The 164,630-nt window shown below is 44.8% G+C and carries 117 protein-coding genes and 3 tRNA genes (1 of these 120 running past the window's edge); 66 read left to right on the top strand and 54 right to left on the bottom strand.

Going from position 1 to position 164,630, the window contains the following annotated elements; all coding sequences use genetic code 11:
* The 14 genes from KUA48_RS15030 to KUA48_RS14965 all read left to right on the top strand — a co-directional run.
* On the top strand, positions 1-617 hold a 617-nt coding region (locus KUA48_RS15030; RefSeq protein WP_369503338.1), incomplete at its 5' end, for a DUF6046 domain-containing protein.
* Between the two features lie 4 nt (positions 618-621).
* Positions 622-1,575 (top strand): hypothetical protein, encoded by a 954-nt coding sequence (locus KUA48_RS15025; RefSeq protein WP_118066401.1) that lies wholly within the window; start codon positions 622-624, stop codon positions 1,573-1,575.
* A gap of 2 nt (positions 1,576-1,577) precedes the next feature.
* Complete coding sequence (locus tag KUA48_RS15020) at positions 1,578-2,063, top strand: hypothetical protein (protein WP_118066403.1); 486 nt, start codon at positions 1,578-1,580, stop codon at positions 2,061-2,063.
* A 1-nt stretch (position 2,064) separates the two neighbouring features.
* The gene (locus KUA48_RS15015) at positions 2,065-2,361 is read left to right on the top strand and encodes a hypothetical protein (protein ID WP_118066405.1); all 297 of its coding nucleotides are present in this window, start codon (positions 2,065-2,067) and stop codon (positions 2,359-2,361) included.
* A gap of 12 nt (positions 2,362-2,373) precedes the next feature.
* Positions 2,374-2,862: a phage holin family protein gene (locus KUA48_RS15010; RefSeq protein WP_153095099.1), complete on the top strand. Its 489-nt coding sequence runs from the start codon at positions 2,374-2,376 to the stop codon at positions 2,860-2,862.
* Entirely contained in the window at positions 2,859-3,302 is a 444-nt protein-coding gene (locus tag KUA48_RS15005; protein WP_118255079.1) for an N-acetylmuramoyl-L-alanine amidase, read from the top strand. Before KUA48_RS15010 ends, KUA48_RS15005 begins: the two co-directional genes overlap by 4 nt.
* Positions 3,303-3,314: 12 nt before the next feature.
* On the top strand, positions 3,315-3,797 hold the full coding sequence (locus tag KUA48_RS15000) for a hypothetical protein (RefSeq protein ID WP_218433527.1): 483 nt from the start codon (positions 3,315-3,317) through the stop codon (positions 3,795-3,797).
* Positions 3,798-3,800: 3 nt separating this feature from the next.
* Entirely contained in the window at positions 3,801-4,076 is a 276-nt protein-coding gene (locus tag KUA48_RS14995; protein WP_153095100.1) for a LysM domain-containing protein, read from the top strand.
* A gap of 1 nt (position 4,077) precedes the next feature.
* Positions 4,078-4,932 carry a hypothetical protein gene (locus KUA48_RS14990; RefSeq protein ID WP_153095101.1) on the top strand — a complete coding sequence of 285 codons (855 nt, stop codon included), beginning with the start codon at positions 4,078-4,080 and terminating at the stop codon, positions 4,930-4,932.
* Positions 4,916-5,437, top strand: coding sequence for a hypothetical protein (locus KUA48_RS14985; RefSeq protein ID WP_153095102.1), 522 nt, complete (start codon positions 4,916-4,918; stop codon positions 5,435-5,437). The genes KUA48_RS14990 and KUA48_RS14985 overlap by 17 nt, the downstream gene beginning before the upstream one ends.
* Complete coding sequence (locus tag KUA48_RS14980; RefSeq protein ID WP_153095103.1) at positions 5,430-6,278, top strand: hypothetical protein; 849 nt, start codon at positions 5,430-5,432, stop codon at positions 6,276-6,278. The genes KUA48_RS14985 and KUA48_RS14980 overlap by 8 nt, the downstream gene beginning before the upstream one ends.
* Positions 6,279-6,281: 3 nt before the next feature.
* Positions 6,282-14,609 carry a hypothetical protein gene (locus KUA48_RS14975; RefSeq protein ID WP_369503337.1) on the top strand — a complete coding sequence of 2,776 codons (8,328 nt, stop codon included), beginning with the start codon at positions 6,282-6,284 and terminating at the stop codon, positions 14,607-14,609.
* A gap of 396 nt (positions 14,610-15,005) precedes the next feature.
* The gene (locus KUA48_RS14970) at positions 15,006-16,307 is read left to right on the top strand and encodes an RNA-directed DNA polymerase (RefSeq protein ID WP_218433530.1); all 1,302 of its coding nucleotides are present in this window, start codon (positions 15,006-15,008) and stop codon (positions 16,305-16,307) included.
* A gap of 47 nt (positions 16,308-16,354) precedes the next feature.
* Positions 16,355-16,831 carry a hypothetical protein gene (locus KUA48_RS14965; RefSeq protein WP_218433532.1) on the top strand — a complete coding sequence of 159 codons (477 nt, stop codon included), beginning with the start codon at positions 16,355-16,357 and terminating at the stop codon, positions 16,829-16,831.
* A 282-nt stretch (positions 16,832-17,113) separates the two neighbouring features.
* Here the strand turns inward: KUA48_RS14965 and KUA48_RS14960 are convergent, their stop codons facing one another.
* The 7 genes from KUA48_RS14960 to KUA48_RS14930 form a co-directional block, all read right to left on the bottom strand.
* Complete coding sequence (locus KUA48_RS14960) at positions 17,114-17,839, bottom strand: hypothetical protein (RefSeq protein WP_218432625.1); 726 nt, start codon at positions 17,837-17,839, stop codon at positions 17,114-17,116.
* A gap of 64 nt (positions 17,840-17,903) precedes the next feature.
* A complete protein-coding gene (locus KUA48_RS14955; protein ID WP_153093592.1) occupies positions 17,904-19,355 on the bottom strand; it encodes a C10 family peptidase in 1,452 nt (483 codons plus the stop codon).
* A 137-nt stretch (positions 19,356-19,492) separates the two neighbouring features.
* The gene (locus KUA48_RS14950) at positions 19,493-19,936 is read right to left on the bottom strand and encodes a copper resistance protein NlpE N-terminal domain-containing protein (protein WP_256624435.1); all 444 of its coding nucleotides are present in this window, start codon (positions 19,934-19,936) and stop codon (positions 19,493-19,495) included.
* Positions 19,937-20,142: 206 nt separating this feature from the next.
* Complete coding sequence (locus KUA48_RS14945) at positions 20,143-20,895, bottom strand: hypothetical protein (protein ID WP_218432618.1); 753 nt, start codon at positions 20,893-20,895, stop codon at positions 20,143-20,145.
* A 35-nt stretch (positions 20,896-20,930) separates the two neighbouring features.
* A complete protein-coding gene (locus KUA48_RS14940; RefSeq protein ID WP_218432611.1) occupies positions 20,931-21,881 on the bottom strand; it encodes a relaxase/mobilization nuclease domain-containing protein in 951 nt (316 codons plus the stop codon).
* Positions 21,878-22,291, bottom strand: coding sequence for a plasmid mobilization relaxosome protein MobC (locus KUA48_RS14935; RefSeq protein ID WP_218432610.1), 414 nt, complete (start codon positions 22,289-22,291; stop codon positions 21,878-21,880). Before KUA48_RS14935 ends, KUA48_RS14940 begins: the two co-directional genes overlap by 4 nt.
* A 184-nt stretch (positions 22,292-22,475) precedes the next feature.
* Positions 22,476-22,955, bottom strand: coding sequence for a DUF3408 domain-containing protein (locus KUA48_RS14930; protein ID WP_218432609.1), 480 nt, complete (start codon positions 22,953-22,955; stop codon positions 22,476-22,478).
* A gap of 396 nt (positions 22,956-23,351) precedes the next feature.
* On the opposite strand from KUA48_RS14930, the gene KUA48_RS14925 reads away from it, so the two are divergent.
* Complete coding sequence (locus KUA48_RS14925) at positions 23,352-23,663, top strand: helix-turn-helix domain-containing protein (protein WP_008656559.1); 312 nt, start codon at positions 23,352-23,354, stop codon at positions 23,661-23,663.
* 82 nt (positions 23,664-23,745) lie between these two features.
* Positions 23,746-24,054, top strand: coding sequence for a helix-turn-helix domain-containing protein (locus tag KUA48_RS14920; RefSeq protein WP_025066990.1), 309 nt, complete (start codon positions 23,746-23,748; stop codon positions 24,052-24,054).
* A 238-nt stretch (positions 24,055-24,292) separates the two neighbouring features.
* Here KUA48_RS14920 and KUA48_RS14915 read toward each other — a convergent pair whose 3' ends face one another.
* The 4 genes from KUA48_RS14915 to KUA48_RS14900 all read right to left on the bottom strand — a co-directional run bounded on the left by KUA48_RS14915 (position 24,293) and on the right by KUA48_RS14900 (position 31,237).
* The gene (locus KUA48_RS14915) at positions 24,293-25,489 is read right to left on the bottom strand and encodes a site-specific integrase (RefSeq protein ID WP_218433797.1); all 1,197 of its coding nucleotides are present in this window, start codon (positions 25,487-25,489) and stop codon (positions 24,293-24,295) included.
* Between the two features lie 64 nt (positions 25,490-25,553).
* Positions 25,554-26,786 (bottom strand): phage integrase SAM-like domain-containing protein, encoded by a 1,233-nt coding sequence (locus KUA48_RS14910; protein WP_369503336.1) that lies wholly within the window; start codon positions 26,784-26,786, stop codon positions 25,554-25,556.
* Between the two features lie 1,121 nt (positions 26,787-27,907).
* Positions 27,908-28,546 (bottom strand): response regulator transcription factor, encoded by a 639-nt coding sequence (locus KUA48_RS14905; RefSeq protein ID WP_218432969.1) that lies wholly within the window; start codon positions 28,544-28,546, stop codon positions 27,908-27,910.
* Positions 28,547-28,633: 87 nt separating this feature from the next.
* The gene (locus KUA48_RS14900; protein WP_256624458.1) at positions 28,634-31,237 is read right to left on the bottom strand and encodes a DUF5686 and carboxypeptidase-like regulatory domain-containing protein; all 2,604 of its coding nucleotides are present in this window, start codon (positions 31,235-31,237) and stop codon (positions 28,634-28,636) included.
* Positions 31,238-31,601: 364 nt separating this feature from the next.
* Here KUA48_RS14900 and KUA48_RS14895 point away from each other — a divergent pair, with 364 nt between their 5' ends.
* From KUA48_RS14895 to KUA48_RS14850, 10 genes are all read left to right on the top strand, one after another.
* The gene (locus KUA48_RS14895) at positions 31,602-32,144 is read left to right on the top strand and encodes a phosphatidylglycerophosphatase A (protein WP_218432967.1); all 543 of its coding nucleotides are present in this window, start codon (positions 31,602-31,604) and stop codon (positions 32,142-32,144) included.
* 74 nt (positions 32,145-32,218) lie between these two features.
* Positions 32,219-33,028, top strand: coding sequence for a CDP-alcohol phosphatidyltransferase family protein (locus KUA48_RS15740; RefSeq protein ID WP_371833715.1), 810 nt, complete (start codon positions 32,219-32,221; stop codon positions 33,026-33,028).
* Positions 32,985-33,215 (top strand): hypothetical protein, encoded by a 231-nt coding sequence (locus KUA48_RS15735; RefSeq protein WP_371833718.1) that lies wholly within the window; start codon positions 32,985-32,987, stop codon positions 33,213-33,215. The genes KUA48_RS15740 and KUA48_RS15735 overlap by 44 nt, the downstream gene beginning before the upstream one ends.
* A gap of 35 nt (positions 33,216-33,250) precedes the next feature.
* Positions 33,251-34,087, top strand: a complete 837-nt coding sequence (locus KUA48_RS14880) for a phosphatase PAP2 family protein (RefSeq protein WP_218432952.1) — start codon at positions 33,251-33,253, stop codon at positions 34,085-34,087.
* Complete coding sequence (locus KUA48_RS14875; protein WP_006847720.1) at positions 34,060-34,473, top strand: GtrA family protein; 414 nt, start codon at positions 34,060-34,062, stop codon at positions 34,471-34,473. The genes KUA48_RS14880 and KUA48_RS14875 overlap by 28 nt, the downstream gene beginning before the upstream one ends.
* Before the next feature lie 352 nt (positions 34,474-34,825).
* A complete protein-coding gene (locus tag KUA48_RS14870) occupies positions 34,826-35,848 on the top strand; it encodes a LacI family DNA-binding transcriptional regulator (RefSeq protein ID WP_153080321.1) in 1,023 nt (340 codons plus the stop codon).
* Positions 35,849-35,903: 55 nt separating this feature from the next.
* Positions 35,904-40,040 carry a hybrid sensor histidine kinase/response regulator transcription factor gene (locus tag KUA48_RS14865; RefSeq protein ID WP_218432950.1) on the top strand — a complete coding sequence of 1,379 codons (4,137 nt, stop codon included), beginning with the start codon at positions 35,904-35,906 and terminating at the stop codon, positions 40,038-40,040.
* A 115-nt stretch (positions 40,041-40,155) separates the two neighbouring features.
* A complete protein-coding gene (locus KUA48_RS14860; protein ID WP_218432948.1) occupies positions 40,156-43,110 on the top strand; it encodes a TIM-barrel domain-containing protein in 2,955 nt (984 codons plus the stop codon).
* Between the two features lies 1 nt (position 43,111).
* Complete coding sequence (locus KUA48_RS14855) at positions 43,112-45,613, top strand: glycoside hydrolase family 2 TIM barrel-domain containing protein (RefSeq protein WP_218432946.1); 2,502 nt, start codon at positions 43,112-43,114, stop codon at positions 45,611-45,613.
* Positions 45,614-46,001: 388 nt separating this feature from the next.
* Positions 46,002-46,577 carry an N-acetyltransferase gene (locus KUA48_RS14850; protein WP_118255702.1) on the top strand — a complete coding sequence of 192 codons (576 nt, stop codon included), beginning with the start codon at positions 46,002-46,004 and terminating at the stop codon, positions 46,575-46,577.
* Positions 46,578-46,824: 247 nt separating this feature from the next.
* Here the strand turns inward: KUA48_RS14850 and KUA48_RS14845 are convergent, their stop codons facing one another.
* From KUA48_RS14845 to KUA48_RS14835, 3 genes are all read right to left on the bottom strand, one after another.
* A complete protein-coding gene (locus KUA48_RS14845; protein ID WP_153072664.1) occupies positions 46,825-48,201 on the bottom strand; it encodes a sodium:alanine symporter family protein in 1,377 nt (458 codons plus the stop codon).
* 78 nt (positions 48,202-48,279) lie between these two features.
* The gene (locus KUA48_RS14840) at positions 48,280-48,852 is read right to left on the bottom strand and encodes a DUF4230 domain-containing protein (protein ID WP_118254955.1); all 573 of its coding nucleotides are present in this window, start codon (positions 48,850-48,852) and stop codon (positions 48,280-48,282) included.
* Between the two features lie 17 nt (positions 48,853-48,869).
* Positions 48,870-49,541 (bottom strand): DUF4230 domain-containing protein, encoded by a 672-nt coding sequence (locus KUA48_RS14835; protein ID WP_118067391.1) that lies wholly within the window; start codon positions 49,539-49,541, stop codon positions 48,870-48,872.
* Between the two features lie 370 nt (positions 49,542-49,911).
* On the opposite strand from KUA48_RS14835, the gene KUA48_RS14830 reads away from it, so the two are divergent.
* Entirely contained in the window at positions 49,912-50,490 is a 579-nt protein-coding gene (locus KUA48_RS14830; RefSeq protein WP_153072665.1) for a DUF4738 domain-containing protein, read from the top strand.
* Positions 50,491-50,876: 386 nt separating this feature from the next.
* On the opposite strand, the gene KUA48_RS14825 is transcribed toward KUA48_RS14830, so the two are convergent.
* Genes KUA48_RS14825 through KUA48_RS14815 form a run of 3 tightly spaced genes read right to left on the bottom strand, consistent with a single transcriptional unit; the run spans position 50,877 to position 52,514 of the window.
* A complete protein-coding gene (locus KUA48_RS14825) occupies positions 50,877-51,257 on the bottom strand; it encodes a hypothetical protein (RefSeq protein WP_118254953.1) in 381 nt (126 codons plus the stop codon).
* A 56-nt stretch (positions 51,258-51,313) separates the two neighbouring features.
* Complete coding sequence (ribH, locus tag KUA48_RS14820; RefSeq protein ID WP_006846254.1) at positions 51,314-51,790, bottom strand: 6,7-dimethyl-8-ribityllumazine synthase; 477 nt, start codon at positions 51,788-51,790, stop codon at positions 51,314-51,316.
* A 28-nt stretch (positions 51,791-51,818) separates the two neighbouring features.
* Positions 51,819-52,514, bottom strand: coding sequence for a tol-pal system YbgF family protein (locus KUA48_RS14815; protein WP_118254952.1), 696 nt, complete (start codon positions 52,512-52,514; stop codon positions 51,819-51,821).
* 209 nt (positions 52,515-52,723) lie between these two features.
* Between KUA48_RS14815 and KUA48_RS14810 the strand changes: the two genes are divergently transcribed.
* Both KUA48_RS14810 and KUA48_RS14805 read left to right on the top strand, forming a co-directional pair.
* The gene (locus tag KUA48_RS14810; RefSeq protein WP_118140425.1) at positions 52,724-53,821 is read left to right on the top strand and encodes a DNA replication/repair protein RecF; all 1,098 of its coding nucleotides are present in this window, start codon (positions 52,724-52,726) and stop codon (positions 53,819-53,821) included.
* Positions 53,822-53,866: 45 nt separating this feature from the next.
* Entirely contained in the window at positions 53,867-54,157 is a 291-nt protein-coding gene (locus KUA48_RS14805) for a DUF721 domain-containing protein (RefSeq protein WP_117586695.1), read from the top strand.
* Positions 54,158-54,175: 18 nt separating this feature from the next.
* On the opposite strand, the gene KUA48_RS14800 is transcribed toward KUA48_RS14805, so the two are convergent.
* The 17 genes from KUA48_RS14800 to KUA48_RS14720 all read right to left on the bottom strand — a co-directional run bounded on the left by KUA48_RS14800 (position 54,176) and on the right by KUA48_RS14720 (position 70,670).
* Positions 54,176-54,721: a 5-formyltetrahydrofolate cyclo-ligase gene (locus tag KUA48_RS14800; RefSeq protein ID WP_153072666.1), complete on the bottom strand. Its 546-nt coding sequence runs from the start codon at positions 54,719-54,721 to the stop codon at positions 54,176-54,178.
* 3 nt (positions 54,722-54,724) lie between these two features.
* On the bottom strand, positions 54,725-56,452 hold the full coding sequence (locus KUA48_RS14795; protein ID WP_218432944.1) for a S41 family peptidase: 1,728 nt from the start codon (positions 56,450-56,452) through the stop codon (positions 54,725-54,727).
* A 45-nt stretch (positions 56,453-56,497) separates the two neighbouring features.
* Positions 56,498-56,950, bottom strand: coding sequence for a dCMP deaminase family protein (locus KUA48_RS14790; RefSeq protein WP_006846261.1), 453 nt, complete (start codon positions 56,948-56,950; stop codon positions 56,498-56,500).
* Between the two features lie 4 nt (positions 56,951-56,954).
* Positions 56,955-59,042 (bottom strand): M3 family metallopeptidase, encoded by a 2,088-nt coding sequence (locus KUA48_RS14785; RefSeq protein WP_153080153.1) that lies wholly within the window; start codon positions 59,040-59,042, stop codon positions 56,955-56,957.
* A 95-nt stretch (positions 59,043-59,137) separates the two neighbouring features.
* Positions 59,138-59,812 (bottom strand): Crp/Fnr family transcriptional regulator, encoded by a 675-nt coding sequence (locus KUA48_RS14780; protein ID WP_022120156.1) that lies wholly within the window; start codon positions 59,810-59,812, stop codon positions 59,138-59,140.
* 6 nt (positions 59,813-59,818) lie between these two features.
* Positions 59,819-60,838, bottom strand: coding sequence for an FAD:protein FMN transferase (locus KUA48_RS14775; RefSeq protein ID WP_218432942.1), 1,020 nt, complete (start codon positions 60,836-60,838; stop codon positions 59,819-59,821).
* Positions 60,839-60,859: 21 nt separating this feature from the next.
* Positions 60,860-61,504 carry a DUF6048 family protein gene (locus KUA48_RS14770; RefSeq protein WP_153072670.1) on the bottom strand — a complete coding sequence of 215 codons (645 nt, stop codon included), beginning with the start codon at positions 61,502-61,504 and terminating at the stop codon, positions 60,860-60,862.
* A gap of 1 nt (position 61,505) precedes the next feature.
* Positions 61,506-61,985 carry a DUF6452 family protein gene (locus KUA48_RS14765; protein WP_217756441.1) on the bottom strand — a complete coding sequence of 160 codons (480 nt, stop codon included), beginning with the start codon at positions 61,983-61,985 and terminating at the stop codon, positions 61,506-61,508.
* Positions 61,973-62,944, bottom strand: coding sequence for a glycosyltransferase family 2 protein (locus KUA48_RS14760; protein WP_022120160.1), 972 nt, complete (start codon positions 62,942-62,944; stop codon positions 61,973-61,975). Before KUA48_RS14760 ends, KUA48_RS14765 begins: the two co-directional genes overlap by 13 nt.
* Before the next feature lie 35 nt (positions 62,945-62,979).
* Positions 62,980-63,594 carry a DUF4199 domain-containing protein gene (locus KUA48_RS14755; RefSeq protein WP_153072671.1) on the bottom strand — a complete coding sequence of 205 codons (615 nt, stop codon included), beginning with the start codon at positions 63,592-63,594 and terminating at the stop codon, positions 62,980-62,982.
* Between the two features lie 207 nt (positions 63,595-63,801).
* A tRNA-Thr gene (locus tag KUA48_RS14750) sits at positions 63,802-63,875 on the bottom strand.
* Positions 63,876-64,067: 192 nt separating this feature from the next.
* The gene (locus KUA48_RS14745; RefSeq protein ID WP_218432940.1) at positions 64,068-66,641 is read right to left on the bottom strand and encodes an endonuclease MutS2; all 2,574 of its coding nucleotides are present in this window, start codon (positions 66,639-66,641) and stop codon (positions 64,068-64,070) included.
* 106 nt (positions 66,642-66,747) lie between these two features.
* On the bottom strand, positions 66,748-67,428 hold the full coding sequence (locus KUA48_RS14740; RefSeq protein ID WP_218432933.1) for a thiamine phosphate synthase: 681 nt from the start codon (positions 67,426-67,428) through the stop codon (positions 66,748-66,750).
* A 41-nt stretch (positions 67,429-67,469) separates the two neighbouring features.
* Positions 67,470-68,291: a bifunctional hydroxymethylpyrimidine kinase/phosphomethylpyrimidine kinase gene (gene thiD / locus KUA48_RS14735; RefSeq protein ID WP_218432932.1), complete on the bottom strand. Its 822-nt coding sequence runs from the start codon at positions 68,289-68,291 to the stop codon at positions 67,470-67,472.
* An 8-nt stretch (positions 68,292-68,299) separates the two neighbouring features.
* A complete protein-coding gene (locus tag KUA48_RS14730; protein WP_256624457.1) occupies positions 68,300-69,202 on the bottom strand; it encodes a radical SAM/SPASM domain-containing protein in 903 nt (300 codons plus the stop codon).
* A 174-nt stretch (positions 69,203-69,376) separates the two neighbouring features.
* Positions 69,377-69,461: transfer RNA gene (locus KUA48_RS14725), tRNA-Ser, on the bottom strand.
* A gap of 333 nt (positions 69,462-69,794) precedes the next feature.
* A complete protein-coding gene (locus KUA48_RS14720) occupies positions 69,795-70,670 on the bottom strand; it encodes an FAD-dependent thymidylate synthase (RefSeq protein WP_022121629.1) in 876 nt (291 codons plus the stop codon).
* Positions 70,671-70,783: 113 nt separating this feature from the next.
* Between KUA48_RS14720 and tsaA the strand changes: the two genes are divergently transcribed.
* Complete coding sequence (gene tsaA / locus KUA48_RS14715; RefSeq protein ID WP_006846275.1) at positions 70,784-71,464, top strand: tRNA (N6-threonylcarbamoyladenosine(37)-N6)-methyltransferase TrmO; 681 nt, start codon at positions 70,784-70,786, stop codon at positions 71,462-71,464.
* 25 nt (positions 71,465-71,489) lie between these two features.
* Here the strand turns inward: tsaA and KUA48_RS14710 are convergent, their stop codons facing one another.
* The 6 genes from KUA48_RS14710 to sppA all read right to left on the bottom strand — a co-directional run bounded on the left by KUA48_RS14710 (position 71,490) and on the right by sppA (position 78,066).
* Positions 71,490-72,893, bottom strand: a complete 1,404-nt coding sequence (locus KUA48_RS14710) for a glycoside hydrolase family 28 protein (protein ID WP_218432928.1) — start codon at positions 72,891-72,893, stop codon at positions 71,490-71,492.
* 133 nt (positions 72,894-73,026) lie between these two features.
* A tRNA-Phe gene (locus KUA48_RS14705) sits at positions 73,027-73,099 on the bottom strand.
* A gap of 111 nt (positions 73,100-73,210) precedes the next feature.
* Positions 73,211-74,323: a thiamine-phosphate kinase gene (thiL, locus tag KUA48_RS14700; protein WP_040552461.1), complete on the bottom strand. Its 1,113-nt coding sequence runs from the start codon at positions 74,321-74,323 to the stop codon at positions 73,211-73,213.
* A 23-nt stretch (positions 74,324-74,346) separates the two neighbouring features.
* Positions 74,347-75,156, bottom strand: coding sequence for a purine-nucleoside phosphorylase (locus KUA48_RS14695; RefSeq protein ID WP_082231209.1), 810 nt, complete (start codon positions 75,154-75,156; stop codon positions 74,347-74,349).
* Positions 75,041-76,216: a tetraacyldisaccharide 4'-kinase gene (gene lpxK / locus KUA48_RS14690; protein WP_117727747.1), complete on the bottom strand. Its 1,176-nt coding sequence runs from the start codon at positions 76,214-76,216 to the stop codon at positions 75,041-75,043. The genes KUA48_RS14695 and lpxK overlap by 116 nt, the downstream gene beginning before the upstream one ends.
* Positions 76,217-76,281: 65 nt before the next feature.
* The gene (sppA, locus tag KUA48_RS14685; RefSeq protein ID WP_218432926.1) at positions 76,282-78,066 is read right to left on the bottom strand and encodes a signal peptide peptidase SppA; all 1,785 of its coding nucleotides are present in this window, start codon (positions 78,064-78,066) and stop codon (positions 76,282-76,284) included.
* A 264-nt stretch (positions 78,067-78,330) separates the two neighbouring features.
* Here sppA and KUA48_RS14680 point away from each other — a divergent pair, with 264 nt between their 5' ends.
* Positions 78,331-79,140, top strand: a complete 810-nt coding sequence (locus tag KUA48_RS14680) for an alpha/beta hydrolase (RefSeq protein ID WP_256624456.1) — start codon at positions 78,331-78,333, stop codon at positions 79,138-79,140.
* A gap of 335 nt (positions 79,141-79,475) precedes the next feature.
* Here the strand turns inward: KUA48_RS14680 and KUA48_RS14675 are convergent, their stop codons facing one another.
* Positions 79,476-80,873, bottom strand: a complete 1,398-nt coding sequence (locus KUA48_RS14675; RefSeq protein ID WP_256624455.1) for an undecaprenyl-phosphate glucose phosphotransferase — start codon at positions 80,871-80,873, stop codon at positions 79,476-79,478.
* Between the two features lie 464 nt (positions 80,874-81,337).
* Here KUA48_RS14675 and KUA48_RS14670 point away from each other — a divergent pair, with 464 nt between their 5' ends.
* The 7 genes from KUA48_RS14670 (at position 81,338) to guaA (ending at position 89,435) form a co-directional block, all read left to right on the top strand.
* A complete protein-coding gene (locus KUA48_RS14670) occupies positions 81,338-82,681 on the top strand; it encodes a sugar phosphate nucleotidyltransferase (RefSeq protein ID WP_022121638.1) in 1,344 nt (447 codons plus the stop codon).
* 150 nt (positions 82,682-82,831) lie between these two features.
* Positions 82,832-83,104, top strand: a complete 273-nt coding sequence (locus KUA48_RS14665; protein ID WP_006846288.1) for a co-chaperone GroES — start codon at positions 82,832-82,834, stop codon at positions 83,102-83,104.
* Positions 83,105-83,186: 82 nt separating this feature from the next.
* Positions 83,187-84,815 (top strand): chaperonin GroEL, encoded by a 1,629-nt coding sequence (gene groL, locus KUA48_RS14660; RefSeq protein ID WP_006846289.1) that lies wholly within the window; start codon positions 83,187-83,189, stop codon positions 84,813-84,815.
* 364 nt (positions 84,816-85,179) lie between these two features.
* On the top strand, positions 85,180-85,395 hold the full coding sequence (locus tag KUA48_RS14655; RefSeq protein ID WP_006846290.1) for a hypothetical protein: 216 nt from the start codon (positions 85,180-85,182) through the stop codon (positions 85,393-85,395).
* Complete coding sequence (locus KUA48_RS14650; RefSeq protein ID WP_118085972.1) at positions 85,379-86,923, top strand: phosphotransferase; 1,545 nt, start codon at positions 85,379-85,381, stop codon at positions 86,921-86,923. The genes KUA48_RS14655 and KUA48_RS14650 overlap by 17 nt, the downstream gene beginning before the upstream one ends.
* A gap of 77 nt (positions 86,924-87,000) precedes the next feature.
* The gene (locus KUA48_RS14645) at positions 87,001-87,750 is read left to right on the top strand and encodes a nucleotidyltransferase family protein (protein WP_022121640.1); all 750 of its coding nucleotides are present in this window, start codon (positions 87,001-87,003) and stop codon (positions 87,748-87,750) included.
* Between the two features lie 74 nt (positions 87,751-87,824).
* Entirely contained in the window at positions 87,825-89,435 is a 1,611-nt protein-coding gene (guaA, locus tag KUA48_RS14640) for a glutamine-hydrolyzing GMP synthase (protein WP_218432922.1), read from the top strand.
* A gap of 46 nt (positions 89,436-89,481) precedes the next feature.
* Here the strand turns inward: guaA and mscL are convergent, their stop codons facing one another.
* Positions 89,482-89,910 (bottom strand): large-conductance mechanosensitive channel protein MscL, encoded by a 429-nt coding sequence (gene mscL / locus KUA48_RS14635; protein WP_118152034.1) that lies wholly within the window; start codon positions 89,908-89,910, stop codon positions 89,482-89,484.
* A 354-nt stretch (positions 89,911-90,264) separates the two neighbouring features.
* Between mscL and gap the strand changes: the two genes are divergently transcribed.
* The 3 genes from gap to KUA48_RS14620 all read left to right on the top strand — a co-directional run bounded on the left by gap (position 90,265) and on the right by KUA48_RS14620 (position 93,463).
* Complete coding sequence (gene gap / locus KUA48_RS14630) at positions 90,265-91,296, top strand: type I glyceraldehyde-3-phosphate dehydrogenase (protein ID WP_006846296.1); 1,032 nt, start codon at positions 90,265-90,267, stop codon at positions 91,294-91,296.
* A gap of 133 nt (positions 91,297-91,429) precedes the next feature.
* A complete protein-coding gene (gene miaA / locus KUA48_RS14625) occupies positions 91,430-92,398 on the top strand; it encodes a tRNA (adenosine(37)-N6)-dimethylallyltransferase MiaA (RefSeq protein WP_218432921.1) in 969 nt (322 codons plus the stop codon).
* Positions 92,399-92,533: 135 nt separating this feature from the next.
* Positions 92,534-93,463 carry a diacylglycerol kinase family protein gene (locus tag KUA48_RS14620; RefSeq protein WP_022121645.1) on the top strand — a complete coding sequence of 310 codons (930 nt, stop codon included), beginning with the start codon at positions 92,534-92,536 and terminating at the stop codon, positions 93,461-93,463.
* A 77-nt stretch (positions 93,464-93,540) separates the two neighbouring features.
* Here KUA48_RS14620 and KUA48_RS14615 read toward each other — a convergent pair whose 3' ends face one another.
* Positions 93,541-94,245, bottom strand: a complete 705-nt coding sequence (locus tag KUA48_RS14615) for a Crp/Fnr family transcriptional regulator (RefSeq protein ID WP_153136793.1) — start codon at positions 94,243-94,245, stop codon at positions 93,541-93,543.
* Positions 94,246-94,457: 212 nt separating this feature from the next.
* Here KUA48_RS14615 and KUA48_RS14610 point away from each other — a divergent pair, with 212 nt between their 5' ends.
* The 3 genes from KUA48_RS14610 (at position 94,458) to KUA48_RS14600 (ending at position 99,206) form a co-directional block, all read left to right on the top strand.
* Positions 94,458-96,401, top strand: a complete 1,944-nt coding sequence (locus tag KUA48_RS14610; protein ID WP_118079038.1) for a glycogen debranching enzyme N-terminal domain-containing protein — start codon at positions 94,458-94,460, stop codon at positions 96,399-96,401.
* A gap of 18 nt (positions 96,402-96,419) precedes the next feature.
* On the top strand, positions 96,420-97,688 hold the full coding sequence (locus KUA48_RS14605; RefSeq protein WP_022121648.1) for a glycosyltransferase family 4 protein: 1,269 nt from the start codon (positions 96,420-96,422) through the stop codon (positions 97,686-97,688).
* Between the two features lie 84 nt (positions 97,689-97,772).
* Positions 97,773-99,206, top strand: coding sequence for a glycoside hydrolase family 57 protein (locus KUA48_RS14600; protein ID WP_218432920.1), 1,434 nt, complete (start codon positions 97,773-97,775; stop codon positions 99,204-99,206).
* 112 nt (positions 99,207-99,318) lie between these two features.
* Here KUA48_RS14600 and KUA48_RS14595 read toward each other — a convergent pair whose 3' ends face one another.
* From KUA48_RS14595 to KUA48_RS14555, 9 genes are all read right to left on the bottom strand, one after another.
* Complete coding sequence (locus KUA48_RS14595; protein ID WP_218432919.1) at positions 99,319-101,109, bottom strand: glycoside hydrolase 43 family protein; 1,791 nt, start codon at positions 101,107-101,109, stop codon at positions 99,319-99,321.
* A 21-nt stretch (positions 101,110-101,130) separates the two neighbouring features.
* Positions 101,131-103,116: a glycoside hydrolase family 28 protein gene (locus KUA48_RS14590; protein ID WP_218432918.1), complete on the bottom strand. Its 1,986-nt coding sequence runs from the start codon at positions 103,114-103,116 to the stop codon at positions 101,131-101,133.
* Between the two features lie 244 nt (positions 103,117-103,360).
* Entirely contained in the window at positions 103,361-105,070 is a 1,710-nt protein-coding gene (locus KUA48_RS14585; protein WP_218432917.1) for a RagB/SusD family nutrient uptake outer membrane protein, read from the bottom strand.
* A gap of 48 nt (positions 105,071-105,118) precedes the next feature.
* A complete protein-coding gene (locus tag KUA48_RS14580; protein WP_218432915.1) occupies positions 105,119-108,394 on the bottom strand; it encodes a TonB-dependent receptor in 3,276 nt (1,091 codons plus the stop codon).
* A 1,057-nt stretch (positions 108,395-109,451) separates the two neighbouring features.
* Positions 109,452-110,468, bottom strand: coding sequence for a type IV toxin-antitoxin system AbiEi family antitoxin (locus tag KUA48_RS14575; RefSeq protein WP_256624453.1), 1,017 nt, complete (start codon positions 110,466-110,468; stop codon positions 109,452-109,454).
* Positions 110,469-110,688: 220 nt separating this feature from the next.
* Entirely contained in the window at positions 110,689-112,380 is a 1,692-nt protein-coding gene (locus KUA48_RS14570; RefSeq protein ID WP_215651986.1) for a DUF5123 domain-containing protein, read from the bottom strand.
* A gap of 28 nt (positions 112,381-112,408) precedes the next feature.
* Positions 112,409-114,352: a RagB/SusD family nutrient uptake outer membrane protein gene (locus tag KUA48_RS14565; protein WP_218432913.1), complete on the bottom strand. Its 1,944-nt coding sequence runs from the start codon at positions 114,350-114,352 to the stop codon at positions 112,409-112,411.
* 20 nt (positions 114,353-114,372) lie between these two features.
* The gene (locus tag KUA48_RS14560) at positions 114,373-117,621 is read right to left on the bottom strand and encodes a TonB-dependent receptor (RefSeq protein WP_218432911.1); all 3,249 of its coding nucleotides are present in this window, start codon (positions 117,619-117,621) and stop codon (positions 114,373-114,375) included.
* A 421-nt stretch (positions 117,622-118,042) separates the two neighbouring features.
* On the bottom strand, positions 118,043-121,444 hold the full coding sequence (locus KUA48_RS14555; RefSeq protein ID WP_218432910.1) for an Ig-like domain-containing protein: 3,402 nt from the start codon (positions 121,442-121,444) through the stop codon (positions 118,043-118,045).
* 450 nt (positions 121,445-121,894) lie between these two features.
* On the opposite strand from KUA48_RS14555, the gene KUA48_RS14550 reads away from it, so the two are divergent.
* The 22 genes from KUA48_RS14550 (at position 121,895) to KUA48_RS14445 (ending at position 161,418) form a co-directional block, all read left to right on the top strand.
* Positions 121,895-123,460 (top strand): ATP-binding protein, encoded by a 1,566-nt coding sequence (locus KUA48_RS14550; RefSeq protein ID WP_218432907.1) that lies wholly within the window; start codon positions 121,895-121,897, stop codon positions 123,458-123,460.
* Between the two features lie 560 nt (positions 123,461-124,020).
* Positions 124,021-125,649, top strand: coding sequence for a transposase (locus KUA48_RS14545; RefSeq protein WP_369503335.1), 1,629 nt, complete (start codon positions 124,021-124,023; stop codon positions 125,647-125,649).
* Positions 125,650-125,805: 156 nt separating this feature from the next.
* Positions 125,806-127,029, top strand: a complete 1,224-nt coding sequence (locus tag KUA48_RS14540) for a transposase (RefSeq protein ID WP_264960474.1) — start codon at positions 125,806-125,808, stop codon at positions 127,027-127,029.
* A gap of 421 nt (positions 127,030-127,450) precedes the next feature.
* On the top strand, positions 127,451-127,996 hold the full coding sequence (locus KUA48_RS14535; protein WP_218433689.1) for an RNA polymerase sigma-70 factor: 546 nt from the start codon (positions 127,451-127,453) through the stop codon (positions 127,994-127,996).
* 88 nt (positions 127,997-128,084) lie between these two features.
* Positions 128,085-129,074 carry a FecR family protein gene (locus KUA48_RS14530; RefSeq protein ID WP_218433690.1) on the top strand — a complete coding sequence of 330 codons (990 nt, stop codon included), beginning with the start codon at positions 128,085-128,087 and terminating at the stop codon, positions 129,072-129,074.
* Between the two features lie 150 nt (positions 129,075-129,224).
* Positions 129,225-132,707: a SusC/RagA family TonB-linked outer membrane protein gene (locus KUA48_RS14525; RefSeq protein ID WP_119238333.1), complete on the top strand. Its 3,483-nt coding sequence runs from the start codon at positions 129,225-129,227 to the stop codon at positions 132,705-132,707.
* Between the two features lie 34 nt (positions 132,708-132,741).
* On the top strand, positions 132,742-134,580 hold the full coding sequence (locus KUA48_RS14520) for a SusD/RagB family nutrient-binding outer membrane lipoprotein (RefSeq protein WP_119238334.1): 1,839 nt from the start codon (positions 132,742-132,744) through the stop codon (positions 134,578-134,580).
* Between the two features lie 18 nt (positions 134,581-134,598).
* Entirely contained in the window at positions 134,599-136,902 is a 2,304-nt protein-coding gene (locus tag KUA48_RS14515; RefSeq protein WP_153087425.1) for a GH92 family glycosyl hydrolase, read from the top strand.
* Between the two features lie 30 nt (positions 136,903-136,932).
* The gene (locus KUA48_RS14510; RefSeq protein ID WP_153094046.1) at positions 136,933-139,119 is read left to right on the top strand and encodes a GH92 family glycosyl hydrolase; all 2,187 of its coding nucleotides are present in this window, start codon (positions 136,933-136,935) and stop codon (positions 139,117-139,119) included.
* A gap of 42 nt (positions 139,120-139,161) precedes the next feature.
* Entirely contained in the window at positions 139,162-140,649 is a 1,488-nt protein-coding gene (locus KUA48_RS14505; protein WP_218433691.1) for a glycoside hydrolase family 125 protein, read from the top strand.
* Positions 140,650-140,697: 48 nt separating this feature from the next.
* Positions 140,698-141,699, top strand: coding sequence for a glycoside hydrolase family 130 protein (locus tag KUA48_RS14500; RefSeq protein ID WP_218433692.1), 1,002 nt, complete (start codon positions 140,698-140,700; stop codon positions 141,697-141,699).
* 273 nt (positions 141,700-141,972) lie between these two features.
* Positions 141,973-142,881: a transposase gene (locus KUA48_RS14495; protein ID WP_369503334.1), complete on the top strand. Its 909-nt coding sequence runs from the start codon at positions 141,973-141,975 to the stop codon at positions 142,879-142,881.
* 262 nt (positions 142,882-143,143) lie between these two features.
* Positions 143,144-146,740: a discoidin domain-containing protein gene (locus KUA48_RS14490; protein WP_153088338.1), complete on the top strand. Its 3,597-nt coding sequence runs from the start codon at positions 143,144-143,146 to the stop codon at positions 146,738-146,740.
* Between the two features lie 217 nt (positions 146,741-146,957).
* The gene (locus KUA48_RS14485; protein ID WP_264958551.1) at positions 146,958-148,181 is read left to right on the top strand and encodes a transposase; all 1,224 of its coding nucleotides are present in this window, start codon (positions 146,958-146,960) and stop codon (positions 148,179-148,181) included.
* Positions 148,182-148,381: 200 nt separating this feature from the next.
* A complete protein-coding gene (locus tag KUA48_RS14480) occupies positions 148,382-149,581 on the top strand; it encodes a transposase (RefSeq protein WP_369503333.1) in 1,200 nt (399 codons plus the stop codon).
* A gap of 33 nt (positions 149,582-149,614) precedes the next feature.
* Complete coding sequence (locus KUA48_RS14475) at positions 149,615-150,580, top strand: ROK family protein (protein ID WP_119229885.1); 966 nt, start codon at positions 149,615-149,617, stop codon at positions 150,578-150,580.
* A 58-nt stretch (positions 150,581-150,638) separates the two neighbouring features.
* Positions 150,639-151,478 carry a glucosamine-6-phosphate deaminase gene (nagB, locus tag KUA48_RS14470; RefSeq protein WP_218433748.1) on the top strand — a complete coding sequence of 280 codons (840 nt, stop codon included), beginning with the start codon at positions 150,639-150,641 and terminating at the stop codon, positions 151,476-151,478.
* Positions 151,444-153,435 carry a glucosamine-6-phosphate deaminase gene (locus tag KUA48_RS14465; RefSeq protein ID WP_218433750.1) on the top strand — a complete coding sequence of 664 codons (1,992 nt, stop codon included), beginning with the start codon at positions 151,444-151,446 and terminating at the stop codon, positions 153,433-153,435. Before nagB ends, KUA48_RS14465 begins: the two co-directional genes overlap by 35 nt.
* A 23-nt stretch (positions 153,436-153,458) precedes the next feature.
* Positions 153,459-155,798: a family 20 glycosylhydrolase gene (locus KUA48_RS14460; RefSeq protein ID WP_218433752.1), complete on the top strand. Its 2,340-nt coding sequence runs from the start codon at positions 153,459-153,461 to the stop codon at positions 155,796-155,798.
* Between the two features lie 68 nt (positions 155,799-155,866).
* Positions 155,867-159,004, top strand: a complete 3,138-nt coding sequence (locus tag KUA48_RS14455) for a glycoside hydrolase family 2 TIM barrel-domain containing protein (RefSeq protein ID WP_218433754.1) — start codon at positions 155,867-155,869, stop codon at positions 159,002-159,004.
* A gap of 432 nt (positions 159,005-159,436) precedes the next feature.
* Entirely contained in the window at positions 159,437-160,660 is a 1,224-nt protein-coding gene (locus KUA48_RS14450; RefSeq protein ID WP_153093847.1) for a transposase, read from the top strand.
* A gap of 128 nt (positions 160,661-160,788) precedes the next feature.
* Positions 160,789-161,418: a hypothetical protein gene (locus KUA48_RS14445; RefSeq protein ID WP_151200547.1), complete on the top strand. Its 630-nt coding sequence runs from the start codon at positions 160,789-160,791 to the stop codon at positions 161,416-161,418.
* 73 nt (positions 161,419-161,491) lie between these two features.
* Here the strand turns inward: KUA48_RS14445 and KUA48_RS14440 are convergent, their stop codons facing one another.
* Together KUA48_RS14440 and KUA48_RS14435 are read right to left on the bottom strand one after the other, a co-directional pair.
* Positions 161,492-163,309: a pectate lyase gene (locus KUA48_RS14440; RefSeq protein WP_218433399.1), complete on the bottom strand. Its 1,818-nt coding sequence runs from the start codon at positions 163,307-163,309 to the stop codon at positions 161,492-161,494.
* Between the two features lie 115 nt (positions 163,310-163,424).
* Positions 163,425-164,630, bottom strand: the final stretch of a protein-coding gene (locus tag KUA48_RS14435) for a glycoside hydrolase family 88 protein (RefSeq protein WP_153079602.1). Its footprint extends 1,416 nt past the window's final position; only the last 1,206 of its 2,622 coding nucleotides appear in the window; its start codon lies beyond the right edge, outside the window; the stop codon is at positions 163,425-163,427.

The following is a 164,630-nucleotide window of genomic DNA, read 5'->3' as shown; positions in this document are numbered from 1 at the left end:
CCTTGCGAGCCATGGGACTCACCAAGGTTCCTCCTTATTGGTTGTTTCGAGAGAACAACTTCCATGGCGTGAACCTTGGCTACATGTCAGCGGCCAAGACCATTCCAGACAGTTCGGGCTTTGACGTGGAAACCATGTCGGATGCAGAGCTTGAAGACGTGGTTCGCACGAATGCGACAGGCGTGCCGATGGTCTTGCCCCTTCGATTCCAGCTTGAAGAGTCTGGAGCGCAAGAGTGGCTTTTCCCCATGGAGCCAATGATCAGCGTCAATGGGCAGAACATACTTGTGAGGCGAAACGTCTCAAAGGGCAAAATCAGGGGAAGCATCAAGGAACGTTGGACGCAGGATGACTACAGCGTGAGAATCGAGGGCATCTTGATGGGCATGGATGGCAAGTACCCTGAGGCGGACGTGGCAAAGCTCAGAAGTTTCTGTGAGGCTGGTCACGTGAAGGCACTGAATCCATTGCTTGAGATATTCGGCATCAGCCAACTTGCCATCGAGAGTTGGGACATTCCCTTCACTTCTGGCACTATCAATCAAAACTACACCATACAGGCCTACAGTGATGACATCTACAAGTTGCTGTTGAGCCGTGACGACTTAAACGCATAGAATTATGTACACCATGGCATTTGACATCAGAATCGGCACATACAAGCTCTGTATGATTGACAAGGTAGAAATCCATCGTAGCGTGGAACTACTTGCGGACACGGCTGTCATTACTCTTCCTGCATCAGAGTACAACCATGCCCTCCAGGTCGAAGACAAGCTAAAGCGAGGCGACAAGGTGATAATCACCCTTGGCTACGAAGAGGCAGGACTTGAAACTGAGTTCGAAGGATGGCTTCAACGCATATCCACCGATGGAGGGAACGTCAAGCTATATTGCGAGGATGACATCTTTCTGTTCCGAAAGGACATGAAGAACGAAGTGCTTCAAAAGGTAGCCTTGAAGGATCTCCTTGCCAAGGTGGTCTCTGGGTGTGGTCTCTCATTCAAGGTGGAGTGCTCCTATTCCTGGACATACGGAAAGTTTGTCATCAACAACGCAACTGGCTACGATGTCTTGAAAAAGGTACAGGAGGAATGTGGGGCTGACATCTACCTACAGGATGAGACCTTGCACATACACCCTCCAGGCGAAAAGATGGGTGTGGAATGCTTCTATGACTTCGCCCTGAACGTGGAGGAAGACAACCTCACCTATCATCGTGCGGAAGACAAGAAAGTGCAAGTCATCGTGAAAGCCCTGATGCCAGACGGAACCGTCAAGGAAGTGGAGACTGGAGCAACTGGAGGCGACAAGATAGAAATCAAGTGTGCCACCAATGACGAACCCTCCATGAAGGCTCGTGGCGAGCTGGAGGTGAAACGTCGAAGCTTCGACGGCTACGAGGGAAGCATCACAGGATGGCTCATACCGGTTTGCCGTCCATCTGATAGCGTCACGCTCCATGATGCCGATTATCCCTACAAGGATGGCACTTACTTTGTGACAGCCGTTGACACCGAGTTTTCAAGTGCTGGTGGAAAAAGAAAGGTCAGTTTAGGATTTAGATTGAGTTGATTATGGATGAGTACAGACAATTACAGGAACATTTGAGGGCATTGGCAGGTGGAGGCAAGAGCATCGCCATCTACCAAGGTATAGTGAAATCCGTTGACGGAAACCTCTGTGAGGTGACCGTGGGAGGCATCACCATCCCAGGGGTAAGGCTCAAAGCCTCCGAGATAAAAGACGATGGCTTGATGCTGGTCACACCCAAGGTGGGCAGTGCCGTGACCATCGGCAGCTTGTCGGGAGACCTCAGGGAACTTGTCGTTCTACAGGTTGACCACATTGAGACGATCGTCATCAACGGTGGCAAGCTTGGAGGTCTCATCAACATAGGGCAGCTGACCCAAAAGATCAATGAGCTTGTGGAAGCCTTCAACAACCATACACACCAAGTGACCGTGAGCCACCCTGGTGGAACTTTCACAACGGTCAAACCAACGGATTCCGCAAAGTCGTTCAACAAGGGCGACTATGAGGATGAGAAAATAAAGCATTGACATGGAAGGAATACAACTTGAATACAACAAGGATTCTCCAATCCTGGAGCCAATGGTGTCGCATGGCTCTCTTCTGGTGGGTGACGTGCTCAGACAGAACCAAGCCCTGCTACTTACCCTTCACAATGGTGAGCTGAAAGAAAATCCATCCGTTGGCGTAGGCATCAGCGACATGTTGCTTGACAACGATCCAATCTATTGGAGAACGAAAGTCAAGGAACAGCTGGAAATGGATGGGCAAAGCGTCGAAAAGGTGACAATCACCCAAACTGGCATTCAAATAAAAGCAAAATATTAAAAACGAACAAAAATGGTTTTAGAACATTTCTTGAATAAATTGACGGTGGTATTGTCCACTGTGTGGGGATGGCTCCTTGCCATATTCCTGATCATAGCCAATTTCTTGGCAGGTTACGAGACGATGGTGGGCTTCACGGTGGCAGCTGTGCTGATGGACGCAGCCTGGGGAATCGCATCCAGCTTGAAGCAAAAGCGATTCACAAAGAGCGAGCTTGCCAGGGATTCATTCAGCAAGTTGGCGGTGTATGGTTCCGTAATTGTGCTTTTCATCCTCATTGACAAGCTCATCGGGGCGAGCAACGGACTCACCACAAGTGCCATCTGCATTTGCATCATCCTCGTGGAGCTATGGAGCACATCCGCAAGTATGCTGATCTGTTTCCCGAACATGCCGTTCCTCAAACTCCTGAAGAAGGCTCTTGTGGGAGAAATCGCAAGTAAACTGAACGTAAAAACAGAGGATGTGGAAAACGCCCTCCAAGCATTGAAAAGAAAATGAGAAGAATAGAATTTATCGCAATCCATTGCACGGCTGGCAGCCAAAGCACAACCATCAAGCAACTCGAACTGGAGTTTAAACGCAAGGGGTGGAAATACCCTGGCTATCATTACGTGATTCTTCCAGATGGTAAGATTCATCAGATGTTGGCCGTGGAGAAGGTAAGCAATGGCGTGAAAGGATGGAACTCAAAGATTATCAACATCGCCTATATCGGTGGCATCGACGCAAACGGAAAGCCAACGGACAACCGCACAGAGGCACAGAAGAAATCATTGGTGAGCCTCTTGAAGCTATTGCGCAAGACATATCCAAATGCGATTATCCAGGGACATCGTGACTTTAGCCCTGACTTGAACCATGATGGCAAGATAACACCCAATGAGTGGATCAAGGCTTGCCCTTGCTTCAATGCCAAGGATGAGTACAAAGACATCTAAAAACAAGACAAAATGAAACATTACATTTATTTACTCCTGGCAGTGATCATGTTTGCCGCCTGTGGTTCGAGCAAGAAAGTGGAGTCTTCGCAGAAGCTTGTCTTGAAGGATTCCGTGAACATTCGGGATTCCATTGTTTTCAAGGACTCCACCATCATCCGATATGAGTTGAACGTGATTGATTCCGTGAACATCAAGGATTCAACCGTGCTGACACTTGACAAGGACGGAAACGTCCTGAGCAAGGAAAAGTACCGAAGCACGGAACGTAACCGAAAGGCAAGCAAAAACGAGTCAACGGCCCAGACGCAGCATGAGACCAACAAGCAAAAGGCAAACGAGCGACATGACCAAAGGCAAGACGAACAAAAAGAGATTGTCAAATCTCAGTCTGGCTATATGGACAAAATCTTGAACTATGCCTTTTGGCTTCTTATTCTCACTTGCCTTTGTGGCTCTGTATATAACGCTGTGAAGAAAGGCAAAAAAGATTAAGTTATGAAGGCAAAGGTCAAGGACGGACAGACGATGGCAGACATCGCCATCCAGGAGTTTGGCTCATGGGAAGCCATGATAGCCATCGCCCAAAAGAATGGAATCGGCATCACGGACATCCCAGAGCCAGGAACAGAGGTGAAACTTCCAGACGGCACATGGAACAGAGTCATGCAGAACTATTGCAAGAACAATGACGTAAGCCCTGCAACCGCAAGGGACAACGGCAATGTCCGCCTGAGAATCTTTGGCGAGGAATTTACACAAGAATTTGAGTAACATGGCAAGGACTGTATCAGAAATCAAAAAGACGATGACGGATGCCTTCATGGCAGATGCCAACATCCGTGAGAAATATGGGCTAAAAGAGGGTGACACATGGAATCGTTGTTTTTCATCCGTAAGCTTGGAGAACATCATATTCTTCATCGTGGCAGCCTGTAGCCATGTGCTTGAAGCCATCTTTGAGCAATATACGAAGGACGTGGATGAAAAAGTCTCCATGGCCGTGGTCGCCTCTGTGCCATGGTACTACAAGATGGCCAAGGCGTTCCAGTACGGTGACAGCCTTGTGTTGAACGAGGCCACCCAACAGTATATGTATGCCAACATCGACGAAAGCAAGCAAGTGGTGAAGTACGCAGCCGTGAGAGACAGGGGCACGAGCGTACAAATACTTGTGAGCGGTGACAAGGACGGCAAGCCTGTGGCACTTTCAAACGACGTTTTAACGGTGTTCAAACAGTACATGAACAGGGTGAAGGTCGCAGGAGTGGTTCTTTCCATCCGTTCCAAGGAGGCTGACAGAATTGTCATCAGGGCAAAGATTTACGTTGACCCATTGGTCATCAATTCGGATGGCACTATGATTTCCGATGGAAGCAAGCCTGTGGAGAATGCCATAAACTCATATTTGAGTGGCATCGTATATGGTGGAACTTTCAACAAGACTAAGCTGACAAATGCCATTCTGAATGTTGATGGAGTGAACGATGTGGAACTTGGAGAATGCTCCTACATGGAAGATGGTGGCACGAGCTACACAGAGATTAAAGGAAATAACTATACGGCCTTGGGCGGTAGCTTCATCGCAGAAGGTCTCACAAACTCATTGAATTATGTGGTACAGGATTGACTTGACGAAGTTGGTGGTACAATTACTTCCACCTATTTTGAGAAGTAAGTTTCTCATAGCCCTGTTGAAGGCTCTCATCTTACCTTTGGTATTCATCTACGACAAACTGATGGAGCATCGTGACAATGTATCGGAAAAACTTGACATCACGGCCAATGTCATATACTTGGAGAAAATCTTGAATGATGCGTTCTTCCTGTCAGATCTTCAAATTTACATCGAGACGCAAGAGGAAGACTTGACAAGCTATTGGCATTTCAAACATGAGGATGCACCATGCAAGTATTTGCACAAGGATTCAAAGACTGGTGTCATTTTGAAATACAAGGAAGAAAGCAGTTACAAAGACAGTTTCGTCGTATGGGTTCCAACGTTTCTTTGTACATCGCTTGACTCCAATGAAGACAAATACAAGGGCAAGAACCTTACAAGGATAAAGGAACTGTTATCGTTTTACAAACCAGCTGGACGCACGTACAGCATAAAATTATACGATTATGAATAAGCTAATTTTTAGTGAGGGCGGTCAGCCTGTTTGCTTGGATGACTTGAAGACACTCCAAGACATGATAGTCGAAACCATCAAGCCTTTATTGTTGGCCTTGGTTAAGACAAATGTTTTCATCCTGGATGACTATGACTTTAGAAATTCTGAAATTGACACGGAAAAGATGCAGACGAAATTCATCTTGTCAGCAGGCACGCTTGTTGTTGATGGTGACTTTCTCTCATGGCCAGACACTCCTTTGGCTATAGATAATTGGAATCAACCTATATATATATGCGTCAAAAACAAGGAAGAAGATGTCCGAACTTTTGAAGATGGGCAAAATCGAAATTGCACTCAATCCAAGGAGGTTTATGTGAGTACGGATTCAACAGGTGCTGACCAAGCCTATAATTTATATAATTTGCATCCCTTGCTGGATTTGCTTTCCTCTGCCCTTGGTCTTGGCTCAATCAAGGAAAATGCAAAAGTCACCTTCTTTAATGGATATTCGGGTAAGGTTAAAGTCAACGAGGCAGACAATGACAGACAACTTACAATCAACATCAGTACATCGGCTAAGAGTTGGGACACTTCTGATGGAGCTCTTTCAAAAGGAATACTCTTTAAGTTTGATGACAGCAACGATAGTGAGTATCTGCAAGGAAAGGTCAGTCCTACATTTGATTATCTTGGAAAGAAATACCAACTTGCTGTTTGTGCAAAGCCTGTTGCTCCAGTAGTCCTTCTACAGCCAGAAGGAGGTTTCCCTGAAGACTTCTATGATGATAGTTATGAATTTCCTATTATTCCTGTATCTGTTACATTCAAATATAGTGAGTTTAAATCAAACAAATAAACTATGGAATCAATCTACAAGTTACAACAGCGTGCAGAAACCTTGCGTCGCAAGACGCAGGTAGATAGTATCTCCCCAGAGGAAGTTGGCAGCCTTCATGCCGATACTTTGGCATACCTTGCCGATATGGAGCAGAATGCGGATGGTCTTGGCATCCATCAGGTTTACAAGAGCTATGCAGCCATGAAGGCAGACAGCACGGCTCCTATAGGCAGCAATGGCAAGGCACTTCGCTTTGGCCAGCTCGTAGCCATATACGACGCAAAGAACTCCACCCAGCAAGAGAGTGGAAATGTCTATGCCTTCCAAAAGGGCAATGACACAGATCCTTGGTTATTGATGGGTAATCTTGGAAGCATCTATGCCCTACAGCAACAGGTTGACCAGGAAATCATTGATCGAGCCAAAGCGGACACAACTTTGCAAGCCCATATCGACACGGAACAGACCAACCGCACAAATGGTGATGCGGAACTCTTGAAACGACTCCAGGGAACCAGTGACAACAGCAGCGCACTGAGCGACCCATTCGTCTCGCTTGGCAATCTCACAGATGGCGATACCACCAAGGAAGCCCAGCTTCAAAACAAACTTGATGCAGCATGTGCCACCTCCGATAACTTCAAGTTTGTAGGTGAGATGAGGGCGCAGCTCAACGGTGTGAATATACAGGTGAGCCAGTTTGTCATTGGCTATGACCAGGAATATTGCATACAGGTGGCAAGAGGTTCCATCGCCCTCAATGCAGAAAAGCAGATAACAAGCGGAACTGTCTTTTCCGAATATACCAGAACCCACACAAAGGATGAAGGATGGACGGAATGGACACTTTGTGGTGGCAAAGCCTTGGCAGACAACATCCGTGAGAGCCTTGCCGTGGCAAATGCGGCAACCGTGAAAGCCATCACGGACAAGATTGGCGAGGCAGGCGGCATCGCCCCGCTTGACTCAAACAAGAAAGTGCCAAGCTCCCACCTTCCAGAAGAAGTCTATGATGTGGTCATGGTGTCCTACTGGGACACTCCATCTGCCTCCATCGTAAACTCATACAGATATTCATCGGAAAACAAGCAGTTGGAAAGGCTCCAGGATCTCGTGGTGGGAGAAGATGTCAAGCCGACATGGGTGAAGCAGACCATTCGTGAATCTGTCATCTATGTGGATGTCATGGGAAAGGTTCCTTACATCTGGACAGGCAACGACATGGTGCAAATAGCTCCAAAGGCAACCCCTGCAAGCATATTCAATGCCACCAACGAGGTTCCAATCACTGGCTATTACCAACTTTCCGACAGCCAGAACGAGAGTATGTCTGCCATTCATGTGGCATGGAAGGAAGGCAAGGCTGTGAGCGGTCTGATCATTTCCTTCGAGATGTCAGCGAGCATTTGGAAGACTTACCAATACGTGGGCAAGACCGTGACCGAGACAAACTGGCTCAACACGGACAACTGGAAAGACTTTGGCTCACTCGCAGCAGGTTCCGAGACATACCTCATCATCGACAAGCTTGTGGGCAGTCCAGACGTGGGAAAATTCTGGTCTTTGGAGACCGCTGTCTCAGCCCTCCTGAAATACCAGGAGAAGACTGGTGTCATCTATGCGAAGAAGGGTCTCATCATCTCATACTCCACTGGTGAGAACAAAATGGACACCAAGCAATTCCAGGGTGAGGTGACGGATATTGGCGAAGTGGGTCTTTGGAGTGACTTTGGCGGTGGCTCTAAAATGGAGGCAAAGGATGAGCCTGAAAAGGATGGCAAGGACGCTTTCTCCACTGGAGGCGCATACAAGAACGTTCCTTCACAGATCAAGGTGGACACCGAGACCCAGGGAGTGGTCAAGCTTCAACTTGCCAATTCAGAGGGTGAGGGCATCGGTGACGAACAACAGTTCCCTGTTGGCACAGGCAGCGGTGGTGGCTCTGGTACCATTGTGAGCATCCAGTTTGAAAGCTCACCACTTTATGCCAAGGCAGGAAGCACCGTGCTCATCAAGGCAGCCATCCGAAGCATCACAACGCAAGGAGGTGGCGAGATCTACAACATGATAGAGAAAATCGTGTTGAAGGACAGGGACACAAACCAAGTCCTCGAAACCCTTTCAGTCAACAAGGCTTCGTCGGCATCGGGCGACACATACGACTTTGGCATAGACGTTAGCTCCTATTTCGTGACGGCAACCACCAAGCGTTTCCAGTTGGTGGCATACGATGACGCAGGAAACAACGGTTCGAGAAACATCAATGTCTCTGGTGTTGATGTGACCATCACAAGCGTCCAGACCCTCAACTTCACGCAGAACACCTCGCTTTCCGTCGGTGGATCCGCAAAGAGCATCCCGATGTATAAGTTTGCCAACAACGCCAGCGACAAGGGCATCAAGGCCATTGCGGAAATCTACATCAACAACCAATGGCAGGAACTTGGCTCATCAATCATCACGGACACTTATTCGCATTCCGTCAACATAGACCCACGCAACTGTCTGGGAACTTCACTGACACATGGAGCCTATCCACTGAGAATCCATGGCGAGGATGTGGGAAGCGGTGTCATTGGCAATTACCTCCATACCTCAGTCATGGTCGTGGAGGAAGGAAACAACACTCCCATTGTAGCCACAAGATGGTACACGGACGAAATCCAAGGCAAGCGCAAGCTCTACGAGTCAATCTCCATCGACTATGCGCTATATGTGGCCAACGACAACAACCCCAAGGCTGTGATTCTTTACGATGGAACGGTACAGAACAGCAGCGTGGCGTATCGCTCGCAGACATACACGTATAACAAGCAGGTGCTTGAAAGCGTACATGATGGCTCCAAGACCATCGACGTATATGTGGAATGTGGGGATTCCGTATCACAGGCAGCATCCTTCGTGATTGACGGAAGTCTGGTCGATGTGGAGGAAGTGAACACACAGCGAGTGTTCAACATCACCATGGACTCACGCTCGAACAGCGAGGAAGACAAGGCCATCAAGGACGGTGAGACCTCCATCAACGTGGAAGGGTCAAACTGGAGCACCAATGGCTTTGTCAAGGATTCCTTTGGTACTTCCTCCTATGGAACGGACAACGACAAGGGCATCATGTCCCTACGTATTGCTGAGAACATGAAGGCGGTGTGCGACTACAAGCCTTTTGCATCCAACAGCATTGAACAGAATGGAATGGCCATCAGCTTCACGGTCAAGGTCAAGAATGTGGAAGACAGAAACGTGAAATTGATAGACTGCCTTGGCGACAACAAGGTGGGCTTCTATCTCACTGGTGAGAAACTGGTCTTCACCTGTGATGGCGCAACGGCAACCAACCCAGATGACCTTGGAGCGCAACAGACAGCCGTGGTGTATTACGCCCAGGACACGGTGACACGCTTCGACATCGTGATAGAGCCTTCTGCCATCGCCCCATACTCTGGTATAGGAAGCATCAAGATATTCCGAAATGGTGACGAAGCTGGTGCTTGTTACTATGACGCAGGGAAGTTCACCACAAACGAACACACCATCGACTTCGACGGTACCAGTGCAGACATCTACCTGTATAAGATTACGGCATGGGCTACATACTTCAATTTCCGCCAGGCACTCAACAACTACCTTGTGGGCTTGAAGGACACCAAGGAAATGCTCAGTGAGTATGAGAAGAACCTGGTGATGGCATCGCAGACAGCTGAGGGAACGACCAAGGACCGCCCAACCATGCAAGCCTGCATGAATGCAGGGCTTTGTTGTGTCACACTCCTTAAAAATGCCGACACGGACAACATCGAGCAGAACTATCCTGGCTATCTGGACAAACTTGATGGCGACAAGAAAACCAAGGCTTACTTCGACTGGATAGTCAGGTTCCCAGACCGTCCATGGCAAGACTTCAAGGTGCTGATGGTTCCAACCGTAAACCAAGGCACGACCTCTTCACTCCGTCCTGTCAAGAACAAGAAGGGCAAGTTCAAGGGCTGCAAGGTCATCTTGCTCCATACAGAGGAAGACTTCACAGGTGAAGACTTGGAGAAATTCAAGCTATGCGAGAAGATGGCAGCCAAGGGCAAGATTCGTGTGAAGGAAGACGGCATGTGGTTCAACGTGGCGACAATCAAGGTGGACTACTCCGACTCTGGTGGCGCAAACAATGGAGCTACGATGGAACTGATGAACAAGCTCCAACGTGCCCTTGGTGAAGGTTATATGACACCAGCCCAGAACGCATACAAAGGAAGTGAGACACTAAATACATCCATCGACTCAGTTCCTTGCGCACTTTTCAGGACGGACATCAACTCCGTGGATGCCACCAATGAGTCATACGCCTACTTCCATGCGAAGGCCAATTTCAACGTGGACAAGAATAATCCTTCTTTCTTTGGTTTCGAGAAGGTTGACGGCTATACGGCAGACTGCCTGAACTATGGCGACTTCAAGGAACTTGTGGCAGCAAAGGGCCAAAAGCTCACGGACTTCAAGGATGAGGTGATGAAGGACACTTCCTCGCTCGTGGCTGGAAACATCTACATGCTTTCCGAGTATTGCGGTCCTTCCAACATATTCATCGAGAACGATGGAACAGGCTCCATGATAGAGACCACGGCCGTGGCAGACCCAACGGAAACATCGAAGAGCCTTGCAGAGGTCAAGGCGGACAAAGTGACCGAATATGACTGGACGGCAGTCTATCACACCTCTGATGACAAGTACGCCAAGTATAGCGGTGGAAACTGGATGGACACCACTGGCTCCATGACCTATGACAAGGCTACGAGAAAGTGGACTGTCACTGGAAAGGTTCTCAATCCAACGACGTGCTATGAGTATCTGAAATATGATTATCTCTGTTGGTTGAAGGGCGTGGACAGCGTGGATGACATGATGAGGATTGACGAGGCGACAGGCAAGCCAGTCTGGCTTTCCTACTATGAATGCCGATACCCTGACGATGATGACTTGAATGCCCTCTATGAGTCTGGGAAGAAGGTTCCATACGACCTTTATAATTTCCTCTTGTTTACACAGCAATGTAGCAACGACCTCACAGAGGCAGATGGCGACATCACCCTTGATGGGGCAACGGTGAGCGGAACAAAGGAGAACCGTCTTGCCAAGTGGTCGCACGAGCTTCACAAGTTTGCCAACGTCCGCAGCACCTTGTGTTATGTATGCGCAAGCGATTATATCCTTGCAGTCGATCAGCGAAGCAAGAACATGATGCTGTCTTTCTACAAGGACACGGATGGAAACAAGAGAGCCTACTTCAACCACTGGTATGATGGCGATTGTGTCTGGAACTATGACAACGACTGTGGTCTCACTGTTCCTTGGGACTTGGATGCCGTAAATGACCCTAAGCATTATTACCAGGGCTGGAACAGCGTAATGTTCCAGCAGTCATACAAGGCGGCAGTCTTTTGGCTTGATGGAAATGGGGAAAGCGCAGTCACCTTGCATGACATCGCACAGGACATGCGAAATGCAGAGGCAGACGGCATGAAGATATTCTCAGCGCAAGGTTGCACCAAACTGTGGTTGACAGACCGACTCAGCAAATGGGCAAAGGTCATCTCATCGTTCGATGGCGAAAGAAAGTACATAGAGAACTCCACCGCTGGAGCCAACTATTACTATGCGGTTCATGGGCTACGTCTTGACGATCTCCCTGAGACATTCAGAAAACGCTTTGCCTATCGTGATGGATATTACCAAGTGGGCGAACTTTACCAAAACCCATTCAAGATGCGTGCCGTCGGAAGCGACATCACCATCAACATCAGAGCTGCCAAGGATGGATTCTTTGGAATAGGCGTGGATCGTGCCGACGCTTGCGTGGACAGTTGCTATTTGAAGGCAGGTGAGAGCTACACGCTCAGAAGTGGAATGACGGCAACTGGTGCAGGAACCATGCTCTATGTGTTTGGAGCGAAGAACCTTGCCTTGCTTGACCTGTCTGGTTGCACCCCAAAGGCTGAGAGCTGGGACATCTCCAACTGTGAAATGTTGCAAGAACTGATTCTTGGTGGCGAATATTACCAGACCGTGGAAGGAAGTGGATCCATCACTCAACTGAACCTTGGAAACAAGCCGTTCCTCACCTCTATTGACGTAAGAAATACAAAGATTACGTCAATTACGGCTACCTATTGCCCACGATTGAAGACAGTCCTTGCCAAGAACTCACTTCTTTCATCAATAGACCTCGCAGAGACCTCGCCAATCGAGACGCTGCAACTACCATCTACGATGACAAGTCTCTCTTTCAAGAACCTTCCAAGGCTTCAATATCCTGGAGGCCTCTCCTTTGATGGCCTTGATGGTGTGAGAAGTGTGCTTGTGACAAATAGCCCAAAGATCAGCAGTACCCAGTTGTTGCTCGACTGTATCAATGGTGGTGCTAACATTAAGTTCATCCGTTTGACGGACGTGAATGTATCTGGAGTATCAAGCATTCTCCAAACATTGAAGGACAGTGGAGCCGTTGGACTTGACGTGAATGGCACATCTTATGGTGAGAGCGGAAAATGCTCAGGCTTGACAGGCCGATGGATAATGACAGACTTCATCTCCAAGGAGACGCTTGAAACATTGCAAGCCTACTTCCCTGAGTTGAATGTATATAACAGCCAATACAGTGGAGTTGTCTTTGATGACACGGTGAACGACCCTCAGAACATCACCAACCTTGACAACAAAACAGGCTACGACTACAGCAACGAATATAAGGCATCCGCACATGTCCTGCAAATTTGGAATGACATGAAGCCAGTCATAGGCATCTACGACCAGGGAAGTTCCAAGATGAATTGCATTCCTTTGGATGAAAGCGACTACTCGAAGCTTGCCGACGGTCGTTCGCTTGAAAACACATACGACAAGGGTGAGTATGATGCCTTCATGTATATCGGGCGATACTGGTACAAGGGCATCAACGACTACAAGCATGACAGAAAGTACTTGTTCTATTCGAGCCTACAGACAAAGCCGATGTCAAGTGCAAGTGTCACAAAGAAAGTAAAGCTAACGGAAATCATGCTCATGGCTGGTTGTTCCGTTTGTACTGACTCCATTGACACAAACATCTACGATGATTCTGAGAACCTTAAAATAGACAGCTCATCGACGTTCGTTCGCACCAATGCGAGCTACAACGCATATAAGATGGATGTGGAAGGCATGAAGCAGGTACGTTGGCCTGGAGTGACAAGCAGCCGTATCGGTGGAGTGTTCGTCAAGGAAGACGGCTCTGTCATCGACATCTACAACTTGACTGGCATGGCTTCTGACTCAGACTTCATGGAAGGTGACTATACCTTCACATCGGTTCCAGATGGCTCAAAGTATTTCATCTTTGCCGTGAAGGTAGCCAATGCGGATGGTGAGGTTATTGCCGTGGATAGTTCCGAACTTGAAGCAATAGAGCCAGACTGGGTGGAGCACAAGCCAGAACTTGTCGGGATCTATGAGGCAGCCATGCTCAACGGAACCCTGAGAAGTGTGACTGGTGTCGCTGCAAAGTTAGGTGACGGCAACAGCAACACATATACAGGATGGACGTATGACAGCGAGGGCAACGTGCAGAACATAGACCCTACAGACATAGCCGATCTTACCTTGCACTATACCTACAAGGACTTCCAAAACTTGGCATGGCTGAGAGGCAAGGGCTATCAGATGATAGACTACGAGACCAGCAAGGATGTGGCAAACCTCTTCTATGCGCTCATTGGAAACCGTGATGCACAGGCAGTGTGTGGCTATGGCCGTGGTGTTGGCTCATCAAGCAGCAATGGATGGACTAACAACTATAAAACAGGCTATTGGAACTCCATCGGAAAGGCAAACAGTCCTTGGAACAATGGCATGGGAAACAAGGTGCTCGGCATAGAGAACTTCTTGGCTTGCAACTGTGAGTGGATGGACAACGTAGGTGTGAACATCAAGAGCTTCACAAGTTTCAAGAAAAGCAAGATGGTTGCAACATCGGGTGATTCCCTGGATTGTGTCTGGCATATCTATGACCCATTCACTCAAACAGAGAGAGCCGTGCAAGGCATCAATGCCAACGGCTATTGCATCGGACGTGTAAGATTTGGAAGACATGCTGATCTTGTTCCAACAAAGCTCACAAGCGACAACAGTAAGTGGAATCAGAACTACACGGTCATCTATTGGTATAACCATAGCAGCGGTCGTGTCCTGTATCGTGCCAGCTACTATGCGTATGCGAATGGCGGTCTCGCTTATGCGAATGCGTACTACGCTTCATCGTACTCGTATGCGTACATCGGCACTCGTCTCGCCTTCAAGGGAGCGATAGAGCTGAAAACAGCGTGATGGCGGAAAAGCGTCAAAGCGTAAGGTGGAGACCTTCTAAAAAAGGTGCTCCACCTCAATTTACCGCCCATGGCGGTCGATTTTTGAAAAATTTTATGTACTTTTGCAGTCCCCAAAGGGGAGGTAGAGGGGTTCAACGGTCGTGTCCTGTATCGTGCCAACAACAATGCGAATGCGAATGGCGGTCTCGCTTATGCGAATGCGAACAACGCTTCATCGAACTCGAATACGAACATCGGCACTCGTCTCGAATTAAGAACTACCTGTCTTTAGACAGCTTCATCGCACCCATGCAGGTGGCAACGTGATTGCCCATCGTATATGCGAGAACCCCGAGCCTCGGCAACAGCACAATATTGTGGAAAGCCGAAACATAAATAGGAGTCCTGAAGGCTTATGAATGATTTTAAGACATTGAACAATTTGGTCCCGGAGATTGTCTCAATCGAAAACCTCAACGAAAGTTTTGACTATGTGGTGAAAGATCTGAAGCCAGAACAAGAAGAGCGACTAAGAAAGAAAGAAGAGACAATCAAAACATATCTCCGTGAACACATTATGGATGGTACTTTCCACATAACAGGTTTCAAAAACCTTCATGTGAAAGATGGTCCAAAGGAAAGAGATGTACAAGCACCTCCGGTTGTTGATAGAATTGGCTGTCATGCAATTATGAGTGTCTTTGAAAAGTACGTATATCCAACGGTGATTGAGACTTCTGCTGCAAGCATTAAGGGAAGAGGTATGCACTATCTTCACCATATTGTTGAAAATGACATACATGAATGTGAGGAGCATTTATATTACTATCAATGTGATATATATCATTTCTATGACTCCATAAATCAAGATTTGATGTATGAAGATTTGAAAAAATACGTAAGTGATCCTGTTGTCTTAAAAATCTTTTCAAACTTTGTTCATTTGCTACCCAAAGGGCTTTCAAAAGGACTAAGAAGTTCGCAATGCTTTGCAAACCTCCACTTGTCACCCATAGACCATTATATGAAAGAAGTCGTAGGAATCCGCTATTATTACAGATATTGTGATGATATAGTAATGATGTCAACTGACAAGCGAGATCTTTGGAGGTGGCGAGACATTTTGCATAGAGAACTTGATAAACTTGGACTGAATATCAAACCAAGTGAAGCTGTGAGACCTGTCAGTGTTGGACTTGATTATTTGGGATTTGTTCATTACGAGGATTATTCCTTAGTAAGAAAAAGAACCAAGCAGAAAACAGCCAGGCATCTTGCCAAGGTCAAGAGTCGCAAGCGAAGACAGGAAATCATAGGATCATTCAAAGGAATGGCTTGCCATGCAGACTGCAAACATTTATTTTTCAAACTAACAAATAGACGTATGAAGAAATTCAGTGAACTGGGTATTACATATACCCCAGAGGATGGAAAGAAACGATTCCCTGGCAAGGCTGTCAGACTGAGTGCCATTGTCAACAAGGAAATCGAAATCCATGACTATGAGAAGGATGTGAAGACCTCACAAGGTGAAGGTCGTTACATCGTAAGCTTTAAGGATGCCAAGACTGGAGAATGGGCAAAATTCTTCACGGCATCCGAGGAAATGAAACAAATCTTGGACAAAGCAAGTGACATCGAGGATTGTTTCCCATTCACAACTGTGATTGAGAGTGAGGTCTTTGATGGAAACAAGGTAAAATACCGATTCACTTAAACAAGGTTTGAACGGCAGTTTATTTACTTTTAAACAACAACAAGAAGATGGAAAAAGTTTATGGTTCTCCAATTCGTCAAGACGGATTGATGAAGGTTGGTCGAAACCGTTGGGATTTGTTCTATGGATTCGGCAAGGATGATGGCAATGAAGTTGGCTGGAACTGGCGCAAAACATTTAATCATCAGCCAACTTTGGAAGAGGTGAAAGATACTATTATCACTCAGATCAATTCAAACGCTCAGAAAGCGATATTGGATGGCTATGAGTGGAATGGTCATCAGGTGTGGCTGTCTGATGAAAATCAGCGAAACTACACCTTGGCTTATGGCTTGGCCAAGGATGGAGATTTGAAGTCAATGCCGACTGTCAAACTTGGTTCTGATGCCAATCCTCTTCTATACACATTCAAAGATATTGAAGAGTTGACATCCTTCACTCTTGGAGTTCAAGCACACATACAAGGTTGTCTTGAATCTGCTTGGAAGGAAAAGGAAGAAATAGACTGGTCTTTATTCGATTAAAATCACAAAAAAGCACTCAAACTTGCTGTTTGAGTGCTTTTTTAATTCACATTTCGTTTTTGTCTGTGGAAAACACATTTCGTTTTTGAATGTGTGCGCTTTTCGTTTTGCCGTGATTAATTAGAACTTTTTTACATAGAAATTTAACTTCATTTTTTCGTAAAAGCAACCAAACATAATCACTCAGTGATAGCTACATACATAATAGTTTTGCTTTTCCCACTACATATTCAAAATAGTATCAACAGAAAGGTGTTGTATATTGCTAATTGCTGTTGTGTTTTAATTTAATATCCCGTAAGGAAATTCGGTAGAATCAACATTAAAATAGTAAACGTTATTTGTGTCTAAATCAAAAGCAGTCATAACGACAGGTGATACATCTCGTGCATTAGTAGTTGTAAGACCTTCATTCGTCCATAAAAACTTTAAATAAGTAGGAATGGCTCCCCATAAAAAAGCATGTGAACTGTTTGAAATATTATAAAAACAAACCTTATCTGAAAAGACTAAAGAAAGAAAATAATTTGAGTTTTTCACAAACAGTTTGTAATTGCCAGTAGCTTTTAAATTAAAAGATTTATCATATAAATAAAATGATTTACTTTTATTATTTACTAAATAAAGTCTGTCATCTTCGTTATAAACAGAATAGTTCGGAATTGGTTTGCCTAATTGCAAACCTAAGTAACTATCCACGACCTTAACCCTAATAGTAACGCTAGTATTCTCCGTCTTATCCTTTACAACAAGATAAACAATCCCATTCTTTTTTGTCTTTATTTTTATTTTTCCAGCACCAATAGTGGCTTCCAAAACATTATCATCTGACACTTCGACTGAAAGATTGTTGCTTCCACCACTAAACATAATTTCCGATGGGTTTTCTAATAATGGCTTTTCGTAATACTCTTTTTCAAAACACAATGAAGAAACATCAGTACCATTACTACAGCCATATACTATAGAAAACACAAAAAAAAGAAAAAAGTATTGAATTATTTTCATATTTGCCAATAGAATAAAGCATTTGATGTACATAACTTTGTACACCAAATGCAATTAAAACTAATTATTTCTTATGAATTTCTGTTATTTCCCAAAAATTTATATTATAAGTGCCTAATGTTGTCTCAAAATCAGTCGAAGCATCTGCATTTACCTTATAAAAGCCATTGTCAGGTCCACCCCATCCCATATTAGCATGAAAGTACAAATCGTTATTTCGTAAAATTTCTCTGCTTGTCTTAGTGCAAATTGCATATCCATCTATAACCCAAGCATGAGAACCTTTTTCTGCCTGTTCATTTGCAGTATGTGTTCCACCCATTATTGCAACGCAAGGCATCTGGCGGTTTGCATTTATCGTATTTAACAATGGATCTGGGGCATATTTATTATAATAAGTGCCACAAGAAACATACTTCTTTAAATAATCCAATAAATTAGAAACTGAAGTTGTACTACTTTTTACACAAGGTATATTCGGATCATCATAAGGCCCATACTTAAAATCCTCATCAATATTTGGTGTTGTATTTGTTCCTTCATACATATGCTTAACTACTTTGGAAATCATCATAGCCTCCTCATAATCTCCGCCAAAATACGAATCATACTTCAATTTCGGTTTTTTAGTAACAAATGCCCAGTCTATGACTGTTCCATCAATCGTCATGCTCGGAGCGATAGCTGCTAAAGTTTGAACTCCTGCTGTAATAGCACACCCCATAGGGTAATTTGTTTCCGTATGATATTCATTATAAGTTTTAGGCAACAACAAGTTATAAGGATTGTCTTGGCGCCACTCGGTCTTTAAAACAGCTCCACCATTTTGAGGCATTAACGATATAATCTGGCTCAAAGGTTTGTCATAAGCTGTAGAACGGGAAGTTGTTTCATGGCTTTTTACACCATTAACCTCAATCAAATCTTTTATTTCTTCATATGTTACTGTAGATTTACCCAAACAAGAAGCTACTTTCTTTAAGGTTTTCTCTCGTAACTCAACTTTGAGCCTTTCTATTTTATTTATCTCTGAAACAGTTGAAGCTTCTGCCAATTTTAACATCAAACATGCCCCAGTACTATCTTTTTTCTCAAAATTACCATTTTCTATATATGCCAAAACACCAGCACTTCGAGAGTCGGCAGAAACTAAAGCATACCCACTCTTTTCTCCAGACTGTAAACACACCTCATAAACAGGAATACTATCAGTCGTAGTCCCTCTTGTTGTCTTGCTTGATATAATTCCGCCAATGCGATATGAGCCCACAATAGACATTCTTGGATTGGCAGCACTTCTTGTTTTTGAGCCCAACGAAGTGGAAAAATCATTTACCATTGCCAGAATCTCATCCTCTGATAAATTTGTAGGATTATCATTTGCAATACTCATTGCCTCATCCATAGACAAATTAACATTCACGTTCTCAATAACAGGATTACTGTCATTAAGAATTTCATCTTGGCACGATGATACAATCACTGCCAATAATATTAAAACTAAATACTTTTTCATATTTATACTGTACTATTGGTTAAATGATGCAAATTTACGAAATTTATTTTAAATCGATAAATAGCGAATGCGTTATTTATGCATTATTAACAGTTTATATTGTTAAGACGTTAAAATATATTGCATTTGGGCATTTTTTACTTTATTAATATATAAGAACTAACATCCTTTGCTTTTGGTTCATTACCAAATGAGTCTATCAAAATAATGCTGCTGTCATTCTTCACCTTACAAAATATATTGTCACCACTTTGCGTATGTTCAAGCATCAGAATGCAGCCGTCAAGCACTTTGAAAAAAACATTCAATACTTCGCAATCATCCGATTCGTTCGCAGATTTCCGCTTCAAACGATAGGTGCCATCTGCATTTAGCGTGAGTATTGTTTCAACATTAGGAGGCAATACACCGCAATATGTTCCTGCAATGGAATCCAAGTCAACACTGTTTTCTAAGACTGCCGTATATTCTTCGACTTTAACAGGATCAATATCGGCATCATATTGTTTCGTATTACATAAGATATAAGATGCAACAAGTGAGATAACCAAAACTGCTATAATTATCAATTTCCTCTTCATAGCTACCATAAAAGAAAAAGTGTCCGCAATGTCAAGCAAGTGGCATCACGGACGCGAATGAACAGATGAGAGTTAATGAAAAGTCAGTATGCTGCTATGTTGTTGATGCACGGACAAGCTCTTGCACTATTGAACACGATGCGAATGCCGTTCGTCTTTACTTTATCGAAACGAAGGATGCGCTTGTAGCCGATGGTCGTTGTCTATTATTTCTTATTAATTTTCTTTTTAATTTCATTCGCCTCTTTAAATAGGCTATTAGCAATGCTATCTTTAATTGCTGCCATTTTGACCATTTTATAGTGATGGTAAACAGAATCCTCATAAGCAGCAACACGATTTCTCACATTCTCAATAACTTCTTTATTTGGGCATACAGAAAAGTTCTTTTCGATGTATCGAACATTGGGGTCATCGGATGGAAGCACCATCTTCAAAGCCCGATACTTCAAATCTGCCTCCTCCCAATCTTGATGCTCTCGCCATTGGGTGAGATTGCCCCAAATGGAGAGAACAAGAGATAGAGCCAAGCCACCAATGAAAAGAAGAACAGACTTTGAAGTTGGCTCGAAGCGATGAGTCACTACTTTCTTCAGAGGTGTGTTATCCATTGCGTGAAGTTTGTCCTGCACAATTTTTGATGTGGCATTCAGCTCTTGTTTCACCTGATTAACAGTATCAAACAAGAGTTTACTTCGCTGTTCATCTTTGCTTGCTTCTTTTTTGGTAAGGTCGGTAAAAATGCAGATAGCTTCTCTTAATCTTACCAATTTGTCAATAGCTTCCCCTTCTTTTACAGCCATAGCAAGAATAGCTTTTTCAAGTTTGCTAGTATCAACACTTACAGAGGCCGGAGTGCTTTCCGCCTCTGTATTCTTTGGTGAGGCAGAAAGTTCATCGACTTTTTGCTCCAATCTCTCAACTGTGCCGTAGATGGCTTCCAACATTTCTTCTTTCATAGTTCTGGTGTTGTTTGAATGGTTTGTAACTTGCATCAAAGGCTAAAGCCTCTTCTGCGTTTCTTCTTTTTCTTCTTGGATGATTCGTCCTCTGGGAAAGACTCAAAGGTCTGAGCATTGGCTGGAGCAAAAAGTCCAATGGAAGAAATACCGTCCCAAGGGTCCTGGCTGCTCTCCGATATGGATGGCTCCTGCTCATTCTTGCAACAGCCCTGCTCATATTGCTGAGCAGAGTTGGCACTTGCTGATAAAAGGTTCTCCATTCCCTCAAATCTCGCATTCAGTTTGCCAAAGCTATAGTCTCGGCTAATCTGTGTCCCCTTGAAACTATATCCATCCTTGCAGAAACGGATACCTTGCACCTTGGTTCTCTCCTTGTCCTTATAGACTAACTCCAAGTGAACACCTCGCTTTGCAAGTTCATTCTTGAACTTATGCCAATTTTCTACGACTTTCAAGGCATCCTTGACTGCATTGTGAATCTCATATTTGGCACGCTCAGCATTGCGTAATTTGCGAGTGTTAGTCTTGCTCTTGTCAGTTCCGTAAGTAAGCCCATACTTGGATTTAAGAGCCTTGGTCACTTGCTCATTACGCCTGTAATCATTCCTGTCTGGTATGAGTTTGCCCTCGTTATTGATGCGGTTATACACGATATGACAATGTGGATTGTCGGTGTTGTGATGCCTTACGATGATGAATTGAGTATCTTTTATCCCCATCATCTGCATGTATTCAAGGGCTATCTTAGCCATGAATTCATCCGTCAAACGTGGCTTGTCCCCGGGCTTGAAACTGAGTGCAATGTGTCCCACAGGCTTCTTAATCCTTGGATTTAGCTGTCTTTGCAGCTCAAAACTTTGTACTATCTCGGCATTCGTGCCGAGTAACACTCCATCGGATGCAAGGATTTTCGCCTCGTCCTTGCCTGTCACGTAGCGGACGCAACCACCAAAAGATGCACCTTTCTTTAGCTTGCCTATCATGTGGCATCCTCCTTTCTGCCTATTCCGCATGGCTTCGATTTTGAACTTGCTTGGCGATACTCGCCAAGGATTGCTTTCAATCTTCTCAACAAGTCCACCGCATATACATGGGTTTCATGGAAACCTCTCTGATGCGACAGCTTGGTAAGTTGGTTGAGATTGTTCGCCATGCCAATGAGATTCTTGGCGATGGCTACCGTCTCTGCATTGTGTCCGCTGACCACCTCGCCGTTCAAGGCGGACTCACGGATGTACTCCGCCAACTTGCGATTGGCTTTTCTCGCCCTCAGCCTCAATGCCTCGTAGCTTGGCTTCGAGAACTTCACCGTGACAGACTTCGACAACTTGCGAACCCTGCCTGTGGGCGGTCTTCCGCCCTTTTTCTTGTTCTGTTCCTGCATGCTTGTCATTCGATATACTGTTTACAGTTGGTGCACTTTCTTTCTGCGACCGTTGGGAGCAAAATTCCTCCGCCCTCATGGTGGAGCGAGGCGTTTTGGGGTTCCCAAAACATAACCTCGCTCCCTCTCAGAACACGTTAGTTGGAACTACAGCCTTTCAGCTATCCATGTCCAAGGTCGCAGACCTTAATTCTCACAATTTGCGCCAAGCCTCGAAGTCCTCTTCATAAAGGCTTAGGTGGTGGCGCAAGATGTTCTCGATGATGCCCGATACGCTCATGCGTCTCCCTCCGAGGATGCGGACGACACGATCAAGACGGTCTCGCACATCGGAACTGACAAAGACTGGCTTGCGGTCGTCAATCCTTGGAACTTGGAGGAATGTCTGCTGATACTCCTCCAGTGTCGCCTTGCGCTGCTTGCCGCTGATGCGCTTCTGCGGATTCGATGGCGATAGAGCTTCGTTCGTTAGCTCGTCCTCCATACAGGAGGTTGTTGCAGCCACATTCTCTGTCACAACTTCTAAATCGGAGTTCTCCACCTCTTCAAAGAAAGAGCTATGTTCTTGGGCATAGTCTTTACCATAAGTGGATGATTGAAGCGAAGCCACCACCTCCTGTGTCATTTTCTCCTGCTGTTCAGGAGACATTTTCGTTTCTTTTGTTCTTGCCATAGCTTATGCTGTTTTATTTGTTAGTATAGTGGTCACGGTTTGCACCATTGACCGATTGTCGGGTGCAAAGTAAGTGTACTGAGTGCAGCCATGCAACTGATTGGGTGTAACGTGGCAATTTAGTTGTGGCTTGCTTATTTGCATACCGAGATAGTTGTGAGAACTTCAACGTATTTCTCAACTCATCATTGTTCATGTATTCGTTGCAGTCGTGCAAGTTTTTCTTGTTGTTTTTGGCGTTGAAGTCGGCAAACCCCGGCAACATACTGCCACAGAAATTGAAAACGCTTGTTTTTAGATTGCCGTGCCTTATCTTTGCACTCACAAACGTAGAGCACTGCATATGCGTGGAGCTTTGCGACATACAAAATAGTATCAACTTAAAAAAAGAAAAGTATGGGATTCATCGTATTCGAGGAAGAGGCATTCAACTATCTTGATGCCCAGTTGGAGAACTTCGTGAAGCGCATGGACAGAATCCGTGAGCGCAGTGAGGACAAGACCATGAACAAGTGGCTCGACACGCAGGACGTGTGTCAGACGCTCAACATCTGCCCACGGACAGTGCAGACGCTTCGGGACAACGGAACTTTGGCTTATACGCAAATCAGCCACAAGACCTACTACAAGCCGGAGGACGTGATGGCTATCGTAGCAGTAGTGGAGGACAAGAAAAAGGACATGCGCTTTCGCAAGCGCACAGGTTAGGCTGTCAATATACAACAGCCACTTAATCCAAAGCAGCAAGTAAACCGAGTAACGTAAGTATCAACAATAAAACGAGACAACTATGAGCAATGAAGTAATGACAAGAAACAGCGAGTGGATGAACCACATCGTGAACCACCTCAACCGAATGGTTGACAATTTTGAACGTGCCGTGATGAACTACCGCCCCATGCTTGACGGTGAGCGCTTCATGACGGACAAGGAGCTTTGTGCCAGGCTGCAACTGAGCAGAAGAACCCTGCAGGACTACCGAAACAACGGTGTCATCCCGTATATCCAGCTTGGCGGAAAGATACTCTACCGCGAGTCCGACATTCAGAAGATTCTGATGGCTAACTATCGTGAGGCGTACAGAATGAAGGGCTTGTAGGAGAAATACATGTCCTTGATGAGTGGGGTGAAATGAACAAGGCGACAACGTATAACTTACCGAGTGTGGCTGTTATAGGTTGTCGCCTCGTTTTATTGGCTATACCGAGTTGTTCGTGTTTGCCGGGTATCATTTGTGTTACCTGTATAAATCTAATACCATGCTAAAACACACTGCGGAGGTTCGCCCAAGTGGCTGGAGGCGCAAAGCCTCCAAGGAACGTTGCTTTATGGCAGGTCTATGCCATTGGATTTTTGTTCCTTTCTCGCTTGGCAATAAGCTTATCCATGTCATTTGAAATCTTCTGCTCCGTCACCTGCGCATAGACCTGTGTGCTTGTGATGTCTGCGTGTCCCATCATCTTGGCTATGCTGCCGATGGGAATGTCCTCGTTGAGCATCAAGACTCCGAATGTATGGCGGCTGGCGTGGAATCCCAACTTATTACTTATGCCAAGCACCATTCCAAGAGTATGCACATCAAGATAGATGTCTTTCTTCTCACCTAGAGGAAACACAGGCTTGCTGTCGTCCGTGGTATTGTAGAGCGAAAGAATCTTCTCGGCTATCGGATGGAGTGGCACGAAGAACTCCACGCCTGTCTTCTCTCTTTCCTTGCGGATGAACTTCCTACCCTCGGAGTTCTCACTGATATGGTGAGGGTACAGTTTCTTTACATCTATATAGGATAAGGAGGTGAGCGAGGCAAAAATGAAACATCTGCGTGCAAGCTCCGTTCGCTCGTCAGCCATCGGGGTAGAGAGCATCTTGATGAAGTCTGCCTTGCTGATATGGGTCATCTTCGGGGCTGCCTTCTTCTCATACCCTATCTTGGCTATGGGATTGAAGCGGATAATGCTCCTGTCCACAGCCTTGTACATCAACATGTTCAGCCAGAGAAGGCAATGGTTCACGTAGCTGTCGATGCGTCCCTGGTCTCGTTTCAGGAATAGCTTGTATTCCTCCCCGAAATTCTCGTCTATGTCCTCAAAGGCGATGTCGTCCTTATCCAACGAATGGACAAAGGCTCTCAGGTTCTTCTGCCATGTCCGCTTGTGCAGGAAGGTTTGTCTGGCTTTTGAGGTTCGATACCATTCCACGATGGTATCACCAAAGTTCAGCAAGAACCTTCCTGTCGTATCCTTGTCCTTCAACACAGCCTTCAGCATTTCCACGGTGATGATGCCATTGGCGGTAAGAAGTGAGTTGTATTTATCCTTGACCTCAGCAAGGAAACTTGCCAATCGTCCGTTGTCCCTTGCGTTCCGTACCTCTCCCTTCTTGGCGTTCCACTCCTGTGGGGTACAGGATATGCCTGTGGAAATGGCTGCACTTTTGCCGTCAACGGTGATGCGGCAAAGTATGTTGGCTGTTCCGTCTGCCTTCACCTTCTGTCTGTTGATGTAAGGCAAAATTGAAAATGTACTTCTGCTCATAGTTGTTGTCCTTATAATATAATAATGTAGTTGAAACTGTAAAAAGAAAAGTTGAAAGCCTTGGTCATAATGCGAGAAAGAAGTCCTTCTCGGTTGCAGCGATGAACTTGTCCATGTCCTCAAACAGCTTCTTTTGGGTCACTCTCGCATACCGCTGCGTCATCTTCACATCCTTGTGACCGAGCATCTTGCAGATGGTCTCCATCGGCACACCAGCCTCCAGCGTAATGAGGCTGGCGAACGAGTGTCGTCCCGAATGGTAGGAATAGGTCTTGCTCGTTTCCGCCAACTTGCAGATGGTGATGAGATCGATACGAACACGATTCGTGCTCAGCAATGGGAAAAGGGTATCTCTTGCCCCGTCCTCGTATTTCGCCATCAGCTCCAATGCTTCGGGCAGGAGTTTCACCCTGGCAAGTGTTCCGGTCTTCTTGCGGTTATAGATGAGCCATTTGTCACCATCCTCCAACACCTTGACATTGGCTTTCGTGATGGAAACGGTGTCTATGAAGGCTGTTCCTGCATAGCAGGCGAAAAGAAACAGGTCACGGCTAACGGATAGTCTCGGCTTGTCTTCGGGCAGTTCCACATCACGGATTTTTATGAAATCAGACATGCTGAGAGCCTTGGGTGTCGTAACCCTTGGAGTGCCAACCCGATAATGGGCGAACAGCAGGTTCTTGCACAAGCCTCGCTCAAAGGCGATGCGGCACATCTTCTTGAAGAGCGACACATAGATGGTGATGGTTCCTGATGAAAAGCCTTTCTCGTCAAGCAGGTAATGGTGAAAGTCACTGATGAAAGGCTCGGTCAGCTGTCCGAAAGCCAAATCAGTCAACCTATACTTCTCCCCGATGAACTCAGCGAGATTCTTGCGAATCTTTCTGTAAGTCCAGACACTGCTCTTCGACATATCGATGCCCTCATGGGTGCTGAGTTCACTGATATGCTCGTCCACGAAGGAGAGAAGGGTGGTCTGTGTCTTGACGCTGCCCTGCAAGGCCTCCTTGACATCCTTAGCCTCGAAGTCCGTTCTCTTTTCCACAAGCACATCGAATGCCTTTTGGATGGAAAGCAACAACTGCTCGATGTCCTTGTTGGTTTCCACGGCTTCCTTGCTCTTGCCCTCCAATCGGCTGGCACGAGGATTCCAAAGCGATGGAGAGCAAGACAACTTGCAGGAGAACTGCGCCATAGTCCTGTTCACCGTGATGCGTCCCATGATGGGAGCTTTTCCATTCTTGTCCATTCCGCTCTTTTTTAGGTAGAGCAACACCTTGAATTTTTCGATTTTCATAACGCTTACATTTTGAGTGTGCAAATATAATCATTTTGTAAGCGTTCCTTGATACGCAAATCATTGAGAATCAGTGCAATAAAATCCGTTGATGCACAAAGTTGCCTTTCCGTATTGTTACCTGCTTTGCATAGGTAACTGTGGCTCACGATTTAGTAACTGAACTACTTCAATATTCCTCACTCGCTTGCTTTATGCCGATTTGGCAACTTTGTGCAAATCTGCTCATTCCCAACTGTTTACGTTCCAACCTCTCTTATTCTCCTTAGGCTGCTTTAGAGCTTTATGTTAAGAATCCTAACTCATAGTTTTGTGGTTCTCAACTCATAGTTTTCCGGTTAGCAACCCATAGCTTTCCGGTTAGCAACTTATAGCTTTCTGGTTGAGAAAATTAAGAATGCTAAACTTTCTCATGTGGTTCAAGCAACGGGCTGAAGGTCCACAAACTCCGGAAGCAGCACGCCCTGAAAGGGCAGAAGCTCCTAGCCCAGGGCAGCGCCCTGGGTATACTAGCAATCAGCAAGGCGCCCTGTAAGGGCAAAAGCTTTAAAATACCAGGCGATAAACAAAGCTTTTGCCCTTACAGGGCGACAAGTTTGCGTCCATAATACCCAGGGCGATGCCCTGGGCTAGGAGCTTCTGCCCTTTCAGGGCGTGTGGGGCTTCATGCGAAAGTTCAGTAGAATGCATCGCGATAGGATGAAAAATGGCTGTAAAATGGCTGTTTTTTCCGTCGCGACGCATTAATTGCCCCCTCGTGAAGCATCATTGAAGCCTCCCGCTGGTCATCATTTAAGCCTCTTATCTGTCTTAATATAAGGCACTTCTCCGTCTTAATATAAGACGCTTGCCAAGATAAAAAATGCGCTCTGGAAAGAGAAAATTAAGATGGGGGTTAACAGGTTAACAGTTAACACCCCAAAAATGCATACTTTCATCCACACACTTATATAAAAATAAGTATATATATATTATTATATAATAAGGTACGCGAGGGAGACCATGCAAAAAACAGCTGTTAACTGTTAACTCTGTTAACCCCCTCCACTAAAAAAGTTAATAGTTTATAGTTAATAGGGCGTAGCCGTTCGCAAGATTGCTATAAACTATCAACTATAAACTTAAATATAGTATTCTGCCGAATCAACCAAACCGGCTCTCAGCGCATATTTCGTAGCCTCATGAACGTTGTTTACGCCCAGCTTGCGGAATATGTTCTTGCGGTGGGTATTGACCGTATGGAAGCTGGAAAAGCGCTTCTCGGCTATTTCTTTCGTCGTCATTCCCAGCGCAATGTCCTTCAGAATCTCTGTCTCGGTCTTGGTGAGGTTGATTTTCTCCTGCTCCTCCTGTTTCGGAGCCAGAAGAACCTCCATCATGCGCTGGCAGACAAAACGGTTGCTTGCCACACAAAAACGTATCGCCTCCTTGATTTCCATTAGCGAACACTCCTTCAGTAATACGCTGAACTGCGTACTGCTGGCGATGAGAATCTTCACGAAATCGGCACTCAGATCCTCACTGAACAGTAGCCAGCGCGTGTATGGGAAACGCTGGTTTAAAATAAGTAACTCGGCAGCATCATTGATGTCGAAAAGGGTGTAGTCGAGTATTACGACCGTATCCTCATTCTCCCTTAAGGCAAGCATCAGGTCTGCCTTGTCTTCGACGGTTCGGGTTTCCAAACCCTCTATCTTACTGATCACATAGCTCAATCCGGCTCTTGTGATGTCCTGTTTGTCTGCTAATAGAATCTTCATTGTGTTTACTCTCTTATATGTAGTTTATATATGTACGCAGATGCCTTGATGCAGTAAAAATACTGCACCAAGGCATCTTTTTTCTTATTAGAATGACATGAGGAAGCCCATACGGATACCCCATTTTGAAATGTTTGCATGGTCATAATAGTTGAGTCGGCGAACATAATCTATTCCGAAGAACTTGAAGATGTTGTGCACGCCGGCTACAAACTCCCAGTATGGCGTCTTGCCAAAGGTATAGGAGTTGGTAGGGAATTTGAAGAGCTTCTCATCATTGATGTTCTTGCTCGGGTCGTTCTTGCTGGTCAAATCGCCCCAAACACCCTTGATGGCTACATATTCACGCCACTTCAGCTTCTTGATGAGCGGAATGCGGTTGAGCAGCTTGCCGTTCATATCCCAGGCTACTGACCAGAACAGCTGGCGGTCGCTCAGGAACTCCCAGTCCTTCATCATGCTGATGGTTGCCTCCTGCTCGAAGAGAGAGAGGTTGACCGGTGGCTGGATGAGCATGGTGAAAGGCACTTTGCTCCACTGCGCCTTGCCCACGATGTTGAAATCCATATAACCGAAGCTTCCCAGCCACTGGCGCTTGTAAATGCCCAGCGTGGTGAGGTTGCTCTGATACTGGCCGCCCATGAATCCGTCTAAGCCCATGGTGTGGCGAAGCGAGATTTCAGGACTGTCGAGGTTGATTGGTAGGCGCTGCTGCTTGGTGTTGACATAGGTGACACCCGGGTTGTAATCTAAGCCTACACTCGCCTCAGTGGTGCGTATCTTGCGTATTTCCTCGCTGTCGCTCACCCTGTAGTAGTGGAGATTGCCCACGGTGCGGTTGCTCTGCCAGCGGAGGCTGGTGTCGAAGCGGAAGCCCCAGTCGGTTTCGTAGGTGAAGGTTACCTTCTGGCGGTGATACTGATACATCTGGTCCTGCGTAGTGGCACGGAGGGTCATGAAGAAGTTGTCCTTGTTGTGCAGCAGGTTATCATCGGATGGAGATGTAATATCATGCCCCAGTTCGAAGGTAAGCTTGCGCATCGGGAACTCGAACGGACTGTTCTTCTTCTTGTTGAACGAATAGGTGAGCACATGGCCGTAATACCACTTGTTGCTCTTCAGACCGTAGGCACCGTAACCATCCCAGAAGAAGTGGGGGTTGAGGGCTGCCATCGTTCTGCCCGCCAGACGCAGGCGCACACCGTCTACGTAGTTGTTGGAGAGGAACGTGTTGATAGGTCCGAGGTCGAAGAGGCTGCGGCGGTCGCTGATGATGCTGTCTCTTTCAACACCCAGACTGTCTTTCACCGTCACCTTCTTGCCCTTGGTATGAGCCACTTCCACATAGTTCTCCATCAGGGCTCTCACACCGAAGATGATGTATTTGAAGCCCTTGGAGTTCTCCATGCGGTGGATAAAGCTGTCCATCGACGATTCGCTCTTCGTGAGGCCCACCTGCCGGTATTTGTTCCAGTAAGCCTCATCGCGGTTCATCGCATCCATATCGTGCCTGATCTTCGCCTTGCCCTTGAAGAGCTGCTTCGGCAAGGCATCGAAGGCATAATCGGTGATTCGCGTGTTTCGCACCACCAGCAGGTCCTGAAGGAGCTTGTTGACGTGCAGTTCGGCTATCATATCGTCTTTAGAGAGCACCCACTCGCCGTTGTCGAGCTTGGTGTACTCCTGTTCAATCTTCATGTCAGTAACCCAGTTTACATCGCTGTTGTGAGGCATGTAGAGGTTACATTTCTTCACGTGCAGGCTGCTGTCGGCAAGCACATAGAGTTCACCTCGGAATCCGAAGTCCTGGCTGTTGGCTGGGATAAACTGCAGATGGTAGCACAGGTCTCTTTCCACATACACCGTATCTTCGATGTAGTAATGGTAGAAGCTGATGGCTGTTCTGCCGATGGGAGATGGGAAGGGATACTGCAGCAGGCGCACGTAATTATCGTAGATGTCTACATCGGTGAACACCTCTTTCAGGGCGGTGTTGAGAATCTCTCCGGTCTGGATTACCTGTCCGATTCCATTGCTCTGCTGACCCTTGATGATGTCCTTTTCGGTCTTCGGATCTTTGCGGTAAATATGCTGTGAAACCGTCTCGTCGATGCTGACAGGCAGGGTGAGCTTTCCGTTGTATGGAGAGGTTTCTACCTGGTCGAGGAGATACTGGCGGCGCTGGAAGAACTTGCTCTCCAACTGCTCTTTCTTCAGGTCGTTGAGCGCGAGTGTAATCTTCTGATACTTATCATATTGCACATAGTCGTGGTTGCTCAGGTCGCTCTTTTTCTTGGCAGCAATCACGCGCCGCATCAGTTCTACGGCAGGATTATCCTTACGCTTGTAGCGGCCTTTTTTCGATTTTACCACCACTTCGGTAAGTTTGTGCGTATCGTCTTTCAGTTTGATTTCCAGAAAGTTGGTCTTTTCGTCTACCTTCACCGATGTGCTCTTGTAGCTCAGTGCGCTTACGGTGAGCATGAGTCCCGGCTTCTTATCAATGGTAAACTTACCTTCTCCGTTACTTGAAACCGCGATTTTATGTCCTTTGTATTGCACGCTTGCATACGGTACGGCAAAACCGTCGTCATCAATGACACGGCCTGTTATCTTCTGCTGAGCCATCATCTGAAGCGTAGAAATCATCAGAAGGATGACTGTAAAATACAACTTTTTAATACCTTTCATTTTTTATACCTTATTATATATAGGGGCTCTCCGCCCATGATTTGATGCTTTCAGGATGCAAAGTTATAACATTATTCGTAAATAGACGCAAAAACCTATTCATTATTTCAGTTTTTTATGAGATTTTCAGAAAAAGGCTTCCATGCAGTTCCTTCTGCTGTCTGTTCTTGCTCTTCGCCGTGCGAGCCTGAGTGGTATAAAACTCCTTCATATTGCTCTATTTCATCTGTTTATCTGTCAATATATGATGAAATTCAGAAAAATAACAGAAAACTATTTGGTTAATTTAATTTTTTAGCGTAATTTTGCACACTGAAATTTAAAGAAGAAACGCCCTTCTGCGGGCTTATTAAACATTAAGAGAATGAATAACAAGGGAAATCTTACCGACGAGCGGCCTCCTTTTCTGCCCGTCATCATAGGCACCGGTTTCGGCAGTGGCTTCTGGCCTTGGGGACCGGGAACGGCTGGCTCTGTATTGGCAACCCTCATCTGGACAGCCTTGGCTTACGGACTCGGTATTACGGGCGAGAGCTTGCAGAGCATCACCTTCTTTCTCGTCATTGTTTCTACCATTCTGGGCACTTGGGCAACAGCGCAGTTGCAGCCTTACTGGGGTGAGGATCCCAGCCGTGTGGTCATCGACGAGATGGCTGGCGTGTGGATTCCCCTGTCGTTGCTGACCCCGTTTACGGCACAGGGCGAAGTGAAAGATGCCTGGTGGTGGGCATTGGTGGCACTTGTTCTCTTCCGCTTCTTTGATATGGTGAAACCGCTGGGCATCAAGAAACTGGATAACAGGCAGGGCGCCTTCTACGTGATGGCTGATGATTTGCTGGGCGGCCTCTATGCAGCCGTTTCTTTAATCATCATCAAAATCATACTGGTTTCGGTTGGAATCATCTAGTCTGGCATTTCTTAAAGCAGACAATTTCTTAAGCAAGCGTTTTCTAAAACAGACAATAAAAAATAGATTAAAATATGAATTATAGAGATTTCTTACAAAAAGTTATCTATGCCATCATCAATCCACTTATCAAAGCGATGATAGCAGTAGGTATTACTCCTAACATTGTTACCTTCGTAGGATTCCTGGGCAATATCGTGGCAGCCGGTTTCTTCCTCGATGCTGCATGGATGCTCGGAACTGAGCAGGCTGATTATGCATCTTGCATGGTTACTGTAGGATGGGGTGGATTCATTATCCTTGCAGCCGGTCTCTTCGATATGATGGATGGTCGTCTGGCACGTATGAGCGGCAAAAGCAGTCTCTTCGGTGCACTCTGGGATTCTACACTCGACCGCTACAGCGAACTGGTAAGTCTCTTTGGCATCTGCCTCATCTTCGTACGTATGCAGGGCGATATGACCTGGTTCTGGATGAGCGTAGTCACTTTTGCAGCGATGATCGGTTCTGTGATGGTAAGTTATGTCCGTGCCCGTGCCGAGGGTTTGGATATTGAGTGCAAGGTAGGTTTCATGCAGCGTCTATGCATCTTGCATGGTTACTGTAGGATGGGGTGGATTCATTATCCTTGCAGCCGGTCTCTTCGATATGATGGATGGTCGTCTGGCACGTATGAGCGGCAAAAGCAGTCTCTTCGGTGCACTCTGGGATTCTACACTCGACCGCTACAGCGAACTGGTAAGTCTCTTTGGCATCTGCCTCATCTTCGTACGTATGCAGGGCGATATGACCTGGTTCTGGATGAGCGTAGTCACTTTTGCAGCGATGATCGGTTCTGTGATGGTAAGTTATGTCCGTGCCCGTGCCGAGGGTTTGGATATTGAGTGCAAGGTAGGTTTCATGCAGCGTCCTGAGCGCGTTGTGGTTACCGCTGTTACTGCGATGATTACCGGCTTTACAGGCAATATCTGGTGGCTGGCTGGCGGAATGATCCTGATTGCCGTTCTGGCAAACATCACCGCTTTCTGGCGCATCTGGCATTGTTATGTTGTGATGAACAGCCGTAAATGATAAACTCAAATTCTATCAATAAAAAGTAGAAAAAAGTGTTTAGTATCTATCTGATTATCCTCCTGGCGGTACTCGCAGCCTGGAAGAAGACACGCCGTTTTGCCTTCTATTTTCTGCCTTGGTTCCTCTTTGGAATCATCTACGATTCGATGCGCCTTTATCCTAACTATATGGTGAACGATATTGACGTGGCGCATCTCTATCATGCAGAAAAGTCGCTCTTCGGCATTGCTGCTTCATCCAGCGCAGAACTGCAGGCTGTAGCCGACCATAGCCAGCTGATGATTCCGGGCGAATACTTCAAGGTTCACCATTGCGGTTTTGCCGATTTCTGGGCAGGCATCTTCTATCTCTGCTGGGTTCCGGTGCCTATCGCGTTTGCTCTTTATCTGTATCTTACGAAACAGCTTAAATGGTTCAAGCGTTTTTCCTGGGCTTTCCTGCTGGTGAATGTCATCGGCTTCATCGGCTACTACATCTATCCGGCTGCTCCGCCTTGGTATGCGATGAACTATGGCTTCAAGGCTGTGCTCAATACACCGGGCAATGTGGCTGGTCTGGGCAGATGGGACGCAATGACCGGACTGCATGTGTTCCACGGACTCTATGGCAAGAATGCCAATGTCTTTGCTGCCGTGCCGAGCCTGCATGCTGCCTATATGTTCCTCACCACGATTTATGCTGTGATGAGCCGTAAACGCTGGTATACGGTGGTGCTCTTCGCCTGCATCTGTCTGGGCATCTGGTGGACGGCAGTCTATTCCGGTCATCATTATATCATTGATGTCATGTTGGGTATTCTTACTACGATAGTAGGCGTACTGCTAATAGAATCTAAGAGAATATGGGCAAGATTAAAGAAGAACTCGTAACCTTCGGCAAGGCGGAACTGACTGCCTCCTGCGCCTCAGTGGTAGACTTCGGACTGGCATTCTTCCTCTCAGATATCATCGGTATTTATTACGGACTTGCCAATGCGCTGGGAGTGATAAGTGGCGGCATTACCAACTGCATACTGAATTATCGTTATGTGTTCGGCGATTCCAAGAGCAAGAAAAAGAGTGTAGCCTGGCGCTATTTTATCATCTGGGGCATCAGCTGGATGCTCAATTCGGGCGGCACTATCGCCCTGACCGAATTTCTGAATGCGCACGAACATATTCAGCTGCATTACATGATTCCGAAGAGTATTGTATCTCTGCTGGTAGCGATATTCGTTAACTATCCCGGACAGAAGAAATTTGTTTTTAAGCAGTAATAACCATATCAGATGGGGGCAGTATTCAGTATGTGCCCTCATCTTTTTTGTATCCTGGCAGGTAATCTGTTGGCATCGGGACATAAAAAAGAGTTTGGATTGTCTCCCGACATTCCAAACCCACGCTTGTTTCTAACTAACTTATTATCAACTATTCATTACTTTTCAGTTTGCAAAATTACGAGTTTTTTCTTATAAAATAAATTTTTTCAGAAAATAATAACGTAAACGTTTGCGTTTTCGAAAGAAATTGTTATCTTTGCAAAGAATTCACTAACTTTGCTGTCGGAAAGACAAAATATGCAGAATTTGTGGATACAAAAATGTATGTCTATAAAGCGTAAACTAACAAATGAAACAACGAAGAACATCTTTGAAAGACCTCGCCGATCAACTTGGCGTCAGCATAGCAACTGTATCTAGAGCCCTGCGAAACAGCCATGAAGTGGGTGAGGAGATGACTCAAAAGGTGAAAAGCCTTGCCAAGGAGCTCAATTATCGACCAAACCCCTTTGCACAGAGCCTCAGAAAAGAAGCACCTAGGGTGATTGGTGTGATTGTGCCAAACCTGGTAACTCATTATTATGCTGCCGTGCTGGATGGTATAGAAGATTATGCCGTAAGGAATGGCTACTCGGTAATCAGCGCCAATAGCCACGAAAACACAGAGCATGAGAAGAGAGCGGTAGAAAACTTCCTGAATATGCATGTGGAAGGCATCATCGCCTGTCTGGCACAGGATACGGTTGACTATTCTCATTTCGAGCAGTTGCATAAGATGGGCGTTCCACTGGTGTTCTTTGCCCGTTGTTGCTTAGAAGATAAGTTCTCCCAGGTAGTAGGCAATGGTGATGTTGCAGCCCAGGAGGCTACCCAGCATATGATAGATACCGGTTCGCGCCGCATCGCCTTCATCGGCGGTCCAAACCATCTTGATATGGTGCGCCGCAGAAAACATGGTTATCTGGAGGCTCTGAGAGAGAACCGCATCTCTATCGACCGTGAGCTCGTGGTTTGCGACAGAATCGATTTCGATGTGGCCCGAAACGCTACCCTTCGTCTCCTCGAAAAGGAGGACAGACCTGATGCCATTCTCGCCTTTAACGATATTATCACCTATGCCGCCTTCGATGCTATCAAGAAAAAAGGGCTCCGAATACCAGAGGATGTTGCTATCATCGGTTTTACCGATGGTGATACTGCTGCCTTCGTTACGCCGAAACTCTCGGCTATCATGGACAAGGCACACGAACAGGGAACCACTGCCTGTGATCTACTCATGAGAAGCATCAATGGAGATGAAAAAATCTACAAGAAAGTGGTACCGATGATACTGAAAATACGCGAAAGTTCTGAAAAAAACGACGTGAAATAAAACCTATTATAGAAATAAAATATCTATTCAGATAAATATATATAAACCTACAATTATGATGATAAAAAAACAAAACTACTTGAAACATGCCATCGTGCTGTTTCTGCTCTTGCTGCTCATGCAGCCGGAGAGGGCATGGGCTGCCTATGAAAACGTAGAATTCAGCAGTCTCACCAATCATGATGGACTTACGAACAGTCAGGTGGGTGCCATCCTCAAGGACACCAGAGGCTACATCTGGTTCGGTACCCAGTCGGGACTGTGCCGCTTTGACGGCTTCCGTATGAAAACTTTCTATTATATCAACACTGATGATAAGTCGCTGCCTAACAATTCGGTAGATGAACTTCAGCAAGACTATGGTGGAAATATCTGGGTGCATACCTCTGTGGGCTACTGCATCTATAAATATGATGAAGAGCAGTTTGAGCGCAAACCGGAAGAATGGCTCAAAAACATCCATGTGCAGGGACCTCCTTATAAACTCCTGATAGATAAGGATAAGAACATGTGGATAGCTGTCTACGGACAGGGACTCTACTATCATAATGCCAAAACTAAAAATACTTATCTTTTTAAATTTACCAAAAAGGCTCAGCCGGGCTGTCTGAAAGAGGGAAATATCAGTAAAATAACCGAGGTTGACGGCGATGCGCTCATTACCTATGGTGATGGTACAATCTGCCGTGTCAACGGACAGAAACAGAAGGTTCTCTGGTACAATTCCTTCCTTGCCACCCATAAAGCTGCCGGTGATAATGGCGCCTATACTTTCTATGATGGTATAGGTGGTTTCTGGGTTTCTGTAAGTAATGCCAATTATGTGTATCAGTCAAAGACCGGAAAATGGACCGATGCCCGTTCTTATCTTACAAACATGGGCATTCATATTCCTTGCCCAACCCATATTCTGATGCGTGATATTGCCCGTGATAAGGCAGGCAATCTCTGGGTGGCTTCTGACCATAACGGTCTCTTCTTTGTAGATTTCAAACGCAAAATCTGCCGCCAGTATGTTCATTCTGAAGCAAAGGGAAGTATCGTTGACAATTCCCTGCAGAAGGTTTATGTGGATGATGAGGGAGCTATCTGGGTAGGTAGTTACAAGAACGGTGTGGCTTATTATTCGCCTGACGCTCAGAAATTCACAACCATTCCGCTTGGTGATGTGTGTACAATCACACAGGATCTGAATGGAAATCTCTGGTGTGGAACCAATGATAGCGGTATTGTATGTTACAGTCCGCTTACCGGACAGTGCTGGCGATTCTCACAGGCTGAAACCGGTCTGGCTTCGGATATTATCGTCAGCAGCGTAACCATGAGTGATGGTACGATGTATTTCGGAACCTTCAATGGTGGACTTGCCCAATATAAAAACGGCAGATGGAAGAGTTTTCAGGCAGCTCCTGGCGGACTTGCCAATAACAGCGTCTGGTGTCTTGCCGAAGATCCGTATCATCGCCTGATTATCGGAACCTTGGGCTCAGGCTTCCAGATTTATAATCCTGAAAGTGGTAAGTTTACAACCTACAATGTTCAGAATTCAGGTATTACCAGCGATTTTATCAACTCGCTCTTCCTGCCGAATAAAGATGAAATTCTGATAGGTCATTCGCAGAACTATTCTATCTTTAATTTCGGAACCCGAAAGGTAACCAATGTAAATACAACCAAGGACGGACAGCCTTTCCCGAGTCCTTCCCTGAATTACATGATGAAGGATAGCCGAGGCATCTTGTGGATGGCTTCGCCTGCGGGTGTCACCATGTATGATGAGGCTTCAGGACAGTTGGAGTCAATCAATGACCTCAATGGTACGCAGGGTACGGTAGGCTGTATGGTGCTCGAAGATAAGCAGCATAACATCTGGCTGGTTTCTGAATTTATCGTTACCCGTGTTACGCTGACCAAGAACAACCAGGGCAAATGGGACATTACGATGATCAGTTTCAATTCGCTCGATGGCTTGCAGAGCCGCCAGTTTAACCAGCGTTCTGCCTGTCTGATGAGAAATGGAGCCATCGCCATCGGTGGACAGGATGGTATTAATATCATCAATCCTGCCAAGATTCTTCCTGCCCAGAAACATGCACATGTCTTGTTCAGCGGTTTCGTACTCTTCGATCATCCGCTGAAGGCAGGTGAGGAGTTTGAGGGAAGAGTGCCTCTGGAAAAATCGCTCGATACTCATCCAGAACTGGATCTCAGTTATAAGGACAAGGCGTTTACCATACAGTTTGCTTCCGACCAGGTAAGTATTCCTGCCCGTTGCCGTTTCCTCTATCGCATGAAGGGACTTGATGACAAATGGATGCTGACACCTGAGGGGCGTCCGGAGGCTACCTTTACCAATCTCTCTTCAGGCAGCTATGTTCTGGAGGCAAAGGTGGTGAATGCTGATGGTAGTGTGAGCGAAGAGGTGAGTACGCTGAAGATTTATATTCATCCGCCTTTCTATCTCTCTATATGGGCGTTTATCGTATATATTATATTAATAGGTGTAGCTTTCTATCTCTACCGTAAACGTATGCTCGAAAAGCAGCGTGTAAAATTCGAACTCCAGAGCAAGGAAGACAGTATCAAGAAGACCAAGGAGTTGAACGAACTCAAACTCAACTTCTTTACCAATGTGAGCCACGAACTCCGTACTCCGCTCACCTTGATTATCTCGCCGCTGGTCAATATGATCAGAGAAGAAAGAGATGAAAGTAAACGCAGAAAGCTGGAGATGATTCATCGCAATGCTACCCGTTTGCTCAATCTGGTAAACCAGATTCTCGACTTCCGCAAGATAGACCAGAACAAGGAGAAACTTACCCTGTCGCGTATAGACATCGTGAGCTTCGTTGACAATATCTGTACTTCGTTCCGTACTTTGGCAAACAGCAAAGTAACGCTTGCCTTCGATTCTACGGTGCCTAGTCTGCAGATGTCGTTTGATGCTGATAAGGTAGGAAAAATCGTGAATAACCTCCTGAGCAATGCCTATAAGTTTACGCCAGATGGAGGATTTATCACCGTTTCTCTGAGTGTTGCACTCCGCCAGCGTGTAGGAGACAAGGATTCGGATATGCTCCGCATCTCAGTATCTGATACTGGCAAGGGCATCAGCGATAAGGAGAAGGAACATGTGTTTGAGCGTTTCTATCAGGTCAATGGCACTGAAATGCAACCACAGGGTGGTAGCGGAATAGGTTTGAACCTGGTAAAGAAGTTTGCTGAACTGCATGGCGGTAAAGTAGATGTTACAGATAATCCAAGCGGAGGAACCATCTTTATGGTAGACCTTCCGATAGAGAGCAGTACCACCTCTAATTCTACGGCACATCTCGGTTCCTTGCGAGCAGCACCTATCATAACCACGGTGCATCAGGCTACTGATGAGGATCCGGATGCAGGTAAGAACGTTCTCTACGGAATGAGTAAACATGCGCATCAGCCAGGAGAATCGATGATCAAGAAGCCGGTAGTGCTCCTCGTTGACGACAGTGAGGACTTCCGTGAGTTTATGAACGAAGTATTGACAGACTATACGGTTGTTGAGGCTGTCAATGGTCAGGATGCCTGGAACAAGATTATCGACCGTCGTCCAGACATCATCCTGAGCGATGTGATGATGCCTGTGATGGATGGTAACGAACTCTGCCGGATGTGTAAGGACAATGACGAAACAACAGCCATACCTTTCATCATGCTCTCGGCCCGTATGGGAGATGAGCAACGCAAGGAAAGTCTGAAGTGTGGTGCTGACGAGTATATTGCCAAACCATTCGATATTGATATGTTGAATCTCTGTATTCTGAACCTCTTGAAGAAACGCAAGAATGTGAGCACAGAATATGTAATAACAGAGGCCGACCGCAAATTTATAGATGAGGTGAATGCTTATATCCGTGATCATATGAGCAATCCTGAAACATCGGTAGAATCGCTCAGTACCTATCTCCGTATCTCACGCGTACAATTATATAAGCGCATGATTTCGCTGACGGGTATTACACCTTCTGAGTATCTCAGAACCAAGCGTATCAAATTTGCAGAGCATCTGCTGCGCTCGGGCGACTTGAACATCAGTGAAATAGCCTATAAGGTGGGATTCAATAATCCACGTTATTTCACTAAATACTTCCAAGACGCGTATGGCGTTACGCCGTCTCAATATCGTAAGAATCTGTCAGAATCAGAATAGTTTACGCTTCTAGTTAACATTTTATACACATACAGATAACATTTGCGCATAAAGATACGGGAATTTTCTCGTATCTTTGCCGCAGATTTTTAAACTTTCCTTTAAACATATAACAATGAGACTAACTAAAACATTATTGATTTCAGCAGTGCTGCTGATGAGTGCTACAGGCATGCAGGCAGCCGGTTTCAACCAGAATGGTAATTATCTTACTGTTCAGTTGAAGCAACACCAGAATTTTGGTCCTAGTCAGATTCGCCTCCAGGTGGTGAGCGATAAGATTATCCGTGTTCAGGCTACAGCCGAACAGAGTTTCCGTAACAAACAGAGTCTGATAATAGTGTCTCAAAACAGCAAGGCAAATTATAAGGTGGAAGAGCAGGGAGACAATCTCATCATTACCACTGCAGCCATGCGTGCTGTCATGAACGAGGCTACGGGTCAGATTACCTTCTATGACCTGAAAGACAATGTCCTTCTCAACGAGGTTGCTCAGGGTGGAAAGACTTTCAAGCCGTTCACCGTGCCTGACCGTGAAATGGGTGTAGACATTGCCAAGGTTCCTGAAGCACAGAAGCACGGATGGTCATGGCGTGCGCTCTTCAACTCTCCTGATAACGAGGCGTTCTATGGTCTCGGTCAGCATCAGAGTGAGGAACTCAACATGAAGGGTAAGAACGAAGACCTCTTCCAGTATAATACCAAGGTGAGTGTGCCTTTCGTCATCTCTAATAAAAACTACGGTATCCTCTGGGATTCTTATTCTTATTGCCGTTGGGGTAATCCGGAAGATTATCTCCAGCTCAACCGTGCCTTCAAACTCTATGATAAGGATGGTAAGGAAGGTCAGCTGACAGGTACTTATGTGGATAAGAATGGTCAGAAGATTGTTCGAGGCGAAGATAGCATTTACTTTGAGTATGCAATGCCTGAGACTTCTGAGGTTTGCAACCAGACCGACAAGGGCGGCATTCAGAACCTGCCAAAGGGGTTTGCACTGAATGGCTCCAAGGTGGTGTACGAGGGTTATGTGGAGGCTCCAAGTAACAGTTTCTATCAGTTTATCCTCTATTATGCCGGTTACATGAAGGTTTATATCGATGGCAAACTGGTTGTGCCTGAGCGCTGGCGTACAGCCTGGAATCCGAACTCTTATAAGTTTGAAACTCCTATCAAGAAGGGCGTAAAGACTCCAATCCGTATCGAGTGGCAGCCAGATGGTGATGTTTCTTACTGCGGACTCCGCGTAGCAGCTCCTCGTTCTGAGGCAGAGAAGAACCAGTTGAGCATCTGGAGTGAAATGTCGCCGGATATGGACTATTATTTCATCGCCGGTCAGAATCTCGATGAGGTGATTTCCGGTTACCGTACGCTTACCGGCAAGGCTTCGCTTTATCCTAAGTGGACCCTCGGTTTCTGGCAGAGCCGTGAGCGCTATCAGAGCAGCAAGGACATTGAGGACAACATGAAGAAGTTCCGCGACCTGCATATTCCTGTAGACAATATCGTTCAGGACTGGAACTACTGGAAACTGGATTCATGGGGAAGTCATGAGTTTGAGGCTGTCCGCTATCCAAACCCACAGGCTATGCTCGACAGCGTACATGCCATGAATGGAAGATTCATGATTTCCGTATGGCCTAAGTTCTACGATACAGTCAAGAACTATAAGGAACTCGACAACAGGGGTTGGATGTATCATCAGGCTATCAAGGATGATATTCACGACTGGCTCGGCTTCCGCGGTTCATTCTATGATGCCTATTCTGATGGTGCCCGCAAGATGTTCTGGCGCCAGATGGACGAGAATCTTTATACCAAGTATAAGTTCGGAATCGATGCATGGTGGATGGATGCATCAGAACCAAACGTTCGCGACTGTACCCCGATGTGGTACCGCAAGGCTCTTTCCGGTCCTACTGCCCTCGGTACATCTACCGAATATTTCAATGCTTACAGCATCGTAAATGCTGATGCTATCTATAACGGACAGCGCAGTGTGAACCCTAACCAGCGTGTCTTCCTCCTGACTCGTTCCGGTTTTGCCGGTGAACAGCGCTACAGTACGGCTACCTGGTCTGGTGACATTGCTACCCGTTGGGAAGATATGCGTGCCCAGATGACAGCCGGTTTGAACTATTCTATGGCAGGTCTGCCTTTCTGGGGAATGGACCAGGGCGGTTTCTGTGTAGAGAACCGCTATGTGGCTGCCCAGCAGGAGTTCGATAAGACCGGTAAGGAAAATGCTGACTTGAAGGAATGGCGCGAGTTGCAGGCTCGTTGGAACCAGTTCGGTTGCTTCGTACCTCTTTATCGTACTCATGGCCAGTGGCCTACACGTGAGGTATGGAACATTGCTCCGGCAGATCATCCGGCTTACAAGACCATCGTGGCTTACGATAAACTCCGTTACCGTCTGATGCCTTACCTCTACAGTATGGCGGGTATGGTTCATTTCAAGGACTATACGATGATGCGTGGATTGGTAATGGACTTCAACGGCGATGATAATGTTTACGACATCAAGGATCAGTGGATGTTCGGTCCTGCTCTCATGGCTTGTCCTGTAGGCGAGTATCAGAAGTACAGCCGCAATGTTTATCTTCCTAAGCAGAAGGGCTGGTATGATTTCTATACAGGTAAGCACTATGCCGGTGGACAGACAATCGTAGCCGATGCGCCTTTCGATAAGATTCCAGTCTTTGTTCCAGAGGGTTCTATTCTTCCAGTGGGTCCAGAGATGGAGTGGAGCGATCAGAAGAAGGCTGAGCTCATCGACCTCTATGTCTATGCAGGCAAGGACGGTTCTTATACACTCTATGAGGATGAGGGAACCAACTACAACTACGAGAAGGGTAAGTATGCTATGATAGACTTCAAATATAATAATGCTCAGAAGACTATTACTATCGCTGCCCGTAAGGGTGCTTTCGACGGTATGCTCCAGAAGCGTCGCTTCAATATCGTACTTGTTAGTGATAACAACCAGCAGGGTATCAGCCTCGCCAAGGCGCCTAAGGGCAAGATGGTGAAGTATGCTGGTAAGGCAGTTACTGTAAAACTGAAGTAATATGAAGAAGATATTTGCTTTAGCAATCTTTCTATTGGGCGCTCAGTCGTTGAGCGCCCGTGATCGCCAGTCTTTTGATAATGGCTGGCTTTTCACTTTAGCAGATAGTGCCAGAATGTCAAAATCTGATTATTCAGACCGACATTGGCGAAGTTTGAATCTTCCTCACGATTGGGCGATAGAGGGCGATTTCTCTCCTTCGAATCCTTCGGGAGCCGGTGGTGGTGCATTGCCGGGCGGCATCGGATGGTACCGTAAGCATTTCTCGGTGAATCCTAAGGAAAAGTATGACCGCTTTACCATCACCTTTGATGGAGTATATATGAATTCTACCGTGTATATCAATGGTCATAAACTCGGAACCCGTCCTTATGGATACAGTACATTTGAGTATGATCTTACACCTTATATTAATAAGAAGGGTGATAATGTCATTGCTGTGAAGGTAGACAACAGCGACCAGCCTAACAGCCGCTGGTATTCCGGTTGCGGTATTTACCGCCATGTTTGGCTCACCAAAACCATGAAAACTGCTTATATTCCCCAATGGGGACAGTATGTGGCAACTTCTCCACAGGGTGATGTCAGGGTGAAAGTGGACTTCGCTGTTTCCGGTAAAAAGATGAAACTCTCTGTCCGTAATACAATCTATGATGCTGCAGGAAAGATCGTAGCCAAGAGTCAGGGTGTTCAGGAACAGAAACTCAAGGTGAAGAATCCGCATCTCTGGGACATCGGAAAGGGATATCTCTATACAGTCAAGAGCGAGCTGTTAGTAAATGGGAAGGTAGTGGATGTTACTACGTCAACTGCCGGTTTCCGCGATGTGAAGTTTGATGCAAGGAAGGGTTTCTTCCTCAATGGCAAGAATCTCAAGATAAATGGTGTCTGTGAGCATCATGATTTCGGTTGCCTGGGTGCTGCCGTTAATGAGGATGCGATGCACCGTAAGCTTACCATCCTTCGCGATATGGGCGTGAACGCTATCCGAAGTAGTCATAATCCTCCGGCACCAGAACTCTTGAACATGTGCGATTCGATGGGCATCCTCGTGATGGACGAGAGTTTCGACATGTGGCGCCGCAAGAAATCGAATGGCGATTATGCCCGTTTCTTTGATGAATGGCATAAGAAAGACCTGTCTGATCTCATCAAGCGCGACCGTAATCATCCAAGTATCATCATGTGGAGTATCGGTAATGAGGTTCTCGAACAATGGTCGGATGCGGCTGCTGATACGCTCAGTCTGGAGCAGGCTAACCTGATTTTGAATGCCGGTCATGATGCTTCTAGCTTGTCACATAGCGATGAACTGAGTGTCAATTCGCTTCTTACCCAGCATCTGGCAAAAATCGTAAAGAAGTATGATCCTTGGGGCACACGCCCTGTTACTGCTGGCTGCAATGAGCCCGATCCGAAGAATCATCTCTTTAAGAGTGGGGCTATTGATGTTATAGGTTTCAATTATCACCATCAGTGGGTGAAGGATGTGCCGAAGAATTTCCCTGGCAAGCCTTTCGTTCTGTCGGAGAGTGTTTCTGCCTTGCAGACTCGTGGCTACTATATGATGCCTAGCGACAGCATTTATACTGCACCAAAGGAATGGTGGTTGCCTTATACCGATCCATCGTTTATGTGTTCGGCTTATGATAATTTCCACGCATCATGGAGCAGTACCCACGAAGAAACCTGGGATGTGGTGAAGCACAACGACTTTGTGGGCGGACAGTTTATCTGGACCGGTTTCGATTATATCGGTGAACCTACTCCTTATGCTTATCCTGCCCGTAGCAGTTATTTTGGCATTATCGATTTGGCGGGTCTTTCAAAAGACAGCTATTATATGTATCAGAGTGAGTGGACTCAGAAAGATGTGCTTCATCTCTTTCCTCATTGGAACTGGCTGCCGGGACAGACCATCAACATGTGGTGCTATTATAATCATGCCGATGAGGTAGAACTCTTTATCAATGGCAAGAGTCAGGGCATCCGTAAGAAGACTGTCTACGGTGCAAAGAACGAAGGCGATGCTTTCAGAAAGAGTACTGAATATCATGTGATGTGGCGGGTAAACTTTGAACCGGGAGAAGTGAAGGTTGTAGCCAGAAAGAATGGTAAAGTTCTTAGAGAGCAGGTTATAAAGACAGCAGGAGCTCCTCATCATCTTGTGTTGAAGAAGACTTATCAGGGCTGTCAGGCTTTTGGCTCTTCAGATCCGACTACCTTTGTAGAGGTGAATGTGGTAGACAAAGACGGCAATCTCTGTCCGAACGCAGATAACCAGATTTTCTTCTCTGTTTCAGGAGAACAGGATGCAAGTGGTCATGGTTTCCTGAAAACGCCAAAGATTCTGGGAACAGATAATGGATGTCAGACTTCTTTGGAGCGTTTCACCGATTCACATCGCAAGGCATTTTTCGGAAAATGTGTCGTTGTGATAAAAGGAAAGGGAACCCTCAAGGCACAGGCAGTAGACTTAAAGGATGCTTCTGTAGCTTTGTGATTATAGTAATATTCCGAAAATCAAAACATTAAGGATTTATATAGCGAAGAAGGATACACTCTTTCGGTGTATTCCTTTTTCGCTGTTAAAACGAAAAAGGTTTTGAAGCATTGGGACCCAAGGGATTTGGGTATCTCTATTATGCTAGTAATAGAAATTTAGCTTCAAAACCTGTGGCAAAGATACATTTTTTTTTCGAATAAAAAAACTTTTTCGAATAAAAAATATAAAAAACTTGCTCTTATCAAAAAATATACGTAACTTTGTAAACGATAAGGCATCAAACCCAATCAGCAATCATGAAAAAAGTAATCTTTGTAGAATTTCCTCACGATGCTGGAGCATGAAAGAAATAACAATAATAAAACAATAAAATAAAAATAGTATAATGAAAATTCAAATAGAACAGGCTACGCCAGACAAGGCTTCGCATATCGCATCGCTTATCATGGAGGCGATGAATGCGCAGTGTTGTCAAAATTTTGCTGGTCCTCAGCATACATTGGTTGATTTTCACCGTATGATGACTAAACTTGTAGAGATGGAGGATAGTCAGTATAGTTATAAGAATACATTGGTTGCTATGTCTACTGATGGCATTCTTGTTGGCATCTTGGTTGCATATGATGGTGCTGACGTCAAAAGATTACGTAAGCGCTTTATTGAGGCTGCAATCGTGGCTTTTGGAATGGACTATTCGGCTATGGAGCTTGAAACAGAGGAAGGTGAGTTCTATTTGGATAGTTTGGCAGTTTCTAACCAATACCGTGGAAAAGGTATTGCGTCTAAACTGTTGGATGCTGCTATCTCTCGCGCAAGAGAATTAGGACTTCCTGCTGTAGGTTTGCTTTGTGATAAGGGCAATCCGAAAGCGGAGCGTCTCTATACGAAGGTTGGTTTCCAATATGTCAATGATACCACTTGGGGTGGTCATGCAATGAAACATCTTCAGTATAAATTGTAATCTGATAGGGCAAATTGTGCAAACGTTTGCCCAATAAAAAGTATAGAAATCAACAGAAAATATGCTGTTTATTGCGCAAACTGTAGTATCTTTGCACCATAAGTTCATAACGAATAGGTTTTTTGGTTTTTAGAAAAGATATTTTATTAGTTTTTGTTGATTTAATAATAAAAGCTCGGTCTGCAGTGATGCAATGCCGAGCTTTTGTATTTTTACTCCCATTCAGGGTATTTTCTTTCTGTGTCTTTTATTCTAATTCCTCTATTTCTTTTTCGTCCATGTCTTTATCTAACTGGTCTCTCCACAGATACTTTCTGGTTTCATGCACTATGATACCACTTAGGCAGAGCAAGGAGATAAGGTTTGGTATGGCCATTAAAGCATTCATGCAGTCGGCAATGTTCCAAACCAGTCCCAGACTGATGACACTACCCAGGAAGATAGTAGCAATATAGACTATGCGGAAACAGAGCATCCACTTTTTGCCTTTCAGATATTCTACACACCGTTCTCCATAATAACTCCATCCCAATGTCGTACTGAATGCAAATGTTGCCAGTCCGATGGTCAATATCGGAGCTCCGATATATGGAATCTTACTGAAGGCAGCCTTGGTGAGTGCAGCTCCGTTATGGTAGTCAATGTCTGGGTATGCTATGATACTTGAGGTGATGACGAGACCTGTAAGGGCACAGATGATGACAGTATCCCAAAAGGTACCGGTAGATGAAACCAATGCCTGACGCACAGGGTTACGGGTTTGGGCTGCTGCAGCAACGATGGGTGCCGAACCCAGACCACTTTCGTTAGAGAACAATCCGCGGGCTATACCATAGCGGGCTGCAATCATCATGGTACTTCCAGCGAAGCCGCCACCTGCAGCCTTTGTTGTGAATGCAGAGTCAAAGATTACGTGGATGGCAGGCAATAAATAAGCATGATTTACACAGAGAATGTAGATGCAGCCTAATACATAAAAGAGTGCCATGAAAGGTACCAGCATGCCACAAACCTTGGAGATACTTTTCACGCCTCCAAGAATCACAGCTGCTCCTAAAGCCGTAACGATTGTTCCAGTAATGTATGGAGAAATGCCGTATTGGTTTTCTACCAGGGTAGAGATGGCATTTGCCTGTACCGTGCTACCGATTCCGAATGATGCCAATGCGGCAAAGAGGGCGAACAGGACTGCAAGCCATTTCCAGCCCAATCCTTTTTCCAGGGCATACATAGGACCACCCAACATCGTGCCTCGCTTGGTCTTTACGCGATATTTTACGGCGAGTAATCCTTCGGCATATTTGGTAGAAATACCAAAGACACCGGTTAACCAGCACCAGAATACGGCTCCTGGTCCGCCAAGAGCGATAGCTGTAGCCACACCGATGATGTTACCGGTACCAATTGTAGCTGCCAATGCTGTTGCCAGTGCTCTGAACTGTGAAACATCTCCTGTGGCATTCTTGTCTTTCTTTACAGATAGTTTGATTGCCTTGAAAATCTTGCGTTGTGGAAAGCGCAAGCGGATGGTCAGAAAGATGTGGGTTCCCAACAGCAGGATAATCATAGGCCATCCCCAGAGGAATGAACTAAATGCGGTGAAAAAATCGTTTATTGCATCCATCTCTTAAAAATTTTATGTTTATCTTATATCTATATTTTTTATACCTGATAACGCAGTTACTTGTGTATTATAACCTTGTTATTTCTCAAATTCTATCTTTACGTTTTTGAATCCCATTGCTTTCAGCATCTCTCTAAACTGAGTCTTGGCATTCGTCTGTGCAGTATAGATATTGGTGCGGTTTAAGCAACGTTTCTTCATGGCTTGATAAGCACGCTCATACATAGCCTGTCTGTCGCTGCCTGTCCATTTGCCTTCTTCAAAGAAACTCTTGGTCTTCGCTTCGTCAATGAAGTTATGGTCTAGCAGTTTGATAGGAGGTAAAGTGCATACGATGCTGTCCTGGCTGGCTTGTAGCCATCCTTTTTTTACATCCTTCATATCGATACCCAAGCGCAGCGTTCCGTAATAGATACGTACCAGTTGGTCATCGCCCAAAAAGCCATGGCGTATTGTATCTATCAGTTCTTCATCACTTACAGATAGAAATTCCCATTGACCGATATTCTCGATGCTTTCTACTTGAGTGGGTGAGAGGGTTGTCTTATCTTCCTGTACCACGCTGACCTCATTGTCTTTGGTGAGCCAATAGAAGGCTCCACCCAGAATAAGGATCAGTGCTAATAGTATGATGATTTGTATTCTTTTCATATCATTGTTCTCCTCGCTTAGTGATTCTTTTCGATAGTTGTCTTATCCAGAAGAGTCTTCAGATCGTTGAAAGTGAATTTCTTTCTGAAACTGATTTTGATATTCTCTTCTGCAAATCCCATGTCCTGTAACATCGGAATCAGGGTGTTTGCTGCACTTTGGCGTGCCTGTTCAAGAATATCTAGGTTCGGGATATCGCGAATGATACTTTCCCTGCCTTGTTGTTCGAATTGTGACAGTTCTGCATCACTGTAGTTTCTTCTGGTGAGTGAAACGAATTGTCTAACACCTTCGTGATTGATTTTACTGCTGGTGAGCATCACTTTTGGGTCTGGTAAGATGATTTCTATCTTGTCGCCTTGTCGGTTTACGTTCTTTGCAGAGAATCCTGAAAAGTCTACATAAGCTTTTAATGTCGCATCCATCGGAATGGCCACCTTGCGGTTAGAGCCAGGAACATGAATATTAAAGTCTTTCTTGAACAGTGAACCCTTCAGATTGAGCTGGTCATCATGTGTTATAATCTTATGAACATGAGCTTCTGCTGTATATAAGCGATTGCATTTCTGTATCTGCATCACCATCACAGGTATTGTGTCGATGACTTGCTCCTTCTTTTCTGTTTGCTGATGCGAACATGAAACGAAGGCAAAAAATACAGAAATGATAAATATTAACCTCTTTTTCATACTTAATGTCTTTATTATGCTGCAAAGGTACGGCAAATTGTTCGAAAAACAAAACAAAATCATGTTTTTTGATGTTCTTTTGCTAAGAAATGAAAAAAAAAAGCAGAAAAAGCACTTTTTTTATATCTTGATTAAACCTTTTCATTTTCTTTTCGTCAAAGTTACGATTAGAATTCATAAACTGAACTTTATTATATCGTGTAAGATTCAATAGGAAATTTATTAGTTAGTATTTAGGTATGTTAGGGCGCCTGCTTGTGAAAGTAGGCGCCTTTTTGCGCTTGATTTTGTGTAAGAATGTAGATTTCGGTTCTTTTCTTTGGCTATTTCAAAAGAAAAATGTACTTTTGCAGTAAGAAAAAATAACGGAATGAAACGAATTGATTATATATTAATAGGTCTTTTGGCTATTTCTAGCTTGACGGCTTGTACAGAACAGAAGAAGAGTAATATCATTATTGCTCCTAAACCGGTGGCTAAGGTTGTGAACAAAGCTACTCAGAAAATGAGTGATTATGAGCAGACCAGGGAGGCTGATTGGGTTGGTTCCCATTATAAAGTAGTGGTGAAGCGTAGTTCTGACAAGGAACTTCCAGTTCTCCAGTTGGACGAAAACACCAAGTATTATGATAACAGAATTTCGGTTAAGGTATTGAGAAATGATGGTTCTGAATTCTTTAGCCGTACTTTCACAAAGAAAGATTTCACATCCTATATTGACAAACATACACAGGACATGGGTGCTTTGCTTGGTATTGTGTATGTGAAAGCAGAAGGTGATTATCTTTACTTCGCAGCAAGTGTAGGGTCGCCTGATGTTACCAGCGATGAATATGTACCTCTGGTACTTAAGATTTCCCGAATGGGTAGTATCTCTATATCAAAGGATGAGAAGTTGGATACCAACGCTTCTGCTGAAGATGAAGAAGATGAAGAAGATGGGGTATAAAGCGGTTCTTCCGTTAAATGTATGAGTATTTGCTTTGTTTAGTATACTATTAGTGTAATAGCTAATAGGTTAAATAGTCATATCTCTACGTTTTAATAGTTCCAATATCTGGAATTGTACGATTGCTGGCATATGCCAGCAACCCTGCTGGCGTTTGCCGACAATCAGATTTATCTGATTCTTTGAGCCAATAGATATGTTATCTCTGATGATATCATCTATGAGTTGAAGTGCGATAAACAAGCGTTTCTTAGCTCTTTAAGATACTTATCACTATTTACTACAGATACTTTTATTTATCAATGCATCTGATTGAAGAAACATAAAAAAACTTCTGAAGTTTGTTTCAAACAACTTCAGGAGTTTTTTTATTATGTATTGACAGTTTATTTCAATAACTTTTTATAGTCCTTGTCAAATCCTTGAGGATGACGTCCGATGAAAAGAACATTGAGTAAGCAGTTGGCTGCCAGTTCTACATCATTGAGATCAGCGCCTTTGCCTTTTTTGATTTCCTTTCCCAGGCATACATCCCATGTGGACTGGAAACAGCTATCATTTGCTCCAACAAACATATCATTTGAGTTAGGATCTTCCATCAGTTCAAACTTGATAACCTTTTTGGATGTGATAGGTTGGATATTGCAAAGCATATCGAATGCTTTTTCAAAAATATCGCGATGCAACTGTGCATTTGGAAACATCACATTGACTGTTGGAAAAATCTCTTCAAATTCAAACGACTGCAATAGCTGGTAGAGTTTCATATGCTTATACCTTATTATATATATAACATTCAGTTTATCAACTCTCGTTGTGAAAACTAGAACTTAGCCATCTTGATAGCATCTATAGCACACTCATCACCCTTGTTACCCAACTTGCCGCCGCTACGATCCTTAGCTTGCTGCAGATCGTTGGTAGTCAAGAGACCATAGATAACAGGTATTTCCTGAGTAGCATTCAGACGGGCAATTCCGTAGGTAACACCCTCGCAGATGTAATCGAAGTGAGGAGTTTCACCACGTATCACACTACCTAAAATGATGACTGCATCATAGCCGCCATTCAAAACCATTTGATGGGCTCCGTAGATAAGTTCAAAGCTGCCTGGAACAGTTTTCACATGGATATTCTCTGTGAGTGCTCCATGTTTTTCGAGTGTTTTTACTGCTCCGTCGAGCAAAGCGCCCGTTATCTCAGGATTCCATTCTGCTACAACGATACCAAAGCACATGTTACTGGCGTCTGGTATTTTAGTAAAGTCGTATTCTGATAAATTATGAAGTGCTGTTGCCATATTGATTTCGAATTGTTATCAGTACAGATTAGTTAGAAGCGCGCTCGATGTACTTGTCGATTTCGCCACTCTGTACGAGCATAGCGTTAACATACTTTTTCTTAGCATCCTGATAAAGCTTCAAAGCTTCGTCTTTCTTACCCTGGCTTTCGAGAATCTCGCCTGCCTTGATAATGAATATAGGAGAAAGACTGTTGTTTGTACCTTCGTCAGCCTTGCTGTCAGCCATAGAAGCAGCCTTCTTGAAAGCATCTACAGCCTTGTCGAGCTGGTTGAGATGCGCATAAGCATCACCTAAGGCAGCTTCGGCAGCAGGACTGATCATCTGGTCGTCTTCTGAAGAGAAAGATTCCAGACTCTTCTGAGCTTCTGCCCATTTGCCGAGGTTTGCATAGCAAAGACCAGCATAGAGGTTTGCCAGGTTACCTGCATCTGTGCTGCTGTATTCGTCAGCAATCTTAGTAAAACCTACATAGCCTGCGCCATCACCCTTCAATGCCTGCTCATACATCTGGTTAGCAAAGTAGGTCTGACCCTTAGCAAGCATAGTGCTAGCCTTGTCCTCACGTGGACCTGAGATCTGAGATACATAACCGAATACACCTGCAATGATAACAATGATAGCTACTACTGCAATGATAATAGCCTTCTTGTACTTCAAGAAGAAGGCCTCACGAATGTTTAGGCTCTCTGTTTCCTGAGCCTGTACGTTGTTGTTTGCCATTTTTATTTTGCTTTTTTATTATTCTATACTTTTTAGTTTCTGGTTTAGGAGCAATCTGTTCAATAGAAAGTTAGCTTTCAAATTGTGGAATGCCGCTAAACTTCTGCAAATTTACTCAATTTTATTCAATTATTGAAATTTCTAGCCTATTTTTTTTGTTTTTCCCTCTTTTTCTGCTAACTTTGCACTATAAAAGCAGAAAAGAGACTATGATTTTAAAGAATATTTCCATTATTAACTTTAAAAATATAAAGAGCGCCAATCTGGAGTTGTCGCCCAAAATCAATTGTCTGATAGGACATAATGGCATGGGAAAGACTAATTTCCTTGATGCCATCTACTATCTCTCTTTCTGTAGGAGTGCCTATAATTCTATCGATTCCCAGATTATTACTCATGATGAGCCTTTCTTTATGCTGGAGGGAAATTATGATAATGATAAGGGGGAGATAGAGAATGTTTACTGTGGCATGAAACGGGGTACCAAGAAGCATTTCAAGAGAAACAAGAAGGAGTATAAGCGTCTTTCGCAACATATTGGGCTTATCCCTCTGATTCTGGTTTCTCCATCTGATGTTTCTCTGATAGAAGGAGGAAGTGAAGAGCGCAGAAAACTGATGGATGTGGTCATCTCTCAGTATGATTACTCTTATATAGAGGCTTTATCCAACTATAATAAGGCTTTGCAACAGAGAAATGCTTTGCTGAAAATGGAGGAGGAGCCTGATATTACGCTGCTGGAACTTTGGGAGCAGCAAATGGCGAGTAATGGTGAATTGCTGTACCAGAAACGGCAGGCTTTCGTTGACGAACTGGTTCCGCTGTTTCAGCAGATTTATCAGCAGATTTCGGGTGATAAGGAGCAGGTCCGTCTTCACTATGTTTCTCATTGCCAGAGAGGTCCTTTGTTGGATGTTATCCAGCGCGACCGGTTTAAGGATCGTGCTGTAGGGTATTCTCTGCATGGTGTTCACCGTGATGATCTGGAGTTTTTGCTGGGTGATTATCCGATGAAGAGAGAGGGAAGTCAGGGGCAGAACAAAACTTTCGTGATTGCCCTGAAACTGGCTCAATTTACTTTCCTGCAGCGCACGAGTTCCAATACGCTTCCTTTGCTCCTCTTAGATGATATTTTCGATAAGTTGGATGCTCAGCGGGTTGAGGCTATTGTGAAACTGGTTGCCGGTGACCATTTCGGGCAGATTTTTATTACGGATACGAACCGTGATCATTTGGATAAGATTCTCCAGAACATGCAGGGAGATCATACGATATTCTATGTAGAGAATGGGGAAATAATAAAGTAGAAAATTAAGGGAAACAGATCATGTTTCCCTTAAAATTTTAAGAATATGTTTAGAAGAAAAGTTAAGTCAATAGCGGAACTCTTGCCCGAATTTCTGAGAAAGGAAGGCTTGGAGACTCCTTTACAGCAGAAACGCCTGATAATGAGTTGGGATTCTGTTGTAGGGGAAAATATTGCTGCATATTGTGGTGATAAGTTTATCAAGAACCAGACTCTCTATGTAAAGATAGAGAATGCTGCATTGAGGGCTGACCTCACGATGAGCCGTGCTACCCTTGTTCATCGTTTGAATGAACAGGTTGGTGCACAGGTTATTGCAGATATACGCTTTTATTAATATTCCCCGCTCTATATGCTATATGATTTCGTCCAAGCATATATCTGTAGGGGTAACAGGAAGGAGTCCTTCCTCTTTGATTTTCTGGAAGTCGAAACAGATTCCTATTTTATATGCATGTGGAATCTGGGCAAGAAATCTGTCGTAATAGCCTTTTCCTCTTCCTAACCGGTTGCCTTTCATATCGAAACTCATGCCTGGGATTACGGCAAGTTCTATCTCAGGATATTTCTCTTCCGGATAAATCTTGCCTTTTGGTTCAAGTATATGATAGGCTCCTTCCTTCAGGTCTTGTACTCCGGAATATTCTCTTAGTTCCATATTCGTATCGTCCAGCACAACGGGCAGTATTACTCGTTTTCCCCTGGAAACAAGTTGGTCTATATAATGATGGGTGTCCACTTCATCAGGAAGCGAATAGTACATCAGTATGGTTTGGGCATTCTGAAGATGCGGGTTGGAATCTAAACGTGATAATACAGAAAGCGACAGTTCCTCAAGTTGTCTTGAGGAATACTGTCGCTTTCTGTATTTTATGATTTTTCTTAATTCTTTCTTGTCCATGCCTTAAGCGTTTGCTATCATACAATTATTATGGTGTAAGGAAGAATAGTTGTAGGGCGTATTCGCCATAGCTATCTTTTCTTTCTTCGCAGCGCGTTTTTGGGCTGGCTCTGGTTTCTTTGGAAATGCTGCATGGTTCTCAAATACATCCAGCGTCTTTTTGATGACTGGATCATCAAGATTGATGTATTGGGTCCATGCCTGCTCGTCCAACATATTGTAGATGATACGGCTGTCGATGACACGGTCTAATAGTTTGTGTGATTTCTTGATTAAAAGATTTCTACGTTTTAAACCATGTTTATCGGCATAGCTGACAAACTTTTCAACCATGTCCTGACTGTCAAGATAATCGGCAAGTTCCATCATCTCCTTGAAGTTATTCAACTTCGGGCGGTTATCGTCTGTATAAGTGAAGGCAAACTGCAAGATGAGACCACTCAGACTAGCCTCCTTGAAATAGGATGTCATGCCGAGCGTATCTTCAGGAACAAAGATGTCTGGAGTGATGCCACCTCCGCCATAGACAATACGGCCGTTACCTGTATGATAAGCAGGTCCTGTATGCTTGATGCTATCCTGTGAGAAAAACTCTCCGTGCTGATATCTGTCGAGCAAGTCTTGCTCATAATCCTTGTCATCGCCCAGAGTATATGGCTTCTGGATGCATCTTCCTGAAGGAGTATAGTAGCGCGCAATGGTCAGACGGATGAGGCTGTGGTCTGGGAATTCTATCTGTTGCTGAACCAGTCCCTTACCAAACGACCGTCGTCCGATGATGGTAGCACGGTCATTATCCTGCATGGCACCCGCAAAGATTTCTGCAGATGATGCAGAACCTTCATTGATGAGAACTACCATCGGAATCTTCTGGTAGGCACCCTTACCATCACTCATATAGTTATGTCTAGGTGATTTGCGTCCCTGTGTGTAAACGATGAGCTTCTTGTCTGGCAAGAATTCGTTTGCCATGTTTACTGCAGCCGTCAGGTAACCACCAGAGTTATCCCGAAGGTCAATACAGAGGTTGGTGAATCCCTGTTGTGAGAGTTTAGCCAGAGCAATCAGCATTTCCGGATAGGTGTTCTCGCCAAAGTTCTTGATACGGATATAGCCAGTTTTGTCGTTAAGCATGTAAGCTGCTGTAACACTCTTTGTTGGAATTTCACCTCGGGTTACGGTAAAGGTCTTAACCTTCTTGCTTCCATATCGTATAACTCCGATTTTTACCTTGGTATCCTTTGGACCCTTCAGGCGATGCATTGCCTCCTGATTGGTTACAATCTTGCCAACAAAAGGTTTGCCGTCTACGGCTACAATCTTATCTCCTGCCAAAAGTCCGGCTTTCTCGGCAGGTCCATTCTGTATCACATTCTGTACATGTATCGTATCTTGGCGGATGACAAACTCTATGCCTACACCCGAGAAAGATCCTTTCAGATCGTCGGTGGCCTGAGCTGCGTCTTTAGCACTGATATATACGGAATGTGGATCCAGTTCTGCTAAAATCTGTGGAATTGCCTTATCTACCAGCGAGTCGATGTTCACGGCATCTACATATTGGTCATCAATAAGATGGAGCAGGTTGTTCAGACGGTTGCTTCCACTATTGATAACGTTGAGGCGATTTCCTGAGAAATGGTTGGAAAAGAATGTTCCGATGATAATGCCTATCACAACACAGAATGCCATGATGAATGGCATAAAGCGGTTGGTCTTATTCTTACTCATGTTCATAACAATTCTCTTTTTACTAACGTTTTATCTATCTTATCTCTAATCTTCTACAGAAGATGTCTTTTCATCAGGATTGAGGTATTCTACCTTGATTCCTGCTCGTTGCATTAGTTTGATACCATCGTCCAGACGGTATTTCTCTGCATATACAACACGTTTGATGCCCGACTGTATGATCAGTTTGGCACATTCTATACATGGAGAGGCGGTGACGTAAAGCGTACTTCCCTCACTGTTGTTGCTGCTGCGAGCCAATTTCGTAATAGCATTAGCCTCCGCATGGAGAACGTATGGCTTGGTTACGTTGTTGTCCTCACAGACATTTTCAAATCCGCTCGGTGTACCGTTGTAGCCATCACTGATAATCATTTTATCTTTTACAACCAGTGCACCTACCTGTCGGCGTTTGCAATAGCTGTTTTCAGCCCATATACGTGCCATTCGCAAATAGCGAAGGTCGAGCTTGGTTTGTTTGGAAAGTTCGTTTGCCATCCTCTTATCCTTTATGTTGTACCTTGATTTCGTTGTGTTCCAGCAGTGCATCGATGGTTGGCTCTTGTCCACGGAACCGTTTGTAGAGAACCATAGGATGCTCTGTTCCACCCTTAGAGAGTACGTTGTCACGGAAACTTTGAGCAGTCTTCTGGTCGAAGATTCCATTCTTCTTGAATACACTGAAAGCATCAGCATCCAATACTTCTGCCCATTTGTAGCTATAATATCCTGCGGCATAACCTCCTGCCATGATGTGGGAGAACTGTACGGTCATACAGGTTTCCTGCAACTGTGGCAATATCATCGCCTTTTTCCAGGCTTCCTTTTCATAAGGCATGATGTCGGCAGTAAATTCTTTCTTTTGGGTGTAGTATGCCATGTCAAGCAATCCGAAACTTACCTGGCGCAGGCAACCGTAGGCTGCCATGAAGTTGCGACTCTTCATGATGCGCTCTATGAGTTCATCTGGCAATGGTTCACCTGTCTGATAGTGGAAGGCAAATGTACGGAGAAAATCTTTCTCTATTGCATAATTCTCCATAAATTGTGATGGCAATTCTACGAAGTCCCACCAAACGTTGGTTCCTGAAAGACTCTCGAAGCGGGTATTGGCAAACATGCCGTGAAGACTGTGACCAAACTCATGGAGGAAGGTTTCTACTTCTCCTAATGTCAAGAGAGCAGGCTTTTCTTCTGTTGGCTTGGTAAAGTTCATTACCACACTTACGTGAGGACGTATGTTGTTCCCCTTATGGTCTATCCACTGTCCCTGGAATTCTGTCATCCAGGCACCTCCTTGCTTGCCCTTGCGAGGGAAGAAGTCGGCATAGAATACAGCCAGATAGCTTCCGTCTTTATCAAATACCTCGTATGCCTTGACGTCTGGGTGGTATACCGGTATCTCTTTGTTCTCCTTAAAGGTGATGCCATACAGTTTGTTGGCGAGGCCAAACACACCGTCTATCACTTTGTCCAGCTGGAAATAAGGGCGAAGCATTTCTGCATCGAGATTATATTTCTCCATCTGGAGTTTATGAGAATAGAAGCCGAAATCCCATGGTTTCATTTCGAAATCTTTACCCTCCAGCTTCTTGGCAAGGGCTTCCACTTCTTCCACTTCCTTTTCTGCCGTTGGCTTATAAGCCTCTATCAGGTCATTGAGAAGTTTATATACATGTTCTGTATTGCTTGCCATACGATGGCGAAGAACATAGTCGGCATAGGTTTCGAAACCGAGCAACTGGGCGAGCTCTCTGCGCAGGTTTACCAGTCGTTTGCAGATTTCCAGGTTGTTCTGCTCGTTATCATGGGTACATACCGTATTGCGTGCCATATACATCTGTTTGCGGAGCTTACGCTGGGTAGAGTAGGTCATAAATGGAGAATAACTTGGATAATCGAGTGTAAAGATCCAGCCTTCTTTTTCCTGCTCTTTGGCGGTATGCGCAGCAGCTGCTTTTGCTGTTTCAGGAAGTCCGTCGAGCTGTGCTTCGTCTGTGATATGGAGTGTAAAAGTTTTGTTTTCTTTTAAGAGATTCTGTGAGAACTGCAGAGTGAGCATACTGGCTTCTTCTGTAAGTTTGCGAAGTTTCTCTTTACCTTCTTCATCTAAAAGTGCACCGCTGCGTACGAATCCGTCATAGCTGGTGTCCAGAAGCATCTTCTCTTCAGGAGTCAGTTCTCTGTTTGGATGATCGTGAACGAACTTGATGCGCTCGAAGAGTTTCTTGTTCAGCGTGATGTCATTTGCGTGCTTGGTGAGAATCGGACTCATCTTCTGCGCAATCTCTTCCATCTCATCGCAGGTTTCAGCACTCATCATGCAAGAGAAAACGTTAGATACACGGCTCAAGAGGTCGTAATAGTGTTCGCCCTTATCGGTATCAACTCTTGCAATGGTATTCTCAAAGGTTGGCTCTGCCGGATCGTTTACAATCTTGTCTGTAGCCTCGTCATCACGGCGGATTCCCTCCATGAATGCTGGCTCATAATCTTCGAGACGGATTCGTTCGAATGGTACTGTATCGTGCGGTGTATTGTAAGGCACGAAGAATGGGTTGGTTCTATTTTGTGTTGTATTGTCTTGCATATTGTTACTTTTTAGCTGCAAAGTTAGCAAAAAAATGCTTTATTGCCTTGATTATAAACGTTTTTAACTTATATTTATCGGTCGTTATATTTTCTTTAGCGTTTGATGAGATTTTCCAGTGCAGGGATATAGATTCTGCCTCGTTCTAGCTGGATAAGTCCTTCTGACTGTAATTCGTTGAGGGCTTTGGATACATAGATGCGCTTTACATTCATCTCTTCTGCTAAACGGGTCATCTTGATATGAAAGATTTTCTTGCCTGCCGGGCGGACGCTGTGGCTCTCGAAGAAACGGATCAGGCGCTCACTCAGTGTCTTGGCAGGAACTCTGAACAGTCTGCGGTTGTTCTTCTGGGATTGGGTGCAGACCAAGTTCAGAAGATTGATGCGGAATATTTCATATTCATCGGATAACTTCATGATCTCTTGCTTGCTGACTGACATGATGCTGCAGTTGTTCTTTGTCACATAAGTGTGAGTGAAGCGCTGGGTAAGACCGAAAAGTCGTTCCAACTGGAATGATTCCGGTGCCGAAATGTCTTCTTCTACCTGATAGCCGTAGTCATCTGCCTGGGTTATCACCTTAATATCTCCACTGATTAAATAATATAGACGTGTACAACTGGTGCCTTCTTCAACTATAGTTTCACCCGCTTCCAGTTTTTGAAAGTCAAAACGGGTTTTACCAGCTACATTTTGGAAGTCATAGCGAGTCATTCCCAAGAATAATGGGAGTGATAATAAACTGTCGTATAGTCTATTGGTTGACATGTAAGTTTATTTATTTAATATCTTGTTTTTGAGAGATGGTGAATACCATATCTTGTTTTGTCCTTTCTCGTCAGCATAGATGAGATATGCACAGAGGTCCGGATGCTTTTTCAGAATCTGTTTTGCGCCCTCCATTCCCATTACCATAAACGAGGTAGCATAGGCATCGGCTGTGGCACAGTTCTTGGCTAAAACTGTTGCAGATAAGATGTTATGCTGTACAGGATAGCCTGTTTTGGGGTCTATGGTATGTGCATACTTCTTGCCGTTTTTATAATAGAAGTTTCTGTAGTTACCACTCGTAGCCATGGCTATGTCGGTAATATCAAGTACATCCTGAATTTCCTGACTCGTATTGGTAGAATCGTCAGTTGGCTTGTTGATACCAATATGCCAAGGCACTTGTTTCTCGCTAACACCGTTTACTACAATTTCTCCACCAATCTCAACCATAAAGTTGCTGATACCTTTCTTTTTCAGGAATCTGGCAACAATGTCGCTGCCATATCCTTTGGCGATAGCAGAACAGTCAAGCATGATCTTAGGATTTTGCTTGATGATGCGGCCCTTTTCCAAGGCTACTTTCTCATGACCAACCAGCGTTTTGATACTGTCTATCTTGACTTTCGTAGGAGGTACCCCCTGCTTGAATCCAAAGCCCCAGAGGTTTACCATTGGGGCAACCGTGATATCAAAGGCTCCATTGGTTTCTTTTGAGATGCTTTCTGCCATGCGGAATACTTCGGTAAACATTTCGTCTACCTCAATATCTTTACCTTGGTTTACCTGTGTGATGACAGAGGTCTTATTGAAAGGAGACAAGGATTGGTCTACCTTCTTGAGTTCTGTTTCTATCTCTTGCTGGTAGTTGGTATCACTCTGATAGGTAATGTGATAGATGGTTCCAAAGATAAAGCCGGTATCTTTCTGATAGGGCGTATTATGCTGCTGACGTATGATAATGATGGTACCAATGATAAGTATCAACAGAAATGGAAGTTGCCAGATAAGTTTCTTTTTTTTCATTCTTTACACATTATGAAGTCTTTAAATCTCTAGGGTTACATTGAATGTTCCGCCAAGGCGTGAACCTCCCTGCTTACCGTAGCCTGGCACATACCAGGTGTTGCCTAATTCTCCATCGTTCTTGAAGAGGCGGCGTTTGTATCTGAAACTCCAACCCATACGGACGGGACCCCAGATTTTGGCATCAATACCTATTACACCTTCCAGCCAATGATAGTTGCAGGAAATGCCATTACCTCCATAGGGCGTTTCGCCGCCCCATACTGGGTCTGTAACGGGTGGAGCGCTCAGGTCATATTCATAATAGGTGCAGGCATAACGGAAACCGCCAAACAGACGGTAGTCGTCGTGTTTGTTCTTCAGAAGATTCCAGTCTACACCTAATCTGAAATAGGGAGCGCTGGTCTTGTAGGAGATTTGGGTTGCCTCATCGCTGGCATCTGCCTTTCCATAACCCAATTCGAAAACAGGATAATACTTGTCTTTCAGATTGATACGGAGAGATGCTTCGTACTGCCCATAGTCGCTAACCATCAACTGTACGGGACCTATCAGGTCAACTCCCACAGCCATACCTCTAAAAAAAGGTATGGTATCAGGCTGCTGCTCTATGATCTTCTTCTTGCTTTGGGCCTGACAGGGGAGAACAGCAAATAGGGATAGCATACTAGTTGCGGCTGCCAAAATATATGTAGAAATGTGCTTTGGATGCATCATAATTTACCTCTTTTTGATTGATGACTATTGAGTCAATATAATTGTGAGTAGTCTTAACATCGGTTATCGTATGGAAGAACGATGGACTGCAGTCTACCGACTCAAAATGAGAGCGGTTTTCCTTTGATACAGTCATGGTGTCCTTGAATACTTGTTTCGATAGGGTATGTATCTCGAAAAACAATACGTCTTCATCCTGGCTGTAACTCATAGGCAGACTGAAACTGTCTACGTTTACATCCTTATTGATCAGCACACTATCTGTTCCTGCTATCTTTTTCGTAGAAATCGTTAGCGTGTCTTTTAGCGTTTTATTGTCGCCCATCAACTTGTATTTGGTATATACGGTATTGTTGAGTGGGCAGTCGAGAGATGTACATCCCATCATGGCTAGAACCATGAAAACGACGAAAGGTATTATTTTCCGCATCTTATTTCTTTTTCTATTTGATAATCGTTACGGTTTGGGTTCTGGCGGCTGATAAGGTCGCCCAGGAATCCGGCAAGGAACAGCTGGCTACCCAAAACCATCGCTACAAGAGCAATGAAGAAGTAAGGTGAATCGGTAATGAGATGTCCGTAGATGCCGTTGTGCAGGTCGATGGCCTTGTCTATACCTAAGCCGATGAGCGATAGGAAGGCTATGAAGAATACGACGCTACCCAGGAAGCCGAATACGTGCATTGGTTTTTTGCCAAAATTGCTCAGGAACCAGAGTGTCATCAAGTCAAGATAACCATTTACAAAGCGGTTCCATCCCATAAACTTTGATTTGCCGAACTTTCTTGCCTGATGATGAACAGGCTTTTCGCCTATCTTGGCAAAACCTGCATTCTTGGCTAGATATGGGATGTAACGATGCATCTCACCATATACCTCGATATTCTTAACTACGTCGAGGCGATAAGCTTTCAGACCGCAGTTGAAGTCGTGCAGATTGTGTATGCCGCTTACTTTGCGTGCAGTAGCATTGAAGAGTTTGGTAGGGATGGTCTTGCTCAGAGGATCTCCTTCTTTACGGTTCTGCTTGTAACCTGACACGAGGTCGTATCCCTCTTTCATAATCATCTGGTAGAGTCCCGGAATCTCGTCTGGAGAATCCTGTAGATCGGCATCCATGGTGATGACAACATCGCCCTGTGCTTCTTTGAAACCACAGAAGAGTGCTGGGCTCTTTCCATAGTTTCTGCGGAATTTGATACCCTTTACTTGCTCGTTCTTCTCTGCAAGTTCTTCTATGACGTTCCATGAACGGTCGGTAGAACCGTCGTTCACAAAGATGACTTCATAAGTAAAATCGTTTGAGGCCATTACTCGCTTTATCCAGGCGAAGAGCTCTGGTAACGACTCTTCCTCATTGAAAAGAGGAATTATTACTGAAATATCCATTATCTTGTATTTATCTGTTTGTCTCTTATTTATTGTTATTTTGTATGCTGTTGTTTGTTCTTCTTTGCCATTACAGCAGCAATAATCGGGCTGAGTACAGCACCTGCTACCAGGTCGGTAATCATAAACATCGAAGCCCAGGCTATCGGTTTCATCATACTGACGGCATCAAGAAGGGCTTTAGATTCCCCTGCAGTTAACTGATACGCTTGTGCTACAATCTGATAGTTGGTTTGCAGTTGGTTCATGAATAGACCCGTATCCATAAAACGGAACCAAAGATATTGCACAAGGGTAAGCAGAAGGGTTGCATTGAAGAATGTCTGGATGCAATAGTAGAATGCATGACGGAAAGAGATATGTCCGTCTCTTGCATAGTCACGGAATGCCTTCAGTCGCTTTGCCACAACAAATGGGGTTGCTATGATGAGAATGTTGGAAATGAATCCCAGCATCTGGTATTGCGGGTCTACTGCCAGCATGGTACATACGAAACTGACAATCCAGACAGCTCCGAGGATGGCACCATCTTGCCGGGCGAATGCTTTGGTTTGTCTTATCTTGCCTGTGTCGATGATAATCGTTTTAACCTTATGCATTTGCTGGCTTGTCTTCTTTTCTTTCTGATTCTCGTTATTTTCTGTATTCATTGTTTTTATTGTATTTCTACGGATGTAACATATCAATTTGCAAAAATACAACTTTTTTATTATATAAGGTGTAAAGGGTGGAAATATTTATATATAATTAAAGATAGATCCTCGTGAAATAGAGGTTTCAACTGTAATGTTATGAAATATAGAAATAAAATGTATGTAAATAAAAAAAGGAACCTTCCAAAAGAAGATTCCTTTTTGAGCCTCTTGTCGGATTCGAACCAACGACCCCGAGATTACAAATCACGTGCTCTGGCCAACTGAGCTAAAGAGGCGGGTGGACAAGCGATTCATATCGCACCGCTACAACCAAGTACCCTTGCTATGTTCCCATCCTGGGGGATTCCGAGGGAGCTGGTCGTATGAGACTTGTCCGTCTCAATTTTTAAGCGGGTGCAAAGGTACGGTTTTTCTTTGAGCCCGCCAAATATTTTGCCGAAAAACTTCAGTTGTTTAACGTTTGTTTACTAAAAATCAACTACCGTAATGCCTGATCCGCCAAATTGTACGTGTTCATCTGCATAATGGGTCACATTAGGCACACTACTCAGATATTGGCGAATGAGCTGTCTTAGGATGCCATTTCCCTTTCCGTGAAGGATTCTGACTCTTGGCATTCCTACCAGGATAGCATCATCGATGAAGTATTGTACCGCATTAAGTGCTTCATCGCCTCGCATTCCGCGAACGTCCAGATCCTGGTGAAAGTTGGATTTATGTGAGTCGATGGTCTTTCTGGTTTCCTTACTGATACCGTATGAAGCCAGATTTTCCTTGCGCTCTTCTGTCTTGTCTGCATTTTCAACTGGAGTTGTGGCATGCTCCAGACGGTTCAGGCGCATCTTGGTTCTCATTCCTCCAAATACGGCAGTTGCTGTATCTCCAGTAATGTTTTCTATCTTTCCGACAGTAGTCAGTCCCTTGATGCGCACCGTATCGCCAATCTGAATATCACGTTTACTATCTACTTGAGTCTTGTTCTGTGCATTCCTCAGTGCAGCTGCAGCCTTCTCCTGATTCTCTTTCTTTTCAGCCTGGCGCTTGGCATGGCGCTCTTTGCGTTGTTGAATCTGGGCTATCTTGCGGGCAATTTTGTCATCGGTCTCCTTGGTATCAATTTCTTGAACCTCTTGCTTGAAGGTATCAAGTTCCTGACGGATACGGCGGGTTTCTTCTTTTTCAGCCTGGCTTTCTTTGATTTCCCGGATGGCGTTTTCGATTCTCTTGTTACTTTCTTTCAGAAGTTCTGCGGCTTCTTCTTTTGCCTTTTTGAGAATTGCCTTTCTGCTTCGCTCAATATCCTCTATGTCGTTTTCGTACTTGGAGATTGTTTTCTCCATGTCTTTTTCACGCTGATGGATATTCTGGCGTTTGTTTTCCCAATATCGCTTGTCACGAACTATATCCTGAAGATACTTGTCGCTTTGAATGTATTCAGAACCAACGATATCTGATGCTTCCTTGATTACTTCTTCGGGTAATCCTATCTTTCTTGCAATTTCGATAGCGAAAGAAGAACCTGGTCTGCCGATAGCTAATTGGAAGAGGGCTTTCATCTCATGGCGGTCGTAGAGCATGGCGCCGTTAACCACTCCTTCATGGCTGTCGGCAAAATGCTTCAGGTTCTGATAGTGGGTGGTAATCACACCATAAGCTTGCTGCTTGCAGAACTTGTCGAGTACAGCTTCGGCGATAGCACCACCGATTCCTGGCTCTGTACCTGTACCAAACTCATCTATCAGAATGATGGTCTCGCTATTGGCTGCCTTCATCATATTCTTCATGTTCAGAAGATGAGATGAGTAGGTACTCAAGTCGTTCTCCAGACTCTGTTCGTCACCGATATCAATCATGATGTTTTGGAAAACACCTGTCTTTGAACGCTCACTTACAGGGATGCTCAAACCGCATTGCAGCATATATTGTAATAATCCGACGGTTTTCAGGCAGACAGATTTGCCGCCTGCATTTGGACCGGAGATGATAAGAATGCGTTTGTCCTGTGTAAGCATGATATCCAACGGAACTACTTTCTCGTTTTTTTTCTGTAGAGATAGCTGCAATAATGGGTGTATCGCACGGGTCCAGTCTATGTGTGGGTGGTCTTCTACCTCGGGTTCTATGGCTTTGAAGATATCAGCCAGTTTTTGCTTGGCTTGTATCAGGTCAATGATGGCAAGGAAACGGTAACTGTCCAGAATTTCCTTGGAGTATGGGCGTACCTTGTTGGTAAAGTCGGTGAGGATGCGAATGATTTCCTTTCTCTCTTCACCCTCCAGTTCACGTACACGGTTGTTTGCCTCTACTACCTCGGTAGGTTCTATAAAGACAGTTTTACCTGTGGCACTCTCTTCGTGTACGATACCTTTGATTTTACGTTTTAGAGTAGGGATGACGGGAATAACCAGTCTGCCGTCACGCAGGGTAGGGGTAACATCTTTTTCTACGATGCCTTCACTTTGTGCCGAGCGCAATATACTATATAAGGTACGTGATATGCTGCCCTCTGTCTTTGCCAGTTCTCTGCGAATCTGAAGAAGTTCAGGGGTTGCGTTATCTCTTATCTTGCCGAATTTGTCAAGTATCTGGTCGATGCGCTGAATCAGTTGTGGAAAAGTAACTACATCCTGTGAAAGGCGATGTAGGGCTGGGTAGGGATACTTTTTCTCTCTTTTCCATCCGTCTTCCGGCTCGTCATCATCATCGCTGTGATTCAATATTTTCACCATATCTGCTATGGTAGATAGTGAACGTCGCAAGTCAAACAGCTCGTCCTCCTCCAGGTGACTGTTTTCTACACGGATACGGAGGATGCTCTCCCTTACATCATAGAAATATTGTAGGGGAAAGTCTTCTACTTCCTCCATCAGTCTGCGGAACTCACGCACCTGCATGAGCCATTCGTTAACTTGTTCTGCATCGCTGCTGAATGCCATCTTGTCTACCTGTTCCTTTCCGAGTGGAGAGAGGCATCTTTCGCGCAGCATCTTGCGGATTTCATTGAATCCTATCTTATTTTCAAAATTATCTGGATATATCATGGGTGCAAAGGTAGTGCAAATCGAAGACAATACAAAATAAAAAAGCATTTTTTTATTTTTATTGTTGAGATTCGGCCTGTCTTATTAGAAAGTAGTGTATTTCCCTCTACCAAATGTTTGAACTGTTAAGCTTATTCTGGACATTTCCGGGGGCAAGTTTCTGCTTAATTACGGCAAGATATTCCGTCCATTTTGCATCAGTTCTTCTGTTCCAGACGTCGCCTAAGAATGCAGCTCCGCCAAAGTTCCATGCTCTCAATTGTGGAATATATTCAGGGGTGACACCTCCCAATGCAACTACTCGCTCATTGATGATTCCATTGATGCCTGCTTCCTCTAAGTCTTTGTTAGAGAAGGAATGTTTGTAGCCTTTCTTTGAAATGCTGTCAAAGATTGGACTGAGTAAAACATAATGGCAGGCAGGTTTGAGAATCGCGCTCTTTTCGTCTTTGTTCTTGGGTGATATAGTCTGGAGAGCTTGTTCTACTTCCTTAAAACTATGGCAGGATTGTGAGATGCTTCCTTGAAAGCCTTCTGGAATCTCGTGGTTTCTTCTGTTAAGATGAATACCATGAAGATGAAATTCCTGGCAAAGTTCGAAGTGATCGTGTACTACGATCTTTTTATGCCATTTCTTGTCGATTTCCTGTATCAGTCGCTTACACTCCTCTATATTTGATTCTGGTTTGCGCAGATGTAGCAGGTCTATACCTGCTTTAAAGAGTTGGTTGATATAGGTTGATTCATTCTCTATAAAATCGGGCAGAGTGATTACTATCCATTTCATATTCGTTGTGATTTTATTTCTTTATATAAAGGTGTTGGCTGTTATTTGATAAACAGTGCCTTGGGTTCATAGAAATGATTCACCGGACCATGACCTTTTCCTATCTGTACATCTTTTCCTGCCAGAATTGCGCCTGAAAGATAGGTCTTTGCCATGGCGATAGCTGTATTCATATCCATTTCTCTTGCCAGATAAGAAGTGATGGCTGAGGATAGGGTACAACCTGTACCGTGGGTATTGCGTGTGTTTACGCTAAGGCCTCGATAACTGGTAATAGGCTTTCCGTCTTCGAAGAGGTAATCAATCTTTTCTGCTCCCTGGAAATGGCCGCCTTTGATGAGTATATATTTACAGCCTAACTTACTGATGGCTAAAGCTGCGTTCTGGATGTCTTCCTTATTCTGTATCTTCATTCCTGCCAGTATCTCTGCTTCCGGGATGTTAGGTGTTAGCAGGGTAGCTAGTGGTAATAACTCCTGTATGAAAATGCTGAGAGCGTCCTCCTGCATGAGTCTGCAACCACTGGTGGAAACCATCACGGGGTCAATGATGAGATGCTGGTATTTCCCTTGGTATCTTTTCAGGGCTTCTGCGATTGCTTGGATGGTGGCACGGTCGTTCACCATACCTACTTTGATGGCATCGGGATGGATGTCCTCCATCACAGCTTCTATCTGGCCCTTTACGATTTCGGGGTTGATGTCTTGGATGGCATAAACTCCCAGGGTGTTCTGTACGGTAATGGCTGTAATGGCCGATGCGGCATATACGCCTAGTGCTGACATGGTCTTGATGTCAGCTTGTACGCCGGCTCCTCCGCAACTGTCTGAGCCAGCTATTGTCATTGCTGTATAATATTTCATAATTCCTATTAACTTCTTGCTTTTCCTCTAAAACTGTTTCTTACCAGGGCTGATTCACAGGTCTCACAGAGATGTTCTGTGGCTTGATGGTGCTTGAAACCTTCTATTATGGCTTGGGCACGGGATGAAGCCAGAATTTCTTCCAGCGATTGTTCAAGCAGGTTCCCAAGTGCTACATCTCCGTTGTGGTCCAAACAGCAGGGTACCAATGTTCCGTCTGCCAATACGCCTATCTGTTTGAGTAGGGCTTTACAGAAAACTTCTCTTTTTTCTTCTCTGATACCTGATTTCTGATTTCCTTTTATCATTTCCTTTTCTTCGATATGGTTATCAAAGTTGGGCCATTCGAATTTCCTGTCAAACTCCAGATAGAGATTATTGGCAAGTCTGTAACCGTCAGGTCGTTCTTTCCAGGGTTTGGGAACAAATTTTTCGATGTGCTCCATTACTTCCTCATTTTCCCGGTCTTTTCCTCCTTGGTTCCAAAGTCTGAGAACTATGCAGGTTCCTTTCTCTGCTGCTTGGGTTGAAAAAGTCATCACCTCGTTCATGTAACTGGCAAGCTCTCCCTTGGCATTACTCTCGTGTGAGTGGAGTGAGAGCTGTATTTTGTGGGGAAGTGTGTCAAGGAGATCCATAGCTTTGGGTAGCAGAGTGCCGTTGGATGTAAGTACGGTTTTGAAACCTTTCTCTCTTGCCATATTGATAAACTCGGGTAGAAGAGGGTGTAGTAGGGGTTCGCCCATAATGTGGAAATATAGGAAACAGACCTTCCCGCGTATCTTGTCGGTGAGCAGGTCGAATTCCTCAGCACTCAACTGTCTTTTCTTCCTTGTATGTTTTGGACAGAAGTGGCAGTTGAGATTACATGTATTGGTGATTTCTATGTAACAGCGATCTATCATTGTCATGTCTTTTCTTGCATATAGCTTACTTTTTAGCAAAGTTACATGTTTTCTTTGATATGACCAAATAATATAGCATAATTTTGCATTTGAAGTCTTCTTGTCATGGATAGTGAATGAATATGAAGGAAATATACAGATATAAAAAAGCCTTCTGAAATTTCTTTCAGAAGGCTCTTGCGGAGAGAGAGGGATTCGAACCCCCGGTACCTCTCGGTACGACGGTTTTCAAGACCGTTGTAATCGACCACTCTACCATCTCTCCATTGTTTTAGTCTGGATGACTATAGCTTGGTTTTCTTAAGCGGTTGCAAAGGTACTACTAATTTCTGGTTCCACCAAATTTTTCGCCAACTTTTTTTTGTTTTTCTTCAAAAAAATGCATTTTGGGGGCTAATAAGTGGCAAAATCGGCAAAAAATAGAGAGGTAAGGCTGAGAAAGACAATAAAAAAGGGCTACCGCCGTAGCCCCAATCTTGATAACCTTAAATCTAATACTATGAAAAACACACCGCAAAAATACGAAATAAATCTATTCGTTATGTCAAAAGAATAGAAAATCTTTATTTTGAAAGGGTGCTTTAATATTTTTTAAATCTTAGAGGTAACCTTTCTGCTTAAACTCTTCCATCAGTGGCAAGGCTAAAATCTTGGCATCAGGATGTGGTGCACCGGTAGTACCTAATGCGCGAAGGTCGAAGAAATGTTTCCAGTCACTCACGAAAGCGGTATGAACCAGTTCTGTGTTGCAGTCCAATGGTAGGATGGCTCGTGCTTCCTGTGGCTTGCAACCTGCCTCTATCAGTTTCATGTAGGCATATTCGGCAGCCTGATTGGCGAATATCCAAGTTGTGAGTTTACTCCATTCTGCAGTTCTTCCTTCTGCAATGTCAGCACACATATCTTCTATTCGGTAGTCGCTGGGATCTTGTGAACCATCGAACCCTTCTGCTTCTACCCATGTAGGCAGGTTGATGGTAATCTCGTTATCAAACTTATTCTTCGAATAGTTGCAGTATCGGGTACTCTGCTCTGCCATAGAGTTGGCACGATGACGGTTATATTCTCGGGTTATGGAAATCTGAGTAGTAAAATGAACGGTAATACGGAGTTCGTGCTTACCTTCTTCATAGTTGCTGAGGTACTTCAAATCATCCATCGCTTTGTTTTCTGCCAATACTCGGAGATTGGTTGTAATATAGTCTTTGCCGTCTAAAGTTTTCAGACGTGAGAACTTGTTGTGGGTATAAAGCGGCAACTCTCCATGTTTGCATACCAGATACACGGTTCCATGTTCCAGCATGGCAAAGTGTTCACTCTGCACCATCCGATCCACGAAAGGTTTGGCAGAATTCACAGTGGTATTGTTCTCACTTTTATAGCATACTCTTCCTGCTCGTTCTATCTGCTGGTAGATACCGAGTTCACCTGGTTTCTGTAACCAGATTTCATACGATGGTCTTTGTATTTTCATTTCTTTTTTGTTTTTTTATTCTGTCTGCAAAGGTACATTATTTTGTGCATACGGCAAAATAATTCATGGCTTTTTTCGTCTTATATATAATTAATGTGTAATAATTAGTAAATATGGAGATAAAACCAATAGCATATTTTCGTTCTCCCTTCAGTAGCAAGTTTGGCATACCCAAACAGGCTGGATTGGTAGCAGAACTGGAAGGACAGATTGTTTTTGAACCCGAATTTCGTAACCCTGATGCGCTGCGTGGCATGGAGGGCTTTGACTATCTTTGGCTGATTTGGGAATTTTCTGCCAATAGGCACAAAGCGCACAGTCCGGTTGTTCGTCCTCCTGTGTTGGGAGGCAATGAGAAAGTGGGTGTCTTTGCCACTCGAAGTCCTTTCCGTCCCAATAATATAGGTCTTTCATCGGTAAAAATTTCTCATATCGAATGGGAGACTCCTCATGGTCCTGTCATTCATGTTAAGGGAGCTGATCTTATGGACAAGACACCGATATTTGACATCAAGCCGTATGTGGTGTATGCCGATTCTCATCCTGGGGCAAGGAGCGGTTTTGTTGATGACCGCAAATGGCAGAAACTTGATGTAGAGATTTCTGAAGATGTAGACAGGCATCTGCGTCTGCAGGGATTGAATGCAGAAAAGATTGAAATATTGAAAGAGGTACTTGCCCAAGATCCCCGTCCGCATTACCAGAAAGACCCTCATAAGGTCTATGGAATGCCTTATGAGGGTCTTGATATTCATTTCACAGTTTGCGATCATACGCTTACTGTTGTCAAGTAGACTTCTTGAATGTTGAGTAGAAAACTTACTTTGCGAAACTTTCGAAACGTACGTTTTCCATCTGAATTTTGCAGGCAGCATCGATATTCTTGGCTTCCTTGGTGTAGAAGATATTGGAGTTCTTGATGGTGATATCGTGTACCATACCTTCTGCACCATGTGCTTCAACACCAGTTTCGCAACCTCGTACGTAGATATCGCTCATGTGGATGTCCTGAAAGTTTGGCAGGAATTCCTGTTTTACAGGAGCGGTCTGTTTCTTGGCACCTACGTGGTTGTCAAAATAGGTGGTCTCAAAGGTGATGGCTGCATCCTTGATATCGGTCATGTAGATATGGTCGATATAGATGTTCTCTGATGTTCCACCTCTCTTCACTGCACTTTTAAAGCGTAAACCGGTATCTGTTCCCTGGAAAGTATTGTTGCGAACAACAATATTCTTCATGCCGCCAGAGAACTCGCTGCCGATAACAAAACCTCCATGGGCATGGTATACGGTGTTGTCCTGGATATTGATGTTTTCACAAGGACCTGCTGCCACACCTGCTGCGCCGGCGCCACCCTTCATGCAGATACCATCATCACCAGCATCAATCACATTGTTTACGATGAGTACATCCTTACAGCTGGAGATATCAATCGCATCACCGTTCTGGGCATTCCATGGACATTTTACGGTGATTCCGTCGATAGTCACATTCTTGCATCGGGTAGGGATGATATGGAATTTAGGACTATTCAGAAGTGTAACTCCCTGTACGAGCACATTCTCGCAACTGGTGAATCTGATCATGTGTGTTCGGGTTTTCTCCTGTTCGTCCATATTCTCAGCCACATTAGGTTCGTGCTTCAGGTTGAAAGGATACCAGATGTCACCCTTCTCATTCAGTGTTCCGCCCATAGCCTGGAATTCTTTCCATTCTACGTCACTAACCTTACTGCGCTTTACCGGTCTCCACCATTCTCCGTTTCCGTCAATGGTGCCCTCGCCTGTGATAGAAATATTTTTTCTCTTGCTGGCATTGATGGCTGGAGTTGCACGGCTTTCTTTTTTACCTGTGGTCTTGTCTATCTTGAAATGGTCGTTCTTGTCTTCAGAAAGAACGATGATGGCATTCTTTTCCAGATGCAGGTCAATATTGTCCTTCAGTGAGATGAGACCGGTAAGGTAGATACCTGCAGGCACATTAAGATGACCGCCGCCCATCTTGTTCAGTTTGCTGATAGCTTTGGCAAATGCCTGGGTATTCATGGTGAGTCCGTCACCATTACCGCCATATTCCAAGATACTGACATGATTGGCTGGGATGCTAGGCAATGTAGGTTGCTGCATCTGAACTGGTAAGTTCTGATAATACTTACTGTAATCTTTGGCATTGGCTGTCACAAATGAGAAACAGATCAATAAAGCTATTAAAATCTTCTTCATAAGCTTTTTAAGTTTAGTTTGTTTAATAAATTCTATACTTTGTCTTGTTTGTAATATCTGTTACCTTAAGGTGTGGATATAAAAAAAGACGGCCCTAACCACAGTTAGTAACCGCCTTTTATGAAAGGAGGAGTGGTACCACCAGGAATCGAACCGGGGACACAAGGATTTTCAGTCCTTTGCTCTACCAACTGAGCTATGGCACCATCTTGCTTTTTGCGGTTGCAAAGGTACAATAAATATTTTAATTGAGCAAGAGAAAACGAAATATTTTCTCTTGCTTAATGTTTATTAACTAAATATCCCCTTGCTTGAAATTAATCTTTCAGAGGATTCCAACCTTGTGCTTTCAGTTCAAATTCCTGTCCGTCTCTGGTAATGAGGAACTTGCCCAGATTTTCTTTGGTGATGTAGCCAATCTGCCTTACACCCTCCATAGTCTCAATCTTCTCGTGGTCACCGATAGGTACGGTAAAGAGAAGTTCATAATCTTCGCCACCATTCATAGCACAGGTGGTAAGGTTCATATTGAATTCTTCTGCCTGCACGGCTGTCTGGTAGTCGATAGGTATGTTCTTCTCATATACTCTGCATCCGCAATGACTCTGTTCGCAGATATGCATCAATTCACTGCTCAGACCATCGCTCACATCCATCATGGCGGTAGGACGGATACCTGCCTCACGCAGTTGTGCTATCACATCTCCGCGTGCCTCAGGCTGCAGTTGTCTTTCCAAGAGATATTCCTTGCCGGCGAAATCAGGCTGGAAGTTGCGCATATTCTCTAAGTCTCTGTTCAGAAGAGCCAGTTTCTCGTTGTCACCATTTGCTTTAGCCTCAGCCATCTTCTTTCGGATATCTTCTATCTGTCCGTAGTATACAGCCTTTTCGCGTTCCAGCAGTTGAAGTCCCATATAGGCACCGCCCAAGTCACCCGACACACAGATCAGGTCTGTTTCCTTGGCTCCGTTGCGGTATACGATTTCTTCTTTTGCTGCTTCTCCGATACAAGTAATACTGATGGCTAAACCGGTGAGGGAAGAGGTAGTATCACCTCCCACGATATCTACTCCCCATTTGTCACATGCCATTCGAAGACCCTTATAGAATTCATCAATGTCTTCTACTTTGAATCGTTTACTCAATGCTATGCTTACTACCATCTGACGTGGGGTTCCGTTCATAGCAAAGATATCACTGATGTTTACCATTGCACTCTTGTAACCCAAGTGAACCATGTCAATATAGGTAAGGTCGAAATGTACGCCCTCCATCAGCATATCTGTAGTCATGAGCACCTCCTTGTCTGGATAATGCATCACGGCACAATCGTCGCCTACACCATAAACTGTAGACTCGTTTTTCTTTTCATAACCTTTGGTGAGATGGTTTATAAGACCGAATTCACCTAACTTTGAGATATCCAAAATAAATAATAGTTTATAATTTATACTTAAGATCTGCGGATGATTTCTCGCATAATCTCTGTCATCTTAGGCTGTGCGGCATTGGCTGCAATCTGCACCTCCTCATGACTGACTTCTACAGGTACATCGAAACCGCCAAGATCGGTGATGATGCTGATGCCGAAAACTTTGATTCCACAATGGCGGGCAACAATCACTTCAGGTACAGTACTCATACCTACAGCGTCACCACCCAATACACGATACATGCGATACTCTGCCGGTGTCTCGAAGGTAGGTCCCTGAACGCCAACATATACACCATGCTTTGCATCAATTCCCTTCTCCTTAGCGATATCGTCGGCAAGGTCGCGGAGTTTCTTGTCGTATGCTTCGTGCATATCCGGGAAACGTGGACCGGTAGGGAAGTTCTTACCGCGCAATGGATGTTCTGGGAAGAAGTTGATGTGATCATCGATAATCATCAGGTCTCCAATCTGGAATTCCGGATTCATACCGCCCGAAGCGTTGCTTACAAAGAGGGTTTCAATGCCCAACTCGTACATCACACGTTCTGGGAAGGTTACAGCCTTCATGTCATATCCTTCATAGTAATGAAATCTTCCTTCCATAGCCATGATATCTTTACCTCCTAACTTACCGAAAATCAGTTTGCCAGCATGACCTTGAACGGTAGATACTGGGAAGTTTGGTATTTCGCTATATGGAAATTCATAACTGTCAGTTATTTCTGAAGCTAATTGTCCTAGACCGGTTCCCAGTATGATTGCTGTCTTCGGACTTGTTGTCATCCTTTCTTTTAGCCAGGATGCTGTTTCTTGAATTTTTTCGTACATAGCTAATGATTTTGTCGTTAAAATTATCTTCTTGTTCCAGCATGAAACTTACCTTGATAGGCAGTTCGTATATGCTTTTCTTAACTATTTCATAGAGTCCCTCTGTCTCTTTTAGTCTCACGGCATCTTTCTCTGTCGTGATAATCAGACGGGGTTCTGGCATCTGTTCAAACGCCTCGTTGATGCGTGTGATGTCTTTATTCTTGAAGCGATGGTGATCACCGAAACTCAGCGACTGCATACTCTTGACCATTGGCTTCAGGTCGTGTTCCATCTGCTTAGGCGATGCGATACCAGTAACCAGCAGAGCATGGTAGTTTTTCAACTCCTCCTTGGCTATTTGCTGGTCTTCGAAAACTCCCTTTGGCGTATCATAGTTGATGCAGGTGAAGTAGAGCTTCTGGAAAGGGTAAAGGTCCATAGCCTTGGTGAGTACTCGAAATTCCATTGGCTTCAGATCCTTTGGACATTTAGTGATAATCACAATGTCTGCACGGTTCTTACCGCTTAGAGGTTCTCTCAGTCTTCCTGCTGGCAACATCTTGTCATAGATGATCAGACGGTGGTAATCTACCAGCAGAATGTTGATACCTGGCTTCACATAGCGATGCTGAAAGGCATCATCCAGTAATACAACATCTACATCCTTGGTCGGTTCTTCATTCTGTAACTTTTCGATTCCTCTCACACGCTTAGCGTCTACGGCTACATAGATATCGTCAAACTTGCTGTGCATCTGGAAGGGTTCATCGCCAATCTCTGACATTGTCGTATCTTTATCTGCCAGCACATAGCCACTGGTCTTTCTTTTGTAACCACGTGATAGCACAGCAATCTTTACCTTGTCGTGTAACAAGCGTATCAGATACTCCACATGGGGAGTCTTGCCCGATCCGCCCACCGTGATGTTACCCACAGAAATGATCGGGATTGAGAATGACTGACTCTTTTTCAGTCCGATATCGAAGAGCCAATTGCGAAATCTGACCATGCCGCCATAAATCCAACTCAGTGGTAGCAGCCAGTCGTTGATCTTGATAAGATCGCCTTCTGTTCTCATGTCTGTTTCCTTTCTCTTAATTCGGTATGTCTATATAATAATGTACGCATACCTTATTATAAATGTTATTGTATGTTCAGTACGTAAGGAAGTGCAGCCTGTATAGGCTCTTTCTCCTTCATATTGCGTATCATGATGAATGGCTGGTAGAGATCACCCAATGCCAGACGCAACTGTTCGTCGAGATATGTTCCCTTGTTTCCGCCCGCCATATCCAGCAACTGCTCCATCCATCCAGCCAATGCCGGATATTCTACCGCCTGATAACTGCTGAGATGAGCCAATTCTGCAGCCTTGTCGATGGCGTCGCTCAAGCCGCCGAATCCATCAATTAACTTGATCTTCTTGGCGTCTGTACCCAGCCATACTCTTCCTTGAGCAATCTTCTCAACCTGTTCGGTACTCATTTTTCTGCCCTCTGCCACACGTTTGCGGAAGAGGCTGTATCCACGGTTCACGTAGTTTTGCATGGTGGCAATCTCTTCTGCACTCCATGGGCGTGACATGCCTGCCGAAGCATAGGCACTGTTGCGGTTGGTCTTCACTTCATCATACTTGAAGCCTAACTTCTTTGTCATCAGGTCACTGAAATCTGGCAGGGCTCCAAAGATACCGATGCTGCCGGTCAATGTTGTCGGTTGTGCCATGATATATTGGGCACCCATACTCATATAATAAGCACCTGATGCTGCCATACCACCCATAGAAACTACTACCGGCTTCTTTTTATTTAATTCTTTAACTGCTCTCCAGATCTGTTCCGAAGCATAGGCATCGCCACCGCCCGAATTGATACGCAGAACTACGGCCTTTACCTGACTGTTATCTGCAAGTTCCTGAAGGTCCTTGATGACCTTTGTACTTACTATCTGTTGCTCAGAATCATAGATGCTAGGAGTCTCCATCCTGACAATGGACCCCTGACAGTAGTATACGGCAATCTCTTCGCCCATCAGATTCGAGTCGTCTATAGTCATATCTACGTCGTTATAGTCAACCTGATTGATGGTCTCGTCTGCCTTCAGTCCTAACTGTTTCTTTACCACGTCTCTGATTTCATCATAATAGCAGAATCCATCTACCATCTTTCGAGATTTCAGTAGTTTGGTATCATCAAACACCATCAGCCCGTCAGCATAGCGGTTCAGTGAATCCTTGCTGATGTTTCTGCTTTTGCTCACATCTCCCAACATCTGTTGCCAGAGTCCACCAATATAGCGTGAAACCTGCTCTCTGTTGGCATCCGACATTTTGTCTTCGGTGTATGTTTCAGTATAGCTTTTGTATTTGCCTACCTTCACTACCGTAAAGTGAACGCCAAATTTGGCTGCTACATCTTTGATATATTGTGGCTGCGATGCAATACCATGCCAGTCCACATTGCCTTCTGGGTTTACATATACCTTGTTGGCAACCGAAGCCAGATAATATCCACCCTGTGAGAGAGCATCACCATATGCGATAATCCATTTGCCGCTCTTCTTGAAATCGGCAAGTGCATTTCTGATTTCCTGCAAAGTGGCATAATCTGTCTCCAAGATACCTGTTTCCAGATAGATGCCCTTCACTTTATCCTCATTCTTTGCCTTGCGGATAGAAGAGAGAATCCTGTTCATGCCTATGTTGTTAAACTGCTCGCCTGTCAGCTCGCCGAGCCAGTTGTCTTCAGTACGGTCTTCAATCTGTCCTTGTAGTTTCATCACCATCACCGCATTGTCTTTCAGTGCCGGTTTACTGTTGCTCGATGCCACCATTCCGATGATACAGATGAATCCCAGGATGGTCATGATCAGCCCGAAGGCAAACAGTCCTACGATAGTGGCTGCCACGTTCTTGAAAAAATCCTTCATTATTCTATGTCAATATTTTATAAGTGAGACTCCTAAATAAATGCCAGCGGCAGAAGAGAGATGTTTTCTCCGATTGCCGTTTACAGCAATTTTTCTGCAAATATAGCAAAAAAGAACCAATAATCAAAGCGATTGGAACAAAAACACCAAAAAAAGAAGAAAAAATAACATAGGGTTAACGAAAAAATGCCTATCTTTGCATTATCTTAGCAAAACAGAATAAAGATATAAACAACATAACAAAAAAGAAAAATGAAAAAGACAATGATTTTTTTTCTTCTGATGCTGACAGCAATTACAGCATCAGCTCAATCTACCGCTCGCAAGTTCGTATTGAAGAACAGTAGCGACGGACAGAGTGAACTTACCTGTTATCTTCCTAAGAATCCTTCAGGAAGAGCTGTAGTAGATTGTCCTGGAGGTGGGTATTCTCATCTTGCAATGGACCATGAGGGACATCAGTGGGCAGAATATTTCAACAAACAGGGTATCGCTTTCTTTGTTCTGAAGTACAGAATGCCTAAGGGAAACCGCAATATTCCGTTGAGTGATGCCTATCAGGCGATGCGTACCGTCCGTGACAGTTCTGCAGTATGGAAAATAAACAAGGAAGATGTTGGTATCATGGGCTTTTCTGCCGGTGGACATTTAGCTTCTTCCGTCAGTACTCATGCTGAGGCGGCTGTGCGACCTGATTTCTCGATTCTTTTCTATCCGGTGATTTCGATGGATGAGCGTATCTCTCATAAGGGATCATGTGTGAATTTCTTGGGTGAAGAGCGTAATACCAATAAAGAACTGGTTGAAGAATGGTCTAATGATAAGGCTGTGCGTCCGGGTATTACCCCTCGTGCCATCATCTTGATGTCGTTTGATGATAAGGTTGTTCCTCCAGTAACCAATGGTGTAGCCTATTATTCAGCTATGAGCAAGGCGGGTAACGAGTGTACCATGCATATCTATCCGACTGCAGGACATGGATGGGGATTCCGCGATGCTTCCCATGGCTTCCCATATCACGACCAAATGTTGAATGATCTTACTTGTTGGCTCAACAGACTTCCGTCTAAGTAATAAGTAAAGAGAATACCTAAAAAAGAGGATGTATCATAAGTTGATGATACATCCTCTTCATGTTGTTAGAAGAGCTAGGATATGTCGTTGGAAAAGCTAGGATATGTTGTTGGAAGAGATAGAATATGTTGTTGGAAGAGATAGCTGAAGTTGTTAGAAGAGATAGCTGAAGTTGTTGAGACAGTCAGTATCTCCGGTCGCACAACAGCTGTTGTGCGCTTGCATAACAGCTGATATGCGCATGCACAACAGCTGATGTGCATGCGGTGACCAACTGTTGTGCGCCAACTGTTTTCCAAACTTATGGCACATCCTCTTTTTCTTTTTATAGACTCCTAATAAGCATTCTTGTCAGGGCAGATAATGCTCTTGGCTGTCATGAAGATAATCTTGATATCAAGCCAGAACGACCAGTTCTCTATATACCAGATATCACGGCGGATACGTTCTTCCATCTGCCAGAGCTCCTTGGTCTCACCACGGAACCCTGTAACCTGAGCCCAACCTGTGATACCCGGCTTGGAGAAGTGGCGAACCATATACTTATCTATCAGGCTTCCATACACCTCTGTATGATGCAGCATGTGAGGGCGCGGACCCACAATACTCATGTCTCCCTTAAGAACATTGAAGAATTGAGGAAACTCATCTATGTTCGTCTTTCTCATAAAGTTGCCGAAAGCAAATTTACGTGGGTCGTTCTTTGTTGCCTGTGCCTTGTCTGCATCCTTGTTCACATGCATGGAACGGAATTTAAGACAGTAGAAGGTATCACCATTCAGACCCGTTCTTGCCTGTTTGAAGAAAATTGGACCAGGACTCTGAATCTTGATGATGAGAGCTATGAATGGAATGAATGGTAGAACGCACAAACATGCAAGCCCGCTCACCACGATGTCGAAGCTACGCTTGATAATGCGGTTTGACATGCTTGTTAGGGGTTCTATGCGGTTTGAATATACCGTCCTTCCCATGAAATTCTGGGCATCAAGATGCAATTTGTTCTCACCAAACACACGTGGCAGGTAGTAGAAGTGTATCACATTCTTATCACAGAAGTGCATGATATTGATGATTTCAGGATCTTTATGCGACAGGCAGCAGAAAACCTCGTCAATATTGGAAGGTTCACCATTGATGGTATCATTCATGGTAGAAGAGATAATCTCTTTGAGCTGTTTCATGTTTCCTATTCTTTTCAACCCTTCCGGATTATCTGTGATGTCTTCATCTGCATAATATCCTTTTACGATATAACCTGCCGAGGGATCTTCTGTCATCGTCTTGTACATCTCGCTCACGGCAGGATCGTTACCTACAAAGACGACGGTGCGTGAGTTGCGGCCCTTAGAGCGGAAATACTTTAGTAATTTGAGTTCGCAGAGTCGGCTTATGATGAGAGCCAGATGGAATGTTATGCCGAAGATAATGCTGAAGGAGAACATCTTTCCCCCGTGACCGAGTAGTCTTGAGAAGGTAAAGAAACAGAATGTTGTTGCTGCAGCCAGATATAAAGTACGCTTTGTAACCTGTAGGAACCTGATCTTTCTGACATGAATGATGGTGGAATAGAAGTATTCGCCTAGGAACAAGGCAGCATTGGCAACAAAAAAGGTAATCTTTGTTGCTTTGTCGAAATACGCAGGTATGAGTTCTTGACCATATTGGGTATAGAACAACAGTACGATGTTGAGAATAACGAAATCGGCACCTATCACCAGTCTCCTTATCATTTCATTTCCTTTATAATGCTTGTTCGTCATTTGCTTATGTTTTTTATACTCCTAGTTATTTATATATCTTTTTAAGATATTTGAGGTATGCTTAAACTGATATTTGGTCGCAAAGATAATAATAATAGTTGAAAATCGGAAATAAATCAGCAAAAAAATATCGAAATAGACCAACTTGAACCAACTTGAACCAGCTTTTCTTGTTTTTAATCTGTTTAAATGATGGTTTTTCTTCCTTTTTACTTTCTTGCGCATATCTAGGTATTTTTATATGAATAGGTAGTTTTTTTAGAAATTGCTTGGTGGTCTCAAAAGAAAAACGTACTTTTGCAGCCGGATTATCACGGATGATTCTTCTTTGAGACCTGTTGGTACTGGGAGTAAACTCCTGATGTGATGCAGTCTCTCATTGTTAATTTGTGAAATCTTAAGTATGAACAATAAACGATTTAGATAGTAATAATATGCAATTAATTTTATTATCGGGTGGCTCGGGTAAAAGGCTCTGGCCACTTAGCAATAATGCTAGAAGCAAACAGTTCTTGCCATTGCTCGAAAAGGAGAATGGGGAGATGGAAAGTATGGTTCAGCGCGTGGTACGTCAGGCTCAGGAAGCAAATCTGACCAACGATATTACGCTTGCTACAAACGCCAGTCAGCTGGATATCATCCAGAACCAGCTGGGAGAGCGGGTTTCTGTGGTTACCGAACCGGAGAGGCGTGATACTTTCCCTGCTATCGCTTTAGCTGCAAGTTATCTGAAACTGAAGAAGAAATGTGAGGATGATGAGGTTGTGGTTATTATGCCTTGTGATCCTTATACCGAGTTGGAATATTTCCATACCATAGCCCGTATGGTGGAATGTGTGGAGAAAAACGTCGCCGACCTCGTGCTGATGGGTATCAAACCTACTTATCCAAGTGCAAAATATGGTTATGTGGTTCCTTTTGCTGAAGGAGAGAAGTATCAGATAGTGAAGAGATTTACCGAGAAACCGGATGTGCCTACAGCAGAGAAACTCCTGGAGGAGGGTGCTTACTGGAATGGTGGTGTCTTCGCTTTCCGTTTGGGCTATATGATGCAGATTGTACGTAAGTATATGCAGAGTGAGAACTTTGAAGATACTCGTGCAAGATATAGCGAATTTCCAAAAATCTCTTTCGACTACGAGGTGGCGGAGAAGGCTGAATCGGTAGCGGTAGTACCGTTTAATGGTGAATGGAAGGACCTGGGTACCTGGAATACACTCACTGATGAGCTGCACCATGCCAGCATTGGTAATGCGGTGATGGGAAGTCATTGCGAGAATACGCATGTCATCAACGAACTCCAGTTGCCTCTGTATGTGGATGGCTTGAAGGATGCTGTTGTTGCAGCGAGTCCTGATGGCATCTTCGTCTGTGCAAAGAAATATTCCGAGGACATCAAGAAGGCGGTAGAACATCTTACTCCGCGTCCGATGTATGAGGAAAGAAGGTGGGGTACTTATCGGGTGATTGACGATTCTGAGTATGCTGACGGCAATCATTCGCTCACCAAGAGTATTACCTTGAAGCCAGGTAAGAATATCAGTTATCAGCTTCATCACCATCGTTCAGAGGTGTGGACATTCGTAGAAGGTGAGGGCATCTTTGTACTTGATGGCGAGGAGAAACATGTGAAGGCTGGTGATACCGTGGTGATTCCTCTGGAGCATTATCATGCCATCAAGGCGATTACACAGCTGACTTTCATCGAAGTTCAGAATGGTAATCCACTGGTTGAGGAGGATATTGAAAGATTCGATTATCAATGGAAAATGAAATAAAACACAAGTTTTTGTGATATAATGTCAGTATTTAAACGTGTCAAAGTGTCAGTATGGATGCTTTGGCACGTTTTTCGTATACTGGCGGGGTGACGGGTAGCAATACCTGTCGACAAAATAAATGTATAACAATTAAAATATTATAGAATCATGAACATTAAACCATTAGCAGACAGAGTGCTGGTACTTCCTGCACCAGCTGAAGAAAAAGTAGGTGGAATTATTATCCCTGATACAGCAAAAGAGAAACCACAGCGTGGTAAGGTCGTTGCTACAGGTAAGGGTACGAAAGACGAAGAGATGATTCTCAAAGAAGGTGATACCGTACTCTATGGTAAGTACGCTGGCACAGAACTCGAATTCGATGGTACAAAATATATCATGATGCGTCAGAGCGATGTACTCGCTGTAGTGGAAGAGTAATTCTAAAAGGTAAAAAGGTAAAAAAGTAAAAAGGTAAAAATACCTTTCGCGATATTTAAACATTTTTTTTTAAGAATATATTATGGCTAAAGATATTAAATATAATATGGATGCCCGCGACCTCTTGAAGAAGGGTGTTGATCAGTTGGCAAATGCAGTAAAGGTAACTCTCGGTCCTAAGGGCCGCAACGTGGTAATCGAAAAGAAGTTTGGTGCTCCTCAGATTACTAAAGATGGTGTTACCGTGGCTAAGGAAGTAGAGTTGGAAAATAAATTCGAAAATACTGGTGCTCAGCTTGTTAAGAGCGTTGCCAGCAAGACTGGTGATGATGCCGGTGATGGTACAACAACTGCTACTATCCTGACTCAGGCTATCGTAACAGAGGGCTTGAAGAACGTTACTGCAGGTGCTAACCCAATGGACTTGAAGCGTGGTATCGACAAGGCTGTGGCTGCTGTTGTTGCCTTCATCAAGGAACATGCTGAACAGGTAGACGACAACTACGATAAGATTGAGCAGGTGGCTACTGTTTCTGCCAACAATGATGCTGAGATTGGTAAGCTCTTGGCTGACGCAATGCGCAAGGTTTCTAAGGATGGTGTCATCACTATCGAGGAGAGCAAGAGTCGTGATACCAACATCGGTGTTGTTGAGGGTATGCAGTTTGACCGTGGTTACTTGAGCGGTTACTTCATGACTGATGCAGACAAGATGGAGTGTGTAATGGATAATCCATACATCCTTCTTTATGATAAGAAGATTTCTAACTTGAAGGAGTTCTTGCCAATTCTCCAGCCTGCTGCTGAGAGTGGTCGTCCTTTGTTGGTTATCGCTGAGGATGTTGATTCTGAGGCTTTGACTACTTTGGTAGTTAACCGTTTGCGTGGCGGTTTGAAGATTTGTGCAGTGAAGGCTCCAGGCTTCGGTGACCGTCGCAAGGCCATGTTGGAGGATATCGCAGTATTGACAGGCGGTGTTGTTATCTCTGAGGAGAAGGGCTTGAAGTTGGAGCAGGCAACTTTGGATATGCTGGGTTCAGCAGACAAGGTTACCGTCAACAAGGACAATACAACTATCGTTAATGGTCATGGCGAGAAGGCTAATATCCAGGATCGCGTAGCTCAGATCAAGAACGAAATTGAGAATACCAAGTCTTCATATGATAAGGAGAAACTTCAGGAGCGTCTGGCTAAGCTCGCCGGTGGTGTAGCTGTCCTCTATGTAGGTGCCAACTCTGAGGTTGAGATGAAGGAGAAGAAGGATCGTGTTGACGATGCACTCTGCGCTACCCGTGCCGCTATTGAGGAAGGTATCGTTGCTGGTGGTGGTACTACTTATATCCGTGCTCTCGAGGCATTGAAGGATATGAAGGGTGATAACGCTGACGAGACAACAGGTATCCGTATCGTAGAGCGTGCTATTGAGGAGCCTCTCCGTCAGATTGTTGCCAATGCCGGTGGCGAGGGTTCTGTAGTAGTAAATAAGGTACGCGAGGGCGAGGGTGACTTCGGTTACAATGCCCGCAAGGACGTTTACGAAGATATGCGTCAGGCTGGTATCGTAGATCCTGCCAAGGTAGAGCGTGTAGCTTTGGAGAATGCTGCTTCTATCGCAGGCTTGTTCCTGACAACAGAGTGTGTGTTGGTTGACAAACCTGAGCCTGCACCTGCTGCTCCTGCAGCAGCACCTGGTATGGGCGGTATGATGTAAACAGGTGAATAATTTGAGCAAACAAAGCACATCGTAAGACTGCGAGTTTGCAAAGCGAAAATATCAAATAGGGGTGATTCTCAGCGAATTATCCCTATTTTTTTGTTTTTTTAGTCATAAAGATGCAAAAAATAGCAAAATTATTTGGTTCGAATAATCTTTTTTTGTAACTTTGCATCGTAAATAAAAGAAAGTATCATCCCAAGGGATGGCAAAGATATTTTTTTGATTTGTTTTAGTAGATTAGTTTTTAAGTAGTTTGTTTTTGGAAATCGGTTGTCGTGAGACATCCGATTTTTTTTGTTTTTATTTTGTTTTCTCAATTTAATTGTGTAATTTTGCAGCATAATAGAAAATTCATAGCATGAACAATATTGATTGGAAAAAAGCAGTGGTCTTTCTGATTGTTATCGGAGGACTCATTTATATTACAAAGGCAGAGTTGGGAATGACTACTACAAACTCGTTCCTTACTACGCTGGGTATCTTATTGCTTCTCTTTATCGGAGATAACTTCGCACAGAAGATTGATGATGATCGGAAACGACGTAAACTGAATAATGATGGAAAAGCTGATTGATTTATATAAGAAATGGGCGGGTGAAGAACCGGCTGATGTCATAAAATTGGCAGGGCAGGGGAGTAACCGGCAGTATTTCCGTATCATTGGGCATGATGGTGATACGGTAATTGGTGTGATAGGAACCAGTCGTGATGAGGATCATGCCTTTGTATATCTGGCTCAGCATTTCCAGCTCAGGCAGTTGCCTGTTCCCCAGATTCTGGCGGTGAGCGATGATGAACTCTGCTATCTTCAGACAGACCTTGGCGGTACTTCGCTTTTCGATGCCATCAAGGGCGGACGAGATGCGGGCGGACGTTACAATCAGAAAGAGAAGGAACTCCTTAAGAAAACCATTCGTGAACTTCCGAATATCCAGATTCGCGGTGCAAGAGGATTGGATTGGCAGAACTGCTATCCGCAGCCAGAATTCGATGTAGACAGTGTACTCTTCGACCTCAACTACTTCAAGTATTGTTTCCTGAAACCTACCGATTTGGATTTTCACGAACTGAAGCTCGAAGCCAACTTCCGGCTTTTTGCCAAGGATCTGACATCAGAACCGATGGATTGTTTCCTTTATCGCGATTTTCAGGCGCGCAACATCATGCTGGATGATAAGGGGAATCCATACTTTATTGATTTTCAGGGTGGTAGAAAAGGACCGTTCTATTATGATCTCGCCTCATTCCTCTGGCAGGCATCTGCTAAGTATCCGTTCAAACTGCGCAGAGAACTGGTTTGGGAATACTACCAGTCATTGAAGCATTATACCGAGGTACCATCGGTGCGCCATTTTGTAAACCGGTTGAGTCTTTTTGTGCTCTTCCGTACCTTACAGGTTTTGGGCGCCTACGGATTCCGCGGCTATTTCGAACGCAAGAAGCATTTCATCGACAGTATTCCGCCAGCTATCCAGAATCTGCGCGATCTTCTGAAGATGGGTGACAAGGTATTCCCTTATCCTTATATGATGGATATGTTGAGAAGACTGACCGAATTGCCACAGTTCAAGGTGATAGAGAGTGTGGCGCTGAGTCGTGCAGACGGCTATAAGACTACCGACAACAATATCTATCGTGCGCATCCGCAGGACGGACCTGCCACCTATTCTAAATATGATGGTAAGGGACCGCTGGTGGTAAGAGTGTATAGTTTTTCTTTCCGTAAGGGCATTCCAGAGGATCCGTCGGGCAATGGTGGAGGTTATGTCTTCGACTGCAGAAGTACTCATAACCCTGGCAGATACGAGCCTTATAAGAAGTTGACGGGTCTGGATGAGCCTGTTATCCGATTCCTGGAGGATGATGGTGAGATATTGAAGTTCCTGGATCATGTCTATGCACTTGCCGACCATCATGTAAACCGCTACATGCAGCGTGGTTTCACCTCTCTGATGTTCTGTTTCGGATGTACAGGCGGTCAGCATCGCAGTGTATATTCTGCGCAGCATCTTGCCGAACATATTCACCGGAAGTTTGGTGTAGAAGTGCAGATTTGCCATCGTGAACAGCATATTGAACAGGTTTTGCCGGCAAAACAATAGAAAAATAGCGTGCAAATTTGGCTATCTCGCAAAAAGTTAGTAAATTTGCACGCACATTAAAAAATAGCTATTTAGCAATGATGCAAGCAATGATATTCGCAGCAGGTTTGGGCACTCGCCTTAAGCCACTTACCGACCGCATTCCGAAGGCTCTGGTAAGTGTCGGGGGAGAACCTTTGCTCAAACGTGTCATCTTTCAGTTGAAGGATGCCGGTTTCACTCGCATTGTAGTGAACGTGCATCATTTCTCCCAACAAATTATCGATTATCTCAGAGCACATGATAACTTCGGTATGGACATCCGTATCAGTGATGAGAGTGAAAAGCTGCTCGAAACGGGTGGAGGTATCCGGAAGGCATGGCCGCTCTTCAACCAGTCAGAGCCTATTCTTATCCACAACGTGGATATTCTCAGTAATGTAGATCTGAAGAAATTCTACCAGATGGAGAGCAGGGATATGATTGCTGCCCGCCTGATGGTGAGCGAACGCAAGACCAAGCGCTATCTGCTCTTTGATGACAGCATGCGACTGGTGGGATGGACGAATATAGAAACGGGCGAGGTGAAGAGTCCTTATCCTGATCTCAATCCCAAAGATTATAAAATGTATGCTTTCTCGGGCATCCACATGGTTGCCCCATCGCTCTTTCCATTGATGGAGGAGGAACCGGACAAGTTCCCTATCATGGACTTCTATCTGAAGCATTGCGACAAGGTGCGCATAGAGGGATATGTAAAGAACGACCTCAAGCTGATGGATGTGGGAAAGCAGGAGACGCTGAAAGAGGCGGAAGCATTCCTGAAATCGTTAGTTAATAGTTTATAGTTAATAGCGGCTATGCCGTATAGCAAGATTACTATAAACTATAAATTGTAAACTGTAAATTAAAATTAGATATTATGCAACAGAAGATTATTATTTTGGATTTCGGTTCACAGACCACACAGCTCATCGGCCGTCGTGTCCGTGAACTCGATACCTTCTGCGAGATCATGCCTTACAACAAGTTTCCAAAGGATGACCCATCTGTCATTGGTGTCATCTTGAGCGGTAGCCCTTATTCCGTTCATGATCCGGAAGCTTTCAAGGTAGATCTGAGCCAGTTTATCGGCCGTATTCCTGTGCTCGGCATCTGCTATGGTGCTCAGTTCCTCTCTTACGCCCAGGGCGGTAAGGTGGAGGCTGCAGACAGCCGTGAGTATGGTCGTGCCAACTTGGAGCATTTCGATAAGGAGAATCCTTTGTTCAAGGGATTCATCGAGAACTCTCAGGTTTGGATGAGCCATGGTGATACCATCACTGCTATCCCTGAGGATTATAAGTGCATCGCTTCTACTGCTAATGTGAAGTATGCTGCTTATGCTTCTACCAAACAGCCTGTATGGGCAGTACAGTTCCACCCAGAGGTGTTCCACTCTTTGCAGGGTACACAGTTGCTGAAGAACTTCGTGGTTGATATCTGCGGAAGTAAGCAGGACTGGAGTGCTGACTCTTTTGTTGAGACAACAGTTGCTGAGTTGAAGGAACAGTTGGGCGACGATAAGGTTATCCTCGGTCTTTCTGGCGGTGTTGACTCCAGTGTGGCTGCCGTTCTCCTGAACAAGGCTATCGGCAAGAACCTTACCTGTATCTTCGTAGATCATGGTATGTTGCGCAAGAATGAGTTCCGTGACGTGATGGAAGACTACAAGTGTTTGGGCTTGAATGTAATCGGCGTGGATGCATCAGAGAAGTTCTTTGCTGACCTGGCTGGTGTTACTGACCCTGAGAAGAAGCGTAAGATTATCGGCCGCGACTTCGTGGAGGTTTTCAATGCTGAGGCTAAAAAGCAGACTGGTGCCAAGTGGTTGGCTCAGGGTACTATCTATCCTGACCGTATCGAGAGCTTGAATATCACCGGTAAGGTGATCAAGAGTCATCACAACGTAGGTGGTCTTCCTAAGGAGATGAACCTTCAGTTGTGTGAGCCTTTGAAGTGGCTGTTCAAGGATGAGGTTCGCCGTGTAGGTCGCTCTATGGGTATGCCAGAGCACCTGATTACTCGTCACCCATTCCCTGGTCCTGGTTTGGCTGTCCGTATCTTGGGCGATATCACTCCTGAGAAGGTACGTATCCTTCAGGATGCTGACGATATCTATATCCGTGGCTTGCGTGAGTATAAGGTGAAGTTGAGTGGTGAGGAAGCTCGTCGCGTCCTGGCTGCCGGTGTTCCTGCTGACATGCAGAATGGCGAGATCGAGGTTTCTCTCTACGATCAGATCTGGCAGGCTGGTACCGTATTGCTTTCTACTGTCCGTTCAGTAGGTGTGATGGGTGATGAGCGTACATACGAGCACCCTGTTGCCTTGCGTGCTGTAACCAGTACTGATGCGATGACTGCTGACTGGGCACATCTTCCTTATGATTTCATGGCTAAGGTAAGTAATGAGATTATTAATAAGGTGAAGGGTGTAAACCGTGTATGTTATGACATCTCTTCAAAACCACCTTCGACAATTGAGTGGGAATAAACAGAATAAAAAAGTCGCCTTCAAAGAGGGCGACTTTTTTTTATTCTTATTTCTGGTTCTTCAGGAGATCACGTATTTCCATGAGAAGTTTTTCTTCATTGCTTGGCTCCGGAGCCTTAGGAGCTTCTGCCGGTTTTTCCTCTTCCTTCTTCTTGGAAATCTTGTTCACCACCTTGATGAGCATGAAGATACAGAAGGCAACGATGAGGAAGTCGAAACAGGTCTGGAGGAAGTTACCGTAGTTGATGGTAGCCGCCTTCAGTTCCTCACCCGCTACATTGACGGTAGGTAGGGTGAGTTTGAGGTCGGCGAAATTCACGCCGCCAATCAGCCATCCTATAGGAGGCATGATGACGTCATCAACAACAGAGCTTACGATTTTTCCAAAGGCACCACCGATGATAACACCGACAGCCATGTCGAGCACATTGCCACGCATGGCGAATTCCTTGAATTCATTCAAAAATTTACTCATACTTTTATCTTTTTAATTATAACTATAGTTTGATTGTTTTTCTTTTTCTCTTTTTTTATATATATAATAAGGTATAGAATGCTGAGTTTTTCCTTTGCTTTTTGCAATATGGAGTTGTCAGTATGGCATGTAATGAGTGAAAATAATGCCAATATTAAAGCTCTACTATTCTTTTTTAACTTATTTAATACTCATTCTGGTTGCAAAGTTAGAAAAAAATTAGTAACTTTGCGCTCGAAAAGAAGAAAAAATGCTCTAAGGCGTAAAATTTTGAATGTTTCAGCATCGGATGAACGCTCGAAAGCAGTTAAAAAAGTAATTTTTATTAAACTTTTAATTTAAATATTAAGAACAATGATTAAGATTGGTATTAACGGATTTGGCCGTATCGGTCGTTTCGTATTCCGTTCTACAGTTGAGGCTGAGAACGCAAAGGAAGTACAGGTAGTAGCTATCAATGACTTGTGCCCAGTTGATTACATGGCTTACATGTTGAAGTATGATACAATGCACGGTCATTTCGACGGTACTATCGAGGCTGACGTTGAGAAGAGCGAGTTGATCGTTAACGGTAACCACATCCGTGTTACTGCTGAGCGTGATCCTGAGAACTTGAAGTGGGATGAGGTTGGTGCTGAGTACGTAGTTGAGTCTACAGGTCTCTTCCTCGCTTACGACAAGGCTGAGAAGCACTTGAAGGCTGGTGCTAAGTACGTAGTACTTTCTGCTCCTTCTAAGGCTGACGCTAACGGTAACCAGGCTGATATGTTCGTTTGCGGTGTTAACACTGACAAGTACAATGGTCAGAAGATCGTTTCTAACGCTTCTTGTACAACAAACTGCTTGGCTCCTATCGCTAAGGTATTGAACGATAACTTCGGTATCGAGACAGGTTTGATGACAACTGTTCACTCTACAACTGCTACACAGAAGACTGTTGACGGTCCATCTATGAAGGACTGGCGTGGTGGCCGTGCAGCTGCTGGCAACATCATCCCTTCTTCTACAGGTGCTGCTAAGGCTGTAGGTAAGGTTATCCCTGAGTTGAACGGTAAGTTGACAGGTATCTCTATGCGTGTTCCTACTTTGGACGTATCTGTTGTTGACTTGACAGTTAACTTGAAGAAGGCTGCTTCTAAGGAGGCTATCTGCGCTGCTATGAAGGCTGCTTCTGAGGGTGAGTTGAAGGGTGTACTCGGTTACACAGAGGATGCTGTTGTTTCTTCTGACTTCTTGGGTTGCGCTTTGACATCTATCTTCGACGCTAACGCAGGTGTTTATTTGACAGACAACTTCGTTAAGGTTGTTTCTTGGTATGACAACGAGATTGGTTACTCACACAAGGTTGTTGAGTTGATCAAGATCATGAAGAAGCACAACGGTTAATTCGTTGCCTCTTAACGATTAAGTATATGGCCGTCCAGCATTTTTTCAATGCTGGACGGCTTTTTGTTTTTATAAGTGAGAATTTCTTTTCATTTTATTTTGTTTTCTCAATAATTTCATTTAACTTTGCGGCATGAAATATTCGATGATAACCATATTGGGACCTACGGCGAGTGGTAAGACGAGTCTTGCTGCCGCTCTTGCAGCCAGGATCAATAGCCTGGGTGCCCATTTGTCGGGTACCCCTGCCAAGGGCGCTGAAATCATTAGTGCTGACAGCCGGCAGGTATATCGCGGCATGGATATAGGTACGGGTAAGGATCTGGCTGACTATACCATCCATGGCAAGCAGATACCTTATCACCTCATTGACATCTGTGAGCCTGGTACGAAATATAATCTCTTTGAATATCAGCAAGATTTTTATGATGCCTATCAGGATATTCAGAAGAGAGGGGCTTTTCCGATATTATGTGGAGGTACAGGACTCTATATTGAGTCGGTGCTGAAAGGTTATCATCTCTCACCTGTTCCGCAGAACCCGGAACTCCGTGAGTCATTGGCTCATAAGAGTTTAGAGGAACTTACGCTGATACTGAAAGAGCTGAAGGCGAAAACGGGTTCTAATATGCACAATCGCACAGACGTGGATACAGCACAGCGAGCTATCCGGGCGATAGAGATTGAAAGCTATAATCTGGAGCATCCGATGCCGGAACGTGAACTCCCACCGGTTGATTCGCTGATTATCGGTGTCAGTATCGACCGCGATGCGAGAAGGGAGAAGATTTCCCGCAGACTGAAACAGCGATTGGATGAGGGAATGGTAGATGAAATCAAGGGGCTGCTAGACCGTGGCATCCCTGCCGAAAATCTCATCTATTATGGTTTGGAATATAAGTTTATTACTGAATATGTGATTGGTAAGACTTCCTACGATGAGATGTATCGCGGTCTGGAAATTGCAATCCACCAGTTTGCCAAAAGGCAGATGACGTGGTTCAGAGGTATGGAGCGCAGAGGCTTTACCATCCATTGGGTAGATGCATTGCAACCGATGGAGAAAAAGGTGGAGGCTGTTTTGGGGCTGATGAGGAGTTAGGCTGCGGGCTGGAATCTGGCTAGGGCTGGCATCCGATGGAATCGGATGCAACGGTGGCTAGGCTTAATGGGCATGGCTAGGCGGAAGTAATATTTTTCTAATTACAAAGAAGAGACAAATTACAAAGAAGAGACAATGGTAAACGAGAATAAATGGGGGCTGCTTTATTGCCCTAGAGGAGGCTGGCGAAGTAACAAGCGCTGGGAAAAAATAGAGAAGGTGCTCAAGCAGCAGGGCGTGGATTACGACTTTGTGCAGAGCGAGAATCAGAAGAGCGTAGAACGGCTCATCAGAATGTTTATCAACAATGGTTATAAGACCATTGTCATCGTTGGTGGAGATTCTGCGCTCAATGATGCAGTAAACTGTCTGATGCAGATAGATCCGAAAGAAAGAGAAGAGGTGGCACTGGGGGTTATTCCTAACGGACTGATGAACGACTTTGCCCACTTCTGGGGATTCAGCGACAGCGATATCGAGAAGACGGTGGCGTCGCTGAAAAAACGTCGTATCAGAAAGATTGACCTCGGTTGTATCCGCTATGTGAACAAGAAGGGGGAGAAATGCCGTCGCTATTTCCTCAACTGTATCAATATCGGACTCATCGCCGCCATCATGAACCTGAGACGAAAAACCCATCATATCTTCGGTTCACGTACCCTGTCGTTTCTCTGTTCCTTCATCCTGATGATATTCCAGCGTCTGGACTATAAGATGCATGTGAAAATCAATTCGGATGTTATCAAGCGTAGAGTGATGACGATGTGTATAGGCAATGGAACAGGATATGGACAGACTCCGAATGCTGTGCCATATAACGGACTGCTTGATGTGTCGGTGGTATCTCATCCTAAGACAACCCAGCTCTTCGAGGGAATCTATCTTTTTGTGAAAGGTAAGTTCCTCAACCATAAGAGTGTGCATCCTTACCGTACCCGAGAGGTAGAGGTGCTTGATGCCCAGCATGCCCTGATAGGTATTGATGGCAGATTGATGAATACACCGGTAGGCCCATTCCAGATTACTGTAATTCAGGAGGTTATCAACTTCCTGATACCCGTATAACCGGTATGCCCGTAATAAGTGAAATATATCAAGAAAAACGAATAATGTAAAACATATAAATAAAAAATAGCAGAACTTTATCCGAGTTCTGCTATTTTTATGATTTCTTCTTCCTGTAAGATTTTGATTTTCCTTCCTTCAGTATTGATGAGTCCTTCTGCCGTAAAGGCTGAGAGCGTACGGATGGCATTGCTCGTTGTCATATTACAGAGATTTGCCAGATCTTCACGACTCAATCGGATGTCAAGAGTTTTTCCGTCTTTTTCTAACCCATAAGAGTCTTTCAGAAATATCAGTCCCTCGGCAAGTCGGGCACGGATATGTTTCTGGGTGAGGTTCACGGTACGGTCGTCCGATTTACCTATTTCCACACTGAGATATTTGATAAAGAAGAAGCCGATGTTGAAACTCTTGGAGATCAGTTTCATGAGAACTGCCAGCGGGAACTGGGCAACGACGCAGTTTTCCAGCGACATGGCTGCCGTCTTGTATATCTCATCTGCAAAATAGGCTCTGAAACCAAAAAATTCAATCGGTTTGATAACACGGATAATCTGGCTTTTGCCACCGATACCTTCTTTGTATATCTTCACTTTTCCCGCTATGAGACATAGTGCATATTCGGGAGTACCCTCGTTCTTGTAGATGATTTCGTTCTTCTTATACTTCTTGATTTCCAGATGTTCTTTCAGTAAATCGAACTGGTCATCAGTGATGCCTCCCCATAGCTTAGCAATCAGCGTTGCTATATTTTCTTTATCGTATTTTCCTCTAGCTGCCATGTGTACAAATCTTTTAAACTGAAAACTGAGTGCAAAAGTAATGCTTTTTCTCGAAATAATCAAGCATTTTTGTCTAAAAATATGTTTTAAAACATAAAAAGACAATTTTTTCTAAAAATGGCATACAAAAAGCTTTGTTATACCACAAAAAAGTGTTACCTTTGAAAGCAATTAATTTAGTCAACAAAAATATAGAACCTTAATATAGATCTATGAGTTATCTAAAATTCGAAAAGGCCCTTATGACGAATCTTCAAGAGTCGTTGCCTAAGGAGTTGTTGAGAACAAATCGCTCGGGTGCATATTCGTGCTCAACGATTGTAGACTGTAATACCCGCAAGTATCACGGATTACTTGTCGTGCCGGTTCCAGAACTGGACGATGAGAATCATGTGCTCTTGAGTTCGCTGGATGTTACGGTGATTCAGCATGGAGCAGAGTTTAACCTCGGCTTGCACAAGTACCAGGGCAACAACTACAGTCCGATGGGCCACAAGTACATTCGTGAGTTTGATTGTGATAAAGTGCCAACTACCCTTTATCGCGTAGGTGGTGTTATCCTGAAAAAGGAAGTTGTATTCCAGCATTATGAGAATCGCATTCTGATTCGCTATACCCTGGTAGACGGCCATTCGGCTACAACCCTTCGCTTCCGTCCTTTTCTGGCTTTCCGCAGTGTCCGTCAGTTTACTCATGAGAATGCTACCGCATCTCGTGATTATGCTGAGGTAGATCATGGCATCAAGACCTGTATGTATGCAGGTTATCCAGATCTCTACATGCAGTTCTCCAAGAAGAACGAGTTTAAATTCTGTCCGGATTGGTATCGTGGCGTGGAATATCCAAAGGAGCAGGAGAGAGGTTATGCTTCTAACGAAGACCTCTATGTTCCTGGCTATTTTGAAATGGATATCAAGAAAGGCGAAACCATCGTCTTTGCTGCTTCTACATCAGAAATCAAGGCGGTCAGCCTGAAGAAGCTCTTCGACAAGGAAGTGGATGAGCGTTCGCCTCGTGACAATTTCTTCCATTGTCTGGTCAATGCGGCTCATCAGTTCCATCGTCGTGAAAAGAACGATGACCGTTATATCCTGGCAGGTTATCCTTGGTTCAAGTGCAGAGCCCGCGATACATTCATCGCTCTTCCGGGTCTCACCCTCTCTATCGAGGAAGATGACTACTTCGAACTGGTGATGAAGACTGCCATGAAGGGATACTACGAGTTTATGGAAGGCAAGCCGGTCAGCGTTCATATTGCTGAGATAGAGCAGCCTGACGTGCCATTGTGGGCTATCTGGGCTTTGCAGCAGTATGCCAAGGAAACCAGCAAGGAAGAATGCTTCAAGAAGTATGGACAGTTTATCAAGGATGTTATCAGCTTTATCCAGGATAACAAGCATCCGAACCTGAAGCTCGAAGAGAACGGATTGCTCTATACCGATGGTAAGGACAAGGCTGTTACCTGGATGAACTCTACTGCCAACGGCAGACCAGTGGTTCCACGTACCGGATATATCGTAGAGTTTAATGCTTTGTGGTATAACGCTTTGTGCTTCTGTGCTTCTCTTGCTGCAACAGTAGGTGAAGAAGACAGCCAGCAGAAACTCCTGGCTCAGGCTGAGCAGACCAAGCAGGCATTCCTCGATACCTTCCTCAATGAATATGGCTATCTCTACGATTATGTTGATGGAAATATGATGGACTGGAGCGTTCGCCCGAACATGATATTTGCAGTGGCTTTCGACTATTCTCCATTGTCGCAAGACCAGAAGAAGCAGGTTCTTGATATCTGTACACGCGAACTCCTTACTCCTAAGGGATTGCGTTCACTCTCGCCAAAGAGCGGTGGATATAATCCTGTTTATGTAGGTCCGCAGACCCAGCGCGACTATGCTTACCATCAGGGTACGGCATGGCCATGGCTCGGCGGCTTCTATATGGAGGCAAGTCTGAAACTCTATAAGCGTACCCGTTTGAGCTTTATCGAACGCCAGATGGTAGGTTATGAGGACGAAATGTCTTCCCACTGTCTCGGTACCATCAGCGAACTCTTCGATGGAAACCCTCCATTCGCAGGTCGTGGTGCCATCTCTTTCGCCATGAATGTGGCTGAGATTCTGCGTGCGCTCGAGTTACTTGAAAAATATCAATATTAATAATAGGAGGACTGCTATATGAAAGTTTTAATGTTTGGATGGGAGTATCCTCCTCACGTATTTGGTGGTTTGGCAACTGCCAACTTTGGTATCTCCCAGGGACTTCATGCCCAGGGCGATGTTGATATCACATTGTGTCTGCCTCATCCTTTCGGTGATGAGGACCGCAGTGCCTGCAAGATTGTGGCAATGAACAGTGTGCCTATCGCCTGGCGAGATGTAAATCACGACTATGTGCAGCAGCGCGTAGGCAATATCATGAATCCGGACGATTATTTCCGCTACCGTGACCACATCTATGCCGATTTTAACTATATGCATGTAAATGACCTCGGCTGTATGGACTTTGCCGGTGGTTATCCGTCAAATCTTCATGACGAGATCAACAACTATAGCATCATTGCCGGAGTTGTAGCCCGTTCAGAAGAATTTGATATTATCCATGCTCACGACTGGCTTACATTCCCTGCCGGAATTCATGCCAAGCGCGTGAGTGGCAAACCATTGTGCATCCACGTTCATGCTACTGATTTCGACCGTAGCCGTGGAAAGGTGAACCCTACCGTTTACGCTATCGAGAAAGACGGTATGGATAATGCCGACTGCATCATGTGTGTATCCGAACTGACCCGCCAGACGGTGATTCACCAGTATCATCAGGATCCACGCAAGTGTTTCGCCATGCACAATGCCGTATACCCATTGAAGCAGGAGTGGCAGGATATTCCACGCCCAAATCATAAGGGCAAGGAGAAGGTAGTAACCTTCCTGGGACGTCTTACCATGCAGAAGGGACCTGAATATTTCGTTGAGGCTGCCAACATGGTATTGCACCGTACCCGCAATGTGCGTTTCTGTATGGCAGGTTCGGGCGATATGATGGATCAGATGATTTATCTCGCTGCCGAAAGAGGCATTGCCGACCGGTTCCACTTCCCTGGCTTTATGCGCGGCAAACAGGTTTATGAATGTCTGAAAGACAGTGATGTCTACGTGATGCCATCTGTGAGCGAGCCGTTCGGTATCTCACCTTTGGAAGCTATGCAGTGCGGCACACCAACCATTATCTCCAAGCAGAGTGGATGTGGAGAAATTCTGTCCAACTGTATCAAGGTAGACTACTGGGATATCCATGCCCTTGCTGATGCCATCTACAGCATCTGTCACAACGAGAGTCTTTTCGATTATCTCTCAGAGGAAGGCAAGAAAGAAGTAGACCAGATTACCTGGGAGAAAGTGGGAGCCCGCATCAAAGACCTGTACCTCAAAACCTTAGGGTGGAAGTAGGTTAAGTGAAGAGTGAAGAACGAAGAATGAATAATTTTGAGGCTTTACTCATCTTACAAGTTAAACGTTCAAATTTCAAATTTTATGAAAACAATTTGTTTATATTTCGAGATACATCAGATTACCCATCTGAAACGCTACCGCTTCTTCGACATCGGTACCGACCATTATTACTATGATGACTACGAGAACGACCGTAGCATCAACGAGATTGCTGAGCGCTCTTATATGCCAGCCTTGAATGCCCTTCAGGAGATGATTGAAAAGAACGGCAAGTATTTCAAGATAGCTTTTTCGCTTTCGGGTGTGGGTATGGAGCAGTTGGAACTTCATGCTCCTCAGGTGCTGGAGAAGCTTCAGCAGCTCAACAATACGGGTTGTGTAGAGTTCCTGGCTGAACCTTACTCTCACGGACTTGCTTCTCTGGTTAATGAGGCAAGTTTCAAGGATGAGGTGATGCGCCAGTGTACTAAGATTGAGGAATATTTCGGAAAGAAACCTGCCGTATTGCGCAACTCTTCGCTCATCTATAGCGATGATATCGGTAACGATGTTGCCAACATGGGATTCATTGGTATGCTCACCGAGGGTGCCAAGCACGTGCTCGGCTGGAAGTCTCCTCACTATGTTTACCATTGCGCCCTGAACCCTAAGTTGAAGCTCCTTTTGCGCGATGTGAACCTGAGCGATGATATCTCTCTGCGCTTCAGCAACAGCGATTGGGACGGTTATCCACTCTTTGCCGACAACTATATGAACCGGATTGCTGCCTTCCCAGAGGAGGAGCAGGTTATCAATATCTTCATGGAGCTTTCTGCTCTTGGTATTGCCCAGCCTCTGTCAAGCAACATCCTCGAGTTTATGAAGGCTTTGCCTCAGTGTGCCAAGGACCGTGGCATCACCTTCTCAACACCTAGTGAAATCTGTAAGAAGATCAAGTCGGTAGGCGAGGTGAATGTGCCTGATACCTTGAGTTGGGTAGACGAGGAGCGTGATGTAAGTTCGTGGTTGGGTAACCCGATGCAGCGTGAGGCTTTCAACAAGCTTTACAGTGTGGCAGACCGTGTACGTATCGCCAACGATCCACGTATCAATCAGGACTGGGATTACCTGCAGGCAAGTAACAACTTCCGCTTCATGACTACCAAGCCAAGCAATGTGGGTCTTGACAGAGGTATCTATTCAAGTCCTTTCGATGCTTTCACTAACTATATGAACATTCTTGGCGACTTCATTACCCGAGTAAACGACCTCTATCCTACTGATGTTGATAACGATCAGCTTGAGAGCCTGCTTACTACCATCAAGAATCAGGATGAAGAGATTGAGATGAAGGACAAGGAGATTGTCCGTCTTCAGGCTAAGATTGAAAAGATAGAGAAGGAGGCTGAGAAGCACCATGGCGAGAAGCCTGCTAAGGCTGCTCCTGCCAAGAAAACCGCAGCTAAGCCTGCAGCCAAGAAGGCTCCTGCCAAGAAAACAACAAAGGCAGAGCCTAAAGAAGAAAAGAAAGATTAGAATTTTTAGATTACTCATAATGATTAATCCCCCTCGCTGCATTGATTTGCAATGAGGGGGATTTTTTTGTTTCCCAAAATATTCTCTGAAATAACGCGTTAGCAGGAAAGCGTTATTTTTCGAAATGAATCCAGTCTACGTCGAAGAAGGCAGCATCGTTCTTTTTGGCTGTGCGGGTGTTGAAGAAACCGAGCTTGGCACCAATCCACTTGCCTTCACGCACAGTGAAAGGATTGCCTATCTTGTTGAATTTCTTACCATCCAGACTGTAGCTCCATTCAGCGATAGCCTGTATCTGGTTGGCGATACCCTCGCTATGAACCTTCACACGGAGCCATACATCCTGGGTAGCGATGCGGGAAGAAGGGATATCATCTACGGCATACTTTACGGTGTAAGGCTGAGGCTGCTTGCTGGTCTTGATGGCAACCTGTTTCACCACCTTCTCAGCCTTTCCCTTCTCAGCCTTCTCACAGGTTACATATTGCAACACAACACCCTCTTCCTTGGTATCAACAAACTTGAGTGCCGCATAGTCCATGCCTTGCATAATCATACCGGCACTTTCGCCCAGTACCTTATCTTTTTCTTTGTAAGCCTCGGTGCGGTTCGGAATAAACTTCACCTTGGCTGTAGCAGTAAAGTTCTCGGTAGGGAGTTTCTGGAGCAGGAGGTTTGGCAAATCATACAGATTCTTTGCATCTTCTGCCTGCTGTACACCATAGAGGCGCAACTTGGAGTTCTTGGCATCACAGAAGTACCAGTACTGACTGTAAGGACCGTTCCACTGCCATTGCAGACCTAAATCTACGCTATTGAAATCATCCGATTCCTTAGGCTGGAAGTTTCCGCTTGATGGCAGGTTTGGCTTCTTCCATTGCTGCACTGGGTCACCGCAGCCGTCACCATCCTTGTCGTCACCGATGACGAGCCAGTCGTTCACCCATCTGGCTGGTTGCAGATGAACCACACGACCGTAGGCATGCTTATCCTGAAAGTGGAGGAACCAGTCTTCGCCGTTCTGGGTATCAACCCAGGCACCCTGGTGAGGACCGTTTACCTTCTTGTTCTTTCCCTGTGCCATACCTACATACTCCTCGTAAGGACCAAATGGATTCTTGGAACGCAGTTCTACCTGCCAGCCATACTTCACGCCGCCCGCAGGACTCATGATGTAATAGTAGCCGTTACGCTTGTAGAACTTGGTACCCTCGATGGTAGGTTGGTCTTCATGACCATCATATACGATGCGTGATGGACCGATAACCTTGGTGCCGTCAGGTGACATCGGAGCTACGAAGAGTACCGATTTGATGCCGGCTCTTGAACCGGCACAGCCATGCGACAGATAAGCCTTGCCGTCTTCATCCCAGAGAGGGCAGCAGTCGATCATACCTTTTCCCTTCATCACCCAGGTGATAGGTTCCCATGGACCACGTGGGTCCTGAGTCTTGGTCATAAAGAGTCCCTGGTCAGGATCACCGCAGTAGATATAGAACCATCCGTCATGGTAGCGGATAGATGGTGCCCACACGTAGTTACCATGCTGAACCTTCTTGCGCCAATCCAGTTCGGTGCCCTGATACTCTGGCAATACTGGATAGTCATTGAGTAGGGCAGCGCCGATAATCTCCCAGTTTACCAGGTCGGTGCTGTGCAGAATTTGCAAGCCTGGGAAACACTGGAAGGAAGAGGAAGTCATATAGTAGTCATTGCCCACACGGCATACGTCAGGGTCTGAGTAGTCGGCGTCAATAACCGGGTTGCGGTACATTCCGTTCTTCAGGTTCGGATTCCATGTCTTGGATACCGCCTTCTGGGCATTCACGCTCAGCGCAGAGAGCGGCGAACTCAATGCGATGGTGGCGAGAATGCACAGGAGTGAATGCGATTTTATTTTCATTGTTACCGATGTTTAAATGAATTATTTAGCTACGTATTTCTTGTTGTTGTAGATATAGATCCCTTTTTTGAGACCTTGCAGGTCTTCTGCCTTGGCATTGAGCTTTACCATGCGACCGCTGAGATCGTAAATGTTATTATTGTTTACCTTGGCGATGGCAGCAATTGGCTGGATGCCTGTAGATGTCTCTGTATAGAGAGTGAACTGCAAGATGCACTGCTTTACCTTTGGAGTGAAAGTAAGCGTGTGCTCTACAGGTGAATCAAACTCTACTGTATATTTTTTCAGACTTTTGTCTTTTGGAAAAACATAGGTAGAAGCATCATAGCTTGTGCCGTTTATCTCGCCGAGATAGGCATCTGCATCTGTGTAATTGTCTTTTCCCTCGATATCCATTTTGACAATCTTTATGCCGTCAGGAATGATGATGGTGTATTGATTTGCGCTATACTTGATATAGTTGGTACCAGAACCAGTATCGTATGTCTTTCCCTTCTCATTGCTGATAGCGAAGCCATTGCTGAAAGAACCGGCTGTCTTATCCGTCAAAGTTTTTGAGTTTAATGTGAAAGGACCCTTAGTATCAGTAACTGTTGAACCTGTAGACGTAGCATCACACTCGTCTGTCCAAGTAGAATCAAACTTCTTGAGCCAGATTGAACCGCTGCTGACGGTAATCTTAGAGTTGTTCTTGAACACGAGATTATCTACGAAACGGATGTCGATACCCTTCTTGGCAGAAATCTGTACATTGTCGAGTGTCACGTTCTTGATATGGCTCTCAGGACGGCCAATCAGGAAGATAGCGTTACCTTCGCATACATCTGTTGTCTTCACGTTCTGAAGCAGAATGCCGTTGTAGGTTGGAGTTGTGCTGTCCACCGCTCTTGCATTTGCCTTATCTACGGCTGGATCGCTGTTGTAATTTTTGTCGTAGAAGCAGTCGATAGAGAATGGGTTCTTCACCTTGGTCATGGTGAAGTTGGTGAACTTCCAGTCCTCCTCGCCACCGCCACGCAGTGTACCATCGCTATTGATACCTGTCTTCATGCGGATACCCGCAGTAGTACCGTTCATGGTGATATTGTCGAACCAAACATGCTTGATGTTCTTGGTGTAGCTACCGATAGAAGCACCATGTCCTGTACCAAAGTCGCAGTTCCAAACATGGATATACTGAGCATTGTCATCGCAAACTACGTTATCATCACCTGTACTGATGTTGCAGTTATAGATGTTCATGTGGTGTCCCCAGATAGAGATACCGTCTGTGTTATGAGAAGGTTGCTCTGTCTTGGTTTCAGAAGAAGGGTTATAGATGGTTACATCATGAACAGTACCATGGTTCGCACCATTGCTGTTACTCAAGGTGATGTTGACACCCGGAGTATTCTGAACCTTGAGATTGCGAATCAGGAATCGGCTGCCTTTCTCGAATCGGATCATGGCTCCCGGATTGAATTTCTCATTGTTGTCGCGAGCCTTCCACCAACGGGTTCCCTGTCCATCGATGATGGAAGTCTCACCTTCGCCCTCAATAACAATGTCGCTTTGGTTCTTATTCTTGCAACCGATAAAGAGCGTTTTGTTGTTAGGTGCCTTTCCATATTCTACGAGCTTCAAGGTGGCTCCTGCGCAAAGGTGGAGCACAGTCTTTGACTTGATGCTGAGTACCTCGGTCTTGCTTGTCATCTGGTCGGTACTACCAAACATCCAGGTACCGGCAGGAATCACGACCATACCACCGGTAGAAGGCACAGCATCAAGTGCTTTTTGGATAGCCTTGGTGTTGTCTGCAGCAGATGTCGAGGCACCATAATCCTTGATATTAAATGTGTTTGCCGAAGTGATGGTAGGCAACTGTGGCAGTTCTACGGCAGTCCATCCTTCAGGAGTGTTCTGTGCAATCTGCTCGGCTGTGATACCAGCGAAAGTTTGTGCTTTAGTGAACATTGGCAGAGCCATGAGCGCAGCCAGCACGACTGTCTTAATGATTGATTTCTTCATTTCTTCTTAGGTTTATTTATTTTATTATTTTCTTTTCTATAAGATTTTCTGCAAAGTTACGACATTTTTGCTTATCACATGCAGATAGTGGGCGAAAAACTACGAAAACGATTACGTACTACCTGCCAGATAGAATAAAAAAGAAAGACCGTATCCATTAGGAATTATCTCCCTAGGATACGGTCTTAAACCTAATGATTAACGTATGTCTTGATAGTTTTTTTTATCAACATAGTGGCTTTGATTAGTAACCAGGATTTTGGTCGGCTAATGTCAGCTGATCGTTGGCATCAATTGCAGCCTGTGGGATAGGGCGAAGAAGTTTCTTGCCGATATACTGGGCAGCCTTGTCTCCCATCTCATGGTTATACTTGGTGCAACGTGTTACCAGGGTCTGGGTTCTGCGCAGATCCATCCAACGAGCCTCATTACCGAAGTTCTCGCAGGCATTCTCATCAAGGATGTCATCAATAGTGACTGTTCCTGTAAGTGCAGGAAGTCCAGCACGCTGGTGAACCTCATTGAGTCGTGCCAATGCCTTATCATTAACACCAGCCTTCAGATATGCTTCGGCTGCTACAAGATACATTTCTGGTAATGTGATGATATGGATGTCACGATAGCAGGTGTTGCCTTGATTAGATGCAGTCTGACTGTCATCAAATTTCTTGCAAGGACTTGAACCATATACTAGCGCCTGGTTGTCATAGTAGTCTATATCGGAGCCATCCATATTCTGTGCTTCCTTGGTTCGTGAATCCATAGGAATGCGGTAGGTATTCGCTCTGTTTGTTGGGTCTTTAGCCTTCCATGAATCAAAGTCGGCATCGGTCTCATACCATGCAGAATAGTAACGAACCACAGGATAACCCTTTAGGCTCTCACCATTTTTATACCATGTCCAGTAGCCAGTATTCGTAGCATTTCCTTTGTTTATATTAGGCAATTCCTTCATAAAGGTAGCATCGTAACGCAGGTCGCCCTTCTGAAAGCAATGCAAAGCATAGATTGTTGGCACATAGCTAGAGGAAGTTGCCTTGATAGGATCTTCGGCTCCACCTAAGTAGTTGCAGTAGTAAGTGCTCCATGCTGTACCACCCGATGTTGTGTTGTTGGCTGTGGCCAAATCGTATTCTACGTCCCAAAGAAACTCTGCGTTATCATCGCCAGAACCATCTGCCTTCCAAAGGCTGGCAAATGGTGTTGTCAACTTTCTGCCTGCAATTACCTCATCGGCAAGAGAAGCTGCCTTGGCAAAGTATTCCTGCTTGCCGAGGTCCCATGCTGCTGAGAGATAGGTCTTGGCAAGGATAGCCTTGGCTGTTTCCTGGCTGATTCTGCCGCCACCCTTGGTAGCTGTTGAAGCCTGAAGCACATTCTTGCTGATAACATCTTCGAGCTCGCTGATGATATAGGCGTATACATCTTCAGAAGAAGACTTAGGATATCCGGTTTTTGCCGAAGTGAGGAAATCCTTCATTATAGGTACACCTCCAAAGTTGTTCACTAGGAGATAGTATTCATATGCAGCAAGCACGCGTGCCTCGCCCACGAGCTTGTTCTTCAAGGCATCATCTATCTTAGCGCTCTGTGCATAGTAGGATACAGAATTAGCTGCACGGATACCTGAATAGAGATAAGTATAGAGATTCTTGATATCCGTATTTTCTGGAGTCAGAGTCTCGTAAGTGTTCAATGCCTCATTCATCTTGTTTCGAGCATCGGTATACATATCTGTACCTGCAGAAAAGCAGCTGGTGAACAGAGGTGCTGCATAGATGTTTTGCAGACGTTGATAGGCATCATTTACCAAAGTGTTGAAGCCATCTTTGGTAGCGAAAGTTTGTTTGTCGCTCACATTCGACTTGTCTTCTGCGTCCAGAAAGTCGCTACAGCTGGTCATGGTGCCCATGCAGCAAGCAGCGAGAGCTACGCTATATAATATCTTTTTCATAATTGTTTCCTTTTTTATATGAAGTTTAGAACTTAATTGGGATGAAGCTTAGAACTTCAAGTTGACACCAAACTGATAGGTTACAGATGATGGACCACCGTTCTGCAAGCTCTGTGAAGCCCACTCAGGGTCGAAGCCCTTGTAGTTGGTGAAGCAGAATGGGTTCAGGATATTCATGTAAACACGAAGGTTTCTGATTCCAGCCTTGCTTACTACGTTCTTTGGCAAGGTGTAACCCAGGGTGATGTTCTTAACCTTGGTGAATGAAGTCTTCTGATACTGGAAGCCTTCTCCCTTGGCTGAACCCTTGTCACCGAAGTAACCACCCATAGATGTATCGCTGTTGTTTGGATAAGGATACTTTCCGTAGTGGGTCTCTGTGGCGGTTGTAATCTCACCTGTCTCATGATTGATGATTGGTGCTCCTGCAGGGATGTAGTAATCCAACTTCATGTGGGCATTACCACGGTCGCTATACTTCATATACTTCTCGTGGAAATAGCTGCGTGACCAGAATCCGCTCTTTGTATAGAACATGATGGAGAAGTCGAAGCCCTTGAAATAGATATTGGTAGAGAGGCTTCCTGTCCAGCGTGGATCGGTGCAACCATAAATTTGCTTATCACTGTCATCAATCTTACCGTCGTCGTTCCAGTCATTAACGGCTACCTGGCCCTCATACCACTTGTATTTCTTTCCATACTTGTCGTAGAATTCCTTTAGGGTATAGTGCTTGTCACCATTCATAGTGTGCATAGTTACACCCTTGTCAGTGATAACTTCGGTATGGGTATAGTCGCGGAGTACGTTCAATGGCTCACCGATGAACCAGTTGTTGGCAACTTCATCAACCTTACCATTACTCAACTCCTTAATCTTGTTCCAGTTGCGGGCAAAGTTTACGTTCGCACTCCAAGAGAAGTCTTTCTTGTTGATGATATTAAAGTTCAAACCGAGTTCAATACCTCTGTTCTGAACAGAACCAACGTTGAAGGTTGAAGTTTTCTCACCGGTTTCGATAGGCACTGAACGTGACATGATCTGACCATCAGAAAGACGATTGTAGAAGTCGGCAGTTACATTGATCCGATTCTTCAGGAAACTCAGGTCGAGACCGAGATCGAACTCCTTCACCTTCTCCCAAATGAGGGCTGTGTTCACCAATCCGTTAGGATGATAGCCCTGCACTTCATTACCATCGATGGTTACGTAGGTAGGACCTGTAGCAGAAGCGATGGTTACATAGTCGCCCACATTGTTGTTGCCTGTAACACCGTAAGATACACGGAGTTTGGTATTGTCAAGCCAAGAACTGAACTGCTTCATCCATGCCTCATCAGAGATGCGCCATGCTGCGGCTACAGATGGGAACCATCCCCAGCGGTTGCCATCGGCAAAACGGGAGCTGCCATCGGTACGGAGTGTAGCTGTGGCCATATATCTTCCCTTGTAAGAGTAGTTGGCACGGAAGGCAAATGACTCCAGTGATGACTCATTGTATTTGCTGGAGAGATTCTTATCACCGCTAGCTGAACCCAGATTGTGGAATGTAGTATGATCGTTGGCGATACCCTTAGCCTCTTCGTATTGATACTCTGTATTGCTCTTGTAGAGTGAGAAGAGGGCCATGGCACCAATGTTGTGGTCACCAAAAGTCAAGTTATAGTCTATTTGGTTATCCCAGGTCCAATCCATCCGGCTGGTGTTTGCAACAGATGCAAAGTTGGTCTTGTTCTTCTGATAATAGGTAGAACCTACATCGTTACCTTCGTTGATACCTGTAGCATAGAAGATGCCCTGGCGCTTGTGAGAATAGTTTGGAGAGAAGGTTGTAGTAAACTTCAATCCCTTCATAATATTGGCACGCAGATACAAGTTACCCATCATGGTGTATTTCTTGGTCTCATTGGTATAATTACCATCATAGAGGTCAATCAATGGGTTGTATGTCGAGGTAAACTGAGCATCTGAACCAAAGGCAGCCTTGGCGCCCGGGTTAGGAATCAGATTGCCATCTGCATCTGTAGGAGATACGAATGGGTTGAAATAGAAGGCATTCACGTATGGTGAAAAAGTTCCATCCGTGCAAACATCTTCAGTCTTACTCATAGACAAGTTGACAGAGAAACCAGCATCAAAGAATTTGTTGAGCTTGGCATCCATGGCACCCTTCAGGTTGAAACGCTCATAGTCGTTGCCTTTGAATACGTTCTCCTCGCCCTGGTAACCCATACCTACACGGTAGTTTACCTTATCTGTAGCGCCGGCAGCGCTGATGAAGTGGTTCTGCTGAGCTGCAGTGCGGGTCACCATCTTCTTCCAGTCGTAACCGTCAAAACTTGGATCCATCATCAGTTCGTAAAGCTTTGAATCCTTGTAGCTGGTTCCTCCCTTGCGGGTCAGGAAGGCTGAATTCAAGTCGGTATCCTTGATGATGTAGTGTGGATGTCCTTCGGCATCAACACCCTTGCGGCTTGAACCATCGTAGCTCTTTCCGTCGAGCATGGTGTATCTGGCAAAACGGTAATCCATGAATTCATTGGCACCCATCATTTCTGGCATGCGGGCAAGCTTCTTGATACCGTAATATCCGTCATAAGAGATGGTAGCCTTCTGTGCCTTGTCTGCACCCTTGCTTCCCTTGGTGGTAATCATGATGACACCGGCAGAAGCACGGGAACCATAGATGGCGGTAGAAGATGCATCCTTCAATACGTCGATGCGGTCGATATCATCAGGGTTGAGAAAGTCCATGTTGTCGCAAACCACACCATCAATAACATACAATGGCTGTGCCTGCTTGTTGATGGAAGCCTGTCCACGAACCTGGATATTGAAGCCTGCACCTGCGCGGCTACCAGACTGGGTGATGTTGACACCAGGAACAGAACCCTGCAGAGACTCTGCAAGATTGGTAGTACCACGAGCGGCAATCTTTTCTGAGTTGACAGATGCGATAGAACCAGTTACGTCGCGTTTACGCATAGTACCATAACCAACGACAACGACCTCGTCAAGGGCTGCATTGTCATCTTCAAGTACGATGTTCCATGTTTTCTGACTTCCTACTTTTACTTTCTTAGGCTTGCAGCCGATGTAGCTGAAAGTCAAGACCGCATTAGGGTCTGCGTTCTGAATGGTAAACTTACCGTCAAGGTCGGTGATGCCACCTGCCTTGCCATTCTGGTCAGTAATGGTTACACCAATCATTGGGTCGCCATTAGCATCCTTAACGGTACCTTGGATTGTTTTCTGCGCAAAAGCGAGGAAACAAACCGAACTCAAGGTCAGTGCCATGCTGGCACGTTTCAGTTGTTGATACATAACGATGTTTGTTTTGTAGGTTATTATTATATCTTGTTAAGTTTTGGTCTAATTGAACTTATTTGCGATTAGTTGTAGTCGTGTTTGATTCTCAATAGATCATAAGAAATCTTAGATTTTTGATAATAATCTTTTGATTTCTGCTACAAAAGTAGTGAAAAATCTCACACAACGAACAAAATAATTGAAAAATCTAACGTAAACGTTTTCACTAGTGTTTCTTCTACAATATTGCCTTTAATTGTGTAATTCAGGCTTGCAAGTGAGCCTTACGTAACGTTTAACTGAGGTTTATTTGAAGTTCAAGTGAGGCTTACTTGAACGGTTAAAGAGGCTTATTTGAAGCTCAAATGAGGCTTACTTGATGTGAGCAGGAGGTAGCCGGAATTACGTCGCGACGTATCTCTCGCTGCGTCGCGACGCGCCGATTGCTACGTCGTGACGCATCAGATGCTACGTCGTGACGTAATTTCAGCAGCCCTAGGTAAGCGGATCCGCTTACCATAGGGGCGTGGTAATACTTCATAGCGCAAGTTCATACGAAAGAATGTGATTAAATTAGCAAAAGGAGACGTTTCTTTGGGTTCAAGGAGACGTTTCTTTGGGTTTAAGGAAACGTCTCTTTGAGTTGAAAGAGACTACTTTTCGAGTTGAAAGAGACTGCTTCTCGAAGGTTGCCACTAGGCTCAGCAGACCTGCCGACTGCAGTCAGCAGCTCTGCCGACTGCAGTCGGCAGGTCTGCTGAGCCTAGTGACAACACCTTTTAATCGTACAACTACAACCCTTATAGTCGTACAACCATACACCCTTTAGTCGTACAACCATACACCCTTTAGTTGTACAACCATACACCCTTTAGTTGTACGACCATACTCCTTTCAGTTGTACAACCATAACCCATTAAGTTGTACAACCATAAACGCAAGCCCGCCAGGCGTTCTTTTTACGCCTAGTGGGCTTGCGTTTTCTCCTATGATAAAGAAGTCATGATTCATTTTTCGGAAGCTGTCTGTAAGCTTCTCCAATAAATCCACAAGGAATGGATTGTTTATTTTTTCACTCGAAATCTTTAAGCTCATTCTTTAATATGCGTTGCGCAGCCTCTAAGCAGCGACAGTTGCCACTACCCATCAAGTCTGCATAGATTAATATTGCAGGAATAGTCCTGTTGTCTGTTTCCCAATTCCAGAATTTGTTGTATAGATGAATTTCACCATTTACATCTTGCTTGACAGCCCCAGTTCGCATCAGATGTGCAGCTGGTAATTCCGTGTATATGTCGAAACTTCCTGGTTGTAAGTAGCCATCTATTAAGTTGGCAGCAGGTTCTCCTCCCCATACCATTCCTTGTGGTAATTCTATATTTTTCCACTCGTTCCTTTTCGCGTCTGTTCTAAATGCCATTGTACCTACTAATAGCTTGGGCTTCAAAACTTCATTGTAATTGCTAACCCATAAGTCAAGCAGTTTCTTTTTGTCTTTAATAGCACGACCATTTCGTGTATCACAGACAAAACCACGTCTTGCAAGTTCGTCCAAGACGTTTTTCACGCTGCCTAAAGATACACCAATCTGCTCTTTTATTTCTCGATAAGGCTTCTTTACATTGTCTGCATTTTGCAACAGATAAAATACGACTTTCAATCCAGCATCTTGAAATACGGGATATGTCTTAACCTGTGGTTCTGTATTTTTCCTGCCTTGATTGGATATTTGGAAAATTAAATTTCCCCTTTTCATGTATCTTACAAGGCAGTTTCCTGCACAGTCAAGATAGTTAATGCCTTTGCTTGCCAGTTCTGTTGATACCTGCGGTGTGACATATTGTGTAACTAGCAAGATTTGCTGCTTGTCATTGTTCATAGCTTGCATCGTTGCTAATGTAGGATTTAATGAAGTCTTGGTTATGTTTTCTTTAACAAAGCACACAAAATCTACATTCATTATCTTAACAATGGTATCATTATCATTGACACACTTCTCTTTAATGGCTGTTGTCGACATGACATCATCCATAGGAAGGCTTGCTTTTAGAGCATCCAATGCTTGTTTTATTATATTATTGTTTGCCATTATTTTTATTATTTGTTCAACATATCAGTTATGTTCAATTTTATTGAACACTGCAAAAAGATAATGAACAAAACTTAAACGAACGAACTTTTTGTTCAATATTTTATGTTGTTCAATACTATTTAACATAGTGTCATGATTAAACAGAATAAAAAAGTGCAATGCTCCATATAAGCATTGCACTTTTCTTAAATTTATATTAGATGTTAATCCTTATGGATTAATCCTCTACTACATACCAGCGTGGGTCACCAGCCTTTTCTTTCAAAGTACCAGCCTTGATGGTGAAGTTGCCATTGGCTGGGTCAGTGAATAACTGCTCAGAGCTGAATTCTGTATCATTTACGCCCTTAATCACCTTGAAGAAGTCTGTTGTTCTGAAGCTGTTGGCTACAGTAGCTGGAGTCTTGCTTCTGATGTTTTTGTCGGTTTTCTCATCTGCGCTCTTACCGAAGATACAGCTTTCAATTGTGAATGTGTTTGGTCCAAATTTGGCATCTTTGCCGAAGTCAACGAAGAACTGACCGTTACCATTACAGTTGTAGAATGTGCTGTTCTTGATGGTGATATCCTGCATATCTGTATTATTGCTGTAGATGAATACCTTACCCGTTACACAGATGCTGTTGAATGTACAGCCGTCAATCTTTACGTTGTCGAGATGACCTGCACCGCTTTTTGCATCAATGTGGATGAAACCATAACCTGCACAGAGTTTGGTGAAGATACTATTCTTCAAGGTAAGTTTGCTGATAGACTTAGCATCACTTCCCTGGAGACGGAAGAATGAATTTTTGATATTGCTAACCTCGCAATCCTCCAAAGTGAACTCGCTTACGGTACAAGCCTTGCTCTGGTTGATGAAGTAGCTAGCACCATTCTCTTCCAATTTCACGTTTTGGAACTTGATGAATGCATGAGAACCTGCAACATCGAAGTTCTTGTCGAGGGTGATGGTTGGCGTCTCGCCTCCTGCCAAACCGAAGAATGTAACAGACATTCCGTCTGGGATGGTTACGTTGGTCTTGCCACCGTCTGAATCATTTGTGCCGTAGAGAGCTACCTTGGCACCGGCTGGGATACCGATGGTTGCGCTATAGTTTGTCGCGTTGCCTGCCTTAGCCTTAGCCTGTTCAGCTATCTCATCGATGAGCGTCTGTGAGATGACTGTTACATCGCTGGCAAGAGAATACTTATAGTCAGCTGCTGGCATGGCTGCAGGAGTTGTAATCTGCAACTGGCCGCGCTTTACGTCATTCTTATAGATAGTGATGGTATAAGTGCTTGTTGGCTGTAAGCCAGCAAGAGTATATTTACCAGCTGCCTTTTCCTCATCTGTCAAATTGATAGTCTGGATGTTCTCTGCATCGTTAGCGTTAGCATAAGTGATGTGAGTAACATCAGCACCTGGAGTCCAGCTCAAGTTCACGTGATCCTCGAAGAGGTCGGTTGCCTCTACATTGTTGAAGATTTGCTCTGCCTTTGTCTTGAAAGATGAACCATCCTTGTAGTAAACCCATTTAGACTCATTAACAGTAGAAGACATAGCCTTTACACGCATGTAGTACTTGCTGTCGCCATCGAGACCAGAGAGAACTACTGGAGAAGAAGTCAAGGTCTTATCTTCTCCGAACTTGATGATGTTAGCATTCTCAACACCTTCGTAAAGAGAATCCTTGCTTACCTCGAATACATAGTACTCTGGTGAAGGAACTGTTTTTGATGTGAAGGCAGAGAATGTAACCGTAGCTGATGTTTCGGCAGTTTCAACGGTGATTTTGTCACCGTTGAGACCGAACAATCTTGACAGGCTGCCATCTACGTCCCAGTCATTGCCATCGGTACAAGATGTAGCCGACAGAGTCAATGCTATCATAGATGCTGTGCCCAATATGTTTTTAATGCTCTTCATTTTCTTTTCTTTTTTGATTAAAGATGAATTAGTCTGCATAACCATAAGAGTTGTGAATCTTACCGTTGGTTGCAGAGATGGTTGTAGAAGCGATTGGCATGAGATAGCGGTTCTTCACTGCTACGTTATCGCCAACCAAACCGCTGCTGATAGATGGCAGGTTTACGTCAACCTGTGTATCTGAACCAGAATCCAACTTAGCTGCGCCGAATGAGTCGATGCTGCCAGCGTAGTCAGCAGGTGTCTTTCCGTCAGGAATACCATACCATGTTACGCTAGAGAAGTCAATCTTTGTCTTCTTCTCATCCAGATAGTTGAAGTAAATGGTCTCCTGGTAAGTACCATCTGCAAGCTCATTCAGATAAGTCTGCTTGAACTCGTTGATTTTTTCTACCAAGAGGTTCCAGCGGATCAAGTCGTACTTGCGGATACCTTCACCTGCAAACTCCCACATATTCTCCTGAACGAGAGCATTGAAGAATGCGTCCTTGTCAGAAGGGATATTGTTTATGTATGCCTTTGCCTCGTCCTTGTCAGCCTTGTTGAAGGCACGGGTATGTACAGCTTCCAAAGCCTGGCGGGCAGTCATACCATTGGCAGAACCCTCGTAGTTAGCATCTGGATTACCTGCCAATTCGTTCATACACTCAGCATAGTAGAGCAATACCTGAGCATAGCGCATCTTCACTGGATTGATACCTGTAGTGTGCTTAGCTGTTGCCTTCAGGTTGTTCTGCAACCAAGTATTGTTCATCTTGCGGGCATCCCACTTACCTACATACATACCGAAAGGAGCATTCTTCAGCATGCTCTCAACAGTATTGCTGCCGTCCTGCTTGATTTCGAAGTTAGCGCAAGTGATGTCACGGCGTGTATCCTTCTTGTCGTAGGAATAGAGCAGAGGAGCTGTAACCTTCATTTTACCAGATGAGTTGCCATAGCCATATTCTGTTGTAACACCACTCAGGCGGACACCTACAGTGTAACCCAACTCACCAGTTACGTTCTCACCGAAAGGAATCTCGAAGAGGTTCTCGTGGTAAGTCTTGTCGAGAGAGAGTTGGTTAATCAAGTACCACTCGTTCTCGAAAGATGGGTTGAGATTGTGAGTATTGTCGTTGATGATAGCAGACCAGTGCTTCAGGGCACGCTCGTAGAGAGCCTTGCGGTCTGCTGCACCAGGGCGCTGTGTTGGATAAGTAGCATCGCTGTAAGATGCTGTCTCATATCCGTCCTTTGACTTCTCACGGATGGCGTAGCCGGCGCGTGTCATGGCAATCTGTGCCAGGAGAGCGTGAGCATAACCCTTGGTTGTTCGCTCTGTGGTATAGCCTGTTGCCTGGTCTGCCCATGGCAAGTATTTGATAGCCTCATCCAGGTCGTTCATCAGGGAATCCATAATCACGTCGCGGTCGGTCTTCTCCAGGTAAGCGTTGCTCAAGTCAGACTTTGATGCTTCAACCTTGAAAGGAATATCACCGAAAATACGAACCAGGTCAAAGTAAACCATGGCGCGGATGGTGAGTGCCTCGCCGAGGCTACGTTCCATAGACTTCTGGTTAGCACCACCGGCAGTGAGAGTTGCGCTGCTGCGGATACCCTCGATAATCTGGTTGGCATCCTCGATGATACCATACTCAGCATCCCATACGCCGCTGATCTTGCTCCATCCCGGGTCCATGTTATAGTTCATGTTACCACGTTCACTTGAGGTGTTTGTAGCATTGCTGCCAAGACCGTCAATCAATTCGCAGTCGCTGTTCAGGTTCCATACAATAGACAGGTCCTGTGCGTAGGTACGGTCCTGTGCCATTCCGCCATAGAGCTTATTGACGCGAAGATTGGTATAATAAGGTGAGGCGTAGGTATTCTCAGCTGTCATCTCTGATGGAGAGGTCTGATCCAGAAAATCGGAGCATGAAGACAATCCTAATACGCCTGCCAATGCAAATGCATATAATATCTTGTTCATTGTTATTATCTTATAAAGTTTTAGAATGTAACGTTAATACCACCTACGAAGGTGCGGCTCTTTGGATAAGCTGCATAGTCGATACCTGGGGTCATTGGGTTCTTCTTAGAACTTGTATCAACCTCTGGATCGTAGCCTGAGTAGTTGGTGAAGCAAAGCAGGTTGTAACCTGTGAAGTAGATGCGTACGTTCTGCATATAGCACTTGTTTACCCACTTCTTTGGCAAGGTGTAACCCACTGTTACGTTCTGCAGACGCAGGAATGATGCATCTTCTACAGCATAGCTGATGAGCTGCATGGTTGATACGCCTGCTGGATTGTAGATATTGGCGTTGGCATTAATCTCGTTCAAGCGGTTCATCACCTTTTCTACACCACCATATTCTGTGATGAGGCTAGCTGATGGGCGACCGATGTTGTTACCGTTGGCTGGGTCAATCCAGGTATAGCGGTTGCCTACCTTGAAGTCATCCACCAGGTTGTAGTTCTTGGCTGAACCTGCATAGAAGGAGTTGGCAAGCTTGGTACCGTTCACCAGCTTGTTGCCCAATGAGTAATTGAAGAACAGGTTGAAGTCGAAGTTACCAACGTGACCGTCGAAACCGAAACCACCCGTTGTGGTAGGTACGGTGTTACCCAGGCGCTGCTTCACTGCTTCACCATTCTCGTCAACTTCTACCTTGGCAACGCCTGGATAGAGGTTACCGCCGAAGAGCTTGTAGCTGTTGTCCTTTACGCCTTCTGCCAGTGCCCAGGTTCCGTTTTCCTTCAATACCAAGTCTCCCTTGCCTGTTGCGGCATCAAATACAGTGTAGAAACCATTGCTCTTGTAGCCCCAAAGCTCACCGAGGCGACCGCCTTGCTCTACACGGAAGTCTTCATACTTGGCGATGGTAGAACCACTCCAGTTAGAACTCTGCCATGGGTTCTCCATGTTCAACTCATCAATCTTGTTCTTGTTATAAGATACGTTGAAGTTGAAGTTCAAGCCGAAGTTCTTCTTGTCCACGATTACGGCATTGAGCGCCAACTCAACACCCTTGTTAGAGGTCTTACCGAAGTTCTGGAACTGGTAAGAGTAACCTGTGTTGGCTGGAACGATACTTTGCATCAAGAGGTTCTTGGTGGTATTCCAGTAGAAGTCCAATGTACCGCTGAGGCGACCATTGAAGAAACCGTAGTCGATACCGAAGTTACGGGTCACTGTGGTTTCCCACTTCAAGTCTGGATTATAGAGAAATTTACCATGCTCAAGCATCGAAGCTCTGTTCTCATCGAAGAATGGAGCCTTTGATGTGTTGTCTGCCATAGAGTAGGTGGTAGTCAGCAAACCAGAGTTGATACGGTTGTTACCTGCTGTACCGAAGCTCAGACGGGCCTTCAAGTTAGAAAGCCAGCTGGAAGCACCCTTCAGGAACTCCTCGTCAGATATACGCCAAGCCAAGGCTGCTGATGGGAAGATACCCCAACGGTTGTCCTTGCCAAACTTACTGGAACCATCGGCACGAACGGTAATGGTAGCCAGATACTTGTCGTTGAGTGTATAGTTGATACGGCCGAAGTAAGAGAGAATGTTCTCCTCTGCCTTGATATTACCTTCGTTCGGAAGTGCTGTACCTGCTGCTGTGTTTGCCAATACCTCGTTCAATGTGAATGAAGTAGGGAAGGCTACAGAAGTGTTGGTGCGGGTTACGTCCTGGCTGCTGCTCCACTCCTGACCTACCAATACATTGATGTGGTCACGACCATGGAAAAGCTTCTTGTTGTCGTAAGTCAATGTATTTGCGTTACGCCAGTTCTTGTTCTCCAAGCGTACGAACTGTGCCTGTGGCTGACCGTTGTAACCATACTTAGAGTTGGTAGTTGCATTAGAACCCCAAACCTGTTCGGTATTGTTGTACTTCCAACCATAGCCGAACTCAGAACGGAATGTGATATTCTTGAATGGCTTCCAGTTTAAGCCAACGTTGTAGTTTTGCTGGAAACGTTCCTGATACTTATAGGTATCGGTGATACGCTCTGTTGGGTTACGGCGTGTAGATGTGCTGTTCTCCTCATCATCGTCTGATGTGCCGGAGAGAGGCTCTACCGGGTTCCATCTTACGGTGTTGGCAACAACTGAGTTTGCTGCACTTGACTCGTTGGTATCAGCACCACCATTCAAACCGTCCAGCTTTGTGAAAGCCATACGGCCATTGAAGTCGAGAGATAACCACTTGTTCAAGTTGGCATTAATCTTGGCGTTTACATTGTTCTTGGCATAGCCAGAACCCTGCATGATGCTCTTCTCGTCGTTGTGAGAAAAACCGATGTTGTACTTCAGGTCCTTGGTACCGCCGCTTACGTTCACGTTATACTGCTTTTGGTTACCTGTACGGCCGAATACCTCATCCTGATAGTCACGTCCTTCGATAGACTTCCAGATGTCGAGGTCGTTGTAGTTACCATAGTCAGTGCTACCCAACTCATACTGATAGTATGCATAGTCGTATGGAGACATAGTCTTTACCAACTTAGATACTTTCTTGTAGCCGAGAGAAGCATTGAAGTTTACCTGAGTCTTACCCTCAGAACCGCTCTTGGTTGTTACGATGATAACACCATTAGCACCACGGGCACCATAGATGGCTGTAGAGGAAGCATCCTTCAATACGTCGATGCTCTGAATCTCGCTAGGAGCGATGTCGCTGATAGAACTAACTGGGAAACCGTCTACGATGTAGAGAGGTGAGTTGTCCTGAGAAAGAGAACCACCACCACGCACACGAATCTTCACGTCAGCATCAGGTGAACCTTCAGTGGTGGTGATGTTTACACCCGCCATCTTACCGGTCATCGCCTCGCTCACGTTAGATACAGGAATGTTGGCAATCTGCTTGTCACTGATAGAAGATACAGAACCTGTGAGGTCCTTCTTTCTAACAGTACCATAACCGATTACTACGACATCGTTGAGGGTGGTGTTGTCATCCTCAAGCTTTACATCGATTGATTCTTTACCTGCAACGCTTACTTCCTTAGCTTTCATACCAATGTATGAAATCTTCAGTTTCTTGCTCTTGCCTTTTAAGTTTACTGTGAAGTTACCATCAATGTCGGTCACGCCACCATTGCCAGCTACACCTACCTCCATGACAGATGCGCCGATGATTGGCTCGCCCGTATTGTCAGTAACAACGCCTTTTACTGTTTGTGCAGATACACTTGTTACTACGAACATCAGTGCGCCCGCCAAAGCAATTTTCTTTTTTCTAAAATTACCAGACATACACTTTAGGTTTAGATAAAACTTATTCTAAATTACTAATTTTCTAATGTTTTTAAGTAGAATCCCAGTTCTGAGCAGATGCTTGCTGAAGGGATGTTCCTCTTGGAACCCGAAGGCTCCGGTGGGGGCAACCTGGATGCGTAGCAATAGCTAAGTCTTGGTTTTCTTGTTGCAAAAGTATATAAAAAATATGAGAATATAGGTATATTGGGGGTAAAAAAATACGTAAACGTTTACAGATTTTTGCGTAAATACTCTGTTTTTTACATTTCGACGGTCTGTTTTCTCAGTTCCCGTTTCTGCTGTTTCAGAAGCAGAGGGAACAAAAAAAGTGCAATATCCGGCACCCTTCTGAAAGAGAATGGGGATATTGCACTCCGAAAGTTATCTGTCAATCTAATTACTTATGGTCTCTGTTTCTTTACTTTACGATAACCTTGCTTGTCTTCTTGCTGCCATCTGCCAGGGTCTTAACTACGATGTTGATACCCTTCTGAAGATTTGAAAGCTGTGTGCCGTCGGCTGCGAAGATGGTGGTCTTGATGACTGCTGCATCTGTAGCTGAGGCGATGTTGTGGATGCCGGTGCCCTGACCAACAACTGTAGCTTCGCTCAAACCGCCCATCTCGTTGGCTGCACGTACGCTCCATGTTGCAGAGGCGTCATCAACGATATAGCTAGGAGTGATGGTGAAGTCTACTACCTTGCCGTTCTTGCATACTGCCCAGAGAAGCGCGTAGTCGTTATTGTCCCAAGCGAGGGTTGTGCCGTTCAACTTTACGTTGGTTGGAGCTGAAGCCTGTTCGGTAGCTGCTGTAGGATCCCAGTCATCATCCTGACCCATTACTGTTTCAATGGTGTAGGTTGCAGCTTCCTCTGCTGTGAGGATAGGGTCTCCTGCTGTTTCATTACGACGGTTTACATAATTGTCACCATTCTTTGAGTCGTAGGCATCATAAACTTTCTTTCTGTCCTTGAGGTCTACTATGCTTCCTGTTGATGTGTATGAGTTGTACTCAGCGAAACGCTTAGGGTATCCGCCACTCATCTCGTTCCATCCTGCAGCTGACGGGATGGCTTCCATCTTGGTGTCAATGTAGAGCGCGATAGGTGTTCCCTTGCCCCATGGACGACCTAAGGTGTAGTTACCATTCAGGTCTTTTGCCTCAGTAGCATCCTTGATGGTACAGTCTTTGAAGATGTAGCCATACTTCTTTGGTTGAGAAGGAACGGCGAGGTATCCTCCCTTTTCGCAAATCCAGAGTTCTACATTATTATAATATACGTCACCCTTACCGCAAAGGTAGTCGGTACGACCACGAAGGATTCCGTCTTCGAAGTAGAATTTACCGTTCTGGTTGTTTGATACGTAGGTGTCCTGGTAAGCCCAGAGGTTTACGTTCTTACAGATGGTCTTGTTGCTCTGGTCGTTGAGTACGATGTCGCGACCTTTGGCATCACCCATACTGCTGTACATCTTCAGATCCTGGAAATAGGTGTTTGTTGCTCCCTTCTGCAAGCAGAGTACGTCACCCTTGCCGATACCTTCCAATACGTTGGCTGATTGGCCTGAGTTTGGAATGGTGTTGGTCAGTGAGGTGTTGTCCATGCTTTCACCAATGATTGATACGTTTGGCGTATTCATATAGGTGGTTGGGTTAGCATAACTCTTGCCGTCGCTACCTGTTACCTTACTCTTCTCGTCAGCAGGAATCTTGTAGTCGCCCTGCTTGATGAAGATGCGGAAACGCTTGCTAGTATCTGTACGCTTGGCTGCTGCATCAAGTGCTGCCTTGAAGTCTCCGTCGGTTGGTACGATGAAGTCGTAGAGGGCTTTGGTTACTGCTGGCTTGGTCTTGGTAGTGAAGTTCAGAACAATTGCCTGGTCTGTGGCATTGTCTGTCAAATCGGCTACCGAACCTGCAGCGAGTGTGAAGGTATAAGCTGTAGCGTAGTTCAAGCCTTTGTATGCGAAGGTGATGGTCTTGCCTGATACAGTTCCTTCTATCTTTGCTGTTCCGAGAGTGGCTGCAGCGTTGTCGGTGAGTTTTACCTTCTCATCAAAAGTCAGTACAATCTTGCCGTTGGCAGATGCGTTGGTTGCGCCTTCTGCTGGTATGGTGCTTACGAGTACAGGGGCCTTGCCGTCGTTAACGAGCTGGGCAGTACCTGTGATGTAGATATTTGTGATAGCGATTCCGTCGTTGTCGCCTGTTGCTCCCTTGATGGAAGAAGTCTTGTCGGCAATCCAGCGGATGTATACTTCTGCCTTGTTGTTTGCATCGGCTGGGAGAGTGAACTCGCCATCGGTCCAGGTTTTGGTTCCTGGCATCTTGATGGCGCCTACCTTGGTCCAGTCGGTGCCGTTGAGAGAGTATTCCACATTATATGTTTCGTATGCATTATAATTGTAGAGCATACTGCTCTTTACCTTGATATCGGTGAAGGCTGTTGCGTTGACCTTGGTCTGCCAATAGGTTTCGCCCAGTGCCTTGGTTTTCTTGGAGGTCCAGTTTACAGCTGCATTCTTTCCTTCGTAGCCGCCAGCACTGTTGCTCTTGTCGAGCCATGCGTATGTATTTCCGTCTGCATCGCGCAGGATGAGCTGGTCTACATCGTTGTCTGCTGCAGCGAAGTCTGCTGTACGACCTTCTCTTGCTGACTTATAGAAGTCCCAGCCTGCGATGAAGTCTTTTGCAGAATATGCAGCAGTGTATGATTGGTCGACATTCATCTTTATTTTGCGTTCTGCTCCTGTTTCACCATCATTCCAGTTGGTAAAGGTGAGGATGTCGTTGCTGCTGGCTGTGAGGGTTACTTCTGTTCCCTCTTCATACATATTCTTTCCGTTAACAACGGTTGGGGCAGGAGTTGCGCTTACCATATAGTCTTTTGCACCACCTTCTACCATGTAATCCAAAGCGTAGGTGTTTATCTTCTCAAAGTTTGCCTTCAATGCTGTGTTGGCAGAGATAGAGAAGGTATATTCTTCATCTGTAGATACTACCTTATTATTGGCATCTGTCCAATTGACAAATTTGTAGCCGAAATTTTTTGTCGCAGTTACGGTGATTTGTGTTTCTGCGTCAAATACTGTACCAGAAGGAGATACTTTGATGGTTCCTGCTCCTGCATTTGATACAACAGCTGACAGAGTATACTGTGCAACCTTTTCAATGGTTCCGTTCAGAAGACCATTGATGTGTACATCGGCAAAGCCTTGCTGCTTAGTAGAGCCAACGCCAACGGTGCAGCTCAGCGTGAAGCCTTCAGCTGATGTCAGTTTGGCTTGCTGGTCGGCAGTGAGCTGGATGACGATGTGGTTGGTCAGGTTTTCATTTTTCGAAAACTTGTCAGTCTCTGTTGTCTTGTTCTCTCTTAATGCAGTGAAATTGCCCAAATCTACCGAAGTTCCGTCGCTGAGTTTGGCGGTTACGGTTACTCCATTTTCTGCATCTGTACCGAATCGGTTTACATAGGTGCTGATAGATGTTGGGGTGAATGTAAGCCCCTTGCTTGGTTTAACGGTCCATTCTACGGCTTTTGTTGAACCAACAGGACTGAAACCTGCCATGACCATCGGGCTGCCGTTTTTATCCAGTGTTTTCGTTGATGTCTTGGCAACATACTTCAAGTCACCAGTGTTTACGGAAACCAGACTAAAACCTTTTTCTGGTGATTTTGTGTACTGCGTAGCGTAGTTGGCGTCATTAAACGGCCATGAAACACTAGCTTCTTCGTTCTGGTAGGTTTGCGCATTTGCTACTACCATAACAAACAGGGCTATGAGTGAGAGCCCCAATCTGAGTAGATTTCTTTTCATTTGTTTGCCTTTTAGGTTGTTATACTTTATTTTATTGTTTACATAATTAAGTTTGTTGGTGCAAAAATACACTTATTATTTCTATTTAAGAACTTTTTGTTTCAATTTTGTTGTAAAAGCTACGCAATCGTTTTCGTACATTTCCGTCTTTTTATCTCTCTTTCCTTTTGCCAAATGAGAATTAAGTCGTACTTTTGCAGGCGTAAACAAACGAATTTTAAACCAAATTATAATAATAAATCACAGAACTTTCGCAAGTGGTTCAAGAACGGGCTGAAGGTCCAAAAGCTCCTAGCCCAGGGCGTGTGGGGCAATACTTGCTATCTTTACAGTACTTCCTTATCTCCTTTCATTTCTTGATAAGTGAAAGTTAAGTTATTTGATTTTTTCTTTGGTTAATTCAGATTTTCTTTGTAATTTAGCCGCGCAAAACGTAAAGTTTGTAAGATTATGGCAAAAATAGTAAATAAATACCCTGTGGGGATACAGACATTCGAAAAACTCCGTGAGAAAGGTTATCTCTATGTAGATAAGACCCAATATATCGTGGATTTCAGAGAAAAGCAGATGTCGTATGTCTTTCTGAGTCGTCCAAGACGATTCGGAAAGTCGCTCTTTGCCTCTACTCTTCAAGCTTATTTCGAGGGTAGAAAGGAACTCTTCGAGGGATTGGCAATAGCTGATTATGAGAAGGATTGGGTGAAGCATCCTGTGCTTCATTTTGATATGAGCGGTGCCAAGCACTTTGATGCTGATGCCTTGAACAGTTATCTGAATCTGCAGCTTTTGCCCTATGAAAAGCTATACGGTAAGGGAGAAGGTGAAAATTATCCTAATGAAAGACTGGATGGTATCGTAAAGCGTGCTTATGAGCAAACGGGCGAAAAGGCGGTTGTCATCATCGATGAATATGATGCCCCATTGTTGGATGTGGTACATGAGAAGGAGAACCTGCAGCCCCTCCGCCGCATCATGCAGAACTTCTACAGTCCTCTGAAAAAGCTCGACCCATACCTGGAGTTTACCTTCATCACGGGTATCACCAAGTTTTCGCAGCTCAGCATCTTCAGCGAGCAGAATAACCTCGACAATATCAGCATGTTCGACCAGTACTCCGCCATCTGCGGTATCAGCAAGACGGAGCTTATCACGCAGATGAAACCGGATATTGAGGCTTTGGGAGAAGACCTAGGTATGACGTATGAGGAGTGCCTGGCAGAGCTGACAAGATTCTACGACGGCTATCATTTCAGTAAGAAATCTGAAGATGTTTTCAATCCGTTCAGCCTGGTAAAGGCACTGAATGCACGGGATATTGCTCCTTACTGGTTTGACTCGGGTACTCCGTCTTATCTTATTAAGACATTGCAGAAGTATCACGTCAATGTGATGGATATTGAGAAGAAATCATGTGATGTGGATGACTTTGATGTTTCGCCGGAAATGATGACTTCTGCGCTTCCGTTGCTCTATCAGAGCGGTTATCTCACCATCAAGAAGTATAATCCGATGTTGCATCGTTATACTTTGGAATATCCTAACAGGGAGGTAAAGATTGGTATGCTCAAGAGTCTTGCACCTAACTATCTTTCACCAATATCTTTGGATAATAACAGCCTGGTGGGTGATTTCCTGGAAATGCTTTATGATGGAGATGTAGAGGGAGCAATGATTCGATTGAAAGCATATCTTGCCAGCATCTCCAACCGTTTGAGCAATAAGAACGAACGGGATTTTCAGACGGTGTTCTATCTTATCTTCAACCTGATGGGCGCCCATATGAGGGTAGAGGAGGATAGTGCAATAGGCAGGGCTGATGCAGTGGTATATATGCCTGATGCTGTATTTGTTTTCGAATTGAAGTATGATGGTTCTGCCGAAGAAGCAATCAAACAGATAGATGAAAAGGGATATCTGATTCCATATTCTGCTGATGGTAAACGCTTGTTCAAAATTGGTGTTAATTACGATAGTAATCAGCGGACAATTAGTGATTGGAAGATAAAGGAAGGATAAAATACTGTACTTTAGTATATAGTTCTGCAACGGGCTGAAGGGGCAGCTGTCTCTTCAGCCCGTTTGGTTGTATGCTCGGCATGAGCTTATTCTAATGGGTGCAAGTCCCTAACAAGCCCTAATAGCGGGATTGTATAGCCAATAGCAAGGGTGTCCACTGCGAGGTGGAATCTGAAAGAAGCTGGCGGCAAACATCTGACCTAACGTAGAGAAACTTCATATAAGGCATTTAACCATGGATGAGATTGCCACACAAATCAAAGTCCTATAGCTATTCGGAATGGTTGGTGTAAATGAAGTGGGTATAATATGGAAAGAATAAGCCCTTATCCGAGGAGGTCTCACGGACATGGCGATTAGTTGCCTTTACGAAAGTCATGGAGTGAGCCCACTTTAAAAAGTAAGGCCTGTTTAAAATGTTTATATTTCACGAAAATAATCTCTGATTTATGTCGTAATCTGGAATGTTTTTCGTATCTTTATACCATCAATCAAACAGAATGACTATGTTTAAAAAGACAGATCCGAATCCTCAGTTAGATATATTCACGGCTCCCTTAATGCAGTTAGGAAGTCGTGCTTCAAAGAAGTATTCTGACCCCAACGCATGGTATAACCAGTTCTATAGTCTCGTGACAACCAAGATTAACGAGGAGATATTCAAGCCTTTGTTCCCAGAAGGCAAGAAGTGCGGCCGCCCAAATGCCTCCATTCGCATTCTCGTAGCTATGTCTGCCTTGAAGGAGGGCTTCGGTTGTAGTGATGAGGATCTGTTCGAGAAGTGCGAGTTTGATCTTCTTACCAGAAAGGCTCTTGGCATGGAACTTCTGACAGATGTTACTCCATCAATAGATACCTATTATCTTTTTCGCCGCCGCATCTGCGAATATCAGGAAAGAACTGGTATAGATCTGATGCAGTTCTGCTTCGAACAGCTTGCTGGCAATCAGGTACGTCTTCTCAAGATATCAGGCAAGTGCGTCCGTATGGATAGTAAGCTTATCGGCAGCAATATCGCTCGCCAGTCTCGTTATGAACTGATACATACAACTTTGGTCAAGTTCCTCAAGACATGCACGCTTTCCGACCTATCCCCAGAGCAGGAAGAGCGGGCAAAGGAATACTTGAAAGAGGATTCCTCCAAGACCGTTTACCGCTCTGATTCCGATACGCTTCAGAGCAATCTTGCCAGAATTGGCAATTTCATCATGGAGATGCTGGCAACTTTTCCTGCCACTTCCCCTGCACATGATCTTCTTCAACGTCTGTTTGCTGAACAGTATGCCGTAAAGGACGGAAAGGCTGTTCTTCGAGACAAGAAGGAGGTAAAGGCAGACAGTCTTCAGAATCCTAACGATCCTGATGCAACCTATCGTGCCAAGAATGACCAGAAGGTGCAAGGCTACGTGACCAACATCACAGAGACTGTAGAGGAAGGCAAGCCTAACATCATCACTTCCGTTCAGGTTGAAACTGCAGTATTTGCAGACTGCCATTTCCTTCAGGAGGCTGTGGAAAACAGTGAACGTGTCACGGATTCTACCATTGAAGACCTGTATGCAGATGGTGCCTATCAAAGTCCAGACAATCGAGAGTTTGCAAAGAACCACAATGCCATGCAACTCAAGACAGGTAAGATGCAAGGTGGCTGTAGATGGGAACTGATACCACATGACGAGGATGGTCTGACCATCAGGGAAATTGCTACTGGCAACACCTATGAGGCCGTCAAAGCCGTCACAAAGCAAGGCTCCAGAAAGCGATGGAGAATCCCATGGAACAACAAAACCGGTTGGCGTTACTTTGAAGACAAAGACATTAAAGCCTATCAGCTAAGGAAGCAGATAGAAAGCCTTCCTTTGGAGGAACAGCTTAAACGGAATAACGTAGAAGCTGCCATGTTCCAATACAGTTTTCATACACGTAATGGCAAGACCCGATATAGGGGTTTGCTCAAACATCGTATGCATGCATATAGCAGATGTATGTGGATGAACCTCCGAAGGATGGTAAAATTCCAGATTTCAACATTTCAAAGATCGATATTTGCCCTTTTCGGGCCTATTAGAGAAGCTTTCGGCTCTTTCAAAGCGATTTCTCGAAAGATATTCACCAGCGGAGCCGATTGCTATGTTTCACTCAGAATGACCACACTGGCCAGACTGGATTCAAAATATGTCCCTTTTTAAAGTGGACTCAGTATATAATACTGCGTTAAATTAATATTTAATCGTCTGTAAATCAATAACTTATATTAAGAAGTGCTTATGAAAACTTAATTATAAAAAGTTGGTCAAGTCGCTGATTTTCAGTAACTTTGCAAATCACAACAAACGCAAAATTATATGAATACAGGACTTGACCAATATATGGATATCTTTAAAGATGCAGTTGAAGATTCGGCTGCAAAGTTAACAAAAAGTTTCGAGAAAATACTCATCGAGGTGATAATTTTGTTCATGGTAATACCAAGAAAGATAAATTTCACCCAAATGGGGAGGTATGGCTCGCATGTTGAGCAAACCTATCGCAACGCATTCGGCTTAAAAAAGTCGAAAAGCATTGACTGGCTCAAACTTAATGTCTCACTTGCCAAGCGCTTCTTTGGTAAACAGGGAAGATGGGCTATTGCCATTGATCCCAGCTACATCAGCAAAGCTGGCAAGAAGACTCCACATATCGGTCGTTTTTGGTCGGGATGTGCACAGTCTGTTAAACATGGTCTCGAAATCATGGGTATTGTCCTCATTTATATTGATGCCAAAGACTGCATGATGTTAAAAGCACACCAGTCGCTAAGTAATAAAGAACTGAGTCTTAGAAACAAGACTATGGTAGATTTCTATATCAGCGTCATTAAGCGTTACCGCAAGGAACTTCTCAAACTCTCAACCCTCATAGTTGCAGATGCTTACTTCTCTACAAGTACATTTGTTAATGGGATAAAGAAAGAAGGGTTCTCTTTGATAAGCCGCTTTCGTGACAATGCTTGTCTCTTTTATGTCTATGCTGGTCCACGTACTGGAAAACGTGGTCGCCCCAAGACCAAGGATGGCAAGATTGATATGAAGAATCTTGACCTCACTCGAATGGAGAAGATGGAGATGAAAGATATAGAAGGAACAGCTTATACTTTGATAGCCTATTCCAAGGCACTCAGGTGTAAAGTTAGACTTGTCATCTGGCAGATGCCGAATGGCAAGAAGAAACTATTCTTCTCTACAGACACCTCACTTTCGGGTGAAGAGGTACTTCTTTATTATAGAACCAGGTTCCAGATCGAATTTTGCTTTCGTGACGCCAAAGGCTATACTGGTCTTATGGACTGCCAGGCTCGCGATAAGTGGAAACTCGATTTTGCTTTCAATGCTTCGTTCACATCACTAAATGTTGCCAAGGTAACTATGAAGGAGATGGGAATGGAATATTCTATGTCTTCATTCAAGTCACTGATGACCAACATTTATCTGGTGAAACGAATTTTTAAAGCAAGCGGGTACACCCCGAACCGAACTTTAATTAGCAAGATTTTCAAAGATCTCTCGTGCTTACAGCGTACAGCTGCTTAGCACATTATTGAATTATTAACGAACTATTGGTATATAAAAACAACAAGATTTCGCACGACATCCTATCGCATTTTGAAGGCGATGAAGAAAGGTAACCATTGAAGACAAGTAAAGAAATAGTCTGCGAAGTTCTATACTTTATAAATAAAAGTTTTTGTGTAATAGTTGTTTAATGACTAAAAGCAGACTTTAGGGAGTGCACTGACTACAGTTTTTAAATTTACGTATGGAAACAGTTATGAAAAGTAGTAAAAAGTAAAACACACACAAATATTATAGTTGATTTGTAAGCAAAAATTTGCTTTTATCATTTTTTTTACTTACCTTTGCGCCCAAAGTAGTTCAAGAAGTGAGGAAAATACGCAGATAACTGGCGTAAACCGACCTAAATTAGAACGAATAGCTAAAGATATATTATGTAATGCAGACAGTAAAAGAAGAATCATATCAAGCGATATTTAGGAAGTACTACCCTCGAATGTTTTATTATGCTAAACGTATCGTAGGGGAGGATGCTGCCGATGATGTAGTTCAAGAAGCTTTTCTTGAATTGTGGAATCGTATGGATGCATTGGAGACGGATGTCCCGCAGATAGAATCATACCTCTATAAGACGATTTATTCTAGAGGATTGAATTACTTGAAGCGCTATAAGAAAGTCAATACTGCAGCCATTGAAGATATCAACGAAATGCGTATGTCGTGCTATTTCTCTTCGTTTGGAGATGGAGAACAGGACATGGAAAACATGGAGTTGAGAAGAAAAATCAATCAGGCTATAGGGGAACTTCCTGATAAATGCAGGGAAATATTCGTTTTGAGCTATCTCAATGATATGAAAAATAGTGAGATTGCTCTGATGATGAACGTATCCGTACGTACCGTTGAAGCTCATATTTATAAGGCTTTAAAGTCTCTTAGGGCTCGTTTGGGAATATTTTTTGTGTTTTTTGTACCTTTTTTATAGGTTATTGAGTAAGTGTTTTCTCAACAATTATTGTTGTGGTATTTAATTAGATTGTTAATTAATTAAGGATATTAAGCACGATTGTTATATGATAAATGAGGAATTAAAGGCGAGATTCTTGGCAGGTGAGTGCACGGAAGAGGAGCTCATCGCATTAAGGGATATATTAAAAAATTCTCCGGAGGAAAAACAAGAACTTTTCAAAGAAGAAAAGTTGAGCGATGAGTTCAAGGCGCAGTTCATGCCAAGGCCCCAACTGATGCTTGCTGAACAGAGAATGCAGGCTAAGATCAGGGAGATGAAGGCTGAACAGCAGGCTGAGCATCATGCGCATATAATAGGTATGTGGCGTCGGGCTGCTGCGATTGCTGTGGTCTGCGTATTGGGTGGATTGGCCTGGTTCTATCTCCAGCACAATCCGATTTCTAATATGCAGATGCAGGTGGTGATGGCCAGTGCCGACAATGATACGACGGTTACTTTACCTGATGGAACTAAGGTCTGGCTCAACAAACTTGCTTCCATCAAATATCCGAAAGAGTTTGATGGTTCCGACCGTAAGGTAGAGATAGACGGTGAAGGTTATTTTGAGGTGACCAAAAATCCGCACAAGCCTTTCATCGTAGAGAGCGATGTGATGAGTGTTAAGGTGCTCGGTACCGTTTTCAATTTCCATGTGGATAAGGCTCATCAGCAGGCTTCCGTCAGTTTGCTCGAAGGTAAGGTAAGGGTAGAAGGAAATCATGATGAGGGTATGATCGTCTTGAAACCAGGACAGAAGGCATGTGTGGATGCGCGCTTAGGTAGCATGACGGTTTCTGAAACCGATGTCTATAAGGATGCAATGTGGCATGAGCACAAGACTTCCTTCAATAATGCAAGCGTGAATGAAATTGCCAAGATGCTGGAGAATATCTACGATGTGCAGGTGGTTGTTGATCCTACCATCAACCAGGAGAATACTTACTCCGGTGTCATCAAAGAGAAGGAGACCATCGACTCGGTTCTCGATCTCTTGCAGAACACCCTGCCTATCCACTATCACGTGAAAGGCAGTAAGGTATTTATCACGAAGTAGTGAATCAGTAAGGTTTACACCTTAATTATATACTGTTATACGAGAAAAAGAGAGCACTTATTCAAAAAAATAATTTTTTGGGTAAGTGTTTTTTTGTTTTTTGCTGTTATATATTTGAAATTAATAACTTAAATGCTAAAAACAAGGATTATGACACATTGGTATCATTTACAAAAAACTAAAACCGCAGCTGCAGCCTTGGCTCTGATGTTGGTTTCCAGTTCCTGGACATCTGTAAAAGCCCAGATTTCGTTGAATGTTTCTCAGACCACTTTGGGAGCAGTCATCCAGAAAATCCAGAAACAGTCTAAATACCAGTTTACTTACGACGACAACTTGTCAAAGATGCAGGTGAATGCCGTTCAGGTGAAGAACGGTAAGGTAGAGGATGTTTTAAACAAGCTCTTGAAGAATAAGGGTGTATCTTATGTGATTAAGGATGGAATCATCTATCTGAAGAAAAAGGAAATTACTACAACTCCAAGCACCCAGCAACCAAGACAGAAACGTACATATAAGGGTACGCTTCTCGATGAAAACAAGGAACCTCTCATTGGCGCTACCATCCTCGTAAAAGGCACCAATCATCGTGCTGTAACTGATATGGATGGTAATTTTACCATCGAGACCGATGAACCTGCCCCTGTCTTGCAGTTTGCATATCTCGGATATAAGACGATGGATATGGCTGCAAAGGAAGGACATAACGTGAACGCACAGATGCTTCCTGACTCTCAGGCGTTGAAGGAAGTGGTGGTTACTGCCCTCGGTATCAAGCGTGAGAAGAAGATGTTGGGATATTCCGTACAGGATGTCAAGGCGGATGCTCTCAATACGACTGGCGACCCTTCTGTGACTGGTGCCCTCGACGGTAAGGTGGCTGGTCTGCAGATGAATACTTCCAGTACGGGTCTCGGTGGTTCTACCAAGATCACTATCCGTGGAAACTCTTCTCTTACTGATAATAACCAGCCTCTTTGGGTGGTAGATGGTGTTCCTTTTACCGACAACCAGAGTTCTGATGCTTCTGCTTATGGCGGATACGACCGTGGTGGCACTTCTCTGGACATCAACCCAGAGGATATCGAGTCTATCTCGGTACTCAAAGGTGCCAACGCTGCAGCCCTCTATGGTTCACGTGCAGGTAATGGTGTGATCTATGTTACAACCAAGAAGGGTAGTCATAAGCAGGGCTTCGGCATCACATACAACGGTAACTTTACTTGGAGTAAGGTGGCTGAAACAATCCCTATGCAGAAGCAGTACGGACAGGGCTCTCAGGGTGCTACGGTTTATAAAACTGATGAGGATGGCAACAAGACGCTTTCCAGCGAGTTGGCATTCGGTGCTCCGCTTGATGGCAGAATGGAACCTTCTTTTCTCGGTGAGAACATCGCTTACCGCTATTATGGCGATAAGTTGAAGGATTACTTCAATACAGGTTTCTCCCAGTTCCATACCGTAGCTCTCGGAAATTCTGATGAGAAAGGTCATTTCCGTCTCTCTTTAGGTTTCAACGACAATAAGGGTCTTTTCGATGGAGAGAAATTGGATAAGCTGATAGTTGACCTTAATGCAGGTAGAACTATCAATAAGTATCTTTCTACAGATAGCAAGATTTCTGTTTCTCGCATGAAAGCTGAGAACCGTCCGATGACTGGTCTCAATGGAGAGGTAGCCCAGTTGCTTCTCATTCCAGGCAACGTGCGTTTGCAGGATCTTCAGACTTATACAACTCAGGACCAATTGCATCGCAACTGGTTCGGACCAGATATGCAGTATGCCAACCCATACTATGTTCGTCATCGCTTCCAGAATAGCGATGAGCGTTGGCGTGCCTTCGGTTACTATGGTGCTAATGTCAACGTAACCGACTGGTTGAAGTTTAATGCTAAATATGCTTTCGATTATTATCGCACACGCATCCAGGCCACAGACTTGAGTTTGGGTAACTCTGCTGTGAGCATTCCGGGCAGACACTGGAGCGAGATCGTTACCGATGATAATATGAGCCGTTCGGAGGAAAACAACTTCGAGCACAATATCTCTTTCCTCTTCTTGGGTGACAATCAGGTGACCAAGGATTTGCGCTTGGGTTACAATCTGGGCGCCAACATCATGTACCAGAAGTACGAGTTGCTGAGTGCTGCTACCAAGAATATGTTGGAGAAGGATAATTGGATTTTCAATACAGGTTATCAGTTGACCAATGCCAGTGAGAATGGCCATGAGCGCTCTATGTACTCAGCCTTCGGTTCTTTGCAGTTGGCTTTCCGTGAGTATCTTTCATTGGATCTTACAGCCCGCAACGACTGGTCATCTACCTTGCCAAAGGACAACCGTTCTTTCTTCTATCCAAGTGCAAGTGTGAGCTATATCTTCAGCGATTTCATGCGCTCTATCAACCATTCGTTGCCAGCGTGGATGACTTTCGCCAAGACTCGTCTGTCTTTCGCTCAGGTAGGTAAGGACCCAAACCCATACAATCTCTACAACACCCGTTCTTATACCTATGAGAATGGCATCCGTGTGCCAATTCCACAGACCGTGAAGAAGAACAGCAACCTGAAACCAGAGATCAAGTCTTCCTTCGAGTGGGGTCTTGAGATGAAGTTCCTGGAGAACCGTTTGGGATTTGATTTCACCTATTATTATACCAAGACCAAGAACCAGGCTATGCTTGTAGATGCATCTGCTCCTTGGACACAGCAATGGGTGAATGCAGGTAAGATTACCAACAAGGGTATTGAGCTGATGCTTTACGGCACACCTGTCAAGACCAAGGACCTCAAGTTCGATCTCACCATGAATATTTCCAAGAATATCTCCCGTGTAGATGAACTGGCTAATGGCGTGGATCACATCTACTTTAATGGCGATGGCAACATGCCAGTCAAGGTAGGTGCGAAGGCAGGAGGTAAGTTGGGCGATATCTATGCCAATAACCTCATCAAGCGCGATGCGGATGGTCAGATGGTGATTGGCGAGAACGGTCTTCCAATGCCTGTTACCAGTAGTGATGCAGGCGGAAATTTGGAGCAGTATATCCTCGATCATCCTATCGGAAACATCGAGCCAAAGCTTCTCATGTCTGTTACTCCAAGTCTGAACTATAAGGGTGTAAGTCTCACTGCGATGTTTGATATGCGATTTGGCGGCGATATCGTGAGCGTATCAGAAGGTATGGCTACTGCTGTAGGAACTTCAGAGCGTTCGGCTTATCGTGGTGAGTACAAGGAGTTGAATGGTGTGAGCGACTACTATATGGTAGTTCCTGGTGTGACAGCCGACGGACAGGTGAATACCAAGGAGGTAAGTGCACAGTCTTACTATTCCAACATCGGTTTGTACAAGTCGCAGAAGGGTTATGCAGAGATGTTTATCCACAGTGCTTCCTATATCAAGTTGAAGGAACTCGCATTGGGTTACAGCCTCCCAAAGAGCGTGCTCAAGAAGACTCCTCTTACCAATGTGAAGTTGTCATTTGTGGCACGTAATCTCTGCTTCCTGCTGAAACATACACCAGGCAATCCTGATGGAGGTTATGATACTTCTATGTTCTCACAGGCCCTTGACTTTGCCGCAGTGCCATATACCCGCACCTTCGGTTTCTCAGTCAATGTAGGCTTCTAAATACTATCAACTACAACATAAACAGTTCAAGACAATGAAAAAGACGATTATATTCAAGACGATGCTTGTGTCCATGGCATTGGTAAGTTTATCTTCCTGCTATGACATGGATGAGATGAGCAAGAATCCATACGAATTGCCTGATAACACTACTGGCGGCGGTGAAGAGCAGCCTGGTGAAGAGGACAATACCAAGTATGCCGATATCAATATCGACTATAAGGTGAGCAAGGAAGACTCCTTGGCGTTGAAGAGTGAGTTGAGCTCTGCCAACTCTGTTTTCCGCAACTTCCTCTATGAGGGATTTTTCAATGACTATCAGATCACTACCAACTTGAGTCATGATATCTATGCAGGTTTCGTTGCCAATAACCAGCCTAAGCATGGTGGTACATCTCCTGATTATTCATATAAAGATGGATGGAGTGCTGCGCGCTGGAGACATTTCTATACCGACCGCAGCAGTGAGTATCGTACCTTGTTGCGTGCCTATAAGTTCAATGAAAATACCAACAAGTACAAGAACTTATTCTACGTCACACGTATCTACTATGCTTTCTTAGCGCTTGCCAACACCGATACTTATGGCGATATGCCTTTCAAGGAGTATGTACAGGCTAAGATTCCTGAGACCAACAATGTGGCTTATAATACTCAGGCAGAGGTTTACGATGCCATGTTCCGTATGTTGGAGCAGGCTGTTGATAGCATCAAGCCAAACGATGCAACTCAGATAGGTTACGCTACCGATGATATCTGCTATCATGGTGACTGGAACAAGTGGCTCCGCTTTGCCAATTCTTTGCGCCTTCGCATGGCTTTGCGTATTTCCAATGTAGATCCTGCCCGTGCTAAGGAGGAGGCTCAAAATGCTCTCAACAACCAGTATGGTCTGATGCAGAGCAATGAAGACAATATGCAGATTGTTCCTAAGTATGCTCCTGTAAGCCAGGGCGGTACAGATGACGGTGGTAACGAGCATCCTCTGGTGATGTGTAGTGTCTGCTACAATGGTGAGAGCGTAATGTCTAAAGATCTGGAGAACTTCTATCGCAATGCCAGTGAAGGTGGAGCAGAATATAAGATCAAGACAGGTAGAAATAACTATGTCACCAAGAAGATAGACCCACGTTGCTTGGTAAGCTGGTATCGCATCAAGATGACAGAGAGTACTTTGCAGGCTGGTGAAGATAGCCAGAGAGAAGACTTCGTAGGTTGTGAGCGTGGTGCTCAGGCTCCTGTCATAGACATGGGAACCTTGAATTATTCACTCACCCGTACTGCGCCTAAGAGTCTGGGCAAGAACTTGAATCCTAACTACTTCTTCAGTCGTGAGCGTGCTTACCTCCTCTTGGGCTATGCTGAGTCTGAGTTCCTGAAGGCAGAGGCTGTTTTGCGTGGATGGGCTGGCATGGAACTTACAGGTACCGTAGAGGATTACTATAAGTCTGGTATCAAGGCATCTATGGACTACTACGGCATTGCCAATGACAAGGCACAGGCTTACATCGATGGTGAGAAGGCCCTTACGGGTAAGGTGTTCGAGGGTAAGGGCAAGGAGAAGCAGCTTGAAGCAATCATCACCCAGAAGTGGATGGCTATCTTCCCTAATGGTAATGAGGGATGGGCTGAGTTCCGTCGCACCGACTATCCTGCTTTGGCAAATCAGTTGACCAACAATAGTGGAGGTGACGTGCCTATGGGTAAGAATATCAAGCGCATTCTCTATCCTTTCAGCGAGAATAACAACACTTACTTCACTTCTCATCCAGAACTCCAGAAGGTGAATACTCAGGGCACAAGACTCTGGTGGGATGTGGCTGATACCAATGACGCTGACGGCCATCGCCTGCAGCCAAACAATTTCAGATAATCATTCAGACTGTTGTCTATGAAAAGAAAATCAGTTTTGTTCATATTTGTATTCTTCACCTTGATAGCGCAAGCCGTCAGGGTGAATGTACAGAATGCGGTAGATTTCGTGCAGCCTCTCATGGGTTCCGATTCCGACCATGAACTTTCCACAGGCAATACTTATCCTGCCATCGCCATGCCTTGGGGCATGAATTTCTGGGTTCCACAGACAGGAAAGATGGGCGACGGATGGCAATATACCTATGCAGCTAAGAAGATAAGGGGGTTGAAGCAGACGCATCAACCGAGTCCCTGGATCAATGATTACGGTCAGTTTTCATTGATGCCTATCGTGGGTAAACCGGTATTTGATGAGGAGCAGCGTGCCAGCTGGTTCTCTCATAAGGCAGAGAAGGCTACACCTTATTATTATAGTGTCTATCTCGCCGACTATGATGTGACGGCAGAACTCTGTCCTACGGAACGTGCAGCCCTGATGTCCTTCACCTTTCCTCAGACCGATAGTGCTCATGTGGTAGTTGATGCTTTCGACAAGGGCAGCTTCATCAAGGTTTTCCCGAAGGAGCGAAAGGTGGTGGGCTTTTCTACCCGCAATAGTGGAGGTGTTCCTGAGAATTTCAGAAATTACTTCGTTATTGAGTTCGACCATGATTTTGAGGCTTTCGTCAATGTGAAGGATGGTCAATACCAGGGTATGGTTCAGGGCGGTTATCAGGAGACTTACCAGCAGGAAGGCAATCATGTGGGCACCATCATCTCCTTCAAGATTCGTCAGAGAGGCGAGAAGGTTGTGGCTCGTGTGGCTTCTTCCTTCATCAGTGAGTCACAGGCCTGGCAAAACCTTCAGGAATTGGGACAGGCAGATATGCAGCAGCTCTGTCAGCAGGGTAGAAACCGCTGGAATGAGGTACTCGGCAAGATAGAAGTGGAGGATGAGGACATTGACCATCTCCGTACTTTCTATAGCTGTCTCTACCGCTCCGTTCTCTTCCCTCGTGCTTTCTATGAGAAGAATGCAGCCGGTGAGGTGGTTCACTACAGTCCTTACAACGGAACCGTACAGAAGGGCTATATGTTTACCGATACCGGTTTCTGGGATACTTTCCGCTGCCTTTTTCCACTGCTCAATCTGATGTATCCTTCTGTGAATGAGAAAATTCAGGCGGGTCTTGCAAATACCTATCTCGAGAGCGGATTCCTGCCAGAGTGGGCGAGTCCGGGGCATCGCGGTTGCATGGTGGGCAACAACTCAGCCTCTGTGGTGGCCGATGCTTATCTTTCCGGTTTACGTGGTTATGATGCAGAGACCCTTTGGCAGGCTGTGGTTCATGGAGCCAATGCTGTTCATCCTGAAGTGAATTCTACCGGACGTCATGGTTTTGAGTACTACAATAAGTTGGGCTATGTGCCTTATGATGTGAAAATCAATGAAAGTGTGGCCCGTACCTTGGAATATGCCTATGATGACTGGTGCATCTACCAGTTTGGCAAGGCGCTCGGCAAGTCAAAGAAGGAACTGAAACCTTTTGCCAAACGAGCGATGAACTATGAGAAGGTGTTCGACAGGGAGAGTGGTCTGATGCGCGGAAGATTGCTGAATGGAAAATTCCAGTCTCCTTTCAATCCGCTCAAGTGGGGCGATGCCTTTACCGAGGGAAATGCCTGGCATTATACCTGGTCGGTATTCCACGATCCTGAAGGACTCATCCGTCTGATGGGCGGAAAGGAGAAGTTCAACCAGATGCTTGACTCGGTATTCCTTCTCCCTCCTGTTTTCGATAATAGCTATTACGGATTTACCATCCATGAAATCAGAGAGATGCAGGTGATGAACATGGGCAATTATGCACACGGCAACCAGCCTATCCAGCACGCCATCTATCTCTATGATTATAGCGGACAACCTTGGAAGTGCCAGTATTGGGTGCGACAGGTGATGGACCGCCTCTACACACCGACACCAGATGGTTATTGCGGCGATGAGGACAACGGTCAGACTTCAGCCTGGTATGTTTTCTCTGCGATGGGCTTCTATCCGGTTTGCCCTGGTTCAGGACAGTATGCATTGGGTACTCCTTACTTCAAGTCTATGAAACTCCATCTGGAGAACGGACTGCAGGTAAGCATACAGTCGGAAGGTGACGGATGCTATGTTGATGACATGCAGATGAACGGAAAGAAGTATGATCTTAATTATCTCGACCTGAATTCTCTGAGGCAGGGTGCGCAGATCTCTTTCCGCCTTTCTGAAAAACCGAATTTGCAGAGAGGTATTCTGGAGTCAGATGCGCCATACTCTTTCTCAAAATTCATGAAATAGTATCATTAAAATATATCTTAAATTCAGAAAATGAGAAGAAGATTCTTTCCTATATTATTATTGTTGGCTTGTGTGATAGGTGGAGACTATCCACAAGCCGCTTTTGCTCATGATAAAGCTCAGGCAACCTCCTGTCTGACCCAATTTGTCAATCCAAGAATCGGAACGGGCGGTCATGGTCATGTATTCCTCGGTGCCAACGTACCTTTCGGTTATATCCAGCTGGGACCTACTGAGCATACCCGTGGTTGGGACTGGTGTTCCGGTTATCATCAGTCAGACTCCATTCTCATCGGCTTTGGTCATCAGCACCTCAGCGGAACGGGTATCGGAGAATTAGGCGATGTTGCTTTCCTCCCGGTGACAGATGCTCATCAGAAGAAAGTGCTCTTCCATCATGCCAATGAGAATGTTCGCCCGGGCTATTATGCGGTGAAATTGCAGCAGCCGAATGTATGGGTGGAACTTACCGCCACCAAGCGTGCTGGTTTCCATCGCTATACCTTTGGGGCAGACGTGAAGAAGGCACAGTTGGTACTCGACCTTTTTCAGGGTATCGGATGGGATAAACCTACCGATTATGCGCTGGATGAGGTGAAGGAAACTGCAGTGGCTGGTCATCGCTTCTCTACAGGATGGGCGAAGGACCAGAAGAATTTCTTCGTGGCTGAGTTCTCTCAACCGGTTCAAGTACAACCGCTCGATAGTGGACGCTGGCTGGTTCAGGTGGCAGATGCCACCCGCCCTCTGATGATCAAGGTTGGTCTCTCTGCAGTCAGCATTGCCAATGCCCGACAGAATCTGCAAACAGAGATTCCTGACTGGAATTTTCATCAGGTAGTGGCGCAGGCTGACGAGGCATGGAATCGGGAATTGGCTAAGGTGAAGGTGGAAACTTCAGATTCCATTGCCCGCCGCATTTTCTATACAGCCATGTATCATTCGATGACCGCTCCATCCGTATTCTCTGATGTCAACGGAGAATATCGCGGTGCCGACGGTAAGGTGCATCAGGGTGATTTCACCAATTATACCACCCTTTCTCTCTGGGATACTTATCGTGCAGCCCATCCGCTGATGACGCTCATCCACAAGGAAATGCTCCCAGACGTGGCAAGTACCTTTATCAACATCTATCGCCAGCAGGGTAAGCTCCCAGTATGGCATCTGATGGGCAATGAGACCGACTGCATGGTGGGCAATCCGGGCATCCCGGTGCTTGCCGACCTGGTGCTCAAAGGATATGTCAAGGATAAGGAGGGAGCCTATGAGGCCATGAAACAGTCGGCATTGCGTGAAGACAGAGGCCTCGGTCTTCTCAAGAAATATGGTTACCTGCCTTATGACAAGGATCCGGAAATGGAGACTGTGGCTAAGGGACTGGAATATGCGCTGGCTGATGACTGCGTGGCGAAAGTGGCCCGACTCTTAGGCAAGAAGGCGGATGCGAAGTATTTCGCAGAACGTGCCCAGAGTTATCGTAAATATTTCGACCCGAAGACCGGTTTTATGCGTGGCATCGGTACCGACGGCAAGTTCCGCGAACCGTTTAATCCTTTCTCAGCCGTTCATCGTCAGGATGATTATACCGAGGGAAATGCCTGGCAATATACCTGGCTCGTTCCGCATGATGTGCATGGACTGGTGAAGCTCTTCGGTAATGAACAGAAATTTGTGACCAAGCTCGACTCCCTTTTCATCGTAACGGGCAATATGGGCGATAATGCCTCTCCTGATATTTCTGGTCTCATCGGACAGTATGCCCACGGTAATGAACCGAGTCATCAGGTACTCTATATGTATAATTATGTAGGTCAGCCTTGGAAGGCAGCCCGTCTTATTCGCCAGACCATGAATGAGATGTATAAGGATGATTTCGACGGTTTGAGTGGAAACGAGGATGTGGGTCAGATGTCAGCCTGGTATATTCTCTCTGCGATGGGACTCTATCAGGTAGAACCTGCAGGCGGCAAGTATATCATCGGCAGTCCGATCATGGACAAGGCTACCATCAGCTTAGGCGACGGCAAGAACTTCTCCATTATCTGCAAGAACAACAGTTCGGAAAATATCTACGTGCAGTCTGCCAAACTCAACGGTAAAACCTATACCAAGTCGTATATCATGTACCAGGATATGATGAAGGGAGGAACCCTCGAACTCCAGATGGGCAATCAGCCATCCAAGTGGGGAACCCGTGGTGCAGATAGACCTTAAAAGAAATCACAATTAAAATCGAAACATAAATAAACCCAGACAATGAGAAAAACAATATTTGCAATAGCCCTGATGTCGGCAATGTCGGCGATGGCACAAAAGCATGCTGAGGTAGATGTTCATGCCCGCTACACTAAGGTGGTAACACCTGTCAATGGCAAGTATGAGTCCAAGCGTCCGCCTGTAGCTGAGCGTCTCTTTACTTCAGAGGCAGTGGAGAAGAAAATCAAGGAAGTACAGAAACTCCTCAAGAAGAATCCGAAACTCGCCTGGATGTTCGCCAACTGTTATCCGAACACGCTGGAAAGTACGGTGCATTATCGCCAGTTGGCTAATGGCGATGACGATACCTTCGTCTATACAGGTGATATTTCAGCCATGTGGCTCCGCGATTCAGGTGCTCAGGTTTGGCCATATGTAGCCCTTGCCAACAAGGATGAGAAATTGAAGAAGATGCTGCGTGGTGTCATCCTGCGCCAGTTGAAGTGCATCAATATCGACCGTTATGCCAATGCCTATAATGACGGACCTACCGGAGCAGGTTGGCAGAAGGATGATACCGAGATGAAGGCAGAGGTTTTCGAGCGCAAGTATGAGATAGACTCTTTCTGTTATCCTATCCGCCTCGCTTACGAGTACTGGAAGGTAACAGGCGATGACTCCATCTTCGGAGAAGACTGGATGCAGGCTATCGGAAATATCCTCAAGACCTTCCATGAGCAGCAGCGCAAGGAAACAGCCAAGGCTTACCACTTTACCCGCATGACCGATCGTGCCTTCGATACCGTGGGCTGGGATGGTTTCGGAGCTCCTGTCAAGCCAGTTGGTCTCATTGCTTCCCTGTTCCGCCCTTCAGACGATGCCACGATTCTTCCGTTCCTGATTCCTTCCAATTTCATGGCGGTTTCTGCGATGAATAAGGCGGCTGAAATCCTGAAGCATGTGGCAGAGAAATCAGAGACTGAGCAGAAGAATAAGGCACTCGGGATTGCACAGGATTGTTCTGCCTTGGCAGCCGAAGTAAAGGATGCCCTGCAGAAATATGCAGTCTATGATCATCCTAAATATGGCAAGATTTATGCGTATGAGGTAGATGGTTTCGGCAACCGTCTTCTGATGGATGATGCCAATGTTCCATCGCTTTTAGGTATGGGCTATTTGGGTGATGTTGAGATGAATGATCCGATTTATCAGAACACCCGCCGTTTCGTATGGAGCGAGGACAATCCTTGTTTCTTCCGTGGTAAGGCAGGCGAGGGTATCGGCGGTCCTCACATTGGTTATGATATGCCTTGGCCGATGTCTATCATGATGAAGTGCTTCACAGCCCAGAATGATGATGAGATTCGCTGGTGTATGAAGACCCTCCTGAATACCGATGCAGGGATGGGATTCATCCATGAATCTTTCCATAAGGATGATGCTTCGAAATACACCCGTGCCTGGTTTGCATGGCAGAACACCCTCTTCGGAGAGTTGGTCATCAAGCTCATCAATGATGGTAAGGTAGATTTGCTCAACAGTCTCTAATTGATTTCCAAAAAAGTCACTAATTGATTTTTCTAAAAAGTAACGACAATGAAAGAAATTAAAATCATAGGTTCTGCTCTTCCCAACATTCCTTGGGAAGACAGACCAGAAAGCAGCAGCGTGCCGCTCTGGCGCTATTCTCAGAACCCTATTATCAAGCGTAATCAGCTACCCGACTCCAATAGTATCTTCAATAGTGCAGTAGTTAAGTTTAAGGATGGTTTTGCAGGTGTATTCAGATGTGATGACAAGAATCGTCGTATGACTCTTCATGCCGGTTTCAGCAAGGATGCCGTACATTGGGACATTGATGAGGACACCATCCATTTCGAGTGTGATGATCCTGAGGTAGGAGAGTGGGTTTATGGTTACGACCCTCGTGTGTGCAAAATAGGCGAAAAGTATTATGTCACCTGGTGCAATGGTTATCATGGACCAACGATTGGTGTGGCATGGACAGAGGATTTCAAGACCTTTCATCAGTTGGAGAATGCTTTCTTGCCTTACAACCGCAATGGTGTGATGTTTCCTCGCAAAATCAATGGCAAGTTTGCCATGCTGAGTCGTCCGAGTGATACTGGTCATACTGCCTTCGGTGACATCTTCTATAGCGAGTCACCTGATTTGGAGTATTGGGGGCATCATCGTCATGTGATGGCTCCTGCAGCTTTCGAGGAGAGTGCTTGGCAGTGCATGAAGATTGGTGCTGGCCCGGTGCCTATCGAGACTTCCGAGGGTTGGTTGCTGCTTTATCATGGTGTGCTCCATTCCTGCAATGGATATGTTTATGCTTTTGGTGCAGCCTTGCTCGATTTGGATGAACCGTGGAAAGTATTGGGCCGTTCAGGTCAGTATTTGATTACTCCTCAGGAGCTCTACGAGTGTGTAGGAGATGTACCTAATGTCTGCTTCCCATGCGCATCTCTCTGTGATGCAGAGACGGGTCGCATTGCAGTATATTATGGTTGTGCAGATACCGTTACCGGATTAGCCTTCGGTTATGTACCGGAAATCATCGACTTCATCCGCCGTACCAATATTATCAAGTAGAATCTTCAGAAAACATATTGATTTTTTTATGAAAAACGGTGTATTTCATAAAAAGCAGATTTATCAATAAGGCTATAAATTGATGTTAGGTTAAGATGTATTATTTATCTAAAAAAAGTTGTTTTTAGGTTTCAATACTGCGTTAAATTAACATTTAATCGTCTGTAAATCAATAACTTACATTAAGAAATTCTTATGAAAACTTAACTATAAAAAGTTGGTCAAGTCGCTGATTTTCAGTAACTTTGCAAATCACGACAAACGCAAAATTATATGAATACAGGACTTGACCAATATATGGATATCTTTAAAGATGCAGTTGAAGATTCGGCTGCAAAGTTAACAAAAAGTTTCGAGAAAATACTCATCGAGGTGATAATTTTGTTCATGGTAATACCAAGAAAGATAAATTTCACCCAAATGGGGAGGTATGGCTCGCATGTTGAGCAAACCTATCGCAACGCATTCGGCTTAAAAAAGTCGAAAAGCATTGACTGGCTCAAACTTAATGTCTCACTTGCCAAGCGCTTCTTTGGTAAACAGGGAAGATGGGCTATTGCCATTGATCCCAGCTACATCAGCAAAGCTGGCAAGAAGACTCCACATATCGGTCGTTTTTGGTCGGGATGTGCACAGTCTGTTAAACATGGTCTCGAAATCATGGGTATTGGCCTCATTGATATTGATGCCAAAGACTGCATGATGTTAAAAGCACACCAGTCGCTAAGTAATAAAGAACTGAGTCTTAGAAACAAGACTATGGTAGATTTCTATATCGGCGTCATTAAGCGTTACCGCAAGGAACTTCTCAAACTCTCAACCCTCATAGTTGCAGATGCTTACTTCTCTACAAGTACATTTGTTAATGGGATAAAGAAAGAAGGGTTCTCTTTGATAAGCCGCTTTCGTGACGCCAAAGGCTATACTGGTCTTATGGACTGCCAGGCTCGCGATAAGTGGAAACTCGATTTTGCTTTCAATGCTTCGTTCACATCACTAAATGTTGCCAAGGTAACTATGAAGGAGATGGGAATGGAATATTCTATGTCTTCATTCAAGTCACTGATGACCAACATTTATCTGGTGAAACGAATTTTTAAAGCAAGCGGGTACACCCCGAACCGAACTTTAATTAGCAAGATTTTCAAAGATCTCTCGTGCTTACAGCGTACAGCTGCTTAGTACATTATTGAATTATTAACGAACTATTGAGGTTTAGTTTAGGTTTATTAAAACCGCTATAGTTTTGCGTGAGCATAGCTATAGCGGTATTTTTTTGAATAAAAAAATAAAAAAATGCATTTTGACTAAGTATTTTGGTTTTTATTCTTGTTATAAGTGCAGAAAACAGCTAAAAACGAGGAAAAATTCTCAAAAACGGCGAGATACTCAAAAGCAGAAAATAAATTATTAACTATACAATATTAACTTAAACCTTTAAAGTATGAGACTAAATCGACTTTTTAGCGTTGCAATGCTCTCCATTATATTTGGAGGTACAGCAAGTGCTCAACAGCCTTATGGTGGTTGCTGGCATCCGGAACACGTCAAGAACTGGTCCCCAGAAACTGACAAGAATGCCAAGTTCAACCGTTCTAAGGTGCCATTGGCAAAACGTTTCAAGGAGCCTACCTTGATGAAAGCCAATAAAAACCAGTTCTATGAGGGACAGGTATGTAATGCAACCATTCTTTTCCCTACATGTAGTTCTTGCCCATCTCAGGGTGCTAACAACTTCTTGGGATACCAGCCAACTTACTGGCAGTATATGGATAAACTCGTTTATTGGGCAGGTTCTGCCAGCGAGGGTATTATTATTCCTCCACCAGCACCATCTACAGATGCTGCTCACCAGAGTGGTGTGAAATCTCTCGGTCAGATATTCTTCCCTCCTTATGCTTTCGGAGGAAACCAGGCTTGGGTTCGTGAAATGCTTACCAAGGAGAATGGCTCTTACATCTTTGCCAAGAAATTGTATGAAATCGCTAAGTATATGGGCTTCGATGGTTGGTTTATCAACCAGGAGTCTGGTGGCTCTACTCTCTCAGAATGGGCTGGTTTCATCAAAGAGTTTAATGCACTCGCTGATGCAGACGGCAATAGCCACATGGAAATCCAGTGGTACGATGCATCTGGTTCACCAAGTCCAACCATTCTGAAGTCACATAAGAATACTTCTCAGTTCTTGGAGTATGGAGCTAATGGCGATTATCGTGATCAGGCAAGCCAGCTGGGCTGTACAAAGGAAGAGACTTTCTCTAAGATCTATGCAGGTATCCAGGTGGTAAATAGTGGTCATACCGGATTCAGTTATTACCTCAACAGATCTATGCCAACGACCGGCCACGTAGGTTCTATTGACTTGTTCTGCCCAGAGGAGCGTATCTGGAAGGATAATGTAAAGAACCTTCTTGGTAGTGATGATACAGGTCCAAGCGCATATGCTGCTATTCAGAAAACCTTTAAAAATGAAGAGCAGATGTGGGTAAATCAGGAAGGTGACCCAACAGTCACATCTACCACATCTTGGCCAGGAATTTCCAACCGTGTATTGGAGCGTTCTACTATCACTAATATGCCTTTCGTTAGCTCATTCTGCGTAGGTGTAGGTAAGCACCGCTTCGTAGAGGGTAAGAAAGAAGGTACACAAGACTGGTATCATAGTGGTGTACAGAGCATCATGCCTACATGGCGCTGGTGGATTGAGAACAAGGGAAACTTGTCTGCTTCTATCAACTGGGATGATGCTTATAACTATGGTTCAAGCATGGAGGTGAGCGGTAGCTTGACAACAGGTGATCACCTCATGCGTCTCTACAAGACTATGATTCCTGTAACAGCAGGTGGTACTCTCCGTCTCGTTTACAAGACTACAACTCCTGGTACACTTGAGATGAAGTTGGCTACAGAGAGTTCTACAACTCCTGACGTGACTCTGACCGATGCTACCGTGACAGAGAAGAATGGCTGGACCATCGCCGACTATGACTTGGCTTCACTCAATGGCAAGACCATCTATATGATTGCCCTCAACATGAAGGGTGAGACTGAGGTTCCTTACTATCAGCTGAAACTCGGTGAACTCGCTGTGTTGCCAGCAGCTTATGCTCCTGCAAGCGTTACTGTTGAGAACCTTGCATCTACAACTACTCTCGGTGCAGAAAAGAGTGATGTTCGTTTGACATGGGATTATACCTATAACGACGACTTCGATCACTTCGATATCTATAAGAAGTATGAAAATGGCGAGCGCACTTTGGTAGGTCAGACTCGTGGCGAGGCTTTCTATGTTCCTACATTCGTTCGTAATGGCGTAGATAATTTCCTCGAGATGGAAGTTGTTCCTGTAATGAAGGATATGAAGCAGCAGCCTGCTAAGAGCATCAAACTCGACTATCCTAAGGGTACTGCTCCTGTAGTTACCTTCTCTTTGGGTAAGAGCTACCTCGAAGTAGGTGAAACTACATCTATCACAGCTAAGGGTACTGGTAAACCTACTGCTTGGGAGTGGATTTTGCCAGAGGGCTTGGAGTTCAAGCCAGGTACTCCTACTAATGAGGAGACTATCTTCGTAGTAGCTAAGAAGCCTGGTAAGATGAAAGTTACTGTAAAGGTTACTAACGTTGTTGGTACTTCTGAAACCACTAAGCAAGTTATCGACGTTATTGCTAAAGAAGACGCTGCAACTGTTTTCAATGTAGTAAAAGACAAGAAAGTGGTTGGCTTCTCTAACTCTACCAACTATACAGAGACACCTTGGAAGATTATCGATGGTGTAACTTATCCATACGATACCAGTGATAAGTGGTGTACATTGCAGAGCGACCGTTGGGCTATCTTCGATTGCCAGAGCGCATATCGTATCTATGGTTTCCGTATCTATGATGGTAACTCTGGTCCTGAGAGTGGTGTTGACCAGATCAACAACTATAAGATTCAGCTGTCTAACGACGGTGAGACCTGGACAACAGTGGTTGATGCTGAAAATCGTGTAAGCGAGAGCATCAAGACCGACTACATTCCTCCTTTCAAGGCACGTTATGTGAAGTTGATTCCTGAGGCTAACGGTACTCTCCGTATTTGGGAGTTTGAGGTATATGGTTCTGAGGACAACAATATGTCTATTTCGGTTCCTTCTTCTGAGATGAAGATGAACGCTGGTGAGACACAGAACATCGTATTAACTTACGACTTGAATGGTGATCCAAGAGATCCTAAATTCTCTTGCCGCGTGAAGTCAACTGCTGGTTTGAAGGTTGGTACTATCACAGAGGACCAGGCTAACTGCACATTCACTATCCCTGTAACAGCAGTTATGAAGATGGGTGTTGAGCAACTCACTATCACAGTAGATAATGGTGGTACATACAAGGAGCGTGTTGTGAATATTAACATCGACTCTAATACACAGCCTAACATCTTGACAGGTGCTACTGCTGAGGTTCGTCACTATCAGGGTGATGGTGGATTCGGTGTTACTTTCGACAAGTACGATATCCCTGGCTTGACAGATGGTGACAAGGCTACTGAGACTCTTGAAGTAATCCAGGATCCTTCTACTCATAAAGATGACACATGGGCTATCTTTACAGCTCCAGATGGCAAGTCTTGGAATCTCTCTAAGGTTGCTATCCACATCCCTAACAACAACAAGGGTACAAATGATAACGATGAAGCAGGTATCGTAAACAAGGAGATCAGCATCGCTGTAGGTAACGATATCAATAACTTGAAGCGCGTGAAGACATTCACAGACCTGGGGGAGGTTTCTGAGTTGGAGTACATCTTGCCAGACTTCGAGGAGACTAAGTATATCGCAGTGATCTGTAACTTGAATCCATACTTCTATCCTTCTTTGGCAGAGGTTGAGGCTTACGAGCAGTTTGCTGCTACTGGCATCGAGAACATCGAGAACCGTCCATCAGCAAGTGCTGTAAATGGTATCTACACTATCAATGGTATGAAGATCAACACCTTGCAGAAGGGTATCAACATCATCAAGATGGCTGATGGTACAACAAGAAAGGTTGTTATCAAGTAAACAATAATTTTCAATGAAAATCAAAGGGATATGGAATAAATCATAGCTCTTTGATTTTCTTTTTATATCTTTTTATCAATACTGCGTTAAATTAATATTTAATCGTCTGTAAATCAATAACTTATATTAAGAAATTCTTATGAAAACTTAACTATAAAAAGTTGGTCAAGTCGCTGATTTTCAGTAACTTTGCAAATCACGACAAACGCAAAATTATATGAATACAGGACTTGACCAATATATGGATATCTTTAAAGATGCAGTTGAAGATTCGGCTGCAAAGTTAACAAAAAGTTTCGAGAAAATACTCATCGAGGTGATAATTTTGTTCATGGTAATACCAAGAAAGATAAATTTCACCCAAATGGGGAGGTATGGCTCGCATGTTGAGCAAACCTATCGCAACGCATTCGGCTTAAAAAAGTCGAAAAGCATTGACTGGCTCAAACTTAATGTCTCACTTGCCAAGCGCTTCTTTGGTAAACAGGGAAGATGGGCTATTGCCATTGATCCCAGCTACATCAGCAAAGCTGGCAAGAAGACTCCACATATCGGTCGTTTTTGGTCGGGATGTGCACAGTCTGTTAAACATGGTCTCGAAATCATGGGTATTGGCCTCATTGATATTGATGCCAAAGACTGCATGATGTTAAAAGCACACCAGTCGCTAAGTAATAAAGAACTGAGTCTTAGAAACAAGACTATGGTAGATTTCTATATCAGCGTCATTAAGCGTTACCGCAAGGAACTTCTTAAACTCTCAACCCTCATAGTTGCAGATGCTTACTTCTCTACAAGTACATTTGTTAATGGGATAAAGAAAGAAGGGTTCTCTTTGATAAGCCGCTTTCGTGACAATGCTTGTCTCTTTTATGTCTATGCTGGTCCACGTACTGGAAAACGTGGTCGCCCAAAGACCAAGGATGGCAAGATTGATATGAAGAATCTTGACCTCACTCGAATGGAGAAGATGGAGATGAAAGATATAGAAGGAACAGCTTATACTTTGATAGCCTATTCCAAGGCACTCAGGTGTAAAGTTAGACTTGTCATCTGGCAGATGCCGAATGGCAAGAAGAAACTATTCTTCTCTACAGACACCTCACTTTCGGGTGAAGAAGTACTTCTTTATTATAGAACCAGGTTCCAGATCGAATTTTGCTTTCGTGACGCCAAAGGCTATACTGGTCTTATGGACTGCCAGGCTCGCGATAAGTGGAAACTCGATTTTGCTTTCAATGCTTCGTTCACATCACTAAATGTTGCCAAGGTAACTATGAAGGAGATGGGAATGAAATATTCTATGTCTTCATTCAAGTCACTGATGACCAACATTTATCTGGTGAAACGAATTTTTAAAGCAAGCGGGTACACCCCGAACCGAACTTTAATTAGCAAGATTTTCAAAGATCTCTCGTGCTTACAGCGTATAGCTGCTTAGCACATTATTGAATTATTAACGAACTATTGTTTTATCAATACTGCGTTAAATTAACATTTAATCGTCTATAAATCAATAACTTATATTAAGAAATGCTTATGAAAACTTAACTATAAAAAGTTGGTCAAGTCACTGGTTTTCAGTAACTTTGCAAATCACGACAAACGCAAAATTATATAAATACAGGACTTGACCAATATATGGATATCTTTAAAGATGCAGTTGAAGATTCGGCTGCAAAGTTAACAAAAAGTTTCGAGAAAATACTCATCGAGGTGATAATTTTGTTCATGGTAATACCAAGAAAGATAAATTTCACCCAAATGGGGAGGTATGGCTCGCATGTTGAGCAAACCTATCGCAACGCATTCGGCTTAAAAAAGTCGAAAAGCATTGACTGGCTCAAACTTAATGTCTCACTTGCCAAGCGCTTCTTTGGTAAACAGGGAAGATGGGCTATTGCCATTGATCCCAGCTACATCAGCAAAGCTGGCAAGAAGACTCCACATATCGGTCGTTTTTGGTCGGGATGTGCACAGTCTGTTAAACATGGTCTCGAAATCATGGGTATTGGCCTCATTGATATTGATGCCAAAGACTGCATGATGTTAAAAGCACACCAGTCGCTAAGTAATAAAGAACTGAGTCTTAGAAGCAAGACTATGGTAGATTTCTATATCGGCGTCATTAAGCGTTACCGCAAGGAACTTCTCAAACTCTCAACCCTCATAGTTGCAGATGCTTACTTCTCTACAAGTACATTTGTTAATGGGATAAAGAAAGAAGGGTTCTCTTTGATAAGCCGCTTTCGTGACAATGCTTGTCTCTTTTATGTCTATGCTGGTCCACGTACTGGAAAACGTGGTCGCCCCAAGACCAAGGATGGCAAGATTGATATGAAGAATCTTGACCTCACTCGAATGGAGAAGATGGAGATGAAAGATATAGAAGGAACAGCTTATACTTTGATAGCCTGTTCCAAGGCACTCAGCTGTAAAGTTAGACTTGTCATCTGGCAGATGCCGAATGGCAAGAAGAAACTATTCTTCTCTACAGACCCCTCACTTTCGGGTGAAGAAGTACTTCTTTATTATAGAACCAGGTTCCAGATCGAATTTTGCTTTCGTGACGCCAAAGGCTATACTGGTCTTATGGACTGCCAGGCTCGCGATAAGTGGAAACTCGATTTTGCTTTCAATGCTTCGTTCACATCACTAAATGTTGCCAAGGTAACTATGAAGGAGATGGGAATGAAATATTCTATGTCTTCATTCAAGTCACTGATGACCAACATTTATCTGGTGAAACGAATTTTTAAAGCAAGCGGGTACACCCCGAACCGAACTTTAATTAGCAAGATTTTCAAAGATCTCTCGTGCTTACAGCGTATAGCTGCTTAGCACATTATTGAATTATTAACGAACTATTGAAGTATGGAATACAATATAAAATCTTTAGTGATTGGCTTGGATTTGGGTGGAACCAATTCCGTTTTCGGCATCGTTGATGGGGACGGAGAAATAATAGCTACAACCTCAATCAAGACTCAGGCATTCCAATGCGTGGACCAATACGTAGAGGAATCGGTAAAAGCTGTGATGCAGATAGTAGAACAGGTAGGTGGCATGGAGAAAATTCGTGCCATGGGCATTGGCGCGCCTTGTGGTAACTATTACAAGGGAACCATTGAAAACGCAGCAAATCTGGTATGGGCTAAGGGTATTGTACCGCTGGCTGACATGTTTGCAGAGAAACTGGGCATTCCGGTTGCTATTACCAATGATGCAAATGCGGCAGCTATGGGAGAAATGAAATATGGTGCTGCGGTTGGCATGAAAAACTTCGTAGAACTTACTTTAGGAACTGGCGTAGGTTCTGGTATCGTGGCTAACGGGCAACTGATTTATGGTTGCGACGGATTTGCCGGTGAGTTGGGACACATGATTGTGGAGACTGATGGTAGACCATGTGGCTGTGGCAGAAAGGGCTGTCTGGAAACCTACTGCTCGGCTACAGGTGTGGTCCGTACTACCCTCGCCATGCTCGAAGCATCAACCGGGGCAACAGAACTGAGAAACATCCCTGAAGAAGAAATAACATCTTATGCAGTTTATAAGGCAGCCATGGCAGGAGATACACTGGCACAGGAAGTGTTCAGGCAGACCGGAAGAAGAATCGGCAAGGCCTGTGCAGAAATAGCTACCTTCCTGAGTCCGGAGGCTTTCATCTTCTTTGGAGGATTGGCACAGGCGGGCGAATTACTCATGAAACCGATGAAAGAAGCTTACGACAAGAATGTCTTGAGCTTGTATAAGAATAAAGCCAAATTTTTGACTAGTGGCCTAGAAGGGGCTACCGCCGCCATTCTAGGAGCATCGGCTATAGGATGGAATATCTAAATACCGACACTTTCCATCTGTTCTTTAAAACATTTATTTTACTAAAAAAGATTTATCTATGCGTGTTATTATCGAAAAAGATTATGAGAAGCTGTCAAAGTGGGCAGCTGATCATGTAGTTGAAACAATTAACAGATTTCAACCAACTGCTGAACGTCCTTTTGTTCTGGGTTTGCCAACCGGTTCTTCACCTCAGGGCATGTATGCCAATCTGGTAAAGGCGGTAAAAGAAGGCAAGGTTTCGTTCAAGCATGTCATCACCTTCAATATGGATGAATATGTAGGTTTGCCGGAATCTCATCCTGAGAGCTATCACTCTTTCATGGCTGCCAATCTCTTCAATCATATCGACTGCCCTAAGGAGAATATTCATATTCTCAATGGCAATGCCGAGAATCTGGAAGAGGAGTGCCGTCATTATGAGCAGATGATAGAAGAAGCGGGTGGCATCGACCTCTTTATCGGTGGTATCGGTCCTGATGGGCATATCGCTTTCAACGAGCCATTCTCTTCTCTTACCTCCCGCACCCGAGTAAAGACGCTCACTACAGACACCAAGATTGCCAACTCCCGTTTCTTCGATAATGATCCTGAGAAGGTACCTAGTCTGGCTCTGACCGTAGGTGTGGGTACCGTGATGGCTGCCCGAGAGGTAATGATTCTCTGCAACGGTCATAACAAGGCGCGCGCCCTGCAGGCTGCCATCGAAGGTCCTGTTACCCAGGCTTGGACCATCAGCGCACTGCAAACTCACCCATGTGGCATCATCGTTTGCGACGACGCAGCTACCGACGAATTGAAAGTTAGTACTTATCGCTACTTCAAAGACATAGAAAAAAAACAATCTTTAAAAAACGTGTGTTATGCGACTCAATTTAAGTTCTCAAATCGTACTTAACAAAGTTCCTGTCGAGTATTACAAACCAAAAACAACAGTAGAATACTCTGAAATCTCCCGCATGGAGAAGATTCATACCGACATCTTTGCCTCTTCACAAGAAGGCGCAAAGCATATCGCCGACTGCATCGAGAAGGAAATCCTGGCTGCACAGCAGGAAGGCAAATTCTATGTGATGGCGCTGGGTGCCGGTTCTTCTCTCTATTCTGTATACGATGAACTCGTTCGCCGTTACAACGAGAAGATTCTGAGCTTCCGCAATGTTGTTGTATTCAATGCATACGAATATTATCCGCTTCAGAAGGACAGTTCCCTCCGTACCATCAACCAGTTGAAGGAGCGTTTCCTTGATCATGTGGATGTGGCTGAGCAGAACATCTTTACACTGGATGGCTTTGTGGCACAGGATGCCGTACAGGACAGTTGCCGTCTTTATGAGCAGCGTATCAAGACCTTTGGCGGTCTCGATGTAGCCCTCCTAGGTGTAGGCCGTTCGGGTAATATTGCTGCCAACGAGCCAGGTTCGGGCATCCAGTCGATGACCCGTATCATCCTCATCGGCAATACCTCTCGCGAAGAGATGGAGAACAGTGAGCAGACCAAGGAAACCATTCCTCCATATTCGCTCACCATGGGTATCGCTACCTTACTCTCAGCCAAGAGCATCTATCTGACAGCCTGGGGCGAAGAGAAGGCAGAGATTATGCAGAAGGTGGTGGAGAACTCTATAACAGATACCCTGCCGGCATCATTCCTTCAGACTCATCCGAATGCTCATGTTGTCATCGACCTGGGTGCAGCTCACCATCTGACGCGCATCGAGCATCCATGGCTCGTAACTTCATGCCAGTGGAGTGACAAACTGGTGCGTTCGGCACTGGTATGGCTCTGCCAGAAACTCGGTAAGCCTATCCTGAAGTTGACCAATAAGGATTATAATGAAAACGGACTGAGTGAACTTCTGGCTCTCTATGGCTCTGCCTACAATGCCAATATCAAGATTTTCAATGACTTGCAGCATACCATTACCGGATGGCCAGGTGGTAAGCCGAATGCCGATGATACCTATCGCCCGGAGCGTGCAACTCCATTCCCTAAGAAGGTTATCGTATTCTCTCCACACCCAGACGATGATGTTATCTCTATGGGAGGAACCATCCGCCGACTGGTACAGCAGAACCACGATGTGCATGTAGCTTACGAAACATCAGGAAACATTGCTGTGGGTGATGAGGAAGTAACAAGATTCATGCACTTTATCAATGGTTTCAACCAGCTTTTTGCAGACTCAAAAGACAGCATCATCTCTAATAAATATAAGGAAATCAAGACCTTCTTTGCCAAGAAGAAGGAGAGTGACTTCGATACGAGAGATATCCTGACCATCAAGGGATTGATTCGCCGTGGTGAGGCTCGTACCGCTTGTACTTATAATGAAATTCCGCTTGACCATGTCCACTTCCTCGACCTGCCATTCTATGAGAGCGGCAAGATAGAAAAGTTGCCAATGACCGAGAAGGATGTAGAGATAGTGAGAGCTCTGTTGCAGAAGGTGCAGCCGCATCAGATTTATGTAGCCGGCGACCTTGCTGACCCTCACGGAACCCACAAGAAGTGTACTGATGCCGTTCTGGCAGCTATCGACGAAGAGAAGAAAGCAGGTGCAGAGTGGTTGAAGGACTGTCGCATCTGGATGTATCGCGGTGCCTGGGCAGAATGGGAGATTGAGAATATCGAAATGTGTGTTCCATTGAGCCCTGAGGAGTTGCGGGCAAAGCGTAACTCTATCCTCAAGCATCAGTCGCAGATGGAGAGTGCTCCTTTCTTGGGTAATGATGAGCGCCTGTTCTGGCAGAGAGCCGAAGACCGTAACCGTGCTACTGCATCGCTCTACGACCAGTTGGGTCTGGCATGCTATGAGGCCATGGAGGCTTTCGTGGAGTACAAACCATTGTAATACCTTATTAATATATTTAAATCATGGCAAAGTTCAATCGTTTATTAGGCTCGTTTGTAGCCTGTGCGGCGATGCTGGGTGGTATCTCTACTCAGGCATCTGCTGCCGATATTAATATTATCCCGATACCGGTGAAGACTCAGGTACAGAAAGGGGAGTTCGTATTGCCACAGAAGGTGGTAATCGCTTACCAGACGGCTGAAGGCAGAAATATCGCCCAGTACATGGCAGACAAACTGAAGGCTTCTACAGGTTATGAGGTAACGGTAGGTGGAAAGAAGGGGAATATCTCTATACAGATTTCTCCTTCGCTGAAAATTGCCGAGGAAGGTTATCGCCTTACCGTAACCGCCAAGGGGGTTGTTGTCAAGGCGAAGACCGCCAAGGGCGCCTTCTACGGTATGCAGAGTTTCATGCAGTTACTCCCTGCCCAGATAGAGAGCGCAACCCGGGTGGATGGGGTGAAATGGGTAGCACAATGCTGTGATATCCAGGATGCTCCACGCTTCGGCTACCGTGGATTCCATCTTGATCCATGCCGTCATTTCATTACTGTACAGAATGTGAAGAAGCAGATTGACCTGATGGCTTCTCTCAAGGTCAATACGATGCATTTCCATCTGACGGAAGATCAGGGCTGGCGTATTGAAATCAAGAAATATCCTAAACTGACTTCTATCGGCGGTTATCGCAAGGAAGGCGATGGCTCTATCTATGGAGGTTTTTATACACAGGAGGAGATTAAGGATATCGTGGATTATGCTACCAAGCGCTATATGACGGTGATTCCTGAGGTGGATCTTCCTGGACACATGATGGCGGCTATTGCTGCTTATCCGGAATTGTCCTGCAAGGGAGAGCAATGGACTCCAAGAATGGTTTGGGGTATCGAGGACATCGTGATGTGTCCTGGTAAGGAATTGATGTTCCATTTCCTGGATGATATTTTCAAGGAGATGGTGCCGCTCTTCCCTGGTAAATATTTCCATATAGGTGGCGACGAGTGCCCGAAAAACAGTTGGAAAACCTGCCCTACTTGTCAGAAGCGTATTGTTGACGAGCATCTTCAGGGCGATGGCAAGCACTCTGCAGAGGAAAGACTGCAGAGCTATGTCATCAAGCGTGTAGAAAAGATGCTGGAGAAGTATGGTAAGAAAATCATCGGATGGGATGAAATTCTGGAAGGTGGATTGAGTGAGAATGCTACCGTCATGTCTTGGCGAGGTATTGATGGAGGTATCGAAGCTGCTAAGCAAGGGCATGATGTTATCATGACTCCTGGTTCTGGTGGTCTTTACCTTGACCATTATCAGGGCGACAGTAAGATAGAACCAATCACGATTCCAAGCAGTCCTGTCTATCTGGCCAAAACCTATAGTTTCGACCCTGTTCCTGATGTAATCCGCAAGGCTGGACTTGATAAGCATATTTTGGGTGTGCAATGCAACAACTGGTCTGAATATATGTATTCCAATGCCAAGATGGAGTATATGATGTATCCTCGTGCCCTGGCTCTCTCTGAGGTAGCCTGGTCGCCATTGAGTCGTAAGAACTTTACGGATTTCTGCAAGCGAGTGGATGCTAACCTCGTAAGACTTGATGAACGTTGTATCAAATATCATCTTCCTCTGCCGGAGCAGCCATACGGATCCTGCGATAAAGTGGTGATTACCAAGGATACTACAGTAACCTTTATCACTTCCCGCACGATGAAGATGGTCTATACGCTGGATGGTACGAAACCTACTCCAGAGTCTCTGGTCTATACTGCTCCTATCCCTGTAAACCGTGATTGTATCATCAATATTGCTACGGTTTTGCCTTCTGGTAAGATGAGTCGCATCAGAACCATCCAGGTGGAGAAACAGAATTATGCTCCTTCCGTTGAGGTGAAAGATGTAAAGCCGGGTTTGGAGATGAAGCGCATCAAGGGGTATTATCATCATGTGAATGACTTAGAATGGACGGATGGCGTCTGGGAAAATTCTGTTATCCGCAGCTTTGGCGAAATGAAATTGAAGCAGGTTGACGATGCTCGCACTCTGCGTGGAGAGAATGGTTATGCTGCTATTGCCGAAGGATATGTGATGGTGCCTGAGGATGGTGTATATTATGTTTCTTCCCGCGCCGACCAGGTTTGGATTGACAGTAAGTTGCTTATCGACAACTCCAGCGAAGTGAAGAGTATTTCCCATCGTGACAACTGCGTAGCTTTGGCTAAGGGGCTACATCCTATCAAGTATGTCTTCATAGCCAACATTACTGGTGGCTGGCCTTCTTGGTGGAACGGACTCAACCTGCAGATGCGCAAGGATAATTCCAAGGAATTTGCGGATGTAGAAGATAGTCAACTGTTCCATTAAATATATATAATAAGGTAAAACCTGTTTTTAAATCATAAATATTCATGAATATGAGCAAAAGAAATTTCATGTTTCTTGCCCTACTGGGTGCCATGGTTCTTAATGGGCATGGCGAAGTAAGGGCGCAAGATGCCAGCAGATGGCATAATGTAGATGTCAATCAGCAGAATCGTGCTCCTCGCCGTGCTGCGTTCTTTGCTTTCGAAAATCAGGATAAGGCTCAGGCTTTCGAGAAGAAAAATTCAGCCAACTACCTTTCGATGGAAGGCACTTGGAAATTTAATTTCGTCAAGGACTACAACAAGCGTCCTGCCAATTTCTTTGCTGCCAACTATGATGATTCTCAATGGAAGGATTTTCCTGTACCGGGCTTGTTTGAACTGAATGGCTATGGCGACGCTACCTATAAGAATGTCGGTTATGCCTGGGCTACCCAGTTTAATCCAAATCCTCCTTATATCAACGAACTCAATAACTATACGGGTTCCTATCGCCGCACCTTTGACCTGCCTAAGGACTGGAAGGGCAAGGATGTGTATTTCCATGTCGGTTCTGCTACCAGCAATTTGAGTCTCTGGGTGAATGGCAAGTATGTGGGATATAGCGAAGACAGCAAGGTGGCTGCAGAGTTTAATATCTCCAAATATCTGAAACCAGGCAAGAACCTCATTGCCATGCAGGTGATGCGCTGGTGTGATGGTTCTTATTTTGAGGATCAGGACTTCTGGCGTTTAACGGGAATCGCCCGTGAGGTATATCTCTATGCCCGTCCGAAAGTTCATGCAGCCGATATCCGTCTGGATGCCGGTTTGGAAAATCAATACCGGGATGGTGTTCTGAACTATCAGGTAGCCTTGAAGGGTGGTAAGACTGATGTTACTCTCAATTTGTGCGACAAGGATGGCAAGAAGATTGCTGAGGCTTCTGGTGTACAGGGTACTATTAAGGTGCCTGGGGTGAAGGCATGGACTGCAGAAACACCTTATTTATATAAGGCATTCATTACTTTGAAAAATAAGCAGGGTGTATCGGAGGTTATTCCTCAAAAGATAGGTTTCCGCAATGTGGAAATCAAGAATGCACAACTTCTGGTCAATGGCAAGCCTGTCCTGATCAAGGGTGCTAACCGTCATGAAATAGATCCTGATGGTGGCTATGTGGTCAGCGTGGAGCGCATGATTCAGGATATTAAGATTATGAAGCAGTTGAATATCAACGCTGTTCGTACCTGTCATTATCCTGATGATCCTCGCTGGTATGACCTCTGTGATGAATATGGTATCTATGTGACTGCCGAGGCAAACCTTGAATCTCATGGTATGGGATATGATGAGAAATCTCTCGCCAAGTTCCCTGAATACCTCCAGACTCATATCGAGCGTAATGAGGGTAATGTGAAGACTTTCATCAACCATCCTTCCATCATCGTATGGAGTTTGGGTAATGAGTGTGGCTATGGCATCAATTTCGAGAAGACCTATGACTGGGTGAAGGCCTATGATCAGACTCGTCCTGTGCAGTATGAGCGTGGTGGATATGACAGTAAGACCGATATTCATTGCCCGATGTATATCGACTATGAGGAGAGTGAGAAATATTGCAAGAGTGATGGCGTAAAACCTTATATCCAATGTGAGTATGCTCATGCTATGGGTAACTCAGAGGGCGGTTTCAAGGAGTACTGGGATTTGATTCGCAAATATCCTAAGTATCAGGGTGGATACATCTGGGACTTTGTAGATCAGGGTCTGCGTGACAAGAGTCCTGTTACCGGTAAGGAAATTTTTACCTATGGTGGCGACTATGGACGTTATCCTGCCAGCGACTACAACTTCAATTGCAATGGTATCATTGCTCCAGACCGCCGTTTGAATCCGCATGCCTACGAAATCCAGTATTGGCATCAGAATGTATGGCTCAAGGATCTGGATGCCGTGAATGGTGCTTTCAATATCTATAATGAGAATTTCTTTAAGAATATTGACGACCTGCACCTTACTGCAACTATCTATGCCAATGGTGTGAAGTTATCTACTGTTGAGATTCCTGAGACTAAGGGTATTGCTCCTCAGACAACTAAAATGGTGAAGAGTGATGCTTTGAAGTATGCTATTGCTGAAGCAGAGTCTGAACATGGTAAGGAGGAAATTACAGTCAATTTTGCCTTTGCCAGCGATGGTACAGAACCATTGGTAGAGAAGGGACAGGTGATGGCCCGCCAGCAGTTTGTCATCAATGAATATCAGTTTGATAAGGTAGATACTCCTATTGCAGCGACTTCTACTAAGATTTCTGGTAAGAAAGGGAAACTCCAAAATAACAGTAGCATCGAGGTAGAGGAAACCAATAGCTATGTGAAGGTTTCTGCCAAGAGAATGTCGGTTACCATAGGCAAGAAGACGGGTATGATTGATTATCTTGACGTAGATGGCGAACCTATCTTGAAATTCCGCGAGAGCATGAAGCCTGAATTCTGGCGTGCTCCTACTGATAATGATTATGGTGCTTCTTTGCAGAAGGAGTTGAAGGTTTGGAAAAATCCTGTAATGAACTTGAAGTCATTTGATAAGAGTGAGATGAAGGATAGTATTGTCCTGACGGCTACCTTTGAAATGCCTGAGGTGAAGGCTGAGTTGATACTTCGTTATTGCATCAATGCGGAAGGTGAGGTTTCTGTTACCGAGAAGATGACCACGGATAAAGCGGCTAAGGTAGCTGACTTGTTCCGATATGGTATAGTATTGGATTTGCCTGCATCATTCTCTAAGTTGGAATATTATGGCCGTGGTCCGGAGGAGAATTATATCGACCGTCATTCTTCTACCTTTATTGGCAAATATGAGTCGGATGTAAAGGATGAGTATTATCCTTATGTTCGTCCTCAGGAGAGTGGCAACCATACAGATATCCGTTATTTCTCTATTTTCAATCCTGCATCAGGTAAGGGTATTACTTTCGAGGGTTATGCTCCGATGGAGTGCAGTGCCATTCCTTATTCTATTGAGGATTTGGATTCTGGTGATGAAAAGGAGCATGCTTGGGGACAGCATAGCGGTGATTTGGTTGACAAGGGCTTGACACAGGTACATATCCAGCAACGCCAGTACGGTTTAGGTTGCATCGACAGTTGGATGACAAAGCCTATGGAGAAATACCGCATGCACTATGGCGACCGCGAATTCCGCTTCGTCATCAAGGCAAAGTAGTTTTAACATGAAGAATTCTTTTTTTGTACGTGAATAGGGTTAGATTGTGCGGTGCTTTCCTGCAGATTTGCAGGCGGCACCGCTTTTCTGTTTCTGTGCGTTTTGTACATGCTTATCCTCATTCGTATTCATGCAAACTGCTTCTTCATCAATTTTGTTTATTGAGGCAGAACCTTCCTGATGGATAGATTTCTCAAAATATTCATAGTATAGAACTCTAAGGTATAAAAAGAGTCTCCCTGTCAGAAATGGATAGCAAAACAAAGTCCATTTAAAGCTTTCTCCTATTAACAATACTGCGTTAAATTAATATTTAATCGTCTGTAAATCAATAACTTATATTAAGAAATTCTTATGAAAACTTAACTATAAAAAGTTGGTCAAGTCGCTGATTTTCAGTAACTTTGCAAATCACGACAAACGCAAAATTATATGAATACAGGACTTGACCAATATATGGATATCTTTAAAGATGCAGTTGAAGATTCGGCTGCAAAGTTAACAAAAAGTTTCGAGAAAATACTCATCGAGGTGATAATTTTGTTCATGGTAATACCAAGAAAGATAAATTTCACCCAAATGGGGAGGTATGGCTCGCATGTTGAGCAAACCTATCGCAACGCATTCGGCTTAAAAAAGTCGAAAAGCATTGACTGGCTCAAACTTAATGTCTCACTTGCCAAGCGCTTCTTTGGTAAACAGGGAAGATGGGCTATTGCCATTGATCCCAGCTACATCAGCAAAGCTGGCAAGAAGACTCCACATATCGGTCGTTTTTGGTCGGGATGTGCACAGTCTGTTAAACATGGTCTCGAAATCATGGGTATTGGCCTCATTGATATTGATGCCAAAGACTGCATGATGTTAAAAGCACACCAGTCGCTAAGTAATAAAGAACTGAGTCTTAGAAACAAGACTATGGTAGATTTCTATATCAGCGTCATTAAGCGTTACCGCAAGGAACTTCTTAAACTCTCAACCCTCATAGTTGCAGATGCTTACTTCTCTACAAGTACATTTGTTAATGGGATAAAGAAAGAAGGGTTCTCTTTGATAAGCCGCTTTCGTGACAATGCTTGTCTCTTTTATGTCTATGCTGGTCCACGTACTGGAAAACGTGGTCGCCCAAAGACCAAGGATGGCAAGATTGATATGAAGAATCTTGACCTCACTCGAATGGAGAAGATGGAGATGAAAGATATAGAAGGAACAGCTTATACTTTGATAGCCTATTCCAAGGCACTCAGGTGTAAAGTTAGACTTGTCATCTGGCAGATGCCGAATGGCAAGAAGAAACTATTCTTCTCTACAGACACCTCACTTTCGGGTGAAGAAGTACTTCTTTATTATAGAACCAGGTTCCAGATCGAATTTTGCTTTCGTGACGCCAAAGGCTATACTGGTCTTATGGACTGCCAGGCTCGCGATAAGTGGAAACTCGATTTTGCTTTCAATGCTTCGTTCACATCACTAAATGTTGCCAAGGTAACTATGAAGGAGATGGGAATGGAATATTCTATGTCTTCATTCAAGTCACTGATGACCAATATTTATCTGGTGAAACGAATTTTTAAAGCAAGTGGGTACACCCCGAACCGAACTTTAATTAGCAAGATTTTCAAAGATCTCTCGTGCTTACAGCGTATAGCTGCTTAGCACATTATTGAATTATTAACGAACTATTGAGTATATAAACTTAAAATAAAACGATTATGAAGAAATTCTTTACTCTTATTGTAGCCGTAGCTTTGGCTGCTAGTGTTAATGCTTAGGGAACTTATGCTGTGCAGGTAGGTGACAAGGTAAATGCTGGTGATAAGATTACGTCAGTAAAAAATGTCACTTTGACTTATATGGAGAATGCTGGTACTGCTTTTGCAGATGGTAAGGCTACCGATAATTGGGCTGATGGTGATTTTACTGCTTACGTATGTGGTAAGAACAATGGTAAGTTGGTGAAAGGAGCTGCGCCAACTGGATGTGTTTATAAGTTCGAGACTGCAAATGCAGGAACTTTAACTGTAGCTATACAGATGGGAGCAACTAAAGGTTTCCATATTTTGGATGCTGATTTTGCTGAGGTGACTCCTGGTTCTTATAATTTGCCAAGCGCAAAGGATGGTGAATCTCAGAAATTCACACTGAACGAGAAAAATGAAAATATTATTGCCGCAAAGTCTAATGGTATAGTAACCTTCAACGTTGCTGCTGGTGGTACATACTATGTGCTTGCTGCAGGTACTAAAATGGGCTTCTTTGGCTTTAAGTATACGATAGGCACTAGCACTGGCATCTCTTCAGTAAACGCTGCTGCAGCCAAGAAGAATGGTAAGACCTATAATATGGCTGGTCAGGAGGTTTCTTCTTCTGCCAAGGGCTTGATTATCAAGAACGGTAAGAAGTATGTAAAGTAACAGATTGTATATACATATAAAACAAAAGGGCATTCCCAAACATGGGGATGCCCTTTTTGTTTTATAAGAAGTTTTATTCCTTTATTACCTTATCCACTACGGTCTTTCCGTTCTGAAACAGCATCTTGCGGATGTTGATGCCTTTTTGAGGAGCAGAAAGGAGGGTGCCGTTGAGGCTGTAATACTTTACTTCGGCTAATTCACTGGGATTGGAGGTGATGATCTGCGAGATGCCTGTAGGTTTCTTCCATGCAGGATAGTATTCATCTACCTTGTTCTCTGCATCAGCATTGCCCTGCTTCATGATGTCCTCAACCAGAGAATTGGCGTAAACCTCAAGGTTGGTGTAGTACTCCTTGCTGTCAAGCGAGTAGGTGAGGGCATCTGTGGCGTCGTTTGGATCCAGACCATTGGCTGTCTCCCATGCATCAGGAATGCCGTCCTTATCGGTGTCGAAGTCGGCAGGGCGAGAAGCGGTGCCGAAGTTTGCCTCGGTGTAGCCGTTTACATCTGATACCTTGTCGATGATGCCAGGTGATTTGGTAATACTTCCCTTGTACTTGGCAGTACCTGTCTTTGCCTCTTCCATGTAGCGCGCATCAATCTCATCGCGGTAGAGTGAGGCTCCGCTGTATGCCAGTACTTTACTGAATGCTTCGGCAGCAGAGTGGGTGGTAACTTCTCCTGTTGGAGCAGCAGCGTCCATCTTGATCTTGACACAAGAAACACCACTGATGGTTTGGTGGGCTACGGCATCTCCGTAGAAATTCTTTTTGTCAGCAGAATATTCCTCGCCATTATAAGTATAGGTTCCATCATCGTATATCACACCCTTCCAGTCCTTGTTCTTGGTAACAGAACCCTTGGTGTTTTCGGTGGTGTTTCCGTTGATGAAGTAACGGCTGGTCATGCCGTAGAACTCAGGATGATTCTTGTCAGAATTTCCACTTGTTGATACGGTTACTTGCGTGATACGGTCCTGGTTTCCACGTTCCTTGCCGGAGCTTACGCTTACCTTGAGGCCGTTCAGGGTTGTACTTTTTAAACTGTGGCTTGGTCCAGCCTTGTAGTAATTGTTCACGATGTTGATCTGTCCGCCGCCCGGCCCTCCGTAGCAGGTACCCTGTGCGTTATACATCACGCAGTTGCGGAAGTCTACGTTTTCTGCCTGCACGGTGTTCTTCCACTGATATGTATCGTAATCCTTGTTGCTGGTGTAGCCTGTCCATCCGTATCTTGCGCCATTGAAACGGGGACCGCGGTTCGTGAGATGGCCTACGAAGTTGTGGTGGAAGCTGGCGAGCTTACCGCCCCAGATGCCTCCGTAACCATGTGCTCCCTTAGAGTGGCCCGGATTGGTGAGACTTTCGGCAACGGTACACCACTGCATGGTGAAATTGTTGTTGTCGTAGAATGAAGCCACCTCATCGATACTCCAGCTGAAGGAACAGTGGTCGAAGATGATGCCGGTCTTGTTGCGCTGCCAGGTAGCATCCGCACCGTCATTGATATCCTTCTCCTCTCCGCGGCGTATGCGGAGGAAACGGATGATGTTGTTGTTGCCCGGTTGAACGGTGTAATATCTGAGGGTGATGCCCGGAGATGGGGCAGTCTGTCCGAGGATGGTGATGTTGTCACCTATCTTGAGCTCAGACTTCAGGGCGATGACGCCAGCCACATCGAAGACGATGATTCTCTTTCCCGTTTTGACAGCCTCTCTGAAAGAACCTGTTCCGCTGTCATTGAGATTGGTTACGTGTACTACTTTTCCACCTCTTCCGCCGGTTACATATCTTCCGTGACCTTCTGCGCCCGGAAAGGCTGGAGTTTGTGCCAAAGCAGCAGCACTCATGAGTGCTGCTGCCATTGTTGTGAATATTTTCTTTTCCATCGGTGAGAATTCAATTAATAGTTTTAAATTCAGTTTACAGTTTAGAGTTAATAGTTTATAGGGCAATCTTGCTATACGGTGAAGTCGCTGTAAACTGTAAACTATAAACTAAGTTTTACTTATTCAGTCCCTGCATTTCCATTTCCAGACTAGCCCAGATGAAAGGACCTACGCCCTTGGCATCATTGTCGCGGATTGGTTCGCTCATGTAATAGTCGAAGCTGCCGTCGCGCTTGAAGTTTGGCTTCTTGACGTATGGACCAGGGCCAGGACCGAGTCCGCTGACAGCACAGCAGCGGGTAAGGCTGATGGTCTTGTCAGGATTTACCTGGATGAAGTTGTTCAGGATTCCCTCATAAGCCTTGATACCTGCTTCCTGATATTCCTTGCCGAGGTATCCCTTGCGGTAACCCTTGAGGAGAACATAGGCAAACATGCTTGAAGCGGTGCTCTCGAGGTAGTTGCGAGGATCCTTTACGTCCATCACGTCGTACCATACGCCCGTCTTCTTATCCTGGTATTTCACCACGCTCTTCATGGCCTTATTTAATAAGGTGATGATTTCGCCGCGGCGAGCATAATCTTCAGGCATGGCATCGAGGCATTCGGTCATTGCCATGACGTACCATCCGAGGGCTCTTGCCCAAGTATGTTGGCTCTTTCCGTCTTCCTTGTTTGCCCAGAACTGGCTGTGGGTCTCGTCCCATGCATGTTTCCAGAGCTGAGTCTTCTCATCGTAGGTACGCAGGTCGGTCTTCACAATCTGGTCTACCGCATCGTCGAGAATCTTCTTCGCCTTCTTTGGCTTGAGGTTCTGTACAGCGTAGTTGCAGTAGAAAGGCAGACCCATGAAGATGCCGTCGAGCCATACCTGGTTGGCGTAAATAGCCTTGTGCCAGTAAACGCCTTCCTTGGTGCGAGGCTGGTTCTGCAGCTGCTTGAAGAGCGTCTTCAGCGCCAGTTCGCTGCTCTTGCTAGGGAAGAGGTTGTGCATGCGGAGGATGAACTTCGCTGTGCGCACATTGTCGAGGTTGAAATCCTCATATTTGTAGCCTGTGATGTTTCCCTTTTCGTCAATCATCTTGGCTGGATATTCTTTCAGGTAGTTGATGATTGCCTCGTTGTTGGCTTCGGCATCAGCTCCCTTGAAGGTGCTCTTTCCGCCTTTGTAATGGAGGTAGGTGTCGAGCATACCTTCCATCTCAATGCCCATTACGTAGCTCCACTTTGGCTTCTTGCTGAAGTCGAGCAGGTAAGACTGAGGCACGCGCTGCATCTCGCTGTGGGTGAGCCACTCTGAGTAGGTCTGGTAAGGACGGTC

Origin of the sequence: Segatella copri, assembly GCF_019249795.2 — a bacterium.
GTDB lineage: Bacteria > Bacteroidota > Bacteroidia > Bacteroidales > Bacteroidaceae > Prevotella > Prevotella copri_B.
This window is presented reverse-complemented; position numbering and strand designations above follow the sequence as displayed.

Excerpts from the sequence above, each read along its gene's own strand:
- KUA48_RS15025 (WP_118066401.1), top strand. The coding sequence starts at position 622 with ATGTACACCATGGCATTTGACATCAGAATCGGCACATACAAGCTCTGT.
- KUA48_RS15020 (WP_118066403.1), top strand. The coding sequence starts at position 1,578 with ATGGATGAGTACAGACAATTACAGGAACATTTGAGGGCATTGGCAGGT.
- KUA48_RS15015 (WP_118066405.1), top strand. The coding sequence starts at position 2,065 with ATGGAAGGAATACAACTTGAATACAACAAGGATTCTCCAATCCTGGAG.
- KUA48_RS15010 (WP_153095099.1), top strand. The coding sequence starts at position 2,374 with ATGGTTTTAGAACATTTCTTGAATAAATTGACGGTGGTATTGTCCACT.
- KUA48_RS15005 (WP_118255079.1), top strand. The coding sequence starts at position 2,859 with ATGAGAAGAATAGAATTTATCGCAATCCATTGCACGGCTGGCAGCCAA.
- KUA48_RS15000 (WP_218433527.1), top strand. The coding sequence starts at position 3,315 with ATGAAACATTACATTTATTTACTCCTGGCAGTGATCATGTTTGCCGCC.
- KUA48_RS14995 (WP_153095100.1), top strand. The coding sequence starts at position 3,801 with ATGAAGGCAAAGGTCAAGGACGGACAGACGATGGCAGACATCGCCATC.
- KUA48_RS14990 (WP_153095101.1), top strand. The coding sequence starts at position 4,078 with ATGGCAAGGACTGTATCAGAAATCAAAAAGACGATGACGGATGCCTTC.
- KUA48_RS14985 (WP_153095102.1), top strand. The coding sequence starts at position 4,916 with ATGTGGTACAGGATTGACTTGACGAAGTTGGTGGTACAATTACTTCCA.
- KUA48_RS14980 (WP_153095103.1), top strand. The coding sequence starts at position 5,430 with ATGAATAAGCTAATTTTTAGTGAGGGCGGTCAGCCTGTTTGCTTGGAT.
- KUA48_RS14975 (WP_369503337.1), top strand. The coding sequence starts at position 6,282 with ATGGAATCAATCTACAAGTTACAACAGCGTGCAGAAACCTTGCGTCGC.
- KUA48_RS14970 (WP_218433530.1), top strand. The coding sequence starts at position 15,006 with ATGAATGATTTTAAGACATTGAACAATTTGGTCCCGGAGATTGTCTCA.
- KUA48_RS14965 (WP_218433532.1), top strand. The coding sequence starts at position 16,355 with ATGGAAAAAGTTTATGGTTCTCCAATTCGTCAAGACGGATTGATGAAG.
- KUA48_RS14960 (WP_218432625.1), bottom strand. The coding sequence starts at position 17,839 with ATGAAAATAATTCAATACTTTTTTCTTTTTTTTGTGTTTTCTATAGTA.
- KUA48_RS14955 (WP_153093592.1), bottom strand. The coding sequence starts at position 19,355 with ATGAAAAAGTATTTAGTTTTAATATTATTGGCAGTGATTGTATCATCG.
- KUA48_RS14950 (WP_256624435.1), bottom strand. The coding sequence starts at position 19,936 with ATGAAGAGGAAATTGATAATTATAGCAGTTTTGGTTATCTCACTTGTT.
- KUA48_RS14945 (WP_218432618.1), bottom strand. The coding sequence starts at position 20,895 with ATGAAAGAAGAAATGTTGGAAGCCATCTACGGCACAGTTGAGAGATTG.
- KUA48_RS14940 (WP_218432611.1), bottom strand. The coding sequence starts at position 21,881 with ATGATAGGCAAGCTAAAGAAAGGTGCATCTTTTGGTGGTTGCGTCCGC.
- KUA48_RS14935 (WP_218432610.1), bottom strand. The coding sequence starts at position 22,291 with ATGACAAGCATGCAGGAACAGAACAAGAAAAAGGGCGGAAGACCGCCC.
- KUA48_RS14930 (WP_218432609.1), bottom strand. The coding sequence starts at position 22,955 with ATGGCAAGAACAAAAGAAACGAAAATGTCTCCTGAACAGCAGGAGAAA.
- KUA48_RS14925 (WP_008656559.1), top strand. The coding sequence starts at position 23,352 with ATGGGATTCATCGTATTCGAGGAAGAGGCATTCAACTATCTTGATGCC.
- KUA48_RS14920 (WP_025066990.1), top strand. The coding sequence starts at position 23,746 with ATGAGCAATGAAGTAATGACAAGAAACAGCGAGTGGATGAACCACATC.
- KUA48_RS14915 (WP_218433797.1), bottom strand. The coding sequence starts at position 25,489 with ATGAGCAGAAGTACATTTTCAATTTTGCCTTACATCAACAGACAGAAG.
- KUA48_RS14910 (WP_369503336.1), bottom strand. The coding sequence starts at position 26,786 with ATGAAAATCGAAAAATTCAAGGTGTTGCTCTACCTAAAAAAGAGCGGA.
- KUA48_RS14905 (WP_218432969.1), bottom strand. The coding sequence starts at position 28,546 with ATGAAGATTCTATTAGCAGACAAACAGGACATCACAAGAGCCGGATTG.
- KUA48_RS14900 (WP_256624458.1), bottom strand. The coding sequence starts at position 31,237 with ATGAAAGGTATTAAAAAGTTGTATTTTACAGTCATCCTTCTGATGATT.
- KUA48_RS14895 (WP_218432967.1), top strand. The coding sequence starts at position 31,602 with ATGAATAACAAGGGAAATCTTACCGACGAGCGGCCTCCTTTTCTGCCC.
- KUA48_RS15740 (WP_371833715.1), top strand. The coding sequence starts at position 32,219 with ATGAATTATAGAGATTTCTTACAAAAAGTTATCTATGCCATCATCAAT.
- KUA48_RS15735 (WP_371833718.1), top strand. The coding sequence starts at position 32,985 with ATGGTAAGTTATGTCCGTGCCCGTGCCGAGGGTTTGGATATTGAGTGC.
- KUA48_RS14875 (WP_006847720.1), top strand. The coding sequence starts at position 34,060 with ATGGGCAAGATTAAAGAAGAACTCGTAACCTTCGGCAAGGCGGAACTG.
- KUA48_RS14870 (WP_153080321.1), top strand. The coding sequence starts at position 34,826 with ATGAAACAACGAAGAACATCTTTGAAAGACCTCGCCGATCAACTTGGC.
- KUA48_RS14865 (WP_218432950.1), top strand. The coding sequence starts at position 35,904 with ATGATGATAAAAAAACAAAACTACTTGAAACATGCCATCGTGCTGTTT.
- KUA48_RS14860 (WP_218432948.1), top strand. The coding sequence starts at position 40,156 with ATGAGACTAACTAAAACATTATTGATTTCAGCAGTGCTGCTGATGAGT.
- KUA48_RS14855 (WP_218432946.1), top strand. The coding sequence starts at position 43,112 with ATGAAGAAGATATTTGCTTTAGCAATCTTTCTATTGGGCGCTCAGTCG.
- KUA48_RS14850 (WP_118255702.1), top strand. The coding sequence starts at position 46,002 with ATGAAAATTCAAATAGAACAGGCTACGCCAGACAAGGCTTCGCATATC.
- KUA48_RS14845 (WP_153072664.1), bottom strand. The coding sequence starts at position 48,201 with ATGGATGCAATAAACGATTTTTTCACCGCATTTAGTTCATTCCTCTGG.
- KUA48_RS14840 (WP_118254955.1), bottom strand. The coding sequence starts at position 48,852 with ATGAAAAGAATACAAATCATCATACTATTAGCACTGATCCTTATTCTG.
- KUA48_RS14835 (WP_118067391.1), bottom strand. The coding sequence starts at position 49,541 with ATGAAAAAGAGGTTAATATTTATCATTTCTGTATTTTTTGCCTTCGTT.
- KUA48_RS14830 (WP_153072665.1), top strand. The coding sequence starts at position 49,912 with ATGAAACGAATTGATTATATATTAATAGGTCTTTTGGCTATTTCTAGC.
- KUA48_RS14825 (WP_118254953.1), bottom strand. The coding sequence starts at position 51,257 with ATGAAACTCTACCAGCTATTGCAGTCGTTTGAATTTGAAGAGATTTTT.
- ribH (WP_006846254.1), bottom strand. The coding sequence starts at position 51,790 with ATGGCAACAGCACTTCATAATTTATCAGAATACGACTTTACTAAAATA.
- KUA48_RS14815 (WP_118254952.1), bottom strand. The coding sequence starts at position 52,514 with ATGGCAAACAACAACGTACAGGCTCAGGAAACAGAGAGCCTAAACATT.
- KUA48_RS14810 (WP_118140425.1), top strand. The coding sequence starts at position 52,724 with ATGATTTTAAAGAATATTTCCATTATTAACTTTAAAAATATAAAGAGC.
- KUA48_RS14805 (WP_117586695.1), top strand. The coding sequence starts at position 53,867 with ATGTTTAGAAGAAAAGTTAAGTCAATAGCGGAACTCTTGCCCGAATTT.
- KUA48_RS14800 (WP_153072666.1), bottom strand. The coding sequence starts at position 54,721 with ATGGACAAGAAAGAATTAAGAAAAATCATAAAATACAGAAAGCGACAG.
- KUA48_RS14795 (WP_218432944.1), bottom strand. The coding sequence starts at position 56,452 with ATGAGTAAGAATAAGACCAACCGCTTTATGCCATTCATCATGGCATTC.
- KUA48_RS14790 (WP_006846261.1), bottom strand. The coding sequence starts at position 56,950 with ATGGCAAACGAACTTTCCAAACAAACCAAGCTCGACCTTCGCTATTTG.
- KUA48_RS14785 (WP_153080153.1), bottom strand. The coding sequence starts at position 59,042 with ATGCAAGACAATACAACACAAAATAGAACCAACCCATTCTTCGTGCCT.
- KUA48_RS14780 (WP_022120156.1), bottom strand. The coding sequence starts at position 59,812 with ATGTCAACCAATAGACTATACGACAGTTTATTATCACTCCCATTATTC.
- KUA48_RS14775 (WP_218432942.1), bottom strand. The coding sequence starts at position 60,838 with ATGAAAAAAAAGAAACTTATCTGGCAACTTCCATTTCTGTTGATACTT.
- KUA48_RS14770 (WP_153072670.1), bottom strand. The coding sequence starts at position 61,504 with ATGCTATCCCTATTTGCTGTTCTCCCCTGTCAGGCCCAAAGCAAGAAG.
- KUA48_RS14765 (WP_217756441.1), bottom strand. The coding sequence starts at position 61,985 with ATGCGGAAAATAATACCTTTCGTCGTTTTCATGGTTCTAGCCATGATG.
- KUA48_RS14760 (WP_022120160.1), bottom strand. The coding sequence starts at position 62,944 with ATGGATATTTCAGTAATAATTCCTCTTTTCAATGAGGAAGAGTCGTTA.
- KUA48_RS14755 (WP_153072671.1), bottom strand. The coding sequence starts at position 63,594 with ATGAATACAGAAAATAACGAGAATCAGAAAGAAAAGAAGACAAGCCAG.
- KUA48_RS14745 (WP_218432940.1), bottom strand. The coding sequence starts at position 66,641 with ATGATATATCCAGATAATTTTGAAAATAAGATAGGATTCAATGAAATC.
- KUA48_RS14740 (WP_218432933.1), bottom strand. The coding sequence starts at position 67,428 with ATGAAATGGATAGTAATCACTCTGCCCGATTTTATAGAGAATGAATCA.
- thiD (WP_218432932.1), bottom strand. The coding sequence starts at position 68,291 with ATGAAATATTATACAGCAATGACAATAGCTGGCTCAGACAGTTGCGGA.
- KUA48_RS14730 (WP_256624457.1), bottom strand. The coding sequence starts at position 69,202 with ATGACAATGATAGATCGCTGTTACATAGAAATCACCAATACATGTAAT.
- KUA48_RS14720 (WP_022121629.1), bottom strand. The coding sequence starts at position 70,670 with ATGAAAATACAAAGACCATCGTATGAAATCTGGTTACAGAAACCAGGT.
- tsaA (WP_006846275.1), top strand. The coding sequence starts at position 70,784 with ATGGAGATAAAACCAATAGCATATTTTCGTTCTCCCTTCAGTAGCAAG.
- KUA48_RS14710 (WP_218432928.1), bottom strand. The coding sequence starts at position 72,893 with ATGAAGAAGATTTTAATAGCTTTATTGATCTGTTTCTCATTTGTGACA.
- KUA48_RS14695 (WP_082231209.1), bottom strand. The coding sequence starts at position 75,156 with ATGTACGAAAAAATTCAAGAAACAGCATCCTGGCTAAAAGAAAGGATG.
- lpxK (WP_117727747.1), bottom strand. The coding sequence starts at position 76,216 with ATGAGAACAGAAGGCGATCTTATCAAGATCAACGACTGGCTGCTACCA.
- sppA (WP_218432926.1), bottom strand. The coding sequence starts at position 78,066 with ATGAAGGATTTTTTCAAGAACGTGGCAGCCACTATCGTAGGACTGTTT.
- KUA48_RS14680 (WP_256624456.1), top strand. The coding sequence starts at position 78,331 with ATGATTTTTTTTCTTCTGATGCTGACAGCAATTACAGCATCAGCTCAA.
- KUA48_RS14675 (WP_256624455.1), bottom strand. The coding sequence starts at position 80,873 with ATGATAAGGAGACTGGTGATAGGTGCCGATTTCGTTATTCTCAACATC.
- KUA48_RS14670 (WP_022121638.1), top strand. The coding sequence starts at position 81,338 with ATGCAATTAATTTTATTATCGGGTGGCTCGGGTAAAAGGCTCTGGCCA.
- KUA48_RS14665 (WP_006846288.1), top strand. The coding sequence starts at position 82,832 with ATGAACATTAAACCATTAGCAGACAGAGTGCTGGTACTTCCTGCACCA.
- groL (WP_006846289.1), top strand. The coding sequence starts at position 83,187 with ATGGCTAAAGATATTAAATATAATATGGATGCCCGCGACCTCTTGAAG.
- KUA48_RS14655 (WP_006846290.1), top strand. The coding sequence starts at position 85,180 with ATGAACAATATTGATTGGAAAAAAGCAGTGGTCTTTCTGATTGTTATC.
- KUA48_RS14650 (WP_118085972.1), top strand. The coding sequence starts at position 85,379 with ATGGAAAAGCTGATTGATTTATATAAGAAATGGGCGGGTGAAGAACCG.
- KUA48_RS14645 (WP_022121640.1), top strand. The coding sequence starts at position 87,001 with ATGATGCAAGCAATGATATTCGCAGCAGGTTTGGGCACTCGCCTTAAG.
- guaA (WP_218432922.1), top strand. The coding sequence starts at position 87,825 with ATGCAACAGAAGATTATTATTTTGGATTTCGGTTCACAGACCACACAG.
- mscL (WP_118152034.1), bottom strand. The coding sequence starts at position 89,910 with ATGAGTAAATTTTTGAATGAATTCAAGGAATTCGCCATGCGTGGCAAT.
- gap (WP_006846296.1), top strand. The coding sequence starts at position 90,265 with ATGATTAAGATTGGTATTAACGGATTTGGCCGTATCGGTCGTTTCGTA.
- miaA (WP_218432921.1), top strand. The coding sequence starts at position 91,430 with ATGAAATATTCGATGATAACCATATTGGGACCTACGGCGAGTGGTAAG.
- KUA48_RS14620 (WP_022121645.1), top strand. The coding sequence starts at position 92,534 with ATGGTAAACGAGAATAAATGGGGGCTGCTTTATTGCCCTAGAGGAGGC.
- KUA48_RS14615 (WP_153136793.1), bottom strand. The coding sequence starts at position 94,245 with ATGGCAGCTAGAGGAAAATACGATAAAGAAAATATAGCAACGCTGATT.
- KUA48_RS14610 (WP_118079038.1), top strand. The coding sequence starts at position 94,458 with ATGAGTTATCTAAAATTCGAAAAGGCCCTTATGACGAATCTTCAAGAG.
- KUA48_RS14605 (WP_022121648.1), top strand. The coding sequence starts at position 96,420 with ATGAAAGTTTTAATGTTTGGATGGGAGTATCCTCCTCACGTATTTGGT.
- KUA48_RS14600 (WP_218432920.1), top strand. The coding sequence starts at position 97,773 with ATGAAAACAATTTGTTTATATTTCGAGATACATCAGATTACCCATCTG.
- KUA48_RS14595 (WP_218432919.1), bottom strand. The coding sequence starts at position 101,109 with ATGAAAATAAAATCGCATTCACTCCTGTGCATTCTCGCCACCATCGCA.
- KUA48_RS14590 (WP_218432918.1), bottom strand. The coding sequence starts at position 103,116 with ATGAAGAAATCAATCATTAAGACAGTCGTGCTGGCTGCGCTCATGGCT.
- KUA48_RS14585 (WP_218432917.1), bottom strand. The coding sequence starts at position 105,070 with ATGAAAAAGATATTATATAGCGTAGCTCTCGCTGCTTGCTGCATGGGC.
- KUA48_RS14580 (WP_218432915.1), bottom strand. The coding sequence starts at position 108,394 with ATGTATCAACAACTGAAACGTGCCAGCATGGCACTGACCTTGAGTTCG.
- KUA48_RS14575 (WP_256624453.1), bottom strand. The coding sequence starts at position 110,468 with ATGGCAAACAATAATATAATAAAACAAGCATTGGATGCTCTAAAAGCA.
- KUA48_RS14570 (WP_215651986.1), bottom strand. The coding sequence starts at position 112,380 with ATGAAGAGCATTAAAAACATATTGGGCACAGCATCTATGATAGCATTG.
- KUA48_RS14565 (WP_218432913.1), bottom strand. The coding sequence starts at position 114,352 with ATGAACAAGATATTATATGCATTTGCATTGGCAGGCGTATTAGGATTG.
- KUA48_RS14560 (WP_218432911.1), bottom strand. The coding sequence starts at position 117,621 with ATGTCTGGTAATTTTAGAAAAAAGAAAATTGCTTTGGCGGGCGCACTG.
- KUA48_RS14555 (WP_218432910.1), bottom strand. The coding sequence starts at position 121,444 with ATGAAAAGAAATCTACTCAGATTGGGGCTCTCACTCATAGCCCTGTTT.
- KUA48_RS14550 (WP_218432907.1), top strand. The coding sequence starts at position 121,895 with ATGGCAAAAATAGTAAATAAATACCCTGTGGGGATACAGACATTCGAA.
- KUA48_RS14545 (WP_369503335.1), top strand. The coding sequence starts at position 124,021 with ATGCAGTTAGGAAGTCGTGCTTCAAAGAAGTATTCTGACCCCAACGCA.
- KUA48_RS14540 (WP_264960474.1), top strand. The coding sequence starts at position 125,806 with ATGAATACAGGACTTGACCAATATATGGATATCTTTAAAGATGCAGTT.
- KUA48_RS14535 (WP_218433689.1), top strand. The coding sequence starts at position 127,451 with ATGCAGACAGTAAAAGAAGAATCATATCAAGCGATATTTAGGAAGTAC.
- KUA48_RS14530 (WP_218433690.1), top strand. The coding sequence starts at position 128,085 with ATGATAAATGAGGAATTAAAGGCGAGATTCTTGGCAGGTGAGTGCACG.
- KUA48_RS14525 (WP_119238333.1), top strand. The coding sequence starts at position 129,225 with ATGACACATTGGTATCATTTACAAAAAACTAAAACCGCAGCTGCAGCC.
- KUA48_RS14520 (WP_119238334.1), top strand. The coding sequence starts at position 132,742 with ATGAAAAAGACGATTATATTCAAGACGATGCTTGTGTCCATGGCATTG.
- KUA48_RS14515 (WP_153087425.1), top strand. The coding sequence starts at position 134,599 with ATGAAAAGAAAATCAGTTTTGTTCATATTTGTATTCTTCACCTTGATA.
- KUA48_RS14510 (WP_153094046.1), top strand. The coding sequence starts at position 136,933 with ATGAGAAGAAGATTCTTTCCTATATTATTATTGTTGGCTTGTGTGATA.
- KUA48_RS14505 (WP_218433691.1), top strand. The coding sequence starts at position 139,162 with ATGAGAAAAACAATATTTGCAATAGCCCTGATGTCGGCAATGTCGGCG.
- KUA48_RS14500 (WP_218433692.1), top strand. The coding sequence starts at position 140,698 with ATGAAAGAAATTAAAATCATAGGTTCTGCTCTTCCCAACATTCCTTGG.
- KUA48_RS14495 (WP_369503334.1), top strand. The coding sequence starts at position 141,973 with ATGAATACAGGACTTGACCAATATATGGATATCTTTAAAGATGCAGTT.
- KUA48_RS14490 (WP_153088338.1), top strand. The coding sequence starts at position 143,144 with ATGAGACTAAATCGACTTTTTAGCGTTGCAATGCTCTCCATTATATTT.
- KUA48_RS14485 (WP_264958551.1), top strand. The coding sequence starts at position 146,958 with ATGAATACAGGACTTGACCAATATATGGATATCTTTAAAGATGCAGTT.
- KUA48_RS14480 (WP_369503333.1), top strand. The coding sequence starts at position 148,382 with ATGGATATCTTTAAAGATGCAGTTGAAGATTCGGCTGCAAAGTTAACA.
- KUA48_RS14475 (WP_119229885.1), top strand. The coding sequence starts at position 149,615 with ATGGAATACAATATAAAATCTTTAGTGATTGGCTTGGATTTGGGTGGA.
- nagB (WP_218433748.1), top strand. The coding sequence starts at position 150,639 with ATGCGTGTTATTATCGAAAAAGATTATGAGAAGCTGTCAAAGTGGGCA.
- KUA48_RS14465 (WP_218433750.1), top strand. The coding sequence starts at position 151,444 with ATGCGACTCAATTTAAGTTCTCAAATCGTACTTAACAAAGTTCCTGTC.
- KUA48_RS14460 (WP_218433752.1), top strand. The coding sequence starts at position 153,459 with ATGGCAAAGTTCAATCGTTTATTAGGCTCGTTTGTAGCCTGTGCGGCG.
- KUA48_RS14455 (WP_218433754.1), top strand. The coding sequence starts at position 155,867 with ATGTTTCTTGCCCTACTGGGTGCCATGGTTCTTAATGGGCATGGCGAA.
- KUA48_RS14450 (WP_153093847.1), top strand. The coding sequence starts at position 159,437 with ATGAATACAGGACTTGACCAATATATGGATATCTTTAAAGATGCAGTT.
- KUA48_RS14440 (WP_218433399.1), bottom strand. The coding sequence starts at position 163,309 with ATGGAAAAGAAAATATTCACAACAATGGCAGCAGCACTCATGAGTGCT.